The organism is Polaromonas sp. JS666 (genome assembly GCF_000013865.1).
GTDB lineage: Bacteria > Pseudomonadota > Gammaproteobacteria > Burkholderiales > Burkholderiaceae_C > Polaromonas.
Genome location: NC_007948.1, coordinates 225,850 through 450,805 on the forward strand (window position 1 = coordinate 225,850; position 224,956 = coordinate 450,805).

The 224,956-nt window shown below is 62.6% G+C and carries 227 protein-coding genes, 2 tRNA genes and 4 pseudogenes (2 of these 233 running past the window's edge); 132 read left to right on the forward strand and 101 right to left on the reverse strand.

All coding sequences use genetic code 11. From position 1 onward, the window contains the following. The 3 genes from BPRO_RS01040 to BPRO_RS01050 all read right to left on the reverse strand — a co-directional run. Positions 1-58, reverse strand: the 5' portion of a protein-coding gene (locus tag BPRO_RS01040) for a HAMP domain-containing sensor histidine kinase (RefSeq protein ID WP_011481181.1). Its footprint begins 1,265 nt before the window's first position; 58 of the gene's 1,323 nt are visible here — the first part of the coding sequence; it begins with the start codon at positions 56-58; the stop codon falls past the left edge of the window. Between the two features lie 11 nt (positions 59-69). Then, on the reverse strand, positions 70-792 hold the full coding sequence (locus BPRO_RS01045; protein ID WP_011481182.1) for a response regulator transcription factor: 723 nt from the start codon (positions 790-792) through the stop codon (positions 70-72). A gap of 197 nt (positions 793-989) precedes the next feature. Continuing rightward, the gene (locus BPRO_RS01050) at positions 990-2,384 is read right to left on the reverse strand and encodes an AmpG family muropeptide MFS transporter (protein WP_049764194.1); all 1,395 of its coding nucleotides are present in this window, start codon (positions 2,382-2,384) and stop codon (positions 990-992) included. Between the two features lie 31 nt (positions 2,385-2,415). Here BPRO_RS01050 and BPRO_RS01055 point away from each other — a divergent pair, with 31 nt between their 5' ends. The 4 genes from BPRO_RS01055 (at position 2,416) to BPRO_RS01070 (ending at position 8,126) form a co-directional block, all read left to right on the forward strand. Continuing rightward, complete coding sequence (locus BPRO_RS01055; protein WP_011481184.1) at positions 2,416-3,258, forward strand: M48 family metallopeptidase; 843 nt, start codon at positions 2,416-2,418, stop codon at positions 3,256-3,258. A gap of 126 nt (positions 3,259-3,384) precedes the next feature. Beyond that, the gene (locus tag BPRO_RS01060) at positions 3,385-4,590 is read left to right on the forward strand and encodes an HPP family protein (protein ID WP_011481185.1); all 1,206 of its coding nucleotides are present in this window, start codon (positions 3,385-3,387) and stop codon (positions 4,588-4,590) included. A 285-nt stretch (positions 4,591-4,875) separates the two neighbouring features. Further along, on the forward strand, positions 4,876-7,737 hold the full coding sequence (locus tag BPRO_RS01065; protein WP_011481186.1) for a PAS domain S-box protein: 2,862 nt from the start codon (positions 4,876-4,878) through the stop codon (positions 7,735-7,737). Positions 7,738-7,739: 2 nt separating this feature from the next. Continuing rightward, positions 7,740-8,126: a response regulator gene (locus tag BPRO_RS01070; protein WP_011481187.1), complete on the forward strand. Its 387-nt coding sequence runs from the start codon at positions 7,740-7,742 to the stop codon at positions 8,124-8,126. Positions 8,127-8,280: 154 nt separating this feature from the next. On the opposite strand, the gene BPRO_RS01075 is transcribed toward BPRO_RS01070, so the two are convergent. From BPRO_RS01075 to BPRO_RS01085, 3 genes are all read right to left on the reverse strand, one after another. Beyond that, on the reverse strand, positions 8,281-8,952 hold the full coding sequence (locus tag BPRO_RS01075; protein ID WP_232291470.1) for a potassium channel family protein: 672 nt from the start codon (positions 8,950-8,952) through the stop codon (positions 8,281-8,283). Beyond that, complete coding sequence (locus tag BPRO_RS01080) at positions 8,945-10,276, reverse strand: TrkH family potassium uptake protein (RefSeq protein ID WP_011481189.1); 1,332 nt, start codon at positions 10,274-10,276, stop codon at positions 8,945-8,947. The genes BPRO_RS01075 and BPRO_RS01080 overlap by 8 nt, the downstream gene beginning before the upstream one ends. 95 nt (positions 10,277-10,371) lie before the next feature. Beyond that, the gene (locus BPRO_RS01085) at positions 10,372-11,421 is read right to left on the reverse strand and encodes an exodeoxyribonuclease III (protein ID WP_011481190.1); all 1,050 of its coding nucleotides are present in this window, start codon (positions 11,419-11,421) and stop codon (positions 10,372-10,374) included. Positions 11,422-11,426: 5 nt separating this feature from the next. Here BPRO_RS01085 and pyrE point away from each other — a divergent pair, with 5 nt between their 5' ends. Together pyrE and BPRO_RS01095 are read left to right on the forward strand one after the other, a co-directional pair. Next, positions 11,427-12,182 (forward strand): orotate phosphoribosyltransferase, encoded by a 756-nt coding sequence (gene pyrE / locus BPRO_RS01090; protein WP_011481191.1) that lies wholly within the window; start codon positions 11,427-11,429, stop codon positions 12,180-12,182. Positions 12,183-12,191: 9 nt separating this feature from the next. Beyond that, positions 12,192-12,884 carry a DUF4124 domain-containing protein gene (locus tag BPRO_RS01095; RefSeq protein ID WP_011481192.1) on the forward strand — a complete coding sequence of 231 codons (693 nt, stop codon included), beginning with the start codon at positions 12,192-12,194 and terminating at the stop codon, positions 12,882-12,884. 51 nt (positions 12,885-12,935) lie between these two features. On the opposite strand, the gene gatB is transcribed toward BPRO_RS01095, so the two are convergent. The 3 genes from gatB to gatC are packed head-to-tail and all read right to left on the reverse strand — an operon-like array spanning position 12,936 to position 16,266. Further along, on the reverse strand, positions 12,936-14,438 hold the full coding sequence (gene gatB, locus BPRO_RS01100; protein WP_011481193.1) for an Asp-tRNA(Asn)/Glu-tRNA(Gln) amidotransferase subunit GatB: 1,503 nt from the start codon (positions 14,436-14,438) through the stop codon (positions 12,936-12,938). Further along, the gene (gene gatA, locus BPRO_RS01105) at positions 14,435-15,970 is read right to left on the reverse strand and encodes an Asp-tRNA(Asn)/Glu-tRNA(Gln) amidotransferase subunit GatA (RefSeq protein WP_011481194.1); all 1,536 of its coding nucleotides are present in this window, start codon (positions 15,968-15,970) and stop codon (positions 14,435-14,437) included. Before gatA ends, gatB begins: the two co-directional genes overlap by 4 nt. Then, a complete protein-coding gene (gatC, locus tag BPRO_RS01110) occupies positions 15,967-16,266 on the reverse strand; it encodes an Asp-tRNA(Asn)/Glu-tRNA(Gln) amidotransferase subunit GatC (RefSeq protein ID WP_011481195.1) in 300 nt (99 codons plus the stop codon). The genes gatA and gatC overlap by 4 nt, the downstream gene beginning before the upstream one ends. Before the next feature lie 287 nt (positions 16,267-16,553). On the opposite strand from gatC, the gene BPRO_RS01115 reads away from it, so the two are divergent. The 4 genes from BPRO_RS01115 to mrdA all read left to right on the forward strand — a co-directional run bounded on the left by BPRO_RS01115 (position 16,554) and on the right by mrdA (position 21,361). Further along, the gene (locus tag BPRO_RS01115) at positions 16,554-17,597 is read left to right on the forward strand and encodes a rod shape-determining protein (protein WP_011481196.1); all 1,044 of its coding nucleotides are present in this window, start codon (positions 16,554-16,556) and stop codon (positions 17,595-17,597) included. A gap of 83 nt (positions 17,598-17,680) precedes the next feature. Then, on the forward strand, positions 17,681-18,604 hold the full coding sequence (gene mreC / locus BPRO_RS01120; RefSeq protein WP_011481197.1) for a rod shape-determining protein MreC: 924 nt from the start codon (positions 17,681-17,683) through the stop codon (positions 18,602-18,604). Then, entirely contained in the window at positions 18,601-19,119 is a 519-nt protein-coding gene (gene mreD / locus BPRO_RS01125; protein ID WP_011481198.1) for a rod shape-determining protein MreD, read from the forward strand. The genes mreC and mreD overlap by 4 nt, the downstream gene beginning before the upstream one ends. A 166-nt stretch (positions 19,120-19,285) precedes the next feature. Beyond that, on the forward strand, positions 19,286-21,361 hold the full coding sequence (mrdA, locus tag BPRO_RS01130; RefSeq protein ID WP_011481199.1) for a penicillin-binding protein 2: 2,076 nt from the start codon (positions 19,286-19,288) through the stop codon (positions 21,359-21,361). A gap of 25 nt (positions 21,362-21,386) precedes the next feature. Here mrdA and BPRO_RS01135 read toward each other — a convergent pair whose 3' ends face one another. The 4 genes from BPRO_RS01135 to BPRO_RS01150 form a co-directional block, all read right to left on the reverse strand. Next, positions 21,387-22,145: a TSUP family transporter gene (locus BPRO_RS01135; RefSeq protein ID WP_011481200.1), complete on the reverse strand. Its 759-nt coding sequence runs from the start codon at positions 22,143-22,145 to the stop codon at positions 21,387-21,389. Between the two features lie 495 nt (positions 22,146-22,640). Next, positions 22,641-24,122, reverse strand: coding sequence for a sensor histidine kinase (locus tag BPRO_RS01140; protein WP_049764051.1), 1,482 nt, complete (start codon positions 24,120-24,122; stop codon positions 22,641-22,643). Further along, positions 24,103-24,873: an Hpt domain-containing protein gene (locus BPRO_RS30300; protein WP_041388179.1), complete on the reverse strand. Its 771-nt coding sequence runs from the start codon at positions 24,871-24,873 to the stop codon at positions 24,103-24,105. Before BPRO_RS30300 ends, BPRO_RS01140 begins: the two co-directional genes overlap by 20 nt. A 109-nt stretch (positions 24,874-24,982) precedes the next feature. Further along, positions 24,983-26,725, reverse strand: coding sequence for a GMC family oxidoreductase (locus BPRO_RS01150; RefSeq protein WP_011481203.1), 1,743 nt, complete (start codon positions 26,723-26,725; stop codon positions 24,983-24,985). Between the two features lie 307 nt (positions 26,726-27,032). On the opposite strand from BPRO_RS01150, the gene BPRO_RS01155 reads away from it, so the two are divergent. The 6 genes from BPRO_RS01155 to creD all read left to right on the forward strand — a co-directional run bounded on the left by BPRO_RS01155 (position 27,033) and on the right by creD (position 33,046). After that, positions 27,033-28,178 carry an MlaE family ABC transporter permease gene (locus BPRO_RS01155; RefSeq protein ID WP_041388181.1) on the forward strand — a complete coding sequence of 382 codons (1,146 nt, stop codon included), beginning with the start codon at positions 27,033-27,035 and terminating at the stop codon, positions 28,176-28,178. A 138-nt stretch (positions 28,179-28,316) separates the two neighbouring features. Continuing rightward, positions 28,317-29,105: an ABC transporter ATP-binding protein gene (locus BPRO_RS01160; RefSeq protein ID WP_011481205.1), complete on the forward strand. Its 789-nt coding sequence runs from the start codon at positions 28,317-28,319 to the stop codon at positions 29,103-29,105. 23 nt (positions 29,106-29,128) lie between these two features. Next, positions 29,129-30,061 (forward strand): MlaD family protein, encoded by a 933-nt coding sequence (locus BPRO_RS01165; protein WP_011481206.1) that lies wholly within the window; start codon positions 29,129-29,131, stop codon positions 30,059-30,061. Continuing rightward, positions 30,058-30,771: an ABC-type transport auxiliary lipoprotein family protein gene (locus tag BPRO_RS01170; protein ID WP_011481207.1), complete on the forward strand. Its 714-nt coding sequence runs from the start codon at positions 30,058-30,060 to the stop codon at positions 30,769-30,771. Before BPRO_RS01165 ends, BPRO_RS01170 begins: the two co-directional genes overlap by 4 nt. Positions 30,772-30,784: 13 nt before the next feature. Next, positions 30,785-31,345 (forward strand): Crp/Fnr family transcriptional regulator, encoded by a 561-nt coding sequence (locus tag BPRO_RS01175; protein ID WP_011481208.1) that lies wholly within the window; start codon positions 30,785-30,787, stop codon positions 31,343-31,345. 321 nt (positions 31,346-31,666) lie between these two features. After that, positions 31,667-33,046 (forward strand): cell envelope integrity protein CreD, encoded by a 1,380-nt coding sequence (gene creD / locus BPRO_RS01180; RefSeq protein WP_011481209.1) that lies wholly within the window; start codon positions 31,667-31,669, stop codon positions 33,044-33,046. Positions 33,047-33,072: 26 nt separating this feature from the next. Here creD and creC read toward each other — a convergent pair whose 3' ends face one another. The 4 genes from creC to BPRO_RS01200 all read right to left on the reverse strand — a co-directional run bounded on the left by creC (position 33,073) and on the right by BPRO_RS01200 (position 37,168). Continuing rightward, a complete protein-coding gene (creC, locus tag BPRO_RS01185) occupies positions 33,073-34,470 on the reverse strand; it encodes a two-component system sensor histidine kinase CreC (RefSeq protein WP_011481210.1) in 1,398 nt (465 codons plus the stop codon). A 115-nt stretch (positions 34,471-34,585) separates the two neighbouring features. Continuing rightward, positions 34,586-35,266, reverse strand: a complete 681-nt coding sequence (gene creB / locus BPRO_RS01190) for a two-component system response regulator CreB (protein WP_011481211.1) — start codon at positions 35,264-35,266, stop codon at positions 34,586-34,588. Between the two features lie 358 nt (positions 35,267-35,624). Continuing rightward, on the reverse strand, positions 35,625-36,257 hold the full coding sequence (locus tag BPRO_RS01195) for a MarC family protein (protein ID WP_011481212.1): 633 nt from the start codon (positions 36,255-36,257) through the stop codon (positions 35,625-35,627). Between the two features lie 164 nt (positions 36,258-36,421). Then, positions 36,422-37,168, reverse strand: a complete 747-nt coding sequence (locus tag BPRO_RS01200; protein WP_011481213.1) for an SDR family oxidoreductase — start codon at positions 37,166-37,168, stop codon at positions 36,422-36,424. A 108-nt stretch (positions 37,169-37,276) separates the two neighbouring features. Here BPRO_RS01200 and BPRO_RS01205 point away from each other — a divergent pair, with 108 nt between their 5' ends. The 4 genes from BPRO_RS01205 to BPRO_RS01220 all read left to right on the forward strand — a co-directional run bounded on the left by BPRO_RS01205 (position 37,277) and on the right by BPRO_RS01220 (position 40,512). Beyond that, entirely contained in the window at positions 37,277-37,882 is a 606-nt protein-coding gene (locus BPRO_RS01205) for a 2-hydroxychromene-2-carboxylate isomerase (RefSeq protein ID WP_011481214.1), read from the forward strand. 94 nt (positions 37,883-37,976) lie between these two features. After that, positions 37,977-38,666: a dienelactone hydrolase family protein gene (locus BPRO_RS01210; RefSeq protein WP_011481215.1), complete on the forward strand. Its 690-nt coding sequence runs from the start codon at positions 37,977-37,979 to the stop codon at positions 38,664-38,666. 34 nt (positions 38,667-38,700) lie between these two features. Beyond that, positions 38,701-39,693 (forward strand): amidohydrolase family protein, encoded by a 993-nt coding sequence (locus BPRO_RS01215; protein WP_011481216.1) that lies wholly within the window; start codon positions 38,701-38,703, stop codon positions 39,691-39,693. A gap of 156 nt (positions 39,694-39,849) precedes the next feature. Further along, positions 39,850-40,512, forward strand: coding sequence for a glutathione S-transferase family protein (locus BPRO_RS01220; protein ID WP_011481217.1), 663 nt, complete (start codon positions 39,850-39,852; stop codon positions 40,510-40,512). On the opposite strand, the gene BPRO_RS29365 is transcribed toward BPRO_RS01220, so the two are convergent. The 3 genes from BPRO_RS29365 to hemB all read right to left on the reverse strand — a co-directional run bounded on the left by BPRO_RS29365 (position 40,509) and on the right by hemB (position 42,963). Beyond that, on the reverse strand, positions 40,509-40,682 hold the full coding sequence (locus BPRO_RS29365; RefSeq protein ID WP_157045704.1) for a hypothetical protein: 174 nt from the start codon (positions 40,680-40,682) through the stop codon (positions 40,509-40,511). The genes BPRO_RS01220 and BPRO_RS29365 overlap by 4 nt on opposite strands. 32 nt (positions 40,683-40,714) lie before the next feature. Continuing rightward, positions 40,715-41,830 carry a magnesium transporter CorA family protein gene (locus tag BPRO_RS01225; RefSeq protein WP_011481218.1) on the reverse strand — a complete coding sequence of 372 codons (1,116 nt, stop codon included), beginning with the start codon at positions 41,828-41,830 and terminating at the stop codon, positions 40,715-40,717. A gap of 116 nt (positions 41,831-41,946) precedes the next feature. Continuing rightward, positions 41,947-42,963, reverse strand: coding sequence for a porphobilinogen synthase (gene hemB, locus BPRO_RS01230; RefSeq protein WP_198140972.1), 1,017 nt, complete (start codon positions 42,961-42,963; stop codon positions 41,947-41,949). Positions 42,964-43,412: 449 nt separating this feature from the next. Between hemB and BPRO_RS01235 the strand changes: the two genes are divergently transcribed. The 21 genes from BPRO_RS01235 (at position 43,413) to BPRO_RS01335 (ending at position 58,824) form a co-directional block, all read left to right on the forward strand. Further along, the gene (locus BPRO_RS01235; RefSeq protein WP_011481220.1) at positions 43,413-43,847 is read left to right on the forward strand and encodes a CopD family protein; all 435 of its coding nucleotides are present in this window, start codon (positions 43,413-43,415) and stop codon (positions 43,845-43,847) included. Between the two features lie 214 nt (positions 43,848-44,061). Then, on the forward strand, positions 44,062-45,216 hold the full coding sequence (locus BPRO_RS01240; RefSeq protein WP_011481221.1) for a VanZ family protein: 1,155 nt from the start codon (positions 44,062-44,064) through the stop codon (positions 45,214-45,216). Positions 45,217-45,225: 9 nt separating this feature from the next. Further along, a complete protein-coding gene (locus BPRO_RS01245) occupies positions 45,226-45,600 on the forward strand; it encodes a (2Fe-2S) ferredoxin domain-containing protein (protein ID WP_011481222.1) in 375 nt (124 codons plus the stop codon). A gap of 146 nt (positions 45,601-45,746) precedes the next feature. Next, entirely contained in the window at positions 45,747-46,406 is a 660-nt protein-coding gene (locus BPRO_RS01250; RefSeq protein WP_011481223.1) for an alpha/beta hydrolase, read from the forward strand. Positions 46,407-46,495: 89 nt separating this feature from the next. Continuing rightward, positions 46,496-47,698, forward strand: coding sequence for a D-alanyl-D-alanine carboxypeptidase family protein (locus BPRO_RS01255; protein ID WP_011481224.1), 1,203 nt, complete (start codon positions 46,496-46,498; stop codon positions 47,696-47,698). Between the two features lie 310 nt (positions 47,699-48,008). Then, positions 48,009-48,386, forward strand: a complete 378-nt coding sequence (gene rpsL, locus BPRO_RS01260) for a 30S ribosomal protein S12 (protein ID WP_011481225.1) — start codon at positions 48,009-48,011, stop codon at positions 48,384-48,386. Between the two features lie 220 nt (positions 48,387-48,606). Continuing rightward, positions 48,607-49,080, forward strand: a complete 474-nt coding sequence (rpsG, locus tag BPRO_RS01265; RefSeq protein WP_011481226.1) for a 30S ribosomal protein S7 — start codon at positions 48,607-48,609, stop codon at positions 49,078-49,080. A gap of 200 nt (positions 49,081-49,280) precedes the next feature. Next, the gene (gene fusA / locus BPRO_RS01270) at positions 49,281-51,383 is read left to right on the forward strand and encodes an elongation factor G (protein ID WP_011481227.1); all 2,103 of its coding nucleotides are present in this window, start codon (positions 49,281-49,283) and stop codon (positions 51,381-51,383) included. 148 nt (positions 51,384-51,531) lie between these two features. Further along, a complete protein-coding gene (gene tuf, locus BPRO_RS01275; protein WP_011481228.1) occupies positions 51,532-52,722 on the forward strand; it encodes an elongation factor Tu in 1,191 nt (396 codons plus the stop codon). A 25-nt stretch (positions 52,723-52,747) separates the two neighbouring features. After that, entirely contained in the window at positions 52,748-53,062 is a 315-nt protein-coding gene (rpsJ, locus tag BPRO_RS01280; RefSeq protein WP_007838118.1) for a 30S ribosomal protein S10, read from the forward strand. A gap of 216 nt (positions 53,063-53,278) precedes the next feature. Continuing rightward, a complete protein-coding gene (gene rplC, locus BPRO_RS01285; RefSeq protein WP_011481229.1) occupies positions 53,279-53,962 on the forward strand; it encodes a 50S ribosomal protein L3 in 684 nt (227 codons plus the stop codon). Next, entirely contained in the window at positions 53,962-54,582 is a 621-nt protein-coding gene (gene rplD, locus BPRO_RS01290) for a 50S ribosomal protein L4 (RefSeq protein WP_011481230.1), read from the forward strand. The genes rplC and rplD overlap by 1 nt, the downstream gene beginning before the upstream one ends. Continuing rightward, positions 54,579-54,905 carry a 50S ribosomal protein L23 gene (rplW, locus tag BPRO_RS01295; RefSeq protein WP_011481231.1) on the forward strand — a complete coding sequence of 109 codons (327 nt, stop codon included), beginning with the start codon at positions 54,579-54,581 and terminating at the stop codon, positions 54,903-54,905. Before rplD ends, rplW begins: the two co-directional genes overlap by 4 nt. After that, on the forward strand, positions 54,905-55,729 hold the full coding sequence (gene rplB, locus BPRO_RS01300; RefSeq protein ID WP_011481232.1) for a 50S ribosomal protein L2: 825 nt from the start codon (positions 54,905-54,907) through the stop codon (positions 55,727-55,729). Before rplW ends, rplB begins: the two co-directional genes overlap by 1 nt. Before the next feature lie 9 nt (positions 55,730-55,738). Then, positions 55,739-56,017: a 30S ribosomal protein S19 gene (gene rpsS, locus BPRO_RS01305; protein ID WP_011481233.1), complete on the forward strand. Its 279-nt coding sequence runs from the start codon at positions 55,739-55,741 to the stop codon at positions 56,015-56,017. A 9-nt stretch (positions 56,018-56,026) separates the two neighbouring features. After that, positions 56,027-56,356 carry a 50S ribosomal protein L22 gene (gene rplV / locus BPRO_RS01310; RefSeq protein WP_007866508.1) on the forward strand — a complete coding sequence of 110 codons (330 nt, stop codon included), beginning with the start codon at positions 56,027-56,029 and terminating at the stop codon, positions 56,354-56,356. Positions 56,357-56,368: 12 nt separating this feature from the next. Next, a complete protein-coding gene (gene rpsC, locus BPRO_RS01315) occupies positions 56,369-57,274 on the forward strand; it encodes a 30S ribosomal protein S3 (RefSeq protein ID WP_011481234.1) in 906 nt (301 codons plus the stop codon). Between the two features lie 25 nt (positions 57,275-57,299). Further along, complete coding sequence (gene rplP, locus BPRO_RS01320; RefSeq protein WP_011481235.1) at positions 57,300-57,716, forward strand: 50S ribosomal protein L16; 417 nt, start codon at positions 57,300-57,302, stop codon at positions 57,714-57,716. Between the two features lie 12 nt (positions 57,717-57,728). Further along, positions 57,729-57,938 carry a 50S ribosomal protein L29 gene (rpmC, locus tag BPRO_RS01325; protein ID WP_011481236.1) on the forward strand — a complete coding sequence of 70 codons (210 nt, stop codon included), beginning with the start codon at positions 57,729-57,731 and terminating at the stop codon, positions 57,936-57,938. Further along, a complete protein-coding gene (rpsQ, locus tag BPRO_RS01330) occupies positions 57,935-58,204 on the forward strand; it encodes a 30S ribosomal protein S17 (RefSeq protein WP_011481237.1) in 270 nt (89 codons plus the stop codon). Before rpmC ends, rpsQ begins: the two co-directional genes overlap by 4 nt. Before the next feature lie 113 nt (positions 58,205-58,317). Beyond that, a complete protein-coding gene (locus tag BPRO_RS01335) occupies positions 58,318-58,824 on the forward strand; it encodes a peroxiredoxin (RefSeq protein ID WP_011481238.1) in 507 nt (168 codons plus the stop codon). A 169-nt stretch (positions 58,825-58,993) separates the two neighbouring features. Here BPRO_RS01335 and BPRO_RS01340 read toward each other — a convergent pair whose 3' ends face one another. Beyond that, positions 58,994-59,482, reverse strand: coding sequence for a GNAT family N-acetyltransferase (locus tag BPRO_RS01340; RefSeq protein ID WP_011481239.1), 489 nt, complete (start codon positions 59,480-59,482; stop codon positions 58,994-58,996). A 94-nt stretch (positions 59,483-59,576) separates the two neighbouring features. Next, on the reverse strand, positions 59,577-60,260 hold the full coding sequence (locus BPRO_RS01345; RefSeq protein ID WP_011481240.1) for a cytochrome b/b6 domain-containing protein: 684 nt from the start codon (positions 60,258-60,260) through the stop codon (positions 59,577-59,579). Positions 60,261-60,461: 201 nt separating this feature from the next. Between BPRO_RS01345 and BPRO_RS01350 the strand changes: the two genes are divergently transcribed. After that, positions 60,462-60,917 (forward strand): c-type cytochrome, encoded by a 456-nt coding sequence (locus tag BPRO_RS01350; protein ID WP_011481241.1) that lies wholly within the window; start codon positions 60,462-60,464, stop codon positions 60,915-60,917. Positions 60,918-61,106: 189 nt separating this feature from the next. On the opposite strand, the gene BPRO_RS01355 is transcribed toward BPRO_RS01350, so the two are convergent. After that, positions 61,107-61,613, reverse strand: a complete 507-nt coding sequence (locus tag BPRO_RS01355; RefSeq protein WP_081430559.1) for a TlpA family protein disulfide reductase — start codon at positions 61,611-61,613, stop codon at positions 61,107-61,109. 16 nt (positions 61,614-61,629) lie between these two features. Between BPRO_RS01355 and BPRO_RS01360 the strand changes: the two genes are divergently transcribed. Continuing rightward, positions 61,630-62,334 (forward strand): DUF4197 domain-containing protein, encoded by a 705-nt coding sequence (locus tag BPRO_RS01360; protein ID WP_011481243.1) that lies wholly within the window; start codon positions 61,630-61,632, stop codon positions 62,332-62,334. A gap of 52 nt (positions 62,335-62,386) precedes the next feature. Here BPRO_RS01360 and BPRO_RS01365 read toward each other — a convergent pair whose 3' ends face one another. Further along, the gene (locus BPRO_RS01365) at positions 62,387-62,857 is read right to left on the reverse strand and encodes a cupin domain-containing protein (RefSeq protein WP_011481244.1); all 471 of its coding nucleotides are present in this window, start codon (positions 62,855-62,857) and stop codon (positions 62,387-62,389) included. A gap of 279 nt (positions 62,858-63,136) precedes the next feature. Between BPRO_RS01365 and BPRO_RS01370 the strand changes: the two genes are divergently transcribed. From BPRO_RS01370 to BPRO_RS01380, 3 genes are all read left to right on the forward strand, one after another. Continuing rightward, complete coding sequence (locus BPRO_RS01370) at positions 63,137-64,402, forward strand: 3-methyl-2-oxobutanoate dehydrogenase (2-methylpropanoyl-transferring) subunit alpha (protein ID WP_011481245.1); 1,266 nt, start codon at positions 63,137-63,139, stop codon at positions 64,400-64,402. A 2-nt stretch (positions 64,403-64,404) separates the two neighbouring features. Beyond that, positions 64,405-65,415: an alpha-ketoacid dehydrogenase subunit beta gene (locus BPRO_RS01375; protein ID WP_011481246.1), complete on the forward strand. Its 1,011-nt coding sequence runs from the start codon at positions 64,405-64,407 to the stop codon at positions 65,413-65,415. A 156-nt stretch (positions 65,416-65,571) separates the two neighbouring features. Then, positions 65,572-66,849: a dihydrolipoamide acetyltransferase family protein gene (locus tag BPRO_RS01380; protein ID WP_011481247.1), complete on the forward strand. Its 1,278-nt coding sequence runs from the start codon at positions 65,572-65,574 to the stop codon at positions 66,847-66,849. Positions 66,850-67,022: 173 nt separating this feature from the next. Here the strand turns inward: BPRO_RS01380 and BPRO_RS01385 are convergent, their stop codons facing one another. From BPRO_RS01385 to BPRO_RS01400, 4 genes are all read right to left on the reverse strand, one after another. Then, the gene (locus BPRO_RS01385) at positions 67,023-67,646 is read right to left on the reverse strand and encodes a pyridoxamine 5'-phosphate oxidase family protein (protein ID WP_011481248.1); all 624 of its coding nucleotides are present in this window, start codon (positions 67,644-67,646) and stop codon (positions 67,023-67,025) included. Positions 67,647-68,163: 517 nt separating this feature from the next. After that, positions 68,164-68,667, reverse strand: a complete 504-nt coding sequence (locus BPRO_RS01390; protein ID WP_011481249.1) for a SoxW family protein — start codon at positions 68,665-68,667, stop codon at positions 68,164-68,166. Beyond that, positions 68,664-69,398 (reverse strand): alpha/beta fold hydrolase, encoded by a 735-nt coding sequence (locus tag BPRO_RS01395; protein WP_011481250.1) that lies wholly within the window; start codon positions 69,396-69,398, stop codon positions 68,664-68,666. Before BPRO_RS01395 ends, BPRO_RS01390 begins: the two co-directional genes overlap by 4 nt. Further along, complete coding sequence (locus tag BPRO_RS01400; RefSeq protein WP_011481251.1) at positions 69,398-69,661, reverse strand: hypothetical protein; 264 nt, start codon at positions 69,659-69,661, stop codon at positions 69,398-69,400. Before BPRO_RS01400 ends, BPRO_RS01395 begins: the two co-directional genes overlap by 1 nt. Before the next feature lie 162 nt (positions 69,662-69,823). On the opposite strand from BPRO_RS01400, the gene BPRO_RS01405 reads away from it, so the two are divergent. Next, a complete protein-coding gene (locus BPRO_RS01405) occupies positions 69,824-70,423 on the forward strand; it encodes an OmpW/AlkL family protein (protein ID WP_041389102.1) in 600 nt (199 codons plus the stop codon). A 102-nt stretch (positions 70,424-70,525) separates the two neighbouring features. Here the strand turns inward: BPRO_RS01405 and BPRO_RS01410 are convergent, their stop codons facing one another. Beyond that, positions 70,526-71,761, reverse strand: coding sequence for a CaiB/BaiF CoA transferase family protein (locus tag BPRO_RS01410; RefSeq protein ID WP_041388190.1), 1,236 nt, complete (start codon positions 71,759-71,761; stop codon positions 70,526-70,528). A gap of 209 nt (positions 71,762-71,970) precedes the next feature. Between BPRO_RS01410 and BPRO_RS01415 the strand changes: the two genes are divergently transcribed. From BPRO_RS01415 to BPRO_RS01440, 6 genes are all read left to right on the forward strand, one after another. Beyond that, positions 71,971-72,852 (forward strand): LysR family transcriptional regulator, encoded by an 882-nt coding sequence (locus tag BPRO_RS01415; RefSeq protein WP_011481254.1) that lies wholly within the window; start codon positions 71,971-71,973, stop codon positions 72,850-72,852. Between the two features lie 299 nt (positions 72,853-73,151). Continuing rightward, entirely contained in the window at positions 73,152-73,934 is a 783-nt protein-coding gene (locus tag BPRO_RS01420; RefSeq protein ID WP_011481255.1) for an aldolase, read from the forward strand. 118 nt (positions 73,935-74,052) lie between these two features. Next, on the forward strand, positions 74,053-75,024 hold the full coding sequence (locus tag BPRO_RS01425) for a Bug family tripartite tricarboxylate transporter substrate binding protein (protein WP_011481256.1): 972 nt from the start codon (positions 74,053-74,055) through the stop codon (positions 75,022-75,024). Positions 75,025-75,284: 260 nt separating this feature from the next. Continuing rightward, positions 75,285-76,085 (forward strand): transporter substrate-binding domain-containing protein, encoded by an 801-nt coding sequence (locus tag BPRO_RS01430; RefSeq protein WP_011481257.1) that lies wholly within the window; start codon positions 75,285-75,287, stop codon positions 76,083-76,085. A 213-nt stretch (positions 76,086-76,298) separates the two neighbouring features. Next, positions 76,299-76,835, forward strand: a complete 537-nt coding sequence (locus BPRO_RS01435) for a dihydrofolate reductase family protein (protein ID WP_011481258.1) — start codon at positions 76,299-76,301, stop codon at positions 76,833-76,835. A gap of 35 nt (positions 76,836-76,870) precedes the next feature. Next, positions 76,871-77,392, forward strand: a complete 522-nt coding sequence (locus BPRO_RS01440) for a TetR/AcrR family transcriptional regulator (RefSeq protein WP_232291472.1) — start codon at positions 76,871-76,873, stop codon at positions 77,390-77,392. A gap of 296 nt (positions 77,393-77,688) precedes the next feature. Here BPRO_RS01440 and BPRO_RS01445 read toward each other — a convergent pair. Beyond that, positions 77,689-77,764 (reverse strand) — tRNA-Ala (locus tag BPRO_RS01445). Positions 77,765-77,899: 135 nt separating this feature from the next. Here BPRO_RS01445 and BPRO_RS01450 point away from each other — a divergent pair. After that, a complete protein-coding gene (locus tag BPRO_RS01450; RefSeq protein ID WP_011481260.1) occupies positions 77,900-78,283 on the forward strand; it encodes a DUF1801 domain-containing protein in 384 nt (127 codons plus the stop codon). 117 nt (positions 78,284-78,400) lie between these two features. Here BPRO_RS01450 and cynS read toward each other — a convergent pair whose 3' ends face one another. The 6 genes from cynS to BPRO_RS01480 form a co-directional block, all read right to left on the reverse strand. Then, positions 78,401-78,844 (reverse strand): cyanase, encoded by a 444-nt coding sequence (gene cynS, locus BPRO_RS01455; RefSeq protein ID WP_011481261.1) that lies wholly within the window; start codon positions 78,842-78,844, stop codon positions 78,401-78,403. 65 nt (positions 78,845-78,909) lie between these two features. Further along, positions 78,910-79,803, reverse strand: a complete 894-nt coding sequence (locus tag BPRO_RS01460; protein ID WP_041388194.1) for an ABC transporter ATP-binding protein — start codon at positions 79,801-79,803, stop codon at positions 78,910-78,912. Continuing rightward, positions 79,793-80,656: a nitrate ABC transporter permease gene (ntrB, locus tag BPRO_RS01465; protein ID WP_011481263.1), complete on the reverse strand. Its 864-nt coding sequence runs from the start codon at positions 80,654-80,656 to the stop codon at positions 79,793-79,795. The genes BPRO_RS01460 and ntrB overlap by 11 nt, the downstream gene beginning before the upstream one ends. Before the next feature lie 136 nt (positions 80,657-80,792). Beyond that, positions 80,793-82,148 carry a CmpA/NrtA family ABC transporter substrate-binding protein gene (locus BPRO_RS01470; protein WP_011481264.1) on the reverse strand — a complete coding sequence of 452 codons (1,356 nt, stop codon included), beginning with the start codon at positions 82,146-82,148 and terminating at the stop codon, positions 80,793-80,795. Between the two features lie 117 nt (positions 82,149-82,265). Beyond that, positions 82,266-82,934, reverse strand: a complete 669-nt coding sequence (locus BPRO_RS01475) for a response regulator (RefSeq protein ID WP_011481265.1) — start codon at positions 82,932-82,934, stop codon at positions 82,266-82,268. 24 nt (positions 82,935-82,958) lie between these two features. Continuing rightward, a complete protein-coding gene (locus tag BPRO_RS01480) occupies positions 82,959-84,191 on the reverse strand; it encodes a sensor histidine kinase (protein WP_011481266.1) in 1,233 nt (410 codons plus the stop codon). A 200-nt stretch (positions 84,192-84,391) separates the two neighbouring features. Here BPRO_RS01480 and BPRO_RS01485 point away from each other — a divergent pair, with 200 nt between their 5' ends. The 10 genes from BPRO_RS01485 to BPRO_RS01530 all read left to right on the forward strand — a co-directional run bounded on the left by BPRO_RS01485 (position 84,392) and on the right by BPRO_RS01530 (position 99,699). Continuing rightward, positions 84,392-84,976 (forward strand): hypothetical protein, encoded by a 585-nt coding sequence (locus BPRO_RS01485; RefSeq protein WP_011481267.1) that lies wholly within the window; start codon positions 84,392-84,394, stop codon positions 84,974-84,976. Between the two features lie 128 nt (positions 84,977-85,104). After that, entirely contained in the window at positions 85,105-86,370 is a 1,266-nt protein-coding gene (locus BPRO_RS01490; protein ID WP_041388197.1) for an MFS transporter, read from the forward strand. Continuing rightward, positions 86,367-86,810 (forward strand): PTS sugar transporter subunit IIA, encoded by a 444-nt coding sequence (locus tag BPRO_RS01495; RefSeq protein WP_011481269.1) that lies wholly within the window; start codon positions 86,367-86,369, stop codon positions 86,808-86,810. The genes BPRO_RS01490 and BPRO_RS01495 overlap by 4 nt, the downstream gene beginning before the upstream one ends. After that, a complete protein-coding gene (locus BPRO_RS01500; RefSeq protein ID WP_011481270.1) occupies positions 86,779-87,048 on the forward strand; it encodes an HPr family phosphocarrier protein in 270 nt (89 codons plus the stop codon). Before BPRO_RS01495 ends, BPRO_RS01500 begins: the two co-directional genes overlap by 32 nt. A gap of 164 nt (positions 87,049-87,212) precedes the next feature. Further along, positions 87,213-89,015: a phosphoenolpyruvate--protein phosphotransferase gene (ptsP, locus tag BPRO_RS01505; RefSeq protein ID WP_011481271.1), complete on the forward strand. Its 1,803-nt coding sequence runs from the start codon at positions 87,213-87,215 to the stop codon at positions 89,013-89,015. Between the two features lie 267 nt (positions 89,016-89,282). Next, positions 89,283-91,448 carry a type I secretion system permease/ATPase gene (locus BPRO_RS01510; RefSeq protein WP_011481272.1) on the forward strand — a complete coding sequence of 722 codons (2,166 nt, stop codon included), beginning with the start codon at positions 89,283-89,285 and terminating at the stop codon, positions 91,446-91,448. Further along, on the forward strand, positions 91,448-92,863 hold the full coding sequence (locus BPRO_RS01515) for an HlyD family type I secretion periplasmic adaptor subunit (protein ID WP_011481273.1): 1,416 nt from the start codon (positions 91,448-91,450) through the stop codon (positions 92,861-92,863). Before BPRO_RS01510 ends, BPRO_RS01515 begins: the two co-directional genes overlap by 1 nt. Positions 92,864-92,881: 18 nt before the next feature. Continuing rightward, positions 92,882-93,565 carry a helix-turn-helix transcriptional regulator gene (locus BPRO_RS01520; RefSeq protein ID WP_011481274.1) on the forward strand — a complete coding sequence of 228 codons (684 nt, stop codon included), beginning with the start codon at positions 92,882-92,884 and terminating at the stop codon, positions 93,563-93,565. Beyond that, positions 93,562-93,942, forward strand: a complete 381-nt coding sequence (locus BPRO_RS30305) for a hypothetical protein (protein WP_011481275.1) — start codon at positions 93,562-93,564, stop codon at positions 93,940-93,942. Before BPRO_RS01520 ends, BPRO_RS30305 begins: the two co-directional genes overlap by 4 nt. A 336-nt stretch (positions 93,943-94,278) precedes the next feature. Continuing rightward, the gene (locus BPRO_RS01530; RefSeq protein ID WP_011481276.1) at positions 94,279-99,699 is read left to right on the forward strand and encodes a retention module-containing protein; all 5,421 of its coding nucleotides are present in this window, start codon (positions 94,279-94,281) and stop codon (positions 99,697-99,699) included. A 98-nt stretch (positions 99,700-99,797) separates the two neighbouring features. Here the strand turns inward: BPRO_RS01530 and BPRO_RS01535 are convergent, their stop codons facing one another. Continuing rightward, entirely contained in the window at positions 99,798-99,995 is a 198-nt protein-coding gene (locus BPRO_RS01535) for a hypothetical protein (RefSeq protein WP_041388200.1), read from the reverse strand. A gap of 243 nt (positions 99,996-100,238) precedes the next feature. Here BPRO_RS01535 and BPRO_RS01540 point away from each other — a divergent pair, with 243 nt between their 5' ends. Continuing rightward, on the forward strand, positions 100,239-104,291 hold the full coding sequence (locus tag BPRO_RS01540) for a retention module-containing protein (RefSeq protein ID WP_011481278.1): 4,053 nt from the start codon (positions 100,239-100,241) through the stop codon (positions 104,289-104,291). A gap of 118 nt (positions 104,292-104,409) precedes the next feature. On the opposite strand, the gene BPRO_RS01545 is transcribed toward BPRO_RS01540, so the two are convergent. From BPRO_RS01545 to BPRO_RS01555, 3 genes are all read right to left on the reverse strand, one after another. Further along, positions 104,410-105,408: a transglycosylase SLT domain-containing protein gene (locus tag BPRO_RS01545; protein WP_011481279.1), complete on the reverse strand. Its 999-nt coding sequence runs from the start codon at positions 105,406-105,408 to the stop codon at positions 104,410-104,412. A 71-nt stretch (positions 105,409-105,479) separates the two neighbouring features. Then, positions 105,480-107,393 (reverse strand): bifunctional diguanylate cyclase/phosphodiesterase, encoded by a 1,914-nt coding sequence (locus BPRO_RS01550; RefSeq protein WP_011481280.1) that lies wholly within the window; start codon positions 107,391-107,393, stop codon positions 105,480-105,482. Between the two features lie 76 nt (positions 107,394-107,469). Continuing rightward, entirely contained in the window at positions 107,470-108,150 is a 681-nt protein-coding gene (locus BPRO_RS01555; RefSeq protein WP_049764053.1) for a transglutaminase-like cysteine peptidase, read from the reverse strand. A gap of 155 nt (positions 108,151-108,305) precedes the next feature. Here BPRO_RS01555 and BPRO_RS30770 point away from each other — a divergent pair, with 155 nt between their 5' ends. Beyond that, positions 108,306-110,129, forward strand: coding sequence for a TolC family outer membrane protein (locus BPRO_RS30770; protein ID WP_011481282.1), 1,824 nt, complete (start codon positions 108,306-108,308; stop codon positions 110,127-110,129). Positions 110,130-110,254: 125 nt separating this feature from the next. Here the strand turns inward: BPRO_RS30770 and BPRO_RS01565 are convergent, their stop codons facing one another. The 10 genes from BPRO_RS01565 to BPRO_RS01605 all read right to left on the reverse strand — a co-directional run bounded on the left by BPRO_RS01565 (position 110,255) and on the right by BPRO_RS01605 (position 117,707). Then, complete coding sequence (locus BPRO_RS01565) at positions 110,255-111,106, reverse strand: DMT family transporter (protein WP_041388207.1); 852 nt, start codon at positions 111,104-111,106, stop codon at positions 110,255-110,257. A gap of 162 nt (positions 111,107-111,268) precedes the next feature. After that, positions 111,269-112,006 carry an AraC family transcriptional regulator gene (locus BPRO_RS01570; RefSeq protein WP_011481284.1) on the reverse strand — a complete coding sequence of 246 codons (738 nt, stop codon included), beginning with the start codon at positions 112,004-112,006 and terminating at the stop codon, positions 111,269-111,271. A gap of 3 nt (positions 112,007-112,009) precedes the next feature. Beyond that, positions 112,010-113,032, reverse strand: a complete 1,023-nt coding sequence (lipA, locus tag BPRO_RS01575) for a lipoyl synthase (RefSeq protein ID WP_041388209.1) — start codon at positions 113,030-113,032, stop codon at positions 112,010-112,012. Between the two features lie 98 nt (positions 113,033-113,130). Further along, entirely contained in the window at positions 113,131-113,886 is a 756-nt protein-coding gene (gene lipB, locus BPRO_RS01580; protein ID WP_011481286.1) for a lipoyl(octanoyl) transferase LipB, read from the reverse strand. Continuing rightward, the gene (locus BPRO_RS29370) at positions 113,883-114,056 is read right to left on the reverse strand and encodes a hypothetical protein (protein ID WP_157045705.1); all 174 of its coding nucleotides are present in this window, start codon (positions 114,054-114,056) and stop codon (positions 113,883-113,885) included. The genes lipB and BPRO_RS29370 overlap by 4 nt, the downstream gene beginning before the upstream one ends. Before the next feature lie 20 nt (positions 114,057-114,076). Beyond that, positions 114,077-115,273, reverse strand: a complete 1,197-nt coding sequence (locus BPRO_RS01585; RefSeq protein WP_011481287.1) for a Fic family protein — start codon at positions 115,271-115,273, stop codon at positions 114,077-114,079. Positions 115,274-115,389: 116 nt separating this feature from the next. Then, positions 115,390-115,713: a YbeD family protein gene (locus tag BPRO_RS01590; protein ID WP_011481288.1), complete on the reverse strand. Its 324-nt coding sequence runs from the start codon at positions 115,711-115,713 to the stop codon at positions 115,390-115,392. After that, the gene (locus BPRO_RS01595) at positions 115,710-116,612 is read right to left on the reverse strand and encodes a D-amino acid aminotransferase (protein WP_011481289.1); all 903 of its coding nucleotides are present in this window, start codon (positions 116,610-116,612) and stop codon (positions 115,710-115,712) included. The genes BPRO_RS01590 and BPRO_RS01595 overlap by 4 nt, the downstream gene beginning before the upstream one ends. Positions 116,613-116,704: 92 nt before the next feature. Further along, entirely contained in the window at positions 116,705-117,175 is a 471-nt protein-coding gene (locus BPRO_RS01600; protein ID WP_232291473.1) for a DUF2062 domain-containing protein, read from the reverse strand. A 97-nt stretch (positions 117,176-117,272) separates the two neighbouring features. After that, positions 117,273-117,707, reverse strand: a complete 435-nt coding sequence (locus BPRO_RS01605; RefSeq protein ID WP_232291474.1) for a DUF4149 domain-containing protein — start codon at positions 117,705-117,707, stop codon at positions 117,273-117,275. A gap of 217 nt (positions 117,708-117,924) precedes the next feature. Here BPRO_RS01605 and BPRO_RS01610 point away from each other — a divergent pair, with 217 nt between their 5' ends. The 10 genes from BPRO_RS01610 (at position 117,925) to BPRO_RS29375 (ending at position 125,620) form a co-directional block, all read left to right on the forward strand. Next, positions 117,925-118,446 carry an ATP synthase subunit I gene (locus BPRO_RS01610; RefSeq protein WP_011481292.1) on the forward strand — a complete coding sequence of 174 codons (522 nt, stop codon included), beginning with the start codon at positions 117,925-117,927 and terminating at the stop codon, positions 118,444-118,446. Between the two features lie 23 nt (positions 118,447-118,469). Beyond that, positions 118,470-119,348 (forward strand): F0F1 ATP synthase subunit A, encoded by an 879-nt coding sequence (gene atpB / locus BPRO_RS01615; protein ID WP_011481293.1) that lies wholly within the window; start codon positions 118,470-118,472, stop codon positions 119,346-119,348. Between the two features lie 71 nt (positions 119,349-119,419). Beyond that, on the forward strand, positions 119,420-119,668 hold the full coding sequence (gene atpE, locus BPRO_RS01620; protein ID WP_011481294.1) for a F0F1 ATP synthase subunit C: 249 nt from the start codon (positions 119,420-119,422) through the stop codon (positions 119,666-119,668). 31 nt (positions 119,669-119,699) lie between these two features. Continuing rightward, on the forward strand, positions 119,700-120,170 hold the full coding sequence (locus BPRO_RS01625) for a F0F1 ATP synthase subunit B (protein WP_011481295.1): 471 nt from the start codon (positions 119,700-119,702) through the stop codon (positions 120,168-120,170). Between the two features lie 12 nt (positions 120,171-120,182). Then, positions 120,183-120,713, forward strand: a complete 531-nt coding sequence (locus tag BPRO_RS01630) for a F0F1 ATP synthase subunit delta (protein ID WP_011481296.1) — start codon at positions 120,183-120,185, stop codon at positions 120,711-120,713. Between the two features lie 61 nt (positions 120,714-120,774). Next, positions 120,775-122,328: a F0F1 ATP synthase subunit alpha gene (gene atpA / locus BPRO_RS01635; protein ID WP_011481297.1), complete on the forward strand. Its 1,554-nt coding sequence runs from the start codon at positions 120,775-120,777 to the stop codon at positions 122,326-122,328. A gap of 53 nt (positions 122,329-122,381) precedes the next feature. Continuing rightward, positions 122,382-123,248 carry a F0F1 ATP synthase subunit gamma gene (gene atpG, locus BPRO_RS01640; protein WP_011481298.1) on the forward strand — a complete coding sequence of 289 codons (867 nt, stop codon included), beginning with the start codon at positions 122,382-122,384 and terminating at the stop codon, positions 123,246-123,248. Between the two features lie 50 nt (positions 123,249-123,298). Beyond that, entirely contained in the window at positions 123,299-124,702 is a 1,404-nt protein-coding gene (gene atpD, locus BPRO_RS01645; protein WP_011481299.1) for a F0F1 ATP synthase subunit beta, read from the forward strand. Positions 124,703-124,714: 12 nt separating this feature from the next. Beyond that, complete coding sequence (locus BPRO_RS01650; RefSeq protein WP_011481300.1) at positions 124,715-125,131, forward strand: F0F1 ATP synthase subunit epsilon; 417 nt, start codon at positions 124,715-124,717, stop codon at positions 125,129-125,131. 345 nt (positions 125,132-125,476) lie between these two features. Further along, on the forward strand, positions 125,477-125,620 hold the full coding sequence (locus BPRO_RS29375; protein WP_157045706.1) for a hypothetical protein: 144 nt from the start codon (positions 125,477-125,479) through the stop codon (positions 125,618-125,620). A gap of 36 nt (positions 125,621-125,656) precedes the next feature. On the opposite strand, the gene BPRO_RS01655 is transcribed toward BPRO_RS29375, so the two are convergent. The 3 genes from BPRO_RS01655 to BPRO_RS01665 form a co-directional block, all read right to left on the reverse strand. Continuing rightward, entirely contained in the window at positions 125,657-126,199 is a 543-nt protein-coding gene (locus tag BPRO_RS01655; RefSeq protein ID WP_011481301.1) for a TPM domain-containing protein, read from the reverse strand. A 6-nt stretch (positions 126,200-126,205) separates the two neighbouring features. Next, positions 126,206-127,090: a TPM domain-containing protein gene (locus BPRO_RS01660; RefSeq protein ID WP_049764054.1), complete on the reverse strand. Its 885-nt coding sequence runs from the start codon at positions 127,088-127,090 to the stop codon at positions 126,206-126,208. Between the two features lie 65 nt (positions 127,091-127,155). Continuing rightward, complete coding sequence (locus BPRO_RS01665) at positions 127,156-127,761, reverse strand: LemA family protein (protein ID WP_011481303.1); 606 nt, start codon at positions 127,759-127,761, stop codon at positions 127,156-127,158. Positions 127,762-127,804: 43 nt separating this feature from the next. Here BPRO_RS01665 and BPRO_RS01670 point away from each other — a divergent pair, with 43 nt between their 5' ends. Genes BPRO_RS01670 through BPRO_RS01685 form a run of 4 tightly spaced genes read left to right on the forward strand, consistent with a single transcriptional unit; the run spans position 127,805 to position 130,953 of the window. Further along, the gene (locus BPRO_RS01670; protein WP_049764055.1) at positions 127,805-128,695 is read left to right on the forward strand and encodes a hypothetical protein; all 891 of its coding nucleotides are present in this window, start codon (positions 127,805-127,807) and stop codon (positions 128,693-128,695) included. A 4-nt stretch (positions 128,696-128,699) separates the two neighbouring features. Continuing rightward, entirely contained in the window at positions 128,700-129,146 is a 447-nt protein-coding gene (locus tag BPRO_RS01675; protein WP_011481305.1) for a YybH family protein, read from the forward strand. Positions 129,147-129,159: 13 nt separating this feature from the next. Continuing rightward, entirely contained in the window at positions 129,160-130,323 is a 1,164-nt protein-coding gene (locus BPRO_RS01680) for a YheT family hydrolase (RefSeq protein WP_011481306.1), read from the forward strand. Between the two features lie 57 nt (positions 130,324-130,380). Beyond that, positions 130,381-130,953: a DUF2946 family protein gene (locus BPRO_RS01685; protein ID WP_011481307.1), complete on the forward strand. Its 573-nt coding sequence runs from the start codon at positions 130,381-130,383 to the stop codon at positions 130,951-130,953. An 82-nt stretch (positions 130,954-131,035) separates the two neighbouring features. Here the strand turns inward: BPRO_RS01685 and BPRO_RS01690 are convergent, their stop codons facing one another. The 4 genes from BPRO_RS01690 to BPRO_RS01705 form a co-directional block, all read right to left on the reverse strand. After that, positions 131,036-131,902, reverse strand: coding sequence for a c-type cytochrome (locus tag BPRO_RS01690; RefSeq protein WP_011481308.1), 867 nt, complete (start codon positions 131,900-131,902; stop codon positions 131,036-131,038). A gap of 377 nt (positions 131,903-132,279) precedes the next feature. Beyond that, positions 132,280-133,602 carry a type II toxin-antitoxin system HipA family toxin gene (locus tag BPRO_RS01695; RefSeq protein ID WP_011481309.1) on the reverse strand — a complete coding sequence of 441 codons (1,323 nt, stop codon included), beginning with the start codon at positions 133,600-133,602 and terminating at the stop codon, positions 132,280-132,282. Then, positions 133,602-134,111 carry a helix-turn-helix domain-containing protein gene (locus tag BPRO_RS01700; RefSeq protein WP_041389114.1) on the reverse strand — a complete coding sequence of 170 codons (510 nt, stop codon included), beginning with the start codon at positions 134,109-134,111 and terminating at the stop codon, positions 133,602-133,604. Before BPRO_RS01700 ends, BPRO_RS01695 begins: the two co-directional genes overlap by 1 nt. 238 nt (positions 134,112-134,349) lie before the next feature. Further along, positions 134,350-135,897: an IS3 family transposase gene (locus BPRO_RS01705; RefSeq protein ID WP_011481311.1), complete on the reverse strand. Its 1,548-nt coding sequence runs from the start codon at positions 135,895-135,897 to the stop codon at positions 134,350-134,352. A gap of 339 nt (positions 135,898-136,236) precedes the next feature. Between BPRO_RS01705 and BPRO_RS27880 the strand changes: the two genes are divergently transcribed. From BPRO_RS27880 to BPRO_RS29385, 4 genes and pseudogenes are all read left to right on the forward strand, one after another. Beyond that, the gene (locus tag BPRO_RS27880) at positions 136,237-136,740 is read left to right on the forward strand and encodes an IS66-like element accessory protein TnpA (RefSeq protein ID WP_011481312.1); all 504 of its coding nucleotides are present in this window, start codon (positions 136,237-136,239) and stop codon (positions 136,738-136,740) included. Then, positions 136,688-137,035 carry an IS66 family insertion sequence element accessory protein TnpB gene (tnpB, locus tag BPRO_RS01715; protein WP_041388220.1) on the forward strand — a complete coding sequence of 116 codons (348 nt, stop codon included), beginning with the start codon at positions 136,688-136,690 and terminating at the stop codon, positions 137,033-137,035. The genes BPRO_RS27880 and tnpB overlap by 53 nt, the downstream gene beginning before the upstream one ends. A 165-nt stretch (positions 137,036-137,200) precedes the next feature. Further along, positions 137,201-137,500: pseudogene (locus BPRO_RS30795) on the forward strand (IS66 family transposase); the annotation flags it as partial. A 25-nt stretch (positions 137,501-137,525) separates the two neighbouring features. Further along, a pseudogene (locus BPRO_RS29385) lies at positions 137,526-137,774 on the forward strand (hypothetical protein); the annotation flags it as partial. A gap of 116 nt (positions 137,775-137,890) precedes the next feature. Here the strand turns inward: BPRO_RS29385 and BPRO_RS01725 are convergent. The 3 genes and pseudogenes from BPRO_RS01725 to BPRO_RS30800 form a co-directional block, all read right to left on the reverse strand. Next, on the reverse strand, positions 137,891-138,907 hold the full coding sequence (locus tag BPRO_RS01725; protein ID WP_011481315.1) for a LacI family DNA-binding transcriptional regulator: 1,017 nt from the start codon (positions 138,905-138,907) through the stop codon (positions 137,891-137,893). A 101-nt stretch (positions 138,908-139,008) separates the two neighbouring features. Next, entirely contained in the window at positions 139,009-139,440 is a 432-nt protein-coding gene (locus tag BPRO_RS30320; RefSeq protein WP_232291475.1) for a hypothetical protein, read from the reverse strand. A gap of 30 nt (positions 139,441-139,470) precedes the next feature. Then, positions 139,471-139,620, reverse strand: a pseudogene (locus tag BPRO_RS30800) (integrase); the annotation flags it as partial. A gap of 44 nt (positions 139,621-139,664) precedes the next feature. Here BPRO_RS30800 and BPRO_RS30805 point away from each other — a divergent pair. From BPRO_RS30805 to BPRO_RS01740, 3 genes are all read left to right on the forward strand, one after another. Then, on the forward strand, positions 139,665-140,330 hold the full coding sequence (locus BPRO_RS30805; RefSeq protein WP_011481316.1) for a hypothetical protein: 666 nt from the start codon (positions 139,665-139,667) through the stop codon (positions 140,328-140,330). Positions 140,331-140,398: 68 nt separating this feature from the next. Then, positions 140,399-141,127 (forward strand): SDR family oxidoreductase, encoded by a 729-nt coding sequence (locus BPRO_RS01735; protein ID WP_011481317.1) that lies wholly within the window; start codon positions 140,399-140,401, stop codon positions 141,125-141,127. A gap of 32 nt (positions 141,128-141,159) precedes the next feature. Then, positions 141,160-141,552 (forward strand): DoxX family protein, encoded by a 393-nt coding sequence (locus tag BPRO_RS01740; protein WP_011481318.1) that lies wholly within the window; start codon positions 141,160-141,162, stop codon positions 141,550-141,552. Between the two features lie 5 nt (positions 141,553-141,557). On the opposite strand, the gene BPRO_RS01745 is transcribed toward BPRO_RS01740, so the two are convergent. Continuing rightward, positions 141,558-141,941 carry a putative quinol monooxygenase gene (locus tag BPRO_RS01745; RefSeq protein WP_049764057.1) on the reverse strand — a complete coding sequence of 128 codons (384 nt, stop codon included), beginning with the start codon at positions 141,939-141,941 and terminating at the stop codon, positions 141,558-141,560. Positions 141,942-142,021: 80 nt separating this feature from the next. Between BPRO_RS01745 and BPRO_RS01750 the strand changes: the two genes are divergently transcribed. Genes BPRO_RS01750 through BPRO_RS01830 form a run of 17 tightly spaced genes read left to right on the forward strand, consistent with a single transcriptional unit; the run spans position 142,022 to position 155,168 of the window. Further along, on the forward strand, positions 142,022-142,303 hold the full coding sequence (locus BPRO_RS01750) for a YciI family protein (protein ID WP_011481320.1): 282 nt from the start codon (positions 142,022-142,024) through the stop codon (positions 142,301-142,303). A 33-nt stretch (positions 142,304-142,336) separates the two neighbouring features. Then, positions 142,337-143,467: an ABC transporter substrate-binding protein gene (locus tag BPRO_RS01755; protein WP_011481321.1), complete on the forward strand. Its 1,131-nt coding sequence runs from the start codon at positions 142,337-142,339 to the stop codon at positions 143,465-143,467. An 18-nt stretch (positions 143,468-143,485) separates the two neighbouring features. Then, the gene (locus BPRO_RS01760) at positions 143,486-143,884 is read left to right on the forward strand and encodes a RidA family protein (RefSeq protein WP_011481322.1); all 399 of its coding nucleotides are present in this window, start codon (positions 143,486-143,488) and stop codon (positions 143,882-143,884) included. Positions 143,885-143,886: 2 nt separating this feature from the next. Continuing rightward, entirely contained in the window at positions 143,887-144,210 is a 324-nt protein-coding gene (locus BPRO_RS01765) for a putative quinol monooxygenase (RefSeq protein WP_011481323.1), read from the forward strand. Beyond that, positions 144,210-145,094 carry a branched-chain amino acid ABC transporter permease gene (locus tag BPRO_RS01770; RefSeq protein WP_011481324.1) on the forward strand — a complete coding sequence of 295 codons (885 nt, stop codon included), beginning with the start codon at positions 144,210-144,212 and terminating at the stop codon, positions 145,092-145,094. The genes BPRO_RS01765 and BPRO_RS01770 overlap by 1 nt, the downstream gene beginning before the upstream one ends. A gap of 3 nt (positions 145,095-145,097) precedes the next feature. Beyond that, a complete protein-coding gene (locus BPRO_RS01775) occupies positions 145,098-146,096 on the forward strand; it encodes a branched-chain amino acid ABC transporter permease (RefSeq protein ID WP_049764058.1) in 999 nt (332 codons plus the stop codon). Then, positions 146,093-146,869, forward strand: coding sequence for an ABC transporter ATP-binding protein (locus BPRO_RS01780; protein WP_011481326.1), 777 nt, complete (start codon positions 146,093-146,095; stop codon positions 146,867-146,869). The genes BPRO_RS01775 and BPRO_RS01780 overlap by 4 nt, the downstream gene beginning before the upstream one ends. Then, entirely contained in the window at positions 146,870-147,598 is a 729-nt protein-coding gene (locus BPRO_RS01785; RefSeq protein WP_011481327.1) for an ABC transporter ATP-binding protein, read from the forward strand. 5 nt (positions 147,599-147,603) lie between these two features. Continuing rightward, on the forward strand, positions 147,604-148,470 hold the full coding sequence (locus BPRO_RS01790) for a dioxygenase (protein WP_011481328.1): 867 nt from the start codon (positions 147,604-147,606) through the stop codon (positions 148,468-148,470). A 17-nt stretch (positions 148,471-148,487) separates the two neighbouring features. Next, entirely contained in the window at positions 148,488-149,246 is a 759-nt protein-coding gene (locus BPRO_RS01795) for an SDR family NAD(P)-dependent oxidoreductase (protein WP_041389125.1), read from the forward strand. Positions 149,247-149,257: 11 nt separating this feature from the next. After that, positions 149,258-150,136 carry a 3-keto-5-aminohexanoate cleavage protein gene (locus tag BPRO_RS01800; protein WP_011481330.1) on the forward strand — a complete coding sequence of 293 codons (879 nt, stop codon included), beginning with the start codon at positions 149,258-149,260 and terminating at the stop codon, positions 150,134-150,136. A 35-nt stretch (positions 150,137-150,171) separates the two neighbouring features. Next, positions 150,172-151,149 carry a quinone oxidoreductase family protein gene (locus BPRO_RS01805; RefSeq protein WP_011481331.1) on the forward strand — a complete coding sequence of 326 codons (978 nt, stop codon included), beginning with the start codon at positions 150,172-150,174 and terminating at the stop codon, positions 151,147-151,149. After that, positions 151,146-151,484: a cupin domain-containing protein gene (locus BPRO_RS30325; RefSeq protein WP_011481332.1), complete on the forward strand. Its 339-nt coding sequence runs from the start codon at positions 151,146-151,148 to the stop codon at positions 151,482-151,484. Before BPRO_RS01805 ends, BPRO_RS30325 begins: the two co-directional genes overlap by 4 nt. 23 nt (positions 151,485-151,507) lie before the next feature. Next, a complete protein-coding gene (locus BPRO_RS01815) occupies positions 151,508-152,440 on the forward strand; it encodes an ABC transporter substrate-binding protein (RefSeq protein WP_011481333.1) in 933 nt (310 codons plus the stop codon). A 28-nt stretch (positions 152,441-152,468) separates the two neighbouring features. Then, positions 152,469-153,437 carry a Bug family tripartite tricarboxylate transporter substrate binding protein gene (locus BPRO_RS01820; RefSeq protein ID WP_011481334.1) on the forward strand — a complete coding sequence of 323 codons (969 nt, stop codon included), beginning with the start codon at positions 152,469-152,471 and terminating at the stop codon, positions 153,435-153,437. 6 nt (positions 153,438-153,443) lie between these two features. Continuing rightward, on the forward strand, positions 153,444-154,616 hold the full coding sequence (locus tag BPRO_RS01825; RefSeq protein ID WP_011481335.1) for an ABC transporter substrate-binding protein: 1,173 nt from the start codon (positions 153,444-153,446) through the stop codon (positions 154,614-154,616). Between the two features lie 27 nt (positions 154,617-154,643). After that, entirely contained in the window at positions 154,644-155,168 is a 525-nt protein-coding gene (locus BPRO_RS01830) for a gamma carbonic anhydrase family protein (protein WP_011481336.1), read from the forward strand. A 623-nt stretch (positions 155,169-155,791) separates the two neighbouring features. Here BPRO_RS01830 and BPRO_RS01835 read toward each other — a convergent pair. From BPRO_RS01835 to BPRO_RS01865, 7 genes are all read right to left on the reverse strand, one after another. Continuing rightward, positions 155,792-156,544, reverse strand: coding sequence for a hypothetical protein (locus BPRO_RS01835; RefSeq protein WP_011481337.1), 753 nt, complete (start codon positions 156,542-156,544; stop codon positions 155,792-155,794). After that, positions 156,541-157,551 (reverse strand): GIY-YIG nuclease family protein, encoded by a 1,011-nt coding sequence (locus BPRO_RS01840; RefSeq protein WP_011481338.1) that lies wholly within the window; start codon positions 157,549-157,551, stop codon positions 156,541-156,543. The genes BPRO_RS01835 and BPRO_RS01840 overlap by 4 nt, the downstream gene beginning before the upstream one ends. 14 nt (positions 157,552-157,565) lie before the next feature. Continuing rightward, the gene (locus BPRO_RS01845; RefSeq protein ID WP_157045707.1) at positions 157,566-157,934 is read right to left on the reverse strand and encodes a hypothetical protein; all 369 of its coding nucleotides are present in this window, start codon (positions 157,932-157,934) and stop codon (positions 157,566-157,568) included. Between the two features lie 235 nt (positions 157,935-158,169). Next, complete coding sequence (locus tag BPRO_RS01850) at positions 158,170-158,829, reverse strand: hypothetical protein (protein WP_041388226.1); 660 nt, start codon at positions 158,827-158,829, stop codon at positions 158,170-158,172. A 59-nt stretch (positions 158,830-158,888) separates the two neighbouring features. After that, positions 158,889-159,299, reverse strand: a complete 411-nt coding sequence (locus BPRO_RS01855) for a hypothetical protein (protein ID WP_011481341.1) — start codon at positions 159,297-159,299, stop codon at positions 158,889-158,891. A gap of 123 nt (positions 159,300-159,422) precedes the next feature. Beyond that, entirely contained in the window at positions 159,423-160,838 is a 1,416-nt protein-coding gene (locus BPRO_RS01860; RefSeq protein WP_011481342.1) for a site-specific integrase, read from the reverse strand. Next, on the reverse strand, positions 160,831-161,070 hold the full coding sequence (locus BPRO_RS01865; protein WP_011481343.1) for a hypothetical protein: 240 nt from the start codon (positions 161,068-161,070) through the stop codon (positions 160,831-160,833). Before BPRO_RS01865 ends, BPRO_RS01860 begins: the two co-directional genes overlap by 8 nt. A gap of 150 nt (positions 161,071-161,220) precedes the next feature. Between BPRO_RS01865 and BPRO_RS01870 the strand changes: the two genes are divergently transcribed. The 3 genes and pseudogenes from BPRO_RS01870 to BPRO_RS30815 all read left to right on the forward strand — a co-directional run. Then, positions 161,221-161,436, forward strand: coding sequence for a helix-turn-helix domain-containing protein (locus BPRO_RS01870; RefSeq protein WP_011481344.1), 216 nt, complete (start codon positions 161,221-161,223; stop codon positions 161,434-161,436). Between the two features lie 135 nt (positions 161,437-161,571). Then, on the forward strand, positions 161,572-162,129 hold the full coding sequence (locus tag BPRO_RS30810; RefSeq protein WP_086003081.1) for a hypothetical protein: 558 nt from the start codon (positions 161,572-161,574) through the stop codon (positions 162,127-162,129). Between the two features lie 267 nt (positions 162,130-162,396). Then, a pseudogene (locus BPRO_RS30815) lies at positions 162,397-162,550 on the forward strand (IS4 family transposase); the annotation flags it as partial. Positions 162,551-162,633: 83 nt separating this feature from the next. Here the strand turns inward: BPRO_RS30815 and BPRO_RS28320 are convergent. Then, positions 162,634-163,065, reverse strand: coding sequence for a helix-turn-helix domain-containing protein (locus tag BPRO_RS28320; protein WP_081430468.1), 432 nt, complete (start codon positions 163,063-163,065; stop codon positions 162,634-162,636). Positions 163,066-163,955: 890 nt separating this feature from the next. Here BPRO_RS28320 and BPRO_RS01875 point away from each other — a divergent pair. Together BPRO_RS01875 and BPRO_RS01880 are read left to right on the forward strand one after the other, a co-directional pair. Further along, positions 163,956-164,031: transfer RNA gene (locus BPRO_RS01875), tRNA-Arg, on the forward strand. A 339-nt stretch (positions 164,032-164,370) separates the two neighbouring features. Then, positions 164,371-165,162 carry an IclR family transcriptional regulator gene (locus BPRO_RS01880; RefSeq protein ID WP_011481349.1) on the forward strand — a complete coding sequence of 264 codons (792 nt, stop codon included), beginning with the start codon at positions 164,371-164,373 and terminating at the stop codon, positions 165,160-165,162. A 43-nt stretch (positions 165,163-165,205) separates the two neighbouring features. Here the strand turns inward: BPRO_RS01880 and BPRO_RS01885 are convergent, their stop codons facing one another. Continuing rightward, a complete protein-coding gene (locus tag BPRO_RS01885) occupies positions 165,206-166,453 on the reverse strand; it encodes a Zn-dependent hydrolase (RefSeq protein WP_011481350.1) in 1,248 nt (415 codons plus the stop codon). A gap of 238 nt (positions 166,454-166,691) precedes the next feature. Between BPRO_RS01885 and BPRO_RS01890 the strand changes: the two genes are divergently transcribed. From BPRO_RS01890 to BPRO_RS01915, 6 genes are all read left to right on the forward strand, one after another. Then, positions 166,692-168,392, forward strand: coding sequence for an ABC transporter substrate-binding protein (locus BPRO_RS01890; RefSeq protein WP_011481351.1), 1,701 nt, complete (start codon positions 166,692-166,694; stop codon positions 168,390-168,392). A 60-nt stretch (positions 168,393-168,452) separates the two neighbouring features. Continuing rightward, entirely contained in the window at positions 168,453-169,406 is a 954-nt protein-coding gene (locus BPRO_RS01895; protein ID WP_011481352.1) for an ABC transporter permease, read from the forward strand. 25 nt (positions 169,407-169,431) lie between these two features. Further along, on the forward strand, positions 169,432-170,367 hold the full coding sequence (locus BPRO_RS01900; RefSeq protein ID WP_011481353.1) for an ABC transporter permease: 936 nt from the start codon (positions 169,432-169,434) through the stop codon (positions 170,365-170,367). Positions 170,368-170,371: 4 nt separating this feature from the next. After that, complete coding sequence (locus BPRO_RS01905; protein ID WP_041389131.1) at positions 170,372-171,409, forward strand: ABC transporter ATP-binding protein; 1,038 nt, start codon at positions 170,372-170,374, stop codon at positions 171,407-171,409. A 53-nt stretch (positions 171,410-171,462) separates the two neighbouring features. Continuing rightward, on the forward strand, positions 171,463-172,530 hold the full coding sequence (locus tag BPRO_RS01910; RefSeq protein ID WP_011481355.1) for an ABC transporter ATP-binding protein: 1,068 nt from the start codon (positions 171,463-171,465) through the stop codon (positions 172,528-172,530). A 67-nt stretch (positions 172,531-172,597) separates the two neighbouring features. After that, the gene (locus BPRO_RS01915) at positions 172,598-173,782 is read left to right on the forward strand and encodes an amidase (protein WP_011481356.1); all 1,185 of its coding nucleotides are present in this window, start codon (positions 172,598-172,600) and stop codon (positions 173,780-173,782) included. Between the two features lie 5 nt (positions 173,783-173,787). Here the strand turns inward: BPRO_RS01915 and BPRO_RS01920 are convergent, their stop codons facing one another. Both BPRO_RS01920 and BPRO_RS01925 read right to left on the reverse strand, forming a co-directional pair. After that, complete coding sequence (locus BPRO_RS01920; RefSeq protein WP_081430469.1) at positions 173,788-174,396, reverse strand: ureidoglycolate lyase; 609 nt, start codon at positions 174,394-174,396, stop codon at positions 173,788-173,790. Positions 174,397-174,718: 322 nt separating this feature from the next. Continuing rightward, positions 174,719-175,408: a glutathione S-transferase family protein gene (locus BPRO_RS01925; protein WP_011481358.1), complete on the reverse strand. Its 690-nt coding sequence runs from the start codon at positions 175,406-175,408 to the stop codon at positions 174,719-174,721. A 313-nt stretch (positions 175,409-175,721) separates the two neighbouring features. Here BPRO_RS01925 and BPRO_RS01930 point away from each other — a divergent pair, with 313 nt between their 5' ends. Then, positions 175,722-176,216, forward strand: a complete 495-nt coding sequence (locus tag BPRO_RS01930) for a hypothetical protein (RefSeq protein WP_011481359.1) — start codon at positions 175,722-175,724, stop codon at positions 176,214-176,216. Between the two features lie 39 nt (positions 176,217-176,255). Here BPRO_RS01930 and BPRO_RS01935 read toward each other — a convergent pair whose 3' ends face one another. Together BPRO_RS01935 and rsmI are read right to left on the reverse strand one after the other, a co-directional pair. After that, positions 176,256-177,485 (reverse strand): multidrug effflux MFS transporter, encoded by a 1,230-nt coding sequence (locus BPRO_RS01935; RefSeq protein ID WP_011481360.1) that lies wholly within the window; start codon positions 177,483-177,485, stop codon positions 176,256-176,258. Further along, entirely contained in the window at positions 177,482-178,321 is an 840-nt protein-coding gene (gene rsmI, locus BPRO_RS01940) for a 16S rRNA (cytidine(1402)-2'-O)-methyltransferase (RefSeq protein WP_011481361.1), read from the reverse strand. Before rsmI ends, BPRO_RS01935 begins: the two co-directional genes overlap by 4 nt. Before the next feature lie 50 nt (positions 178,322-178,371). On the opposite strand from rsmI, the gene BPRO_RS01945 reads away from it, so the two are divergent. From BPRO_RS01945 to BPRO_RS01955, 3 genes are all read left to right on the forward strand, one after another. After that, positions 178,372-178,821, forward strand: a complete 450-nt coding sequence (locus tag BPRO_RS01945) for a YraN family protein (protein ID WP_011481362.1) — start codon at positions 178,372-178,374, stop codon at positions 178,819-178,821. Between the two features lie 139 nt (positions 178,822-178,960). Next, the gene (locus BPRO_RS01950; RefSeq protein ID WP_011481363.1) at positions 178,961-179,560 is read left to right on the forward strand and encodes a phosphoheptose isomerase; all 600 of its coding nucleotides are present in this window, start codon (positions 178,961-178,963) and stop codon (positions 179,558-179,560) included. Further along, complete coding sequence (locus BPRO_RS01955; RefSeq protein ID WP_011481364.1) at positions 179,557-180,225, forward strand: BON domain-containing protein; 669 nt, start codon at positions 179,557-179,559, stop codon at positions 180,223-180,225. The genes BPRO_RS01950 and BPRO_RS01955 overlap by 4 nt, the downstream gene beginning before the upstream one ends. 87 nt (positions 180,226-180,312) lie before the next feature. Here BPRO_RS01955 and BPRO_RS01960 read toward each other — a convergent pair whose 3' ends face one another. The 3 genes from BPRO_RS01960 to BPRO_RS01970 form a co-directional block, all read right to left on the reverse strand. After that, a complete protein-coding gene (locus tag BPRO_RS01960; RefSeq protein ID WP_011481365.1) occupies positions 180,313-181,227 on the reverse strand; it encodes an NAD(P)-dependent oxidoreductase in 915 nt (304 codons plus the stop codon). An 86-nt stretch (positions 181,228-181,313) separates the two neighbouring features. Further along, entirely contained in the window at positions 181,314-182,450 is a 1,137-nt protein-coding gene (locus tag BPRO_RS01965) for a PilT/PilU family type 4a pilus ATPase (protein ID WP_011481366.1), read from the reverse strand. Between the two features lie 168 nt (positions 182,451-182,618). After that, positions 182,619-183,662 carry a type IV pilus twitching motility protein PilT gene (locus BPRO_RS01970; RefSeq protein ID WP_011481367.1) on the reverse strand — a complete coding sequence of 348 codons (1,044 nt, stop codon included), beginning with the start codon at positions 183,660-183,662 and terminating at the stop codon, positions 182,619-182,621. A gap of 50 nt (positions 183,663-183,712) precedes the next feature. Here BPRO_RS01970 and BPRO_RS01975 point away from each other — a divergent pair, with 50 nt between their 5' ends. After that, positions 183,713-184,429, forward strand: a complete 717-nt coding sequence (locus BPRO_RS01975) for a YggS family pyridoxal phosphate-dependent enzyme (RefSeq protein WP_011481368.1) — start codon at positions 183,713-183,715, stop codon at positions 184,427-184,429. 163 nt (positions 184,430-184,592) lie between these two features. Here the strand turns inward: BPRO_RS01975 and BPRO_RS01980 are convergent, their stop codons facing one another. From BPRO_RS01980 to BPRO_RS01990, 3 genes are all read right to left on the reverse strand, one after another. Then, entirely contained in the window at positions 184,593-185,144 is a 552-nt protein-coding gene (locus tag BPRO_RS01980) for a DUF3617 domain-containing protein (protein WP_011481369.1), read from the reverse strand. Positions 185,145-185,240: 96 nt separating this feature from the next. Next, entirely contained in the window at positions 185,241-185,720 is a 480-nt protein-coding gene (locus tag BPRO_RS01985; RefSeq protein WP_011481370.1) for an Lrp/AsnC ligand binding domain-containing protein, read from the reverse strand. A 71-nt stretch (positions 185,721-185,791) separates the two neighbouring features. Continuing rightward, complete coding sequence (locus BPRO_RS01990) at positions 185,792-186,217, reverse strand: Lrp/AsnC family transcriptional regulator (RefSeq protein ID WP_011481371.1); 426 nt, start codon at positions 186,215-186,217, stop codon at positions 185,792-185,794. Between the two features lie 401 nt (positions 186,218-186,618). On the opposite strand from BPRO_RS01990, the gene BPRO_RS01995 reads away from it, so the two are divergent. From BPRO_RS01995 to BPRO_RS02020, 6 genes are all read left to right on the forward strand, one after another. Further along, positions 186,619-187,383, forward strand: coding sequence for an ABC transporter substrate-binding protein (locus tag BPRO_RS01995; RefSeq protein WP_011481372.1), 765 nt, complete (start codon positions 186,619-186,621; stop codon positions 187,381-187,383). 37 nt (positions 187,384-187,420) lie between these two features. Beyond that, positions 187,421-188,209: an amino acid ABC transporter permease gene (locus BPRO_RS02000; RefSeq protein WP_041388234.1), complete on the forward strand. Its 789-nt coding sequence runs from the start codon at positions 187,421-187,423 to the stop codon at positions 188,207-188,209. A 112-nt stretch (positions 188,210-188,321) separates the two neighbouring features. After that, positions 188,322-189,059 (forward strand): amino acid ABC transporter ATP-binding protein, encoded by a 738-nt coding sequence (locus tag BPRO_RS02005; protein WP_011481374.1) that lies wholly within the window; start codon positions 188,322-188,324, stop codon positions 189,057-189,059. A 143-nt stretch (positions 189,060-189,202) separates the two neighbouring features. After that, entirely contained in the window at positions 189,203-190,621 is a 1,419-nt protein-coding gene (locus BPRO_RS02010) for a DcaP family trimeric outer membrane transporter (RefSeq protein WP_232291477.1), read from the forward strand. Between the two features lie 279 nt (positions 190,622-190,900). Next, positions 190,901-191,242, forward strand: a complete 342-nt coding sequence (locus BPRO_RS02015) for a MarC family protein (RefSeq protein WP_049764059.1) — start codon at positions 190,901-190,903, stop codon at positions 191,240-191,242. A gap of 144 nt (positions 191,243-191,386) precedes the next feature. After that, a complete protein-coding gene (locus tag BPRO_RS02020) occupies positions 191,387-194,356 on the forward strand; it encodes an L-glutamate gamma-semialdehyde dehydrogenase (protein WP_011481377.1) in 2,970 nt (989 codons plus the stop codon). Positions 194,357-194,402: 46 nt separating this feature from the next. Here BPRO_RS02020 and BPRO_RS02025 read toward each other — a convergent pair whose 3' ends face one another. Next, on the reverse strand, positions 194,403-195,473 hold the full coding sequence (locus BPRO_RS02025) for an ATP-binding protein (protein WP_232291478.1): 1,071 nt from the start codon (positions 195,471-195,473) through the stop codon (positions 194,403-194,405). A 585-nt stretch (positions 195,474-196,058) separates the two neighbouring features. On the opposite strand from BPRO_RS02025, the gene BPRO_RS02030 reads away from it, so the two are divergent. From BPRO_RS02030 to BPRO_RS02045, 4 genes are all read left to right on the forward strand, one after another. Next, positions 196,059-196,544, forward strand: a complete 486-nt coding sequence (locus BPRO_RS02030) for an adenosine-specific kinase (protein WP_011481379.1) — start codon at positions 196,059-196,061, stop codon at positions 196,542-196,544. Between the two features lie 214 nt (positions 196,545-196,758). Further along, a complete protein-coding gene (locus tag BPRO_RS02035; RefSeq protein ID WP_011481380.1) occupies positions 196,759-197,202 on the forward strand; it encodes a host attachment protein in 444 nt (147 codons plus the stop codon). 639 nt (positions 197,203-197,841) lie between these two features. Continuing rightward, complete coding sequence (locus tag BPRO_RS02040; protein WP_011481382.1) at positions 197,842-199,155, forward strand: ArgE/DapE family deacylase; 1,314 nt, start codon at positions 197,842-197,844, stop codon at positions 199,153-199,155. Between the two features lie 25 nt (positions 199,156-199,180). Further along, positions 199,181-199,465, forward strand: coding sequence for a cupin domain-containing protein (locus tag BPRO_RS02045; RefSeq protein WP_011481383.1), 285 nt, complete (start codon positions 199,181-199,183; stop codon positions 199,463-199,465). A 12-nt stretch (positions 199,466-199,477) separates the two neighbouring features. On the opposite strand, the gene BPRO_RS02050 is transcribed toward BPRO_RS02045, so the two are convergent. The 16 genes from BPRO_RS02050 to BPRO_RS30775 all read right to left on the reverse strand — a co-directional run bounded on the left by BPRO_RS02050 (position 199,478) and on the right by BPRO_RS30775 (position 220,229). Continuing rightward, positions 199,478-200,878, reverse strand: a complete 1,401-nt coding sequence (locus BPRO_RS02050) for an amidase family protein (RefSeq protein ID WP_011481384.1) — start codon at positions 200,876-200,878, stop codon at positions 199,478-199,480. Positions 200,879-200,889: 11 nt separating this feature from the next. Beyond that, complete coding sequence (locus BPRO_RS02055) at positions 200,890-202,182, reverse strand: aspartate aminotransferase family protein (RefSeq protein WP_041388237.1); 1,293 nt, start codon at positions 202,180-202,182, stop codon at positions 200,890-200,892. A 10-nt stretch (positions 202,183-202,192) separates the two neighbouring features. Continuing rightward, on the reverse strand, positions 202,193-203,275 hold the full coding sequence (locus BPRO_RS02060; RefSeq protein WP_011481386.1) for a phosphotransferase: 1,083 nt from the start codon (positions 203,273-203,275) through the stop codon (positions 202,193-202,195). Further along, entirely contained in the window at positions 203,272-204,300 is a 1,029-nt protein-coding gene (locus tag BPRO_RS02065; protein WP_011481387.1) for a histone deacetylase family protein, read from the reverse strand. Before BPRO_RS02065 ends, BPRO_RS02060 begins: the two co-directional genes overlap by 4 nt. A gap of 17 nt (positions 204,301-204,317) precedes the next feature. Next, positions 204,318-205,034 (reverse strand): GntR family transcriptional regulator, encoded by a 717-nt coding sequence (locus BPRO_RS02070; RefSeq protein WP_049764060.1) that lies wholly within the window; start codon positions 205,032-205,034, stop codon positions 204,318-204,320. Between the two features lie 44 nt (positions 205,035-205,078). Further along, complete coding sequence (locus BPRO_RS02075; protein ID WP_011481389.1) at positions 205,079-205,999, reverse strand: DMT family transporter; 921 nt, start codon at positions 205,997-205,999, stop codon at positions 205,079-205,081. Continuing rightward, entirely contained in the window at positions 205,996-207,252 is a 1,257-nt protein-coding gene (locus BPRO_RS02080; protein ID WP_011481390.1) for a Zn-dependent hydrolase, read from the reverse strand. Before BPRO_RS02080 ends, BPRO_RS02075 begins: the two co-directional genes overlap by 4 nt. A 19-nt stretch (positions 207,253-207,271) precedes the next feature. After that, the gene (locus BPRO_RS02085; RefSeq protein WP_011481391.1) at positions 207,272-208,333 is read right to left on the reverse strand and encodes a histone deacetylase family protein; all 1,062 of its coding nucleotides are present in this window, start codon (positions 208,331-208,333) and stop codon (positions 207,272-207,274) included. Continuing rightward, entirely contained in the window at positions 208,333-209,703 is a 1,371-nt protein-coding gene (locus BPRO_RS02090; RefSeq protein WP_011481392.1) for an aspartate aminotransferase family protein, read from the reverse strand. The genes BPRO_RS02085 and BPRO_RS02090 overlap by 1 nt, the downstream gene beginning before the upstream one ends. A gap of 54 nt (positions 209,704-209,757) precedes the next feature. Further along, entirely contained in the window at positions 209,758-210,723 is a 966-nt protein-coding gene (locus BPRO_RS02095; RefSeq protein ID WP_011481393.1) for a 2-hydroxyacid dehydrogenase, read from the reverse strand. Continuing rightward, the gene (locus BPRO_RS02100; protein WP_011481394.1) at positions 210,723-212,387 is read right to left on the reverse strand and encodes an ABC transporter ATP-binding protein; all 1,665 of its coding nucleotides are present in this window, start codon (positions 212,385-212,387) and stop codon (positions 210,723-210,725) included. Before BPRO_RS02100 ends, BPRO_RS02095 begins: the two co-directional genes overlap by 1 nt. Then, entirely contained in the window at positions 212,384-213,226 is an 843-nt protein-coding gene (locus tag BPRO_RS02105; protein ID WP_041388239.1) for an ABC transporter permease, read from the reverse strand. The genes BPRO_RS02100 and BPRO_RS02105 overlap by 4 nt, the downstream gene beginning before the upstream one ends. Continuing rightward, on the reverse strand, positions 213,226-214,200 hold the full coding sequence (locus tag BPRO_RS02110) for an ABC transporter permease (RefSeq protein WP_011481396.1): 975 nt from the start codon (positions 214,198-214,200) through the stop codon (positions 213,226-213,228). The genes BPRO_RS02105 and BPRO_RS02110 overlap by 1 nt, the downstream gene beginning before the upstream one ends. Positions 214,201-214,237: 37 nt before the next feature. Next, a complete protein-coding gene (locus tag BPRO_RS02115; RefSeq protein WP_011481397.1) occupies positions 214,238-215,806 on the reverse strand; it encodes an ABC transporter substrate-binding protein in 1,569 nt (522 codons plus the stop codon). Positions 215,807-215,864: 58 nt separating this feature from the next. Beyond that, positions 215,865-216,656: a class II aldolase/adducin family protein gene (locus BPRO_RS02120; protein WP_011481398.1), complete on the reverse strand. Its 792-nt coding sequence runs from the start codon at positions 216,654-216,656 to the stop codon at positions 215,865-215,867. 603 nt (positions 216,657-217,259) lie between these two features. Next, complete coding sequence (locus tag BPRO_RS30775) at positions 217,260-220,229, reverse strand: bifunctional diguanylate cyclase/phosphodiesterase (protein WP_011481399.1); 2,970 nt, start codon at positions 220,227-220,229, stop codon at positions 217,260-217,262. Positions 220,230-220,497: 268 nt separating this feature from the next. Between BPRO_RS30775 and BPRO_RS02130 the strand changes: the two genes are divergently transcribed. Then, positions 220,498-220,803, forward strand: coding sequence for an RNA recognition motif domain-containing protein (locus tag BPRO_RS02130; protein WP_011481400.1), 306 nt, complete (start codon positions 220,498-220,500; stop codon positions 220,801-220,803). A gap of 147 nt (positions 220,804-220,950) precedes the next feature. Continuing rightward, positions 220,951-221,502, forward strand: coding sequence for a bactofilin family protein (locus tag BPRO_RS02135; RefSeq protein WP_011481401.1), 552 nt, complete (start codon positions 220,951-220,953; stop codon positions 221,500-221,502). Positions 221,503-221,559: 57 nt separating this feature from the next. Here BPRO_RS02135 and BPRO_RS02140 read toward each other — a convergent pair whose 3' ends face one another. The 4 genes from BPRO_RS02140 to BPRO_RS02155 all read right to left on the reverse strand — a co-directional run. Continuing rightward, entirely contained in the window at positions 221,560-222,285 is a 726-nt protein-coding gene (locus BPRO_RS02140; protein ID WP_011481402.1) for an LrgB family protein, read from the reverse strand. Further along, positions 222,278-222,649: a CidA/LrgA family protein gene (locus tag BPRO_RS02145; protein ID WP_011481403.1), complete on the reverse strand. Its 372-nt coding sequence runs from the start codon at positions 222,647-222,649 to the stop codon at positions 222,278-222,280. The genes BPRO_RS02140 and BPRO_RS02145 overlap by 8 nt, the downstream gene beginning before the upstream one ends. Before the next feature lie 31 nt (positions 222,650-222,680). Then, positions 222,681-224,183, reverse strand: a complete 1,503-nt coding sequence (locus BPRO_RS02150) for an FAD-linked oxidase C-terminal domain-containing protein (RefSeq protein ID WP_011481404.1) — start codon at positions 224,181-224,183, stop codon at positions 222,681-222,683. 146 nt (positions 224,184-224,329) lie between these two features. Then, positions 224,330-224,956, reverse strand: the 3' portion of a protein-coding gene (locus tag BPRO_RS02155; protein WP_011481405.1) for a Bug family tripartite tricarboxylate transporter substrate binding protein. 357 nt of this gene lie beyond the right edge of the window; the window shows 627 of its 984 coding nt (coding positions 358-984); the start codon falls outside the window, past its right edge; it ends in the stop codon at positions 224,330-224,332.

The following is a 224,956-nucleotide window of genomic DNA, read 5'->3' on the forward strand; positions in this document are numbered from 1 at the left end:
TTGCCACCACGGCGAGCCAGATGCGCACGTAGAGGTGGGACGTAAAACGGATCCACATGGACAGCGCTTTCAATCCTGCTGCTTGGCAAAGACGTAGCCCACGCCGCGCACCGTGAGGATGCGCTTGGGGTCTTTGGGGTCGGCCTCAATCGCGCTGCGGATGCGGCCCATGTGCACATCGATGGAGCGGTCAAAGGCTTCCAGTTCACGGCCGCGCACGGCTTCCATGATCTGGTCGCGGCTGAGCACGCGGCCGGCGCGCTCGGCCAGCGCCACCAGCAGGTCGAACTGGTAGGAGGTGAGTTCGCAGAGATTGCCGGAAATTGATACCGTGCGCGCGTCGCGATCGATTTCCAAGGAGCCGAAGCGCATCACCTTGTGGCCACCGGCCGCAGCGCCGCCGGCGCCATTGGCCTCGCCGCCGCGGCGCAGCACCGCACGGATGCGTGCCAGCAGTTCGCGCGGCTCGAACGGTTTGGGCAGGTAATCGTCCGCACCGATTTCCAGGCCGATGATGCGGTCCATCGGGTCGCCCTTGGCCGTGAGCATCAGCACCGCGGTGTGCGCCGACTCGCTGCCCTGGCTCTTGATGCGGCGGCACACTTCCAGGCCGTCCATGTCGGGCAGCATCAGATCCAGGATGACCAGGTCGGGGGGGCTGGCCTGCAGGGCGGCCAGGCCGCTGGCGCCATCGGCCGCGTGGGTAAAGCCGTAACCGGACTGGCGCAGGTACTCGCCCACCATGGCGGCCAGGCGGGAATCGTCTTCGATCATCAGGAGTTGCTGCGTCATGGTCGGGTCCTCGGTTGCAGGGGGTGTTCCCTTCGGGTGGGTTGCGGTAAAGCCAATGCTGCGCGCGGCGCAACAAGCCCGCTTGAAGCCATCGTAAAGTTACGGTAAACCGCTGCGGCGCTATGGCAGCATACCCTTTTGCTTCCCTTCTGCGCGGTACTGCCGGCCGCACGAATTGCTACTGAATCAGCAGCAATTCAGGGGGTTGCCGACGGGGCTGGGGGTGCCTGCAGCCTTGAAGCCAGCGTTATCAGCAGCAGCACCGGCACGCCGAGCAAGGCGCTCGCCGTGAAAAAATGGCCGTAGCCGAAGGTATCCACGTATTTGCCGGAGTAGCCCGCCAGGAACTTGGGCAGCAGCAGCATCATCGAGCTGAACAGGGCGTACTGCGTGGCCGAATAGTTGATGTTGGTCAGGCTGGACAGGTAGGCAATGAAGGCTGCCGAGGCGATGCCACTGGAGAGGTTGTCGGCTGAAATCACAAAAATCAGCGCGTTGACGTCATGCCCGCGCGTGCCCAGCCAGGCAAACATCAGGTTGCTGCCCGCACTCAGGATGGCGCCCAGCATCAGCACCCGCATCACTCCGAAGCGCATGGCCAGCGCGCCGCCGACAAAGGCGCCGGCCAGCGTCATGATGACGCCGTAGATTTTGGTGACGGCCGCCACCTCGTCCTTGGTGTAGCCCATGTCCACATAAAACGGGTTGGCCATGATGCCCATGACGACGTCGCTGATGCGGTAGACGGCAATCAGAGCCAGGATCAACAGCGCATGCTTGCCATAGCGGCGCAGGAAGTCGGCAAAGGGCTCAATGAGTGCACCCTTCAACCATTCGGCCGCATTGCGCGAGGGTTTCAAGACCAGTGCGACGGGCTCAGGTGACAGCAACACGGTGGCCACGCCCAGCAGCATCGACGCGGCCATCGCCAGGTACGCGGCCTGCCAGGCGCCTTGCTGGTAAACCGCGCCGCCCGTGACTTCGGCACGCGCGGCAATCCACAGCGCGCCGGCGCCTGCCCAGATCATCGCGATGCGGTAGCCGGTCTGGTAGGCGGCCGCCAGCGCGGCCTGGCGCGGCGTGTCGGCCGATTCAATGCGGTAGGCATCCAGCGCGATGTCCTGCGTGGCCGAGCCAAAGGCCACGGCCAGCGCGCACCACACCACTGGCTCCAGCGCCAGCCGCGGGTCGGTCAGTGCCATGCCCACCAGCGCCGTGATGATGGTCGCCTGTGCCAGCAGCAGCCAGCTGCGCCGGCGCCCCAGCAGGCGGGTCAGCAAGGGAATCGGCAGGCGGTCGACCAGCGGCGCCCATACCCATTTGAAACCGTAGGCCAGGCCGACCCAGCTCAGGTAGCCGATGGTGGTGCGGTCAATGCCGGCCTCGCGCAACCAGAAACTCAGCGTGCCAAACACCAGCAGCAGCGGCAGCCCCGCCGAAAAGCCCAGCAGCAGCATGCGCAGAGTGGCGGCCTCGGTGTACACCCGCCAGACATCGCGCCAGGCGATCTTTTTTGGCTGGGCCGTGGGGGCGCTGCTGGCCAGAACGGCGGGGGCCAGGGGCAGCCGGGAAGTGGGGGTTTTGTCTGACATCGGCATATCAATTTGTGACTATTATTGACGCATGTGCTTCTTATGCGACGCCGAACACGGCGCCTGGCCAGGCCGCCGGGCATTTCTGCTGGCAGCCGCGGGCGCGGCAGCCGCCGCCGTGGCGGCGCCTTCGGCCGCCCAGGTCGATGTGGGGGCGTCGTCGGGGCTGCGCAAGCTGGTTGCTGCAGACGAGCTCGAAGGCGCTGCCACGCAGGAATATGCCAAGCTGATCGCCGAGGCCCGTTCCAAAGGCGCGCTGGCGCCCGCCGATCACCCCCAGTTGCGGCGGCTGCGCGCCATTGCCGCGCGATTGGTGCCTCATACCGCCCAATGGAATGACCGTGCCCGGGAGTGGCGCTGGGAAGTCAACCTGATTGGCAGCAAGCAGATCAACGCGTTTTGCATGCCCGGCGGCAAGATCGCTTTCTACACCGGTATCCTCGACCAGCTCAAACTCACCGACGACGAGGCGGCCATGGTCATGGGCCACGAAATGGCGCATGCCCTGCGCGAACATGCGCGTGCCCGCATCGCCAAAAGCCAGGGAACCGGCACCTTGCTGTCGCTGGGGGCGCAGTTGCTGGGTCTGGGTCAGATCGGCGATATGGCAGCCAGCATAGGCACGCAATTGCTCACGCTGCGCTTCAGCCGTGAAGACGAAACCGATGCCGACCTGGTGGGGCTGGAAGTGGCCGCGCGCGGCGGCTACAACCCGCAGGCTGCGGTCAGCCTCTGGGAAAAAATGGGGCAGGCCGGCGGCGGCGCCAGCGGGCCGAGCTTCCTGTCCACCCATCCTTCCGGCCCGGCGCGCATCCAGCAGCTTCAGGCCAATGTTCCCAAAGTCCAGGGCCTATACCAGCGTGCCCGCAGTTAAGCCTGCGACCCGGGCTGTCTGGTGGCCTGTGGCTTGCCGGCTCGCAGCGCAGAGACTCGATGTTCCGCGCGCAGCCTTTGCAGCCGCGCACCCGCCTTCATCATTTCCCGTGAATGTGCGTCCCTCATGAGTTCATCTTCGCCCTTGCCGCTGCGCCCTGAAGCCCGACCCGCCAAGGAGGGGGTGCCCACCGTCTTCGGCCGGACTTGGCTGGCTTTGCGGCCCGCCCGCCCCGGCATCAGCCTGCGCGAGTGCCTGCGCCTGGTCATTGGCGCACTCGTCGGCATTTTTCTGACGGCGCTGCTGTGCCGGCTGGCGGGCGCCACGTCAGCGCTGCCCTGGCTGGTGGCGCCGCTGGGAGCCAGTGCGGTGCTGGTATTTGCCATGCCGGCCGGTCCGATGGCGCAGCCCTGGGCGGTGGTGGGGGGCAACACCCTGTCGGCACTGGTGGGCATTGCCGGCGTGCATGGCGTGCACTTGCTGGGCTCACCCGAGCTGGCTGCGGCGCTGGCGGTGGCCACCGCCATTGCCGCGATGCTTGCGCTGCGCTGCCTGCATCCACCGGGGGGGGCCACCGCGCTGATGATGGTGCTGGGCGGCATTGGCGATCCGTCTTTCGCCCTGTATCCGGTCCTGCTCAATTCCCTGTTGCTGGTGCTGGCCGGCATGGCCTACAACCATGCCACCGGCAAGCCGTATCCGCACAGGCAGCTCCCCCCTGCCGGGGCTTCCGGTGCGGCCCGGGCCGTTGATTCAGATCTGGATGCCGATCTGGATGCGGTGCTGGCACGCTACAACCAGGTGCTGGACGTCAGCCGGGACGACCTCAAATCGCTGCTGGCCGAGACCCAGCTGCGCGCCTACGATCGCAAGCTGGCGGAATTGCGCTGCGCGGATGTCATGTCGCGCGAGCTGGTGACCGTGCAGTTCGGTACCCCGCTTCAGGAGGCCTGGGCCCTGTTGAGGAGCCGCCGCATCAAGGCACTGCCGGTGGTAGACCGCGCCTTCCGCATCGCGGGCATCATCACGGTGGCTGATTTCATGCGGGCCGCCGAACTCGACGTCTATGAGGGGTTCGAGGACAAGTTGCGAACGCTGGTCCGTACCACTCGCAGTGTTTACGCCAGCAAGCCGGAAGTGGTGGGCCAGATCATGACGCGCAATGTGAGGGTGGCCGGCATGCAGCGCCGCCTGCTGGACCTGATACCGCTCTTCGGCAGCACCGGCCATCACCACATCCCGATTCTTGGGGAGGGCGAGCGGCTGGTGGGCATGATCACGCAGTCTGACCTGGTCGCTGCCCTGGGGCGGGCTGCCGATCCGACGGTTTGATCCCGCCATGCGCAGTCTGCACGACCGGCTTTCCCGCGTGACGGGGTTCCTCGCGTTCAGGGGGCAGCAGCGCGGCGATTGCCGCGAGTCCCAGCCAGGACGACTGGCTGGAATGGATTGGTTATGGCGCACGGCACCAAGGAACGGCGCGGCGCGGCAAAAGTTCGCGGTCCCGAAGCGCTGCGCCCGCAGCCTGGCTGGTCCGGCCTGAGTCATCCGTGCCGTTGCACAGCCCCACAGCCCCACAGCCCCCATTGCTCCCAAAATTCACCCATCGGATCTTCCATGCGCTCCACCCCTTTCCTCGTCAAGATCAAGCTGGCCCTGGGCATCGGTCTCATTCTGGTGGCGGCAGTGGGCATGGCCTCCTACCTCACGATCAACCGCTTGATCGAGTCCGCGCAGGCTAGGGTCCGGACCGAGGACACGCTCGTGTTGCTCGGGCGTATCGCCTCCAGCCTGAAGTCCGCCGAGTCACTGGGTCGCCAGTACCTGCTGAGCGGCAGCGCGGCGGACCTGCAGAACCTCGAGGCTGCACGCGCCGCTTTGCGCGAAGCCATAGGCCGCGTGCGAAGCGCGAACCTGCTGCCGGATCAGCCCGAGCTGGATGAGCTGATCGGCCAGCGCAGGACGGTGACCAACCAGGTGGTCGCGGCCCGGCAAACCGAGGGCCAGGCGGCCGCCGTGGCCATCCTCAACAGCGACGCCAACCGGCAACTCAGACAGCGTACCGACAGCCTGCTGGAGACGGCCCGCAACCGGGAAAACCTGGCCTGGCAGAGGGCGCAGGCCGATGCCGAGCGGAGCGCTCAACGGGTTCAGCACTTCATCATTGCCGCCGGCCTGCTGTTCCTGGCCATGCTGGCCTGGATGGTGTACGTGGTCACCCATTACGAGGAAGTCCGCAAACGCGCGGAGGCGAAATTGCGCGACAGCGAAACCATGACCCGCATGATCACCGAATCCATGGCGGACGCGGTGATCACCACGACCGACGATGACATCGTGCTGCAGGCCAATGCGGCGGCGCTGCAGCTGTTTGGCTATGAAAAAAGCGAACTCATCGGGCGCGACGTTTCCGAGCTGGTGCCCGAGCGCCTGCGCGGCCAGTACAAGAGCTTCACTGCGGCGCTGCGCGCGCGGCCCGAGCCCTTCCGGATGGCTGACCATGATGTACGGAGCATGCGCAAGGATGGCACCGAGTTTCCGGCCAGTGTGTCGTTTAGCGACGTGCATGTGGGCGGGCAGCGTCTCTTCACGGCGCTCATTAGCGACAATACCGAACGCAGGCGCATCACCGAGGCGTTGCGAGCCAGCGAATCCCAGTTGCGCCAGATCACCGACACCGTGCCGGCCCTGATCGCCTATCTCGATCTGGAGCAGCGATTTCGCTTTCACAACAGGGCGTATGAGGAAGTGCTGGGCCTGGAATTTGAACGGATTGACGGCCATACCCTGGCCGAAGTACTCGGCCCGCAGCTCTACGAAGGCGTGCAGGACAAGGTCGATGAGGCGCTGCGCGGCTATGCCGTGCAGTACGAGCGTGTGCAGGTCACGCCGCAAGGCGACCGCAAAAACTACGCCATGCAGTATTTCCCCCGCTATGGGGAGGGCGCGGACGAAGGCAAGGTCGTGGGATTTTTCTCGCTGGGCACCGACATCACCGAACTCAAGCGCATCGACCGCATGAAGACGGAGTTCGTTTCGACGGTCAGCCATGAACTGCGTACGCCGCTGACCTCGATCCGTGGTTCATTGGGACTGATTTCCGGCGGTGTGGCCGGTGAGCTGCCCGAGGCCGTGAAGAGCCTGGTGGCCATCGCCACGAGCAACTGCGAGCGCCTGATCCGGCTGATCAACGACATGCTGGACAGCGAAAAAATCGAGTCGGGCAAGCTGCGCCTGAATCTGCAGGCCGCGGAGCTCAAGCCACTGCTCCGGCAGGCACTGGCCGCCAACGAGGGGTTTGCCGCCCAGCACGGTGTGAAGCTGCGCTTGCGCGCGCCCGACGCGGCACTGCAGGCGCGCATTGACGGCGACCGGCTGATGCAGGTAATGACCAACCTGCTGTCCAACGCGGTCAAGTTTTCTCCGGCAGGCAGTACGGTGGAAGTGATGCTGTCACGTACCGCCCGGCAGGTGCGGGTCGAAGTTTCGGACCAGGGGCCCGGCATTCCGGAGGCGTTTCGCAACCGCATCTTCCAGAAGTTTTCGCAGGCGGATTCGTCCGATACCCGGCAAAAGGGCGGCTCCGGTCTCGGCCTCAATATTTCCAGGGGACTGATTGAAAGCATGGGCGGCCGCATCGGGTTTAACAGCAACGGGGGTGCAGGCACCACGTTCTTTTTTGAGCTGCCCGAATGGCGGGATCCCGCCCAGCTGCTGCAGTTGGTGAAGGCGCGGTCGGCATCGTCCCGGCCGCGCATCCTGATTTGCGAAGACGACCCCGATGTAGCCCAACTTATCAGCCTCATGCTGGGCAAGGCCGGTTTTGACGCTGACCTGGCGCGCAAAGACTACGACGCCATGACGGTGGACCTGAAGCTGCCCGGCCAGAACGGCCTGGCCTTCATTGGTGCGCTGCGCCGCGAAGAAAGAACGCGCCACCTGCCTGTGGTGGTGATCTCCGCGATGGCGGGGGAGGGGAAGCTGCAGCTCAAGCGCAAACCGCTTGCGGTGTCGGACTGGCTGGAAAAACCGATCGATGAGAACCAGCTGACCCTCAGTGTCCGCCGCGCCGTGGCCGGCCTGAAGAACCGCAAGCCGCGTATCCTGCATGTGGAAGACGATCTCGACATCCAGCATATTGCCGCGGCCATCGCCGAGAACTTTGCAACTTTCGAATTTGCCGCCACCCTGGACGAGGCCCGCGCCCGGCTGCGGGAACAACGGTTTGATCTGGTGTTGCTGGACCTCACGCTCGGTTCGGACTCGGGCTGGGACCTGTTTGAGGACATCGATGCGCTCGATCCCCGGCCGCCGGTGATTTTGTTTTCGTCCAGCGACGTGGACCCGGAAGACAGCCAGATGGCCGAAGCCGTGCTGGTCAAGGCCCACACCTCCAATACCGAGCTGTTAAATACAATTCAGCGTATCCTCCAGATTCCCGGAGACCCCGGCCCCACCCGTCCCCAACCTCTGATCTGACCATGCCCGCACCACTCCAACGCATTTTGTATGTTGAAGACGAGCCCGACATCCGCGTCGTGGCGAAAATGGCCCTGGAGGCCGTCGGCAAGTTCACGGTGATCCCCTGCGCCTCCGGGCAGGAGGCGCTGAGCGTGGCCCCCGGCGCCGCAGCCGACCTGCTGCTGCTCGACGTCATGATGCCGGGCATGGACGGGCCCAGCACGCTCAAGGCCTTGCGCGCAATGCCTGCCACGGCCGGCACGCCGGTGATCTTCATGACCGCCAAGGTGCAGGCCTCGGAGATTGCGGCGTACAAGGCGCTGGGCGCGCTGGATGTGATTCCCAAGCCCTTTGACCCAATGGAGCTTTCCGCGCAGATCCAGCAGATCTGGGCCGCGCGGGGTTGAGTCCAGAGCCCGCTCTCGGGGTTGAAGGTGCTGTCAGCCCCTGACCCACATCCATCGCTTGAGTTGTCCCATCAAGCAGGCAACACTGCACTGGGGGTCTGCGTAGTTTGCGACTTATTTGATGAATGGCTGGCCCGCCATCATCATGCCCTTGTCAGAAGCGTCCGGCAAAGCGCTCCACCATGTCAGTCGAGCCGGCCACGATGAGCAGGTCACCGGGCTGGATCTCGGTCTCGGGTCTGGCGTAGATGAAATCCTGGTGCCGCCGCTTGATACCCACAATGGTCACGCCATGGCGGGAGCGGACTTGCGACTGCGACAGGGGCTTGTCATGGGTTTCGCGAGGCGCATGCGTCTTGGCGATGGCAAAGCCGTCATCAAACTCAATGAAGTCAATCATCTTCCCCGTGACCAGATGCGCCACCCGGGCGCCCATGTCGGCCTCGGGGTAAACCACATGGTGGGCGCCCACCCGCTCGGCGATGCGCCCATGTTGCTGGCTGTTGGCCTTGGCCCAGATGTCCTTGATGCCGATCTGGCTCAGGTTGAGCACCGTGAGCACGCTGCTTTCGAGATCAGACCCGATGCTGACCACCGCATGGGCAAAGTCCTGTGCGCCCAGTTGCTTGAGGGTTTCCGTGTGAGTGGCGTCGGCCTGCACCACATGCGGCAGGGTGCTGGCCAGGCGTTGCACGGTCTCGGCGCTGGAGTCAATGGCCAGCACGTCATGGCCCAGCGTCACCAACGCCTGGGCCACGCCGGTGCCAAAGCGCCCCAGGCCAATCACCATCACGCTGTCCGATTTGGGGGGGAATGTCTTATCCAACAATGGGTTTCTCCTCGGGGTATCGAAAATCGCGGCGCGCGTGGTTCATCGCCATGGAAGCGGCCAAGGTAACCACGCCCACCCGGCCGGTGAACATCAGGACGACCAGCACCAGCTGGCCGGCTGGCGGTAACTCCGCGGTGATGCCGGTGGACAGCCCCACGGTGGCAAACGCCGAAATCACTTCGAACAATACCTTGTCAAGCGGAAGGTTCGTCATCGGCAGCAGCACCAGCATGGCGAGCACGATCACGGCCACGCTCAGGACCAGAATCGTCAGCGCCTGCCGTTGCACCGCGGTCGCAATCCGCCGGCCACGAAATTCGACATCCTGGTGGCCGCGAACTTCATTCCAGACCACCAGCAACAGGACAAAGAAGGTCGTGATCTTCACGCCCCCGGCTGTGCCTGCGCTACCGCCGCCAATAAACATCAGTGCGTAATGCAGCATCAGCGATTCCGGGCTCAACTGGCCAACGTCCACGGCGTTGAAGCCGGCGGTGCGAGCCGACACCGCGCTGAAAAGTGCCCTCAACGCTTGGTCGGTCCAACCCAGCGGCCCCAGCGTCCGCGGGTTGTTCATCTCGGCCAGATAAATCACCAGCGACCCCGCCAGCACCAGGGCCGCCGAGCCCCACAGCGTGAGCACGGTGTGCATGCTGCGATGGCGGCGGCGGCCCCGCTCGAGCATCAGCTCGTGCAGCACCGGAAAGCCCAGTCCGCCAATGACGATGCCCATCATCAGCGGGCCCAGCACCCAGGCATCGCCGGCGAAGCCCATCACGCTGTCGCTCCAAGTCGAAAAGCCGGCGTTGTTATAGGCCGAAACCGCGTGGAAGAGGCCGTGCCACGCCGCCTCGCCCCATGGCATGGCATGGCCCAGGGCAAATCGCAGCGTCAGCAGCAAGGCTGTGCCGAGTTCAACGACGACGGTCACGATCAACACGAGCCTGGCAATGCTCTTGACATCGCCCAGCCCCAATGAATGGGTTTCCGCCTGCAGCAGCAGCCGCGAGCGCAGCCGCAACTGGCGATTGACCAGCAGGCCGAGCAAGGTGGCCGAAGTCATCATGCCGAAGCCGCCGAGCTGAAACAGCGCCAGGATCACGCCCTGCCCAAACCCCGACCAGTAAGTGCCGGTGTCCACCACCACCAGGCCCGTGACACACACCGCCGACGTGGCTGTGAACAGCGCGGTCAGGGCGCTCGCACCGGCGCCTTCGGCATGTGCCAGCGGCAGCATGAGCAGCAAGGTCCCGATGCTGATGACAGCCAGGAAAGACAGCACGAGCACGGAGGCCGGTTGGAAAAAATGACGGTTCACAGGGGCGACAGGTGTTTAAAGAACGGTTGAATCGGGCACAACTCTGCGCTCGACCTGGGCGGGCAAGCCGTATCTCCGGCAGTTTAGCCTGCCCCTCAAACAGACCAGTCGTAATCCACCGTGATCGGCGCATGGTCCGAAAAACGCTCGGCCCTGTAAATATGCTCAGACCGCGCCAGTGCCGCAAAGGCGGGCGTGGCCAGGTGGTAGTCGAGCCGCCAGCCCACGTTCTTGGCATAGGCCTGGCCGCGATTGCTCCACCAGGTGTAGGCCGCGTCGGTGGTGGTGGGTTGCAGCTTGCGGTAGACATCGACCATGCCACCACCGAGCGGTGGCGCCGCGCCAGTTCCCGCTGTGGGTACTGACGAACGCAGCGAAGGGCCGCCCCGAGCAAGTTCAGCCCCCTCGGGGGGCAGCGAGGACACGCCAGTGCCGAGCGTGGGGGCCGAATGCAGCGAAGGGCCGCCCCGAGCAAGTTCAGCCCCCTTGGGGGGCAGCGAGGACACGCCAGTGCCGAGCGTGGGGGCGTTAAGCTCGTCCGCCGCTTCATTGGCCAGCTCGGCGTCCTTCAGCAGCTCCGTCATCCAGGCGCGCTCTTCGGGCAGGAAGCCGCTGTTCTTGCGGTTGCCCTTGAAGTTTTTCAGATCGATTTCCTGGTGCGCGATGTTGACGTCGCCGCACAGCACAAAGTCGCGCGTTTCCTTCAGCGCCAGCAGGCGCGGGTAGAACTCGGCCAGAAAGCGGAACTTGGCGGCCTGCCGCTCTTCGCCCGATGAGCCGCTGGGGAAGTAGCAGCTGATGATGGACAGCTTGGGCGCGTGCTTGCGGCCCGGCCGGTCAAAGCGCAGTTCCACGTAGCGGCCTTCGGCGTCAAATTCGGACGAGCCATAGCCCACAATGACGTCGCTGGGCTCATGGCGGGTGTACACCGCCACGCCCGAATAGCCTTTCTTCTCGGCAAAGTGAAAGTAGCCCTTGAGACCGGCCAATGCTTCGAAGCGACCACTCACATCAGTCGCTTGCGCCTTCAGCTCCTGTACGCAAATACAATCCGGTAGGGACTGGGCAATCCAGTCCTCCAGGCCTTTGCTGGTAGCGGAACGGATACCGTTGAGGTTGAGGCTGGTTAATTTGAACAAGGACATCTCCAATGAGCACGGCAGGGCAGACAGACAAAGCGGACAAGGCGCAGGCAACTCCCGCAGACACCACGCTGGCACAGGAATTCGTGCAGTTTGCGCTGGAATCGGGTGTGCTGCGGTTTGGCGAATTCAAGACCAAGGCCGGGCGCCTGAGCCCCTATTTTTTCAACGCGGGCCTGTTTGACGACGGCGCCAAGCTGGGCCGCCTGGCGCAATTTTATGCGCGCCACCTGCTGGCCGAGGCCCAGCGCAGCGGGCTGGAGTTTGACATGATTTTCGGCCCCGCGTACAAGGGCATTCCGCTGGCCGCCGCCGTCGCCGTCGAACTGGCGCGGCAGGGCCGCAATGTCCCCTTTGCCTACAACCGCAAGGAGGCCAAGGACCATGGCGAAGGAGGCACGCTGGTCGGGGCGCCCGTCAAGGGGCGCGTGCTGATCATTGATGACGTGATGTCAGCCGGCACGGCGGCGCGCGAATCGATTGCCATCATCCAGGCCGCCGGCGCCACACCCCATGCGATGGTGCTCGCGCTGGACCGGCAGGAAAAAGCCACCGAGAATGGCGTGGATGTTAACCACAGCGCGGTGCAATATGTAACGAATCAGCTGGGTTTGCAGGTTTGTGCGATTGCGCGCCTGACCGACTTGCTGCAGTATCTCTCCAGGCAAGGCGACGTGTCGACGCCAGGGGCCTCTGGCGCGTTGTCCTTAAAAGCCCACTATCAGGCTGTGCTGGCTTATCGGGAACGCTATGGCGTGGAATGAGGAGTCGAATTGCTTTTGCAAACAGCGTTGACGGCGGGGCTGGTGCTGGCCACCTGCCTGTGCGGTGAGGCCGCAGCCCAGAGCATCTACACCTGTGTCGATGCAAAAGGCCGCAAGATCACGGCGGACCGTCCGATTGCCGAGTGCATGGACCGCACGCAGCAGGAGTTGACGCGTTCCGGCAGGCTCAGGCGCGAGGTCGGGCCCTCGCTGACCGCGCAGGAGCGGGCTGCGCAGGAAGAAAAAGAGAAGCTGGCGGCAGAGGCGCGTGCGCGCGAAGTTGAAGACAAGCGCCGGGACCGGGCGTTGCTGCTGCGCTATCCTGCCCGATCGGTACACGATCAGGAGCGCATCACGGCGCTGGCCCAGATCGACGAAGTCATCAAGGCCGCGAGCAAGAGAACGGTCGAGCTGGCCGGGCAGCGCAAGGCCATCAACGACGAATTCGAGTTTTACGTGAAGGACCCGGCGAAGGCGCCGCCCGAACTCAAGCGCCGGCTGGAAGAAAACGACAGCAGCGCCGCCGTCCAGAAGAAATTCATCGCCGATCAGGAGCAGGAGAAAAAACGCGTCAACCTGCGTTTTGACGAAGAGCTGGTCAAGCTCAAGCAGCTGTGGACGCTGGCGGGGGCGGCCCCTGCCAGTCCGGCTTCGGGCGCCGTCGGCAAGGCGGGGCCAGCCAAGGCCGCCGCCAAAAACTGAATCTCCGTATCGAACGCGAAGGCGGGCCGCAGCACGGCGGCCCTGCCGGCATCACGCCAGTTTTTTCCGCAGCAGTTCGTTGACCTGCGCCGGGTTGGCCTTGCCCTTGGTGGCTTTCATGGCCTGGCCGACCAAAGCATTGAAGGCCTTGGCATTGCCGGCCTTGACCTCTTCGACGTTTTTGGCATTGGCCGCCAGTACGTCATCAATGATTTTTTCCAGCTCGCCGGTGTCGCTCATTTGTTTTTTGGATTCGATGAACGTATTGACGGCATCATGAGAGCCTAAATTTCCATCCCAAAGTGCAGGAATAATTTCATCTTTTGCAATTTTTCCTGAGATCGTGCCATCGGCAATTCGACGTACTAGGGTAACGATGTGCCATGCTGTGATCGGACTTTCTCGAATGCTGTTGAGTCCAGCACGGTTCATTCGAGCCGCTATCTCCCCATTGATCCAGTTGGCAATGGTCTTGCCATGGCGAGCTCCCTCGCTCCCCTCTTCGCTAATTAACTCAAGCATTGCACGGTCAAAGTACTCGGCAGTGTCTTTTGACGAGGTCAATTGAGCCGCGTCATACTCGGGCAGGCCATAGTCCTTGACGAAGCGCGCCGCCATCACCCGCGGCAACTCGCTCATCTCGGCGCGCGTGCGCTCCACCCAGTCGCGCGCTATCACCAGCGGCGGCAAATCCGGGTCGGGGAAGTAGCGGTAGTCGGCTGCATCTTCCTTGGTGCGCATGGCCCGTGTCTCGCCGGTGTCCGGGTCAAACAGCACGGTGGCCTGCTGGATGGCGTGGCCGTCTTCCAGTTGCCCGATCTGCCAGCGCACTTCGTAATCGATCGCCTGCTGCATGAACTTGAAGCTGTTCAGGTTCTTGATCTCGCGGCGCGTGCCCAGCGCTGCGCCGGGCTTGCGCACCGAGACATTGGCATCGCAGCGGAAGCTGCCCTCCTGCATGTTGCCGTCGCAAATGCCGATCCAGGTGACGATTTTGTGCAACTCCTTGGCATAAGCCACGGCTTCGGCCGACGAGCGCATGTCGGGCTCGGTCACGATCTCCAGCAGCGGCGTGCCGGCGCGGTTCAGATCGATGCCGCTCATGCCGATGAAGTCTTCGTGCAGCGACTTGCCGGCGTCTTCTTCCAGGTGGGCGCGCACCAGTCGCACCGATTTCTTTTCACCGTCCAGGAAGAACTCGACGACACCTCCCTGCACCACGGGAATCTCGAACTGGCTGATCTGGTAACCCTTGGGCAGGTCGGGGTAGAAGTAGTTTTTGCGCGCGAACACGCTCTGCTCGGCAATGTGCGCATTGACGGCCAGGCCAAACTCGATGGCGCGCTGTACCGCGCCCTTGTTCATCACAGGCAGCGCGCCGGGCAGCGCGAAGTCGACGGCCGAGGCCTGCGTGTTGGGCTCGGCGCCAAACGCGGTGGAGGCGCGGCTGAAGATTTTCGACTGCGTGGTCAGCTGGGTGTGGGTTTCAAAGCCGATGACGACTTCGTAGCCCTGCACCAGCGGGGAGGTGGGGGTGCTTGCGATATTGCTCATGCCGGCAATCCTGCCTTGTCTTCCGGTTTCATTTGGTGCCAGTCGGTGGCCAGCTGGAAATGGTGGGCGGCGCCCAGCAGCTGGGTTTCCTGGAAATAATTGCCGATCAGCTGCAGGCCCACCGGCATGCCGTGGGCGCCCAGGCCCGCCGGGATGCTCATGCCGGGCAGGCCAGCCAGGCTGGACGACAGCGTGTAGATGTCGGCCAGGTAGTTGGCCACCGGATCGTCTTCCTTCTCGCCGATCTTCCAGGCGACGGTGGGCGACACCGGCCCGGCAATCACGTCGCATTGCGCAAAGGCTTTCTGGAAATCCTGCGCAATCAGGCGGCGGATTTTTTGCGCCTTCAGGTAGTAGGCATCGTAGTAGCCGTGCGACAGCACATAGGTGCCAATCATGATGCGGCGCGTGACCTCGTCGCCAAAGCCTTCCGAGCGCGACTTCTTGTACATGTCGGTCAGGTCGCTGTAGCTGGCCGCCCGGTGCCCATAGCGAACGCCGTCAAAGCGGCTCAGGTTGCTGCTGGCTTCCGCCGGCGCAATCACGTAGTACACCGGGATGGACAGCTCGGTCAGCGGCAGGCTGACGTCGACCAATGTGGCGCCCAGTTTTTCAAATTCGGCCAGCGCGGCGCGAACCGCCTTGAGCACATCGGCCGAGCAGCCCGCGCCGAAGAACTGGGTGGGCAGGCCGATTCTCAAGCCTTTCAGCGGCATGGAGCGTGTCTCCTGGCTGCCTATGGCTGCTAATTCGGCAGCGTAATTGGTGACCGGGAGATCCAGCGAGGTGGAATCGCGGTCGGGGTCGGGGCCGGCCATGGCCGAGAGCAGCAGGGCGCAATCGAGTGCGCTGCGCGCCATCGGGCCGGCCTGGTCCAGGCTGGAGGCAAAAGCCACCATGCCATAGCGCGAGCAGCGGCCATAGGTCGGCTTGATGCCGGTGATGCCGGTGAGCGAGGCGGGCTGGCGGATGGAGCCGCCGGTGTCGGTGCCGGTGGCCGCCGGTACCAAGCGTGCCGCCACAGCCGCCGCCGAGCCGCCCGAGGAGCCGCCGGGCACGCGCGTGGTGTCCCAGGGGTTGTGCACCGGTTGATAGGCGCTGTTGTCGTTGCCCGAGCCCATCGCGAATTCGTCGCAGTTGAGCTTGCCCAGCGTGACCATGCCGGCGCCGCCCGGCGCGACGCCAAGCCGGCTCACCACGGTCGCATCGAACGGGCTGCGGTAGCCGGCCAGCATTTTCGAGCCGGCCGTGGTCGGGAAGTCGCGGGTGACAAACACGTCCTTGTGCGCCAGCGGCACGCCCAGCAAAGGCGTGCGCTCACCGGCGGCCAGCCGCGCGTCGGCGGCCCGGGCCTGCGCCAGCGACACGTCCGGGTTGGTGGCCAGGAAAGCGCCCAGGCCCTCATGCTGCTGGATGCGGGCAAGGAAATGCCGGGTCACCTCGACGCTGGAGACCTCGCGGGCGGCCAGCCTGGCGGCGAGTTCTGCGACGCCGAGGTCGTGCAAATCGGTGCTGCGGTCGGGGGCGCTCATTCGATCACCTTGGGCACGAGAAACAGGCCGCGTTCCACGGCGGGGGCGCTGACCTGGCTGGCCTCGCGCTGGTTGGGCTCGCTGGCGATGTCATCGCGCAGGCGCAGCGCCACCTCGCCAATCACGGCTGCCGGGTGGGCCAGCGGTTCCACGCCGTCGGTATTGACGGCGGCCATTTGCTCCACCAGGGCGAAAAAGCCGTTGAGCTGGCTCAGGGTGTGTTCGGTCTCTTCAGGTCGCAATTCCAGGCGCGCCAGGTTGGCGACGCGTGCGATGTCTTGGGATGTCAGTGCCATGGGGTGGTAGTTAGATGCAGGGAAATAGGTGCAGGGAAAAGGACAAAAACTCAAGCAGAAACAAGGTGTAAGGCCGAAAAAACGCCGCGCCGCAGCCATTGATTCACAGGGGATGCGTTATTATCCCGCCTTTGGTGTGAAATCATGGCTGGATGCACTCCGTAGGCGCTTTTTGGGTGCTGGAGACAAGCTTTCGGACAGCTTTGGCCCCACTTTCTCATACTTGGTTCATCATAAAAAGCGATCGGGCAACCCAGTTTGCTCATGCACCAACCGGATTCCTGCATATGTTTGAAGCATTCCGTCGGTATTTCTCGACCGACCTGGCGATTGACCTCGGTACCGCCAACACCCTGATTTTTGTACGTGACCGCGGCATTGTGCTTGATGAGCCCTCCGTGGTGGCGATTCGCCACGAAGGCGGCCCCCAGGGCAAAAAAACCATCCAGGCCGTCGGCCGCGAAGCCAAGGCCATGCTGGGCAAGGTGCCCGGCAACATCGAGGCCATCCGCCCGATGAAAGACGGCGTGATTGCCGACTTCACGGTGACCGAGCAGATGCTCAAGCAGTTCATCAAGATGGTGCACCCGCGCAGCCTGCTCAAGCCCAGCCCGCGCATCATCATCTGCGTGCCCTGCGGCTCGACCCAGGTCGAGCGCCGCGCCATCCGTGAAAGCGCCCTGGGCGCCGGTGCCAGCGACGTCTACCTGATCGAGGAACCCATGGCCGCCGCGATTGGCGCCGGCCTGCCGGTCTCCGAGGCCAGCGGCTCCATGGTGGTGGACATTGGCGGCGGCACCACCGAGGTCGGCGTGATCTCGCTGGGCGGCATGGTCTACAAGGGCAGCGTGCGCGTCGGCGGCGACCGTTTCGACGAGGCCATCATCAACTACATCCGCCGCAACTACGGCATGCTGATCGGCGAGCCAACGGCCGAGGCCATCAAGAAAAGCATAGGCTCGGCCTTTCCTGGCTCCGAAGTCAAGGAAATGGAAGTCAAGGGCCGCAACCTGTCCGAAGGCGTGCCGCGCAGCTTCACCATTTCGAGCAACGAAATCCTTGAAGCCCTGACCGACCCGCTGAACAACATCGTCAGCGCCGTCAAGAATGCGCTGGAGCAGACCCCGCCCGAGCTGGGCGCCGACATCGCCGAGCGCGGCATGATGCTGACCGGCGGTGGCGCGCTGCTGCGCGACCTGGATCGCCTGCTGGCCGAAGAAACCGGCCTGCCGGTGCTGGTGGCCGAAGACCCGCTGACCTGCGTGGTGCGCGGTTGCGGCATTGCGCTGGAGCGCATGGATCGCCTGGGCTCCATCTTCACGTCGGAGTAAGGTGCTGCCGCCCGCCGTCCTTCACCAGCCCGCCTTCGCCTGCGCGCAGATCGCATGAAGCAGGGCCAGCCTGACAGCGCACCATGCCCTTAGGAACCCTCGACAGATCCCCGCCGCCCTTCTTCAAGCAGGGGCCGTCGGCGCTGTCCAAGCTGATGTTTTTCAGCGCCTTGTCGCTGTTCCTGATGGTGGCGGACACGCGCTTTCGCATCACCCAGCCGGTGCGCGCGGCGCTTGCCACCGCGCTCTACCCGGTGCAGTGGCTGGCGCTGCAGCCGGTGCGTGCCGTCAAGGGCGGCAGTGACTATTTCATCAGCCTGAACCAGGCCCAGTCCAGCAGCGAGGAAGCCCGCAAAAAACTCGCGCTGCAGTCGCTGCGCGCCAGCCAGGTGGAGCAGCTGTCGCAGGAAAACAGCCGCCTGCGCAAGCTGCTGGGCCTGCGTGAGCAGCTCGCCACGCCGGTGCTGGCCGCCGAGGTGCTGTATGACGCGGCCGATCCTTACACCCGCAAGGTCATCATCGACAAGGGAATGGCCCAGGGCGTGGATCTCGGCTCGCCCGTGGTCGATGAGTCCGGTGTGCTGGGGCAGGTCACCCGCGTGCACCCGCTGGTGAGTGAGGTCACGCTGGTGGTGGACCGCGACCTGGCCATTCCGGTGCTCAATGTGCGCACCGGCGCGCGCAGTGTGGCCTATGGCGACCCGGGCGCGCCTGGCAGCGGGCTGGAACTGCGCTTCATGGGCAGCAACTCCGATGTACAGCAGGGCGACATGCTGACCACCAGCGGGGTCGACGGCGTCTACCCGCCGGGCCTGCCGGTGGCAACCATCACCCGGATCGAGCGGCGCGCCGAATCGGCCTTCGCCAAGATTTACTGCGCGCCGCAGGCGCTGGTGACGGGGGCCCGGCATGTCATGGTGGTCAAGCCCTTGTCGAGCCAGATCCCGCCGCAGCCCGAGGCCGAAGCGCCATCCGTCCCGGCCAAGAAGAAGGGCGCCGCCAAATGATCATGCGCTCCGGCCAGCAACTGCTGCTGCCCGCCAACCCGGTCTTCATCTGGTGCAGCCTGATCGCGGCCTTGCTGCTGGACATGCTGCCGCTGGGCCGCGTGCCCTGGATGCCCGATTTCCTGGCGCTGGTGCTGGTCTTCTGGAACGTGCACCAGCCGCTGCGCGTGGGCATTGGTGTGGCGTTCATGTTTGGCCTGGCCATGGATGTGCACCAGTCTTCCCTGTTGGGGCAGCATGCGCTGTCCTACACGGCGCTGAGCTTTTTTGCTGCCATGATTCACCGCCGCCTGCTGTGGTTCTCCGTGCCGTCGCAGGCGGTGCAGGTGTTGCCGCTGTTTGCGGTGGCGCACGGTGTGGAGCTCATCATCCGCATGATCGGCGGAGGCATTTTCCCGGGCTGGATCATGCTGCTGGCACCGCTGGCCGAAGCGCTGCTGTGGCCTGTCGCCAGCATCTTGCTGCTGGTGCCGCAGCGGCGGGCGCCGGATCCCGACCAAAATCGACCACTCTAGATGGGAGTGCCGTAGAGTTGTTTTATATTTGTGCCAAAGCGCCGCACTGGTCTCGTCGTTCCCAACCCAGTCGGGGCCGCGGAACTGGCTTTGCCAGGCCGCAGGCGCAGCGGCCCCCTCGGGGGGCAGGGAGCACACGTGGTGAGCGACCGTGGGGGCAATCTTCATGACTGAGCTGCGCAACGTTGAAGCCGATTTGTCGCGCTTTCGCGCGCGCGTGCTGGTCGCGAGCCTGGCCGTGCTCTGCGCCTTTGGGCTGCTGGCGGCGCGGCTGGTCTACCTGCAGGTGTTCCGCCACACCGACCTGAGCGAGCAGGCCGAAAGCAACCGCACGGCCATCGTGCCCATCGTGCCCAACCGCGGGCTGATCCTGGACCGCAACGGCGTGGTGCTGGCCAGCAACTACTCGGCCTACACGCTGGAGATCACGCCGTCCAAGGTGGCCAACCTGGAGGAGACCATTGCGGCGCTGGAAAAAGTGGTGGACATCCAGCTGCGCGACAAGCGGCGCTTCAAGCGCCTGCGCGAAGAGGCCAAGAATTTCGAGTCGCTGCCCATACGCACCCGCCTGACCGATGTGGAAGTGGCCCGGTTTGCCGCGCAGCGTTTCCGCTTTCCGGGCGTCGACATCAAGGCGCGGCTGTTCCGCAGCTACCCGTACGGCGAGCTCGGCAGCCATGTCGTGGGCTACATCGGCCGCATCAACCAGAGCGAAAAAGAGCGTATCGACGAAGGCGACGACCAGGGCAACTACCGCGGCACGGACTACATCGGCAAGCTCGGCGTGGAGCAGAGCTTTGAAAAGCAGCTGCACGGCATCACGGGTGTCGAGCAGGTCGAGACCTCGGCGGGCGGGCGGGCGGTGCGCCGGCTGGCCAGCAACCCGGCCATCCCCGGCGACACGGTGATGCTGTCCATCGACATCAAGCTGCAAAAGCTGGTGGAAGACATGTTCGGCGATCGGCGCGGCGCGCTGGTGGCGCTGGACCCGAAAACCGGCGATGTGCTGGCGTTTGTCAGCAAGCCGACGTTCGACCCCAACCTGTTCGTGGACGGGATTGATGCCGAGAGCTGGGAAGCCCTCAACGAATCGATCGACAAGCCGCTGCTCAACCGGGCGCTGCGCGGCACCTACCCGCCAGGCTCCACCTATAAACCTTTCATGGCCCTGGCCGCCCTGCAGCTCGGCGCGCGAGCCCCAGGAACCCTGATCAACGACCCCGGTTTCTACATGTTCGGCGGCCGCCGTTTCGGCAGCCCCGAGAACGAGAAGGGCGGCATCATGGACATGCACCGGGCCATTGTCGAGTCCAGCAATGTTTACTTTTACTCGCTGGCCAACGAAATCGGCGTGGACGCCATGCATGACTTTATGAAGCCGCTGGGCTTCGGCCAGATCACCGGCATCGACATCAATGGCGAAGTGCGCGGTGTGCTGCCCAGCCAGGCCTGGAAGCGCAGCTACTTCAAACGGCCGGAACAGCAGAAATGGTTTGCCGGTGAGACCATTTCGCTCGGCATTGGACAGGGCTACAACAGTTTCACCATGCTGCAACTGGCCCAGGCCACCGCTGTGCTGGCCAATAACGGTATCAAGTACAAGCCGCGCCTGATCATCGGCACGCAGGACCCGGTGACACGGGCGATGCACCCCCTGCCGGTTGCGCCGCCTGAAGACCTGGGTTACAAGCCCGAGAACGTGGCGGTGATCCGCAAGGGGCTGGCCGGCGTGGTGCAGGGCGGAACCTCGGCCAGGGTGTTTGCTGGCGCGGGCTACCTGAGCGGCGGTAAAACCGGCACGGCCCAGGCCGTGGGAGCCCCGAAAGGCAGCAAGTACAACAGCGCCAAAATGGAAGAACACCAGCGCGACCATGCGCTGTACATTGCCGTTGCCCCCGCCGAGGACCCCCGGATCGCACTGGCGGTGATCGTGGAAAACGCCGGCTGGGGCGCCGGCGCGGCCGCGCCCATTGCACGCCGGGCCTTTGACTACCTGTTGCTGGGCCAGTACCCGAGCGAGGAAGACATGGCTGCCGTGCAAAAAGGGCTGGCCGCGGCACCCATTGGCAAGCCGCGCCGCGCGGCCGACATCGCGGCCTTGCCGGTCGCCGGGGTGCCGGCCATGGAGGCACCCCGGGTGGAGGGGCCCGCGGCGGCCACTGCCGCCAGGACCGAGGGCGTGGTGCCGGTGGCCGGCAAGCCAGCGGCGTCTGCGCCGGTAGCGGCTACCCTGCCGCGTTAGCTTTTCTGCGGCGGGTCAGCGGGGGCTATTTCAAAAAGGCGTCGAACGCTGTTTTCAGGATCAGCGCGCTGACCACCACAATAAACACGCTTCGCACAAAATCAGCGCCCCGTCTGAGCGCCAGCCGGGTTCCCAGCAAACTGCCCGCCACATTGGCCACGGCCATCGTCAGGGCGATATGCCACCAGATATGGCCTTTCCAGGCAAACAGCGTCAGCGCCGCCAGATTGGTGGCGATATTGAGCAGTTTGGCGGAGGCTGCCGCATTCAGGAAGTCGTAGCCCAGCCAGCGCACGAACAGGAAAACCAGAAAACTGCCGGTGCCGGGGCCAAAAAACCCGTCGTAAAAGCCCAGCACCAGCCCGATGCAGCAGGCCGCCGCGGTTTCGGCGCGGCCGGCAAAGCGCGGCGTATGGTGGCGCCCCAGATCCTTGCGCGCCAGTGTGTAGATCAGCACCCCCAGCAACACGAGCGGCAGGGCCTTGCGTAAAAAGCCCGCAGAGATAACGGTCACCAGCCAGGCGCCCGCCAGCGAGGCCGCAAAACCGGCCCCTGCCGCCGGCAGCAGGGCCGACCAGCGCATGTCGACGCGGCGTGCAAACTGGGCGGTGGCCACCGCCGTGCCCCAGACCGAGGCCCCCTTGTTGACGCCAAACAGCGTGGCCGGGTGGGCGGTGGGAAAGATGGCGAACAGGGCAGGCACCAGGATCAGGCCGCCACCGCCGACGATGGCATCCACAAATCCAGCCAGCAGGGAGGCAAAGGTAACAATCAGCAAATCCATGGTGCGAATTGTCCCATGCGCCAAAATGGCTTCTGCTACTCAATTAATAGCAAACTATAGCCATTCATCAAGGGCCTTCATGTGATTGAAGTAAGGCAGGCGACGGGCCGAACGGCCATAAAAAAAGCGCTGGGGTTGCCAGCGCTTTCACAAAAAAATATCTTTGTGGAATATTCGTTTGCGTTGTAATTGCTCTTCGTGTCTCCTCGGCTCCTCGCGTTGCGAGCAGCAGCTCGTCAGCAAGTCCTTTAATATAGCCGGCGCACTGAGACAGTGCATTAGGAGTTTCCCGCACATTTTGGGCGGCATCGGCCTTTTCACGCCGACAAGGCATTAAGGGCTCGTTCGGGAATAACTTGCACATTTGGCTCGCCAGCTTCGGGCGCGCTGCGTTGTTGCGACTCGCTTGTGTGGGCTGGCCACACGGCGCTCCCCGCGCCTGGCAGCGCATCCCGAATCCGACGGCCAAATGCACAACCTATTCCCAAACGAGCCCTAACCGCCCAGCGTGAAGTAAAAGCGCGCGCCCTGACCGGGCGCCGATTCGGCCCAGATCCGTCCGCCATGCCGCGTGACGATGCGGTGCGCCATCGCCAAGCCAATGCCGGCGCCTGAAAACTCCGAGGGGGAATGCAACCGCTGGAAGGCGCCAAACAGCTTGTCGACATAGGCCATTTCAAAACCGGCGCCATTGTCCGCGACGCAGTAAACCGTTTTTCCGCCAACGTCGGTCTGGCTGCTGACGCGGATGACGGCGCTGGCCTGCCGGGACGTGAATTTCCAGGCGTTGCCCAGCAAATGCCCGAGCAGGTGCTGGAGCAGGCTGGCATCGCCGTCGGCTTCCAGCGGCGCCTCGACCTCGGTTTGAACCTGGCGCCCCGGCTCCTTGGCCTGAAGCGTGGCCAGCACGGCGGTGCAGATTGCCGCCAGGTCCACCTTTTCGGGTCGGGTCGTCGCCTGCGACAGCTGGGCCAGCGACAGCAGGCTGTCGGTGCGGTCGTTCATCTGGCTGACGCCGGCGCGTATGCGGTTCAGGTAATCCTTGCCGCGCGCCGTCAGGTGGGCCGCCATTTCCCGCTCCAGCAGGCTCGCCAGGCCATTGATGGCAATATAGGGTTGCCGCAGGTCGTGGGCCAGCGAATGCGAAAAAGCCTGCAGTTCCTGGTTGGCCGCCGTCAGCGCAGCGGTTCGCCGTTCCACCCGTTGTTCAAGTTCGGCGTTGAGCCGCAAGATGCTTTCCTCGGCGGATTTTCGCTCGGTGATGTCACGCACGATGATGCTGCCCTGGACATCGCCGTTGCTGCTGAGGTGTTGCGACGCTGAAATTTCGACAGGGAATTTCACGCCGCCGCGGCGCACGCAAAGGAGCTCGCCCCGGTATTTCTCGGGACTGCCCCGCATATCCTGCAGCCGCGGGTCAGCGCCGTCCACGAGGCCGGCAAGCCCGGCGCGGCGCAAGTCCTGCTCCGTCATGTCAAACATGTGGCAGGCGGCCTGGTTGGCCGAAACAATGGTGCCGTCTGCCAGCGTCTGGATGAAGCCATCCAGGCTGCTTTCAAAGACCAGGCGAAAGCGCTCTTCACTGATGCGCAGCGTGTCTTCCGCGGCCAGCAGGCTGCGGTAGCGACGGGCCCGGCTTTGCACCGCCGAGATCAGGTTGGCTGGCTCGACAGGCTTGATGATGAAGTCGTCGCCGCCTTGCTTGAGCGCCTGTGACTGCTTGTCCAAGCTGGTCTCTGTTGACAGAAAGACGATGGGGATGCGGACAAACTCTTCCTGCTGGCGAATCAGTGCGGCCAGTTCCATGCCGTTGCAGTCGGGCATGTAGAGGTCGCAGGTGATGAGGTCAGGGCGGAATGCCGTGAGCAGACCCGTCACGGTGGTGGGGTCGGTCACGATGGCGGTTTCCATGCCGGCCGATTGCAGCACCTCGGCATAAAAGCCCGCCAGGCTTTCATCATCCTCGATGATCAGCACGCGGTAGGGCCTGGACGGCTCGTCGGAGGTAATGCGGCCCAGAAAACCGAGCAGCGAACGTACATCCAGCGGGGCGGGGAAATAGCCGACACCGCCCGCGCGGATGGCCCGCAGCCGGGACTGGAAATCCGTATCTCCGGCCATGAAGATCAGCGGCACCGCCGCCGATGCGCCAGGGCCGGGCCAGCGCGCGCAGCACCAGCTGCTCCTCCTCGGGCAGGCCCACGTTGGCCAGGATCGCTGCCGCGCTGCCCGCCGGGCTGGCGGCCAGCTTTGAGGGACTGTCAAAGACCCGGCCGCGATAGCCCGATTGATCCAGCTGGCGTACCAGGTCGGCGGCCACGTCCGGATCGGGCTCGATGATATCGATCAGGCGGGCGGAGGGCTGCGCGCCCTGCGCGGGTGTTGATACTGGCGAAACCACCGCTGCGGTCCCGGCTTGCGCCAGCGCGGCCTGAAGCGCCTGCAGGCCGGTGTCCAGCAGGCCGGCGTCCTCGGGCCCGGGTGCAAGCCCCGCATCCTGGCAGCGCGTCAGCACCTGCTCCAGCGAGCTGGCGGCCGCGCTGATCTGCGGAAAACCAAAAGTGCCGCCCGAGCCTGTGAGTTTGTGCGCCCGCATCAGCGCGTCGGCGCCTGCGTGCTGCCTGAACTGGCCGAGCGCGTCCTGCAGCAGCTCCACCTCCCGCGGCAGCCCGGACAGGTAAAGCTGCCGAAGCTTCTCCAGTTCCAGCGAAAGTTGACGGTGGGGCATGCAGGTGTCCTGGCGGCTCAGTGGGAATGGGGGGCTGATGCCCATTATTGCGCGTGAACGCCACCGAAGGAACAAAGCGGCGATGCCGATCCCGGCATCCCCGGCGGGCTTACTCGCCGTCGCGAATCCACTGCGCCGCCTTCTCCGCGATCATCAGCGTGGGCGAGTTGGTATTTCCGCTGGTGATCAGCGGCATCACCCCGGCATCGACGACGCGCAGGCCGCGAACGCCGCGCACCCGCAGGTGCGAGTCCACCACCGCGAGGGGGTCGTCATGGCGGCCCATTTTGGTGGTGCCGACCGGGTGGAAGATGGTGGTGGCAATGTCGCCGGCCAGCCGCGTGAGTTCTTCGTCGGTCTGGAACTGCACGCCCGGCTTGAATTCTTCAGGCCGGTATTTGGCCAGCGCGCTCTGGCTGACAATGCGGCGCGTCACGCGCAGCGAGTCGGCCGCCACCTGGCGGTCCTCGGCCGTGCTTAGGTAATTGGGGGCGATGGCCGGGGCGTCCTCAAAATGGCCGCTCTTGATGTGCACGGTGCCGCGGCTGGTCGGGTTGAGGTTGCACACGCTCGCCGTGAAGGCATTGAAATTGTGCAGCGGCTCGCCAAAGGCATCGAGCGACAGCGGCTGGACGTGGTACTCGATGTTCGGGTAGGGTTGCGCCGGCGAGCTGCGCGTGAAGGCGCCCAGTTGCGAGGGCGCCATGCTCATCGGGCCGGTCTGGCGAAACGCATATTCGAGCCCGATGCGGGCCTTGCCCCACAGCGAATTGGCCATGGTGTTGAGCGACAGGCCCCAGCGCTTGCCGCCTTCCAGGGCCTGCACCTTGTAGACCGAGCGAATTTGCAGGTGGTCCTGCAGGTTGGCGCCGACACCGGGCAGATCCTGCACCACGGGGATGCCGTGCTGCTGCAGCAGGGCGGCCGGGCCAATGCCCGAGAGCTGCAGAATTTGCGGCGAGCCGATGCTGCCGGCGCAGAGAATGACCTCGCCCATGTGTTCCGAGTCCCGGGTGGCCAGCGCGGTGATGCGTCCCTGGCCGGTCCATACCTCGGCGCCGGTACAGCGCTGGCTGCCATCGGGCTGCGGCTCGATCAGCAGCTTGCACACCTGCGCATTGGTCCAGAGCTCAAAATTGGGCCGGCCGTAGCAGGCCGGCCGCAGGAAGGCCTTGGCGGTATTCCAGCGCCAGCCGCTTTTCTGGTTGACTTCAAAATACCCGACGCCTTCGTTGTCGCCCCGGTTGAAGTCCGGGGTGGCCGGAATGCCGGCTTGGGTAGCAGCCTCGGCAAACGCATCCAGAATGTCCCAGCGCAGCCGCTGTTTTTCAATGCGCCATTCGCCGCCCGCGTTGCGGTGGCGCAGCAGCTTCTGGTAGGGGTTGAGCTTGTCCTGCATCAGCTCGGGGGCGGTGCCGCGTGCGCCGTGCATGGCGTCCGCGCCCTTGTAGTAGTCTTCGTGCAGCTTGAAATGAGGCAGGGCGTTGTCCCAGCGCCAGGCGCTGTCGCCGGTCAGTTCCGCCCACCGGTCGTAGTCGCGGGCCTGGCCGCGCATGTAAATCATGCCGTTGATGCTCGAGCAGCCGCCCAGCGTTTTGCCCCGCGGGTAGCGCAGTGCGCGGCCGTTGAGGCCGGCGTCCGGCTCGGTGTTGTACAGCCAGTCGGTGCGCGGGTTGCCAATGCAGTGCAGATAGCCCACCGGAATGTGGATCCAGTGGTAGTCGTCCTTGCGGCCGGCCTCGATCAGCAGCACGCGCTTGGAAGCGTCAGCGCTGAGGCGGTTGGCCAGCAGACAACCGGCCGTGCCGGCGCCAATGATGATGTAGTCAAAAACCTGGTTCTCGTCTTGCATGGGTGTGCTTTTTGTCTTGCGGTTCCCGGCCGGGGCTGTGATGGTGACTGGTTTTGGGCGGGGTAGCAGGGGGATCCTGCCTGCCTTGCCTAACGCAGGACTGACCAGCTTCAGATTGTGGCAAAACCTGGCCGGCCGCGCGGCGGGGATTACCCGCTGACTCCAGTGGGCGGCAACCCGGCTGTAGGACCAGAGCGACAGAACCGTGCACATCTGCCCGAATGGGTATTGCCAACAGTTACCATGACAATTTTGCGCGGCCGCGCATGCAAAGGTCACCGGCCTGCGCCCCGCCTCAGTCATGCTTATGGAAGAATCCACGCCCCGCATTGAACAGCAGGACACAGCCGAAGGCCGGCGGTTTGTCGTGCGGGGGGCATGGACGGCCTCGGACCTCACGGGCCGGCTGGTATGGGACACCCTGACGGCACAGCTTGAGATCCTGCGCCGCCATGCCGCGCCCGCTGGCGAGGCGTCGACCGTCCGGTGGGATTTGAGCGGGCTCGAGAAGCTCGACCACCTCGGTGCCCAGGTGCTGTGGAATCACTGGGGCCGCGACTGGCCGGCACAGCTGCAGGTCGAACCCAGCCAGCGTGCGGTGCTGGAGACCGTGGCCAAATTCGCGGTCGTCCCGCCAAAACCGCGCGGGTCCGACTGGAAGGACCTCCTGGTGCTACTTGGCAACCGGGCGCTGGACCTGGTCGATCACAGCAAGGGCCTGGTGCGCCTGGTGGGCCAGTTGCTGCTCGACATCATCCGGCTTGTCCGGCACCCGAAGGAGGGCCCCTGGCGTGATCTCTCGGGTCACCTGTACCACATTGGCGCCACGGCGCTGCCCATTACCGCGCTGGTGGGATTTCTGATCGGCGTCGTGCTGGCCTACCTGATTTCGCAGCAGCTGCGCCAGTTCGGGGCAGATGCCTACATCGTGAATATTCTTGGCATCTCGCTGATCCGGGAACTCGGGCCGGTATTGGCGGCCATTCTTATCGCGGGGCGCTCCGGCTCCGCCATCACCGCCCAGATTGGCGTGATGCGCGTGACCGAAGAACTCGACGCCATGCGGGTGATGGGCATCGCCCGGGGCTTCCGGCTGGTGATGCCGCGGGCGCTGGCATTGGCGGTGGTGATGCCGCTGATCAGCGTCTGGACCACGATTGCCGCCCTGCTCGGCGGCATGCTGGCCGCCGATATCTCCATGGGTGTGACGCCCTCGTACTTCATCAACTCGCTGCCGCGTGCGGTGGATGCCGCCAACCTGACGCTGGCCACCGGCAAGTCGGTCGTGTTTGGCGTGCTGATCGCCATGGTGGGATGCCATTACGGCCTGCGTGTCAAACCCAATACCGAGAGCCTGGGGCAGGGCACCACCGCCTCGGTGGTTACGTCGATCACCGTGGTGATTCTGGTGGACGCGTTGTTTGCGGTCGTGTTTAAAAGCGTGGGCATATGAATGTCGCCCCCACGCTTGTCACTGCGTGTACTGCGCTGCCCCCCGAGGGGGCCGCTGCGCCTGCGGTCTGGCAAAGCCAGTCCCGCGGCCCCTGCTGGGAGGAAGAGCCGCCATCACTTTTCAGGTACGGGTTTCGATATGACTGACGCTGTCGTTGAAATCAAAAAGCTGTGGACCGTTTTTGAGAACGGCGACCGCAAAGCCGTGGTGCACAAGGACCTCGATTTGACGGTCGAGCGCGGCGAGGTGCTGTCGCTGGTGGGCGGCTCCGGCACCGGCAAGACGGTGCTGCTGCGCCAGATGCTGGGACTCGAAACGCCGACCCGTGGCGAGATCACCGTGCTGGGCAAGCCGGCCGCCGAACTCGGCAAGCGTGGCGCGGCGCGGCGTGTCGGCATGCTGTTCCAGCAGGGCGCGCTGTTCTCGGCCTTCACCGTGCTGGAGAACATCGCTTTTCCGCTGCGCGAACTCAAAACCCTGCCGCTCGACCTGATCCGTGAAGCGGCCATGGTCAAGCTGCAGATGGTGGGCCTGAGCCCGGATGCAGCCGACAAGATGCCCAGCGACCTGTCGGGCGGCATGGTCAAGCGGGTGGCGCTGGCGCGCGCCCTCATCATGGATCCGCCGCTGCTGCTGCTGGATGAGCCCACGGCGGGGCTGGACCCCGACAGCTCGGACAGTTTCTGCTCCTTGCTGCGCGCGCTGCACCGGGACATGGAACTGACCGTGGTGATGGTCACGCACGACCTCGACACGCTGTTTGAACTCAGCAGCCGCATTGCCGTGCTGGCCGAGCAGCGTGTCATCGTCAACGATGTGCCGCGGGAAGTGGTGGCGTTCCCGCATCCTTTCATCCATGAATTTTTTCTCGGCGAAAGGGGCCAGCGCGCGATGGAACTGCTGCGCGAATACCCCTTCACGGTCTAGCGCAAACCAGAAAGGTCTTCAAGATGGAAAACAAAGCCCATGCCATGGCCGCCGGCGCCTTTGTGCTGGTGGTCACTGCCCTGCTGGTGATGCTGGCAGTTTGGCTCACGCGCGACAACACACAGCGCAACCTGTATGAAATGAGTACCGGTGAAAGCGTCTCGGGCCTGCAGCCCCAGGCTGCGGTGCGCTTTCGCGGCGTGCCGGTCGGCAAGGTCGAGTTGATCGGCTTTGACACCAAGGTCAAGGGCAACGTGCTGATTCGCGTGTCGATTGACCGCAGTGCACCCGTGACGAAATCGACGTTTGCCACGGTGGCCTCCCAGGGCGTGACGGGGCTGGGCTTTATTCAGCTCGACGACGATGGCTCCTCGCCGGAACGGCTGGTACCCAACGACGAAGACCCGCCGCGCATACCGCTCAAGCCGGGCGGCCTGGACAAGCTGCTCAAGCAAAGCGATGTGATCTTTGACCAGGTGGAGCAGGCCAGCACACGGCTGAACAAGCTGCTCTCCGATGAGAACCAGGCCGCGGTGACCTCTGCCATCACGCAACTCGGCGAGGCGGCCGGCAGCATCAACCGCGTGGCCAGGGGCCTTGAGCCCACGGTGGCGACCTTGCCTGGCCTGTCACGCGACGCCACCGTCACGCTGAAATCCGTCAAGACGGCTGCAGACGACGTCAGCACGACAGCCACCCGCTTGAACGCAAAAGGCGGGACGCTCGACAAGCTTTCCGACGGCGGAACGGCCCTGGCCGCGGGCGTGGAAACCTTCAGCGCCGGCACGCTGCCCAAGCTGGGCGAGGTGGCCGATGAAACCGCGCGCACCATGCGCCAGCTGCGCCGCACCGTGAACGCGGTGGACGACAACCCGCAGTCGCTGATTTTTGGCAACGGACCGCCGGTGCCGGGTCCCGGCGAGGCAGGATTTTCCGCCAACGGGGGGAAAAAATGAGGCTGATTCTTTTCAAACCCCATCAAGACGCTGCGAATCCAACGGCTGATGCCTGGCGGTTTTATTGGGTGAAGTACCTTTTTTGTTCCGTGGCTGCGACCCTGGTGCTGGGCGGCTGCTCGAGCCTGCCGGACAAGCCAACGCGCGCCACCATGTACGACTTCGGGCCGGGTGCGCTGTCACTGCGTCCCGGCACGCGCGAGGCGCCCTTGCCCCCGCTGGCGATCGACGACATTGGAACCAGTGGCGGCGCGCTGGACAACATGGCGGTGCTCTACCGCCTGGGTTATGCGGATGCGCAGCAGTTGCGCCCCTATTCCCAGGCGCGCTGGAGCATGCCACCCGCGCAGCTGATACGCCAGCGCCTGCGCGAGCAGCTGAGCCAGCGTCGCGCGGTCTTCAATGCCGGTGAGAGCGCGGCGCTGAACCGCACCCAGAACGCGGTGCTGCCGCAGCTGCTGCGGCTGCACCTGGAGGAGTTCAGCCATCTCTTCACCGCACCCGATGCCAGCGTCGGCCTGATTCGCCTGCGCGCCACGCTGGTGGAAGTCACACCCGCCGGCGAAAAGCTGGTGGCGCAGCGCCATGTGATCGTGCAGCGTCCCGCGCCCAGCGCCGATGCCCCCGGCGGCGTGCGCGCGCTGACAGCGGCCACCGATGCGGCGATCGAAGAGCTGGAGCAGTGGTTGCAGCAGGCGCCCGCGCACTAAACCAGCGGCACCCATGAAGACACTTCAAGAGCAACTCGACGCTGCCGGCCTGCACGTGTTTGGCTGCTGCGAGCGACTGAGCGCCTATGGTCCCGGCCTGTTGCAAAATTCTCCGCTGCTGCAGGACTTCACCCCTGCGGAGGCAGACATCCTGGGCGCCTCCATGCTGCTGGTGCGTGCCGAGCCCGGCCAGGTGATGATCCGGGAGGGCGAGTCGGGTGACTGGATGATGCTGATCCTCAAAGGTACCGTCGACGTGACCAAGCGCGTCGAGCCGCAGGGCGACGCGGCCGCGGCGGACGCGGATGCGCCGGCCCCGGTCTCGCGGGTGGCCGTGGTGCGCAGCGGCGCGGCCGTGGGTGACATGTCCATGCTCGACAGCGAGCCGCGCTACGCCAGCTGCACCGCCATCGAAGCCGTAGAGGCCGGCGTGTGGGGGCGCCATGAAATTGCCCGGTTGATCCGCGACCACCCTGGCGTGGGCGCCAAGCTGCTGGTCAAAATCACCCAGATAATGGCGCAGCGCCTGCGCAACACCAGCAACCAGCTGGTCAAGTTGCTGCAGAAAAAATAAGTTCACCCCCGTCCAGGCTCACTTCGTGTAGCCTGTTCCCCCCTCAAGGGGGCGGCGCCTGGGGCCGGCGAAGCCGGACCCGCGGCCCCCACTGGTGAAATACCCCCACTGGTCGCGCCCACAGAACTCTTCAACCCAGCATGAGCCGCGGAACCGGCTTTGCCGGGCCGCAGGCGGGCGGCCCCCTCGGGGGGGCAGCGACCCACACGAAGTGGGGGAGCGTGGGGGCTTCACATTGACTTCACACAGGCGGGCGGCACCTCATCCGGACTTCACACGCGGTTTGCACACTTCCTTTCGTTGTCAATACGAAAGGAAGTCATGAAACAAAAATTCGCGGCACTGGCCCTGGTGCTGATACTGCTGGTCCTCGCTCTGCTGAAAATCAGCGACGTGGTGCAGGACCGCCAGAATCACCGGCAGATCGCCATCCAGAGCGTGGCCCAAAGCCTGGCCGGCCCACAGACGCTGACGGGTCCGCTCATCCACATGGCCTGCACCGAGGAATGGGAGGTCAGGAATTCCGACAGGCAGGTGCACAGCGAGCGGCGCGAATTCCTGCTGGTTGCTGCGCCGGCTTCGCTCACCCTCAAGGGCAGCAGCAAGCTGGAGCCGCGCGCCCGCGGGCTGCATGCGACGCAGGTGTTCAGCCTGAAGGCCGACCTGGTGGCCGAATGGACCGACACGGAGGCGCTCAAACCTGTCGCTGAACATGCAGGCTCGCGCATGAATTGCGGCCAACCACTGCTGATGCTGGCGGTGTCCGATTCGCGCGGCATCCGCCATGCCAGCGTGAAGGTCGGCGACCAGGTGTTGGCACTCAAGCCGGGCACGTTTTACGGCAGCTACCCGCGCGGCGTGCATGCACCGCTGCCGCCGGCCATGGTGCGCTTCCTGCCGCTGCAGGTACAGCTCGGACTGGAACTGGTGGGCACCGAAAGCATTTCGGTGGTGCCACTGGGTGGCGATACCCGGATGCAGCTCACGTCCAACTGGCCGCACCCGAGTTTCGGCGGCCAATTTTTGCCGGTGGACCGCAAGATCACACCGCAAGGGTTCGAGGCCAACTGGCGCGTCAGCTCGCTGGCAAGCACGGCGCAGCAGGACGTCGCGCAAAAGGATGCGGCCAGGCGCAAGGGGGCCTGCCCGTCTTACGGCGATGGTTCGGCCCACGGCTCCTGCGTGGAGGCCTTTAGCGTGACTTTTGTCGATCCGTCCAATACCTACGCGCTCAGTGACCGGGCCACCAAATACGGTCTGCTCTTCATTGGCCTTACTTTTCTGGCGGTGGGGCTGTTTGAGTTCATGAAATCACTGCGCGTGCATCCCATCCAGTATTTGCTGGTCGGTGCGGCAATGAGCATGTTCTTTCTGCTGCTGGTGAGCCTGTCCGAGCACATGCCGTTCGAAAGCGCCTATGTGGTTGCCTCTGCGGCCTGCGTGCTGCTGCTGACCTATTACGCCAGCCACATGCTGGGCCGCTGGTCGCGCGGCCTGCCTTTTGGCCTGGGTATCGCCATGCTTTACGGCATGCTGTTTGTGTTGCTGAGGATGGAGCAGACCGCCTTGGTGCTGGGCGCCGTGGCATTGTTCGCCGTGCTGGCTGCGATCATGATGCTGACCCGCCGGGTTGACTGGTACGCACGCTTTACGCAGGCGGGGCACGTCGGGCAGGCGGAAGCTGCAAAGGTGGCCGGCTGATGCGCGCGCCAGGCATTCGAGCAGCCTTAGAAGTGCAGCTCGACCCGCAGCCCGGGGTGGGTGTTGCGCACCACCATGCGGCCGCCGTGCAGCAGCATGATCTGCCGCACGATGGCCAGCCCGAGGCCGGAGCCCTTGGTGTGGCCGTCGGGACGCACGGTCGAAAAGAAGCGCTCGCCCAGCCGGGGCAGGGCATAGTCCGCCACACCGGGGCCCTGGTCCTGCACAGCGACGTGACCCTGGCCGGCCTCTACCGTGATGGTGGAGGCTTGAGGCGCAAACGAGCGCGCATTCTCCAGCAGGTTGCTGAGCGCCAGGGCCAGCAAGCCGGGCTCGGCATGCACACCCGCATGTTCCGGAGAAACCATGAGTTTCACAGCATGTTGCGCACGTCCGGCGAGGGGTGCAGCCTCAAAAGGCTTGAGGAAGCCGCACCAAAGAAGGCTCTCGCGCTGTACCTGTGCATGGCGCTGCTCCAGCTTCGTCAGCTCGAGCATGCGGTCCACCAGCGCCTGCAGGCGAGCGGACTGGTCGAGCACCTGCCCCGCAAATTCGCGGCGCGCGTTTTCGGGCAGTTCATCCTGCAGCAGCTCACCCGCCCCGCGAATGGCCGCGAGCGGGCTCTTGAGTTCATGCGTCAGTGCGCGCACATAACCTTCTATGTACTCGTGGCCCTCGAGCTTCAGGCGCATGGCATCCACTGCCATCGCCAGCTCACCGAGCTCGCCCGGTATTTGCGGCACCGCGGGCTTGGCGCCCTGGCCGACGGCGTTGGCATAGTGGCGCAGCTTGCGAATGCTCCATACCACCCACAGCGTCACCGCTACACCGATGGCCAGCGACAACACCAATAGCAGCAGGCCGCTCAGCAGAATTTTTCGCTCCGCCCGGTCGATGAAGGCCTGGATGGTGGACATCGGCTTGGCGACGGTCAGCACGCCAATGGTTTTGCCATCGTGCTGCACCGGCGCCGCAACATACATCACCGAGGTGCGGTCATCCCGCTGGACTTCGCGGGTGGCGCGCGCGCCGTACTCGCCGCGCAGGGTGCGGGCCACGTCGCGCCAGCGCGAATAGTCCTGGCCGGTCGCCACGTTTTCCGAATCAAACACGACCTTGCCGTTGATGTCGGTGACATACACGCGGAAATCCAGCGACTGCTTGGTCATGCCCCAGATCTGCGCATCAATCGGTCGCCTGGCATAGCTGCGCACATGTCCGGCAAAACGTCCGTCAGCGATGGCGCCGGCGGACAGATCGTCGCTGGCGAGCTCGGCCAGGATGTTGGCGGTGTCCACCATCATGTCTTCCATCACCTCGCGCACGCTGGGTTTGACTTCAGCCATGAAGACACGCAGCACAAAAAATGCCGCCAGCCCGGTAACCAGGAAAAAACCGAACAGCAGGCGAATACCTAAACGCATACCTGTTCCCGCACACAGGCTTTTGCCAGCAGGCGCCGTGGGACTGGCTTTGCCAGACCACAGGCGTCGCCCCCTGCAAGGGGGGAGGCGAAGCGAAGCGCAGCCACGGGGGTGTTCATATCTCCAGGCAGTAGCCCATGCCGCGGTGCGTCACGATGTAGTCGCGCTCCGGCGCGGCCTCCTGCAGCTTGGCGCGCAGGGTCTTGATGTGGGTGTCCACCGTGCGGTCGGTGCTGTCCGAGTCGGCACCCCAGACTGCGCCCAGCAATTCGTCGCGTGAGCGTATGCGGCCGCGATGGTGCAGCAGGTCGGCGAGCAGGCCGAACTCCCGGCGTGTCAGGTTGAGCGGACGGCCATGCAGGCGCATGCGCTGGCCCGCTGCGTCGATCTCGAAGGGGCCATTGGCAGGCACCGGCGCTGCGGGCGGCATGCGCGCGCGCCTGAGCAGGCTGCGCACGCGCGCCAGCAGCTCGCGCGGGCTGAAGGGTTTGCTCAGGTAGTCGTCGGCGCCCAGCTCCAGCCCGAGTACCCGGTCGATTTCCTCGCCGTGCGCGCTGAGAATCAGCACTGGCATGCTGCCGGCTGCGCGCAGCTCCTTGCACAAATCAAGGCCGCTGCCGTCGGGCAGGCCGATGTCCAGGATCACCACGTCGGGCGTGCGCACCAGCAGTTGCCGGCGCGCATCGCTGAGCAGCAGGCTGTGCGTGAGGTTGATGCCATCGCGTTCGAGCGCAAAGACGATGGACCGGGCGATGGCCGGGTCATCCTCAACCAGCAGAACGCGCGCGCCGGTCATCCGCAGCACCGCAGAGCCGCCCACGCAACATGAGCCCCATGCGTCATGCAAGGGGCAGCGCGCCGAAGGCTTGAAGTGAAAAGTGTGGGCCCCAAGGTTTTTCCGCCGGGCCGCCCCAAGGAAAAATGCGCTCCCTCGGGGGGCATAATTTCCCTCCGGGCTGGCCTGCACATTTCAGCCGGGGCCGCGGAACCGGCTGTGCCGGGCCGCAGGCGCAGCGCCCCCGAGGGGCTGGAGCCTGCGGCTCCGAGCCTGCCTGCGCAGGCTTGGACAGGCGACAGAGGCGAAGCGTCTGGCGAGCCGCGGCCTGCAAGGCCTCGAGAGCTACACGCAGTGAGCGAACGTGGGGGCTCCATCTTCAGCCGCGCAGCACGGGGAACAGCTTGCCCAGGCCGTCGGCCATGACTTCCACGGCCAGCGCGGCCAATATCAGGCCCATCAGGCGTGTCATGACATTGATGCCGGTTTTCCCCAGCACGCGGGCGATCGGTTCGGCCAGCGAAAAGCACAACGCCGTGGCCAGGCCGATCACCACGCCATAGCCCACCAGGGTGCCGAGCTGGAAAAACGTCTTGGCCTTTTCCGCATAGATCACCACGGTGGACATGGTGGCCGGGCCGGTGAGCAGCGGGATGGTCAGCGGCACCACCGCAATGCTGGCACCCCTGGCCGCCTTTTCCGCCCCGTCTTCCATCTCGTGGGTGTTGGGTTTGGCTTCGGCGGGCTGGGCATTGAGCATGTTCATGGAGCTGATCAACAGCAGCATGCCGCCGCCCACCTGGAAGCTCGCCAGCGAGATGCTGAAGAACTCGAGAATCTGCAGTCCCGCGAGGGCGCTGATGGCAATCACGACAAAGGCGCTGAACGATGCCGTGGCGATGGTGCGCCGCCGCTGCGGCTTTGAGAAATCCTGGGTGTAGTGAATGAAAAACGGCACGATGGCCAGCGGGTTGACGATGGCCAACAGCGTGACGAGCGGTTTAAAGTCCATCGTTATTCCTTAAAGGCAACTCAAGTGGCAAGCGGAGAGGCCATCTCCCCGCCGGTCTGCGCCCAAAAATCCAGCCGGAGCCGCGGAACCGGCTTCGCCGGGCCGCAGGCGCAGCGCCCCCTCGGGGGGCAGAGAGCTACACGCAGTGAGCGAACGTGGGGGCACTATCTGCCGCCGGTGACGTCAAGCAAGGCGCCCGTGGTGTAGCTGGCCTGGTCGCCCAGCAGCCAGACGATGGCCTCGGCCACCTCCCGGGCTGTGCCGGCACGCTGCATCGGCACCTGGGGTGCCACGTCGCGCGCGCGGTTGGGCAGCCCGCCCGAGGCGTGGATGTCCGTCTCGATGATGCCCGGTCGCACCGCGTTGACCCGAATGCCTTCAGTGGCGACTTCCTTCGCCAGGCCGAGGGTGAAGGTATCGATGGCGCCCTTGGCTGCCGCATAGTCCACATACTGGCCCGGCGAGCCGAGCCGGGCTGCGGCACTGGACACATTGACGATGCTGCCGCCGCTGCCGCCATACCGCGTGCTCATGCGTTTGACCGCTTCGCGGGCACACAGGAAAGAGCCGAACACATTGATTTCAAACATGCGCTGCAGGCGTTCCAGCGTGATGCCGTCGACCCGCGTGGTCTGGTCCACCACGCCCGCGTTGTTGACCAGCGCGCTCAAGCGCCCGAGTTGGGCATCGACCGTCTCGAACATGGCCAGCACCTCGCGCTCCTTCGCCACATCGGCCTGCACGGCGAGGGCCTGGCCCCCGGCCTCACGGATCTGCCGTACCACTTCGTCAGCCGCCGCCGAGTTGCTGGCGTAATTGACGGCCACCGCATAGCCCTGCCGGGCCGCCAGCAGGGCGGACGCCGCACCAATGCCGCGCGAGCCTCCGGTAATCAGAACAACTTTGGACAAGGCCTGTCTCCTGCAAAAATGGGCAATCCCGTGTACAAACCGGGCTTGAAGCCGATCAATGTACTTCAATTGGTGCCGGATGGCGCGCACTTTCAACCGGAGACTGTCTTGAGCATTTCAGTGGACTATTACTTTTCGGTGCAGAGCCCGTGGACCTATCTGGGCCATGAGCGCTTTGCACAGTTGGCGCGTGCCAGCGGCGCTGCCTTGCGCGTGATGCCGGTGGACCTGGGCGGCAAGGTTTTTCCCGTTTCGGGCGGGCTGCCGCTGGGCCAGCGCGCCCCGCAGCGGCAGGCCTACCGGCTGCTCGAATTGCGGCGCTTCTCGGACCACCTGGGCATGCCGCTGAACCTCAAGCCCAGGTACTTTCCGGTGGCCGGGGACGATGCCTCGCGCCTCATCATCGCGGTGGATCTGCATGACGGCAGCGACGCGGCCATGAAAATAGGCGGCGCAATCTTCACCGCGGTGTGGGTGCGCGAGCGCAACATCGCCGATGCGCAAGTGCTGGCCGAACTGCTTGCCGAATGCGGTTTGAGTGCCGGGCGCCTGGAGCAGTCCCGCGACCCGGCCGTGCAGGCGCATTACGAGGCCAATACGCGGCGGGCCATTGACGCCGGCGTGTTCGGCGCGCCCAGCTACGTGGTTGACGGAGAGCTGTTCTGGGGTCAGGATAGGCTCGATTTCGTGGAGCGCAAGCTCAGGGCAGGGTAGGGCTGAGCGGTCCCCTGCAGCCTTGCCCTTCCATTTCCTGATTCCAGTTTTCAGTCCCGGCATCGCCGGTTTCCAACAGAGGAGTAAGCATCTCATGGGTCAATTCATCGAACTCAAGTCTGCCGACGGTTTCGCCGTCCCGGCGTACGTGGCACAACCAGACGGCAAGCCCCGCGCTGCCGTCGTGGTGTTGCAGGAAATTTTCGGCGTCAACTCGCACATCCGGGCCGTCGCCGACCGCTTTGCGGCCGAGGGCTACCTGGCGGTGGCGCCGGCCACCTTTGCGCGCGTCAAGCCCGGCGTGGATCTGGGCTACACCGAGGCCGACATGGCGGCCGGTTTCGAGCTGAAAACCGCCGTGGCCGCGTTGCCGGGCGCCGGTGTGCTGCCCGACATTCAGGCCGCGATTGACCATGCGGCCCAGGCCAGCGGCGGCAAGGTCGGCATCGTCGGGTTTTGCTGGGGCGGCCTGCTGACCTGGCATGCCGCCTGCATGCTCAAGGGCCTGAGCGCGGCCGTCGCCTATTACGGCGGCGGCATCACGGCCGAGGACGAAATTGCGCGTCAGCCGCTGTGCCCGGTCATGGCGCACTTCGGTGACCAGGACCACTGGATCCCGATGGAAGGCATTGCAGCGTTCACCAAGGCGCACCCGGAGGTGGAAGTGCATGTGTACGCGGCCAACCACGGCTTCAATTGCGACCAGCGCGGCTCCTACAACGAAGCGGCGGCCAAGCTGGCGCGCGAGCGGTCGCTGGCCTTTTTTGCTGCCAGGCTGGCCTGACGGCCCCATGCCGACGACGGCGGGTTTCAGGCCGATGTGGCTTGCAGCCCATGTGGGACGGGTGTGTGCAGCGATCGCCTTGATGGCGCTCGGTGCCCCCGGCCAGGCCGCTGACTATGCCGGCCCGCTGTTTGATGCCCACCTGCATTACAACGAGGAAGCCTGGAACTGCCGGGAACGCAGCGCCGGGCCGCCCCAAGCAAGTTCAGCCCCCTCGGGGGGCAGCGCAGTACGCGAAGCGACAAGCGTGGGGGCTTCGTGTAGCGGCCCGCACGGCCCGGCTGATGTGCTGGCTCGTATGCAGCGCAATGGTGTCAAAGCCATTGTTGCCAACTCGCGGCCTAACGACGGCACGAAATCGCTGGCCGCCATGGCCGAGACCCGCAAGGCCGGCGTCACTGTCGTGCCTTTCATCCGCCTCTACCGCAGCCGCGCCGACTACGACAACTGGTTTCGCGACGAGTCCATCTACGAGATGGTGCAGGCCGAGTTCGCGCGCGGTGTCACCGGCGACCAGGCCGGGCCTTACAAAGGCATTGGCGAGTTCCATCTGTATGACAGCGCCAACGCGAAGGAAGCCAACGGGCCGGTGGCGAAAAAGCTGATGCAGTTCGCCGAGAAAAACAAACTCGCGGTGCTGTCGCATGTGGACGATGTGGCGATCGACCTGCTGATGGCCCATGCGCCCGAAGTCCGGCTGATCTGGGCGCATACCGGCATTGGCGGCCCGCCGGTGGCGCGGGTGGATGAACTGCTGGCCAGATACCCGCAGCTCATGGGTGAGCTGTCCTACCGCCCGGGCCTGGTCTGTGACGGTGGGAAACTGTGCGCCGAGTGGCGCGCGCTGCTGCTCAAATACCCCGGCCGCTTCATGATCGGATCGGACACCTGGGTCAACCAGCGCTGGCTGTATTACGACGACACCATGAAAGGCTACCGCACCTGGCTGGGCGACCTGCCGCCAGAGGTGGCGCGCAGGATTGCCTGGGGCAATGCCGCCGACATTTTTGGCGTCATCGAGAAATAGTTCCCGGAAAGTGCGTGATCGCAGCGGACTCTTCAACCAAGCAGGGGCCGCGGAACTGGCTTTGCCAGGCCGCAGGCGCAGCGCCCCCTCGGGGGGCAGAGAGTTACACGAAGTGAACGAACGTGGGGGCTCCACCTACCGGGGCACAATGTTCAGATGATCCAGCTGTATTACTCCCCCAGCTCCGCCGCCATGGCGCCGCACATCCTGCTTGAAGAGCTGGGCGTGCCGTTCGAGAAAATCCTGGTCGACACCGCCACGGGCGCGCACCGCAGCGAGGCCTATCGCCGGATCAATCCCAATGGGCTGGTGCCGGCGCTGGCCGATGGCGACCTGGTGCTCTACGAATCCGCCGCGATCTGCCTGCACCTGTGCGATACCCATCCGCAGGCCGGCCTGGTGCCGGCGCTGGGAACGACCGAACGCGCGCACTTCTACAAGTGGCTGATCTGGCTGACCAATACGCTGCAGTCCACGCTGATTGTTTATTTCTACCCCGAGCGCTGGATGAATGAAGGCAACAGCGCCGGTGTGGCTGAGCTGAAGTCGCGCGCGCAGGCCCGTGTCGGCCCCCTGCTCGACCAGCTCGACGCTGAACTGGCGCGCCAGCAGGCAATGCATTCGCAGCCCTGGCTGCTGGGTGCCGCGTTCTCGGCAGTGGACATCTACGCGATGATGCTGTGCCGCTGGACGCGCAACTTTGCCTCGTCACCGGCCCGGGAGCGTGCCCATCTGGGGCCGTATCTGCAGCGCGTGCTGGCGCGCCCGGCCGTGATCAGGGCGTTTGCCGCCGAAGGGCTGGCCCTGCCCTGGGTTTAGCCGGGTGGCTGTCCGGCCGCACCCAGCCTGTTGGATGCGCGTTGCGGCGTTTGGTCAATCCGGGCGATCAGCTTTTCGGGGGCCGTGGTTGCCTTCAGGATGCGCATGTCGCGGTTATTCCCGGTGTCGCCCCCGGCCTGTCTGGCAATCCGCTCCAGCAGCTGCAGCATCTTCGTGACGCACGCCGCTGGCAGGCTGCGCGCTAATGGCTGGTCCTGGCCAGATAGCGTTTGCGCCAGAACACGGCCACCACCACCGCCACGATCACCACCATGACGGCGAAGGTCCACCAGAACCCCGTCGATGAGTGAATGATGGGCAGGAACTCGAAGTTCATGCCGAAAAATCCGGTGATCAGGTTCAGCGGCAGGAAGATGGCGGTCAGCGCCGTCAGGGTCCGCATGATGTCGTTGGTGCGGTGGCTTTGCGCATTGAAATGCATCTGCACGGCGGTCTCCGCGCTCTGTTCCATGCGCCGTACATGGTGCACCACGCGCTCGATGTGTTCGAGCACATCGCGCGAGCGCACCTTGAGCAGTTCGCGTTCGCGTTGCGCTGCAGGCGTGCTGCCCTCGGGCCAGGTTTCAACCGAATCGATCCAGTCCTGGGTCGCCGCCCGCTGGTCTTCACAAATCTCGTCGAGCTGGTGCATGGCCAGGCGTGCCTCCATCAGCGCGCTCCAGTTGTTGAACCTGGTGTGGGGGTTGAGCAGTTCGTTTTGCCAGTGGTCAAGCTGCCGTGTCAGCTCGCGCCGCAAGGCCAGGTAGCCGTCCACGATGTGGTTGACGATGCGCAGCATCAGGTCTGCCGGGCTGGCTGGCAACCTGACACCGGCATCGCGTGACTCGGATGAGGTGGCGTTGAGCAATTTCTGGGCGTAGGCCTCGCGCACCGCGCAGTCGGTGGGATGCACGGTCAGCAGAACACGGTCAAACACCGCAAAGCCGACCGGGCTGGTGTCGATGCGCTGCAGGATAGGCGGGCCGCCGCGCTTGCGGCTCTGGTGCAGCGGCTGCCCGGGTTGCGCCAGATCGGTTTCAGTCTGTCCGGTGGCCAGCCGGCGAAACACCAGGATGTCGTATTGCGAGGTGTAGTCGTAATGCGAGGGCAGCTGGTTGTTCAGCAGGTCGCTGACATGCAGGTCCACCAGCTGCGTGCCGCACAGGGTCTGCAGGCAGGTCTGGATTTGCGCTTGCAGCACCTCAAACTCGCGCCGCGCACAGGCGATCCAGACAAAGCCCTGCGCGGGCAACTGGGCGGGCAGGGCATCGGTTTCGACAATGCCCTGGCTGCCGGAGGAAATGTTGAAAACACGCATGGACGCTGAAACCCCTGCAGTAAGTATCAAATTGGCCTGTAGCCCTTGCCAGATGACTGTGCCAGGCTACTCTTCTGATCGTAGCCCGGGCGGCGCGGCAAGGCAGAAAGGCGCTCTCAGGCTTGCCGCAACTGCCTGGCGGCGTCTATCGCAAAGTAGGTCAGCACGCCGTCTGCACCGGCCCGCTTGAAGGCCAGCAGACTTTCCATCATCACCGCGTCGTGGTCCAGCCAGCCGTTCTGGGCCGCGGCCTTGAGCATGGCGTACTCGCCACTGACCTGGTAGGCAAAGGTCGGCACCTGAAATTCGTCTTTCACGCGCCGCACCACGTCCAGGTAGGGCATGCCGGGCTTGACCATCACCATGTCGGCGCCCTCGGCAATGTCCATCGCCACCTCGCGCAGGGCTTCGTCGCTGTTGCCCGGGTCCATCTGGTAGACCTTTTTGTCGGCCTTGCCCAGGTTGCCGGCGGAGCCGACCGCGTCGCGGAAGGGGCCGTAAAAGGCACTGGCGTATTTGGCGCTGTAAGCCATGATGCGGGTGTGTATGAGCTTTTTGCCTTCCAGCGCCTGGCGGATCGCGCCGATCCGGCCGTCCATCATGTCGCTGGGTGCCACGATGTCCACGCCGGCTTCGGCCTGGGTCAGCGCCTGGCCGACCAGGACCTCAATGGTTTCATCGTTCAGGATGTAGCCGGTCGGGTCAGGCAGCCCGTCCTGGCCGTGGCTGGTGAAGGGGTCCAGTGCCACGTCGGTCATCACGCCCAGTTCGGGAAACCGCTTCTTCAGCTCGCGCACCACCCGCGGCACCAGGCCTTCAGGGTTCAGGGCCTCCCGCCCATCGGGGGTCTTCAGCGAGCCGTCGATCACCGGAAACAGCGCCATGACCGGTATGCCCAGCTTGACGCACTCTTCGGCCACCGGCAGCAGCAAATCCAGGCTGAGCCGCTCCACGCCCGGCATCGAGGCGACGGCTTCGCGGCGCTGACTGCCGTCGGTGACAAAAACCGGGTAGATCAGGTCGTGCGCGCTGAGGACGTTTTCGCGGACCAGGTTGCGGGTAAAGCTGTCGCGGCGCAGGCGCCGGGGCCGGCCCAGGGGGAAGGGGGCGAAGTTGGAGGCATGCAGGGTCATGGCCAAATTGTGCCAAACCTTCGCCGCGGCCACGAATTATTTACCCGGTGGGCTGTTGGCGCGCCGCTTTGTAGCGGCTTGAAATTGCCGGATTCGCTCCAAACCACCATTGCCAAGGCCCGCCCGGGGTGGTTAGAATCCCGGCGTGCGGTTACCAGTTTGGAAGCTGCATCCCGCTTTTCCTCCCTGAGCGGGGCCTTTGCGTGTGACAGCAAAAAGGCTTACCAGCCCGGTTGGCTTCGTGCCAACCGGGCATTTTTTTGCCTACTCGGGGCGAACACCCCGTATCACGCGAAGTGGGAAGGAAAAGCGGGAGGCATGTCAACGGATGGAGAGGTCTTAAACCAGCAGGGGCCGCGGAACCGGCTTAGCCGGGCCGCAGGCGCAGCGGCCCCCTCGGGGGGCAGCGCATTACACGAAGTGAAAAGCGTGGGGGCTACACTCCCCCGATGCTCTGGGTCAAATCACTTCACATCGTTTTTGTTGCCAGCTGGTTTGCGGGGCTGTTTTACCTGCCGCGCATTTTTGTGAACCTGGCCCTGGTGCCGCCCGAGAGCGTGGCCGAGCGCGAGCGGCTGATCCTGATGGCGCGCAAACTGATGCGCTTCACCACCATCCTGGCGGTTCCGGCCCTGGGTTTTGGCTTGTGGCTGTATCTTGGCTACGGCATCGGGCGCGGCCCCGGCAATGCCTGGATGCATGCCAAGCTGGGTGTTGTGGTGCTGGCCCTGGGCTATCACCACGCCTGTGGGCGACTGCTCGGCAAATTTGTCAGCAACCGCAGCACGCGCAGCCATGTCTGGTTTCGCTGGTTCAATGAAGTGCCCGTGCTGCTGCTGGCGGCCGCCGTCATCCTGGTGGTGGTCAAGCCTTGGCAGGGCTAGTACTCCGACCCAGAAATATCGAAACATGAAAGCGCGCCTTCGAACCCATGCCGTCGTTGCAAATCCTCGCCATAGCTACAGCTATGTCTGCGGTTTGCGCCTGGGCCTGGGCCTGGGCCTGGGCCTGGGCTCGAATCCATCGCTTTCATTTTGTTCCGATACCTCTGTGTCGAAGTACTAGGGCATCGGCAGGCATCGAGGAAGCCCACGTACCATGGCCCGGCATCCCTCGTCTGCAACGGCCGCGTCTGCTGGTCAGCGCACGGCGGGGTGGCCGCTGGCAGTGGTCGCTGTCTGCCTGATTGTTTACGCCAGCCTGTATCCGTTCGCTGACTGGCGCGACCAGGGCATTTCGCCGCTGCGGTTTCTGACGGCGCCGCTGCCGCGCTACTGGACCGGTTTTGATGTGGGGGCCAACCTGCTGGGCTACGCGCCGCTGGGCTTCCTGTTGACGCTGTCGGTGCTGTCGACGCTGCGCAGCCGGCGCGCCGGGTGGGCGGTCTGCGCGGCGGTCCTGATGGCGGCGCTGCTGTCGCTGGCCATGGAAACGCTGCAAAGCTACCTGCCATCGCGTATCGCCTCCAATGTGGATCTGGCCCTCAACACGCTGGGTGCCTTGCTGGGCGCCTGCTGCGCATGGGTGCTGGAGAAAACCGGTCTGGTGAATCGCTGGAGCCGGTTCAGGGGACGCTGGTTTGCCCAGGATGCCAGCGGCGCGCTGGTGCTGCTGCTGCTCTGGCCGCCCGCGCTGCTGTTTCCCGCGGCGGTGCCCCTGGGGCTGGGCCAGGTTTTCGAGCGGCTGGAGTCGGCGCTGGCCGAAGCCCTGATGGACTCCCCCTTCCTTGAATGGATGCCGGTGCGGGACGTGGAGCTGCAGCCGCTGGTCCCGCTTGCGGAACTGGTGTGCGTGGCGCTGGGTGCGCTGATTCCCTGCCTGTTGGGTTACAGCGCCATCCGCACGCTCTGGCAGCGGGCGGCCTTTGCTGCGGCGATGCTGGTCATCGGTATGGCCGCGTCCGCGCTGTCGGCCGCGCTCAGCTATGGGCCCGAGCATGCCTGGGCCTGGCTGGATGTGCCGGTGCAGGCGGGGGTGGCGCTCGCGGCCCTGCTGGCAGTGGTGCTGCTGGCTGTGCCGCGCCGTGGCGCCGCGGCCTTTGCGCTGCTGGCGCTGGCAATTCAGCTGGGACTGCTGAACCAGGCGCCTGCCGACCCCTACTTTGCGCAGACCCTGCAGACCTGGGAGCAGGGCCGGTTTATCCGCTTTCATGGCCTGGTTCAGTGGCTGGGCTGGCTGTGGCCCTACGCGACCATGCTGCATGTGCTGGTGCGCCTTTCCAGCCGCGAACGCACACAGCCGGCTGAAAAGTAAAATCGGGCCATGACTGCACCCATTTCCCAAGACGCCGTGCCGGCGCCCGCCAAGGCCGCTTCCTATTACGAGCGGCATATTTTCTTTTGCCTGAACCAGCGCCCCCCCGGCGAAGACAGTTGCGCCAATCACCAGGCGCAGGAAGGTTTTGACCGCTGCAAGTCGCAGGTCAAGGCGGCCGGGCTGGCGGGGCCGGGCAAGGTACGGGTCAACAAGGCCGGCTGCCTGGACCGCTGTGCCGGCGGCCCGGTGGCGGTGGTGTATCCCGAAGCGGTCTGGTACAGCTATGTGGATGCCCACGATATCGACGAAATCGTCGAATCTCACCTCAAAAACGGCCAGGTGGTCGAGCGCCTCCTGATGCCCGCGCATCTGGGGCGTTGAGGTGAGGCCGGGCGAGCCGGTGCGGCGCTTCAGGCCCGATGGAACGGGCTTCTTGGTGGGTGCGTTATTTTCGTCTGCGGCCCAATAATAGACCGGCCAGGTCGCTCCTCTTTTTGTAGCGTCTCAACTGAGCAGAAAGTTTTCCTGTGAATTCCCACACCCGCAAATCAAGCATCGAGGGTCCGGCTGGCGCCCTGGAAATTGCGCTGGACGCACCCGCCGGTATTTCCCGGGGCATGGCCATCATTGCCCATCCGCACCCGCTGTTCGGCGGCACGATGGACAACAAGGTGGTGCAGACCCTGGCGCGAGCTTTTCTTCACTGCGGCTGGACAGCCGTGCGCTTCAACTTCCGGGGCGTGGGCGGCAGCGCCGGCAGCCATGACGAGGGCCGGGGCGAGCTCGACGACCTGCTGGCCGTCGTGCAGCATGTGTCGCCGGTGGCGGAGGGTGATGCGGGTGCGAGCGCGGGCGCGCTGGCACTGGCCGGGTTTTCCTTTGGCGCTTTTGTCACCACGCATGCTTTTGCCCGCCTCAACCCCGTTCGACCTGTTGAAAAGCTCGTGCTGGTTGGCACCAGCGTCAGCCGGGCGCCCGCTGCACCGATTGATGCGGCCGCGCACCTGAAGACCCTGGTGGTGCATGGCGAGCAGGACGACACGGTGCTGCTGCCGGCCGTGCTCGATTGGGCCCGGCCGCAGGCACTTCCTGTTACGGTTGTGCCCGGAGGCGGTCATTTCTTTCATGGACAATTGCCGCTGCTGAAGAATCTGGTGATCCGCCACCTGTCGTCGCCCCCGATCTGAGCTTGCCGGATCCCTCGCGGTTGCCCGCCTCCCGTTCTGCTGGCTCCTTCTTCCTCTCCTTTTCCTTTTCCCCTAACGAATTTCCCGACATGTACTGTTCACTCAAGGTCCCACGCGGCCTGCGCGCCGCCGCCCTGCTGCTGCTTGTTTCCGCTTTCCTTCCCGTCGCGCACGCACAGGCCCCCCAGGCGCCTGAGATCGCCGCACGTTCGTATTTGCTGCTGGATGTCACGGCCAACCAGATCCTGGCCGCCAAGGACATTGATTCCCCGGTCGAGCCGGCATCGCTGACCAAGCTGATGACCGAGTACCTGGTGTTTGACGCGCTCAAGTCCAAAAAAATCGACCTGAAGCAGACCTTTGGCGTGAGCGAGCGGGCCTGGAAGATGCCAGGCTCCCGCATGTTCATCGACCCCAAGATGCAGGTGCCGGTGGAAGACCTGATCAAGGGCATGGTGGTCCAGTCGGGCAACGACGCCACCATGGCGCTTGCCGAGGGTGTGGGCGGGACGGCCGAGCATTTTGTGCGGCTGATGAACGAGCAGGCCAAGGCCCTGGGAATGAAATCCACCGCGTACAAGAATCCGGAAGGCCTGACCGAGCCGGGGCATACCACCACCGCGCGCGACCTGAGCATCCTGGCGACCCGCCTGATGCGTGATTTCCCCGACTACATCGGCTATTCGGCGATCAAGAAGTATCGCTATCCCGGCACGCCTGCGGCCAATGACACCAACCGCAACACCCTGCTGTTCCGCGACCCGACCGTGGACGGTCTGAAAACCGGGCACACAGAGGCGGCGGGTTACTGCATGATCGCCACGGCCAGGCGCGACTTCCCGAATCTGGGTGTCGGCGGTGCCCCCGGCGGCCGTCGCCTGCTGGCCATTGTGCTGGGCACCAGCAGCGACAGCGCCCGCGCCAACGAGTCGCAAAAACTGCTGAACTGGGGCTACACCGCCTTTGAAGCCGTGAAGCTGTTCGATGCGGGCCAGCCGGTGGTGGCGCCTTCTGTCTGGAAAGGCGCGGCCTCGACGGTGAAGCTGGGCCGGCCCGAGGCCATTGTGGTCGCCGTGGCGGCCGGCAGTGCCCCCAAGGTCAAAACCCAGGTCGCCCGGCCGGACCCCCTGGTGGCGCCCTTTGTGAAGGGCCAGCAGCTGGGAACCCTCAAGGTCATGCTGGGTGAGAATCCCACGCCGGTGGCCGAGGTGCAGCTGGTGGCGCTGGAGGCGGTGGAAGAGGCCGGCATTCTCGGGCGCGCCTGGGACTCCATCCGGCTCTGGATCAAGTAACTCGCGGCATCAAATGCGGTGGATCCTTTGCGCCGCAAGGTAAATATCTCAGAATTTAAGGTGCTTTAGCGGAAGTGTGTGCTAACGTTCATATATTGAGATTGCTCGCCCTGCAGTCGGGAGTCCGCTGTCCTGGGCGGTGATTGCATGGCATGCGGACGCCGATCATTGCGGCACTGGCCGCGTTTTACTTGAGCGTTTTCACGATCCGGTTTATACTAGAAGGCTTTTCCGCTTTTGCAGCGGGAAATATTTGTGGCCGCGCATCAACCGCGGTAATCAGTTTTCAGACGTTTAGGGACGTTTTTCAATGCCAACCATCAATCAGTTAGTCCGTCAGGGGCGCGAGGTCGAAAAGATCAAGTCCAAGAGCCCTGCGATGGAGAATTCTCCGCAGCGCCGCGGTGTGTGCACCCGTGTGTACACCACGACGCCTAAAAAGCCAAACTCCGCTCTGCGTAAGGTTGCCAAGGTGCGCCTGACCAACGGGTTTGAAATCATTTCCTACATCGGCGGCGAAGGCCACAACCTGCAGGAGCACAGCGTGGTGCTGGTTCGTGGCGGTCGTGTCAAGGACTTGCCTGGTGTGCGTTACCACATCGTGCGTGGCTCGCTCGATCTGCAAGGCGTGAAAGACCGCAAGCAGTCGCGTTCCAAGTACGGCGCCAAGCGCCCCAAGAAGGCTTAATTGCCAAAACCGGCTCAGGCTTTCTCTCTTTAATTTGAGGGTCTGCGCCAGAAGAGGTTGTCATGACGTCTTCAAAAACAGGTGTTTCACTCGCCCTGGCAGGTGTTTGAAACGAAGTGACCCAAGTGCAAATTGGTTGCGCCGGTCGAGTAAGTGAGGGTTTTGATAACTCTCGCGGTGCTGCCAAAAGCGGTGCCAACTGAAGCAAAGAGGTGAAAAAATGCCACGTCGTCGCGAAGTCCCTAAACGTGAAATTCTTCCTGATCCAAAATTTGGCGATGTTGATCTCGCCAAATTCATGAACGTGATCATGCAAGGCGGCAAGAAAGCCGTCGCAGAGCGCATCATTTATGGCGCGCTCGACTTTATCGAGAAAAAGAACCCCGGCAAAGATCCGCTGGAGGCTTTCCACATGGCCATCGGCAACATCAAGCCCATGGTCGAGGTGAAGTCCCGCCGTGTCGGCGGCGCCAACTACCAGGTGCCTGTCGAGGTGCGTCCTGTGCGTCGTATGGCCCTGGCCATGCGCTGGCTGAAGGAGGCCGCCAAGAAGCGCGGCGAGAAGTCCATGTCCCTGCGTCTGGCCAACGAGCTGATGGAAGCCACCGAAGGCCGTGGCGGCGCCATGAAGAAGCGTGACGAAGTTCACCGCATGGCAGAAGCCAACAAGGCGTTCAGCCACTTCCGCTTCTAAGTTTTCGACTGCAGCGTTTGCTGCACTGATTTGACGGGTTGCCGGGCGGTCTCAAGGTGGTCAACGCCTTGAGACCGGACGGTTCAACCCCAACTTCTGTAAGTTGGGTGCACAACGCCCGGCCGGCAGACGCTTCAAAAACAATAAGAGCTGTTTTTGGCAACGAGTCTTTGTTCGTCAACCCGAACTGAAAGTAATTTATGTCCCGCGCTACCCCCATTCAAAACTACCGCAACATCGGCATTTCCGCGCACATTGACGCCGGCAAGACCACCACCACCGAGCGGATCCTTTTTTACACCGGCGTGAACCACAAGATTGGTGAAGTTCACGACGGCGCGGCCACCATGGACTGGATGGAGCAAGAGCAGGAGCGCGGCATCACGATTACCTCCGCCGCCACCACCTGCTTCTGGAAAGGCATGGACACGTCCCTGCCCGAGCACCGCATCAACATCATCGACACCCCGGGCCACGTGGACTTCACCATCGAGGTGGAGCGTTCCATGCGCGTGCTCGACGGCGCCTGCATGGTGTACTGCGCCGTCGGCGGCGTGCAGCCCCAGTCCGAGACCGTCTGGCGCCAGGCCAACAAGTACAAGGTGCCCCGCCTCGCGTTCGTCAACAAGATGGACCGCACCGGCGCCAACTTCTTCAAGGTCGTGGAGCAGATGAAACTGCGCCTGAAGGCCAGCCCTGTGCCCATGGTGATCCCCATTGGTGCCGAAGAAAACTTCACCGGCGTGGTGGACCTGCTGAAAATGAAGGCCATCATCTGGGACGAAGCCTCGCAAGGCATGAAGTTTACCTACAGCGAAATCCCCGCCGAGCTCGTCGAGCTGGCCAAGGAGTGGCGCGAGAAGATGGTCGAGGCTGCTGCCGAGTCGTCTGAAGAGCTGATGAACAAATACCTTGAAGAAGGTGATTTGACCGAAGCTGAAATCAAGCTCGGCATCCGTACGCGTACCATCGCCAGCGAAATCCAGCCAATGTACTGCGGTTCCGCGTTCAAGAACAAGGGCGTGCAGCGCATGCTGGACGCCGTGATTGAATTCATGCCGTCGCCGATCGACATTCCACCCGTCAAGGGCATGGACGAAGACGAAGCGCCCGTAACCCGCAAGGCTGACGACGAAGAGAAATTCTCTGCGCTTGCATTCAAGCTGATGACTGACCCGTTTGTGGGCCAGCTCACCTTCGTGCGCGTTTACTCCGGCGTCCTGAAAAAAGGCGACAGCGTCTACAACCCGATCAAGGGCAAGAAAGAGCGTATCGGCCGTATCGTGCAGATGCACGCGAACAACCGTGAAGAAGTCAGCGAAATCCGCGCCGGCGACATCGCCGCCTGCGTGGGCCTCAAAGACGTGACCACGGGCGAAACCCTGTGCGATCCCGATGCCATCGTCATGCTCGAGCGCATGGTGTTCCCCGAGCCCGTGATTACGCAGGCCGTGGAACCCAAGACCAAGGCTGACCAGGAAAAAATGGGCATTGCCTTGCAGCGCCTGGCCCAGGAAGATCCGTCTTTCCGCGTCAAGACCGACGAAGAGTCCGGCCAGACCCTGATTGCCGGCATGGGCGAGCTGCATCTGGAAATTATTGTCGACCGCATGAAGCGCGAATTCGGCGTGGAAGCCAACGTGGGCAAGCCGCAAGTGGCTTACCGCGAAACCATCCGCAAAACCGTGGAAGACGCGGAAGGCAAGTTTGTGCGCCAGTCCGGCGGCAAGGGCCAGTACGGCCACGTCGTGCTCAAGATTGAACCCAACGAAGCCGGCAAGGGCATCGAGTTTGTCGACGCCATCAAGGGCGGTGTGGTTCCTCGCGAATACATCCCGGCGGTGGAAAAGGGCATCAATGAAGCCGTCACGTCCGGCGTGCTGGCCGGTTACCCGGTGGTCGACGTCAAGGTCACGCTGCACTTCGGTTCGTACCACGATGTGGACTCGAACGAACTGGCCTTCAAGATGGCCGCCATCTTCGGTTTCAAGGAAGGCTGCCGCAAGGCCAGCCCGGTGATTCTGGAGCCCATGATGGCCGTGGAAGTGGAGACGCCTGAAGACTACGCCGGTAACGTGATGGGCGATCTGTCCTCACGCCGCGGCATGGTGCAGGGCATGGAAGACATGGTTGGTGGCGGCAAGGCCATCAAGGCCGAAGTGCCCCTGTCCGAAATGTTCGGTTATTCGACGACGTTGCGTTCGATGTCGCAGGGCCGTGCAACGTACTCCATGGAGTTCAAGCACTACTCTGAAGCACCGCGCAATGTGTCGGAAGCCATCATGGCTTCGCGCGCCAAGTAAGTAACGTCAGCTGCCGGCCCCCCGAGTGGGGCGGCAGCCTTTTTCCTTGTCTGCGATTGTGTGCCACTTTGTACCCGTGCGAAGTGAATCAGCAACACAGTGCAGACGTTAAACCGTACACGGGCATGTTCTTTATCTGGAGAGAAAAATGGCAAAAGGCAAATTTGAGCGGACCAAGCCGCACGTCAACGTCGGCACGATTGGCCACGTGGACCATGGCAAGACGACCCTGACGGCGGCGATCACGACCGTGCTGGCATCCAAGTTCGGCGGCGAAGCCAAAGGTTACGACCAGATTGATGCGGCCCCCGAAGAAAAGGCCCGCGGCATCACCATCAACACCGCCCACGTCGAGTACGAGACGGCCAACCGCCACTACGCCCACGTTGACTGCCCCGGCCACGCCGACTACGTCAAAAACATGATCACCGGCGCGGCCCAGATGGACGGCGCCATTCTCGTTTGTTCGGCTGCTGACGGCCCCATGCCCCAGACCCGCGAGCACATCCTGCTGGCCCGCCAGGTCGGCGTGCCTTACATCATCGTGTTCCTGAACAAGTGCGACATGGTCGACGACGCCGAACTGCTCGAACTCGTCGAGATGGAAGTGCGCGAGCTGCTCGACAAATACGACTTCCCCGGCGACAAGACCCCCATCATCCACGGCTCCGCCAAGCTCGCCATGGAAGGCGACAAGGGTCCCCTGGGCGAGCAGGCCATCATGAAGCTGGCCGACGCCCTGGACACCTATATTCCCCTGCCCGAGCGCGCAGTGGACGGCGCCTTCCTGATGCCTGTGGAAGACGTGTTCTCCATCTCCGGCCGCGGCACCGTCGTGACCGGCCGTGTCGAGCGCGGTGTGATCAAGGTCGGCGAAGAGATCGAGATCGTCGGTATTGCCGATACGCAAAAGACCACCTGCACCGGCGTCGAGATGTTCAGGAAGCTGCTCGACCAGGGCCAGGCCGGCGACAACGTCGGTATTTTGCTGCGCGGCACCAAGCGCGAAGACGTGCAGCGCGGCCAGGTGCTGTGCAAGCCCGGCTCGATCAAGCCGCATACCCACTTCACCGGCGAGATCTACGTGCTGAGCAAGGACGAAGGCGGCCGCCACACGCCCTTCTTCAACAACTACCGCCCCCAGTTCTACTTCCGCACGACGGACGTGACCGGTGCGATCGAGCTGCCAGAAGGCAAGGAAATGGTCATGCCAGGCGACAACGTGTCGATCACCGTCAAGCTGATCAACCCGATCGCCATGGAAGAAGGCCTGCGCTTTGCCATCCGCGAAGGCGGCAAGACCGTTGGTGCTGGCGTTGTGGCCAAGATCATTGCGTAATCCTGCAAACCTTTAAGGAATTACCATGGCCACCAAGCAAAAAATCCGTATCCGCCTGAAGGCGTTTGACTACAAGCTGATCGACCAGTCGGCAGCTGAAATCGTTGACACCGCCAAGCGCACCGGCGCGATTGTCAAGGGCCCCGTGCCCTTGCCAACCCGCATGAAGCGTTTCGACATCCTGCGTTCGCCCCACGTCAACAAGACGAGCCGCGACCAGCTGGAAATCCGCACGCACCAGCGCCTGATGGACATCGTTGACCCTACGGATAAAACCGTGGACGCGTTGATGAAGCTCGATCTGCCAGCTGGCGTGGACGTCGAAATCAAGCTGCAGTAAGTAAAAAATCGGGGTTTCGGCCACAAGCCAGATCCCAAATCGACAGGTTTTGGCCCGGGTTTGCCATTTTTGGCGACCTGGGCTATACTCTTGGGCTGTCCTTTGTATGTTGGCTTCTTGCCTGCATGGATCGGACGGTTTTATTAACAGTCTTTCACATTAAAACGTCTGCGGCCAATTGAAGTCGCAGCGGTGAAAGTTACGAAAGAACACATCATGAGTCTGAGCAACTCCCTCGGGTTGCTGGGCCGCAAAGTTGGCATGATGCGTCTGTTTACGGATGATGGGGACACAGTTCCTGTTACCGTGGTGGATGTATCGAACAACCGCGTGACCCAGGTTAAAACCGAAGCAAATGACGGCTACGATGCCCTCCAAGTGGCATTTGGCGCGCGCAAAGCATCGCGCGTGACCAAGCCGGCCGCCGGCCACCTTGCGAAAGCAGGCGTTGAAGCTGGTGAGATCCTGAAAGAATTCCGCGTGACGGCTGACGTCGCAGGCAAATATGCTGCGGGCACCGTTGTGCCTGCCGCTGATGTGTTTGCGGTGGGTCAGCTGGTGGACGTGCAGGGCACCTCCATTGGTAAAGGCTACGCCGGCACCATCAAGCGCCACAACATGAGCTCGCAGCGCGCGTCGCACGGTAACAGCCGTTCGCACAACGTGCCCGGCTCCATCGGTATGGCGCAGGATCCCGGTCGCGTGTTTCCTGGTAAACGCATGACGGGCCACCTGGGCGACGTCACCGTGACCACGCAAAACCTGAACATCGTGCGCATTGACGAAGCCCGTCAGCTGCTGATGATTCGCGGCGCTGTGCCTGGTTCCAAAGGCGGTTTTGTCACGGTTCGTGCCGCGATCAAAGCCAAGCCCACCACCGCTGCTAAAGGAGCGAACTGATGCAGGTCGAACTCCTGAATGACCAAGGTCTGGCTTCGTCCAAGGTGGACGTGCCTGATACCGTGTTTGGTCGCGAATACAACGAAAGCCTGATTCACCAGGTGGTCGTGGCCTTCCAGGCCAACGCCCGCCAGGGTACCCGGGCCCAGAAGGACCGTGAGCAGGTCCGTCACTCGACCAAGAAGCCTTTTAAACAAAAGGGAACTGGTCGTGCACGTGCTGGTATGACGTCTTCGCCACTGTGGCGCGGCGGCGGTCGTATCTTCCCGAACATGCCTGATGAAAACTTCACGCAGAAAATCAACAAGAAGATGTATCGCGCCGGCATGGCGTCGATCTTCTCGCAGCTGGCGCGCGAAGGCCGCCTGGCTGTGGTTGATTCCCTGGCTGTGGATTCACCCAAGACGAAAGTCCTGGCTGACAAGTTCAAGGCCATGAACCTCAACTCGGTGCTGGTCATCGCTGATGTGGTTGATGAAAACCTGTACCTGGCTTCCCGCAACCTGGTGAACATCCTCGTGGTTGAGCCCCGTTACGCCGATCCGGTGTCGCTGGTTCACTACAAGAAGGTTCTGGTCACCAAGGCTGCCATGGACCAACTCAAGGAGATGTTCGCATGAGCGCCGTGAACTCCAAAACCAAATTCGACGAAGGCCGCCTGATGCAGGTTCTGGTCGCTCCCATCGTGTCTGAAAAGGCCACGATGATTGCGGACAAGACCAATGCCGTGACCTTCAAGGTGCTGCAGGACGCTACCAAGTTTGAAATCAAGGCTGCTGTGCAGCTGATGTTCAAAGTGGACGTCCAGTCGGTTGCCGTCCTCAACATCAAAGGCAAGACCAAGCGCTTTGGCAAATCCGTGGGCCGCCGCGACAACATTCGCAAGGCCTACGTGACGCTCAAGCCAGGTCAAGAGCTCAACCTCGGTGGGGAGTCTGCGTAATGGCTGTCATTAAAATGAAACCCACCTCGCCGGGTATGCGCGGCATGGTGAAGATCTCCCGGGATCACCTGCACAAGGGTGAGCCTTACGCGCCGCTGCTGGAGCCACAATTCCAGAAGTCCGGCCGTAACAACAACGGGCACATCACGGTTCGCCACAAGGGTGGTGGTCACAAGCATCACTACCGTGTAGTGGACTTCAAGCGCAACAAGGACGCCATTCCGGCCAAGGTCGAGCGTATCGAGTACGACCCCAACCGCACGGCCCACATTGCATTGCTCTGCTACGCAGACGGCGAGCGCACCTACATCATTGCCCCTCGTGGCCTTGAAGTCGGCGCCACGCTGATCAGTGGTTCGGAAGCGCCGATTCGCGTGGGTAACACCCTGCCGATCCGCAACATTCCTGTCGGTTCGACGATTCACTGCATCGAGATGCAAATCGGCAAGGGCGCGCAAATCGCCCGTTCCGCCGGCACCTCTGCAACCTTGTTGGCCCGCGAAGGTACCTACGCCCAGGTGCGTATGCGCTCCGGTGAAGTTCGCAAGATCCACATCGAATGCCGCGCCACCATCGGTGAAGTCGCCAACGAAGAACACAGCCTGCGCCGTCTCGGCAAGGCCGGTGTGAAGCGCTGGATGGGTATTCGCCCGACCGTTCGCGGTGTGGTGATGAACCCGGTTGACCACCCGCACGGCGGTGGTGAAGGCAAGACCGGCGAAGGCCGTCATCCTGTCGACCCATGGGGTAACCTGACCAAGGGCTACCGCACCCGCAACAACAAGCGCACGCAAGTGATGATTGTTTCGCGTCGCAAGAAGTAAGGCTAACCCATGACACGTTCACTCAAAAAAGGTCCGTTTGTCGACCATCATTTGGTAGCCAAAGCCGACAAGGCCGTTACCAACAAGGACAAAAAGCCGATCAAGACCTGGTCGCGTCGCTCCATGATCCTGCCCGAGTTCATCGGCCTGACCATTGCCGTTCACAACGGCAAGCAGCACGTGCCTGTCTACATCACCGATCAGATGGTGGGCCACAAGCTGGGCGAGTTTGCATTGACTCGCACCTTCAAAGGCCATCCAGCTGATAAAAAAGTTGTGAAGAAATAAGGAAAGACCATGGAAACACGTGCAACCCTCCGGGGCGTTCGTCTGTCGGTCGACAAAGGCCGCCTGGTCGCTGACCTGATTCGCGGCAAGAAAGTGGATCAAGCACTCAACATCCTGAATTTCACGCAGAAAAAAGCTGCTGGAATCATCAAGAAGGTGGTTGAGTCCGCCATCGCCAACGCTGAACACAACGATGGTGCCGATATCGACGAGTTGAAGGTGAAAACCATTTACGTCGAACAAGGCGCCACGCTCAAGCGTTTTTCTGCGCGCGCAAAAGGCCGCGGTAACAGCATCAGCAAACCCACGTGCCATGTGTACGTGGTGGTTGGCAACTAAAGGCAGCAGGATATGGGACAAAAAATCAACCCAACCGGGTTTCGCCTCGCAGTTAGCCGCAACTGGGCCAGCCGCTGGTACGCAAGCAACCGTGATTTTGCCGGCATGCTGGCAGAAGACATCAAGGTGCGCGAGTACCTCAAGGCCAAGCTGAAGAACGCCGCGGTTTCGCGCGTTCTGATCGAGCGCCCCGCCAAGAATGCCCGCATCACGATTTTCTCGGCACGTCCGGGCGTCGTGATCGGCAAAAAAGGCGAGGACATCGAGAACCTCAAGAAAGAACTGAGCCGCCAGCTGGGCGTGCCGGTCGCCGTGAACATTGAAGAAGTCCGCAAGCCTGAAATTGATGCCAAGCTCATCGCTGACAGCATCACGCAACAGCTTGAAAAACGCATCATGTTCCGCCGTGCGATGAAGCGCGCCATGCAAAACGCCATGCGTCTGGGTGCCCTGGGCATCAAGATCATGTCGTCGGGCCGCCTCAATGGCATTGAAATCGCCCGTTGCGAGTGGTACCGCGAAGGTCGCGTGCCGCTTCACACCCTGCGCGCCGACATCGACTACGGCACCTCTGAAGCCAAGACCACTTATGGTGTGATCGGCGTCAAGGTCTGGGTCTACAAAGGCGACACGCTGGGCCGTGGCGAATCACCCGGCGCCAAACTGGATGCCGCTCCTTCTGACGAAGAGCGCAAGCCTCGCGGCCCGCGTCGTGACGCCCGTCCTGGTTCTGACCGTCCCGCTCCACGTGGTGCCCGTGCGCCGCGCGCACCGGCCGGCGGCACCAATACGGCGCCCGCCGATGGCAGCGACAAACCGGCCGAAGCTACCCCTGGTAGCGACGCCCCGAAAACCACCGTTAAGCGCGTACGCAAAGCCGCGCCAGCTGCAGCAGCTGACGGTACCAAGACCGAGTAATCGGTCGGAATAACGGAGAAAAACCATGCTGCAACCCGCTCGCAGAAAATACCGCAAAGAGCAAAAAGGCCGCAACACCGGCGTCGCAACCCGGGGTAACTCGGTCGCGTTCGGTGACTTCGGCCTGAAGTGCACCGACCGCGGTCGGCTCACTGCTCGTCAAATTGAAGCCGCACGCCGTGCGATTTCCCGTCACGTCAAACGTGGCGGCCGTATCTGGATCCGTGTCTTTCCGGACAAGCCGATTTCCCAAAAGCCTGCTGAAGTGCGTATGGGTAACGGTAAAGGTAACCCGGAGTACTACGTGGCTGAAATCCAGCCCGGCAAGATCGTTTTTGAAATCGTCGGTGTGCCTGAAGAGTTGGCCCGCGAAGCGTTCCGCCTGGCATCCGCCAAGCTGCCGCTGCGCACCACCTTCGTCAGCCGCATGATCGGCCAGTAAGGGGAAATGACAATGACCAAATCTACTGAACTGCGCCAAAAAGACGTTGCCGGCCTGAAAACCGAAGTCAAAGAGCTGCAAAAAGCCCACTTTGGCCTGCGTATGCAAAAAGCCACGCAGCAACTCACCAACACTTCCACGCTGCGTTCCACGCGTCGCAGCATCGCTCGCGCCAAGACCATCCTGGCCGAGACCATCGTCAAGCAAGGAGCCAAAAAATGACGGAAGCTAAAAAATCCCTCAAGCGCACCTTGATCGGCAAGGTGGTCAGCGACAAGCGCGCCAAAACCGTGACCGTTCTGGTTGAGCGCCGCGTCAAGCATGAGCTGTACGGCAAGATCGTGTCCCTGTCCAGCAAGTACCACGCCCATGACGAAAAGGGCGAGTACCACACGGGCGACGTGATCGAGATCACCGAAAGCCGTCCTATTTCCAAGACCAAAAACTGGGTTGTGACCCGTTTGGTGGAGAAGGCCGCTGCCGTCTAAGTCTGGACCCCTTCAGGCTTTGACTGCAAGTCATCAGAAACGGCTCACAATGTGAGCCGTTTTTGTTTCCGTCCTAGAATCACATCCGTTTTATACCCAACCAGGAGCACTCCATGATCAAAGTAGGCGACACCCTTCCGGCAGCGACGCTGATGGAATTTTCCGAAGTCGAAGGCAATGGTTGCAGCATTGGCCCCAACCCGGTCGATGTAGCCAAGGTCACCGCCGGCAAGACCATTGCATTGTTCGCACTGCCAGGTGCTTTCACCCCCACCTGCTCGGCCAAGCATGTGCCGGGTTATGTTGAGAAGGCGGCCGAGTTCAAGGCCGCTGGCGTCGATGAAATCTGGTGTGTGAGCGTGAACGACGCGTTTGTCATGGGCGCCTGGGCACGCGACCAGAAGACGGACGGCAAGGTTCGCATGCTGGCCGACGGCAGTGCAGATTTTGCCAAGGCGACCGGTCTGACGCTGGACCTCACGGCGCGCGGCATGGGCCTGCGCAGTAACCGCTACTCCATGCTGGTCAAAGACGGCAAGGTGATGAGCCTCAACGTTGAAGGTCCCGGCAAGTTTGAAGTCAGCGATGCAGCCACGCTGCTGGCGCAAGCCAAGGCCTGACGCTCGCTGATTCCAAAAAAAGCCGCCGTTCGCGAGAACGGCGGCTTTTTTTATGCCTCGCGGGTCGTCCGTGGCAGAGGGACACGGGTTACCGCGCGATACCGATGGCGGGCTACTTATTTGATGACAGTTGCCAGTCCGTGATTTATTGGGCTGGAAGCCGCTCCGCTCAGAGGTCGACCTTCAGGTAGTGCGCGCCGGCAATCGGGTTGTGGTAGTAGGGGGGGATCTCCACAAAGCCCACCTCCGCATACAGCGCCCGGGCCGATTCCATGTCGTCCAGCGTATCCAGCAGCACGCTGTGGTAGCCCGCCGCACGCGCCATATCCAGGACAGCCTCGGCCAGTTGGCGGCCCAGACCGAAGCGCCGGAACGCCTTGCGTACATACAGGCGCTTCATCTCGGCGGCGTTGGGGTAGTCCACGGCGTCAAGGGCGCGCAATGCGCAGCAGCCGACGACCTCCCCATCCACCATGGCCAGCAGCAGCGCGCCTTGCGGCGCGTCGTAGGCTCCCGGCAAATCAGCCAGCTCCGCCTCGAAACCCTGGAAGCACAAATCAATGCCCAACTGCTCCGCGTACTCGGTGAATATCAGCCGGGTAGCGGTCAGCTGGTCGGGTGTGGCCGGCGTGACGAACTGGATGGAAGGAGGTTGCACGGGATCGGCTGCGGAAAAATCGATAACCAGTGTAGCGTCGTTTGCCGATGGGGTCCGCTTTTGGGTCCGCTTTTTCCACCCGCGCCGGGCGGGCTCAGAACGCGGGCGCCGAGAGACCGGAGATCCAGTAGACCAGCGCGGTGCATAGCCCCAGAATCAGCAGGGCCGCCAGGCGTGAGGCAGTGTCATCGCGCGAGGAGGGTGCCGCCACCGGCAACTCCTTGTCTCCATGCAGCATGGCACCCACCAGCTTGTGCTGGCGGCTCAGGTAAAACGTGATGGCAGCAAGGTGCAGCAGCACCAGCGCGAGCAGCACCCACTTGCCGATGTTGGCGTGGTAGTTGGTTGCCAGGTTGACCGTGGCGCTGGACACAAAGCGGGTCAGTGGACCGGCAAAGGCGATCTCGTCGTCGCTGATGAGGCCCGTGACCAGTTGGGCCAGCAACAAAACCAGCATGGCAAAGACGGACCCTGCGCCGACGGGACTATGGCCAACGCTGTGCTCTGGCTTGCCTTGGCCCTTGAGGTAATTGATCACGCTTTGCGGCGCATAGATAAAGGCCGTAAAGCGCGACCAGTGCCCGCCGACCAGGCCCCATATCAGGCGAAACAGCAGCAGGGCGAGGACGGCGTAACCAAAACGGAAGTGCCAGACCATGGTGTTGCCGCCCGCGCTACCCGTGATGGCCAGGCCGGTCACGCAGGTGACCAGGGCCCAGTGAAACAGCCGCGTGGGTAAATCCCACACCCGCACCCTGCTAAGGCTTTTGTCATACATGCACATTTCCTCATTCATGTTGGCGGCATTCCATCCGCACTGCTTTCGGGCAAGCCGGCTGCCGGCGGTGGGACTGCTCCTTTGGTGCTTTCCCGCAGGGCAGAAGTTCCTGAGGAACTTCCCGGCCATCGCCCACTCAAGCTGCTGGCAGTGCGCCAAATGCATTGCCATTCATCCTGTCATAAAACCCCGAGGAAACACATGAGACTTTTCGCCTCTATCGCCGCGGCCGCCACCCTGATTGCCATAGCCGCACCGGCCTCCGCGCAGTTTGCCAAACCGGAAGATGCCATCAAATACCGCCAGGGCGCGCTGTTTGTGATGGGCCAGCATTTCAGCCGGCTGGGCGCCATGGCCAACGGCCGTGTACCTTTCGATGCCAAAGTCGCTGCAGACAATGCTGAAATCGTCGCGGACATGGCCAAAATCCCCTGGGCGGGTTTTGCACACACGACCGACAAAGGCGGCAACACCAAGGCCAAGCCGGAGATCTGGACTGAGCAGGCCAAGTTCAAGGAGAGCAGTGACAAGCTGGTCGCCGACACGGCGAAACTTGTCGTGGCCGCCAAAACCGGCAATCTGGATGCGCTGAAAACCGCTTTCGCTGCCACGGCCGGCAACTGCAAGTCGTGTCACGACGCGTTTCGAAATCAGTAAGGCCCCCACGCTTTTCACTGCGTGTAATGCGCTGCCTCCCGAGGGGGCCGCTGCGCCTGCGGTCTGGCAAAGCCAGCCCCGCGGCCCCTGCTTGAAAAAGCGAGGCCCTACGGTGATGAGTAGTTGAAAAAAGGCCGGTCCCCGCAAGGGGCCGGCCTTTTTGTTGGGGATGGCGTTGGGGCGGCGGGCTCAGGTCTCGGCCAGCAGCTTTTCAATGAGCTGGTGCAGCGCCGCAAAATCCGGCTCACCGACATAGCGCTTGACGATTTCCCCCCGCTTGTTGACCAGATAGGTCGTGGGCGTGAGCTGCACATCGCCCCAGGCCTTGGCCACCGCACCGGTGTTGTCTATCGCCACCTGGAAGGGCAGCTGGCGTGTCTGCGTGTAATTGACAACATAACTGGGCGGGTCATAACTCATGGCCACGGCCAGCGTGTCGTAGCCCTGGTTCTTGTATTTGTTGTAGGTCGAGATGACCTTGGGCATCTCGGCCACGCAGGTCACGCAACTGGTGGCCCAGAAATTGACCAGGGTGACCCTGCCCTTGAGGTCGGCTGTGGTTTTCTTGCTGCCGTCCAGCAACACGAAGGTGGACTCCGGCGCGGTTTGGGTGCCGCTGCAGCCGGCAAGTGCCGCGACAACAGCTGCGCCAGCCAGTGCCATGCGGCATACTGCCAGGACGGAAATACGTTTCATCAGGAAGGTTCTCACCATGTTGCGTCGTAATTTTAACCAGGCCGGCGTCAGCGCGCTGGGCGCACTGATACTGGCCACCTACCAGCAGGCCCATGCGCTTTCGCTGGGTGATCTGAGCAATGCCGAGGCCAGCAGCGGCCTGAAAACCGCCCTGGAAAGGGGCGCATTGGCAGCCGTTGCACTGCTGGGCAAGACGGATGGATTCCTCGGCAACCCAAAAGTTCGCATTCCTTTGCCCGGTTACCTTGAAGACGCGTCGAAACTGCTCAAAACCTTCGGCCAGGGCAAGCGCATTGACGAGCTGGTGGTTTCCATCAACCGCGCAGCCGAGGCCGCCGTGCCCATGGGCACGGACTTGCTGGTCGGCGCTGTCAAGGCGATGAGCGTCAATGACGCCAAAAACATTCTGCAGGGCGGTGAAACCTCGGTCACCAATTTCTTTGCCGAGAAAACCCGCGTCCCGCTGGGCGCGAAGTTTCTGCCCGTGGTCACCAAAGCCACCGAAAAGGTCGGGCTGGCCAACAAGTACAACGAAGTGGCCGGCAAAGCCGCCGGCTTTGGCCTGGTCAAAAAGGAAGACGCCAACATCCAGCAGTACGTCACCGGAAAGTCGCTGGACGGCCTGTACCTCATCATCGGCGAAGAGGAAAAGAAAATCCGCCAGGACCCGCTGGGAACTGGCAGCGACATTCTGAAGAAGGTGTTTGGCGCGTTGAAATAAGGACCGCGCGCCCCCGCCGTCCAGCGGCAGGGGGCGGATGCCCTTTATTTCCTTATTTTTTACGCGGGTCGTCGGCTGGATTCACGTAGGTCACTCCCCACGGCCCCACGCCATGGACCTGCACAATGGTCTCATCCCGGGTCCAGGCAAAGTGGGCAGTTTTGGGTTGCATGATGGCGACGGCGCCAGCGGACAGTGCCATTGTTTTGGTGGTGTCCAGCTTGTCTCCGGCCCCCATATTGAACGTGCCGGAAATTACCGTGACATGCTCGATTGCCGGATGCCAATGGGCGGCTATCTGGTAATTTGCCGGGAATTTCAGGCGAAAGGTAAACGGGACTGCCTCGCTGAGCGGGCCCTCCAGTACAGATATCTTGGCGCCCGCAGGCAGCGAAGGGATATCCGCCCATTTCATCTCGTCCGGCATCATCATCATGTGGCCACCCGATTGTGCCCAGACCGGAGGCGCCGCCAGGCCGGCCAGGACCAGTGTTGCAGACAATGCGGCAAACGTGTTTCTCATGAGGATCTCCTGCGATTTTTTTTGGAGCCCGTGAAACATGACACGGAGGGCGTCGGCTCCTTCACACCCCTCTATCCTGAGACCAACAACAACGAACAGCAAACGGGAGTGCATGGCGGCTGCTTGCGCGCCATTTCCCGAGGTTGTCTGCAAGTACATCACTTATAGCCGCGTCTGGCAATGGCCGCATCCCCCAAAAGGATGAGCGGAGGGGGCAAGCCCAGTCGCTGGTTTGCACCTTAAGCGGGTCAGGGCTACGATGTGTCAGGGGTGACGCGGATGAACAAGAACCAGGTGCTACGTCTGCATGTGCCGGAGCCTTCGGGGCGCCCCGGCCACGAGACCGACTTTTCCTATCTGCATCTGTCACCGGCCGGCGCGGTGCGGCGCCCGCCCGTGGAGGCCTCCCCCGCCGACACCAGCGACCTGGCCTACAGCCTGGTGCGGGTGCTGGATGACGACAACCGCGCCGTGGGGCCCTGGGTTCCGCCGGTGGAACCGCAGCGGCTGCGCCAGGGTCTGCGCGCCATGATGAAGACGCGCATCTATGACGCCCGCATGCTGATCGCGCAGCGGCAGAAAAAAATCTCGTTTTACATGCAGTGCCTGGGCGAGGAGGCGATTGCCACCGCGCATGCGCTGGCGCTGCAGCCCGGCGATATGTGTTTTCCCACCTACCGCCAGCAGGGGCTGCTGCTGGCGCGCGACGACGTCGACATGGTCGAGATGATCTGCCAGCTGATGTCCAACGAGCGCGATCCGCTCAAGGGGAGGCAGCTGCCGGTGATGTACTCGTACAAGCGGGCCGGATTTTTTACCATTTCGGGAAACCTGGCCACGCAGTTCATCCAGGCGGTGGGCTGGGGCATGGCGTCGGCGATCAAGGGCGACTCTAAAATAGCCTCGGCCTGGATTGGCGATGGCGCCACCGCCGAGGCCGACTTCCATACCGCGCTGACTTTCGCCCATGTGTACCGCGCGCCGGTCATTCTCAACGTGGTCAACAACCAGTGGGCGATCTCCACCTGCCAGGCGATTGCCGGCGGCGAGGCCACCACTTTTGCTGCGCGGGGTGTCGGCTGCGGTATTGCCTCCCTGCGCGTGGACGGCAATGACTTTCTCGCTGTCTACGCCGCTTCGCTGTGGGCCGCGGAGCGCGCGCGCAGCAACCTGGGGCCGACGCTGATCGAGTGGGTCACCTACCGCGGCGGGGCGCACTCGACCTCGGACGATCCCTCCCGCTACCGCCCCGTCGACGATTGGGCGCACTTTCCGCTGGGCGACCCGATCGCGCGGCTCAAGGCACACCTGATGCAGACAGGCGCATGGACCGAGCAGGAGCATGAAGCCACGCAGAAGGAGCTGGAGGCCCAGGTGAGCGCGGCGCTGAAGGAGGCCGAGCGCTACGGCTCGCTGGCCGACGGACACCTGGCCGGCGCGGCGGCGATGTTCGAGGATGTCTACAAGGACATGCCGGAGCATCTGCGCCGGCAGCGCGAACAACTGCTCAGGGGTGAAATGGACACCCCCAGGCGGGAGGCCTGACCATGCAGATGACCATGATCCAGGCACTGCGCTCGGCGATGGACGTGATGCTGGAACGTGACAGCAATGTCGTGGTGTTCGGCCAGGACGTCGGTTATTTTGGCGGCGTGTTCCGCTGCACCGACGGCCTGCAGGCCAAGTACGGCCGCTCGCGTGTGTTCGACGCGCCTATCTCCGAAGGCGGCATCGTCGGTGCGGCGGTCGGCATGGCCGCCTATGGCTTGCGCCCGGTGGTCGAGATCCAGTTCGCAGACTACTTTTATCCGGCCTCCGACCAGATCGTGTCCGAAGCGGCGCGGCTGCGTTACCGTTCGGCCGCTGACTTCACGGCGCCCATGACCATCCGCATGCCGTGCGGCGGCGGCATCTACGGCGGGCAGACGCACAGCCAAAGCCCGGAGGCCCTGTTCACCCATGTCTGCGGGCTGCGCACGGTGATGCCGTCCAACCCTTACGACGCCAAGGGTCTGCTGATTGCGTGCATCGAGAACGACGATCCGGTGATTTTTCTGGAGCCCAAGCGCCTGTACAACGGGCCTTTCGATGGCCACCATGACAGGCCGGCGGTACCCTGGACCGGCCACCCGCTGGGCGAGGTGCCCGAGGGTTACTACACCGTGCCGCTGGAGTCGGCCACGGTGTTCCGCCCCGGCGCCGACCTGACGGTGCTCACCTACGGCACCATGGTCTTCGTCTCGCAGGCGGCGGCGCAGGAGAGCGGCATTGACGCCGAGATCATCGACCTGCGCAGCCTCTGGCCGATGGATCTGCAGACCGTGGTGGACTCGGTGAAAAAGACCGGCCGCTGCGTGGTGGTGCATGAGGCCACGCGCACCAGCGGCTTCGGCGCCGAACTGGCGGCGCTGGTGCAGGAGCACTGCTTCTACCACCTCGAAGCGCCCATCGAACGCGTGACCGGCTGGGACACGCCTTACCCGCATGCGCAGGAATGGGCCTATTTCCCCGGCCCGGCGCGCGTGGGCGCGGCGTTCAAGCGCGCGATGGAGGCATGAAATGAGCCCCCACGCTCACATTCGTTCGCTGGACGAACCGCTGCGAGACGCCGCGGCTCTTCGGCCTGTCCAAGCCGGCGCCAGCCGGCTTGGAGCCGCAGGCCTCAGCCCCTCAGGGGCGCGCCTCCCTAGGGGCGGCCCGGCGGGAGGCATGGCATGAGCATTCACATCATCAAAATGCCCGACCTCGGCGAGGGCATCACCGAGGTCGAGCTGGTGGCCTGGCGCGTCAAGCCCGGCGACCGTGTGACCGAAGACCAGGTGCTGGCCGATGTGATGACCGACAAGGCCACCGTCGAGATCCCGTCGCCTGTGGTGGGCCAGGTGCTGGCCCTGGGCGGCGAGGTCGGCCAGGTGCTGGCAGTGGGGGCGGAGCTGATCCGCATTGAAGTGGAAGGAGCGGGTGCCGCCAGCGAGGCTGCTCCATCCGTTTTGACCGTGCCGCAAGACGCGACCGCATCCATGCCGGTGGTCCCTGCGCCCGCACCGGCATCGACCCTGACATCGATCCCGACTTCGATCCCGGACGCAATCGCTCCCCCAAGCCCCTCCGCTGACAAGCCTATTGCTTCGCCGGCCGTGCGTCGGCGCGCCTGGGAGCTTGGCATTGACTTGCAGCAGGTCGCCGCCAGCGGTGCGGGTGGCCGCATCATGCAGGCCGACCTCGATGCCCACGTGGCGGCGCATGGGACGGCCCCGCCGGCCGTTGCGGGTTCAACGGGTCTTGCGCAGCGCAACGACGAAGAAAAGGTGCCGGTGATTGGCCTGCGCCGCCGCATCGCGCAGAAGATGCAGGAGTCCAAGCGCCGCATCCCGCATTTCACCTATGTCGAAGAGGTCGACGTCACCGAGCTGGAGGCGTTGCGTGCGCGCCTGAACGCGAAGTGGGGCGCGCAGCGCGGCCACCTGACACTGCTGCCCCTGCTGGTGCGGGCCGTGGTGCTGGCCGTGCGCGAGTTTCCGCAGGTCAACGCACGTTTTGACGACGAAGCCGGCGTGGTCACGCGCCATGGCGCGGTGCACATTGGCATTGCCACCCAGACCGGGGCCGGTCTCATGGTGCCGGTGCTGCGCCATGCCGAGGCCAGAGACCTGTGGTCCAGCGCGGCAGAGGTCGTGCGCCTGGCCGAAGCCGCGCGCGCCGGCAAGGCCACACGCGACGAACTCACCGGTGCGACGCTGACCCTGACCAGCCTGGGCGCCCTGGGCGGCATCGTCTCGACACCGGTGATCAACCATCCCGAAGTGGCCATCGTCGGTGTCAACCGCATCGTGGAGCGGCCGGTGATGCGCGACGGCGCGGTGGTGGCGCGGCAGATGATGAACCTGTCGTCGTCGTTTGACCACCGCGTGGTCGATGGCGTGGATGCGGCTGGTTTCGTGCAGGCTGTGCGCGGTTACCTCGAATCCCCGGTCACGCTGTTCGTGGAGTAGGCCCTATTGGGAAGTGGGAAGTGGGAAGTCGCCCGATGACCTGCACATGATCATTGGTGAAGAAGAAAGGAAAGTCCGCCAGCACCCGGCGGACACCGGCGGCGCCGCGCGGCAGAAGGTGCTGGGGCGCTGTCATGGGACGGTTTGCAGTCGGGGACTGATGAAGTCGGCCTTCAGGGGCCTCCCTCTTTCTTGCCGTCCGGACGGTCGCGAGCCGGCAGGGCATCGCGAAAGGCATCAAACGTTTTCCACGCAGGGACTGGCGGCGTGTACCCCGACTTGGGTGCGTAGGCCGAGTAGTCGACCAGTTGCATCTTGTGGATGTAGCGAGGGCAGTTTGGAAAGATGCGCGTTGCCGTGACGCGAACGATGAACACCGAACCCGGGTACTCGGCGCGCAAGGGGTCATTTTCGCTGACCTGCGCTGTACCATTCACCCGAAGTCGCTTCGGGTTTTCGAAGTCCAGGAACAAAAGCCCGACATGGGGGTTGAGCAGAGCATTCCCCCAGGATCTGTACATTCCGTTGCCATCGTAATCAGGAATGGCAAGGGTGTGATCGTCCAGCACGTGCACGAATCCGGGCAAGCCGCCTTTATAGGAACAGTCGGGATGGCCGCTGGCGTCAGCTGTGGCGATGAAGAACATGGGGCAGCGCTCTATAAATGCCCGGTCTTCTCCGGTAAACGCCGCGCGAACAGTCACCTGCTCCAGGCGGTCCGCCAGAGGACGTGTTTCGCGCACGTCCTGAAGGCGCCGCATTCCCTCGTGATACATCGACATTGGATCGTCCGCCATGGTTCCTCCCGGCAGGTCAGTGGGACCGAACCCTGACGTTTTGTGATGGCGCCAGGGGGAAGACTACTGCGTGTAGTCAGCGCTCATTGCACAAGCCGTCCAGGTTTGAAACTGGCAGGATTCAAAGGTTCAAAGGCGGCCTGCAGCAACGATGTAATGAACATTCCCGCTCATTTGCGCGCATTGGCGCACGGTTTTCCGGGGGTGGGAATCAGCTCGTCAAACGAAAGAAGTCTGGGATCCATGCTACTACCGTTGCTGAAGATTTGGCAAAGTCTTTGTTCCCGCCAGCGGTGCCGTTGAGGCGCTTGCAGCACAATGCTGGCGAGGGCCGTTGGCATGTTTTTATGGTTGGGTTACTTGCGTAACCTAAGACGGTTCACCGTTCGGGCAGCGGCAGCCAAACCTCAAGCGCTCTTCGATACCTCAGGGCGAACGGGTAGGTAGGGGAAGGTCAGGACTTGTGCAAGCCTCAATACGCAAGCCTGAACTCACTGGCTCACGCATGGACTCACGGCTACCCGCGCGCAGCCAGCGTTTTGCGCGCAGCCGCCAGCCGCTGCTCCAGATAAGCCCCGTAAAAATCAGGCACGCCCACACCCACGAGCCGTTCGGCCAGTTCCTGCCCGCTGTCACCCAGAAACAGCACCGTTGGCGTGAACGTCGCCTTCCAGGCCTTGATTTGCGCAGCGGCGGTCGAGGCCTTGCCGTCAAACCCGATGAGCGGTGTCGTCTGGTCGGCGATGCTGAGCTGCCAGGCGTGCAGGCCGATGTCCTGGCGCGCGGGCAGCAGGTAGTTGCGCCGCACCAGCTCGCAATAGGGGCAACCGGGCAGGCTGACCAGCAGCACCACGGGTTGATCTTTGGCAGCGGCTGCCATCGCTATCCGGGGGAGTGATGCGGGGACGGGCAGAGCCGTGTCCGCGGCCAGTGCGCGCAGCGGCAGCAGCGCCGGGAGCGCAACACTGCTTGCCAGCGCCGCACAGAACTGGCGCCGCTGTGCTTGCCGCGGCGGCGTCAAGCGGCGCAGTCCAGCAGGATTTTCGTCAGCGCATGCGGGTCGCTGATCATCGGGTCGTGGCCGGTCTGGATCTCGACGAATTTCGAGTTGGGCAGCCAGGCACCGTCCCAGAATTTCGGGTCCCTGGCGCGCAGGCGGCTGGGGTCAATCGTGGCCAGTGCCGGCTGGGTGCAGCTCACGTAGGTGCGCGGCACGGCAGCGACGCGCTGCATGTCGAAATTCAGCGGCGCCTGGTAGGTGTTGCCGGGGTGCGGTGTCTGGCGGCGCTTGACCCATTCGCGGTCGGCGTCATGCAGGCCAAACACCTCCGGGTCGGGCGGCGGAAAGCTGAATCGGGTCGAGGCCTGCGCCGCCGTCAGGCGCTGCTGCTGCGTGGCCGCTGACTGCGTGCTGCTCCAGCTTTCGCCGGGCTTGGGCAGCACCGCATCGACATACACCAGATGCTTGATCCGCTTGGGCACGCGGTCGGCCACGGCCGTACCTATCATCCCGGCGTAGGAGTGCACGGCCAGAATCACCTCGCTGAGTTCTTCCACCTCGATCGCGCTGATCACGTCGTCGATGTGGGTATCCAGGTTGATCGACGGCGACAGCAGGTGGGCACGTTCCCCCAGCCCGGTCAGTGTCACTGGGTAGACCTTGTGGTGGTCGAGTTGCAGGGCCTGGGTAACGCGGCGCCAACACCAGCCACCATGCCAGGCGCCGTGGACGAAGACAAAATTGTGGCTCATCAGATCACCTCGCTTCTTCCAAGTTCAGACAACTTTTCGTCGGAGTAGTTCAGCATACCGCTTAGCACGTCTTCCGTGTGCTGGCCCAGCAGCGGCACCAGCACCGCCCGGTTGCGCACGCGGTCCTGGTTTTTGGCGTAGCGCGGGTCGTTGGCCAGCATGGCGACCTGGGTGTCCAGCAGCGCCATGTCCACCTGCTGGCTGACATGGAACAGGCATTGGCGGCGGTTTGAGATAAGGGTGGAATCGTTGCTTAATGGCAACGATTCCACCCTGGCAAGGCCAGGATTATTTGATCTGCCTCAAGCATTGAACGCGCCGGCGGGGTGGATGACAGACGTTTGAGCCACATCAGCTTGCTTTCGAGGGTGAAAGCATTCAATAAGAGCCAGGGAATGTTCCCTGCTCTTCATTCGCTGCTCATCATGAAAAAACAACTCGTCGCCGCCGCCGTTCTGTCCACCCTTTTGTCGGGTGCCGCTCTTGCACAGCAAGCCACGGAAGGCCCGTGGATGGTACGCGCCCGCGCCGTGCATCTGGACAGCTCCAATGGCGACAGCACCGGCCTGGGTCTCTCGGTGAACAACAAGTGGATGCCCGAAGTGGACGTCAGCTATTTCTTCAACAAGAACGTGGCGGTCGAGCTGGTCGTGACGGTGCCGCAGAAGCACACGCTGCGCTCCAGCGCCCTTGGCGTTGATGTCGGCACGCTCAAGCACCTGCCGCCCACGCTGCTGGGCCAGTACCACTTCCCCATGAATGGCTTCAAGCCTTATGTCGGCGCCGGCATCAACTACACGCGTTTCAGCTCGGTGAACCTGCTTCCAGGCGTTGATATTGACCGCAACAGCTGGGGCCCGGCGCTGCAAGTCGGTGTGGACATTCCGCTCAGCGGCAATATGTACCTCAACTTCGACGTGAAGAAGGTTTACATCCGCACGGATGTGTCGCTCAATGGCAGGAACGTGGGCGAGTTCAAGGTTGACCCCCTGCTGGTGGGTGTTGGCTTGGGCTGGCGTTTCTAAGTTCGGGTTTTTCTGGATATCAAGCCCTGCCGCGCAGCCGCGCGGCAGGGCTTTTTTCATGGCGGCAAGCTCCGTCAGCTGCTGCCAGACACCAGCCCCCTGTCAGATCACCTGCTTGTTTTTCAGGTCGGACAGTTGGGCGTCCGAGTAGTTCAGCATACCGCGTAGCACGTCTTCCGTGTGCTGGCCCAGCAGCGGCGGCGGCAGGTCGCAACGCACCGGCGTCGCGCTGAGCTTGATGGGGCTGGACACCAGCCGCAGGTCTTGTTTGACGGGGTGTTGCCAGTGCGTGACCATCTGGCGCGCCTCGATCTGCGGGTCGGCAAACACCTCGGCCAGGTTGTTGATGGCGCCGCAGGGCACCTTGGCGGCTTCCAGCGCAGCCAGCCAGTCGGCCTTGGTGCGTGTTTTCAGGATGGCCTCCAGCAACGGCACCAGCACCGCCCGGTTGCGCACGCGGTCCTGGTTTTTGGCGTAGCGCGGGTCACTGGCCAGTTCGGGGTGACCCGCCACCGCGCAAAACTTGGCGTACTGGCCATCGTTGCCCACGGCCAAAATCAGGTGATCCTTGTGGCCGTCGGCAGCCGGCGCCACCTCAAACACCTGGTAGGGCACGATGTTCTGGTGCGCATTGCCGGCGCGGCCCGGCGCCTTGCCGCTCACCAGGTAGTTGGCGCTCAGGTTGGCCAGCATGGCTACCTGGGTGTCGAGCAGCGCCATGTCGACCTGCTGGCCTTCGCCGGTTCTCTCGGCATGGCGGAGCGCGGCGAGGATGGCCACCGTGGCGTACATCCCGGTCATCAAATCGGCCACGGCCACGCCGACCTTTTGCGGGCCGCCGCCGATGTCATCGCGCTCGCCGGTTACGCTCATCAGGCCGCCCATGCCCTGGATGGCGTAATCGTAGCCGGCGCGCTCGGCATAGGGGCCGGTCTGGCCAAAGCCGGTGACCGAGCAGTACACCAGGCGCGGGTTGATGGCCTTGAGCGAGGCATAGTCCAGGCCGTAGCGCGCCATGTCGCCGACCTTGAAGTTCTCGACGAAGACGTCGCAATGCGCGGCCAGTTCGCGTATCAGCGCCTGTCCGGCCGGCCGGGCAATGTCGCAGGTCACCGAGCGCTTGTTGCGGTTGGTGCCCAGGTAGTAGGCGGCCTCCTGCGTCTCTGTGCCCTGGTCGTCCTTCAAAAACGGCGGACCCCAGGTTCGCGTGTCGTCGCCGGTGCCGGGACGCTCGATCTTGATGACGTCGGCGCCCAGGTCGGCCAGCGTCTGGGTACACCAGGGGCCCGCGAGCACGCGGGAAAGGTCGAGAATGCGGATGCCGTCAAGTGAGTTCATCCTGCTATTTTGCCTTGATGAAGGCTGACGAGCCCACACCCAAACCCTCTCCCAGCGGGAGAGGGAGAAAGTCGCCTGCTCAGTTCAACGGAGGAAGCGCTTTTTGGCTGTTACTCCTTCTCCCTTTGGGAGAAGGTTGGGATGAGGGTTGCCAGCGAGAGTAGTAGTATGCTTCTTCTCCTCCCGAATGCTCCAACACCCTACTATCCGTGCGATTCGACCTCACCACGCTAAGGCTCTTTGTCAGCGCGATCGAGCACGGCAGCATCGCAAGGGCCGCAGAGTGCGAGCACATCGTCGCTTCGGCGGCGAGCAAACGCATCGGTGACCTCGAGACCGGGCTCGGAGTCGCGCTACTCGTACGCCAGCACGCGGGAGTCGTCCCGACCGTGGCGGGCGAAGCGCTCGCCCGCCACGCGCGCGAGGTCATCAAGACGCTCGACCGAATTCCCGGGGCGGTCAGCACGCTTGCCGCGGACGATCAGCCCGATATCCGGGTGTTGGCAAATCAGACCGGCGTCGTCGTTGTGGCCGCGGACCTCGCGAGTCACCTCGCGCGGCGGCCCGGGGTGAAGATTCGTCTCGGGGAAGGCCAGAGCCTGCCTATCATCGAAAGCGTCGCGCAAGGCAGCGCCGACATAGGCATCATCGGCCACTTTCAGCCCACCGACCGGCTGCACGTCGTTCCCTATCGCAGCATTCCTCTCATGCTGGTCATGCCAGCGGCGCATCCGCTGGCCGGCCGCGGGGCGCTCTCATTCGCGGACGCGCTCGAGTTCGATCTGATCACGCTGATGCAAGGCACCGCCATCCGCGGCTGGGCCCTGGCAGCAGCAGCCCGCATCGCGCGCAAGCCGAAATTCACCATGCAGGTGCAGAGTTACGAGGCGATCCGCGCGATGGTGCAGGCGGGTCTCGGGATCGCGGTCATGCCCGCGGCCAACATTTTGCCGTACGAGGATCTCCTGCAGGTGCGCGCGCTGCCGCTCACCGACGATTGGGCGCGCATGCAGCTCTACCTGGTGTGCGACCGGGGTGCGGCCGGCATTCCTGCGATCGAGGAGCTGCTGGCGCATCTCGCCGCGGCTTGAGCCTTCACGGCCGGCGATGGCAAGCGTTCCGAAAGATCATTTGCGAACGAAGCCGGATGGGTCCAAGCTAAGAGCCTGTTCGCGATTTATTTGGGGACCTCAAATAAATCGCGAACAGGCTCTTGGACATAGTGCCGTTAACCCCGAGCGCAGCGATGCTCACCCTCATGCGTGTTGTGGCGGCCCTGGCGATCGTCGCCGTCGCTGAGCGACGGACCTCGCGCAGCCGGGATGTTCGCGTTCGTCCGGTCGGGGCCGGGTGAGCTGAATACGGGGTCTGCCAGAGAAAGGAGTCACCAGTGAACGAGATCGTAGCCCGGCCGAAATCCGAGTACGACGCGAAGTTTCGCGCCGATCTGGACAAATTCGTGCAGGTGAGCGGCTGGACGCTGCAGCAGAAGGTGGCGCTCGCGTGCCGCATTCTTGATCGCGATGGGCACGAATCCGCGCTCGCGGGCCAGGTTTCGACGCGCGGGGAGAAGCCCGGCACCTACTGGACGCTGCGCTTCGGGCTTGGCTTCGACGAGGCCCGCGAGAGCAACATCCTGCTGATCGACGACGACTTGAACGTCCTCGCGGGCGAGGGCATGGCCAACCCCGCGAATCGATTCCATCTGTGGATCTATCGCGCCCGTCCCGAGACCCACGCGATCGTGCACACCCATCCGCCGTACGCCTCGGCGCTGTCGATGATCGCGGAGGAACTCATCGTGTCGCACATGGACACCTGCGTGCTCTACGAGAATTGCGCTTATCTGCCCGAGTGGCCGGGCGTGCCGATCGGTGACGAGGAGGGCGAGATAATTTCGGCCGCGCTGGGCGACAAGCAGGCGGTGCTGCTCGCGCACCACGGCCTGCTGACCGCGGCGAAGACGATCGAGGAGGCGGCGGTGCTCGCGTTCTACGTGGAGCGCGCGGCCAAGCTGCAACTCATGGCGCGCGCGGTGGGGCCGATCAGGCGGGTGAAGCCGGAACTCGCGCGCGAGGCCCGTAGCTATCGCGGCAGTCCCAAGTACATCGCTGCGACCTTCAATTACCTCGCGCGTCGCGTGCTGCGCGAGGCGCCGGACTGCCTGACATGAACCACCCCCGAAGCGCCTTCGGTGCCTCCCCCTCGAGGGGGCGACACCAGCGGACCGGCAAAGCCGGATCCGCGGTGTCCGCTTGAAGCGCTCGTTTGACTCCAACCAAGGAACGAAAATGAAACCCCTTACAACCCATCGAATTTGCGCGGCCCTGCTTGCGCTTGCGGCCGCGACGGCGTTGGCGCAAAGCTACCCGAACAGGGCGATTCGCATCGTCGTGCCGTACCCGCCGGGCGGCGGCGCCGACATCACCGCGCGGCCGATCGCCCAGATGCTCAGCGAACGCTGGGGCCAACCGGTCGTCATCGAGAACCACGGCGGGGCGAGCGGCATGATAGGCGCGGACATCGTCGCCAAGGCGCCGCCCGACGGCTACACCATCATGGTCAGCGCCTCGGCGGAAGTCGCTCTCAATGTCGCGCTCTTCCCGAAGATGGCGTATGACCCGGTCAGGGACTTCGCGCCGATCACGCTGGCGACGGTGACCCCGATGGCGCTCGTCGTGCATCCTTCGGTGCCCATCACCTCGTTGAAGGAATACATTGCGCTCGCAAAAGCGAAGCCCGGATCGATGAAGTTCGGTTCGGTCGGCGCCGGTACCCCCCACCACTTCGCCGGCGAGTGGCTGAAGATGCTGACCCAGACCGATATCGTGCACGTGCCGTACAAGGGCTCCGGCCCGTTGATCATCGATCTGCTCGGCGGGCATTCACCCAGCGGGTTCGCTACGCTGCTGCCGGCGATGCAGCATGTCAAGAGCGGCAAGCTGCGCGCGCTGGCGGTGACGACGCAAAAGCGCGTGCCGCAGCTGCCGGACGTGCCGGCGCTCGCCGAGACGCTGCCCGGATTCGACATCACCCAGTGGAACGCCGTGTGGGCGCCGGCCGCGACGCCGAAAGACGTGCTTGACAAGCTGAGCGCGGAAATCGCGCGCATCGTGCAGTCGCCCGACTACAAGGCGCGCATGGCGGAGCAGGGCAGCGAGGCCATCGGCAATTCGCCATCAGAACTGGCGGCCTTTCAGAAGGCGGAAATCGACAAGTACCGCAAGATCGCGCAGCAGGCGAACATGAAGGCCGACCAGTAAAGGACAGAGGAAGGAACGCTCACTCCATGCGCGCCCCTCATGCTGGGCGCTAGAGACAATACGGTTCAGTTAAGCCCTTGCCCCTGGTTTGTCATCCAGGACCCCGGATCAAGTCCGGGGCAGGCCCGATCCGGGGTCCATGGATTGCGGGTCGGGCCCGCAATGACAAGTCAAGGTGTTGGTCATTCCGATTCAGGGTGAATAACTTGACTGAACAGTATTGGCGCCAGAGAGCAACCGTAACTTCAAAGGAGAACGCCATGCGAACGATTCATTGGCTGATGACCGGGATACTTGGGCTGGTGCTGGCGGGCTGTGCGGGCATCAGTACCGCCCCCACAGCGCAAGCGCGACAGGCTTTGGCTCCGACCGGCAAGCTTCGCGTTGGGCTCTTGCTTGGCAGCCCCACACACGTGATCAAGGATGCCGTGTCGGGTGAGATGAAAGGGGTGGGATTTGACCTCGGAAAAGAGTTGGCCCGGCGCATGGGGGTTCCGTTTGATCCGATCATTTACCCGTCGATCCCGGCCCTTCTCGACAGCGGAAAAGCCGGCCATTGGGACGTCACATTCATCGGGGTCACGCCCGGGCGCGCGAAGGATTTCGATTTCGCCCCGACGCACCTGGAAGTCGAATTCGGCTACCTCGTCCCCGGCGGTTCTTCCATCTCAACCATGGCTGATGTGGATCGCCCCGGCGTTCGAGTGGCCTTGCAGGAGAGGTCCGGCCCGGATGTCTTCTTTTCACCGCTGCTAAAAAATACCGTGCTGGTCCGGGCATCAAGCAATCCTGGCACATTGGATCTGCTGAAATCCGGGAGGGCAGACGTCATGGGCAGCATCAAGCCCATCCTGTTCGAATTGTCGAAGGAGTTGCCTGGTTCCCGGGTTCTCGACGGTCGGCCTGGCATCGATCCGCACGCCATGGCGATGCCGAAGGGACGGGACCCCGGCGTGACCTATGCGCGCAAATTCATTGAGAACGCAAAGTCAGAGGGGCTGGTCAAGGCGGCGATCGAGAGGGTCGGAATGCGCGGCGCCCTTGTGAGCACCACGCAATAACGCAGAACCGGCCGGAGCCTCGCGTGGCGCGGGGGAAAACTGGTGGAGCGACCGGATGCGGGTGCTCGACTGAGGCGACACCGGCCGTCGTGGAGCAGGGCAGCGAAGGCAGCCTGTCAGATGAGCGTGGTCGGCGCTTGAAGTGCTGGGGAGCCTTGTGTTCGGGTCGTGTTCGGATGAAAATATATACACTGTATAAATAATGAGCATCCAATGATCACCACACATGTATTCATCGCCATCAGTTTGGATGGCTTCATCGCTCGGCCCGATGGCGACATCGGCTGGCTTCTGCAGCGCGATGACCCAACCGAGGATCACGGCTACTCAGATTTCATCGCCGACAAAGACATGATCGTGATGGGTCGGGGGAGCTATGAAAAGGTTGTGACCTTCGACAAGTGGCCCTACGACCGACCCATCCTCGTGCTGTCTAAACAACTTGCCGGCACGCTGGTGCCCGAGGCGCTGAAAGGAAAGGTCCGCTTCTCCAATCTCGCGCCAAAGGACGCGTTGGAGGAACTGACTCGGCAAAACGTGCACCGGGTTTATGTCGATGGCGGGCGGCTGGTGCAGTCGTTCCTGCGCGATGGGCTGATCAATGACATGGTAATTACAACTGTTCCTGTTCTGATTGGGTCTGGACGGCCGCTGTTTGGGCCACTGCCGCAGGACATTGATCTGGCACTGGTATCTAGCCGCAGCTTCCCTTCAGGTCTGGTGCAATCCACCTATCGGCTGGTCCCATGACCCGACCGCGTGGTCGTCCAGCCCGAGGGAAGGGAGTGGAGCGCGACGACATCCTGACCGCCGCGCTGACTCTGTTGGATGAAGGTGGGGGGCAAGGGTTGACAATGCGCGCGCTTGCCACTCGGCTGGGCGTCACTCCGATGAGTCTTTATCACCACGTGGAAGATCGCACCGGGTTGCTGCGGGCGCTATCGGACCGGGTGTATGCCGAGGTGCTGGAGACAACAGGCAGGCCAGCAGACCATCGGGCGGAAATTCGGGCGATTCTGACCCGCTATCACAACGCCGTCGGGAGGCATCCGCAGCTAACGCTGGCTATCTTTGCCGAACCGGAGGCGTTTGCCGGGGTGAGCCGCCAGATCACCGACCGCCTGACCTCGCTGCTGGCAGAGATCACGGCCGAGCACATCCTTTGGCGCGACGTTCTGGTTGACCATGCACATGGCAGTGGTCTGGCCCTCACCACGGCCCGAGGTGATCAGAAGCAGGCCGAATCCGTGCGAGAACAATATCAGCATGCGCTGGATCGCTTGCTAGACCAATTGGTGGAACCCTGAAGGCAAGGAACCGAACAGGGGGCAGCATCGAACGTTTTCTCGTCTTCGCGCTCTGGTCGCCTCCGCTACAGCAGCTCCCAACTACAACCCGGACGCCTCTAAACCCGCACCAGCAAAGGAACTGGCCTCAAGAACGCTCGCGAGACCACCGGAGAAAACGGAGAACAGAGAGGCGTCGGAGGGGTAGAGATGCGGGGTTCGCAGGGACAGCGCTCGCGAGGCAAAGCCCGAAATCCGCGCCAACACTGGCGCTTTGGGAAAAAAATCCCAACCGATAAGGGTTGGATTTCAAATATTGGTGGAGCGGATGAGGATCGAACTCACGACCTCTGCATTGCGAACGCAGCGCTCTCCCAGCTGAGCTACCGCCCCACGTCATTTTGATAATAATCCGAATCGCTCACCGGCGCTCGTAAAGCGTCATGCCGCCATTTTGCAATTACATGCCCAACGGGCGACATCGACATAAGATGCTCAAAATCCACGAACACGACGCGAAAACTTGCCATGATGAAGAAGACTATTCCCGCCACAAGCCCTGACGCATATGTTGCCGCCCTGTCCGGCTGGCAGCGCGCCACGGTGGAGCAATTGCGGGCGGCCGTCCTGGGCAGCGGCACGCTGGCTGAAGTCATCAAGTGGAGCCACCTGGTTTACCTGTCAAACGGGCCTGTGCTGCTCATCCGCGCCGAGGAGAGTCGCGTGCTGTTCGGTTTTTGGCGAGGAAAGCGCCTCGCAGGCATGGACCTGCTTTTAAAGCCCGGCGGCAAGTACGAAATGGCCACCAGAGAACTGCGCGAAGGCGATGAAGTCAACGCTGCCCTGTCGCGCCGCCTCGCCAAAGAAGCGGTGCGGCTCAACAAGACGCTTGGTGACCCCACGAAGCTTTAGCTCACTGGCCCCCACGCTTTTCACTGCGTGCAAACGCTGCCCCCGAGGGGGCTAATTTTTCTTGGGAGCGGCCCGTCGGAAAATTGCAACGCGCCGGCTGCGGCTCCGCTGACAGGGTCAATAGGTCTTGTACGGCAAAAACTTTCCCGACAGCACCACGTTGACACGGTCGCCCTTTGGGTCGGGCTGGCGCACGATGTCCATGCTGAAGTCGATGGCGCTCATGATGCCGTCGCCGAACTCTTCGTGAATCAGTTCCTTGATGGTGGTGCCATAGACGCTGACGATCTCGTACCAGCGGTAGATCAGCGGGTCGGTGGGCACGGGCGTTGGCAGCGAGCCCTTGTACGGCACGACCTGCAGCCACTTTTGCTCCTCGGCTGTTAGGCCAAAAATCTTGCCGACGACTTTGGCCTGTTTCTCGTCAAAGGTCATCTGGCCCAGGCAGCCGGCGGTGACCCATTCCTTGCTGAGGCCCACCTTTTTGGCGACCGATTCCCAGGTGATGCCCTTGGCAACCTTGGTGGTGATGATTTTTTCGGTGATGTCGTTGCGGTTCATGTCTATGGCTCCTGTGTTTGAAGTGGTTTTGAGGCGGTTGTGAAGGGTGGTGTTCGGGTCGGGCGTCAATGCGCCTTGGCGCGCATGACGAGAAAATCGACGATGTGGTTGCGCAACTCGTAGTAGCCCGGCAGATGGTGCAAGCCGGCGCGGGTGCGTTCGCGCGGCAGCGGGTTCTGCACTTCCTCGGCGATGCGGCCGGGCGCATAGCCTTCCGCGTTTTCCGTGCCGTTGCTCATCAGCAGAATGCGGTCGGCCAGCAGGATGGCTTCGTCCACGTCGTGGGTGATCATGAACACCGTCTGGTGCGTTTCGCGCACGATGGTCATGAGCTCGTCCTGGATCGTGCCGCGTGTCAACGCATCCAGTGCGCCAAAGGGTTCGTCCAGCAGCAGCATCTTGGGCTGGATGGCGAAGGCGCGCGCAATGCCCACGCGCTGCTTCATGCCGCCCGAGAGCTGCGACGGTTTTTTGTCGATGGCGGCACTCAGGCCCACCATGGCCACAAACTTTTCGACGTGGGCGTTGACCTCGGCCTTGCTCCAGTCGGGCCAGCGCGACACCACCGCAAACGCAATGTTTTTGCGCACCGTGAGCCAGGGCATCAGGGCATGGCTTTGAAACACCACGCCGCGCTCCAGGCTGGGCCCGGCAATCTCGCGGTTGTCCATGAAGACGTGGCCGGCAGTGGCGCTGTCCAGGCCGGCCAGCACATTGAGGATGGTGGTCTTGCCGCAGCCCGAGTGGCCGATGATGCAGACGAACTCGCCCTTGTCGATGGTGAAGCTGACATTGGCAAACACCGGCTTGGCCGGGACAAAGGCTTTGCTTAAAGCCTCTATTTTGAGGAATCCCTGCATGCTGTGTTCTTTCCGGGAGAGGCTGGGTGCTGCGTGAGGGCCCTGAAGGCCCGTCGTGTCGGTGTGCAAGGCGGGGCGCATGGCGGCTTCACTCCACATACGTCACCATCTTCTGCAACTGGGCAAAGCTGAGGTCCAGCAGCATGCCGACGATGCCGATCACGAGAATGGCAAAGATCACGTTGGTCAGCGACAGGTTGTTCCACTCGTTCCAGACAAAGTAGCCAATGCCGGTGCCGCCCACCAGCATCTCGGCGGCCACAATCACCAGCCAGGCGATGCCCATGGAAATGCGCATGCCGGTAAAAATGGTGGGCGCTGCCGCTGGCAGGATCACCAGGAAGGCCTTGCGCAGCGGGCTGACTTCCAGCGTGCTGGCCACATTGAGCCACTCGCGCTTGACGGCTGACACGCCAAAGGCCGTGTTGATCAGCATGGGCCAGACCGAGCAGATGAAAATCACAAAGATGCCCGAGATGGACGAGTCCTTGATGGTGTAAAGCGCCAGCGGCATCCAGGCCAGCGGCGAGATCGGCTTGAGCACCTGGATGAAGGGGTCAAACGCACGCCGCAGCAGGGGCGACATGCCGATCACAAAGCCTAGCGGCACGGCCACCGCGCAGGCCAGCAAAAAGCCCAGGCCCACGCGCGCCAGCGAATGGCCGAGCTGGATCAAAATGCCCTTGTCATTGGGGCCGTTGTCATACAGCGGGTTGGAGACCTGCTTCCAGATCGCCGCGCCCATCTGGCCCAGCGTCGGAAATCCGGTGGTCTTGGTACTGCCCGGGTCCTTGCCCATCATCTTCTGGTATTCGATCTGTTCGGCGCTCAGTCCCGCGGTGCTGGCTACGGGCGTGCCGGGCGAAGGCAGCGTGGCGGTGTACCAGATGCCCAGGAAGGCCAGGAAGATGAGCAGCGAGACCAGGCCCGCCTTGAGATTTAATGATTTCATGGAGCTACAAGAAGTGAGCGAGCGTGGGATTTCAATGAGAACCAAGCAGGGGCCGCGGAACCGGCTTTGCCGGGCCGCAGGCGCAGCGGCCCCTTGAGGGGGCAGGGAACTACACGAAGTGAGTGACCGTGGGGGCTCATAGCTTATTGATGGCAAAGCTCTTCACATAGTCCTCGGGCTTGGCGGGGTCAAACTCCTTGCCCATGACCTTGAACTTTTTGTAGGCACCTTCCGGCGGCTTGAAGCCGGCGAGCGACATCTGTTTCTTGGCTTCGGTCAGCAGGAACACCTTTTCGGCAATCTGCCGGTAGTTGACGTCGCCCTTCACATAGCCCCAGCGTTTCATCTGGGTCAGCATCCAGACCGCCATGCTTTGCCACGGCACCGGGTCGAAGTTGGCACGATCGGGCACATTTTTGATGTTGCCCAGGCCATCGGCAAACTTGCCGGTCAGCACCTGCTGCAGCACCGCCTCGGGCTGGTTGAGGTATTGCGTCGGCGCGATCACCTTGGCAATCAGGTCGCGGTCCTTGGGCTGGCTGGCCATGAAGGAGGCGCCCAGCACCGCGCGGTAGAGGGCCGCAAAGGTGTTGGGATTTTTCTGGATGAACTCGTCGCTCACGCCAAAGGCGCAGCAGGGGTGGCCGTCCCAGATGTCCTTGGACAGGATGTGGATGAAGCCCACTTCGTCGTAGACCGCGCGCTGGTTGAAAGGGTCGGGGCCGAGGAAGCCGTCGATGTTGCCGGCGCGCAGGTTGGCCACCATCTCCGGCGGCGGCACCACGCGCAGCTGCACGTCGGTGTCGGGGTTCAGCCCGTTCTCGGCCAGGTAATAGCGCAGCAAAAAGTTGTGCATGCTGTACTCGAACGGAATCGCGAACTTGAAGCCTTTCCAGTTCTTCGGGTCGCGGTTGTTCTTGTGCTTGACGTGCAGGGTGATGGCCTGGCCGTTGGTGTTCTGGATGCTCGCTACATTCATGTTGACCTGGTTGGACCCGAGGCCCATGGTCATGGCCAGCGGCATGGGCGACAGGAAGTGCGACGCGTCATGCTCCTTGTTGATCATCTTGTCGCGAATCAACGCCCAGCCGGCGGTCTTGTTGAGCTGGACGTGGAGGCCTTCTTTTTTATAGAAGCCCAGCGGGTCGGCCATGATCAGCGGGCTGGCGCAGGTGATGGCGATGAAGCCGATCTTGAGGTCTTTCTTTTCCAGCGGGCCGCGGTCCTGCGCCATCGCCTGCAGCGCACCCATGGGAAAGACGGAGGCAATCGCCGCGCGCGCGGTGTTGGCGCCCACCGCCCGCAGGAAGCTGCGACGTACGCTGTCGACCGGGAACAGCGCCTTGACCAGGCTGGCCTCCATGAAGCTGTGCGACAGCTCCTGCGCGCTGGCCGCTGCCGCGTCATGTTCGCCCGGTGCATGGTCCTGTCCGCAGGCGCAGCGCAGCATCAGTGGTCGGTCGGCATCATAGGCATCGAAGCGATTGGACATCGGGTTCCCCTTTGGTAAAGATGCCAAGCTCCATGCAAGGGCCGGGCCCATCGGGGTGGTTTGGCCTGCTGCACCCGCAAAACGCGGTGCAGTCTTCGAGGCCGTGTAGGGCCGCCCCTACAAATGGGCGGTTTTGGCGTGGCGCTCGGCATACAAAGCCAGCTCCACGTCATTGCGGGTGCCGGTTTTTTCAAGGATGCGCGCACGGTAAGTGCTGACGGTGTTGGGTGCCAGATTCAGCTGTGCACCAATTTCGCCCACGGACTTGCCGGCCGTGAGCAGGCGGAACACCTGGTGCTCGCGGTGCGACAGCGACTCGGTGCCACCACCGCCACCGGTTTTGGTGGCGCTGTTGCCGACGGCGCTGGCCAGCGCCTCGGCGGCAATGGCCGACACATAGACGCCGCCGGTGGCTACCTTGCGCACCGCGGCAATCATGTCGTCGGGATGGGCGCTTTTGTTCAGGTAACCCGCGGCGCCCAGCTTGATGCAGCGCACCGCGTACTGCTTTTCCGGGTAGGTGCTGAGCATCAGCACCGCCAGCCGGGGCCAGCTTTTCTTCAGTGCCTGCAACACGTCCAGGCCGTCGCGCTCGGGCAGCGCAATATCGAGCAGCACCGCATCCAGGCCGCTGTCACCGCCCAAGGCATCGACGCGCTGCAGGATGTCCGGGCCGGTTTCCGCTTCGGCCACCACTTCGATCTCGGGCGCATCGGCCAGCACCTGTTTCAGGCCTTCGCGCACGATGCGGTGGTCGTCGCCGATCAGGATTTTCACGGTGTTCATGGTGGGCAAGCAGCTTTGTTAAGGTTACTGATTTGAGAGCGGAATGCGGAGGTTAAACAGGGCGCCATGGCCGATCTGGCTTGAGATGTCCAGCGTGCCGCCGAGGTGGCGCGCCCGCTCGCGCATGCCCATCACGCCGTACGCGTTGGCCGCTTCAAAGGCGGCGGCCTCGGCACCCTTGCCGTTGTCCCGCACCGCGATGCTGATGTCCCGGGGCGTGGCCTGGATGGTGATGGCGACGCGGCTGGCCTGCGCGTGGCGGCCCACATTGCTGAGCATTTCCTGGAAGATGCGGAAGATGCCGATGGCCGCCTGCTCCGGCAGCGGCGCGGCGCCGGCCACGTCCATCTGCCAGTCCAGGGCCAGTTCGGCAGACAGCACGAATTCATGCGCCTGCCAGTCCAGCGCGGCCCACAGGCCCTGGTGGTCCAGAATGCTGGGGCGCAGGTCGGTGATGATGCGGCCCACGTTGTCGACGGCGGCCTCAATCAGGCGGCCCATGTTCTGGCATTTGCTGCGCATGCGCTCGCGCATGGACTGGGCTTCGTCCAGGCTGCGCTGCTGTTGCTCGCCCAGGCGCTTGTCGAGCCAGCCCACGTCCATCTTCAGCGCGACCAGCAGGCTGCCCAGCTCGTCATGCACCTCGCGTGCGATGCGGGTGCGCTCGTCTTCGCGCACGCTGTGGGTGTAGGCCGTGAGTTCGCGCAGCTGCTCCAGGGCTTCCGACAAAGCCTGGGTGCGCTCACTGACGCGCTGCTCCAGTACGGCATGGGCCTGCCGCAGCGCGTCTTCCGCCTGCCGCCGCGCCGAGATGTCCACGAACGTGACGACTGCGCCCTGGACCACGCCGCCTTCGACGATCGGGTAGGAGGAATATTCCACCGCAAACGCACTGCCGTTTTTGCGCCAGAACAGCTCGGTGTCAATGCGGCAGGGCAGGGCCTTGCGGAAGGCGTTGAAGATGGGGCACAGATGCTCGGGGTAGTGCGCGCCGCCGGCATGGGAGTGGTGCGCCAGTTCGTGCATGTTGTGGCCCAGCACCTCGGCAGGCAGCCAGCCCAGCTGTTCGGCCCCGGCCCGGTTGATGAAGGTACAGCGGCCGTCCATGTCGATGCCAAAAATCCCTTCTCCGGTGGATTCCAGCAACTGCGAGAGCTTGTCGCGCCAGACCACCTGCCCGGCGGCCGGAAGGTGGGCCGGCACGGCTTGCCCAAGAGCGAGGCCACGCATGTCGGGCAGGAGGGTGTCTTCAACCATGCACTCCTAATAGCAAGCATCGTGCCCAGATTGGTGCAAAAACAGGCCCTGTATTGGTGCCATAGTGGTGCATTGACCCGCCCGTATGGCCGAGGCCACCCACCGCCCGGCCCCAGGATGGCGCGCGAATGGCTGTAAAGTGCGATGCTTGCTGACCTACCTCCCACCACGACCTGACCCAAGAGAGCTGAGAGCGCCTGATGCCACGACAGACCCGGACCTTTTCAATTGTTGCCATGACGGCGTTGCTGGCGCTGGCCCTCACGGCCTGCAGCCCCGCCTTCAACTGGCGCGAGGTACGCCCCGACAACACCCGCCTCAGCCTGTTGTTGCCCTGCAAGCCGGACAAGGCGCAAAAAACCGTGCCGCTGGGCGGCCAGCCGACCGTGCTGGCCATGCTGGGCTGCGATGCCGGCGGCGCGACTTTTGCCGTGGCAGTGGCCGACCTGGGGGATGCGGCCAAGGTTGGCCCCGTTCTGGCCCAGTGGCAGAGCCTGACACTGGCCAACATGAAAGCCGGGCCGCGGGCTGCCGGCCCCGGGCCGGGGGGCACACAGGTTGTGCCGCTCAAGCTTCCCGGCGCATCGGCGGAGCCCGCACCCCTGCTGGTGAGCGCCCAGGGGCAGCGCGCTGACGGAACGGCCGTGATGGGCCGGGCCGCCTACTTCGCCCAGGGATCGCAGGTCTTTCAGGTGGTGATGTATGCGGGGGCAACCAAGCGGGACGCAGCGCCCCAGGCGGTCGAAGTGGCCGAGACTTTTTTCGCAAGCCTCAAGTTCGAATAAATCCGACACACGCCCCAAACACGCATCCCCACGCGCACATTCCTAAACACAAGTCCATAAGATAAAGACGTAAAGATGCGGACGAGACCCCCTGCTTTATGACAAAGGCCCAGAACGCCTCGCCAGCGATGCCGGTGGCAACAGCTTGCCCGGCCTCGTCTCTCCCGCTGGACAGGAAAACCGCCGCCATCGTGTTCCTGGCCTTTGCGGCTGCCTATTTCTGTTCTGCGCTGGTGCGGGCCATCACGGCCACGCTGTCGCCCGTGTTGAGTCAGGACTTTGCCCTGCAGGCACGTGACTTGGGGCTGCTGGGGGCGGGCTATTTCCTGGGGTTTGCGTCCACTCAGTTGCCGCTGGGAGCCTGGCTGGACCGCCATGGCCCCAAGCGGGTGATCCTGTGTTTCCTGAGCCTGGCCGTGCTGGGTTGCCTGGCGTTTTCGCTGGCGGGTACCTTTGCCTGGCTGCTTGCCGCCCGCGTGCTGGTGGGCATGGGCGTCAGCGCCTGTCTGATGGCCCCTCTGACGGGCTATCGCCGCTGGTTTGACGGGCCTGCCGTTTTGCGCGCCAATTCCTGGATGCTGATGACGGGCTCGCTCGGCATGCTGGCTTCCACCCTGCCGGTGCAATGGCTGATGCCGTTGACGGGCTGGCGTCCGCTGTTCTGGATTCTGGCGGCGATGATTTTGCTGTCGATGGGCGTGATCGCCTGGGTGGTGCCTGCATGGCAGAAGAATGCCGACGCAACCCCCGGAGCTCCCGGGACGGCGGGCGCAGAGGCAAGCTACGCAATGGTCTGGCGCAGCCGGTATTTCCAGAAAATGTCGCCGCTGGCTTTCTTCAATTACGGCGGCCTGGTGGCCGTGCAGACGCTGTGGGCCGGCCCGTGGATGGTCAAGGTGGCGGGCTATACCCCGCTGGAAGCGGCCACCGGTCTTTTCTACATCAACGCCGCCATGCTGGTGACTTTCTGGGCCTGGGGCATGGTCAACCCCTGGCTGGTCGGACGAGGCTGGAGCGCCAACCGGCTGATCGGCTGGGGCGTGCCCGTCAGCCTGCTGGTGCTGGCCGCCAACATCTTCGCCGGCAGCGCCACCGGGTGGCTGGGCTGGGCTCTTTTTTGCATGAGTTCCAGCGCCCTGGGCCTGGCCCAGCCGGCGGTGGGCATGGCGTTCAGCCCTTCACTGGCCGGGCGCGCCATGTCGGCCTACAACCTGATGATCTTTGGCGGCGTGTTTGTGGTGCAATGGGGCATTGGGCTGGCTGTCGACGCATTCAGGGCCGCCGGGCTGACCGAAGTGGCCAGCTTTCAGGCGGCCATGGGCGTGTTTTTATGTTGCTGTATCGCCTCATATGGGTATTTCCTCAGTGTGAACGCTGATAATTCACCGCAATGAACGGCATTTTCATCATCGCCCATGCCCCGCTGGCTTCCGCCCTGCGCCACTGCATGCTGCATGTGTTTCCCGACAACGCAGCGGGCGTTGCGGCGCTGGATGTGCAGCCCAACATGCCGCCCGAAGAAACACTGGCCCAGGCGCGCGTCATGCTGGAGCAGCTGGGCACCTCGCACGTCCTGGTGCTGGTGGATGTTTTTGGCGCCACCCCCTGCAATGTGGCGCAAAAACTGGTCGATGGCGTCCATTCCAAGCTGATCACTGGCGTGAATTTGCCCATGCTGCTGCGAACCGTGTCGTATCGGCACGAGTCGCTCGATGCACTGGTGGCGCGCGCGCTGGTCGGCGCCACACAGGGGGTGATGCAGGTGGCCATCACCGCGCCGCAAAATCAGGTACGCAGAACTCATGATCAAGACCAGCACGAACATCAACAATAAGCTGGGGCTGCATGCCCGGGCATCCGCAAAACTCACCAAACTCGCCGGCAGCTTTCCCTGTGAGGTCTGGATGAGCCGGGGCGAGCGCCGAGTCAACGCCAAGAGCATCATGGGGGTGATGATGCTCGCGGCCGGGCTGGGAAGCGTTGTGGAGGTTGAAACCAACGGAGATCAGGAACAGGCTGCGATGGATGCCATTCTGGCGCTCATTGCCGACAAGTTCGGCGAAGGGGAATGAGCATGTGCCCCCCAAGGGCTGCTTGCTGCGAGTCGTCACCCGCCTTCCGGGTGCTGACCTTCGCTGGGGCTGCCCCGCGGAAAATGATGTTGCCCTTCTTCGTGCCTGCCACACGTATTGACGTATTGAGCATGGCATCTGTTAATTGGAATAGGGGAATTTGAATGACGTTCTCAGTCCACGGTCTGGCGGTCTCGCGGGGTATTGCGATTGGCCGTGCCGTGCTCGTGGCGTCCAGCCGTGCCGATGTGGCGCACTACTTCGTCGACCCCGCCAGGGTCGTTGAAGAGATCACGCGCGCCCGGGTGGCCCGCAATGCCGTGGCGGAAGAAATTACCCGCCTGCAGCAGGAGCTGCCGCCGGATGCGCCGCACGAACTGGCTGCCCTGCTGGACGTTCACCTGATGCTGCTGCAGGACGAGCAGCTGATCAGCGGCGTGAAGCACTGGATCACCGAACGCCATTACAACGCCGAGTGGGCATTGGCCACGCAGTACGAAATCATTGCCCGCCAGTTCGATGACATGGAAGACGAGTACCTGCGTGAGCGCAAGGCCGACCTGGAGCAGGTGGTGGAACGCATCCTGCGGTACATGAAAGGCGTGGCCTCACCGGTGCAGCCGGTGGGGCCTGCCGGCGCCGGCCGCAAGCTCTCGCAGGGGCTGCTGCTGGACGACACCATGGATGTGCCCCTGGTGCTGATCGCGCACGACATCTCCCCGGCCGACATGCTGCAGTTCAAGAAGAGCCTGTTTGCCGGTTTTGCGACCGACGTTGGCGGCAAGACCTCGCACACGGCGATCGTGGCGCGCAGCATGGACATCCCGGCGGTGGTGGGCGCGCGCAGCGCCAGCCAGCTGATCGAGCAGGACGACTGGGTCATCATCGACGGCGACGCCGGTGTGCTGATTGTCGACCCTTCACCCATCATCCTGGCCGAGTACGGTTTCAAGCAGCGCCAGGGTGAGCTGGAGCGCGAGCGGCTGAACCGGCTCAAGCACACCCCCGCCGTGACGATAGACGGACAGAGGGTGGAGCTGCTGGCCAATATTGAAATGCCCGAGGACACCGTGGGCGCGGTCAATGCGGGTGCCGTCGGCGTCGGGCTGTTCCGCAGCGAGTTCCTGTTCATGGGGCGCAGTGGCGACCTCCCCGATGAGGAGGAGCAGTACCAGGCTTACCGCAAAGCTGTTGAGGGCATGCACGGCCTGCCGGTGACCATTCGCACCGTTGATGTGGGCTCGGACAAACCGCTGGACCGGATCGACAAGGCGCAGGACAGCCACCTCAATCCGGCGCTGGGCCTGCGCGCCATCCGCTGGAGCCTGGCCGACCCGCCGATGTTTTTGACGCAGCTGCGTGCCATCCTGCGCGCGGCGGCGCATGGCCAGGTCAATTTGCTGGTGCCCATGCTGGCCCACGGCACCGAGATTCGCCAGACCATGGCGATGATTGATCACGCACGCGCCACGCTGGACAACAAGGGCACGCCCTATGGCCCGGTGCGTCTGGGCGCCATGATCGAAATTCCGGCGGCTGCGCTCTCGCTCAAGCTTTTCCTCAAATACTTCGACTTTCTGTCCATAGGCACCAATGACCTCATCCAGTACACACTGGCGATTGACCGGGCGGACGAGTCCGTGGCGCATTTGTACGACCCTTGCCATCCGGCGGTGCTGCGTCTGGTGGCCGACACGATCGCCGAATGCAATGCGCAGGGCAAAGGGGTCAGCGTGTGCGGGGAAATGGCTGGCGATGTGAGCATGACGCGGCTGCTGCTGGGGCTGGGATTGCGCAGCTTTTCCATGCATCCGTCGCGCATCCTGGCGGTCAAGCAGCAAATTTTGCGGGCTGATGCCGGCAAGCTCAGCGTCTGGGCCGCGCAGGTGCTGGATGCCGAGGATCCGGCCGCCCTGATAAACCCTGCCTCAGCGCCCATGCCATCGCCTGTGCCAGCCAACGCCTAGCCGGTCGGGCCGGGGGATCGCCGGTTGAAAATCGACCGCAGCGGTAATATTCCCGTTTTCCCCGTTTTTTTGCCCCATGGCGAGGCTACGAAACCGGGTCTACAAATCCGGCAAAAACTGCCCTTTTCAGAGGCGATTTTCGCTTTCCACGCACCAAGCCCGAGGGCTCCTGGCCACCTTGTTCCAAGGGATCACGACTCTGGATGCTTCAGACATATCTTGTTACACTGAAACTGGAACTAGGTGTGTCGGTGAGCGGGAGGACAAATGTCCATTGGTCAGATCTCAGGAGATGGAAAATCGGCCGCGGTGCTTTCCGCGCACGATGAGTTGCTCGCTTGCTTGCTGATTGTCGCGCGGGCCCATGGCGAAGTTTTGACGCGGGACGCCATCATGGCGGGTCTTCCGGCCGAACACCAGCGCCTGACGCCCAGCCTGTTTGTCCGCGCGGCCCGGCGGGCCCGGCTCAGCAGCCAGCTGGTCCGAAAAAACCTCGACCGGCTCAAGGATGCCTTGCTGCCCGCCATTGTGCTGCTGCATGGCCAGAAGGCGTGCGTGCTGCTGGGCTTCAATGAAGACCGCAGCGCCGCCCGCATGGTCTATCCCGAGCTCGGCGATGCGCCCGTGATGGTTCCCCTGGCGAATCTGCAGGCAGATTACACGGGCGTCTCCATCTATGTACGGCCCAGCCTGCGCTTTGACGCACGCGCCCCCGAAGTGCGCGCCGGCCGTCATGGCCACTGGTTCTGGAGCGTCATGGCCGAGAGCCGGCCGCTCTACCGCGACGTGCTGCTGGCCGCCTTGCTGGCCAACCTGTTTGCGCTCGGCCTGCCCCTGTTCGTCATGAATGTGTACGACCGGGTGGTGCCCAACCACGCGTTTGAAACCCTGTGGGTGCTGGCCATCGGGCTGATGCTGATGCTGGTGAGCGACCTGGTGCTGCGCACGCTGCGCAGCCGGTTTGTCGACCTCGCCAGCAGCCGCGCCGATGTCAAGTTGTCGGCCTTCATCATGGAGCGTGTGCTCGGCATGCGCATGGAGCAGCGGCCGGTTTCCGCCGGCTCGTTTGCCTCCAACCTGCGGGCGTTTGAGTCTGTGCGCGATTTCATCGGCTCGGCCACCGTGGTGGCCTTCATTGACCTGCCGTTCGCGCTCATTTTCATGATCGTGATTGGCTGGATCTCCTGGCCCATGCTGATTCCCCTTGGCGTGGGCGCGCTCATCATGCTGCTGTACGCGCTGGCTGTGCAGGGGCGGATGCACGAACTGGCAGAAACCACCTACCGCGCGGCCGCGCAGCGCAACGCCACACTGATCGAAGGCCTGGTGGGCTTCGAAACCCTCAAGGCGCTGGGCGCCGAGTCAGCCATCCAGCACAAATGGGAAAAAAGCGCGGCGCTGCTGGCGCGGGTGGGCGCGCAGTTGCGTTTGCTGTCGTCCACCTCCAGCAATACCTCGGCATTTGTGCAGCAACTCATCAGCCTGGTCATCGTCATCATCGGCGTCTACGTGATTGCCGAGCGCGAGCTGACCGTCGGTGGCCTGATTGCCTGCACCATGCTGGCCTCGCGCGCCATGGCGCCGGTGGGGCAGGTGGCGGGCCTGCTGGTCCAGTACCACACGGCCGCCACCGCGTTGACGTCACTCAATGAAATGATGGCGCGCGACGTGGAGCGCCCCGACGACACCACCTTCATCAGCCGTGGCCACCTCAAGGGAGCCATCGACTTTCGCGATGTGAGCTTCAACTACCCGGGCCAGGATACGCCGTCACTGCGCAACCTGACGTTCAGCATCAAGCCGGGGGAAAAGGTGGCCATCCTGGGGCGCATCGGCTCGGGCAAGACCACGCTGGAAAAACTCATTCTGGGCCTGTACCGGCCTACGGCCGGGGCTGTGTTGGTCGATGGCGTTGACCTGCGCCAGCTCGACCCCGCCGAACTGCGGCGCCAGATTGGCTACGTGCAGCAGGACGTGATGCTGTTCTACGGCAGCCTGAGGGACAACATCACCCTGGGCTCCCCGCTGGCAGAAGATGCCGACATCGTGAAGGCGGCCGAAATCGGCGGCATCATCGGGCTGGTGAACCAGCATCCGCAGGGCTTCGACATGCTGGTCGGCGAGCGCGGCGAGTCGCTGTCTGGCGGGCAGCGCCAGGGCGTGGCCATCGCGCGTGCGGTCATCAACGACCCCCCCATCCTGTTGCTGGACGAGCCCACCTCGTCGATGGACTACTCCAGCGAAGAAGACATCAAGCGCCGCCTGAAGGAGTTTTCGGTCGGCAAGACCGTGCTGCTGATCAGCCACCGCACCTCGGTGCTGGAGCTGGCGGATCGCATCATTGTCATGGACGGCGGCCGCATCGTCGCGGACGGACCCAAGGACCAGGTGGTCACTGCACTGCGCCAGGGGCGCATTGGAAAGGCTGCGTGATGGCCTGGCTTAGCGAAAAAGCTTTTGAACGTCTGGGCAGCTGGGTCAACCGGTCGGCAGAATCCAGCCCGAGGGCTTTCGATCCGCTGGTCAAGCGGCTCACGCCGGTGGAGGAGCAGGACTCGCTCGACTGGGCCGGTGATGCCGACTGGGCCCGCCTGCAGCAGGAACCCCTGCGCGCCAGGCGGCTGCTGCGCCTGGCCGCCGGCGTCCTGGTTCTGCTGGTGATCTGGGCCTACTTTGCCGAGCTCGATGAAGTCACCCGGGGTGAGGCCCGCGTGGTGCCGACCAGCCAGGTGCAGATCATCCAGAGTGTTGACGGCGGTGTCGTGGAGGCCCTGCTCGTCAGGGAGGGGCAGATCGTCGACGCCGGCCAGCTGCTGATGCGCGTGGACCCGACACGCTTTGTCTCCACCATGCAGGAAAGCCGCGCCGCCCAGCTGTCTTACCAGGCCAAGGCTTTGCGGCTGGAGGCACTGACGCGGGGCACGCCGTTCAATCCGCCTGCGGACCTGGTGCGTGAAGCGCCCGATGTCGTTGCGCAGGAGTTGCGCCTGTATGAATCACGCCGGGCCGAAATCGGTGCCCAGCTTTACATATCGCAGGCCCAGTTGTCCCAGCGCCAGCAGGAGCTCAATGAAGTCCTTGCCCGCCGTGACCAGGCCGAACGCAGCCTGGAACTGATGAACAGGGAGCTCAACGCCACGCGCCCCATGATCGCCACCGGCGCCGTCTCCGAGGTAGAGGTGTTGCGCCTCGAGCGCGACGTCGCCCGCTTGCGCGGCGACCGGGAGCAGGCCACGGCGCAAATCTCGCGCGTGCAGTCCTCCATCCTGGAGGCCACGCGCAAGATCGAGGAAGTGCAGCTCACCAGCCGCAACCAGATGAGCGGCGAGCTGTCAGAGACCATGAACAAGCTGGCCACCCTGTCGCAAGGGGGTCGGGCGCTTGAAGACAAAGTCAAGCATGCCGATATCAAGTCGCCCGTGCGCGGCACCGTGAAGCGCCTGCTGGTCAATACCATGGGGGCGGTGGTGCAACCCGGCAAGGAAGTGGTTGAGGTGGTCCCGCTGGACGACGCGCTGATCCTGGAGGTACAAATCACCCCCAAGGACATTGCCTTCCTGCGTCCCGGGCAGCAGGCCATGGTGAAGTTCAGCGCCTATGACTTTTCCATTTACGGCGGACTGGAGGCGGATGTGATCAACATTGGCGCAGACTCGGTCATCGACGAAAAAGGCAATGCCTTCTATCATGTGCGGGTGCGCACACACAAACCCAGCCTGGGGCCCAACCTCCCCATCATTCCGGGCATGGTGGCGCAGGTTGACATCCTCACTGGCAAGAAGTCGGTGTTGGCTTATCTGCTCAAACCCGTACTGCGGGCCAGAGCCAACGCCCTGACTGAGCGCTGAGCAAGCGATGAACGAGCGATGAGTATCGAGCACCTGTTCCTCACCACGCCCGCCGCGCCCGTGCCGGAGCGCTGGTGCGAGGCGTTTCCCGCCGGGCGGGTGCACGAGGCGCCGGCCATGCTGGCCCATTTGCGCGGTCGGCCAGCGAATGCCAGCCTGATATGGCTCAGCACCGCCGATGCGCAGTGGGCCGTGCAGCTGCGCCAGGTTTTGCAGGCCCTGCCCGGAGTGCCTGTCGTGGTGGTGTCCGGCCGGCCCCACCCCCTCGAAGGCCTGGATGCCCTCGACAAGGGTGCGCGCGGCTATACCCATGCCTATGCCGTGCCTGCACTGTTGCAGGAGGTCGCCCTGGTCGTCGAGCATGGCGGCCTGTGGGTGGGCCCGGACCTGATGCGCCGGCTGGTCGCCTCGACCCATGCGGCGCTGGCACGCCTCCCTGCGGCACCCGCTGCCGCGGTGGCGCCTGACCAGAACGCCTGGGCCCAATTGTCCGCACGGGAGGCCGAAGTGGCCCACGCCGTCTCGGCCGGGCGCTCCAACAAGGAGGTGGCCACCCTGATGCATATTTCAGAGCGCACCGTCAAAGCCCACCTCGGCGCCGTGTTCGAGAAACTGGGCGTGCGCGATCGCCTGCAACTGGTGCTGCGCCTTGCAGCCTCCGCTGATACGGCGCAGACCCCTGAGCGGGAGCTATTGTCATGACTGATACACCGCCACCCTCAAGCGCGCTGCTGTGCCGTCGCGATGCCGCGGGACGCATCGTCGCCGTGACCCGGCAAGCCCTGAGCGCGCAAGACGCGCTGGCCGCAGGCTGGGAGGCCGTGCATGCGGCCGATCCCGGGGTGGAACAGTTCTTACGTGAAGTGTCCAGCCAGACCAATCCATTGAGCCAGACCGATGCCGGCCTGGCCCGCGTGCTTGAGGACCTGATCGACGTGCTCATCAACCGGGGGCTCATTCAGTTCACCGACCTGCCCGCTGCGGCCCAGGCCAAGCTGCTTGAGCGACGCCAGACCCGGGCCAGCCTGGCCAACCGGCTGGAACTGCTGCCCGACGACGGCGACAGCTTCCCGCTTTGATGCGGCGCACGGGGTAGCGCCAAAACGGTTCAGTTAATCCCTTGCCCCTGGCTTGTCATCCCGGACTTTGATCCGGGATCCATGGATTGCGGGTTAAGCCCGCCATGACAAGTCAAGGTTTTGGTCATTCCGATTCAGGGTGAATAACTTGACTGAACCGTATTGGGGACAGCGCCGCCCCACGTAGTCGCGGAATTGCGGAATTATTACCGGATAGCCCAAGATATGGACCTAAGTCCAATAGACGGGCCGGCAACACCCCCTTAATCTTCAGGCCATCAGTGTTGATAACCTGGGCTCACGGGCCCAGGCTCTTTTTTCTTACCGGAGAGCATCATGGCCCAATTCGCAACCGTCGCCGCCATCACGGGAAATGGCTCGGTCCTCGCTGTCGACGTGCAGGGCAGGACCCGCGTCCTCAAGGTTGGTGACACCCTGCAAAAGGGTGAAACCGTGCGCACCGTGGGCGACGTCCGGGTCGAGCTCCTGATGGAAGACGGCAGCCTGCTGGCTGTTGCGCCCGCGCAAAGCATCCGCCTGGATGAAAACGTGGTCCAGTCCGACCAGCGACCCACGGCCCAGGACAGCGCGGTCACCACGCCGGCCACGGCAGACGCCGTCATCCAGGCGCTCGAACGCGGGACCGATCTGAACCAGTCACTCGAAGCCACCGCGGCCGGTTTGGTCCCCGGCGGCGGTGTTGACGGCGGCAGCAGCTTTGTGCAGTTGCTGCGCATCGCCGAGGGTGTGAGCCCGCTGGCCTACGAGTACAACTTTGTGCCGCCCGAGCTGCAGCCTGATATTGAGTCGATTCCCGAGCCGGTGCCACCCACGGTCAGCGTCGGCGTTACCGTGGGTGTGCAGGTCGGTGTAGGCGAGGGCGGCCCGGGCCTGATCACCGGCGAAATGATCCAGGGCACAGTCTCGACCGCCGATGTGATCGAGGGCTCCGGCGGCGGCAGCAAGGCCGTCACCTTCCTGATTACCCTGAACCAGGTCTCCACGACCGATGTGACGGTCACCTACACCATCGTGCCCGGCACCGCGAGCAATCCGGCGGACTATTTCGACGGTGCGGTCACCGGCACGGTTACCATCCCGGCCGGCTATATCGGCTTCTTCGTGACTGAAAACATTGTGGGAGACATCCTGGTCGAAGGCAATGAAACCTTCACCATTGTCCTGAGCAATCCGATCGGGGCCACCCTGATCAACGACACGGCGACCGTGACCATCATTGACGATGACCACGCACCGGTGGCGGTCGACGACAGCAACAGCCTGACTGAAGACCAGATCTCCGTCTCGGGCAACGTGATCCCCAACGATACCGATGCAGACGGCCAGACCCTGTCCGTGGTCGGCCCCTCGATCACGGCGACCAATGCCTACGGCACGCTGGTCATCGACAGCGCGACGGGCGGCTACACCTTCACGCTGAACGAAGCCACCCAGGCAGCGGCGCAGGCACTGGACGACGGCGAATCCATCAACATGGTGTTTGCCGATGTCTACCAGGTGACCGATGGCGCCAACCTGAGCAATCTGGCCGATGTGAGCATCACCATCACCGGCACCAATGACGGGCCAATTATCACCGCCGATCCCGGCAATGAAGGCGGCAACGACGTGGTGTACGAGTCTGGTCTGGCAATCGGTTCCGATGCGGCGGCCGGCACCGAATTTGCATTCGGCACCTTCACGGTATCGGATGCGGACGGCCTGGACGACATCCAGAGCGTCACCATCAACGGCGTCACCGTCGCGATTGGCAGCCTGGTGGGCCAGAGCTTCGCGGGTACGAACGGCACCCTGACGGTCACCGCCTACGATGCCGGCACCGGCGTCGCCAGCTACACCTATGAGCTGACCAGCCCGACCACGGATGTGGATGGCACGGAGACCGATGTCTTCACGCTGACCACGTCAGACGGCACGGCCACTTCGGCACCGGCCGCGATCACCATTGAGATCATTGACGACGTGCCGACGGCACGTGCGGACACGGACAGCGTGGCCGAGGGCGCGGATACGACCGGCAACGTGCTGACGGGCGCGGGCACCACGAGCGGGGGCGCTGGCGCCGACACGGCCGGTGCCGATGGCTTTGGTGCCGGCGCGGTGGTGGGCGTGGCGGCGGGCAGCAACACAGCCGTGCCGGTGTCCGGTGGTGTGGGCGGAGGCATTGCCGGCACCTACGGCACGCTGACGCTGAACGCGGACGGCAGCTACACCTACGAGGCCAATCCTGATGCGGTGACGAGCAACCAGACCGACACGTTCGTGTACACCATCGTGGATGGCGACGGCGACCTGTCGACCACGACGCTGACGATCAGCGTGAACAACGTCACGGTGACGGCAAGCGACACGGACGCGCTGGTCAACGAAGCGGGCCTGCCCGTGGTGGGCAGCGATGCGGCGAGCAACAGCGAAATCTTCAACGGCGCGATCACCCCGTCGGGCGGCACGGGCCCGTACACCTACACGCTGACCAGCACCGCCAACGGTGCCTATGGCAACCTGGTGCTCAATGCCGACGGCACTTACACCTACACGCTGGACACGACCTTCGACGGTGCGACGCTCAACAACGGCGTCACCACCGAGCAGGACAAGGACAGCTTCAGCTACACGGTGACGGACGCCAACGGCAACACCACCACCGGCACCATCCTGGTGGACATCATTGACGACGTGCCGACGGCACGTGCGGACACGGACAGCGTGAACGAGGGCGCGGATACGACCGGCAACGTGCTGACGGGCGCGGGCACCACGAGCGGGGGCGCTGGCGCCGACACGGCCGGTGCCGATGGCTTTGGTGCCGGCGCGGTGGTGGGCGTGGCGGCGGGCAGCAACACAGCCGTGCCGGTGTCCGGTGGTGTGGGCGGAGGCATTGCCGGCACCTACGGCACGCTGACGCTGAACGCGGACGGCAGCTACACCTACGAGGCCAATCCTGATGCGGTGACGAGCAACCAGACCGACACGTTCGTGTACACCATCGTGGATGGCGACGGCGACCTGTCGACCACGACGCTGACGATCAGCGTGAACAACGTCACGGTGACGGCAAGCGACACGGACGCGCTGGTCAACGAAGCGGGCCTGCCCGTGGTGGGCAGCGATGCGGCGAGCAACAGCGAAATCTTCAACGGCGCGATCACCCCGTCGGGCGGCACGGGCCCGTACACCTACACGCTGACCAGCACCGCCAACGGTGCCTACGGCAACCTGGTGCTCAATGCCGACGGCACCTACACCTACACGCTGGACACGACCTTCGACGGTGCGACGCTCAACAACGGCGTCACCACCGAGCAGGACAAGGACAGCTTCAGCTACACGGTGACGGACGCCAACGGCAACAGCACCACCGGCACCATCCTGGTGGACATCATTGACGACGTGCCGACGGCGCGTGCGGACACGGACAGCGTGAACGAGGGCGCGGATACGACCGGCAACGTGCTGACGGGCGCGGGCACCACGAGCGGGGGCGCTGGCGCCGACACGGCCGGTGCCGATGGCTTTGGTGCCGGCGCGGTGGTGGGCGTGGCGGCGGGCAGCAACACAGCCGTGCCGGTGTCCGGTGGTGTGGGCGGAGGCATTGCCGGCACCTACGGCACGCTGACGCTGAACGCGGACGGCAGCTACACCTACGAGGCCAATCCTGATGCGGTGACGAGCAACCAGACCGACACGTTCGTGTACACCATCGTGGATGGCGACGGCGACCTGTCGACCACGACGCTGACGATCAGCGTGAACAACGTCACGGTGACGGCAAGCGACACGGACGCGCTGGTCAACGAAGCGGGCCTGCCCGTGGTGGGCAGCGATGCGGCGAGCAACAGCGAAATCTTCAACGGCGCGATCACCCCGTCGGGCGGCACGGGCCCGTACACCTACACGCTGACCAGCACCGCCAACGGTGCCTATGGCAACCTGGTGCTCAATGCCGACGGCACTTACACCTACACGCTGGACACGACCTTCGACGGTGCGACGCTCAACAACGGCGTCACCACCGAGCAGGACAAGGACAGCTTCAGCTACACGGTGACGGACGCCAACGGCAACACCACCACCGGCACCATCCTGGTGGACATCATTGACGATGTGCCCGTTGTTCTGGATAAGACGGATCTTATTTATTCGAATTCCAGCAATCCGTCTCCTGGTGGCACGGGCGTTTTCGACTACATCATCGGCGCGGACAGCCGGACGACGTTCAGTTCATCCGACTCCGATTTTTCGGCAATCACGCTGGCCGGCATGGTCGGCGCGACGGCAATTTCCACACCATCCGTGACCTGGGCTTCCGAAGATTCGAACGAGGCGGTCTTCGATGTGCAGTTCTCCTATGCAGCGAATCCGCTCACCCCTGGCGTACTGACAGAGGCCAATGGGACGCTCACCTTCGACAAGGTAAGCGGTACCTATGAGCTAACGCTGGATGAGCCGATCGAAAGCTTCAGCATTCTGACCACCAGCGGTACGCTTTCCAAAGAAAGCTACAACCTGGTTGGGCCGTCGGAAGCTCAGCCGGAAATCGTGGTGTCCAAGCTGGCAGAAGAGTTCTTTGTGCGGTTTACCGGTGGCGAAGAGCAGGGCGGCGGCCCGGTGGATTTCAAATCGAGCGACGGCAATACGGCGTTCACTAACGGCGAGACTTTTGTCGGTGCACAGGCGTGGGTGAGTATTTCAGGTAGCTCCAACGGCGTTTCCAGCGATACCTTGCAAGCCGGCGAAGTGCTCAATATGGATTTCTACAACTCCAGCCCTGGGTCAAACGGTACCCCCGGACCCGGTACTGCAACGGCGAACGGTATCTATCTCAAGCTCGATCAGCTCGGTGCTGGCGAGGATTTCGTTGTGATCCTCAAGCTCGTCGATGCCAGCGACCCGACAATTACAACAACCAGAGCTATCGTGATCGATTATGCTGATATTTACCTGTCTTCGGAATCGAACCCTTATGGGATTACGTTTGTGGACGACAGCGATGGCGTGGTGATCATTGAAAGCAATGACTACAACAGCGGTGGCAGCAATTGGGTGATCAACGGCGTGCAACTGCTGGTTTCGACCGAAACCGTGACCGGCTCGGGCATCGACCTCAATCGTGCTACGGGTGATGCCGGCGGATCGAGCGGGACAGATGTATTCGGGAGCGATACCGTCGACAATGACGTGATCAAAATTTCCGATATTGGCATCATCTCGACCACGAGCGACACGCAGGATGCTTCGCTGGACTTTAGCTTCACCCTCGTGGATGCCGATGGAGACAACACGGCAAGCCAGACGCTGAGTGTCACGATCGAAGGAAGTTCCACCTTCGAAGGTACGGCCAGCGCCGAATCCATTACGGGAGATGGCAGTGCCAACGTTCTGATCGGCGGTGCCGGCAACGACATCCTGGAGGGTGGCGGCGGCGCCGACGTCTTCAAATGGAGCTTGACTGATCAAGGTACCGTCGGAACGCCGGCTGCCGATGTCGTGACAGATTTTGCTGCAGGAGACACGTTGAATCTTCTGGATCTGCTGCCGGGCGCGCCTGGAACGGATCTAACGCAGTATCTGGATGTTACGCAAGAGGCTGGCGGGATCATGATCCATGTGACGGATGGCACCGGAGCTGCATCGACGAACGATGTGCAGACAATTCTTCTTGCGAGCTACACCACGACAGATACGGTGACGGACATACTGAACGAGTTGAAAGCGACCCAACAGTACACAGGGTAACTTTCAACGCAATCCAAACAGCAAGTATTCAGTCCCAACCCCGGCGCGCCAACGCCGGGGTTTTCTTGCGTCCCGCGTGGCGCGCTCGCCAACCCGCCTCAACGCCCCTTCGCCTCCAGCCAGGGCGAGACATCGGTGATGTTCTCGTCAAACTCGTGGCTTCCGCGCCCATTGAAGCGCTCGGCGGTGTCGGGAATTACCCAGCGCTTGCTGCGGGCCTGCAGAAGGCAGTTGATCGACGGGGAGGCGCCCGACGCCATGTCGAACTGCAGGCCAAGCTGCTGGAGCGGCGCCAAACCCGGGCCAGGCTGGCCAACCGGCTGAATTGCTGCCCGGCGACGGCGACAATGTCCGGCTTTGAGGGGGGCGTCCGCGGGGTTGAGCTACCGCCCAAACAGCCCAAAAACAGCCCAAAAGTAGCCTCAAATATGGACCAAAGTCCAATAGACAGGCCGGTGGCGCAACCTTAGTCTTTGAGTTATCAGGGGTGATACCCTGGGCCTGCGGGCCCAGGCTCTTTTTCTTTACCGGAGAGCATCATGGCCCAATTCGCAACCGTCGCCGCCATCACGGGAAATGGCTCGGTCCTCGCTGTCGACGTGCAGGGCAGGACCCGCGTCCTCAAGGTTGGTGACACCCTGCAAAAGGGTGAAACCGTGCGCACCGTGGGCGACGTCCGGGTCGAGCTCCTGATGGAAGACGGCAGCCTGCTGGCTGTTGCGCCCGCGCAAAGCATCCGCCTGGATGAAAACGTGGTCCAGTCCGACCAGCGACCCACGGCCCAGGACAGCGCGGTCACCACGCCGGCCACGGCAGACGCCGTCATCCAGGCGCTCGAACGCGGGACCGATCTGAACCAGTCACTCGAAGCCACCGCGGCCGGTTTGGTCCCCGGCGGCGGTGTTGACGGCGGCAGCAGCTTTGTGCAGTTGCTGCGCATCGCCGAGGGTGTGAGCCCGCTGGCCTACGAGTACAACTTTGTGCCGCCCGAGCTGCAGCCTGATATTGAGTCGATTCCCGAGCCGGTGCCACCCACGGTCAGCGTCGGCGTTACCGTGGGTGTGCAGGTCGGTGTAGGCGAGGGCGGCCCGGGCCTGATCACCGGCGAAATGATCCAGGGCACAGTCTCGACCGCCGATGTGATCGAGGGCTCCGGCGGCGGCAGCAAGGCCGTCACCTTCCTGATTACCCTGAACCAGGTCTCCACGACCGATGTGACGGTCACCTACACCATCGTGCCCGGCACCGCGAGCAATCCGGCGGACTATTTCGACGGTGCGGTCACCGGCACGGTTACCATCCCGGCCGGCTATATCGGCTTCTTCGTGACTGAAAACATTGTGGGAGACATCCTGGTCGAAGGCAATGAAACCTTCACCATTGTCCTGAGCAATCCGATCGGGGCCACCCTGATCAACGACACGGCGACCGTGACCATCATTGACGATGACCACGCACCGGTGGCGGTCGACGACAGCAACAGCCTGACTGAAGACCAGATCTCCGTCTCGGGCAACGTGATCCCCAACGATACCGATGCAGACGGCCAGACCCTGTCCGTGGTCGGCCCCTCGATCACGGCGACCAATGCCTACGGCACGCTGGTCATCGACAGCGCGACGGGCGGCTACACCTTCACGCTGAACGAAGCCACCCAGGCAGCGGCGCAGGCACTGGACGACGGCGAATCCATCAACATGGTGTTTGCCGATGTCTACCAGGTGACCGATGGCGCCAACCTGAGCAATCTGGCCGATGTGAGCATCACCATCACCGGCACCAATGACGGGCCAATTATCACCGCCGATCCCGGCAATGAAGGCGGCAACGACGTGGTGTACGAGTCTGGTCTGGCAATCGGTTCCGATGCGGCGGCCGGCACCGAATTTGCATTCGGCACCTTCACGGTATCGGATGCGGACGGCCTGGACGACATCCAGAGCGTCACCATCAACGGCGTCACCGTCGCGATTGGCAGCCTGGTGGGCCAGAGCTTCGCGGGTACGAACGGCACCCTGACGGTCACCGCCTACGATGCCGGCACCGGCGTCGCCAGCTACACCTATGAGCTGACCAGCCCGACCACGGATGTGGATGGCACGGAGACCGATGTCTTCACGCTGACCACGTCAGACGGCACGGCCACTTCGGCACCGGCCGCGATCACCATTGAGATCATTGACGACGTGCCGACGGCACGTGCGGACACGGACAGCGTGGCCGAGGGCGCGGATACGACCGGCAACGTGCTGACGGGCGCGGGCACCACGAGCGGGGGCGCTGGCGCCGACACGGCCGGTGCCGATGGCTTTGGTGCCGGCGCGGTGGTGGGCGTGGCGGCGGGCAGCAACACAGCCGTGCCGGTGTCCGGTGGTGTGGGCGGAGGCATTGCCGGCACCTACGGCACGCTGACGCTGAACGCGGACGGCAGCTACACCTACGAGGCCAATCCTGATGCGGTGACGAGCAACCAGACCGACACGTTCGTGTACACCATCGTGGATGGCGACGGCGACCTGTCGACCACGACGCTGACGATCAGCGTGAACAACGTCACGGTGACGGCAAGCGACACGGACGCGCTGGTCAACGAAGCGGGCCTGCCCGTGGTGGGCAGCGATGCGGCGAGCAACAGCGAAATCTTCAACGGCGCGATCACCCCGTCGGGCGGCACGGGCCCGTACACCTACACGCTGACCAGCACCGCCAACGGTGCCTATGGCAACCTGGTGCTCAATGCCGACGGCACTTACACCTACACGCTGGACACGACCTTCGACGGTGCGACGCTCAACAACGGCGTCACCACCGAGCAGGACAAGGACAGCTTCAGCTACACGGTGACGGACGCCAACGGCAACACCACCACCGGCACCATCCTGGTGGACATCATTGACGATGTGCCCGTTGTTCTGGATAAGACGGATCTTATTTATTCGAATTCCAGCAATCCGTCTCCTGGTGGCACGGGCGTTTTCGACTACATCATCGGCGCGGACAGCCGGACGACGTTCAGTTCATCCGACTCCGATTTTTCGGCAATCACGCTGGCCGGCATGGTCGGCGCGACGGCAATTTCCACACCATCCGTGACCTGGGCTTCCGAAGATTCGAACGAGGCGGTCTTCGATGTGCAGTTCTCCTATGCAGCGAATCCGCTCACCCCTGGCGTACTGACAGAGGCCAATGGGACGCTCACCTTCGACAAGGTAAGCGGTACCTATGAGCTAACGCTGGATGAGCCGATCGAAAGCTTCAGCATTCTGACCACCAGCGGTACGCTTTCCAAAGAAAGCTACAACCTGGTTGGGCCGTCGGAAGCTCAGCCGGAAATCGTGGTGTCCAAGCTGGCAGAAGAGTTCTTTGTGCGGTTTACCGGTGGCGAAGAGCAGGGCGGCGGCCCGGTGGATTTCAAATCGAGCGACGGCAATACGGCGTTCACTAACGGCGAGACTTTTGTCGGTGCACAGGCGTGGGTGAGTATTTCAGGTAGCTCCAACGGCGTTTCCAGCGATACCTTGCAAGCCGGCGAAGTGCTCAATATGGATTTCTACAACTCCAGCCCTGGGTCAAACGGTACCCCCGGACCCGGTACTGCAACGGCGAACGGTATCTACCTCAAGCTCGACCAGCTCGGTGTTGGCGAGGATTTCGTGGTGATCCTCAAGCTTATCAATCCCGATACGCTGGAAACAACCACCAGAGCCATCGTGATCGATTACTCGGATATTTACCTGTCTTCGGAATCGAACCCTTATGGGATTACGTTCGTGGACGACAGCGATGGCGTGGTGATCATTGAAAGCAATGACTACAACACCGGCAGCAGCAATTGGGTGATCAACGGCGCGCAGTTGCTGGTTTCGACTGAAACCGTGACCGGCGAGGGCATCGACCTCAATCGTGATACTGGAGACACCGGTGGATCGAGCGGGACAGATGCATTCGGGGGCGATACCGTCGACAATGACGTGATCAAAATTTCCGATATTGGCATCATCTCGACCACGAGCGACACGCAGGATGCTTCGCTGGACTTTAGCTTCACCCTCGTGGATGCCGATGGAGACAACACGGCAAGCCAGACGCTGAGTGTCACGATCGAAGGAAGTTCCACCTTCGAAGGTACGGCCAGCGCCGAATCCATTACGGGAGATGGCAGTGCCAACGTTCTGATCGGCGGTGCCGGCAACGACATCCTGGAGGGTGGCGGCGGCGCCGACGTCTTCAAATGGAGCTTGACTGATCAAGGTACCGTCGGAACGCCGGCTGCCGATGTCATCAAGGACTTCACGCTGGGCGGCGGAGGCGATGTGCTCGATCTGCGTGATTTGCTGCAAGGCGAACTGGCTGGAACAGACGCTGCTTCTGCAACCAGCCTGAGCCAGTACCTGCACTTTTCGGAGGTGGGTGGCAAGGCCGTCTTGTCGGTGGACCATGACGGAGGAAGCTTCGCGGCGACGCAAACCATCACGTTCGACAACATGAGCCTGGATGGTTTGAAGAGCGGACTGGGTCTCGCCCCTTCTGCAACCGACACCAATATCATTCAAAAGCTGCTGGATAACGGCAACCTGAACAACACCCCCTGATTGAGAACCGTCCGGCCTGTTTCCGCAGGCCGGGCTGATCTTCTCCGGGCAGACCGCGCAGGCGGCCAGCCCTTTTTTTATGCGCTTGAGACTGGGCTGAACGGTTCAGGGGACTGTGTCAGGGGACTTTGGGTCGCAGCCAGGGCGAGGCATCGGTGATGTTCTCGTCAAACTCGTGGCTGCTGCGCCCGTACAGGCCCATCACGCGGCGCACATAGGCACGGGTTTCAGGGTAGGGCGGTATGCCCTTGTAGCGGTCTACCCGGCCCTCTCCGGCGTTGTAGGCGGCCAGCGTATAGGCGATATTGCCGCGGTAGTAGGCGAGCAGCCAGCGCAGGTAGGCCATGCCGCCGCGCATGTTCTGGGTGGCGTTGTAGGCGTTGCGCACATTGAAGCGCTCGGCGGTGCCGGGAATCAGCTGCATGAGCCCCATGGCCGCCTTGGGCGACTGGGCGCCGGACTCGAAGTTGGACTCCACCGCAATGACGGAGAGGACCAGCCGGGGATCGAGCGAATACCAGGCGCTCAGCGTTGTTGCCAGCGGAATCACCCAGCGTTTGCGGGCCGGCAGGGCCTGCAGAAAGTGCTCGATGGAGGGCATGTTGCCAGACGCCATGTCGAGTTGCAGATCCTGAAAAACGCGTGTTGGCGCCTTCTCGGGCAATTGGGCCTGCGTCACACAGGCGGGCAGTTCGGCCGAACTCAACTGAATGCTGTCGAGCATCTGGCCTGCCTGCGCATGGCCCTGCGAGGCGGCTTGGGAGAACAGGGCAGCAGCGAGCGGCCGGCTTTCGGGGACGCCTTTGCCAAAGGCATAGAGCACGCCCAGGCGGTATTGCCCCTCAATGCTGCCTGAGCGGGATGCTTCGCAATAGAGTACGGCGGCGCGCCAGGCGTTGTCGTTCGTGTCGACCGCCGACTCCAGCTCGCCGGCTTGCTGCATCAGACGGCGCAGCGCGGGTGGCTCGTCCGCCAGTACGGCCGCTGGTGTTTGCAGGGCCGCTGCTTCCAAAGCCCGGGGAGCCTGTGCCAGCGCGGAGCCTGCAGCCCAGACCAGGCCAATTGCCCCAATGACCCCCATGGACCCAAGGGGCCATCCGGCAGGCACGGACTTCATGCAGTTCACGGCAATTCCGATCGATAGGGCGTGGCATGAATGAACCGGCCACCGCCTTCAGCACAACTGACTCACTTTACACCCGGCCCTGTCACCCCGTCAAATCCGAGCGAGGCCAGCAGCGGCAGGTCGCTGTCGGACTCGACGCCGAGCGCTATCACCACGATGCCGAAATTGCGTGCCACCTTGCACAGGCCCTTGAGGAATTCCTGGTTACCCGGGTTGTGGGCAATGTCGCGCACATAGCTGGGGTGGACCTTGATGTAGTCCAGGCCCAGGTCGGCGAGTTTGTCACCCTCGGCAAAGCGCTGGCCGAAGTATTCGATGCCGACGCGACAGCCCAGTGGCTTGAGGGTGAGCACCAGGTCGCGGAAGGCATTGAACTGTTTGAAGACGCCTTGCTCGGGTACCTCGAACAGCAGACGCTTGCAGATCTCGGGGTGGAATTCCAGCAGCATCCTGAGCTCATAGCGGAAGCTGAAGTCGGCGATGGTTTCGGCCGACAGGTTGACCGCGATGTCGCCGGGCGTGGTGCGCAGATGGGCTATGGCGAGCCTGACCACCTCGAGGTCTATCGGCGCGCTGAGGTTGAGGTGCGCGGCCATCGGCATGAAGTCACGGGCGGGCAGCAGGGTGCCTGTGTCGTCGATTTGCAGGCGGATCACGCCTTCCTGGTGAATGGCGTTCTGGCTGCCGCTGCCGACCACGCGGTAGAAGGCGAGCCTTAGCTTGCCGCTGGCGACGGCTTCGGTGAGCAGGCTGCGCCACTGCTCGGCGGGGCGTGCGGTGCTGCCGCTGTCCGCTTCGCTGGCATGCCAGCTGTTCGGCCCCTCGGCCTCGGCACGGGCCAGGGCCTCGTCGGCGCGGCTCAGCAGATCGCCTATGCTTTCTGCGCGCTGATAGGGTACGGCCGCCAGATGGAACAGGTCAGGCACTTCGGCCACCCAGTTGGGCAGCCAGGCCTGGTTCAGGCGCTGGTGCAGCTCGCTGGCCGCTTGTGCCGGGGAGGTGATGCCCGGGCAGGCCAGGGCAAAATCACCGCCCTTGAGCCTCCCCGCCTGCTGGCCGCTGTGCTCCCGCATGCTGTCCTTGAGCACGCCACCGAGTTGCTGCAGCAGCGTATCTGCACGCTGGTGGCCAAGACGGGCATTCAGCATGTTCAGGTCGTTTACGCGCAGCATGACCAGCACGCCCTCGGCGCCAGAGTCCTCGCCCACCAGCAACTCGCGCAGCTGCGACAGGAAATGCTCGCGCCCGGACAGCCCGGTTAGCGCGTCGAGGTTGACCTTCTGGCGCAGTGCTTCGAGGCGGGCGGCCTCCTCGCTGAACAGGGCTTTGAGGCGCTCCACCATGCTGTTCATGGCGCGCACCACGCTGCGCAGTTCGGGCGTGCGGGGTTCTGCGATGCGCAGGAAGCGGCGCTCGGCAATGGCCTCGGCCTGGCCCACCACATCGCCCAGCGGCCGGGTGATGAAGCGTATGGCCAGCGTGCCGGCGATGCCGGTGATCACGCTGCCGAGCACAAACCACAGCAGCAGCTCCAGCGTGCCGTCCCACAGGCTCTTGTACACATACTGCTCGTGGCTGGCCAGGGTCAGCGTTCCGTACTGTTTCCAGCCATCCTGGATCAGCGCCTGGCCGGGCACTGCGCGGATCGGGATGAGCCGGGCGAACCAGGCCGGTGCGCCTTGCAGCTGACCGGTGAAGACGCGCTCCACCACCGTCTGGCCGGTGGGCGAAACGATGCGGATGAAGCGGTAGTGCCCGGCGTCAAACTGCGTCGCCACCTGCAGCTCGACCGTGACTGGGTCCTTGGGCAACTGCGACAGCGACAGGGCCAGCGCCGTGGCGTTGTCGATGTTCTTCACTTGCAGCTGCTGCTCCAGGTAGTGGCGTGCAGACAACACACTGACGACCATGCTGCCGCCGAAGGCAATGGTCATGACCACGATGATGGCGATCCAGAGCTGTTTGATAAGGGACATGGTGGTAACTCGCTGAGTGAGGGAATGAATCAGGGCGTAAATGGTCAGGGCAGGAACGGATCAGGGGGTGAGGAGATCATGGCGACAGGCCTTCCTGGCGCATGCGGTCAAGCACATCGCGCCAGCGCGACAGGCGTGTGGTGGGGTCGGCCAGGGAGGACGTGCCGCCACCCACCCACAAACCGGCGCTGTTGAAACTGAAGACCGGTGCAAGGTCGCTGCGCATCGAGGCAGGGCGCACGCTGCTGATCAGGTTGTCGAGAATCAGCGGTTCGTCGGTCGGCTGGGGATAGAAACCCAGCACCATGTGGGCCACGGTCGTGGTCGAACCGATGCGGGCGCGGACGTAAATCAGGCGCAAGCGGTCGTTGCCGATGCCCAGCATTTGCAGCGTGAGGTACTTGGCTATCGAGAAATCTTCGCAATCTCCGGCACCGCGGCCCATGAACTCGAGCGGCGTGGCCCAGTAATCCTCCTGCTGCCAGATGGCTATGTCGCTTTCAAACAACACGCGTCGATTGAAGAAGGTGTTGACCTTGTCGAGCTTGTCCGCATCGGGCAGCGCGCGCGATTCTTCGATCAGCCGGCGCCACGCCACCACCGTCTCTGAAGCCCGCGAGCCGTAGCGCTGCAGGGCCAGGGCCTGTGTTTTGTCGAGGTCAGGTGCCGCGATTGACGCGCCCAGCGCCACCAGCAGGGCGAGCAAGCACCCTCTGCCCCAAGGCACGAGACGGGCGCGAAGGGCCTGACGTGTCATGGCAGCGGTCCACATGGCGGCAAGCCTAACCCAAAGCCGGCGGGGCAGCAAACCCTGCGCGGCGCGTGATGCGCATCCCAAGAATAGGGGATATCCAAACCAACATTTTGAGGCTATAACCAATACCCCGAAACACTAACTAACAAGGTGGTTGCATGAAAGCGAACTTCTCAATAATCGCTGCGGCCGTGTTGACGAGCCTGGCAGCGCAGGCACAGACATTGCCCGAGCCCATGATTGACGCAGCACGCAAGGCGGTAGTCAGCAACCCCGAGGTGCAGGCCCGCTGGCACGGCTTCCAGGCTGCCGGCAACGAGCGAGACGTGGCCCGTGGCGGCTACTTTCCCCAGATCGACCTGCGCGCCGGCACCGGCCGCGAGAGCCGCGAGACGCCATTGACCGACTATGGCCGTTACAACTTCCGTGGCACGACGCTCACGCTCAACCAGATGCTGTTTGACGGGCTGTTCACGCCCAACGAAGTCAAGCGCCTGGGCTACGCCAAGCTCACCCGCTACTACGAACTGCAGGAAGTCTCCGAGACCGCCGCGCTCGAAGCCGTGCGCGCCTACGCCGACGTCGTGCGCTACCGCGAGCTGGTCGATACGGCCACGCAAAACTACGTCGTGCACAAGCAGACCACCGGCCAGGTCGAAGAGCGCTCCAGTGCCGGCGTGGGCCGCCGCGTCGACGTCGAGCAGGCCACCGGCCGTCTCGCGCTGGCCGAGGCCAACCTGCTGACCGAGCTGACCAACTTGCACGATGTGAGTGCACGCTACCTGCGCATTGTTGGCGAGAAGCCGCCGGAGGCCCTGCCCAAGCTGCCCGCCAAGTTTCAGATCGGCCCCATGCCCGCCTCCACCGAAATGTTGATGAAAGACGGCCTGCCCAACAGCCCCACCATCAATGCCGCGCTGGAGAACGTGCGCTCCATGAAAACGGCCATCGCCTCACGCAAGGCCGCCTACATGCCGCGCGTGGACCTGCGGCTGTATGACTCGCGGGACCGCAACCTGCAGGGCGTGACCGGCACCACCCGCGTCAATGGCATCGAGCTGGTGCTCAACTACAACCTGTTTCGCGGCGGCGCCGACAAGGCGCGCGAGCGCCAGGCGGTCGACCTGCACGAGCAGGCGCGCGACCTGAAGGAAAAGGCCTGCCGCGACGTGCGCCAGACCCTGTCGATCGCCTTCAGCGATGTGAGAACCCTCAACGAGCAGCTGGCCTACCGCGACCAGCACCGGCTGTCGACCGAGAAATCGCGCGAAGCCTACCTGCAGCAGTTCGAGCTGGGCCAGCGCACGCTGCTGGACCTGCTGGACAGCCAGAACGAATACTTCCAGGCCAACCGCTCCTACGTCAACGCCAGCTACGACCAGATCATTGCGCAGGCGCGCACGCTGGCGGGCATGGGGCAGTTGGTGACGGCGCTCAACGTCAAGCGCGGCGATGTGCCCAGCGCCCAGGATGCCGGGCAGGACCGCACCGGCATCGACCCGGCCGAGCTGTGCCCGCAGGATGAGACCGTGGTCGATACCATGGAGAAAATCAAGGCGGGGACGGTCATTCCGCCGCGCGCACGTGCGACGGTGGCACCCGCACCCGGACAGGCGCTTCCCGCCAAGATCAGCTTGTCGGCCGATACGCTGTTTGACTTTGACAAGTCGACCATCAAGGCCGGTGGCACGGGCAAGCTCGACGCGCTGGTGGACCGCCTCAAGGGCGTCAACGTCGACGTGGTGATCGCCGTGGGCCATACCGATTCCGTGGGCACGGATGCCTACAACCAGCGCCTGTCACTGGCACGCGCCGATTCGGTCAAGGCCTACCTGGTCAGCAAAGGCGTGGATCGCCAGCGCATTCGTACCGAGGGGCGCGGTGAAAGCCAGCCAGTGGCCGACAACGCCACGGCAGAAGGCCGCGCCAAAAACCGCCGTGTGGACATTGAAGTGGTAGAGGCACGGCCTGCAGCCAAATAAGATGCCCGCGGACTGAACCCGGCGCTTTGAACCGGGTAGGGAGGAGGGTGGTGATGGCGCGCAGCCGTCGCCACCCTTTCTTTATTGCCCGATCGTACGTTTTGTGGGGGCCTGACTTGCCTTGGCTATCTTGAGCGGGTGCCCAATACCGCAGCGCCCAGAATCAACAAGGCGGCAACGGCGATGCTGGTGGTCAAGGCCCTGCCACTGACCACCAACAGCAAGGCGGTGGAGCCCAAGGGGGTCAGGTAACTCAGGATGCCGATTTGCCGCACATCGCCTGATTTGAGCGCTTTGTCCCACAGAAAAAAAGCGGCGCCCAGCGGACCCAGGCCTGTCACGGCCAGCAGCAGCCAGTCCTGGCCAGACAATGCCACCTGCGGCTCCAGCAGAAAATGACACAGCAGCGACAGCAGCCCCGAGACCATGCCAAAAAGCCCGATGGCGGCGGTGGGAAAGGCTGGTACGCGCCGGGTCAGCAGCGAGTAACTGGCCCAGATCAAGGCCGCGCCCAGCGCAGGCAGGTAACCCCAAGACCAGCCATGCGCTCCGCTTCCTCCCGCCAGGCCCTGGTCGGCGCCGAGGATGGCAATCGCCGCGCCGGCAAAACCCAGCAGCGCCGCGATCACATGCAGGACGCGCAGTCGCACACCTGGCAGGAACAACGGCGCGAGCACCACCATCAACAGCGGCCACAGGTAGTTGACCAGGTTGGCCTCCACGGGTGGCGCGTGGCGCAGGGCGATGAAGAGCAGGAAGTGGTAGCCGAACAGGCCATAAATGCCCATCACAAAGGTCCTGGCGGGCACCTTCCACAACTGTCTGTCTTTCAGCACCAACGGCAATGCCAGCAGGCTACCCATCAGCAGCGCCATGCCGGTCAGCAAAAAGGGCGGAATGTGTTTGAGCGAGACGCCGAGCGAGGCCAGGGAGATCCATAGCGCGATGGCGCCCAGTGCATATAAATTGGCGGGCATGGCGCAAGCATAGGGTGTTTGGGTTGTGCGATCGTCGCGCAAGCACGGTCTCGCCAGTGCGCAACGACGCCCGGGCCGCCTGCATTCGGTCACCGGTCTCCGATAACCCGTTCCGCGGGGCGGGGGCTGGGCAGGCAAATGCCGCCCGAATGATCCGTGCCGTTATTGGTCGGCCTTGTCGGCCTGGTTGGACTCGGTGAGCTTCTGGCGCCGCAGCGCCGCTGTCAGTGCCGAGGGCGACTGGTAGCCGCATCGCAGGGCCGTGTCTGCAACCGTCACGCCGCGCCCCTGCAATTGCAAAGCCAGTGCCAGACGCTGGCTGCGCAGCCATTGCATGACGCTCTGGCCGGTTTCGCGACGGCACCGCGCTGCGAACTGGGTCGGGCTCAGGAAAGCCTGCGCGGCGAGCTGCGCAACGCTCAGGGGTTCGTGCAGCCGCAGCTGCGTCCAGCCAGCCAGCTGGTGCCAGTCAATGGCGCGCTGATGTCGCGCTGGCCGCGCCGTCTTCTCGGCGAGAGCTGCCGGCCTTTGCCATGCCTGCAGCAACAACAGCGGGCCGCAGTGGTGGGCCAGGCTGCCCTGCTGCTGCAAGGCCTGCTCCAGATAATGGGCCAGGGCGATGGCTTCTGTGCTTTGTGCCGGCGACGGGTCGCAATACGACCAGCCGGCGTGGTGCGTGTCCAGCACCAGGCAGCGGCTGCCCTGCTTCGATTCAAAGTCGTGCCGCTCGCCTGGAATAATCACGCAGCCCTCGCCGGCGGCAATGCGCCTGCCGCGGCCCTGCACCTCGAGCTCCAGCACGCCCTCCAGTCCGAGCAGCACCTGAAAGTGCGCATGCGCATGGCTGCCGTGCGAGGCGCCGTAGCGGCGTAGCGACAGCGAGCCCTGCGGCCTGTCCATGGGTCAGGGCGCCGATGCGGCGTCGGCCTTGTCGGCGACACCCGCGGCGTGGGCCTGCTGGTCGGCGTGGTAGCTGGAGCGCACCATTGCACCCACGGCGGCGTGGGTAAAGCCCATCTTGTAGGCTTCCTCTTCAAACATCCTGAAGGTGTCGGGGTGCACATAGCGGCGCACCGGCAGGTGGCTGGTCGACGGTGCCAGGTACTGGCCAATGGTCAGCATGTCGATGTTGTGGGTGCGCATGTCACGCATGACCTGCAAAATCTCTTCGTCGGTTTCACCCAGGCCGACCATGATGCCGCTCTTGGTGGGCACGTTGGGGTGTAGCGCCTTGAATTTCTTGAGCAGGTTCAGGGAGAACTGATAGTCGCTGCCGGGACGCGCTTCCTTGTACAGGCGCGGCGCGGTCTCGAGGTTGTGGTTCATCACGTCAGGCGGTGCAGCCTTGAGGATTTCCAGCGCGCGGTCGTCGCGGCCGCGGAAGTCGGGCACCAGGATTTCGATGGTGGTGCCGGGCGACAGTTCACGAATTTTCTGGATGCATTCGACAAAATGCCCGCTGCCGCCGTCGCGCAGGTCGTCGCGGTCCACGCTGGTGATCACGACGTATTTGAGCCTGAGTGCGGCAATGGTTTTGGCCAGGTTCTCGGGCTCATTCACGTCCAGCGGATCGGGCCGGCCGTGGCCGACGTCGCAAAACGGGCAGCGGCGCGTGCATTTGTCGCCCATGATCATGAAGGTGGCGGTGCCCTTGCCGAAACACTCGCCGATGTTGGGGCAACTGGCTTCTTCGCACACGGTGTTGAGCTTGTTTTCCCGCAGGATCTGCTTGATCTCGTAAAAGCGGGTGGTTGGGCTGCCGGCCTTGACGCGAATCCAGTCGGGCTTCTTCAGCACCTCGGCGCGTTCCACCTTGACCGGAATGCGCGACAGCTTGGCCGCCGCCTTCTGCTTGGCCAGCGGGTTGTAGGTTTCCAGGGCCTGGACGTCGCGGACAACTGGATTGGTGGCTTCTGATGTGCTCATGTCGGGTGCCGTTTGCCCTGAGCCTGTCGAAGGGCTGGGTAATCCGCTCATGGCCGGTGTGAACCGGGGGCTTGGACAGGCTCAGCCCGAGCGGGAAATCAGGGTGCCAGATAACTTGACAGCTTCTGCCCCAACACGTCCGCAGCCTCTTGCCACGTGACAGATACCCCGATTGTACGAAGGTCGACCGTTTTCAGTCCGGCATAGCCGCAAGGGTTGATGCGTGAGAAGGGTTCCAGGTCCATGGCCACGTTGAGCGCCACGCCGTGGTAGGTGCAGTGGCGGCTGACCTTGATGCCCAGTGCGGCGATTTTCCCCAGGCTGTGGAAAGGGTCGGGATCGGGCCCTCCCCCCCCCCCGCCCTCCCCCGGAAGGGGAGGGAGTAAAACCGGGGTGCTGCTCCCTCTCCCTTTGGGAGAGGGTTGGGGTGAGGGCCGCAGCCGTGCATGGCTAAACGGATCATCCAGCCGCACATAAATCCCCGGCGCGCCGGGTACGCGGTGCCCTGTGACGCCAAAATGCGACAGGGTCCTGATGACCGCTTCCTCGATGCGGTAGACATATTCCTTGACGTAGTAGCCGGCCTGCTTGAGGTCGATCAGCGGGTAAGCCACCACCTGCCCGGGGCCATGGTAGGTCACCTGGCCGCCGCGGTTGGTTTGCACCACGGGGATGTCGCCGGGATTCAATACATGTTCTATTTTTCCCGCCAGCCCTTGTGTATAGACCGGTGGGTGCTCACAAATCCATAGCGAATTCGGCGTTGCCGCGGTGCGCTCAAGCGTGAAGGCCTGCATGGCCTCGTAGGTGGGCAGGTAATCGACCCGACCCAGGTGACGTATTTCCATATTCATGCAAGCAAGGCGTCCAGTTGCCCGGACATTCCCACGCCGTCCCGTTCAGGCTGTGACGTTTCGGTTTTGGTGGTTGGTGTATGTATCGATACTTCTTCCAGCAGGCGGTAAGGAACGCAGCCGGAAGTGGTGAAGGCTTGAGCGCGGTTGAGCCAGTCGAGGGTAGGCATGTGTGATCGGTGTCCGTTGTTCAGCTGACGCCGACGCTTGTTTGAATGGGAGACTGCGCTGCAAAGGTGGCCTCCACGGTTTCGCGGTGGAAGAGTTCCATATAGGGCTGGTAGCGATACAGGCGATTTCGCTCAAAGCCAGTGACTTCACGCAGCCAGCCGCGTTCTTCCAGGTCGCGCGCGAGTTTGACGGCAGTGGGGTGGGTGCAACCCACAATTTCTGCAATGCGGTTGGGTGAAACCAGTGGCTGCTGGAAGAGGCTGTCCAGCAGCTTGAGTGCTTTGGGGCTTTTCATGAGGGCGTTACGGTGCGCCTCGCGCATTTTGACGATGTCAGTGGCTGTCTGTGTGGCCGCCCGAGCCGTCTGGCTGACGCCACGCAGGAAGAATTTGAGCCACTGTTCCCAATGGCCGTGGTCCCGGATGGCGGTAAGACGGTCGTAATACTCGCTGCGATGCGCCTTGAGAAAAACAGACAGGTAGAGCAAAGGGCGTGACAGCGCCTGCTCCTCGCACAGGATGAGCGTGATCAGCAGGCGACCTACGCGGCCGTTGCCATCCAGAAAAGGATGAATGGTTTCAAACTGCGCATGTGCCAGACCGCAGCGAATGAGCAGAGGAACTGTGGATTTGCCTTCATGCAGGAATTTCTCAAGCATGCCCAAAGCGTTCATCAACTCATGAGGTGGGGGCGGCACAAAGGAGGCATTGGCGAGCGTGCTGCCGGCTGATCCGATCCAGTTTTGCGATGTGCGGAATTCGCCTGGCGTTTTTTCGCCACCGCGCACGTTCTGCATGAGCTCGCCATGGATCTCTTTGAGCAGGCGCAGACTCAACGGCAGCTCATTCAGACGCCGCAGGCCGTGGTTCATGGCGCGCACGTAGTTAATGACTTCTTCTACGTCTTTGGGCGTGTCGTTGCTCGTGCCCTGCGCCTCAAAAGCCAGTACGTCTTCCAATGTGCTCTGAGTACCTTCGATTTGTGACGACAGCACAGCCTCGTGGCGCACGTACATGGCGACAAACAAGTCCGGGTTGGGGAGCAAAGTGGCGATAGCGTCAAGGCGGGCGATGTCCCGGTCGGCGGCGGACAGCAAGGTGCGCAGTTCTCCGTCGAATTCAATGTCCGGATTCGGGGGCAAGCCTTCGGGGACAAAAGCTCTGTAGCCCGTTAGTTGTTGGATGTAGCGCCCAGCTCTTTGCGTTTGTTCTGCCATGGGAATTTTTATAAGAATTCCATGATGATAATCTTGTGAAAATAAGTGTCAAATTATTTTCACAAGAATTGTGGCGCTATTCCTTATGAAATTTTGAGCGGTAAAACTGATGCGATTTACAGAACCACCTTGACCATCGGATGGGTGGACAGTGTGCGGTAGAGCTCGTCCAGCTGCTCGCGACTGGTGGCGGTCACCGTGATGGTGACGCCCAGGTATTTGCCGCCCTTGCTTTCGCGCAGCTCGATGGTGGTGGCGTCAAACACGGGGTCGAACTGGTGCGCCACGGAGGTGATTGCCGCCACCAGCCCATCGACTTTTTCGCCCATGACCTTGATGGGGAAGAGCGAAGGGTAGTCGATCAGCGACTCCTGACGCGGTGCGGGTTCGGGCGCGGCGTTCGGCGGGGTTGTCGGCGGGTTTTTCGGTGAAGTCGTCATGTTGATTGCTCTCGCTTGGCCTGCTGGTATGCAGCATACAAGCTGGCATAGATGGGGCCGGGCTTGCCATTTCCAACCGGTTGACCGTCCAGCAGGGTGACGGGCAGTACCTCCTTGGTGGCCGACGACAGCAGCAACTCGTCGGCCGCCAGTACTTCGGCGCGCGTGATGCGGCGCAGCTCAAACCCCAGGCCCAGGGCCCGGCACATTTCCTCCATCAGGCCGTAACGGATGCCCTCGAGCACCAGCTGGTCCTTCGGCGGTCCCATCACCGTGCCGTTCTTGACGACCCAGACGTTGCTGGAGGCTGCTTCGCTCAGGTAGTTGTCACGGAACATCACGGTTTCGACCGCGCCGGCGTCCACGCTGATCTGGCGCGAGAACACCGCACCCAGCAGGCTGACGCTTTTGATGTGGGCCTTTTCCCAACGGAAGTCGTCAGCGGTCACGCAGGCCACGCCCTGCTCGCGCTGCTGCGCGCCGGGCAACTTCAGGGCGTTGGTCATGACGAAGACGGTGGGCGTCAGGCCGGGCGGCATGGGGTGGTCGCGCATGGCCACGCCGCGGGTGACCTGGATGTAGATCAGCTGGTTGCCTTTCTCCATGTCGGCCGGCATGGATTGGTCGTAAGACGCTATCAGTTTGAGCGTGAGTTCGCGCCACTCGGCGTGTGTCATGGGGTTGGCGATGCGCAGTTCCGCCAGGCTGCGGCTAAGGCGCGCCATGTGCTGCTCAAAGCGGAACAGCTTGCCCGCGTAGGCCGGCACGACCTCATACACCCCATCGCCAAAGATGAAGCCCCGGTCCAGCACGCTGATCTTGGCGTCTTTCAGGCTGGTGAACTCGCCGTTGAGGTAGCACGGTGTGTCGGGCAGGGTAGAGGGGGAAGAGGACGTCATGATGAACGGGAAAAAGTAAGGTCGGAGGACTGATTGGAGGCGGTGAAGGCGATGGAGGCGGATGGGGCGGTGTTGCGGGCGAAGCTGATTGTCTATCGATGGCGGCGCTTGAACCAGATGCGCAGGCGCCAGACAAGCTTGACGAGCATGTAGCTGGTAATCGAGCCGCCTACGGCAAAGATGCCCATGCCAAGAATGGCGGGGGCGCCGAAGGACGTCAGCCAGGCGACTACGCCGGCTCCCTCCGCCACGGTCGGCGGCGGCGGGGCGTCCAGCAAGGGGCGGCCCACCTGGTAGGCCAGCCAGAGCCAGAAGCCTATGGTGAATGGGTTGGTGATCAGTGTGACGCCGGCGGCTACCGGGATATTGGCGCGCCACCATACGCTGTGGGCCGCCGCCACCAGGAATTGCGCGAACGGAATGGCGAAGGCCCAGAAGATGCCAATGGCCACGCCGCGTGCCACCGATTCGTGGTGCGGCCGCCACAACTGGGGGTCCAGCAGCCGATGGGCCACAGGCTTGAGCCAGGGGTGGGCCGACAGCGTTTCGCGGGTGGGCAGCAAGGCCTTCAGCCGACCGGTCCATCCTGTGCGACGTGGCGCCGTGCTTTTCTGTGCTCTCACAGCAAGGACCGGAAAAAAATATTGACCTGCACCATATTCAGACCAGGAAGATGACCGCAGCGATGGCCAGGGCGCCCAACGCCAGGTTGGTGATGGCCAGGGTGGCGATCTGTCCGGCGCGGCGGCCGCCTTCCGGCCAGTTCGAATTGCCGAGGGCCTGTTTCATGCGGCGAAAAGGTCCGAAGTAAAGATGGCCAAACAGCGCAAACATCACAAGCCCGATGCCGAGCATCAGGTGCCAGCCGAGCGGCGCGTTTTTCATTCCGATGCCCAGCAGCATGGCCAGGCCGCTCAGGAGCAGGATGCCGATGGCGGGCCATACCAGCCAAAAAAAACGGCGCAGCACTTGCGCAATGAGGGGTAGCCGCTGGGGCGGAGCCAGCAGTTCAGCCGCCGCAGGGCGCAGGGCAAACAGCATGAAACTCACGCCGCCCAGCCAGGCGATAGCGGCAACGACATGGAGAAATTTCATCAGGGCGTGCATGGCAGATATTCTTTCGCGAATGAGGGGGACGGCCATGGGGGCAGCCCAAAACCCCGATTGTGGACCACCCGGCTACACCCCTGGCCGGGCGTGTCAATCGCCCCTAATTCAGATTCAAATTCCGGGTTTTGTCGGCGCGCTGGGGTTTCTACGTATAATCAAGGGCTTTGCTGGCAACGGCCCTGTAACTTTCCCGTAATTTGTGATGTCCAAAATAGCAAGTTCGGCCGAAAACTCCAGAGCCCGGCACTCCGCGCAGGACGCGTGGGAGAGAGATGAAGATGGCGCGCTCGACGAGGGTTTCAAGCCCCTGACGCGCGAGGAAGCCCAAAAGCTTCGTGAAGCGAAGCCTTCCATCTCTCCGTGGGCTGTGTTGGCGGGGCAGTTGGTGGTCGGTGTTCTGGTGGCGTGTGCCGCCTGGCTGCTGACCGGAAGGCCAAGTGTGGGCTGGTCGGCGATGTATGGGGTGCTGGCTGTGGTTGTGCCGGGTGCCTTGTTTGCACGCGGCCTGACCAGCAAGGTGTCGGCCATGAATCCGGGCGCTGCGGTGGCTGGATTTTTTTTGTGGGAAATGGTCAAGATTGGCCTGACGGTGGCGATGTTGTTTGCCGCCCCCCGCATGGTTTCGGATTTGAGCTGGCCAGCCCTGCTGGTCGGTTTGGTGGTGACAATGAAGGTGGTCTGGCTGGTGCTCTGGTTCCAGTCCCGATCGAACAGATTAGCCTAATCAATATTAAGAAGAGTTGAGTGATGAGTTCTGAAGCCACTTTAGCTACGACTGCCCAAGGCCCGACCGCCGGTGAGTACATCGGTCACCACCTGACGCATTGGCAAAACAAGCCCATGAGCGGCGTCATCGATTTTTCGGTGTACAACCTAGACTCCATTTTCTGGGCGCTGCTGTTGGGCATCACTGGCAGCTTTTTCATGTGGTGGGCCGCGCGGTCCGCAACGGCGGGTGCTCCTGGGCGCTTTCAGGCTGCGGTGGAAATTCTGGTGGAAATGGTGGACACCCAGGCCCGCGGCATCATCAAGAACACCCACAGCCGCAAGCTGGTCGCGCCGCTGGCCCTGAGCGTCTTTGTCTGGATTTTCCTGATGAACGCCATGGACTTGCTGCCCGTGGACTTGCTGCCCAGGATCTGGGCGGCGATTTATGGCGCCGCCGGGCATGACCCGCACCACGCCTACATGCGGGTTGTGCCTACCGCCGATCTTTCCACCACGCTGGGCCTGTCGACCTCGGTCTTGCTGGTCTGCATTGCCTACAACATCAAGATCAAAGGCGCAGGCGGCTGGCTGCATGAGCTTTTCACGGCGCCGTTCGGTAGCCACCCGGTGCTGTGGCCGGTCAACTTCCTGATGCAGATGATCGAGTTCGCGGCCAAAACGGTTTCGCATGGCATGCGACTGTTTGGCAACATGTATGCGGGCGAACTGGTGTTCATGCTGATCGCGCTCATGGGCGGCGCTGCCGCTGCCTCGCTGTCGGGCGTCCTGTTGCCGGTCGGCCAGATCCTGACCGGCGCTGTCTGGGCCATTTTCCATATTCTGATCATCACCTTGCAGGCCTTCATTTTCATGATGCTGGCGCTGGTGTATGTGGGCCAGGCCCACGATCACCACTAGGTTTTGTCGGTCTGGTTTTCTTTTCCTTTTTTCTTTTGTTTGTTAGTTAATTAAATCCATAGGAGCTTTAAATGGAACACGTTCTCGGTTTCGTCGCTTTGGCCGCTGGCCTGATTATTGGCCTGGGCGCTGTCGGCGCATGTATCGGCATCGGCATCATGGGTAGCAAATACCTCGAAGCCGCTGCCCGCCAGCCTGAGCTGATGAATGAACTGCAAACCAAGATGTTCCTGCTCGCAGGTCTGATCGACGCCGCCTTCCTGATCGGCGTGGGTATCGCGATGATGTTCGCGTTTGCCAATCCTTTTGTGCTGAAGTAATCATCACAACATTCGACAGAAAGGCGTTGCCGTGAGTATTAATGCAACCCTGTTCGTCCAGGCGATCGTTTTCGCGATCCTGGTGTGGTTCACAATGAAATTTGTGTGGCCACCCATTATGAAAGCGCTGGACGAGCGTGCCCAAAAAATCGCTGACGGCCTCGCCGCTGCCGACAAGGCCAAATCCGAACTCTCCGTTGCCAACAAGCGCGTCGAAGAAGAGCTGGCCAAATCGCGTGGCGAATCGGCGGTGCGCCTGGCTGAGGCCGAGCGCCGTGCCCAGGCCCTGATCGAAGAAGCCAAAGCCAAGGCGACCGAAGAGGGCAGCAAGATCATTGCCGCCGCCAAGGTCGAAGCCGAGCAGCAAACCGTCAAGGCCCGCGAGACCCTGCGCGAGCAGGTGGCCGCACTGGCCGTCAAGGGTGCCGAGCAGATTCTGCGCAAGGAAGTCAATGCCGGCGTGCATGCTGACTTGCTGGGCCGCCTGAAGACCGAACTTTAAGCGAGCGTATACATGGCCGAACTAGCCACCATTGCCCGTCCCTACGCTGAAGCGCTGTTCAAGGCCTCCGGGTCTGATCTGGGCGCCGCCGCTGCCTGGCTCGATGAACTGGCGGCCATTGCCGCCAACGTGCAACTGCAGCAGTTTGCCGGCAATCCCGGCGTCACGGTGACCCAGACTTTTGACGTGATCTCCGGCGTTGCCAAAAGCCAGCTGCCGGACGCCGCGAAGAATTTCCTGCGCACCGTCATCGAGAACGGCCGCATCAGCGTCCTGCCGGAAATTGCCGCCCAGTTCCGCGTGCTGAAAAATGCGCAGAGCGGTTCCTCCGATGCCACCGTATACAGCGCATTTCCGCTGGAAGGTCCGGCATTGGCTGATCTGGCTGCAACGCTGGAAAAGCGCTTCGGCCGCAAGCTCAACTTCGCGGTGGAGCTGGAGCCGGCCCTGATTGGCGGCGTACGTGTCGTGGTGGGTGACGAGGTGCTGGACACCTCGGTGAAAGCCCGTTTAGAGCAAATGAAAGTGGCGCTGATTTCTTGAGCCGGCGCCTTCGCGCATCTCCCAAGTCTTTAGCCAACAACCTAGAAAGAAGGAAAGAGTCATGCAACTCAATCCCGCAGAAATTTCTGAACTGATCAAGAGCCGTATCGAAGGCCTGACTGTCAGTGCCGACATTCGCAACCAGGGCACCGTGGTTTCGGTGACCGACGGTATTGTCCGCATCCACGGCCTGTCCGATGTGATGCAGGGCGAGATGCTGGAATTCCCCGCGACCGCCGACGGCACGCCTACTTACGGCCTGGCGCTGAACCTCGAGCGTGACTCGGTCGGCTCCGTGATTCTGGGCGAGTACGAGCACATTGCCGAAGGCGACACCGTCAAGTGCACGGGCCGCATTCTGGAAGTACCGGTCGGACCGGAGCTGCTGGGCCGTGTGGTCAACGCGCTGGGCCAGCCGATCGACGGCAAAGGCCCGATCAATGCCAAGATGACCGACGTGATCGAAAAGGTGGCGCCCGGGGTGATCGCCCGTAAATCCGTTGACCAGCCCCTGCAGACCGGCCTGAAGTCCATCGACTCCATGGTGCCCGTCGGCCGTGGCCAGCGCGAACTGATCATCGGCGACCGCCAGACCGGCAAGACCGCCGTGGCCATCGACGCCATCATCAACCAGAAGGGCAAAGGCGTTTCCTGCGTCTATGTCGCGATCGGCCAGAAGGCCTCCTCGATCAAGAACGTGGTTCGCTCGCTGGAGCAGGCCGGCGCGATGGAGTACACCATTGTGGTGGCGGCTTCCGCTTCCGAGTCGGCCGCCATGCAATATGTGAGCGCCTACTCCGGCTGTACGATGGGCGAATACTTCCGCGATCGTGGTGAAGATGCGCTGATTGTGTATGACGATCTGTCCAAGCAGGCCGTGGCTTACCGCCAGGTCTCGTTGCTGCTGCGCCGTCCACCCGGCCGCGAAGCCTACCCTGGCGACGTGTTCTATCTGCACAGCCGCCTGCTCGAGCGCGCAGCCCGCGTGAACGAGAAGTATGTTGAAGACTTCACCAAAGGCGCCGTCAAGGGCAAGACCGGCTCGCTGACCGCACTGCCGATCATCGAAACGCAGGCTGGCGACGTGTCCGCTTTCGTGCCGACCAACGTGATCTCGATCACCGACGGCCAGATCTTCCTGGAAACCAGCCTGTTCAACGCCGGTATCCGTCCCGCGATCAACGCCGGTATCTCGGTGTCCCGCGTCGGTGGCGCCGCCCAGACCAAGCTGATCAAGAACCTGTCCGGCGGTATCCGTACCGACCTGGCCCAGTACCGTGAACTGGCCGCTTTTGCGCAGTTCGCTTCCGACCTGGATGAAGCCACCCGCAAGCAGCTGGACCGCGGTGCCCGCGTGACCGAGTTGCTCAAGCAGGCCCAGTACTCGCCCCTGTCCATCTCCAACATGGCCGCCACGCTGTTCGCTGTGAACAAGGGCTTCATGGATGACGTGGAAGTCAAGAAGGTCCTGGCTTTCGAGCACGGCCTGCATGCCTGGCTCAAGGACAAGAACGCTGCGCTGATGGCCAAGCTGGAAGCCAACAAGGCCATGGACAAGGACGCCGAGGCCGAGTTGAACACGGCAGTGGCTGCGTTCAAGAAGGCGTTTGCCTGAGCCAGCCTGAACAGTAGCCCTCAAGAAACCATCAGGAACCCTTAGGACCAACTATGGCAGCAGGCAAGGAAATACGCGGCAAGATCAAATCGGTGGAAAACACCAAGAAGATCACCAAGGCCATGGAAATGGTGGCCGCCTCCAAAATGCGCAAGGCGCAGGAACGGATGCGCGCCGCCCGTCCTTACAGCGACAAGATTCGCAACGTCGCGGCCAACCTGAGTCAGGCCAACCCCGAATACACCCATGCCTTCATGGAGTCCAACGACGCCAAGGCCACCGGGTTTATCGTGGTGACGACTGACAAGGGCCTGTGCGGCGGTTTGAACACCAATGTACTCCGGGCGGTCACCAGCAAGCTCAAGGATCTGCAGGCTGCGGGACATGATGCGCTGGCCGTGGCCATTGGAAACAAGGGCCTGGGTTTCCTTAACCGGGTCGGCGCCAAAGTGGTGTCGCATGCCACCCAGCTGGGTGACAAGCCGCACCTCGAAAAACTGATTGGCCCCGTCAAGGTGCTGCTCGACGCCTACAGCGAAGGCAAGATCAATGCGGTCTACCTGTGCTACACCAAGTTCATCAACACCATGCGCCAGGAACCGGTGGTTGAGCAGTTGCTGCCGTTGACGGCGGCTCATCTGCAGGCCGACAAGGACCAGCATGGCTGGGACTATATCTACGAGCCGGACGCGCAGACCGTGATTGACGACCTGCTGCTCCGCTATGTGGAGGCGCTGATTTACCAGGCCGTGGCCGAAAACATGGCGTCCGAGCAGTCGGCCCGCATGGTGGCCATGAAGGCTGCAACCGACAACGCCGGCAGCGTCATTGGCGAACTCAAGCTGATCTACAACAAAACGCGTCAAGCGGCGATCACGAAAGAACTTTCGGAAATCGTTGCCGGTGCAGCAGCTGTCTGACCCCGGGTCAACAGCGATTCAAGATTTAAAGAACGGAAAAGGATTCAATCATGGCTCAGGCTCAAGGCAAGATTGTTCAGTGTATTGGTGCGGTGGTGGACGTGGAGTTTGCGCGTGACCAGATGCCCAAGATTTATGACGCACTCAAGATGGAAGGCTCCGCGCTGACGCTGGAAGTCCAGCAGCAGCTGGGTGACGGGATTGTGCGTACCATCGCGCTGGGCACGTCGGATGGCCTGCGCCGCGGCAACACGGTGTACAACACCGGCGCCAACATCACGGTTCCCGTGGGCAAGGCCACGCTGGGCCGCATCATGGACGTGCTGGGTGCGCCCATCGACGAGCGCGGCCCGGTTGATCAGACGCTGACCGCCCCGATTCACCGCAAGGCTCCAGCCTACGACGAACTGTCGCCATCGCAGGAACTGCTGGAAACCGGCATCAAGGTGATTGACTTGGTGTGCCCGTTCGCCAAGGGCGGCAAGGTGGGCCTGTTCGGCGGCGCCGGCGTCGGCAAGACCGTGAACATGATGGAGCTCATCAACAACATCGCCAAGGCGCACTCGGGCCTGTCCGTGTTTGCCGGTGTGGGCGAGCGTACCCGTGAAGGCAACGACTTCTACCACGAGATGGCCGATTCCGGCGTGGTGAACCTCGAGAACCTCGGCGAGTCCAAAGTGGCCATGGTGTATGGCCAGATGAACGAGCCCCCAGGCAACCGTCTGCGCGTGGCGCTGACCGGCCTGACGATCGCCGAGTCCTTCCGTGACGAAGGCCGCGACGTGCTGTTCTTCGTGGACAACATCTACCGCTACACGCTGGCTGGTACCGAAGTGTCTGCGCTGCTGGGCCGCATGCCTTCCGCCGTGGGCTACCAGCCAACGCTGGCCGAGGAAATGGGTCGCCTGCAAGAGCGTATTACCTCCACCAAGGTCGGTTCCATCACGTCCATCCAGGCCGTTTACGTGCCGGCGGACGACTTGACCGACCCCTCGCCTGCCACGACCTTTGCCCACCTGGACTCCACCGTGGTGCTGAGCCGTGACATCGCCTCGTTGGGTATCTACCCCGCCGTGGACCCGTTGGATTCGACCAGCCGCCAGCTCGACCCCAACGTGGTGGGTGAAGACCACTACGCCACTGCCCGTGCAGTGCAGGGCACGCTGCAGCGTTACAAGGAACTGCGCGACATTATTGCGATTCTGGGCATGGACGAACTGGCCCCTGAAGACAAGCTGGCCGTGGCCCGCGCCCGCAAGATCCAGCGTTTCCTGTCGCAGCCCTTCCACGTCGCTGAAGTGTTCACCGGCTCGCCCGGCAAGTACGTGAGCCTGGCCGAAACCATTCGCGGCTTCAAGATGATTGTGGCTGGCGAGTGTGATCACCTGCCAGAGCAGGCTTTCTACATGGTCGGCACCATTGACGAAGCGTTTGAAAAAGCGAAAAAAGTTTAACGGGCGGTTCATATGAATACCATCCACGTCGACGTCGTCAGCGCAGAAGAGTCCATCTTCTCCGGTGAAGCCAGGTTTGTGGCTTTACCCGGTGAGGCCGGCGAGCTGGGGATTTACCCGCGCCACACGCCGCTGATCACCCGCATCAAGCCGGGTGCCGTGCGCATTGAAAAAGAGGATGGCACGGAAGAGTTTGTGTTTGTGGCCGGTGGACTGCTGGAAGTGCAGCCCAATTGCGTGACGGTCTTGAGCGACACCGCCATTCGTGGCAAGGACCTGGACGAGACCAAGGCCAGCGAAGCCAAGGCAGCCGCGGAAGAGGCACTGAAAAACGCCAGAAGCGACATTGACATCGCCATGGCCCAGTCTGAACTCACCGTCATGGCCGCCCAGATTGCCGCACTGCGCAAATACCGCCAGAAAAAATAAAAATAAAGGCGTACAGCGGGTCAAGCCTGTTGCGCCGGTTCCCTCGATGGAGCCGTACGAGCCCCTCCCGCAAGGTGAGGGGCTTTTTTATGGCAGCCCGCTAGTGCTCATGGCGGGCGGGCTGCAAGTCAGTTTCCACAACAGGCCGGCACGCCATCTTCTGATTCAGATGGCTATGTCCCACCATACAGGCACTACCAGCGAGTCAATCTGGAGTGCCCGCTGCTCCGCTTAACAGGGATTATGCAGCCTATCCGGTAACAACTGGATACCCAAACTGACAATGACTCACGACGCGGCGCCTTATCGTATGACGGCTCCAAACTTGTCGACGAGGTAACACATATGGACAGTGCACTGGACAGCTTGGCAGGGGTAGACCGGCTTTCGCCCCGGCGCAAGGCCAAGCGGTCGCGCAAAACATGGTTCCGGCGAGTGGCGCTGGTGTTGACTGCGCTGTTTGTTCTGGGTGTGCTGTTCGCGCGTTGAACGGGTCCCGCGAAGGTTCGCGTATCCGATGGCGGCTTACTGAAGCAGGGGGGTGTCCGGCAACTCGTTTGACTGGCCGGGCGAACCGTTCTGCGTCGCATTCACCGCGAAGTGCGTCATCAAGACGGCCGAGGTTTCTTCAAGCGCCTGGGTCAGCCCGTCTTCATAGCGCTTTTCCCGGAACGCGCTGGCCATGCGTGCCACCATGGCCTGCCACTGCGCCGGGCTCACATGCCGGGCCACGCCGCGGTCCGCCACAATTTCGATGGCATGCTCGGCCAGCAGCACATAAATGAGCACACCGTTGTTGTGCTCGGTGTCCCAGACGCGCAGCTTGCCAAACAGGCTCAGCGCACGCTGCCGCGTCAGGGCGCTGATGGGTTGCTGCTGGCTCAATCGCCACAGATAGCTGGCTGGCAAAGACGCTTCCACGCAAATGCGGATTTCGCCGCTGTGGCGACGCTCGCTGGCAGCCACCCGCTGTGTCACGCGCTGCAGCATGTCGGGCGGGATCGCGCGCCGGGCATCGGAGGCGTCCATCCACAGGTGCTTGATAAAGGTTTTGAGCTTGTTCGCCATGAGGGTCTACCAGTCACCCGAGGCGCCGCCGCCCCCAAAGTCTCCACCGCCACCGCTGCTGAAGCCGCCGCCGCTGCTGCCGCCCCAACTGCCACCGCCACTACCAAAGCCTCCCATGGTGCCCGGGCCACCCCAGCCCGAAGAGCGGCTACCCCGGCCCAGCGAGCCCAGGCTTGCAAACAGGGCGAATACCAGGCCCACCAGCGCGGCGATGCCGGCGACAACCAAGCTGCTGGTGAATATCCAGGCCAGCACGCCAACCGCGCCGCCGGTGGCCACCGAACCGGCCTTGCGCCCCAGCACACCGGAAATGATGCGGGCGCCAATGGGCACTGCAAAAAACAGGAAGACGGCCAGGTCCATCCAGTCGAAGCCGCTGTCCTGCTGGCGGCTTGCGCTCTTGCTCTCGGGGGTGGGCAGGTTCTCCCCACTGATGCGCGCCATGATCTGGTCCGCGGCAGCGTTCAGACCGCCGGCAAAGTCGCCCTGCCTGAAGCGTGGGGTAATCGCGCTCTCGATGATCTGGCGCGCCGCCAGGTCGGGAATGGCGCCTTCAAGGGCTTTGGTGGTTTCGATCCGGACCTTTCGGTCGTTCTTTGCGACCACCAGCAGCAGGCCATCACCGATATCCTTGCGCCCTATCTTCCAGGTGTCGCCCACCCGCTGGGCGTAGGCGGCGATGTCTTCGGGCTGGGTGGTCGCCACGATCAGCATCACGACCTGGGCGCCGCGCGCTTGCTCAAAGGCCGTCAGCTTGGCCTCAAGCGCCGCGCGCTGGGCCGCGTCCAGCGTACCGGTACTGTCCATGACATGGGCCGTCAGGGCCGGCACCGCCTGCACGCCTTGCGCCCACGCCAGCGACAGCCAGCCGGCCAGCAGCATGGCCAGCATCAGGAGGACGCCGCCCCGAATTGGAAAACCCGCAAAACGACGCACGGTCAATCCCAGGGTAACGCTTATTTCTTGAAGTCAACGACAGGCGGTGTGGAGATCTGTGCCTCGTTCTGCACATTGAAGTTGGGTTTGACGCTGTAGCTGAACACCATGGCCGTCAGGTTGCTGGGGAAGCTGCGTGTCAGCACGTTGTACTCCTGCACCGCCTGGATGTAGCGATTGCGCGCCACCGTGATGCGGTTTTCGGTGCCTTCCAGCTGTACCCGCAAGTCACGAAAACCCTGGTTGGCCTTGAGTTCGGGATAGCGCTCGCTGACCACCATCAGCCGGCTGAGCGCGCTGCCGAGTTCGCCCTGGGCCTGCTGGAATTTGTTGAAGGCGGCCGGGTCGTTCAGGGTTTCGGGCGTGACCTGGATGGATGTGGCCTTGGCGCGCGCCTCTATGACCTTGGTCAACGTGTCCTGCTCGAAAGCGGCCTCGCCCTTGACAGTGGCGACAATGTTGGGGACCAGGTCAGCGCGGCGCTGGTACTGGTTCAGCACCTCGGACCAGGCGGATTTGGTCTGCTCGTCCAGGCGCTGAAAGTCGTTGTAGCCGCAACCGGTGAGCAGCGCGCTCAGCGCGGCCGCCATCATCCAGCCGGCAAAACTAAAACTACGGGATTTCATGGAAGGGCCTCCAAAATACAAGCCGCAACACTAACATAGTCGAATGTCGTCCACTCCTTCCGCACCTCGCAGCACCTTGCCGGTGGGCAATCCGCTGCAGGCGCTGCAGGCGTCACTGCATCCACCTGCATTCGCCCAGCCGGCCAGGCCCCGGCTGCTCGTGGCAGGGGTTGCTGGCGTCCTGGGCAGCGAGGTCTTGCGCCGCCTTGTGGGCAGTGGCCGGTTTGCGCATACGGAAGTGCTGGTTTCCGAACCCATGGCCACCGGCCTGCCGGCGGTGGGTATTGCGCTGGCCGCTCCCCTGCCGATTGAGCAGTGGCCCGCCAGACCGCAACCGGTGCACACCGGCCTGGTCATGTTCGAGCCGCCCCGGCTTTACAACGGACGTGAACGCACGCTCTGGACGCCAGCCCCTGAGCAATTGCCAGCGCTGGCCCGCTGGCTCAAGCGCTGCGGCGTGCAAACCCTGGTCATCGTGGTGCCGCACGCGTCGGGGCGTTTGCCCGATGCGCTCAAACGCGGCCTCGCCAATCTGGACGAGCAGGCCGTTGTCGCCCTCGGCTTTGAGCGCGTGCTGCTGGTTCGTTCGGCCCGCAAGGCTGAAGCGCCGGCGGTTTCGGGTCTGCTGGAGAAGACGGCGGGCTGGATGCTCTCCACCTTGAAGTACATGGTCCCGGCGAGCGAGCAGCCGGTGCGCCCGGCCAAGCTGGCCGAGTTTGTGGATGCTGCCTTGCGCGTGTTGCCCCCGGGCACACATGTGGCTGCGCCGGAACTGCTATGGCAGGCGGGCCAGAGCACCACCACAGGCCAAAGTGCCGGCCAGGCCCGGAGCATGCAGGGCGTGGTTCAAGCCTGGCTTGCTGCAGGGCACAATCCCAAGAAGAACTCAGCACCGGACTCAACACCGGCTCTCCATCGCCCATCGCCAGATTGACTCCATGTCCAAACCCAAAGTCCCACCCGCCACTACCGGTAACGCCGACGACATCGAGGCTGCTTTTTACGAAGCATTGCAAAGCGGGGACATCGAAAAGCTCATGGCCTGCTGGGGTGATGAAGACGAGATCATTTGTGTACACCCCGGCGGCGCGCGGCTGGTAGGCGCTGCCGCCATACGCGCCACGTTTGATGCCATGTTCTCCAACGGCAGCATTCAGGCCCACGCCATCAAGGTGCGCAAGCTGGAAACCATGAGCGCCAGCGTGCACAGCGTGCTCGAGCGCATTGATGTGCTGACCAACGAAGGCCCGCGCCACGCCTACGTGATTGCTACGAACGTGTATCACAAGACCGCGCAAGGCTGGCGCCTGGTCGCTCACCATGCCAGCCCGGGTACTCCGCGCGAAATGCAGGAAGTCTCTGACATCCCGCCCGTTCTTCATTGAGGGGGCCGCAGCGATGAATTACTCAGCGCCCTGGTGGCTTCCAGGCGGCAATCTCCAGACCATCTGGGCCGCGTTGCATTCGCGCCGCTTCCTGGGACCGCCGCCGCAGTTTCGCCGCGAGCGCTGGACCACGCCCGATAGCGATTTTGTGGATGTGGACTGGCTGGTGAGTAATGCCCCCACGCTCCCCGCTTTGGGTGGTTTGCTGCTCTCCGAGGGCGCTGGCCCTGCTGGGGGCGGCCCGGCGCTGTGGCCGTCCCCGCCGATACCTGCGAGTGCAAGCATCCCGATGCAAGAGGCGGTGAGCGCAGGCGCAACACAATTTTCCGCCGAGCCGCGGCCTGCAAGGCCTCGCGAATTACACGCAGTGAAGAGCGTGGAGGCTCCACTGCTGGTCGTGTTTCACGGCCTGGAGGGTTCTTCGGCCAGCCACTATGCCGAGGCCTTTGCCGATGTGGCCCGCAGCCACGGATGGGCTTGCGCCGTGCCGCATTTTCGCGGTTGCTCGGGTGAGCTCAACCTGGCGCCGCGCGCCTACCACTCGGGCGACTTTGCCGAGATCGACTGGATACTCAGGCGCTTTGCGCAGCGGCATGCCGGGCCGGTGGTGGCCGTGGGCATCTCGCTGGGCGGCAATGCCCTGATGCGCTGGGCGGGTGAGTGGGGCGCCGACGCCCGCCAGGTCGTCGCGGGCATCGCCTCCGTCTGCTCGCCGCTGGATCTGGCGGCCAGCGGCTGGGCCATTGGCCGGGGTTTCAACCGTCAGGTGTACGCCCGCATGTTCCTCAAAACCATGGTGCCCAAGGCGCTGAAAAAGCTGGAGCAGCATCCGGGGCTTTTTGACCGCGAGAAATTGCTGGCGGCCCGCGACCTCTACGCTTTTGACAATGTGTTCACCGCGCCGCTCCACGGGTTCAGTAACACGGAAGACTACTGGGCGCGCGCCTCGGCCAAGCCACACCTGTACAAGATCGGGGTGCCGGCGTTGGTGTTGAATGCGCTGAACGACCCTTTCATTCCCGTCAGCAGCCTGCCGCAGGCTGCAGATGTGAGCGGCCACATCACCCTCTGGCAGCCTGCGGAGGGCGGCCATGTGGGCTTCCCCTCGACGCCATTTCCCGGCCATGTGCGCGTCATGCCGGAGGCGGTCGCCGCTTTTCTGGCTGCGCAGCTTTGACCCTGTGTGCATCAGGCGGTATGGGCAAAGCAGGCCGGGACAGCGCAAAATAGCCGCATGGATGACATTGTTCGCCAGGCCATCGCGAAATGGCCCAACGTTCCCAACTGCTACGGCTGGCTCGGGCTGGATGCGCGCGGCAACTGGTACATGCGTGACGACAAGGCTCAGGCTGCCGGACCTTTCACATCCGCGGGGACGTCAGGCAGCTTGGCCGGCAAGGGCTCGCTGCTCAAGCACGACAAGCTCATTGACTTTATCCAGCGCAACTACGAAAGCGATGCCGGCGGCCAGTGGTTTTTCCAGAACGGCCCGCAGCGCGTCTATGTCGAGCTGGAAGCTACCCCGCTGATCTGGCGCATTGACGTGGCGCCCGGCTTTGCGGTGACAGCGCACACCGGCCAGCCGGCCCGGGTCCAGCGCTGTATCGTGGACGAGCATGGCCGGCTGTACCTGGACACGGACCTGGGTTTCGGCCTGGTCCACACGCAGGACATGGCTTGCGCAGCCGATGCGGTGGAACAGGGGCTGTGGGTGCCCGACGAACTCCCCACTCGCGACCTGCCTGTGCGATTCGGCTATGTGCGCAGCCCGCAGCTGCTGCAAAAAAGTAGCGGCATGCGCCTGTAATGTTGGAGCTACAGGCATTTTTCCCCGCCAATAAAAAAGCCGGTCAGTGACCGGCTCTTTGATGAGATGGCAGCCGCGCTGACTATTTGGCCGCGCTCACCATGTATTCAACGGCTGAACGGATGTCAGCGTCAGCGGCTGTGGAACCGCCTTTGGGAGGCATGGCACCCTTGCCCTTGATGACACTGGCAGTCAGGGCGTCCAGGCCGGTCTTGATGCGGGGTGCCCAGGCTGCCTTGTCACCGAATTTGGGTGCGTTGGCCACGCCGGCGGCATGGCAGGCCACGCAAGCCTGCTTGTACAGTGCTTCGCCTGCACCTGCTGCCGCAGGCGCGCTACCAGCCGCCGCCTGCGCGGGTTTGTTGGCTGCTGCCAGCGCTGCCACCACGGAGGCCGGTGGGCTCGCCGCAGCTTCTGCGGCCGGTGCCTGAGCTGCTGCCGCCGGGGCCGCCGGCTCGGCAAATTTGCCGCCGACAGCAGCAGCCATGTACACCACGGCACGGCCGATTTCGACGTCTTCGAAGTCGCCACCGCCCTGCGCACCCATGGCACCCTTGCCTTTCAGTGCGGAATTCCAGAGAGCCGCAAAACCACTTGGGAGGCGCGGCGCCCAGGCGGCCGTGTCGCCGAATTTGGGAGCACCTGCTGCGCCTGCAGCGTGGCAGGCAACGCATTGCGCCTTGTAGACCTCCTCGCCCGATTTGAGGGGGCGGTTGGCATCCCGGATTTCGACCATGCCAATTTTCTGGATGCGTTGCGCAACTGCTTTTTCGGCATCAACGGCGCCGGCTGAGGGCCCTCTGGCGGAGGTCACGTAGTAAACCAGCCCGATGATGGCAAAAATGGGAATGACGAAAGAGAAAAAAACCGCGGCCAGCAGCTGCTGTGGGGTCTTGATCGGGCCGGTGTGGGCTTCTTCGTGGGCCGTGGTGTGATCGTTAGCGCTCATGGCGTCCTCAAAAAACTAAAAATCGGGGGGCTATCGCGGGCTGAGGAAGGCGTCTGCTCAGCAACCTCGCATTATAGCCGGGGGTGCTGTAAATCCCGGGCAGGCGGCGCATCGCTGATAGAATCCTGCGCGCTGTGCGCCGGGAACCATACGCACAGCGCATGAGATTGCAGAGTTCGCAAGTGTCGTGAATCCCCGGTTCTCGTCATTTTCCAGCGTTGCGGCTGTAGCTCAGTATGAAATCTTTTTAATGTGATGAACCGTTTCGGCATGACCAGGGAAAGCGCATGGCGTTTGCTCAACTGCGAAGCGCATCGAAAGCCAAGGCACTGTTGGCTACCGCTGAGAAGGCCGCGAGGAGGCTGCGTTCTTCGCGATCAGGAGACGTTGGCGGCCTCTGATAGAAATCTCTCCGCTTGACTTCGCATTCCTTGCGAGATCGGTTCCCAGATGCGTTCGGGAAAGCTCTGGGGCAGTTGTGCCTCGACGGTGTCGAGGGCCAGCACGACGCGATCAACCAAGCCTAGCATCGCTTCCCAGACGAAGGGGCCACCGTTCTTCATGGCAAGGTCGTGCCAATGGCGGGCGCGGATGGTGTGGATGTCGTAGTGCGTGTTCTTTGAACGCAGCGCCATGGCAAGACGCGCGTTGCGCAGATGCAGTTGCCCGCGGCCTTTGCCCACATAGGGCCACACGGACAGGACGTCGTACAGTGGCGTCATGTCGTAGGCATTGCCTTGGCGCAGGAAGATCGAAAAGTTCTTGGCATGACCGTCGGGCGCCGCCATGAGCCAGAAGGCCAACTGGGCGAGTTGGAAGGCAGTTCTGTCCGTTTGCGCGTCCGCGCTGCCAGACAGCAGCTTGAGGCCATCGGCGACGGACGGGCCCCCATCGTCTTCGTACTTCAGACGGGGAGGCAGGCCCAGCGCCTGGCAGAAGTCTTCCTGGGGAAGCCGGGCAATCCACTTCCCCTCCTTCATCCATCCCCGGTCGAAGCGCTCCACGACCAGCGCGCGCTGGTCGCCAAACATGGCCATCTCAGTGTGCGCCATGGGCAGCCCGAGCGCCTGGATGATCTGCGCGCACAGCCATTCGTTCTCGACGGAGTCGAACATTTCCACCCTGGTCGTGTTGGCGATCACTCCGAGTGGGAGCTTGAAGATATGAGTGCTCGGGGTGGCCCCGAGGGGCCTGCACCACTGGCCGTCGACCTGCACGAAGGCGGTTTTTTCCTGGGCGCCCGCCAGGGAAATGCGGAACGGTGGGGCTTCATTCACTTGGCGCGCAACCGGGTCGCCGGGGACGGCGCGAAGGGCGTCGGCGACCTGTTCTTCGGTCAACGGCTCGCACTCGACGTGGTTCCACCCGTCGGGCACCGTTCCTTCCGGAAGCAACTGCACGGCGCCGACGCAGTCACGGCCGATGGCCTCCAGCAAGGCGAAGGCATCGAGCGTCTTGGTTCTGAACCTCCGGCCGATGCGCTCGCGGATCTTGTCGTTGTCAGGCAGCAAATTGTCGAAATAGTTCGCAACGACCTCCCCCTTGATCTCCAGGGTGCGGGTGAGAGGCAGAGACAGGGACAGCGGCCGGGATTTCTCGGACTCCAGCCATGACGGTGCGTACGAAAAGTTGTGGGTTCCGCGGTTGACCTGCCAGGCACCGACGAATTCGCCATTCATCCACGCGTTGAGCGCCGCCATCACCACGAGCCTTTCTTAGGCCGGATGACGAAGTTGCGCTTGGATGTTGCTGTGACATCGGCGTGTGGATTCGCATCCCGCAGCGCTTGCGCGTCCGACGGGGTTTTTGTGTCGCTGCGACTGACTAGAACCGACTTCGCTGGGTGCCCGCCGCCTCCGGTCAAGGGCACCGTGCGCCACTGGCCCGTCGGCGGGATATTGACCGACGGTTGCTTGGCAGGTTTTTTGGGCTTACTTGCCTGGGGGGTGGCATGCAAGGCTGCCGCATTCGGTCGGTCCGCGACCACCTCGACAACGTCGTCCCTCAACACCAGGGAGGCGCGCAGCGCTGAGAGCACCTTCATCAACTGGTCGACGCTCACGGCGCCTGGATTGTTTTCGATCTCCGCGACACGGGCCTGCCCGACGCCGAGCAGCCGTCCGAGTGCGGCCTGGGTTAGGCCGTGCGTCTTCCTGAGCGAACGCAGGTGCTCACGAAGCTGGCTGGTCAGGTGGATGGGGAAGTCCATGTGCATCTCTATCGGGAAACACCAATATATATGTCAAAGCAAGTTTATGCAAGATACTTGCTTTGGTGTATGAAGTTGATTTATCGGAGATATGCGATATATCGCTCGCTTCGGAGGCGGGCGATGAACACGTGCCGAAGAGGACGTTCAACGCGGCGTTCACTGCCGTCTGTGGTCATCCTGTTGGCGCCGACACCAAATTGATCAGGTGGGGGTGCGGATGAAAACTTGGACTGGTTTATGCCGTAAGTCCAAGACTCTCTCGGTATTCGATGGGGCTAAGAGAGCCAAGAGATATCTTGATCCGCTTCTCGTTGTACCAGCGGATGTAGGAATCGACTACCTGAATGAACTGTTCAATGGTTGTGGTCTTCCAGTCCCGAGGGTAGAACAGTTCCGTTTTCAATCGCCCGAAGAAACCCTCGCAGGCCGCGTTGTCAGGCGAACACCCCTTGCGCGACATCGAGCGAATCAACTTCGCGTCACCGATCCTCGATAGCCAACCGGGCCAGCGATAGTGTGCTCCACGATCAGAGTGGACGACGGGCCGGTCATTGCCGCCGGCCACCGTCTCGATGGCTGCATCCAGCATCGTGTTGACGAGCTCAGCGTCGGGATGCGTCCCAATGGTCCAGCTGATGACCAGGCCATCGAAGCAGTCGATGATGGGCGATAGGTACACCTTGCCGGCCGGGATCTGGAACTCTGTGATGTCGGTGAGCCACTTCTCGTTCGGGGCCGCTGCGTGGAAGTCGCGATTGATGAGGTTCTCGGGCGCTGGGCTGATTTCGCCCAAGTAGGAGCCGTACCGACGCCGCTTAGGCTTGGCAACGACCAAGCTCTCTTGTTTCATCAACCGCTGCACGACCTTCTCAGAGATGGTGACGCACTGCCTGGTCAACGAAGCCTGCAGCCTGCGGTAGCCGTAACAGCGGTGGTTCAGCTCGAAGATGTCGGTGAGGGTTTGCCGCACTGCAAGGTACTTGTCCGCCATCTTTACACGGGCTCGATGGTAGAAGTACGAGCTGCGCGCCAGATCCAACTGAGCAAGGAGCTCTGGCAGGGCATAGAGCTCTTTGAGGGCGTCAACCAGCAATGTCTTCTCCCGGTTGGTCAGGAGTTGCATATCGACGCCCAGGCCTTTTTTTAACAGTTCATTGGCCTTCTTTAATAGGTCATGTTCAAGCTGCAAACGCCGGATGTCACGTTCGAGCAACTCAACTTGCTGCTGTAGTTCCGTGAGTTCTTTCGGCTTGGGAGTTGACCCGGAATCGTTACTTCGCTTCATGGATGCGGGAGCCTCTCGACCGAGTAGTTGATTTTTCCACTTGTACAACGTTGGTCGAGTCACGCCAAGCTTTTGAGCAATTGCTTGCGCGCTTACCTGCCGAGTGCACAGCTCGATGACTGCCGCCTGCTTTGCTTCTCTGGGGAGCAGCACGGCCTGCGCCTTGCCGACAACTTTTCTTCGTGTTTCGGGGAGCAACTCGTGGACCCAGGCTGCGAGAGTATCGCGGCACGGATATCCCAGTGCTTTTCGAGTTCCAGCAAGAAAGCGATCGTGGTTTAGGTAATGCTCGACGGCAACTCTTTTCTGTTCGGCTGAGTATTTTGATCTTGAACGCACATGGCCCACCCGCAAATTGCCACCTTGCTCGTATTCTCGATGCCAGCTCTTAAGCGCATTCTTTGTCGGGTAACCCAATTGCCGAATGGTCGCACCTGTGCGTTTCCCGAGTTTTATGTAGAGCCTAACTGCTCGAATGCGATCTTCGTATGAATACATGAACTACCTCCAAGTAGTCCAAGTTTTTGTCCGCACCCCCAGGTTCCGACTTCGCACTGACCCAGGACATTACCTCGCAATCCCACTGCAGGCAACGGTTTGCATAAACAATGCATGGGTCAACGAAAGCTCGGCACCTGGGTCAATTCTTGGGTGGCACGCAACAGGCGTGCTCTCTCACCCGCTTCAATATCATTCCAGCCATGGCTGGAGTACGCTGAAGTCTTCTCAGAAAATGCGAAGACATAACTTGTTAGTGACTAGAACAGTGATATCCAAGTAAGCGTCCGCCCGGTACCGTTCTTGTCATCTCATAGGTGACCTGAGAGCACGGCCTGCATGACAACACCTGCAGGCACCCCCTCCGAATCCGCCGTCACGCCAGCAGCACCGATGCTGGTGCTGGACCGCAAGAGCAACGGCCGCGCCATCTACGACCCCGAAGCCAAACGAGCCTTGGTGCAGCAGTGCCTGCAGCCCGGCGTATCGGTGGCGGCCACAGCCCTGCGCGCCGGCGTGAACGCCAATCTGTTGCGCAAGTGGATCACCAAACACCAGCGCGGCATCGGCGAGCGAGCATCTGCGCCGCCCAGCACCATCGCTGGCGACCGGATGCCCGTCGTGCTGCGCTGCGATACTGCTGCCGCGATGACCGCCGCACCAGCGCCTGGCAGCTTGGCGGGCGCGCCGGCTCCCATCACTATCGAACTGCACGGTGCGCGCGTGCACGTTGCCAGCGGCGTCGATCCTACAACGCTCGCAGCCGGGTGCGGGCGTTGCGCACCACCGCATGATCGCGCCCCCATCGGGCACGCGGGTGTGGCTGGCCGCCGGCATCACTGACATGCGCTGCGGCTTTGACAGCCTGGCCGCCAGGATCCAGACCGCCCTGACCGAGAATCCCTTCTCGGGCCACATCTTTGTCTACCGTGGCCGCCGCGGTGACCTCATCAAGCTGCTGTGGTGGGATGGCGACGGCCTGTGCCTGCTGGCCAAGCGCCTGGAGCGCGGCCGCTTCATCTGGCCCCAGGCCGAATCCGGCGTGATCTCACTCACATCAGCCCAGCTGTCCATGCTGCTCGAAGGCATCGACTGGCGCCGTCCCGAGCGCACCTGGGTGCCGCAGCGGGCCGTCTGAGCACCTGCTGCTGGCCCGGTTCGGTTGACAGTGAATCTCCCGTGGCACGGGCCGCGCCGTGCTGGCAAAGTTCTGGGCGTGACACAAGCCACGCAGCAGCAACTCCTTGACCGCATCGCCCAACTCGAGCAAATCGTCAGCCGGCGCGATGCCGAGGTGGTGCTGATGCAGACCCTCATCGAGAAACTCAAGCTGCAGATCGCGCGCTTCAAGCGAGACAAGTTCGGCGCCTCCAGCGGGAAGGCCGGCGAGCTCGCCCAGATGGAGCTGCTGCTCGAGGAACTGGAGACCACCCAGGCGCAACTGGACAGAGCCGCGTCAGAGGCAAGTGCGCCGCCTCGCCCGGCACGCCGGTCCAGCGTGCGCAAGCCGCTGCCCGAGCACCTGCCCCGGGAAACCCAGGTGCATGAGAGTGCCTGCGGTTGCCCCGAATGCGGATCCGCCGATCTGCTCAAGATTGGCGAAGACGTGTCCGAACAACTGGAACTGGTGGCTGCGTCGGCGCCAGGCCGTCGAGCCGGCGATCGGACACCTGAAGTCCGATCACCGAATGGATCGCTGCTGGTTGCAGGGGGCACTGGGCAACGCGTTGCATTCGATCAGTTGTGCGGCCGGCTACAACCTGCGCTGGCTGCTGCGCGCGATCGCTCGCCTGGACTTGGGAACAGTTTTTTTTTTGCCTGTTGCAGGCGGCGTTGTCGCTGGCGCAGGCCATACCAACGTCGTCTGGCGCACATGAACGCACACAGGTTCGCGTCTGAACACTTCTGTCCTCGGCGCAACGACAGCGTGAGGTGCGGCTTCGGGACGCGTCATGGACGGTGCGTGATCCGCAAGCCGATTTTGCAGGGCCGACTAATCTTGTTTTCGTGGAGACCTTGTGGACTGCCGAACTACCAGCTCGGGCTTCAGCCTAATTTCCGCTTCACCATCTTGACCTTGCTGGATTCGCCGGAGAATCAGCTGAGCTGCTTGAATGCCCATTTCGTGGTGGCGAATACGAACTGTCGTCAGCGCCGGCGAGACCAAGTCCACGAAGGGCATGTCGTTGTATCCCACGATTGACATGTCCCGTGGGCATTTGATCTTCTTTTCCAGGAGGACGTCGTAGCAGCCTAGAGCCACAAGGTCATTGCCGGCTAGCACGGCAGTGGTTTTTGGAAAAGTCTTGAGGAGGGTTTGGCACGCAACTCTGCCGGCCTCACGTGTGTAGGCGGTGCAATCGACCATGTTGAGCTTGCTCTTTTGCCAGCCGTTGGCGACTGCAGCTTGAATGAACCCGGCACGACGCAAATAGCCTGTAGAGAGATTTTGCGGGCCGACGATATGCACGATTTCTGTATGCCCAAGGGACACGAGATGATCAAACGCCAAGCGCATGCCTAACAGCTCGTCGTTCATGACGCTCGATACCCGCCCATGATCCTCGCCTCGGTTGATGGTGACAACGACAGTATTCTTGGAAAGGCAATGGTCGATCAGGCGATCTTTGCGCGTTGCGGTCGCCAAAATCAAGGCGTCGACTTGGCGCGCCAGTAGTTGATCAACCACCGTGCGTTGTTGCTTAGGATCTTCCCCGCCGTTCGCCAGCAGTGCCACGAGGCCGTGCTTTCGGAGCTCGGTCTCGATGCCCAGAAGGATGGGGGGGAAAACGGGGTTCGAAATATCCGGCAGAACGATGCCAACAATATTGGAACGGCGCGTACGAAGAGACGAAGCAACATTGTTTGGCGTGAAATTGTGGCGGGCCGCTGCAGCTAACACTTTGGCAGCGACCTCCTTTCCAACCATGTGCCGAGTTGCCGGATTCAATACTCGGGACACAGTGGACGCGTGGACTCCCAGGGACTTAGCAAGTTCTTTCAGATTCATCGGATAACCATTTATGCAAACGAATGCAAGCTTACCAGCTGTCGAGAAGTATTTTCCAAATCAGGTAATGAGCCTGAGCGAAGGCCGGACGGGAGGCTGAATCAGGCGGCGGTTTTGGATCGTCGGTGGAACATCTCGAAGAGATTAAGGCGGGCAGCATTCATGGCGTTGGCGGCGTCCAGGTCACTCTGGGCATGGGCCTGTTCTTGAAGACGTTTGATGGTGATGCCCTTGCACAGGAACTTGCCCGCGCCGTCCAGGCTGGCCAGCTTCTCCAGCGGGGTTTTCACCATGTCGTGCGGGTAAGTCTTGCTGATCTTGCCTTTGTCATCGATCACCTCCTTGGCAAACAGACAGGGGCGGTGCAGGTTCACGTAGGGGTTGAGATGCGCGCGGCAGAACGCGTTGATGGCAGCGGCAAAGCGCTGCGGGATGTGGCTATAGCCAAAGGCCTTCCTGATCACCGCGCCGTTCTTGCCCTCGGCCAGGGCGTTGTCGTTGGAATGGCGGGCGCGTGATTTGGTCTGCTCCACGCGCAGCTTCTCCAGCAGCTGCGCCACCGCCCGGTTGATGAACTCGCTGCCGTTGTCCGAGTGAAATCCCAGGATCTTGAGCGGAAACTGCTCGATGAGGTCCTCGAGCACGGGCAGCAAATAGGCCTCGCTGATGCGCTCACAGGTGGCCACGACTTCCCACTGGGTGACGACGTCCACCGCATTGACGTGATAGACCCCTTGGTGCCGTCCGGATCGCCCTGGTGAACCGAGTCGATGCGAATGAAGCCCGCTCGGCCCTGCGGGCGTGGCGCGCGCCGTATGCCGATTGGGTCGACCACCGCACGGGTCTTGGTCAAGCTCACGCGCTGGCCCTGGTAGGTCTTGCCGCGGCGCAGGTTGTACAGGTGCGACACCGACAGGCCGGCCAGGCGCTCGAAGCGGCTGTCGCCATGCGCCAATGCCCGCTTGAGCAAGTGCACGGTGGCCGGGCCCGACAGCGTGCCGTGGGCGCGGTCCACCTCGGCCAGCAGCAGGGCATCAGCCGTGGTGTAGCGCCGCGCAAACACATGAGCCGGGCTGCGGTAGCGCTTGTGCAGGCTCTGGCCGTCCAGCACGCGTGCCAGCAGCCGGGTGAGCTGGGTGCGCGAGTAGCCGCTGGTGTGCCCCAGATAGCGCAGCACCACGCCTTTATCGGGCCGATTCAAGCGGGCATAGCCCAAGAGCTGGGCCACCGAGACGATGTGGGCGTAGCGCGCCTCATCGCTGTCGGGCACGCAAAAGCGCACCTCCAGTGTGCCGGCCAGGAAGGCCTGAAGTTGGGGGGTTGTTTGCAGACGGGTTTCGTTCACGTCGATCACCATGCGAAAAATGATCGACCCAACCCAGCCGCTCAGGCTCACACCTCGTTGGATAAGACTTGTCGTTGACAGGACCGAATGAAAGAACTACCATTGAGTTTATGCAAACGTTTGCATGATTCAATTAAGGTGTTGATATGACTAAGGGAATTGATCGCGTTGCTCTTGTTACAGGTGGCTCTGGCGGGATTGGTAGGGCGGTGGCCGAAAAGTTGGCCAGCCAAGGTGTCGCCGTTGGGATTGCCTACGGCAACAGCGAAACCAAAGCTGCGGAAACCGTTGAAAAAATCATTGCCGAAGGTGGCCGTGCATTTGCCATCAAGGGGGATGTAACGCATGCAGCGGACGTCAAACGTCTATTTGACGAGACGGAAAAGAAATTTGGAAAGATAAGCGTCGTCGTCAGTGTTACCGGTTCGTTCCTTATGAGGCCATTTGCAGAAGCTTCGGAAGCAGATTACGACACCGGAATGACCGTCAACGCGAAGGGCACGTATTTGGTTTATTCGGAAGCGGCTCGACGAGTTGTAGACGGCGGACGGATCATTGGCATATCGTCGAATCTGGTTTTATCGGGCCGGCCAGGCCTCGGATTGTACGTGGCCGGCAAAGCTGCAGTGGAGCAGTTTTCGAAGATTCTCGCAAAGGAGCTGGGATCGCGGCAAATCACTGTTAACGCCGTCGCTCCAGGTCCAACGGATACCGAGATGCTTTCTGAAGCTGGTAGGAAAAGTGCGCCGACCATCACTCCGTTGGGTCGAATCGCGCAGCCGATCGAAATTGCAAACGTTGTCGCATTCCTCGCCTCGCCCGAGGGCGGATGGGTGAATGGTCAAGTTGTCGGCGTCAACGGCGGCATCATTTAACGCCTAACTACAGTGAGCACGCGGTTACGACTATGCAGAACACCCTCAGCACCGTTGACTTGGTCATACTTGCAACTAGGCTCACCTACGGCGCCTCGAGCGTCTTTCATGGCTACTCTAAGCTGAGAGGAGGGCCCAAGCAGTTTGCCGCAGCTTGGGGCCTCCCACCTCCTGTCGCCTACGTGGTGGTTTTCACACAAATCATTTGCGGCGCGCTGTTCGCAGCCGGTGTGCTTACTGCGTATGCAGGTCTGGGACTCATGATGATTGCGGCTGGCGCACTTGGAGCAATGCTGAAGCGGGGGGCGCCTTTTGCGGCGCCGGGTAAGTTGGGATGGGACTATCCCCTGATGCACCTAATCGTTCCGCTCGTGCTGGTGGTCATTGGCCCCGGCCGCTATTCCCTTCAAGCACTCGTCAATTAACTTAATTAGCGCGGCGTCCCCTGCATCCAGCCGTTCCCGAATGAGAAATCACCTCTTATCGGTGTCCAGAAGGCGAGCTCTCTCTTCTCCAGGAGCATATAGCCAAGTCGCTCCTCGTGGGGCACGCGGTAAGCGCGCTTCAGTTCTGTCGTCATGAAGTGCTCCCGATTCAGCCAAGTCTCGAACAACAAAAAACTGTTCGGGTCATCGGGGCTGCGGCAGGCAATTGTGTTTACGAAAGTGGTCTCAAGCCGCATGGCATCAAGAACCTCGTTTAGAGAGTTCAGAAACTCTTCGAGATATTCACTTTTCACCTTGAGAGAAACGATCACAACAAACGGTTGCTGATCGCTTGCATCGCTTGAAATAGAGGTGGATTTGTTGTCCATAAAAACCTTTCACAAAAGTATTGACAGTTTAATGCAATCGTTTGCATAATAAATTTACCGAAACAGAATCGAGCAAGTAAATGCTGTTTGCAATTCATGCCCTGGATAAAAAAAATTCCGGCTCCCTGCGTGCGGATGCGGCGCAAGAACATGGCGCATTTCTGGGCAACGCTGCAGCGTGGGGGCTGGAAATCGTGTTTTCCGGGCCTTTGGTGGATGCAAATTCACCCATCGGTAGCTTGCTGGTTGTCGAGGCGCAAGAGATTGGTATCGCCAAGAAATTTATCGAGGCCGATCCTCTGGCGAAGGCGGGTGTCTATGAAAAAGTGAGCGTGACGGGATTCCTCAAAAAGAGGGGTTGAGTAAGTTCGATCAATTGAAAAAGGACCATTGATATGTTTGCGACCAGATTCTCAAAGTTACAAGCCTGCGTGATGTTTGCTGGGGTGGCGCTTGCCTTCTCAGCCGGAGCGCAAGTGAAAGTGGGTGTATTTGTCCCTCTTACGGGAGATGCGGCCGGGTACGGCCAGAGTGCTTTGGAGGCGATTCAGCTTGCAGTTAAACAGAAAAATGATGCCGGCGGGGTGCTCGGCCAAAAGATCGAATTGGTAGTGCGAGACGATGGCGCCAAGCCCGAGCAATCGGTAACCGTTGCCAAGCGCTTGGCCACGAGCGATGGAGTACTGGTCATGCTGGGTAGCATCTCCAGCCCTGCCAGCTTTGCGGCAACACAAGTGGCGCTTCAGACCGGCACGCCGCAAATCGTGTTGTTGGGTACCGCTCAGCGGATTACCACCCAAGGCAACCCATGGGTCTTTCGTGGAACCATCCCCGATACGAAGCTGTCGGGAGATCTGGTTGAGTTCATCATCCGTAAATATCCGGGCAAGAAGAAAGTCGGCTACCTGTACGTGAACGACGATTTTGGTCGTGGCGGCTTTGAGGCTTTCAAGGCACGTGCTGAAAGCTCCGGACTGACTATCGTCGCGGAGGAAAAGTACGCTCCAGGTGACTTGGACTTCACCAGCCAACTGACCAAGATTCAGAGCGAAAATCCGGACGTATTTGTTGATTGGTCCCGCTACACTGAAGGCGCGCTGGTGGCGATTCAGGCCAAGCGCAAGGGCATGACATTGCCGCACTTCGGCTCAGAGGGACTCTCGCACCCCAACTTCATCAAACTTGCCGGGGACGCAAGCGACGGCATGATGTATCCCGTGCCTTTCAGCATGACCACGCAAAGCGGAAACAACATCGCCGTCACCTTGGCGCAGGATATCAAGAAGACCTACAACAAGGAGATTGAGTACACGCATGCCTTGGCCTATGACGCCATGCGGGCTGTCATCTTCGCGATTGAGAAATCCGGCACTACCACCGATAAGCTGAAATTCAGGGACGCCCTGAAGAGCCTGGAATTTGATTCAACCCGTGGAAAGTTCAAATTTGACGCGAAAGGCGATCCCACCTTGCTGCCTTCGATCGTCAAACTCTCAAGTGGTAAAGAGCAAGACGCCAACAAGTAAACGACGAAGGAAACAGTCATGAAAAAAGAATTTATCCGCGGAACCTGGCAGAAGACGCGTGCCTTCTCTCCTGCGGTGATCACAGAGGGCGGAAAAACGATCTGGATTGCGGGCCACACCGGCCAGAAGGATGATCAAGGCAATTCCCTTGCGGCCAACTTTGACGCTCAAACGCGCCAAACCTTCCGCAATATAGAAGCGACGCTGGCGCAGGCCGGCGCCACTTTGAAGGACATTGTCACTGTCACGGTTTTTCTGACGGACGTGCGCAACACCACCCGTATGACTGAAATCCGGGCGGAGGTCTTTGGAAGCGAGTTCCCTGCGAGTGCGGCCATCACCGTTACGGCATTTGCCGACCCAACCATGATGATCGAGATCCAGGGCGTTGCGGTTGTGCCAGCGAAAGGCGTCTGATCATGACATCTCCCACCCCGGTTTGCGTCGAAATTCAATTCCAGATCAAGCCGGAGTTGGAAGAAGAATTTTTTCGGCAGCTAACCGCATTCAGCCATGTCGTCGCAAGCGAGCCGGAGTGCCTCGAGTTCCGGATCTACCGTGACATGGCTGACAAGGCCAAATTTCGCGTTAGCGAGACTTGGGTGAGTCTGGCGCACTTTGAAACCGTTCAGATGGCCAAGGACTATTACCCGCCGTATTTCGAAAAAGTTCGCGATATGTGGGCAGTCCCCATCCAAATGACCAAATGGACGCCACTGGTGACGCATCAAAAGGCTGACTGATGAACTTATCTCAAATATCTGAGCTCGCGGTAGCGGGGTTCGCGATCGGGTGCATCTATGCCTTGATAGCTCTGGGGTTCACCATGATCATACGGACTACTGGTGTTTTGCATTTTGCGCAAGGCGAGGTCGTCATGCTTGGCGCCATGGCTGGCCTGACGGCGCTCCAATTCGCACAACTTCCATTCATTGTTGTGCTGCTCGTTGGGATGCTTTTTGGAGGACTTGTTGCCGTTGTGGTTGAGGTAACCGTCTATCGGTGGCTCAACTACCGCAAAGCTCCGTTGGCAAACGTGATTATCGCCACCGTTGGCGTGTCCATTGTTTTGCAGAACGTCGCGCGGCTGGTGTGGGGGTCGGAGGCTAGAGCCTATCCAAAACTGTTCGAAGTGGATACCTACACCCTGGGTTCCGCACACATACCGCCGCAGCTGATTTGGATCATTGTCCTTGGCGCTATGGTGATGATTGTGCTGCAACTGTTCCTCTCGAAAACGCAAACCGGCCGGGCTCTGCAAGCTTGTGCGCAGGACGCTGACGCTGCCTATTTGATGGGTATTGATGTTCGCAGAATGACAACCTACACCTATGGGATTGCAGGCCTTCTGGGGGGCGGGGCAGGGGTGTTGTTGGGATCGATGTTTTATGCCTCCTTTGGCATGGGCTTCATCGTCGGTATCAAGGCTTTCGTCGCTGCAACGGTGGGCGGCTTGGGCAGTATTGGCGGCGCGGTGCTTGGCGGGCTTGTTTTCGGGCTCGTTGAGACTGCGACCTCCGTTGTCATCTCAAGCGCCTATCGAGACGCAATCGGGATGATTCTCCTGATCCTCATTCTCCTGGTTTCCCCTGGCGGCCTTGCGGGTCTCCGCCGCCCTCAAAGGTAAGTTGTGACAACAGAAAAATTCAATACGAGCTGGTTGTGGGCGGGGCGGCTATCGCTTGCCGCTGTCATGTGCGCCATCCCACTCTTTATCCAGCAAAAATACCTGCTGCACGTGATTAGCCTCGCTATGATTTTCGGCATCGCTGCGCTCTCGCTTCAGTTGCTTTTGGGATTCACGGGCTTGTTATCTATGGGGCAGGCGGCCTTTCTCGGGGTTGGGGCTTACACGGCGGGTATCCTTGCGGTCAAGCTGCAGTATCCATTCCTCGTCTGCTTTGTGGCTGCGGGTGTGGTCAGCGGGCTGATCAGTTTGATCCTCGTTCCCATCACCAGGCTAAAAGGGGTCTACCTTTCAGTCGCAACGCTCGGTTTCACGATCGCCATCCATTTAGTGTTTCTGAATGAAGAGTGGCTGACCGGTGGATCACAAGGGCTGTCTTCAATACCGCCACCAGCGATAGGCTCGTTGGCAATCGGCGGTGAGCAAGGCATTTACTACTTGTGTCTGGCGGTTGCCATCGGAAGCTTCGCCGCCTTTCACTTGCTTGTTTCAAGCCGCTTCGGCCGTGCACTGCAAGCGATCAAACTTGACGAGGATGCTGCTCGTGCAAGCGGCATCAACGTCACTTTGTATAAAAGCCAGGCGTTTGTCACTGCTGCGGTCTTCACCGGGTGGGCCGGCGCTCTTTTCACTTATCACAACCAGTACCTCAATCCCAACGATTTCACTTTCTGGAAGTCAATTGAGATCGTCATCATGGTGGCGGTAGGCGGGATCGGCAGCCTTGCAGGAGCCGTCTTTGGCGCTTTCGCGGTAACGCTGTTGCCTGAGGTCCTGGGCGACCTGGAAAACTACCGCATGATCATTTTTGGATCTTTGGTGGTCCTTTGCATGGGTCTCGGCCATAGCGGTCTAGCTGGCCTGATTGGTAGTGGTTTTCGTAAATGGATTTACTTCAGAGCTGCCGCGCCAGCCGCGGATCTGCAGGAGGTTCCGCAATGACCCAAATTCAAGTGAACGCGATGACACGCCGCTTTGGCGGCGTGTTCGCGGTCGATCAGGTCTCGACGGCCATTCCGAAAGGAGAAATACGGGGGCTTATCGGGCCGAATGGCGCAGGTAAAACGACGTTGCTGAATCTGATCAGCGGCGCCTTGGCGCCCTCAAGTGGAGAGATGTTGATGGAAGGCAAGGTGCTTTCCAACCTGCGCGCAGACCAGCGTGCTGCACATGGAATTCGCCGCACCTTCCAGAACCTCAAGCTATTCGGCGAGTTGACGGTGTTGGAGAACGTGGTGCTCGGACTGCATTCCTCCACGGATTCGGGCATCCTGGACGCCATTTTTAGAACGCCCAGGCATCGCAGGGAAGAGCGGTGGGCTTTGGAGCAGTCACGCCAGGCCCTGGAAATGGTCGGTTTGGGCCGGGTTGCCGATTTGCAGGCGTCTTCTCTGGCATACGGGCATCGGCGCCTCCTGGAGATCGCCCGGGCAATTGTGTCGCAACCTAAAGTTCTGCTTCTTGATGAGCCGGCGCAGGGGCTGAACCCCACGGAGGCCAGTGAGCTGGTTCAACTTCTGCGAAAGATCAATGAAACGGATATGACGGTTGTACTGGTCGAGCACCATATGGACGTCATCATGAAGGCCTGCTCACGCATCACCGTTCTCAACTATGGGCGGGTTTTGGCCGAGGGTACGCCGGCGGAAATCAAAAACGATGCCTCGGTGGTTAGCGCCTATCTGGGCGGGCCGGTCAAACTCGCGGAGGTCTGAATGCTTGATGTTAAAGATCTGAAAGTCAGCTACGGCGAGGTTCCCGCATTGCGCGGCGTCTCACTTGTCGTCAAGAAGAACGAAATTGTCACCGTGATCGGCGCCAACGGAGCGGGCAAGTCCACGCTGCTCAGGACCATCTCCGGACTTTCCAAAGTCAAAGGCGGGACCATTGAGTTTGATGGAATTGCGGTGGGATCAAAGCAGCCACAGGACGTGGTGAAACTTGGTATTGCCCACGTGCCCGAAGGGCGGCATGTATTTCCCTTGCTGAGTGTTGAGGACAACCTCAAAGTGGGCGCTTATTTGAATCGTCGAAAGCAGGTCATTGCGGAAGACCTCGACCGCGCTTTTTCGATGTTTCCACGCCTTGCTGAGAGACGCCATCAGGCGGCGGGAACTCTGTCTGGCGGAGAGCAGCAAATGCTCGCGCTGGGTCGAGCCATGATGACTCGCCCGAGGCTTCTTCTTCTGGATGAGCCGTCTCTGGGTCTGGCCCCAAAAATCGTCGATGAAGTTATCCAGACGATTGTGAAGTTTCGCAGCGAGGGCGTCACCATTCTTTTGGTGGAGCAAAACGCCAACCTCGCCTTGGCTATTGCTGACAGAGCCTATGTGATGACCTTGGGCCAGGTCACCCTGTCTGGAAGTGCCAGCGAAGTGCAGGCTGATCCTGCCGTTAGAGCTAGTTATTTGGGCGAAATTGCAAACGATTGCATGAAAGATTGATTTAAATGAACCACCACCTTATTGATAGCGAAGCAAGCGTCACCCGGTTTGTAATTGCCGCAATGTCCGACACCCAGGATCCTCGCCTCAAACGGATCATGGAGTGCGCTGTGCAGCATTTGCACGCATTTGCTCGCGAATGCGATCTGTCTGAAGATGAGCTTGAAGCCGGACTGCGATTCATTACAGAAATAGGACAGCAAACTCACCATAGCCATAACGAGGTTGTGCTGGCGGCTGATGTGCTTGGTCTGTCTACTCTGGTTGCCTTACGAAACAACCCCTCAGCTCATGGGCAAACCGCAGCGGCACTATTGGGGCCGTTCTGGCGTAAGGACGCTCCAATCTGTACCAATGGGGAAAGTATTGCGAGGACGCCATCCAGTCACCCTTCTCTAGAGGTTTCAGGCTACGTTAGGGACGATGCGGGTAATCCTATAACGCAGGCGCAGGTTGACGTTTGGCAGGCCTCGCCAACGGGACTATATGAGAACCAAGACGCTGCCCAAGAAGACATGAATCTGCGCGGCCGATTCTTAACGGACGACAAAGGTCGATATCTTTTCAAGACAGTCAGGCCCGCTGGCTATCCGGTTCCGACAGACGGTTCGGTCGGCAAGTTATTGCGAGCACAAAAGCGCCATCCATACCGCCCGGCACATATTCACTTCATGGTGTCTGCCCCCGGTCACAAGACACTGATCACGCAGGTCTTTGCCGACGACTCTGAATATCTGTCTACTGATGTCGTTCTTGGTGTGACCAAAGCTTTGGTGGGCATGTTCCAAGAAAAAGATGGTTGTTATTCGCTGAACTATGACTTCGTATTGCAAGAGGGAATTTCAAAGTTCCCAGAACCCCCCATTAAATAGAGAGCCAAATTTTGACTATTTCAACACTCCCTTTATCTGGCCAAGTTGCTGTCGTCGTGGGTGGCGGCGGAGGTATTGGTAAGGCTGCAGCGGGCCGCCTTGCTCGTCTGGGCGCCAGAGTTGCCCTTCTAGATCGGGCAGATGATGCCGAACTCAAAAGGCTGGCTGACGACCTTCCCGGTGCGGGACACGGTGGCGTGTTCGCTCAAATCGATGATAGCGAGACCTTGGTAGCAGCGGCGTCCGCGGTTCAGGCCAGATGGGGAAGGGCAGACATCCTGGTAAATGCCGCAGGCTTTACCAAGCCAATTCCTCATAAAGATCTGGATGCATTGACCGATGAGCTGATCGATCAGATGTTTGCCGTGAACTGGAGGGGGCAATTTGCAGCCATTCGCGCATTCGCACCCCTCCTTCGTCAGAACGGGCAAGGTCTGGTTGTGAATATCTCGTCAATCGCTGCGACGACCGGGGTCGGCAGTAATGTCGCGTACTGCGCGCTCAAAGCAGGGATCGACGTCATGGCCTCCTGTTTGGGGCGAGCGCTGGCTCCGGATATTCGCGTCATGAACGTATCTCCAGGCGTGGTCGACACGACGTTTGTACCAGGGCGCGATCAAGCCTGGAATGACAAGCAGGCCGTTACGACCCCGCTTAGGCGCATAGGTTCTACGGAGGACATTGCTGCGGCTATCGAAGCATGCGCCACAACTTTGAAATTCTCCACCGGAACTGTTTTGCAGGTGGATGGTGGTCGTCACCTCGGAACACCCTAATAGACAAATCCATGGCTCATAAAACCATCATTACCTGTGCAGTCACAGGAAACATCACGACGCCGGATCAACATCCCGGCTTGCCCATCACGCCAGAACAAATTTCGACAGCCTCTCTGGAGGCCGCAGAGGCGGGAGCGTCGATTGTGCACATACACGTACGTGATCCGAAAACCGGCAAGCCGTCGATGGAGGTTGAGTACTACCGCGACGTCATGTCGAGGATCCGTAGCGCCAATAGGAAATTGGTGATCAACCTGACAACTGGACCAGGCGGAAGGTTTGTTCCAAGTGAAGAAGACCCCCAAGTTGCGGGACCCGGAAGTACCTTGTTGGTCCCGGAGAAGAGGGTGGTACACATACCCCTTTTGAAGCCGGATATCTGCACTCTTGATCTAAACACCATGAATTCCGGTGAGCAAGTAGTCATCAACACCCCCAAAAATGTGGCACGCATGGCGAAGGTGATTCGTGAAGCTGGAGTTAAGCCAGAAATTGAACTCTTCGATTCTGGAGATATCCACTTGGCGCATGCCTTGATCAAGGCTGGTGTGTTGGAGGGGCCTGGTCTTTTTAGTCTCGTCCTTGGCGTGAAATATGGGTTCTCTGCAACGCCTGAAACGATGCTCTACGCCAAGAGTCTCTTGCCATCGGGGGCGATCTGGTCCGGATTTGGAATCGGAGGCTCCGAGTTCCCTATGGTCGCGCAGTCTTATCTGCTGGGTGGCCACGTTCGGGTCGGTTTTGAGGACAACCTTTACCTAGAAAAAGGCGTACTGGCCCCGAACAACGCTGCGCTTGTCACGAAAGCTCGCAACATCGTGGAGAGCCTTGGCGGGCAAATTTCCAATTGCGACGAGACGCGTCAGATCCTGTCGCTACACCCATAAATAGCCAAATCACTTCATTCAAAAGGAAAATAGACATGCATGCAATTCGAGTTCATGAGAAGGCGCCAAACATTGATGCGCTCTCATTTGCGTTGGTGGGCCTGGAACAGCCTTCCGCACCAGCTGGTCAATGTGTAGTGAAGGTGCTGAGCGCCGGCGTCAATCCGAGTGATGTGAAGGCTGCATTGGGGGCGATGCCGCATGCTGTATGGCCTCGAATTCCGGGACGTGACTATGCCGGCATAGTTGTTGATGGGCCGAAAGGTCTTCTCGGGAAGGAAGTGTGGGGGAGTGGTGGGGAACTTGGTATTCGCCGCGACGGGACGCACGCGACGTATTTGTTGGTTGATATCGATAGCGTCAGAGAAAAGCCCAAGAGTGTTTCAATCCTGGAGGCCGGAGCAGTCGGTGTTCCTTTTATTACTGCATACGAAGGTCTCCGTCGTGCGGGATTGCCTACCAAAGAGGATGTGGTGCTCGTTTTTGGAGGAAACGGCAAGGTGGGCCAAGCAACGACGCAGCTGGCGACACGCGCGGGTGCCAAGGTTTTCGGCGTCGAGTTGCGGAAAGAGTCTTATCGTGGACATGCATCGGCAGACGTCGACATGATTGATGCCAGTACACAAGATGTGTCGGAATACGTCAAGGAAAAGACCGGCGGTAAAGGCGCCACGATCATTTACAACACAGTTGGAAGTCCGTATTTTGAGCAAGCTAACAAGTCTCTTGCAATCAGTGGACGGCAAATCTTCATATCCACCATCGAAAGAGCGGTTCCGTTCGACATCTTTGCTTTTTACCGTGGCCAGCATACCTATGTGGGTATCGACACGCTCGCCTTGGATAGCTTGGCCGGGGCCAAAATTTTTGACGAACTTGCTCCTGGCTTTAACGATGGTTCGCTCAAACCGTTTCCTGTAGAGAGCGACAGTGTGTTTACTCTGGACAAGGCGGTACAGGGGTATCGCAACGTTCTCGCTGGTGCTCGTGAGCGGGTGGTCGTTCAACCATGAACGTCACCAGGATTTCCGGGGCCCCTGCCTACTTCCCTCCTCATCACGAGGCAATGCATTGTCTGAGGTTGCAGGGCCACGAGGCCGGGCTCTCGGAATCGGTTTGGTTGGGTATGTCATACCTTCTCCCGGGCGGTGGGACTTCCCTTGACGCCTCGTCGGTGGAAAAGCACTATGTGGTTCTTGAAGGTGAGGTAACGGTTTCCACTGAGGCCGATCAAGTCGTTCTAAAAAAATACGATTCCTGTCGGCTTGCAGCGGGAGAGAAGCGGGCGCTTGCGAACAGAACAAATTTTGTCGCATGCATTCTCCTTGCCATGCCTTATCCGCGATAGAAAACCTAGGGAAAGCAAAAAAGATGGCTACGAGTGTTCTGAAAGTGTTGGCGTTTGATGGCGGATACAACGTTCCAATTTGGGTCGCACAGAAATTTGGATTTTTCGAAAGCAACGGCCTGCAGGTCGAGCTTTCTTTTACGCCGAATTCCGGCGCGCTCGTTCAGGCGCTGATGACGGGTTCTGCCGACATAGCGCTGGCGGGGTTCGACAATTTTGTGGCCTACCAAGAAGGGCAAGGCGAGGCAGCACTTGAACTGCCACCAGACATTTTTTCTTTCATGGGCGGAGATAGTGGATTTCTTACGCTGGTCGCCAAGGGGGAGGTTACCTCCATGGAGCGACTCAAGGGAAAAAAGGTGTCTGTTGATGCGATGACTACCGGTTTCGCATTTGCGCTACGCGAAATCCTGGAAAAGGAGGGGTTGCGCGACGGGGACATTGAATACGTCAAAGCAGGCGGCACTGCTCAGCGATTTTTGGGACTGATGGCAGGTCAGTACGATGCGACGCTGCTTCGGACGCCTTACGAGATGCTTGCCATGGACCGTGGCTTCGTAGCCCTCACAACCGTGAGAGAGCAGCTTGGTCACTACATGGGAACCGTCGGAGCTACACGACGGGCATGGGCTAGCTCCCACGAAAGTCAGCTCTTGCAATTCATTGTTAGCTATCGCGCCGCGCTGGATTGGTTGTACACGCCTGGAAACCGAAATACTGCCGTTGAACTACTGGTGGAGAAAGTTGCCGGACTTGATACAGCTATCGCCTCAAGTGCGCTGGACCTGCTTCTGGATGAGCAGGAGGGTTTGATAGCCGACATGCGCATTGACCCCATGTCTGTTCAGACTGTATTAAAGCTGCGCAGCAAGTATGGAACACCTCAAAAAGATCTTATCGATCCCACTAAATACCTTGATCGGAGCTACCTGATCAAGGCATTCAACGCCGGTTAAATCACCTTCGTGTATTTGAAAGACCTTTATGAAACTGTTTACAACGCTACTTCTTTCCATTTCTGCCGCTTTCTCGCTTCCCGCGCTGGCCCAGCCATATCCGACTCGCCCCGTCAAAATACTTGTTACTGCTGGCGCCGGGTCTTCAGCCGACTTGTTGGCGCGTATTGCTGCGGACGAGTTGGGCAAGAGGCTGGGACAACCTTTCATCGTCGAGAACAAGCCGGGCGCAGGGGGAAATATTGCTGCCGACGTTGTGGCCAAGGCCAAGCCCGACGGATACACACTTCTCATGGCGACAGTGAGCACACATGGAATTAACCCTTCGCTGTATGTGAAGCTGCCTTTTGACCCCGTCAAGGACTTTGCGCCCATCGGTTTGCTTGCAAGCAATCCGAATGTTTTGGTCGTGTCGCCGTCCTTGCCTGTAAACAATCTGCAGGAGCTCATAGCTTTGGCAAAGAAAACGCCAGATGGCTTGACATATTCCTCTGGCGGTACCGGAACCTCTCAACACCTCGCTGCGGAAATCATGGCGGCGGAGGCAGGAATCAAGTTGACGCACATTCCCTTCAAGAGTGCGCCGGAAAGCTTGAATGCAATGCTGAGCGGTCAGGTGGTTATGAGCTTCGCAAGCATCCCCGTTGCACTGCAGCAAGTTAAAGCTGGAAAACTGAAGGCGATCGGGGTAACAGCTAATAAATCCGCGCCGGCATGGCGAGACTTGGCACCTCCGCTCGCTTCTCAGGGATTGCCTGGCTACGACGTTTCAGCTTGGTTTGGCTTGGCTGCACCAGCGGGAACTCCAGCTGACATTGTGAAGAGGCTGAACAGTGAATCAACAGCCGCATTCAAGACCTCGGCCGTACAAACCAAACTTGAAAGCCTTGGGATGGAAGAACTCTCGAGCACACCACAATATTTTGATAGCTTTATTCGTTCGGAGATTGTGCGTTGGTCCAAGATCGTGAAGCAGTCCGGCGCAAAACCGGAATAAGCTGTCATGACTTCAAGTGTGCCGAAACAAGGCCTCCGAAAGCCAAACCTCATTTTTACGTTGAATAAGAGGGTTACGGCAACTTTCGTCCTTGTCGCGCTGTCTTTGGCCAATGTAGCGCATGCGGCGGAGCTGGTGGTAGGTCAGGTGGGGCCCTTCGTTGGGCTTCAAGCGCCACAAGCTAAAGCCTATGCCGCCGGAATGAATCTGGTGTTTGATGCGGCAAACAGGATCCGCGGCGCCACAAATACTTTTCGCTTGGTTCGCCGCGATGACGGCGGACGTGCTGAGGACACCGTGTCTGTCACTCGGAAGCTGATCGAGGATGAAAAGCCGATTATTTTGGCCGGATTTTTTGGTAGCAAGAACCTGGCATTGCTGTCGGGTTCTGGATTGCTGGAGAGAGAGAAGATAGCGCTGGTGGGCTACCGCACCGCTGAACTGCAGATTGATGACCCCCAATTCTTTAGCGTGCGGGCGGGTATATCAGAGGAGATAGCCCGGATTACGCAGCATCTCTCCACGATAGGTATCCGCGATCTCGGTATCTTTTATGAAGAAGGCGCGGGTGCTACGCGCTTAGTGGCAGTTGCTGACGAGTTGGCAAAAAAAACCGGTGTGGCATTCGCGGTCCGTGCATCATATTCTCCAGGTACAGCTCGGGTGACTTCCGCTGTAGAGTTGTTCTTGAAACGCCCTCCGCAGGCCATCTTACTAGTCACTTCGAGCGCTGCTGCAGCAGGATTTATTGAGCAATACAGGACAGCAGGTGGTGCTGCAAAAATCTTCTCGCATTCGGGCGTCGATATTGAACAGCTGAATCGCCAGCTTACAGAAGAGCAGCTTCAAGGCGTGGCAATAGCGCAGGTTACGCCTAGCCCTTACAAAAACTCAAGCAGCCTCAGCAAAGAATTTGCAGATGCTGTAGCTGCGTCAGCAGACAAAGGCTTGCCCGTCAGTTACGCAATGATGGAAGGGTACATTGCGGGGAAAGTGATCGTTGAAGCCGTTCGTCGCCAAGGCTCCAAAGTTTCCAGGCAAACAATGATGGCAACATTGGATGCGCTCGCGGCATTCGATCTTGGGGGCTATGCAATTGGCTTTAAACCGGGCTCTCACACTGGTTCGAAATTTGTGGAGCTATCCATCGTCACCAGCAGTGGTCGCATTCGTCAATAGCGTTAGCAATCTCAATGTGAATGGCAAATGGCTATCTATTCCTTAAACGGTGTCGCACCTCAAATCAGCGAGTCTGCGTGGGTCGAAAAAAGCGCGACAGTGATTGGAAACGTCGAACTTCAGAACGATGCGAGCGTGTGGTTTGGCGCCATCCTGAGAGGCGACTCTGACAAAATTCACGTCGGAAAAGGGTCCAACATCCAAGACCGAAGCGTTTTTCATGTCGATAAAGGGCAACCGCTTCACATTGGAAATTTTGTCACCATCGGACATGGAGTGACATTGCACGGTTGCAGCATTGGTGACGGAAGTTTGGTCGGAATTAACGCTGTTATTCTCAACGGAGCAATGATCGGAAAGAACTGTTTGATCGGTGCCGGCTCACTTGTGACTGAGGGAAAAGAATTTCCCGATGGTTGGCTAGTGGTAGGGAGTCCGGCCAAGGCGATACGTCCTCTGACGCGCGAGCAGATTGCAGGCCTTGAACGAAGTGCTAGGCACTATATGAATAATGCAGTGTTGTTCCGCACTAGCTGTCTTGGCATTGCGTAGATTTTGGCCGCGCCAACGTAATACCCGCTAGGCCGATGACTGTTGCATATAGATACGCTCGATTACCTCGGATCACCTCGATACTCAACTTCCAAAATCCCTCGAGGGTTTCAGCCGGATGCTTATTGCCGCATCTAGCTCATGCCATGAGCCTGCAAGGTAAGCGCTCTTTTAACCCCGTCCTGTTGCCGCCGACGCGTTTTTGAGCCGACTTTGGGCTGACCCACCTCAACTCTTGGCGAATCCGTCTACGAAAACGATTTGACAGACGCTCGGCTGGGTCAATGAAATCTCGGCAGGTGGGTCAAAATCACGCCGACGCCAACAAGGGGGCCATCGATTTGAAAAGCATCGATCTCATTGCAGCGTGAAGCAGCGCAATTGGGGGGTGACATAATGTACGCAGGTTGGTCAAGTGGGCAGTGGTTCGAAGCCAGTTTTGCCCCTTCAGCCGCTGGTCAGTTTGGTGTACCCCAACGTGTACCCTAAGGATTGCGACGTGACGGAGAGCGAGCACTGGTACGGCTGAGCATTGGTTTTTGGATTCCGCCCCAGCCACCAGCGTCCATGCGCCCTAGTTCAACTGCCGGTACATCGTTGCTCGGTTCGCACCGCCGGGTTGTTCACCAGGCCGCGCATACCGCCCCCATCAAGCGCAGCATCACCTCCCGATGCGTCAGCTGCGCCGTCGGCCTCCCGTACACATTGACCCGCCAGCCATGGGTTTCGGCCACCCACTGGCCAACCGACAAATCCCGCTCGATCTCCACCCGGCTCCAGTGCAGACCCAGCCAGTCCGGAATGAACGCTTCGACATCCCGCAGTTCAATGGTTTTGTGCACAAAGCTGTTGAATTCAGGCACAGGTGCACGGTCCGGCCTGGAGATGGACAGCCAGATTTGCAGCGACCAGTTTTCCAGGGCAAGGCTCGCACCAGCACGGTCTACCGAGGCGCTCCAGCTTCTGCTGGCGGAGGGGTCCAATCCGGCCAACGCATCCGCGCAATCAGCAATGCGGTCTGCCAGATACCGCTGCGCCTGGCTCAACGCCTCCAGGCACGCCGCCTTCACCCTTAAAGAGTGAATGGACAACAGGTCAACGACCTCCATCTGGCATCCCGTCACACCCACCTGGGATTCAATGCGTTGGCGCAGCTGCCGCCGTTGCCGGGTGGTCATCGGCCGCAGGGGCGCGTAGATCACCATCACCTCCAGCGAGCCGCCGATGAACAGCAGCCGCTCGTCGCACCACTTCATCAGGGTATCGAAGGCCTGTTCCAGCGCCAGTATTGTTTGAGAAGGTGCGGGTTCCAGTGTGGGCTTTTTCAGCTGGGCGTTGATTTGCAGCACTTCAAGTGGCAGCGGGTAGAGGCTCATGATGTGATGACCTCCCGAAACGCGGCCCAGCGCCTGGCGATCACCGCGCCCGCCGGCAGCTTCCTGATCCGCTCCATGGCGTTGAGCACCAGCTCCAGATCCTTGGGTTCATCACCCGCATAGCGGATGAGTTTGACCAGCGGCGTGAACGCTTGCATTGCACCGTCCGGCTTGCTGGGGAGCTTGCCGGTCTTCAGGGCCCACAGCTCATGGCTGGTGAGCGCCAGGCGGGGAGCCAGATGCTCAATCGTCCACCACGGCTTGAAACCCTTGATGCGCAGGGTGCCGGCGCTCGCCTTCTGGTCACTGCTTTCGGTCCAGCAGAAGTCGAGGTGGCGCTTGATCTGCATGAGCACATCGCAGACATGCTCCAAGCGGCCCAGGTTGTAGCGCCCCGCTTCGTGCCTGCGCTGATCCTGCAGGGACCGGTGATCGTCGAGGCGGTCCAGCCAATAAGGCTGGCCGTCCAGGGTTTGCAGCAGCGCGCCTTCTGCGTCATGCAATCCCGGCACGGCGCGCAGCAATTCGATGGCATGACGCAGCCCCGTCAGGCTGAACCATTCAGTCGCCCCATCCCATGGCTGGGACTGGACCTTGAACATGCCCGAAGCACTCATCCAGGACAGCTGCAGGCGATAGCCCGCCAGCCCCTTGTGCAGCAGAGATTCGACCTGGCCGGCACGCTGGCGATCTGGCAGCGCCACCCGCAGCGATTGCGTCCCGTCAATCTGACCGGCTTCGGGCAGCTGGGCTAAACGGTCTGTGGGCGATTTGCTTTTGCCAATCTTGAATCGGTTCTCAGTGGCGTGAACAAACAGGTAGACGTAGCTTGGCTGGTTTGAAGCAGCGTGACGGTTGAATCCGTCACTGGCCGGGTGTCTTGGCCTTCTGGGCAGCCAGACGCCCATGGGCAGGGACGGCTGGGACAGCTCGGACGGGTGGGGTCGGTCAACCCGCTTTTGATGCAGTGGCCGCTGGGAATGAAACAGGGATTTGGTCTGGGTCATGGCTGGTTTCCGTTCTATGGCTTGGCTGGATGGGAGGGAGCGACCGGATCGGATGGATTCAAGGGCTGATCCGACCGCGTAAATTCATCCGGGGTGGTTTTGATGCACAGCGTGCGGGGCAGGTCGCAAACAAAGCGTTGGCCAGAACCGCGCAGCTCCAGGACCAAGGAGGTTCCCTTGCTGATGACGGGCGCCTGCAGCAAGGGGTAGAAACCGCTGTCGGTCTCGATCACTACCCTGCTCTGCAATCCGCCCGGCCCGCTCATGTGGATGAAATTGCCGATGGGCCGGCTGGAGACCACCTCGGACTGCCACCAAGATCCGCCGATCCAGAACAGGAACAGGATCAAGGGCAGCCCCATCAGCAAGGCAAAAAAAGCCATCAGGGACAGATCCAGGGGGGCGCTTTTGCTGTCTTTGCCGGTGGGTGTGGAGGGGATTTCGGGTGGGGCTGGGGGGATGTTTTCTGGCATTTTTTACCTCTTAACAAGTGATGGAGTGGATGAATGCGGCTGAACCAGCACGTCGCATAAACGCTTCAAAGTTCAAGGGCGCTGGAAGTCCCATGACAAGGGCATCCCTGTTGGCCCTTGTCACTCAGGCTCTTTTTCAGTGGCGCTACGCTGCTGGTTCTGGCGGCGCCCAAAGCGTTGTGATCCTGGCGTTGGCCAGATGGACCGCCGTCGCCAGGCGTGACACCTGCTCCAGGTCAACGTCTTCTGCGCTGTGGGCCAGACCCAGAACGGCCGCCAGCGTGTTGCCCATCGCGGTGTGCCGACCCTTGAGTTTCTTCAGGGGTAGCTCCAGCAGCATGCTGCGCATCAATGCGACCTCGTGGAACTGCGGGCCCACGGCTAACGCATGCGGGTCGTCGAGGTAGGCGCAGAAGAAGAGGCCACAGGGATAGACCATGGTGGCCAGGTGGACCAGGGGCCGTTCATGCGGCTTGATCAGCTCCATCGCTGCCGCCCGACTGGCCGCCCGCATCGCCATTGCCATGGGGATCAGCGTGGGCAAGTCCGAACGCTGGGCGGGATCGCCTGCACTGGCCACCCCGGCGATTACCTTGGGATGATAGTAAGCGTCCACTACGGCCTTGTTGCCCAGGAAGTTCTTCACAAACTCCTCGGTCATGGGCTTGCCGTAGAAGGGACGCGTGTGGCCAGGAAGCTCGCTCAGGGGCGGCAGACCCGGTGGCAGACCCTGGTCCATTTGGGCGGAGGCGACGGGGTTGTCGCGATGGGTGCGATGGATACGACTGGGGATGGGTTTGTTCATGAGAGGCTTTCCAGACATGGGTTGAGCGGGACTGCTGTGAATGAGGATCGGCCGCGGCTTCATGCCTGGCCTCGCGGCTTGCGGGCTGACTTGGCGGGGGTCCTGGAAGACTGCTTGGGGCGTGGTGCAGCTGCCGATGTGCCCTTTTCCTTTGCCTTGGCGTCGACCTTGCTGGCTTGGGGATCTGGTGCTTGGACTTGCTTTTGACCGCCAAAAGGGACCGTCACGACTCGCGAGCGCAGGTACACCACGTCCTTGGGCACGCGGATGATCCACCCAATTTCGATCGCTTCCATCTCCTTGATGTGGCTCTCATATTCCTCTTCGCCGAGGATCTGCCGCAGCTCGGGCGGAATGCTGATGGCCGCAAAGCTTGCGAGGTCGTGAATGCGGGCCAGGCTGGGTTGGTCGGCCGCTGGGGTTTGGCGGGCCTTGGCAGATGGCGTTGGTTTGCGTGATTGCTTGGTCATGGTGAATTCCTTTGTTGAAAGACTGTTTGCTAAAACTTTGGGCAAAGCCTTCCCCCGGACCGCTGCAAATGGCTTTGCGGCGGCGACGTCGATGGGGTTGGCGGTTGAGGTGGAGGTCCTAGGTCAAGCGTGCCGGGGACCGGTGCCGTTGACTGGAGCCCTGTGCCAAGCGGGCGGTGGCTGGGGTTCTGCGTCACCGAAGTAATCGGGAAGTACATTGGTGCGTCCCGATTTCGGACGGGTGGCACGGCCTCCAGTGATGCCACGCAGTTTGGGTAGGGGCTGCGGCACAACCTTGTTGACCGGTGCAGGCGGGTTGTCTGCCCGGACATTGGCACCCGTCGACATGCGACTCGCCAGCAGCCGTTCCATGGCGGAGCCGTCCTGGCGAGTCAGGTTGGGCACATAGCGGCTATAGACCCGGAACAGCATCTCTGTGCTGGTGTGGCCAAGCTGACGTGCGATCCATTCCGGCGCCTCGCCGGAGGCCAGCCACAAGGTGGCCGCCGTATGGCGCATCTGGTAAGCCCGGCGGTGTTCCAGTCCCAGATGCCGCAGCAAAGGGTTCCATACCCGGTTCAAAAAATTCTGGTTGTTGATCGGTTGGCCGGACCGGCTACAGAAAACGTATTCTGAAAACTCCCCGGCGGCCTGGTACTGGGCCTTCAGGGCGTCATACACCACCTGGCTCATATGAATGTCACGCACACTACCGTCCGTCTTGAGTTCATCTTCCTCATTCAGGACGATCGACTCACGCACCAGAATCAAGCGGCGCTCGAAGTCGACGTACTTCCACTTCAGCCCATGCGCTTCTCCGGTACGCATGCCGGTGAAGAATCTGACGTTGAAGTAGTTCCGGTAATCCACCCTCACCGTGTTCAGGATCAGTTCAACCTCGTCCAGGGTGAACGGCTGTACATCGCTGCGTTTCATCTTGAGCGGTTTGATATTCCTGAAAGCGGAATTAAACTCAAACCGGTCGGCGGCTTCGTTGAGGATCTGGCGCAGCGGTTTCATCACCGCATTGACGCGTCGATTGGACAGTGTTCCCTGGCTTTTTCGGGTGGTAACTTTGGCGAGTGATGCCCGAAAAGCCAGTACGTCTGCCTTGGTGATGTGGCCGACCTCTTTGTCCCCAAAAAACGGGAGGAGGTACTTGTCCAGCGCTCCTTTCTGGGTGATGCGGTAGCTGCGCCGCCAGCTCACCTCCACTTCCGTGAACCATTGCTGGGCAAACTCCCCGAAGAGCGGTGTGCCGTTGCGGGAGAGCACCGGGAGTCCGTCGGATCGGGCGGTGCGATCTACCGAGCCGTCTTTTGTCTTGGGTTCTGGTTGCGGCAAGGGCTTGCCGAAAGTTTTCTCGTAATCGAAGGTGCCGAGGGCTATGTCGGTTTCGATGCGATCCAGGGCTTTTTGGAGGCGCTTGCGGTTGGCAGGCATATCCGGGAGCATCGTGTACTCACGCAGACGCTGTCCCGCATATCGGAAGTCCATGAACAGCGTTCCCTGGCTTTCAAGCCGGCGAATACTACCCATGAAGAACACCTCCGTTGGCCATAGGGATCGAAACCGGACCGCTGCCAGAGACCTGGCCCATATCGTTCTCGATGTGCTCCCAGATATAGAGGGTCTTGCGGCCACCAAAGGGACGGATGTAGTGACGTCCTTCCAGAAGCACACTGTCTTTGAGGCGCTCACGGATAGTCCGGCTGTCGTATTTGATTCGCGACGAAAGCTCGTCCGTCGTTAGATAGGTAACTTCTGACATTTGAGACTCCTTCAAATTAATGGGACAATCAAAACGACAAAATCGCACTCCAACTGCTTTTTTGTCGTCCTGAATGTCATTATGGAGTCTTAAATGTCATTGTCAAGGACTTTTTGTCATCCTGAATGAAATATTTTTACGGAGCATGTCTTGATTAAGTGCCACTTGTCCAAGTTGATGGGGGAGCGAAAGCTCAAGATCAGCGATGTGGCGCGCGATACAGGATTGCATCGGAACACCGTCACGCTGCTCTACCAGGAGACAGCCACCCGGATCGATATCGAAGCAATGGATGCCCTGTGCAGATACTTCAGTGTTCGCGTGGGGGATCTCTTTGAGTTCATTGACAACTCAACCCCAGCATAGTTTTTCCGGCGAGAGGCGCACTGATGGTTAATGACCGCGCCCAAAAGTAGACGGCATAGTGCCCATTCCAAATCATCGCCAATCGCGACAAATGTCCCAGGTAGGTATCTTGAAATCGACACTTCGGAAAAATCTATGACGAATGCAACGGGGGCGAGTTTCGCATCTCAAATCAGTGAGCACTTTGACCTTGACGAAAAAGTTGGAAATGTAGACACGTCGCTACTGATTTCAGAGCTGACCAGGGAATACTTGCGCACCGGTCAAAGTGTAGAGGTCGATTTTCGAGGCCTCGTCAATTGGGTACGACTTGGGAACCAGCTTACTCATCAAATACATCCCTACCCAGCAAAGCTACTCCCGCACATCGCTCATTTTTTTGCACGTGCTTCGACTTACACCGGAAAGCAGGGGCGAATTTTGGATCCCTTTTGCGGTTCGGGGACTGTCGCGCTTGAAGCATCGTTAGCTGGTCACAAGCCGTTAGTCGCCGATGCTAATCCGCTAGCCTTGCTAATCACGAGGGTCAAGACCACGCCATATAACCTTGAAGAGCTACGTGCATCACTCGATTCATTGCTAAAACGCGTAGTACGGTATAGGACAGCACCAAACATTTCGGTAGTCAACGACCAACTATGGTATTCAAGCACATTGCACAGCTGCGGGCCGTGCTCGACGAGGCTCCGTTGAGCGTGCTGTCCGCGGCCGTGGCTGAAATAGAGTTAGAAAGCGGTCCGCCTCGCAAGGCAACGTGGCAGAAAATGCGTCAGCTGGCAGTGGCATTAGCCTGCACCCGAGGCATCTGGTCTTGAACGCTGTTGATGAATTGCCCAGGCGATCGGTAGGAAAAACTCTCGTCTTTTCTCGTACTGCGTCTTTCAGAGAAGGATCCGAACGGCAGCGCGTACAACCGGACCGCCCATTTGCCTGCGAGGCGAGAGATGCTACAACGCTGGACACCGCGAGCGGCAGTATCCGCCAACGGTGACACTGTCATGTTCATGCGCCAGGTGCTGCAGGCGGATGCTCGTGCCAGAAGGCGGTCAACGGCTGGGCGGCGCAGCGCGCAGCCGATGGCCTGAGCCCGTGCAGCGTTTGCACCAGCGAGTACCTATGGCAATTCGGATAGTTGGCTTGGTCACTTGAAGATCGGCACAGATCAATTTTTAATCGGCGCCAACAATAACAGGGGGCTCAACGAGCCTCAAGCACTTTGACCGCTTGAGATTTGCTCAGCTTTCGAAGCGCTGCGATTGCAGGCATTTGGCTCGCACGGGGGCGGGCCTTGCCTTGCTCCCATTTGTATACCGACTGGCCAGAACAGTTAAGTAAAAAGCCCAGTTCAGATGCGGATAATCCCAAGCGACGCCGCTGCGCCGCAAAACCCTTGGCGCCAAACCTTGCCTTCACGGGCGTCTGTTCTTCAGGCAGCGAAGGTCGCTGTGTAGTCATGCCTTTGCTCAGACGAACCACCTGTCGCTCGAGGTCTCGAACTTGCCGCTTCAATCCGGCAATATCCGAGCGATATTGCGCGGAGGCCTTTTTTAGCGCGGCGCTTTCACCGCGCAATTCCTTGCGTGCAAGTCGAATGATCTCTTCTCTTAGGACGTTGGCTATATTTGGCATCGGCAAATACTACAAGGTTTTGGTCGCCGCCAACCCGGCAACAGGAGAACCAAACTCGCCGTTTAACCATATGACTGCTTCGGCGATTGGCTGCCTGCACTTCATGCAAATGGATTTTTTACCGTGTCGATCCTCTTCAGTGCCACCGCCTCCGGCAGTCGATTTCCTCTCTTTGTCCTTCCCGAGCAAATTGACACGGTTGCCGCAATCCATGGCTGGGTGTCGCGGCTCGCGAGCCATGCCCTTTAGCCAGAATTAGTCGAAACGGATAATTAGCCGGTCCGGCTAAAACGCCGTAAATAGAGGGTTGGCTGGGATTTGCGTTTTTTTACCAAAAAGCGGCCTAACTCGTCGCCACATCAGGGAATTTCGACCCTCAAATTTCAGGAAAACAAGGCAGTTGCCGTTCTGAAACCGGAACAGGATGAAGTCGTCGTTGCGAGTGGTCAGCACGTAGCGCGGCCCTTGCCCTCGAAAGTCCGCGATGCCTCTCGCCTTGCCGTAGTAGTAGGGCCGCTGCCCGCCGCCGATCTGACCTGTTCAATGCATCTTCGGATTCTGTAAGACAGGTACGTCGGATGGGCCAATAGACCAATACTCAGAACGAAAGAAAATCTGGAGGCGCCGGATTTCCGATGGGCCAAGAGTGGGCCACCAGCGGGCCATAACAATCATGATGTTTGAGCGATGACCATTAGCCCAATTAGGCCATTTCGCAGCAAATGACCCTTGGCCCAATTAGAGTTCTGACGGCTTGCAGCGTCCTTTTCCAGCATCAAATCATTGTCTGGTGCGGCTGGCGGGGGGTCGAACCACAGCCCTTGGCGTTCGGAGTGCTTTAGTCATTTCGATATGTGCGAAAATACGACTTGGTTCTAAGTTCAGCATTTGCGGCTGTAGCTCAGTGGATAGAGTATTGGCCTCCGAAGCCAAGGGTCGTGGGTTCGATCCCCGCCAGCCGCACCATCATCAGGAGCTACATCGTTCCTGTGGCCGTGGAATCCGGCAATTAGCGAGCGTTTGCGCAAGAAGTGCCGGAAATCTTAGCCCCCCCGGGAAAGTTCAAGCTGTACGCCAACTGCTCCTAGTACTGCGCAACCTCCTGAAACGCAGAAGGATGCCGCGTGCACTCTCGTGGTGGCGGCCAACCAATTTGCCATAATCCAGGGAACGTTTCACACAAAATTCAGGCATATCGAAGCTGGCTCTGCAAAGCCATCAACTCGCCGGTTCTACACGGAATTTTTGTTATGAGCCCTTGTGATGCAAGCGTTTTAAAAGCGACCTGTACCACTTCCCGCCATCATGACATCCACAATCCGTCAACCGCCTGCCGTCAGTTCGCTGTTCAACCAGTCCCTTGAAAAAGGGCTGGCGGTTCTGCGCGCCTTTGATGCTGCACACCGGACGTTGACGTTGGCCGAGCTGGCTACGCTGACCGGCATGAGCAAAGGGTCGGCACAGCGCACCGTGCACACGCTGCAGCAACTGGGTTATGTGGGCAAGCACCCGCAAACACGGCGCTTTCAGCTGCTTCCCAGGGTGATAGAAATCGGCTTTAACTACCTAGCTGCGCATCCTTTGATACGCGTGGCCAATCCTTATCTTTCGCAGCTCGCCAATGCCAGCGGCGAGACGGCCAGCCTCACCGAGCCGGTAGGGCTGGACATGGTCTACGTGGCCCAGTTGGTCACCTCCAAGTTCATTCCGGTGCATACGCCAGTGGGCATGCGAATTCCCATGTACTGCACCAGCTCTGGCAGGGCCTGGCTCAGCGCGCTGCCCGACGCTCAGGTACGGGCCGTCCTGGAGGCATCGACACGCGTGGCGCGCACACCGTACACGCTGACGGATGTCGACGCCATCCTTGCGCGTGTTGCGGCCTGCCGGCAGGTCGGTTATGCCAGCAACTGCGAGGAGTTGTTTCTGGGTGACATGGGCATCGGTGCACCGATTCTTGACAGCAACGGACAGGCCGTCGCGGCTGTCCACCTTTCCCCGCCGACGAGCCGCTGGACGATGGAAGAGGCACAGAGAAAGTTGTCGCCCATGGTGATCGAGTGCGCACGGGCTATCTCGCAGTCCATCGCGCATTAAACAGCGGACGCCGCGCTCTCCAGTCAACGCTCTCGATTTCCCTTCACTGCGCCCGCTCCAGCATGGCCAGCAGCAACACGTTGGCCCCGGCGGCAATGTGTTCGGGCAGGGCGTCCTCGATTTCGTTGTGGCTGATGCCGTCTTTGCAGGGCACAAAGATCATGCCGGCAGGTGCCACGCCAGCGACATAGACGGCGTCGTGCCCGGCGCCGCTGACCACGTCCATATGCGGTAGCCCCAGCGCTTGCGCCGCGCGGCGCACGCTCGCAACGCAAGCGCTGTCAAACAGGCAGGGCTCAAACTTCACCACCTGGCGAATTTCCACGGCCACCTTGCCATCGCCGGCAATGCGTGTGAATTGCGCGTGCATCGCGGCATCCATGCGGTCAAGCCCGCCCTGCGAGGGATTGCGGAAATCGACCGAAAACTGGACGCACCCGGGGATCACGTTGCGGGAGTTCGGCTGCACCTGCACAAACCCCACGGTGCCGCGCCCATGCGGTGCCTCGTCGAGCGCAATGCGATTGACTGCTTCCACCATGCGTGCCGCAGCCAGCATGGCATCACGGCGCAGTTCCATCGGGGTGGGACCGGCATGGGCATCCATACCCGTCACCGTCACGTCATACCACTGCTGCCCCAGGGCGCCGCTCACGATGCCGATGGGCAGTCCCTGCGCCTCCAGCACTGGCCCCTGCTCAATGTGCGCCTCAAAGTAAGCGGCAAACATGCCCCCCGGCACGGCGCCGCAGGGCTGGGTGCCGCGGTAACCGATGCGTTGCAACTCGTCGCCGACGGAGATGCCCGCCCTGTCTTTCTGGGTATGCACAAAATCAGGATTGAATAGGCCGGCAAATGCACCAGAACCCATCATGACCGGCGTGAAACGTGAGCCTTCCTCGTTGGTCCACACCACCACTTCGAGTGGCGCGCGGGTCTCAATACCCAAATCGTCGAGCGTGCGCATCACCTCCAGGCCGGCCAGCACACCATAGTTGCCGTCGAACTTGCCGCCGGATGGCTGGGTGTCGATATGACTGCCCGTGGCAACGGCCCGCGCTTGCGGGTCCCGTCCAGCGCGACGGGCAAACATGTTGCCCACTTCGTCGATGCGCACTTCCAGTCCGGCCTCGCGGCACCAGCGAGCGACCAGGTCGCGGCCTTGCCGGTCTTCATCGGTCAGGGCAAGGCGCCGCACACCACCTTTGGGCGTTGCACCAATCTGGGCCAGGTCCATGAGCGACTGCCACAGCCGGGTTGCATCGATTCGGGGGGTGACGCCTGTATCCATGAGGTTCCTATAAAGAAGAAGTGCGTAGAAGCGTAGGAGAAAAGGGGGTGCTGCGATCAGTCACAAAGTTAGCAATTAACAAGCCAGAGTCAACGGTAAATGGTGGTTTGTTATCTATTTTATTGATTTATCGTATCGATAGTCGATTTCATAAAACCCAGAGTGGCATAAACATTGCTCACCGATTGGGGTGTCTCCAAACCCGCTCCTCAACCTCGCAAAGCTACAAGGTGATCCCATGAGTACCCACACGCTGCCGTCCACGCCCGCCAAACGCCATTTCGCCTGCTCATTGGCTCCTGCATCGGCACTTTCGTTGGCGCTGGCCGCCACACTTGGCCTGACGGCCACCGTTGCGCTGGCGCAGGAAAAAACGTTGCGTATCGCGATGACTGCCGCCGATATCCCGCGCACATTGGGTCAGCCCGACCAGGGCTTTGAGGGCAATCGCTTTACAGGTATCCCGATTTACGACTCGCTCACCCAATGGGATCTTTCCAAGGCCAATGCACCCAGCGTGCTGATCGCCGGGCTCGCGACCTCCTGGGCGGTGGATGCCAAGGACAAGACCAAGTGGGTCTTCAAGTTGCGCCCTGGCGTCAAGTTCCATGACGGCTCGGCCTTCAATGCCGATGCGGTGGTGTGGAATGTGGCCAAGGTGTTCGACAAAGAGGCGCCGCAGTTCGACCCGAGCCAGGTGGGGGTGACTGCTTCGCGCATGCCAACGCTGCGCAGCGCACGCAAAATTGACGACATGACGGTCGAGTTCACCACCAGTGAGCCCGACTCATTCCTGCCCATCAATCTGACCAACCTGTTCATGGCCTCGCCCGCCCAGTGGGATGCCAAGCTGAAGGCCGTTCCTGCCAGCGTGACTGCTCCGGCAGAACGCTCGAAGGCGGCGTGGACCGCCTTTGCTGCTGATCCAGCCGGCTCCGGCCCTTTCAAGGTAACCCGCTTTGTCGCGCGCGAACGGCTTGAGCTGGCGGCCCATAAAACTTATTGGGATGCCAGGCGCGTGCCCAAAATCGACAAGGTCGTGATGTTGCCCATGCCCGAGGCCAATGCCCGCACGGCCGCTCTGCTCGGTGGCCAGGTTGACTGGATCGAAGCGCCGGCACCCGACGCCATGCCGCAGATCAAGCAGCGCGGCTTCACTATCTACTCCAACGCTCAGCCCCACGTCTGGCCGTGGCAGCTCTCATTCGCCGAGGGATCGCCCTGGCTCGACAAGCGCGTGCGCCAGGCGGCCAATCTTTGCGTGGACCGTGGTGGCCTGTCGCAACTTCTGGGTGGCATGATGGCCGAACCCAAGGGCACCGTGCCGCCCGGCCACCCGTGGTGGGGCAATCCGAAGTTCGACATCAAATATGACGTGAAGGGGGCGCAGGCCCTCATGACGCAAGCCGGTTTTTCGGCGGCCAAACCCGTCAAGGTGAAGGTGCAGATATCAGCCTCGGGCTCGGGTCAGATGCAGCCTCTGCCCATGAACGAGTTCATGCAGCAATCGCTCAAGCAGTGCTTTTTTGACGTGCAGTTTGATGTGATCGAGTGGAACACGCTGTTCACCAACTGGCGCAAGGGGGCCAAGGATCCCTCGGCCAACGGGGCCAACGCGGTCAATGTCAGCTTTGCAGCCATGGACCCCTTCTTTGCCATGGTGCGCTTCGTGAGCACCAAAACCTTCCCGCCAGTTTCAAACAACTGGGGCTACTATGGCAATGCGGATGTCGACAAACTGGTGGCTGACGCGCGTACCAGCTTCGATGAAAAGTCGCGCGACGCGGCGCTTGCCAGGCTCCACGCCCATATCGTGGAAGATGCGCCCTTTGTCTGGGTCGCGCACGACGTCGGTCCGCGCGCCATGTCTGCAAAGGTCAAGAACGTGGTGCAGCCCAAAAGCTGGTTTATTGACATCGCCACCATGACGATGGACTGAAACCGGTCCCGACCCCGCCCAGCCAGTCGTCCAGCAGCTTCCACACCCGCGAATCACCTCATGCAGCGTTACCTGTTAAGCCGTGTTTTATATGCCTTGCCCATCATGCTCGGCGTGGCTTTTGTGTGCTTTGCGCTGGTGCATCTGGCGCCGGGTGACCCCCTGATGTCGATCCTGCCGCCCGATGCGTCAGCCGAGCTGCAGGCGCAACTGCGCGAGCTTTATGGCTTCAACCGTTCCCTGCCCGAACAGTTTGCGCTGTGGGTCTGGCGTGCGCTGCAAGGCGACCTGGGGGTGTCCATTGCCAGTAACCGCCCGGTGGCGACCGAGGTGTTGACTGCGGTCGGCAATACGCTGCGGCTCGCCGTGGTTGCCACCACCATCGGTTTTGTACTGGGTTGCCTGTTCGGCTTCGTGGCCGGCTACTTCCGCAATTCCTGGATAGACCGCCTGGCGTCCATGCTGTCGGTGATGGGCGTCAGCGTGCCGCACTACTGGCTGGGCATGGTCATGGTGATCGTGTTTTCTTCCCAGCTCGCGTGGCTGCCCGGGACCGGTGCCGGTCCCGCAGGCTCGGGGGACTGGTCTTGGGACTGGGGGCACCTTCAGTTCCTGGTGCTGCCCGCGCTGACGATGTCAGTCATTCCCATGGGCATCATTGCGCGCACCGTGCGTGCGCTGGTGGCCGACATCCTCGATCAGGAGTTTATTGTCGGCCTGCGTGCCAAAGGCCTGACCCACACAGGCGTATTTTTTCACATGCTGAAGAACGCGGCGCCCACTGCCCTTGCCGTCATGGGGCTGCAACTGGGTTACCTCCTCGGCGGCTCGATTCTCATAGAAACCGTTTTCTCCTGGCCGGGTACCGGCTTCTTGTTGAATTCTGCAATTTTTCAACGCGACCTACCGCTGCTGCAGGGAACCATCCTCGTCCTTGCGCTCTTCTTTGTACTGCTCAATTTTCTGGTCGATGTATTGCAGACCCTGCTCGACCCGCGTATTGCACGCACCTGAGAAGCGAAAAACACCAAGGACGAACATGGCGGCATTGACAGCTTCCTCTTCCGCTGATGCAGGCATTTCCAGTGCTTCAGCGGCCCCGGCGATGCCGTCGGCAAGCCTGCCCGCGCAACGCTCGCGGGGCTACTGGACGGCGGCAATGCTGCGCTTTGTGCATGACCCGGTGGCGGTCGGTGCCGTGCTTGTCGTGCTGATGCTGATTGCGATGGCCATCTTCGGCCCCTGGCTGGCACCGGCTGATCCCTACGACGCGTCCATGCTGAAACGGCTCAAGCCGATCGGCACGGCAGGCTTGCCGCTGGGCAGCGACGAGCTTGGCCGCGATATGCTGTCGCGCCTGATCATGGGTGCGCGGCTGTCACTCTTCATCGGCATCACGCCGGTAATCCTCGCATTTTTCACGGGCTCGGTGATCGGAATCGTGGCGGGCTATGCGGGCGGTATCGTCAACACCGCCATCATGCGCACGATTGATGTGTTCTATGCCTTTCCCTCGGTGCTGCTCGCGATTGCGCTTTCAGGCGTGCTGGGAGCGGGCGTTGTCAATTCGCTGATCTCGCTGACCATTGTGTTTATTCCGCAAATCGCGCGCGTCGCGGAGAGCGTAACCACCCAGGTGCGCGGACGCGACTACGTCGAGGCGGCGCGTGCATCGGGCGCCAATGCGTTCACCATCGTGCGGGTGCATGTTCTCGGCAACGTGCTGGGGCCGATTTTTGTCTACGCCACCAGCCTGATTGCCGTGTCGATGATCCTGGCTTCGGGCCTGTCGTTCCTCGGTCTGGGCGTGAAGCCGCCCGAGCCCGAGTGGGGACTGATGCTCAATACGCTGCGAACAGCGCTGTATGTCCAGCCGTGGGTCGCCGCGCTTCCGGGGGTGATGATCTTCATCACATCCATTGCATTCAATATTCTGTCCGACGGTCTGCGTTCGGCCATGGACAACAAGGGCTGACATGATGCAACAAACACCTGATGTCGGCGGTCCGGCCCAGCCCCTGCTCACTATCCGCGGGCTGCAAAAGCACTTTGCGATCAAGGGCGGGCCGCTCGGCGGGGGCGGCGACGTGGTGCGTGCGGTGGATGGTATCGATTTCGAAGTGCTCAAGGGCGAAACGCTTGGCGTGGTCGGCGAATCGGGCTGCGGCAAATCGACAACTGCGCGGCTCATGATGCAGTTGATTGAGCCGACGGCTGGTGAAGTCATTTTTGACGGGCGGTCGGTGGGCGGCCGCGATTTGCCGGTCAAGGAGTTCCATCGCCAGGTGCAGATGGTGTTTCAGGACAGCTATGCCTCCCTGAATCCGCGTCTCACGATTGAGGACTCCGTGGCGTTTGGGCCGCAGGTGCATGGTGTATCTCGCGCGGAGGCGGTGATCCGGGCCCGTGATCTGTTGGCGCGTGTGGGCCTGGAGCCGCAGCGCTTTGCCGAGCGCTATCCGCACGAGCTCTCGGGCGGCCAACGTCAGCGGGTCAATATTGCACGTGCGCTGGCGCTGCAGCCGCGCATGGTCATTCTTGACGAGGCGGTTTCGGCGCTCGACAAATCGGTCGAGGCCCAGGTGATCAATCTGCTGCTTGACCTGAAGGCCGAGTTTGGCCTGACCTACGTCTTCATCAGTCACGACCTCAACGTGGTGCGCTACATCAGCGACCGGGTCATGGTGATGTACCTGGGCCAGGTGTCGGAGATTGGGCCTTCGGATGCGCTCTACGACAAGCCCCAGCACCCCTACACCCGCGCATTGCTGTCCTCCATTCCGTCGATGGACCCTGACCACCGCACGGAAGAAGCGGCGCTGGCCGGCGACCCGCCCAACCCGATCAATCCGCCTTCAGGGTGCCGTTTTCATCCGCGCTGCGACATGGTGGCGCCGGTCTGCAGCCAGCGTGTGCCGGCGCGGGTCGCTGTTGGCACCCGGCAGGCGGTCAGTTGCCTGATGTACGAGCCGGGCAGTGGTCATCCTTCAGCGCCGCAGCTGGCCCTGGCGGCCTAAGCCAAACGTAAGCCAAACGCTTTCAACCTGTCCAACCCACCGCATTGACCGCCATGCCCGACACGCCGCCTTTGACCTCTTCAGCCGCTGAACCGATGGTAAGCCTGCGCGATCTCAGCGTGACCTTCACGGGGGGGCGCAAGCCGGTACATGCCGTCAGCGGTGTCAGTCTTGATGTGCAACGGGGCGAGGTGGTCGCGCTGATCGGCGAGTCCGGCTCGGGCAAGAGCGTGACCCTGCGTACCCTGCTGCGCTTGCATAACGAGCGCCGTACCCAGGTGGGCGGTCAGGTCCGCGTGGCCGGGCGCGATGTGCTGACGATGTCGCAGCGCGAACTGGCGGATTTTCGGGGCAAGGTGGCCTCCATGGTGTTCCAGGAGCCCTTGCTGGCGCTGGACCCGGTGTATTCGGTCGGTGCACAAATCATTGAGGCCCTGCGGCGTCACGACCGCTTGTCGCAGGCCGAGGCTCAGCAACGCGCCCTGGCGCTTTTCGAGCGCGTGCGCATCCCGAGCCCGCAGCGGCGGCTGCAGGCCTATCCGCACGAGATGTCGGGGGGGATGCGCCAGCGCGCCATGATCGCGCTGGCCCTGGCCTGCAAGCCGCAGCTGCTGCTGGCCGACGAACCCACCACGGCGCTCGATGCCACGGTACAGATCCAGATTCTCTTGCTGCTGCGGGAATTGCAGCGCGAGCTGGGCCTGTCGGTGGTGTTTGTGACGCACGACATCGGCGCCGCCGTTGAGGTGGCCGACCGCATTGCCGTGATGTATGCGGGGCGCATCGTCGAAGAAGGCACGGCCCGTGAGCTGATCCGATCACCCCGGCATCCGTACACCATGGCCCTGTTGCAGAGCCGGGCGCATGGCGCCATGACGCGGGGAACACGTCTCGAGACCATTGGCGGTGCGCCGCCCGACCTTTCGGCACTGCCGCCGGGCTGTGCCTTTGCCGAACGCTGCAGACTCGCCACAGAGGCCTGCTGCATCGCCCAACCCCCTGCCGTCGAGCTCGCGCCGGGGCACCGCGCGCGCTGCATTCACACTGACGCCGCAGCGGGGCTGTCGACCATGCTGGCCGTGCCAACCCCGGCGCCGATGCGCCCTGTGATGCTTTCCTGAGTCACGCATTGCTCGTTGTGCTCTTTGCGCATTGATTTTTATCCCAACCAGATTGACGGCTCGGCCCATGCCATTACACGACCCTGCCCATGCTTTTGTTCCCTACCCGGACGTTCCGGTACCCAGCGCTTTCACCGGCCCGTTGGCCGATCTGCGTTTTGGCGTGAAAGACCTGTTCGATGTGGCGGGTTACCCGACGGGCGGGGGCAGTCCCACCGTGCTTGCGCTGTCTGGCATCAAGACACGCACCGCACCGACCGTGCAAAAGCTGCTGGACGCCGGCGCACTTTTTGCAGGAAAAACCGTGACCGACGAGCTTGCTTTCTCGATGAACGGCAACAATGCTCATTTTGGCGCGCCCCTCAACGGCGCAGCCCATGACCGCATCACTGGCGGGTCATCGTCGGGCTCGGCCTCGGCCGTCTCTTCAGGTTTGTGCGACTTTGCGCTCGGCACCGACACCGGTGGTTCGGTGCGCGCGCCGGCCAATCACTGCGGCCTGTACGGCCTGCGGCCAACCCACGGGCGCGTCAGCCTCGAAAGCGTGCTCGACCTGGCGCCCAGCCTGGACACCTGCGGCTGGTTTGCGCGAGACGTGGGCACCTTTGTGCGAGTGGGCGACGTCTTGCTGGGCGAGGACGTCACGCCGCTGCCGGCCGATGTGCGTCTGCTTTGGCCGGAAGACGTGTGGGCGATGATGGATGCGCCTGCCCGCCGGGTGCTTGAAAGCGGCGCTGCGCAGAGCGTGCAGTCGCTTTTAGGGCCGACCACACCGGTGCAGGTGGTGCGGGAGTCGTGGGACGCCATGTACTGGAACTTTCGCTACGTGCAGTCGCGCGAGGCCTGGCTGACCGACGGTCCCTTGATCGAGCGCTATGCACCCTCACTTGGCCCCGGCGTGGCCGAGCGCTTTGCCTGGTCCTGCAATGTCACTGACGAGCAGGTCAACGCCGCGCGCGCTTTTCGCGCCGCGTTCAGGGCGCAGCTTGCAGGGCTGCTGGGCGATGACGGCGTGCTGTTGATGCCCACCATGCCTGACATCGCGCCCCTGCGCAGTGCAAGCGAGGCAAGCCTGGAGGACTATCGCAACCGCGCGATCCGCATGCTTTGCATCGCAGGCCTGGCGGGCTTCCCACAACTGAGCATGCCCATGGCCAGGCATGAAGGCGCGCCCCTGGGCCTGTCGCTGTTGGGCCCGGCTGGCCGTGATCGCTCATTGCTGGCACTGGCGGTGCGCATCGCCTCTTCCTGAGGGTGTCAATCTTTAATTGTTCCGTCTTGGGCGCCTGGCAGCTCAAGCCATACAGACGAGGGCAGCGCAGCGACTTCGCAGTCAACAGCGCTTTCGTGTGATGACTGGTGACGCTCTATCACCGCAAAGCTTCCGGGCTCCACCGCCAGCAGCGCGTGGTGCCACGTGCCCCGGTGCAGCACCACGCCCTGACGTCCGGTCGTGTAGAAGGCCTTGAGTTGCGCGGCGTCCGGCGCGGGGCCTGCCGCAGCCACCACCACGATGAAGCGCGCGCCCGTGAGTGGCAAGAAGCTCTGGCTGCCCAGTTGATGGCGTTCCAGTACTTCCAGTCTTATGGGAAATTGGCGCGCGGAGGCACTGTAGACGGCCAGGCCCGGCGTTCCGCCTTCATGGTTCAATCCAAGGTCGTGCACCACATCCAGCCGCCAGGTTGTACCGCTGTTGATGGCGCGTGCACCCTGCGGCGGCAAGGCGTCAGGCGAGCCTGGCGGCGCAAAGGGCTCCACCACGGTACCGAAAGGCGCGAAACCCCCGGCGGTAAGTAACTGGGGCTGGAGGGTGGGCCGGGCGGCAGCCGGGTTCTGGCCAGATTGGGATGTGTTCGTGATTTGCATGATTTGGCAGCATGCAGGGTACATGCCAAAACCGGCGCAGGAGCCAGTATCTGGCTGCTATTGATGATTCCGTAACTCACGACAGCCCGCACGGTGTCGTCGCTTATGGAAAGTTTGATGGGTTTACCGTCATTCCCGCCTTCGCGGGAATGACGAAACGGTGTCTTCATTTATGGAACGCTCAATAAAGAGACTTTCGTAACTCATGACACCAACCGTTCGGGCTGGGCCTGGCCTGTCCTGAGCTTGGTCGAAGTGTCGAAGCCCTTCGACCAAGCTCAGGGCGAGCGGTAGTGAAGCGCCTGTCCGCGTTACGAAAGTTTCAATAGCCCGCCAGACGCGCATTCTGCGGAAACAGGTGCTTGCGCGCAGCGTCATCCATCTCGGCCTTGAAGCTGAACCTTGATTTCAATGCTTCAGCGCGCTGCGCGGCAGGGCGAGCGGTGATGCCATCGAAGTGACGCTTGAGGTTGGGCAGTTTGGCCCATGCATCGGGCCCGAGGATGAAGGGCAGGGCGCGTGCCCAGCCCCAGACGGCCATGTCCACCAGCGTATAGGTCTCGCCCAGCATGTAGGGGTGTTTTGCCAGTTGTGCGTCGAGGAGGCCGTAGTGGCGCTCGGCTTCAAAGAGATAGCGGTTGACGGCATATTCCTTGGGCTCCGGTGCGAAGTGCTTGAAGTGGACGGCCTGTCCGGAATACGGGCCAATGCCGGTGGCGACAAACATCAGCCACGACAGCATCTGGCCGCGCGCGGCTGGCGTGCTCTCGGGAAGAAACTGGCCGGATTTTTCGGCGAGATACAACAGGATGGCATTGCTGTCGAACACAGTGGCATCGCCGTCGACGATGGCGGGCGTCTTCGCGTTCGGATTGATACGCAGGAACGCGGGCAAATGCTGCTCGCCTTTGCGGGTGTCGACAGGCACGACTTCATAGGGCAGGCCGGACTCTTCAAGGAACAGCGCGACCTTGAGCGGGTTGGGGGAGGGGTGAAAGTAGAACTGGATCATGTTTGTCTCTTTTGAGGGAATCGAAGGGTGTGTCGGGCGCTGTCACGGCCGGCCGTCACGATCGTACAGACATCCGTCGAAACCTGCAGGGCGCGCGGTAGTGCTGCCGTGGATTCGCTTCGGGGCAACCGCGCGTGGGGTGTGGTGGGGTGTAATAGAGCCTGCAATGAGGACGCAGGCCGGATGGGGCCTGATATGCAAAGTCAAGGGCAGCCTCCCGCGGGCAGCCCAGGCGACACCTCACCTCGATGGACCCACTTGAACCATTGGCGAGCGATGGGGGTCCTATCTGGATGTCAATGAAGGAGTTCCCATGAAGGCCGTTAAAACTGTTTCCAGTGCTGCTTTTGCCGTTCTTGCCGCCCTGCTCATGGCCGGTTGTGCCGCCACGGCGGTGCGGCCGGGCATGTCGCGAGAAGAGGTGGTTGCCCATTACGGCACGCCGTCGCGTGTGCTGCCGCTGGGCACAGGGACGCGGCTGCAATATTCTGCGCAGCCCGCCGGGCAGACCGCTGTGATGGTGGACCTGGACGCGGCGGGCAAGCTTGTCGCAGCACGGCAAGTCCTGAACCTTGATGAGTTTTCAAAGATTGAAGTCGGCAAGTGGCGGCGCGAAGACGTGGAGCGCGAGTTCGGCCGGCCGGCAACGGTTGACCGTGTGGGCTCCTGGTCTGGGGACGTCATGACCTACCGCTGGCTGGACCTGGACACCAGCAAATACTTCTGGGTCTACCTGGATGCGGGCAATGTGGTGCGGCGCACCTCGCAGGGAATGGAAATCCCGATCAGGATGAACGACAACAACTGATCCGTGCCGTTCACTGCAGCGGCGGGTAGCAGGTACGGGCTATAGGGACACCGCACGGCCGATTTCCGGCCAGCGATGGTGCAAATACGCCCACGACACCAGCCCGATGCACATCATGCCCAGTGAAACAGTCGCCAGCGCGGGCGTCGAGTGCATGACCAGCGGCGCAATCAGGCCCGCCACCAGACCGTTGGCCGTTGAACCGATGAAGGCTTGCAGGGAGGAAGCCATGCCGCGCCGCTCGGGATAAAGGTCCAGCACCAGCAGTGTGACGACCGGCACCATCAGTGCCCAGCCAAAGGCAAATACGGCGATCGGGAACAGCGCCCAGGAAACATGCGGCGCGAACAGCAGGTTGGCGGCCAGGTTGACCAGCGACGTCACCAGCATGATGACAAAGCCGTGCCGTATCTGCCGTTTGGGTGCAATTTTTCCGGCCAGCCTGCCGCTCAGCCAGGCGCCCGACATGATGCCGGAAATGGTGAGAATGAAAAACCAGAAAAATTCGGTGGGTTGCAGGGACAGGTGTTGACCGAGGAACGCCGGGGCCGCCAGCACATAGAGGAACATGCCATTGAAAGGCACGCCGCTGGCCAGCGCCAGCAGCAAAAAGCGCGGACTGGAGCCCAGCTGCCAGTAGCCGCGCATCAGGTGCCTGACTTCGAAGGGCTGGCGCTCCTCGCTGCGCAATGTTTCCGGCAAAAACCGGAAGTTGGCGGCCCAGAGCGTTGCGCCGACGCCCGTGAGAAACCAGAAAATGCTGTGCCAGCCGAGGTGCACAAACAGCCAGCCGCCCATAAGGGGCGCAATTGCAGGCGCGACTCCGAAATAGATGGTGACCTGGCTCATGACCTGCTGAGCCTGCGCGGGCGGGTACATGTCGCGTATCACGGCACGCGACACCACAATGCCGGCGCCCGTGGAGAGGCCCTGCAGCGCCCTGAAAAAAACCAGCTGGCCAATGCTCTGCGACAAGGCGCAGCCGGCCGACGCCAGGGTGAACACCGCAATCCCCCACAGCACCACTGGCCGCCGGCCAAAGCTGTCGGCCAGCGCACCATGAAACAGGTTCATGAAGGCAAAACCGAACAGGTAGGCCGACAGCGTTTGCTGCATCTCGACCGGCGAGGCGCCCAGCGCCGTCGCAATGCCCGAGAAGGCCGGAATGTAGGTGTCGATCGAAAACGGCCCCAGCATGCCGAGGACTGCCAGCAGGACGGCCAGCGTCCAGCGCGGCGCGCGCCAGAGTTGGTCGGCGTTCGGGTTCATGCCTTCTTCAGTTTGAGCGCGGTGTCATACAGCTCGTTGCGCGGCGCACCGGTGATCTCGGCGGCAATTTTGACGGCGGTTTTCAGCGGCAGTTCGGCCAGCAACAGTTGCAGCACCCGCGTGCCGTCTTCAGGCGTTTCCTGAGCGGCAGCCGCATGCAGCACCAGCGCAAACTCGCCGCGCGTGCGCTGAGGCGCGGCGGCCAGCCAGGTGGCCAGATCCTGTGCGGGGACGGTAGCAATTTCTTCGAATTGCTTCGTGAGCTCGCGGCCCACAGTCACCAGCCGGCCCTGCAGCACGGCCAACGCGCGCGCCAGCGCTTCGATGCGATGCGGCGCTTCCAGAATCACGGTGGCCCGGGTATCGGCTTGCAGGGCCGCAACAGCCTGATCGCGCTCGCCGGCCTTGCTCGGCAAGAAGCCGGCAAATACAAAGCCCGAGTCGCCGGTCAGGCCCGCCACGCTCAGTGCCGTGGTGACGCTGCTCGCGCCGGGCAGGGGCATGACCTTCAGGCCTGCAGCCCGGATGGCGGCAACAAGGCGCGCACCCGGGTCGCTCACGGCCGGTGTGCCTGCGTCGCTGACATACGCCACGCGTTCGCCGCGCTGCATGCGTTCAATCACGAGGCCCGCGGCTTGCGCTTCGTTGTGCTCATGCACGGCCAGCAGGGGTTTTTCTATGCCATAGTGGCGCAGCAGGGTCTGCGTGTGGCGCGTGTCCTCGCAGGCAATGGCGTCCACCAGTTGCAGCACGTGCAGCGCGCGCAGGCTGATGTCCGCCAGGTTGCCAATCGGCGTGGCAACGACATACAGCATGGCTTCCGGATAATGCTGCATACCTGCTGCGGCGCGTGCCGCGGCGAGAGCCAAGTCGAAAGAAGCGTTCAATGTGGTTTTCCAGAAAACAGGTTGTCAAGCCGCCGCCGGACGGTTCCCGGGCGCAGCCAGGGCAGGTTACCACCAAGTCCCGGGGTGATGCTGCAGAGTCGGCCGCGCAGGTCTTTCTGGCGCGGGCCGGTTTGATTCCCGTGGAAAGCAATTATCGGACGCCGGGGCGCGGTGGAGGCGAGATTGACCTGGTGATGCGCACGCCCGACGGCACGCTGGTGTTCGTCGAGGTCCGCCAGCGTTCGGGCGCCTCGCATGGAGGCGCCGCCGCCAGCATCAGCCCGGCCAAGCAGCAACGCATCATTTTTGCGGCACGCCACTACCTGATGCGCTTTGCCAGCCCCCCGCCTTGCCGCTTTGATGTGGTGCTGGTACACGGAGGGCCGGGGCAGGGCCCCGTTGAGAATGGCCGCCTCGAGTGGCTGCCCGCAGCGTTCGATGCTTCCTGACGAGCGCTGGCGAGGACACCCGCTGCAGCGCAGCCCGGTGCGGCGTATTTTGTAACCAGGATTGTCTTTGCCGGCTCCCCCGGCCGGATCCATGCCCCTCCCGGGTCTGGCCTTCCTCGTGACCCGCTATCATTGACGCATGCTTGAACAACGTATTGAACAGCACTTTATCGACAGTGCCGACCTGAAATACCAGGCGGCGCATATCCTGTCCAAACCGATCTCCGCGGCCATCCAGGCCATCCTTGCCAGCGTAACCAGCGGCGGCAAGGTACTGGCTTGCGGCAATGGCGGCTCGGCGGCCGACGCCCAGCACTTCGCCGCAGAATTCGTGGGCCGCTATGAGCGGGAGCGGCCGGAGCTGGGTGCCATCGCCCTGACGACGGACAGTTCCATCATCACGGCGATTGCCAACGATTACGACTTCAACGTCATTTTTTCCAAGCAGGTCCGTGCGCTCGGCGGCGCTGGCGACGTGTTGCTCGCCATCAGTACCAGCGGCAACTCGGCCAACGTGCTGGCGGCCGTTGAAGCGGCGCATGAGCGTGAGATGACCGTGGTGGCACTCACCGGCCGGGGCGGCGGCAAGATGACGCATGCCTTGCGCGAAACCGACGTGCATATCTGTGTGCCGCATGAGCGAACCGCGCGCATCCAGGAGGTGCATCTTCTCGTGCTCCACTGCATCTGCGACGGCGTGGACACCCAGCTACTTGGCGACCAGGAGAATCCCGCATGAAGTATTCCGTGATGAAGCGACTGGCTTTGTTTGTCTGCGCAACGGCGGCCGTGGCAGGCGGGCTGACGGCCTGCGTGCCGCTCGCGATGGGCGGCGCGGCGGCGGGCACGGCGCTGGTGGTGACCGACCGTCGCACCTCGGGCGCGCAGCTGGAGGATGAAGGCATCGAGTTGCGGGCCGCCAGCCGGATCCGCAGCAACCTTGGCACGCGCGTGCGCGTCAACGTCACCAGCTACAACCGCCAGGTGCTGTTGACGGGCGAGGTGCCCAATGCCCAGGACAAACAGCTGGTTGAGCAGGTGGTTTCGCGCGTGGAGAACGTGGTGTCGGTGGTCAATGAACTGGCCGTCCTGGACAGCCCGTCGCTGATGGAGCGCTCCTCGGACCTGCTGGTCACTGGTCGTGTCAAGGCCATGCTGCTCGATGCGCGGGATCTGCAGTCCAATGCCTTCAAGGTGGTCACCGAGCGGGGTACGACCTACCTGATGGGGCGCGTGACCCAGCGCGAAGCCGACCGGGCCACCGAAGTGGTCCGCGCCACGCCAGGCGTGCAAAAAGTCATCCGGCTCCTCGAGATCATCAGCGAGGAAGAGTTGGCGCGCATTCGGGTGGGGGCAGCCCCCGCCCAGCCGCAAGCCGCCGCCGCCAAGCCGTCCAGCAATTGAGGGCCCGATCCAGGCCGGCACCTGGCCGGGTGCCGGCGCTTGCCGCAAGCTGCCGTTTGATGCGGCAGCGATCGCTCACAGCTCGCCCTATTTCAGGCGCCTGATCAGGCTGGACGTATCCCAGCGTCGCCCACCCATGGCCTGCACATCGGCGTAGAACTGGTCCACCAGGGCTGTCACGGGCAGGCGCGCGCCATTGCGCCTGGCTTCATCCAGCACCAGACCCAGATCCTTGCGCATCCAGTCAACCGCGAAGCCGAAATCGAACTGATCGGCCGCCATGGTCTTGCCGCGGTTGTCGAGCTGCCAGCTTTGGGCTGCACCCTTGCCGATCACGTCGAGTACCTGGTTCATGTCCAGCCCTGCTTTCTGGCCAAAGGCGATGGCTTCACTCAGGCCCTGCACCAGGCCGGCAATGCAGACCTGGTTGACCATCTTGGTGAGCTGGCCCGCGCCGCTGTCGCCCATCAGTGTGAAAGCCCTGGAGAAGGCCATGCCGGCCGGCTTGATGCTCTCGAACGCCGCCGCATCGCCGCCGCACATCACCGTAAGGATGCCGTTCTGTGCGCCCGCCTGGCCACCGGACACCGGCGCGTCAATGAAGTGCAGCCCGAGCTGTTGTGCAGCCGCATGGAGCTCGCGGGCAACATCGGCCGAGGCGGTGGTGTGGTCCACCATCACCGCGCCGGGCTTCATGCCCGCAAAGGCACCGTCCGGGCCCAGCGTGACGGAACGCAGGTCATCATCGTTGCCGACGCAGCTGAACACCACATCGGCCCCGGCCGCTGCCAGGCGGGGCACGGTCGCACTGGATGGCCGGGCCGTGGCCGCAAATTCAGCGCACCAGGCCGTCGACCTGGCGGGGCTGCGGTTGTACACGGTGACTTGATGGCCGGCGAGCGCCAGATGACCGGCCATGGGATAGCCCATCACGCCCAGGCCGAGGAATGCAACTTTGCGCGGGGAAGAAGGTTCGTAGGTTTTGGTGTTGATGCTGCTCACGGCGTGTTGACTCTGCTGTCCTTTTGCCCTGAGCTTGTCGACAGGCGTTGGGAGGTTGGGGCCCTCGACAGGCTCAGCCCGGACGGTTATACGATGGCGAAACTCTCGGTGCCCGCGGCAAGGTCGGTCGACTTGGCGCGCTGCGAATTGAGCTTGATCTGCAGACGCAGGTCGTTCACCGAATCGGCGTTGCGCAGTGCATCCTCGTAGGTGATGAAGTGGCTTTCAAAGGCGTCGTACAGCGCCTGATCGAAAGTCTGCATGCCGAGGTTGCGGCTTTTCTTCATGATCTCCTTGATCTCGGAAACATCGCCCTTGAAGATCAGGTCGGAGATCAGCGGTGAATTGAGCATGACCTCGACCGCCGCAAAGCGGCCCTTGCCATCCTGCTTGGGGACCAGGCGCTGCGAAATCATGGCCTTGAGGTTGAGCGACAAATCCATCAGCAACTGGGTACGGCGTTCTTCGGGGAAGAAGTTGATCACGCGGTCCAGCGCCTGGTTGGCGCTGTTGGCGTGCAGCGTGGCCAGGCACAGGTGGCCGGTTTCCGCAAAGGCGATGGCATGCTCCATGGTTTCACGGTCACGGATCTCGCCCATCAGGATCACATCAGGCGCCTGGCGCAGGGTGTTTTTCAGCGCCGCTTCCCAGCTGTCGGTGTCCAGGCCCACTTCGCGCTGCGTGATCACGCAGTTCTTGTGCGCATGGACAAACTCCACCGGGTCTTCAATCGTGATGATGTGGCCGAATGACTGTTCGTTGCGCCAGTCCACCATGGCCGCCAGTGTGGTGGACTTGCCCGAACCGGTGGCGCCGACGAGAATCGTCAGCCCCCGCTTGCTCATCACCACATCCTTGAGCACCTGGGGCACGCCCAGCCCGTCAATCGTGGGCAGCACGGCCGGGATCGTCCGCATCACCATGCCGACCTTGCCCTGCTGGATGAAGGCGTTTACGCGAAAGCGCCCCACGCCTGGCGGCGAAATGGCGAAATTGCATTCCTTGGTGCGTTCAAACTCCGCGGCCTGCTTGTCGTTCATGATGGCGCGCGCCAGGGCCAGCGTGTGGCCGGCATTGAGCGGCTGTGGCGAGACTTTGGTTATTTTGCCGTCCACCTTCATGGCCGGCGGAAAGTCGCCGGTGATGAACAGGTCGCTGCCGTTGCGGCTGACCATGAGCTTCAGCAAGTCGTGGATGAATTTACTGGCTTGATCGCGCTCCATGAGAGCACCTCCTGTTAAGTGGATTCAGTCGCCGCCGAAGAAGTGACAAGCGTGGCGGCGAGAGAACGCAGCGCCGGGCCGCCCCAAGCAAGCGCAGTCCCCTTTTGTAGTGAAAGGGGCAGCGCACTGCCGTAGGCATACGAAGTGACAAGCATGGGGGCCATATATCTAGCCTGGAAAGTTTTCCGGTATTTTCGCCTTGCCGCGCGCTTCCGCGGGCGAAATCACGTTGCGCTTGACCAGCTCGGTCAGGTTCTGGTCCAGCGTTTGCATGCCCACGCTGTTGCCGGTCTGGATGGACGAGTACATCTGCGCGACCTTCGCCTCACGGATCAGGTTGCGGATGGCGCTGGTGCCCAGCATGATTTCGTGCGCGGCCACGCGGCCCGCGCCGTCCTTGGTCTTGCACAGCGTTTGCGAAATGACGGCCTGCAGCGACTCCGACAGCATGGAGCGGATCATTTCCTTTTCCTCGGCCGGGAACACGTCGATGATGCGGTCAATCGTCTTGGCGGCGCTTGACGTGTGCAGCGTGCCGAAGACCAGGTGGCCGGTCTCTGCGGCCGACATGGCCAGGCGAATGGTTTCCAGGTCGCGCATCTCGCCCACCAGAATCGCGTCCGGGTCTTCGCGCAGGGCGGACTTGAGAGCGGCGTTGAAGCTCAGCGTGTGCGGGCCGACCTCGCGCTGGTTGATCAGGCATTTCTTGGACTCGTGCACAAACTCGATCGGGTCTTCCACCGTGAGGATGTGGCCGTACTCGGTTTCATTCAGGAAGTTGACCATGGCCGCCAGCGTGGTGGACTTGCCCGAGCCGGTCGGGCCGGTCACCAGCACCATGCCGCGCGGCTTGAGCGCCAGGTCGCCAAGGATCTTGGGCGCGTTGAGCTGCTCCAGCGTCAGGATTTTGGAGGGAATGGTTCGTAGCACGGCACCGGCACCCCGGTTCTGGTTGAAGGCATTGACGCGAAAGCGTGCCAGTCCGTCAATCTCAAAGGAGAAGTCCACCTCCAGGAACTCTTCATAGTTCTTGCGCTGGGTGTCGTTCATGATGTCGTACACCATGGCATGCACCTGCTTGTGGTCCAGCGGGTCGATGTTGATGCGCCGCACGTCGCCATGAACGCGGATCATGGGCGGCAAACCTGCCGACAGATGCAAGTCGGACGCCTTGTTTTTGACGCTAAAGGCCAGCAGCTGCGTGATGTCCATCCCGGGGGATCCTTGGAAGTCGAGGTTGAATCTGAGTTTACAGTTCGATTATGACCATGATTGTGCGCAACCTCCAGCTTGTCCGTGACCGGATTACCACGGCGTGTGTGGCCGCGGGGCGCGATCCGGCCAGCGTGCGCCTGCTGGCGGTTTCCAAAACATTTGGCGCCGATGCCGTGATCGACGCCATGTCGGACGGGCAGCGCGCGTTTGGAGAAAACTACGTTGCCGAGGGCGTGGAGAAAATTCTGGCGCTGCGCGCCTGGCAAGCGGCGCAGGCCGGCGCGCCTGCCGTGCTGGAGTGGCACTGCATCGGGCCGGTGCAAAGCAACAAGACCCGCCTGGTGGCCGAGCACTTCGATTGGGTTCAGTCGGTCGACCGGCTGAAGACCGCGCAACGCCTCAGCGAGCAGCGACCGCCTCACCTGCCGCCCCTGCAGATCTGTTTGCAGGTGAATGTGGATGGCGGCGCGAACAAGTCGGGCGCGGCACCCGAAGAGGCGCTGGCGCTGGCGCAAGAAATTGCGCAGCTGCCGCGGCTGACGCTGCGTGGGCTCATGGCGATTCCCGAGCCTGCTATTGATTTTGTAGCTGCCTGCGCCGTTCACGCCAGGACGAGAGCCATTTTTGACCAGATAAACGCGGCGGGCGTGTTGCCTGCACCCATGGACACGCTGTCGATGGGCATGACGGCCGACCTGGAGGCCGCCATCCATTCCGGCAGCACCATGGTTCGCGTGGGCACCGCGATCTTCGGAAAGAGATGAGCCCCTGTTCCGCCAGATGGCACTGCCCTTCGATACCTCGGGGCGACCGGAAGCTGCGTGAGGCTCTAATCCAGCAGGGGCCGCGGAACCGGCTTTGCCGGGCCGCAGGCGCAGCGGCCCCCTCGGGGGGCAGGGAGCTACACGCAGTGAGCGACCGTGGGGGCTATTTCTTGGGCTTGATATTGCCGCAGTCCGCCGACAGCCATTTTCCCGAAGCGTCCATGTTCATCTTCTCGGCCTTGCCCCTGACCGTGGCGGTGGTCGCCATCTTCATCGTGTAGGCGGTGTCACTCACGTAGGTGATCTGGCCTTCGCCGCTGGACGGCGGCTGGGCGCAGGTATAGGAAAACTTCATCGTGTTGCCACTGCGCGGCGAGTGGGTGGTCTTGCAGTCGCCCTGCTGCTGTGACGGCATTTCGTTGCGCTCGACCATTTCCCTGGTCATGCAAATCTTCATGCTCATGCCGCCGGCACCACCTTGACCCATGCCCTGTTTGGCCAGCATGTCCTGCATTTGCTTGCGCTGTTCGGGCGGCATGCCGGCCATCTGCTTGTCCATGTTGGCCATGGCCTGTTCCATCTCGCCCGAGCCCGAGCCCGATTGCATCTTGTTGTGGATCTCCCACAAACCCGGTTTCATGGTTTGCGCGGCGGCGCCGGTGGCTATGGTCATGGCCAGTGCGATCGTGGCCAGAAATGCGGGGTTGAATTTCATGGGCATCCTTGTTGAAAAGACAAGTTTGGAGGGCGATCTCGCATGATCCCGCATTATTGCCACCATGCACCGGTTTGCAACCCCTCGCCGTCACCTTCACACGCCCAGCGCCAGCCGCGTGGTATTTTTCACCTCTTCCATCACCGCATAGGTGCGAGTCTCGCGCACGCCGGGCAATTGCCACAGTACGGTGCCGGCAAAAGAGCGGTAGGCGGCCATGTCGGCCATGCGGGTTTTGAGCAGGTAATCAAAGCCGCCGGCCACCATGTGGCATTCCATGATTTCGTGGTGCACCTGCACCGCCGCCTTGAAGGCTTCGAACACATTGGGCGTGGTGCGGTCCAGCAGCACTTCCACAAACACCATCATGCCGGCGCCGAGCTTGAGCGGGTTCAGCAGGGCTTCGTAGCCCAGGATGTAGCCGTCGCGGGTCAGCCGCTGCACGCGCGCCAGCACGGCGGTGGGCGACAGCGCCACGCTTTCTGCCAGCTTGAGGTTGGAAATCCGGCCATCCTGCTGCAGCACATTCAGGATTTTCAGGTCGATGCGGTCGATCTCGATGTGGGGTTCGCTCATGAAGGTCAATCAGGCAAAGGGAGGCGCTGCCGCCGCATGCGTGGAGGTGCGGGTTGCGGATGCGGCCATTCTCAGGTCATCCGGTAGGTTTCGAGGTGGATGCTGGATTCCGTGCTGCTGATGCCCCGGATAAGGCGGATCCGCTCCAGCACCTTGGACAGTTCGGACAGGTTCTGGGCGCGCAGTTCGGCCAGCAGGTCCCAGCGGCCATTCGTGTCGTGCAGCGTGGCGACCCCGGGCTCACCCAGCAGGCTGGCAATGACTTTGCGGGCCTCATTGCCTTCCACGGCAATGCTCATCCAGGCCTTGATCTCATTGGGTTGCGCGTCGGGTCGCAGGCGCACGGTATAGCCGACGATGATGCCGGCGTCTTCCAGCTTGGTGATGCGATTGGTCACCGTGCCGCGCGAAACCCCCAGCTTCTGGGCCAGCGTGGCCACGTTGGTGCGCGCATCTTTGCGCAAAAGAGAAAGCAATTGTTGGTCGAGTGCATCCATCCTGTCATTCTGGCATTTTTGGGTAGCTATTTGCTAGAAATATGACAAAAAACTATCAGCCTTGATCATTTCTATTGAAATGCCTTCTTGAGACACTGCGTGCATTCCGCCATCCAACAGAGTCCACGCCTCATGAAACGCCCCTCGCTGACCGAAACCCGATGCCTGAGTGCGTTAGATGCCGTCTGCAGCCATGACTTCGTGGTCGCGGCCGTGGCCGGTTCCTGTTGCCGGCCACATGAGTGCATGCGCCGTGGCGCCGGGCACCCGTCCGCCTGATGCGCCAGCCAACGAGCCCGACCCCCTGATCTCACGCCCCACGCCCCATGCCGCCCCAGGCGGATGGCGGCGCAACTTTCAAAACCGGATTTCGACTGTTTAAACCATAAAAGGAGACTCTGATGAAACGATTCAAGACATGGACGCTGCTTGGCCTTGCGCTGCTGGCGGCCATCACGGCACAGGCACGCAGCCTGGATGAGGTCAGGAAAGAGGGCAAGATCATCATTGCCACCGAAGGGCAGTTCGCGCCCTTCAATTACTTTCAGGGCGCCAAGCTGTCGGGCTTTGAGGTCGAGCTGGCCGAATTGGTGGCCAAAAAGATGGGTGTCAGCGTCGAGTGGAAAGCCCTGGGCTTTGACGCGCTGCTGGCGGGGCTGCGCCAGGACCGCTGGGATCTGGTGATCGCATCGCATGGCATCACGGAAGAACGGTCCCGCGCGGTGACGTTTGCCGACCCCCATTACTGCTCGGGCGGATCGATTGTGTCGCTCGATCCGGCGATTCGTACCACCGCCGATTTGAACGGCAAGGTGATCTCGGTCCAGACCGGCAGCACCTACATGGACAACGTCAGGAAGCTGGCCGGCGTGAAGGATGTGAAGAACTTCCCGCAGGACACCGATGCGCGCAGCGCGCTGGTGTCCCGCCGCGTTGATGCCTGGGTTACCGACAAGTTTGTGGCGTCCATCGCGATTGCCGCCAATCCGGGTGCCGGCATGAAGCTGGGCGACTTTGTCTTCATCGAGCGCATCGCCGCCGCCGTCGGCAAGGGCAATGCGTCATTGGCACAAGGCTACAACAAGGCGCTGGCGGACGTGCTGGCCGATGGCAGCTACAGCGCACTGTCGAAGAGGTACTTCAATGAAGACGTACGCTGCAAGTAAGCGCATGCCATCGCCCCGCAGATGGCCGGAGAGCCCCATGAAGTTTGCGTTTCCCGAATGGCCCGGGCACTGGAGCCGGCAACAGCGCAGCAGTGCGACCATGGTGCTGGCCAGCGTGGTGCTGGTGGTCTTGCTGTGGCTGATGGCCATTCCGCTGGCCCTGGTGCCCGAACCGATTGGCGTGAATGCGCAGTCCTTTGCCAAAGGCACCCGTGTCACGGTGCAGCTCACCGTGATCGCCGGGCTGGTTGGCATTGTCATCGGTGTGCTGGCGGCCCTGGGCAAGATATCCCGGCTGCCGCCGCTGCGCTGGATCGCTTCGCTCTACATCTGGGTCGTGCGCGGCACGCCGCTGCTGGTGCAGGTGCTGTTCGTCTTCCTGGCCTTGCCAACGCTGGTGCCGGCGCTGCAGCTGAGCGATTTCTCCTCGGCCTGTGTGGCGCTGGCCTTCAACGCCGGGGCCTACAACGCCGAGGCCATCCGCAGCGGCCTTCTTGCGGTACCGAAGGGGCAGATCGAGGCTGCCCGTTCCCTGGGGCTGTCGAGTTTTTTCACCTTCATCGACGTGACCTTTCCGCAGGCTTTCAAGATATCGCTGCCGCCGCTGGTCAACAACACGGTGGCCCTGCTCAAGGACTCGTCGCTGGCCTATGCGATCGGCGTCGTGGAACTGACCAATGTGGGCAATCGCATCCAGGCCGCCACGTTCCAGCCGCTGCCCACGCTGGTGACCACGGCGGTCATCTACCTGGTGCTCACGACCGTGCTCACCCAGATTTCGGGCGCGGTGGAGCGCCGCTACGACGTGGAAGGACGCCAGCCATGAGCCGCCGGGCCGCTCCCAAGGCGAATACTGCAGCGCGCAGCGCGGAGCTTATCCGCCGCCGGACCGCTCCCAAGGCGAATGACACTGCAGCGCGCAGCGCGGAGGTTATCCAATGAGCACACCCCTGATCACCGTGGAAAACGTCAACAAACGCTTTGGTGCCCACCATGTGCTGCGCGACGTTTCCACGCATTTCGAAGCCGGCCAGGTCACCGTGATCGTGGGCGCCTCCGGTTCGGGCAAGAGTACGCTGCTGCGCATGCTGAACCGGCTGGAACGGCACGATTCGGGCCGCATCCGGGTCGATGGCATCGAGGTGGACGACGACCTCACGCACCTGGACGCCCTGCGCCGCGAACTCGGCATGGTGTTCCAGCAGTTCAACCTGTTCCCGCACCTGACGGTGCTAGACAACGTGGCGCTGGCGCCGCGGCGGGTGCGCAAGACTCCGCGCAGCGAGGCCAGTGCCCAGGCGATGGACTTGCTCAGGCGGGTGGGCATGGAGGCGCATGCGCACAAGTACCCGTTTGCACTGTCCGGTGGCCAGCAGCAGCGCGTGGCGATCGCGCGGGCGCTGGCGATGCAGCCCAAGGTGATGCTGTTCGACGAACCCACCTCGGCGCTGGACCCGGAAATGGTCAAGGAAGTGCTGGATGTCATGAAGCAGCTGGCCCAGTCGGGCATGACCATGGTCATCGTCACGCACGAGATGGGATTTGCCCGCGAAGTGGCCGACCGTGTGCTGTTCATCGACCAGGGGCAGGTGGCGCAGGACGCGCCGCCGGCCGAGTTCTTTGGCGCGCAGGCCAACCCGCGCATCCGGGCCTTTCTGGGCCAGGTGATCCACTGACCCATGGGTCCATGGATCCACTAAACCTTTGATTCACTGATTTATTCGTTGGGGCGCCAGCCTGCCGACTCCCGCCGGGCGCGCGCAGCGCGCGCCCGCTGGCTGAGTTCATCCTATTTTTAACCGAAGACAACATGAAAAACATGAAAAGATCTGCAATCACCCTGATGCTGCTGGCGTCGGGCACCCTCAGCCTGTCCGCCCTGGCCCAGACCCCGAAGGATTTCGAGGAGCTGCGCCAGGAGTTCCTGCGCTTGCGGCAGGAGCTCAACCAGCTCAAGGCGCAGCCGCCCGCCGCCGCGCCGGCGGTCAGCAATGCCGCCATCGAGCGCCTTGAGCAGCTGGAGCTCAAGCAAAAGGATGCGGTGGTGCTGGGTGACATTCCCGGCAGCTTCCGGCTGCCGGGCTCGGAGACCTCGCTGCGCCTGTATGGCGTGGCCGAGCTCAATGCCGTGCATGAATTCAAGGGCGACAATTCGGCCAACGACTACTCGACGTTTGTGCCGTACGCGCCTATCAATGGGTCGACCAACCGCACCGGCCAGACCTACCTGCATGCCCGCACCTCCCGCATCGGCATTGAAGCCTCCACCCCGACCCCTCACGGTCCGCTGGCGGTGAAGGTCGAGGGCGACTTCAACAATGATCCCCGCACCGGCAACAGCGCCGTGTATGGAACGGTCGGCAACATCTACACCCAGCAGGCGACCAACTCCTACAACTTCCGCCTGCGCCATGCCTACGGCCAGTTTGGCGGGCTGCTGGTCGGGCAGACCTGGTCGACCTTCATGGACCTCGACAACTCGCCGGAGACCGTCGATTTCAATGGCCCGATCGGCTCGACCTTCATTCGCCAGCCGCAAGTCCGCTATGCCTATGGCACCAAAGACATGGGCACCTTCACCGTGGCCGCTGAAAATTCGGTGAGCTACGTGCTTGACAACACGGGTGTGGCGACGCCGGCCGGCTTCTCCCGGGTGCCGGACTTCATCGCGCGCTGGGACAAGAGCTTCGGCTGGGGTGCGATGAGCGTGCGCGGGCTGACCCATGAGCTGCGCGTCAACGGCGACATCGGCGGTGCCAGCGTCAATGCGTCGCGGCGCGGCTACGGCGTGGGCGCGACGGCCCTGGTCAAGATGCGTGATGCCAAGGACTTCGCCAGCTTTGCGGTGACCTATGGCAAAGGCATCGGGCGCTACCTCAATTACATTGAAGGCGCCAGCTACGACCCGGCGACCAATGACATCCTGCTGGAAAAGGCCCTGGGTGTGGTGGTGGGCTACCAGTACAAGGCGAGCGATACCTTCCGCACCAACTTTGTGTTGGGCTGGCAGAAGAACTACGACAACGCCTACACCGCCTTTGCCCGCGCCAACGGCCTGGACACCGGGCAGTTCGGCATCAACCGCCGTGTCTACCAGGCGCACCTGGGCTTCATTTACAACCCGATCAAGAACGTGGACTTCGGCGCTGAATATGTGTTTGGCCAGCGCGAGACGCTGAGCGGCGAAAAGGGGAATATGTCGCGTGTGAACCTGTCGGCGAAGTACTACTTCAACTGAGAGAGTGAGAGTTTTTCGATTTCACTCCCTCTCCCTCTCCCTCTGGGAGAGGGCGGGGGTGAGGGCCGGCGAGTGGCCACAACACTGGAGCACAGCCCCTCACCCCAACCCTCTCCCCAAAGGGGCGAGGGAGGAAATGCCGTCGCTTCGAAAAACTCCCAGCCTCTGAGTCAATTTCAACTGAGCGGAACAGGGGCGCCCCCGCCCGACGGGATAGGTGGTAGGTGGTGCGCCTGTCCCGCCGGGCGGGTCACGGCCCGGATCGTTCTGCTGATTTTCATGGTGGCAGGCGACCGACTGCTGCACGCCATGCGCCTGACCGATGCCTCGTTCGAAATCGCGGGCGGGGTGATCCTCTTCCTGATGGCGATGGGCATGGCCTTTCCAGGCATGGGCGTGAGCCTTGCTGATTCCGGCCACGGTGGCGAGCCGATGCTGGTGCCGCCGGCCATCCCTGTGATCACCGGCCCGTCGGCGCTGGCCACCGTGCTGCTGCTGGCGGCCCGCCAGCCAGACCGTGGCTGGACCTGGGCGGCCGCGATCGGCTTGCTGCTGTCGGCGATGGCCGTCGACAAGCTGATTTCCGGACTGCGCCGCGCCTTTCCAGGCGTGACGGGATGAATGGGGGGAATGTCGGTGAATGTTTGTCCGGAATTTTCGGATTGGTTGATTAATTATTGTCTAATAAATCGAATAAATATAGTGAATAAATCTATATTTATTGATTAATCATAGATGCATTGTCGTTAATAGACGGAGCTCATCATGCGTTTGCCATTTCCATACCGGCCCGAAGGCCAGGTCGTTGCCAGCCTGCTGAAGTCACTGGCGGGCGCACTCGACTGGGCCGCTGCCGTGCAGCCCGCCCAGCCCTGGGTGCAGGCCGTGCGTGACAACCCGCCGCCCTTCTGGGCCATGGAGAGCCTGCTCAAGGAGTACCCGATTTCCAGCGCCGAAGGCCTGGCCCTGATGCGGCTGGCCGAAGCCCTGCTGCGCGTGCCCGATGCCGAAACCGCGATTGCCCTGACGGCCGACCAGCTGGGGCGGGCCGACTTTGAGACCGCCGGCGACGGCGTGATGGCCCGGCTGTCGGCCTCGGCCATTGCGATGTCCAAGAAATTCTTGCCGGAAGGCGGCCAGCCCAACCTGATGAGCAAGCTCGGCGCGCGCACCGTGGTTGCGGCCACGCTGCGGGCGGTGCAACTGCTGGGCCGCCAGTTTGTGCTGGGCCAGAACATTGGCGAGGCCATGAATGAGGCCGACGATGCGCGCAGGAAGATGCCGAATCTGAGGTTCAGCTACGACATGCTGGGCGAGGGCGCGCGCACCGACGCGGACGCCCTGCGCTACCTGGCCAGCTACACCAATGCCATTGAATCAATAGCCGCCGGTGCAAGCAATGCAAGCCCAACGGAGCAAAACGACGGTATTTCCATCAAGTTGAGCGCGCTGCACCCGCGCTATGAAGACGCCCAGCGCGAGCGTGTGATGGCCGAGCTGGTGCCGCGTGTCTGGGGCCTGTGCGAACTGGCGGCCCGCGCCAACATCAATCTCACGGTCGATGCCGAGGAAGTGGACCGGCTCGAGTTGTCGCTCGACATGTTTGAAGCGCTGGCCGCCCGGGTGGCGCAGCACTATCCGCAGTGGCAGGGCTTTGGCCTGGCCATGCAGGCGTACCAGACCCGGTCGCTGGCGCTGATTGAACAGGTGATCGCCATCGGCCGCCGCTACAAGCTGCGCCTGATGTGCCGCCTGGTCAAGGGCGCGTACTGGGATTCGGAGATCAAGCGAGCGCAGGAGCTGGGCCTGCCGCATTACCCGGTGTTCACCCACAAGCACCACACCGACGTGTCCTACCTCGCCTGCGCGCAGGCCCTGCTGTCAGCGCCAGACGCGATTTACCCGCAGTTTGCCGGGCACAACGCGGGCACGATTGCGGCCATCCTGCAAATGGCTTCCCGCAACGGGGTTCCCTTTGAACTGCAACGCCTGCACGGCATGGGCGAGGGCATCTTCCGCGAGGTGCTGAAGAACCCGCTGATCAGCTGCCGTGTCTACGCGCCCGTCGGCGCGCACCGCGACCTGCTGGCCTACCTGGTGCGCCGCCTGCTCGAAAACGGTGCCAATTCTTCCTTTGTGCATCAGCTGGCCGATGAATCCGTGAACATGGGCGAGCTGCTGACCTCGCCGCTGCGCCTGGAGCCCGAGCCGTCCCTGCCACTGCCGCCCACGCTGTACGGCCCAGGCCGCCCCAACAGCCTGGGGCTGGACCTGACCGTTGACAGCATGCGTGCACCGCTGTTTGCGGCTTTTGAGTCGGTGCGGGTTCCGACAGTGCCCGAGTTCGATGCCAGATTGGCCACCAGCGCGGTAGCGATGGGTGTAAGCAGCTATCAAAAATGGAGCAAGGTGGAGGTGGCCGAACGCGCCGCCATCCTGCGTCGCGCCGCCGATGCGCTGCAGCAGCAGATGCCGAAGTTCTGCGCGTTGCTGGTGAAGGAAGCGTTCAAAACCTGGGGCGACGCCGTGTCCGAGGTGCGCGAGGCGGTGGATTTCCTGCGCTACTACGCCAATGAAGCCGAGCGCATCATGGCGCCTGTCGCCTTGCCGGGGCCGACCGGCGAGACCAATGAACTGCGCCTGACGGCGCGCGGCGCCTGGGTCTGCATCAGCCCGTGGAATTTTCCGCTGGCGATTTTTACCGGCCAGGTCGCTGCCGCGCTGGCCACCGGCAACGCCGTGCTGGCCAAGCCCGCCGAGCAAACGCCGGGCGTGGCCTGGGAGGCCGTCAAGCTGCTGCATGCGGCTGGTGTGCCCGAAGGCGCGTTGCAGCTGCTGCACGGCCCAGGCGAAACCGTGGGCGCCGCGCTGGTGGCCGCACCGCAGGTGGCGGGCGTGGTGTTCACCGGCTCCACCCAGGTCGCCAAAATCATCAACCGGGCACTGGCCGCCAAAGACGGTCCCATCGTGCCGCTGATCGCCGAGACCGGCGGCATCAACGCCATGCTGGTCGACAGCACCGCGCTGCCCGAGCAGGTGGCCGATGCGGTGGTGCAAAGCGCGTTTCGCAGTGCCGGCCAGCGCTGCTCGGCGCTGCGCCTGCTGTGCGTGCATGAAGGCATTGCCGACGGCGTGATCGACATGATCCAGGGCGCGGCGCAGGAGCTGGTGCTGGGCAACCCGGCGGAGCTGGCCACCGATGTCGGCCCGGTGATTGATCGTGAGGCCTTTGACAACATCCAGCGCCACCTGAAACGCTTGGGTACAGACTCAAAAGTGCTGGTGGCGCGCAGAGAAAATGGAGCAGAAGCTGCTGATTTGATGGCGAACAGCATTGCGCCGGCGGCGTTTGAAGTCAGCAGCCTGGCCGAAGTCAAGGACGAAATCTTTGGCCCGGTGTTGCAAATCGTGCGCTGGGGCAGCGGCGAACTCAAAAGCCCTGAAGCCGTCATCGAACAGATCAACGCCCTCGGCTATGGCCTGACGCTGGGCCTCCAGACCCGCATCGACTCGCGCGCGCAAGCCCTGGCCGCTGCCGCGCATGTGGGCAACATCTATGTCAACCGCAACATGATTGGTGCGGTGGTCGGTGTGCAGCCCTTCGGTGGCGAAGGGCTCAGCGGCACCGGCCCGAAAGCCGGCGGGCCGCATTACCTGTACCGCTTCTGCGCGGAGCAGACCGTGACGGTCAATACGACGGCGGCGGGCGGCAACGCGGCGCTGTTGGCGGGCTAAGGCTGGCGATTGCATCACCGTGGCGTTCTGGATTTTGCCGTTTGACTTACGCCAGCTGCGACAAGGTCTCCGCCAATTCCCGCATCCCAATCGCTTCAACATCCGCACTAATGGGGTAACGCTCAAGCCCGCCGTGAACCACAAAGCGCTTGGCGGGCTTCAAGTCTTCGCAGGCTTCGTAAAACCCTCTGGCAGGTTTGGCGGCGCGGCTGCGCTTGACTTCGATCGCCCAGAGTTCACCGCCCGGAAGCTCTAAAAGCAGATCGATTTCAGCGCCACCTGAGGTGCGATAAAAACCCGGCACCGTAAAGGCGGGCGCGGCGTTAATCAGGTTTTCGATCACAAAACCCTCCCAGCTAGCGCCCACCACGGGGTGTCCTAGCAAGGCGTCTCTAACCGCGATGTTGAGCAGTGCATGCAGCAAGCCGCTGTCACGGATGTAGACCTTGGGCGACTTCACCAGCCGTTTGCCTACATTGGCGTGGTAAGGCTGCAGCCTGCGCACCAGCAACAAATCAACCAGCAAATCGGTGTAGCGGCTGACTGTCTGGCTGCTTACTTCCAGGCCTGCGGCCAGGCGAGAGGCGTTGTGCAAGGCGCCCTGGTTGTGCGCCAGCATAGTCCAAAAGCGGCGCAGGGTTTCGGCCGGAATTCGCGAGCCAAACATGGGCACGTCACGCTCCAGGTAGGTCCTGAGCAGGTCTTTGCGCCAGTCCAGGCTTTGCCGGTCGTCCTGTGCGAGAAAGCTGTCGGGGAAGCCGCCGCGTATCCAGAGTGCCTCAATTGCATCGGTTGGCACTTCCAGAACGCTCAAGGGCGTCATGTCGATATAGCTGATGCGCCCGGCCAGGCTCTCGCCACTTTGGCGCATCAAATCCAGCGAAGCCGAGCCGAGCAACAAGAAGCGCCCGGTACGCTGGCCATGGCGTCGGCCTTGGTCAATCAGGCCGCGCAGGGTTAAAAACAGGTCGGGCACGCGGTGAATTTCGTCCAAGATGACCAGCCGGTCTTCATAAGCAGACAAAAAGGCTGTCGGGTTGCTCAGCTTGTCGCGCTCTTCAATAGCTTCAAGGTCAAGGTAAAGGGCGTTTTGCTGTTTGCCAATTTCGAGCGCCAAGGTGGTTTTGCCCACTTGGCGCGGGCCAATCAGCGCGACGGAGGCTTGACGCGATAGGGCCTGTAATACGGTTTCTTGTGTTTTTCTAACTAACATCATTGCAAATTTACCATATAGTGGTTAATTTTCATGGTTATCATCTGCGGTGGCACCGGCAATGAGGCAAACAGGGCAGGCAGGAACTCGAATACTTCTCGAATACCGTACGCGTGTGAGTTGCCATCCATCGGGCTGGACGCCGATCCCCAGCGGGACCCATCGGCGCAGCCTGCACCCGGGTACCAGGTCGATCAGCGCATCAACGAGTGACGAATGGCCAAAAGCCCGCCCCGGGGATGAAACTTCTCCGGTCGCGGGCAGATCGCGCAAATCTCAATGATCCCAGAGCCTGAACCCCCGTTCGGGCTGCGGGTCTCGCGCAAACCAGTTTTCGAACACGGGAATCGGCGCTTGCCGGATGGGCCAACGGCTACGATACTTGAACTCAGGGGGTTGAATTTTCCATGCGTTAGAGGTCTTGGCAGTCAGGTATGTTGTGCCGCCTCACCGCTCTGGCAAGTCAAGCCGGGAAAGAAGGAGTTCGATATGCAACTCATCACTGTGAAAATCGACAAGCCGGAAGCGACCAACTTCATTCTGGGGCAGACCCACTTCATCAAGTCCGTCGAGGACCTCCACGAAGCGCTGGTGGGCGCCGTGCCGGGCATCAAGTTTGGCCTGGCCTTTTGCGAAGCTTCCGGCAAATGCCTGGTGCGGTGGTCGGGTACCGACCCCGCCATGGTCGAACTTGCCCGGAATAACGCAAAGACTCTTGCTGCGGGCCATTGCTTCATCATTTTCCTGGGGGAAGGCTTCTACCCGCTGAATGTGTTGAACACCGTCAAAATGGTGCCGGAGGTATGCCGCATTTTCTGCGCAACAGCCAATCCAACCGAAGTGATTCTTGCGGAGACGGAGCAGGGACGCGGCGTCCTGGGCGTGGTGGACGGTTTTCCAACCAAAGGGGTCGAGGACGAGGACGACATCAGCTGGCGCAAGAATCTGTTGCGGCAGATCGGCTACAAGCTTTGATTGAAGAGCCGGCGCGGCTGGAGGGGATCCGATAAATCATTGCCGGATTGCCGGATTGCCGGATTGCCGGATTGCCGGATTGCCGGCTTCGGCGGCGTCGTTGGAGCAATGGGAATGGGGTTGATTTGTCAGCCCGCTTGCATTCGGCGGCGCTGGCGACTAACGTAAGAGGGCAACATGACTGGTTGCCCGTTTACTTCAAAGGAGCATGCATATGCCCAACACCACCTGGATTTTGGTAGCCAACGCAAGCACCGCCAAAATCTATGCCAACCACGGCACCAAGAAAGGACTCAAGATTCTGAAGGAGACCGAACACCCGGAAAGCCGACAAAAAAGTGCCGATCTGGCCACCGACCGCCCCGGACACATGCCGGGCATTGGCAATGGCCACGGCGCCTGCCAGCCCCAGACCGACCCCAAGCGCAACGCCGCGCAGCATTTCGCCCAGGAGCTGGCGCGCGAGTTCAATCATGGCCGCAGCACCAACCAGTTCGGGCGCGCCATCCTCATCGCCCCGTCTTCTTTCATGGGCCTGCTCAACGACAAGCTGGACGGCCCCACCGCCAAGCTGGTCAGCGACCGCTTCGAAAAGGATTACACCAAGGCGAGCGAAAAGGAGCTCACCGGACATCTGGAGTCCTGCATCTATCTTTGACCGGCCCTAATCGACGCTCCCGGTATGCAGTGCGTACTCGGGGCGCCGGATTTTTCGCTGCGGGCGTGGTGACAGCCAAGGCGCTGGCGGCTAGCGGCGCGGTATGCCTGCGCCATCCTTGCCAGCATTGCCGACGATGGGGACAGCCGGCGCGAGCGGTGTCGTGACAGTTCTGCCTGTGAAGACGCCAGAGCCAGAGCCCCGTGCACCGGAGCGCTATCTGCGGGCCATGCTGATCGTATGCATCCACGAAGTCTTTGCGCTGGTGTGCCTGCACCGCAGTGGCCAGATGCGGATCATCTCTTTCATCATCGATGGTCTAGTGCAGTGTTGCACGCTATCTGGAACATAAAACCGCGTCTTTTGCGCCATGGCGGCGTTGCAAATCCGCGCGATACCTGCGGGTATCGCTGTGGTTTGCGCCTTGCCCTGACCCAAAATCCATCGCTTTTATTTGTCCCATCAAGCATGCAACACTGCACTGGATGCGAGAAAGATCCTGAGGTTCTTCGGCGAAGACTCACGCCCACCCAGAATGGCCCTGCACGCGAGCCACCGCTGTAGGATGGGCACCATGCCGTGGGGAAGACTTCGCGGCCGCACCCTACGGCACGAAGTTTGCAGTCACCCGGCACCGTCATGAAAAATCTTCCGTCCTTCGATCATTCCCGCCTGCTCGCAACGATCGACCGGCTTGCGCCGTCCATGACGCAGACCCTGAGTGCCTTCGTCGCCGCGCACAGCCCTTCCGGCGCGGAGCAGCCGGCCGCCGAGTTTCTGGAACGCAAGCTGACGGACCTGGGGCTGGATGCCGAGCGCATCGTGCTCAACAGCAGCCTCATCGAGAGCCTGCCGCTGTTCTCCTGCCCCTGCGATCCCGACAACGGACGTTACAACCTGCTGGCGCGCCACCTGCCGCGCAGCACCGGGGGCCGTTCGGTGCTGTTCAACGGCCACCTCGACGTGGTGCCCACCGGGCCTGAATCGCTGTGGACCAAGCCACCTTACGTGCCGTGGGTGAAAGATGGCTGGTTGCACGGCCGGGGTGCAGGCGACATGAAGGGTGGCCTCGTCTGCGCCCTGGTGGCCTACGAGGCCTTGCGTGAACTGGGCCTGCAGCCCGCCGGCATCGTCGGCTTCAACGCCGTGCTGGACGAGGAAAACACCGGCAACGGCACACTGGCCACGGTGCACGCGCTGCAAAACGCCCTGGCCAAGGCCAGGCTCACCGATTTCGATGCCGTGGTGATTCCGGAGCCCTTTGGCGAAACGCTGATGAGCGCCCAGGTCGGCGTGTGCTGGCTTTTCATCGAGATCACCGGCAAGCCGGCGCATGTCGCCTACATGAACCAGGGCATCAACCCGATCGAGGCCGGCATCGCCATCATGGCCGACCTGAAACAGCTGGAGTCCGAGTGGAACGCGCCTGCCCAACGACACCCGCTGTTTCGCGATGCGGCGCACCCGATCAACTTCAACCTGGGCCGCATCGAAGGCGGCGAGTGGAATTCGTCGGTGCCCTGCACCTGTACGCTCGGCCTTCGCTTCAGTTTTTTTCCCGGCATGACGGCCGGGGAGGCCACGCGGCAGGTCACGCAGCGCATACGCGCCACGGCCGCGCGGGTGAATCCGGCCTTGACGGTCGACATCCGTACCCGGGGACACTTCTCGCCGGGCTGCGAATACGACCTCGACGCACCGGCGATGCAGGTGCTGGCCGAGGCACACCGCAAGGTCACCGGCGCACCACCTGCGCAGCTGGCATGCACCGCGACCACCGATGGCCGCCACTTCGCGCTGATGACGGACATCCCCGTCACCGTGTACGGACCGGTGGCGCGCAACATCCACGGCATCGATGAGGCCGTCTCGCTGGACAGCATGAAGCGCGTGGCAGCGACCATGGCGCAATTCATGGTGGACTGGTGCGGCGTCGAACCGCTGGCAGCTTGACCCCTTTCTTCAGGACATCCGCACCATGACCCACCCCTCGGCCGTAGCCACCGTCCAGATCGACAACGAACGGGTCAAGGTCACCGAATGGCGTTTCGCACCGGGCGCCGAAACCGGCTACCACCGCCATGGCATGGACTACGTGGTGGTGCCCATGACCACCGGCACGCTGCTGCTCGAAACGCCGCAAGGCGAAATCCGCAGCCTGCTCACCGCGGGTGTGTCGTACACACGGCTGACCGGTGTCGAGCACAACGTCATCAACGCGAACGACCACGAGTTCGTCTTCGTCGAGATCGAGCTCAAGTAGTCAGTACTGGCGTCAGTCGCTGACATCCGCTGGCATGGGCGGTGCTCCCCTGGCCTCGATAGCCTCGCCCGCCGCCAGGCACAAATCCTCACGGAAGCGCCCGGCCACGATCTGCACGCCGACGGGGCTGGCCCCAAGCATGCCCGTGGACACGACGAAAGAGGGCAGGCCTGTGAGGGGCAGACCGATCATCGGCATCTGGGCTGCCCATACGCGGGCATAGGCCTCGGGCCCTTGCAGGTCGAGATCGGCCGGAAAGGGCAACTCTGCGCAAGCCGGCATCAGCACGACCGGATACCGTTCCATGAACTGCTGCCATGACCTGGTGATGGTGGCGCGGCGGATCAGCGCACCGGACAGTTTCTCGGCGGTCATGGCCCCTGCGATTTTGGCCTGTCCGGCCAGCGCGGTGATGGCGCCTTCGTCGCCCTCGCGCTCGGCGGCACGCACCATCGCCTCGTAGCCGTCGCCCATCCACAGCGTGATCTGGCTGGTGCAGGCCTCCTTGATCGGTGGCAGCGCGTCGAGTTCGTCCACGGTCCAGCCCGCGTCGCGCAGGCGGTCGGCCGCGTCGAGCAGCGCGGCGACGACCTCGGGGCATGTGTTGAGGCCGTCCGGGCGTACGCAGACGGCGGCCATGCGCGGCAGCACCGGACCGGTGAGCGGCGCGGGCACCCACCACGGGTCGCGCGCATCCGGCGCCGCCATCGCTGCCAGCGCGAGGCGGACATCGTGCACGGTACGTGCGATCGGCCCCGACACGGCGGTCACCTGCCCGCCGATCGTGCGTTCGGGGCTGGAGGCGTTGTACGCCGCCACGCGGCCCAGCGTGGGCCGCAGGCCATGCACGCCGCAGGCGTAAGCCGGGTAGCGGATCGAGCCGGCGATGTCGGTCCCATGGGCGATGTGGCCGATACCGGCCGCCACCGCCGATGCGGCGCCGCCGGACGAACCGCCGGGCGTGAGCGCGGTATTGCGCGGATTGAGCGTGCGGCCGTGCAGCCGGTTGCTGGTGAACCAGCGGTAGCTGAAGGCCGGCGTGTTGGTGCGCCCCACGATGACCGCACCGGCTTTCAGCAGGTTGTCCACCACGGGGCTGTTGGTGCTGGCGATCAGATCCTTCTGCAAGGTCAGCCCATTGCTGGTCGCGAAGCCTGCCTGGTCGATGTTGATCTTGACCGTGACGGGCACGCCGGCCAGCGGTCCCGGGTTCTCGCCGCGCGCCATCGCCGCATCGATGGCGCCCGCGCGCCGGAGCACTTCGTCGGGCCGGTAGTCCACCACGGCATTCAGGCGCGGATTGACGACGGCCAGCCGCGCCAGCGCCGATTCGGCCGCTTCGGTGGCAGACAGCTTGCGCTGGGCGATCAGGTTCGCGACCCGGGATGCGGAGAGACGCCAGATGTCAGACATGGGAATCCTGTTTACAGGGTTGTCAGAACGCTGTCCAGCGTCTCGACCAGCATGTCCGCGTTGGCTTCGGAGAACACCAGCGGCGGACGGATCTTCAGCGTGTTGGCGTGTTCGCCCGTGCCGCTGAGCAGCACGCCCCGCTCGCGCAGCGCATTGACGATGCGCGCCGTCTGCGCAGTGGCGGGCGCCCGTGTGCCGCGGTCGGTCACCATCTCCACGCCGACGAACAGGCCCGCGCCGCGCACATCGCCGATGAGCGCATGGCGCCGGCCCAGTTCGCTCAGCCGTATCCGCAGGTAGCGGCCCACCCGCTGGGCGTTGTCCATCAGGCCCTCCTGCTCGATCACGTCCAGCACGGCCATGCCGGCCGCCATCGACACCGGGTTGCCGCCGAAGGTGTTGAAGTAGCGGCACTCGCGGCCGAACGCCGCCAGCACGTCGGGGCGAATCGCCAAACCGGCCAGCGGATGGCCGGCGCCGAGGGGCTTGCCCATGGTCACGATGTCGGGCAGCACGCCGTGGCGCAGGAAGCCCCAGAAGGCATCGCCCGTGCGGCCCAGCCCGGGCTGCACCTCGTCGGCGATGAACACGCCGCCGGCTTCGCGGATCGCGTCCACCGCTTCGGCCAGGAAGCCGGGCGGGTCGGTGAAGATGCCGTCGCTGGAAAAGACGGTGTCGACCATCAGCGCGGCGGGCCGCATGCCATGGGCCCGCAGATCGGCAATGGCCTCGCGCACGCCGGCGGCGAAGGTCGCGCCCATGGCTTCGGGTGCGATGCGGTAACTGTCGGGCGCCGGCTCGGTGCGCACCGCCTCGCCGAGCTGCACGAACTTGCCGAGCGAGGGCGACGCTTCGGCGATGGCCGCGGTCACGCCGTGGTAGGCGAAGCGCGTGACGATCAGCCCTTCGGCCTTGGTGTGCGATCGGGCGATGCGCATTGCCAGGTCGTTGGCTTCGCTGCCGGTGCAGGTGAACATCGCATGGGCGAGCCCGGAAGGCATCGTGCCGAGCAGCCGCTCGGCGTAGTCGAGCACGCCCTCGTGCAGGTAGCGGGTGTGCGTGTTGAGCACGCTCGCCTGGCGGGCGATGGCCTCGACCACGTGCGGGTGGCAGTGGCCCACCGACGCGACGTTGTTGTAGGCGTCGAGGTAGCGCGTGCCGTCGGCGTCGTAGAGCCAGACGCCTTCGCCGCGCACCGGGTGCAGCGGCGTTTCGTAGAACAGGCGATAGGCCGGGCCCAGCAGCCGCGCGCGGCGGTCCATGAGGTCCCGGGTGGTGTGGGTGGTGTGGGAAATGGGCGGCATGTCGGTGATCTCAGTCCAGGCCGCAGGCGCGCCGCAGGGCGTCCGTCGCGGCGTTGTGGCCGATACGCTCGCAGGCCTGCAGGCGGGCCCACGAGAGCGGGTTGTTGCGCAGCAGGTAGGCCGCGTTGTCGGGGTGGCGCGCCGCACGCCAGCCGCTGATGGCCACCACCATCACGAGGCGGGCCGTCATCAGCGTGAACAGCAGGTCGAGCTCGGCCGGCAGCAGCGGCAGCACCGCGTGGTACGCCGCGACGAAGGGGACAATGTCGGCCAGCGGGTCGTCGCTCGCACCGAGCTGGTAGGCCGCGGCCACTGCGAGGTCATCGATCAGCGGCGCGCGAACCATGTCGCCGAAATCGAGAATCGCGGCGATGCGATCGGTGTCGGCCGGGTCGACCAGCACGTTGTAGATGTTGAAGTCGTTATGGATCGGCTGGCGGCGCAGGCCGGGCAGCACCGGCTTGACGTCGCGCTCGAAGCGGTCCAGCGCACGCTGTGCCAAGGCACGGCGCCCAGGGTCGGCGATGTGCGCCAGCAGCCCGCGCACGCTGTCGGCGCGCTGGATGTCCCAGGGCAGCGCTAGCGCCCCGGCCGGATGGTCGAAGTCGCGCAGCGCCAGGTCGAGCCGGGCCAGGGTGCGCGCCAGGTTCTGCCGCTGCGCCAGCGTGTGCGGCGCGTCCGGCAAGGGCAGTCCCGGCAGGTAGCTGAAGAGCCGCACCACGCGCGGCAGCCCGTCGCCCGGATTGCACAGGAAGGACGGCTCGCCGCCGAGCGTCGGCACGATGCGCTGCACCGGCAGCCCGGCGTCGGTGGCGGCGATGTGCAGCAGCGCCTGCGTCTGGAAATCCGCCACCAGCGCCTTTTCCGCGGGGTGCGAGATCTTCAGCATGAAGCGCGCGCCACTCTGCGCGGATTGCAGCAGGTAGTTGCGATCGCGCTCGCCCGTCAGCGCCTTCATCTCACCGGCGATCCCGTAGTGCTGCAGCGCCAGGGCGTGGACCCATGCGGGGTCGAGTTGCGGGGAGGTCTCGCTCAAGACCTCGGATTCGTCGAAATCGACGGCGAAAACGGAGGTGGCGGTGGCGACCGTCATGCCACGCCCGCAAAGCCGCGCAGTGCGCTGGCGAGATTGGGGCCGAGGTCGTCGGACAGGTAGCCCCCTTCCTGCACCAGCACGGTCGGCAGGCCCAGGCGGGCGATCTCGGCGAGCAGCAGCGCGAAGCCGGGCGTTGTGATCTTCATGCCCTTGTACGGGTCGTGCTCGTGCGCGTCCAGGCCCAGCGCCACCACCAGCGCGCCGGGCGCGAAGGCGCGCACGCTCAGGCAGGCATCGCGCAACGCCGGCAGGTAGCCGTCGATGCCGGTGCCCAGCGCCAGCGGCTTGTTGATGTTGTAGCCCAGGCCTGCGCCTTCACCCCGCTCGTGCGCATGGCCGGTGAAGAAGGGCGTGAAGTTGCGCGGGTCGCCATGCAGTGAAATGGTCAGTACGTCCGGGCGGCGGTAGAAGATGCCCTGCGTGCCGTTGCCGTGGTGCACGTCGATGTCGAGAATGGCGACGCGGTCGTGCACCCGGCGCAGGTGCTGCGCGGCGATGGCCACGTTGTTCAGGTAGCAAAAGCCGTTCGCCCGGTCCGCGTAGGCATGGTGGCCCGGTGGGCGGCACAGCGCGTAGGCCGCGCGCTCGCCGTCCGCCACCAGCTGCGCGGCATGCGTGGCCACGTGGGCCGAGGCGGTGGCCGCCTGCCAGGTATGCGGGCCGATGGAGCAGGCGTTGTCTCCCATGTGGAATCCGGCCTGGCCCACCACGCTCTCGGGGTAGGTGCAGGGCTCGCCGGGAAAGGGATGGATGTTGGGCATGACCTCTTGCGAGGGGTCGTCCAGCCCTTGCCATCGCTCGTAAGCGGTTTCGAGAAAGCGCAGGTACTCCGGCGTGTGGATGGCGGCACGCGGGCCCGCGCCGAAGTCTTCGCAGGCGATGACGTCATGGCCACCTTCCTGGACCGCCGACAGCAGGCGAAAGGCGCGTTCCGGCTGTTCGTTGCTGCGCTTCAATCGACCGCGCACCATGAAGAGCTGCGGGTCGTGGTCTTTGTGCTGATCGCTGTAGACGACTTTCATCGAAGGGGTCCTCGGAATCAGGGGTTGGAAGATGCGGACGCGGCGCCGTGCTGCTTCACGAACAGCGCCCGCACATGCTGCCAGGCATCGTCCAGATGCAGGCGCATGGCGGCACGGGCGGCGGTTGCGTCTCTGCGCAGCAGCGCATCGGCGATGGGTTGATGGGTCTCGGCCATGCCGGAGGGGTCGTGGTAGACGGCATCGCACAGTGCAATGATCATCCGCATCTCGGTCTGGGTGTTGGAGAAGATGCGGTGCAGCTGGGCGTTGCCCGACAGTTCGCAGATCAGGGTGTGGAACGCCAGATCGGCTGCGATGCGCTGGTGCTGCGGCTGCGTGGGCGCCTCGCGCACCATGGCATGCACGAGTTCCTGAAGGCGGGCCAGCCCGGCGTCGTCGGCCTTGCTGCAGGCCCGTTCGATCGCCGTCATTTCGAGACTGATGCGTACCTCGAAAATGTCGTCGATCTCCTGCACGCTGATGGTCCGCACCGCGAAACCATGGCGCGGCCGCGCGACCAGCACGCCCTGGCGCTCCAGCCGGCGTGCGGCCTCGCGCACCGGCGCCCGGCTCACGCCCATGCGGCGCGCGATGTCGGCCTCCACGATGCGGCTGCCGGGCGCCAGGCGCCCCTCCACGATGGCGCGCGTCAATTGGGCCTCGACCAGCTCGACCAGATCGGGGGCCTCGACGGATTCAAAGGAAGCGGTATCGGATGGGGAGGAAAAAGTCATGCGGTTTGTCTCGTTATGGGGTTTGCGCGCCGGAGCATAGTTTCTCACCCGCCTGCGCGCGCAGCGGCCAGGACGGCGGGGCCCGCCGGCCGGGAGCGCGCCAGGTAGATGCCCGCGGCCACGATCAGCGCAATGCCGGACATCGCGAGACCATCGGGCGGCTTGCGGAACCAGAAAGTGCTGAAGGCGACGGCGAGCAGCAGCTGGAAGTAGTTCAGGGGCGCGAGGGTGGACGCCTCCACCCGCTCGAAGGCGGCCAGCAGCAGCCACTGCGCGGCACCGCTGCAGGCGCCGCCCGCCAGGAGCAGCAGGACTTCGCCCGGCGCAGGCCGGTGGACCGGCAGGAAAAAGGGTGCCGGCAGGGCGGTCACTGCCAGGCAGACCAGCGCCGTATAGCCGTACTGCACGGGGCTGGGCACCAGCCCCGCGAGGCGCCGCGTGAGAAGCTGGAAGATCGCGTAGCAGACGGCCGAAACAGCCATCAGCACGGTGCCCAGCCAGGGCAGATCGCCGCCGGGACGCACGATCAGCAGCATGCCGCCAAAGCCGACCGTCACGGCCACCCAGCGGCTGCGCCGCACCTGCTCGCCGACCAGCCAGGGCGACAGTGCCACCATGAGCAGCGGCGCCGTGAAGTAGATCGCCGTGGCCTCGGCCAGCGGCATCCAGATCAATGCCGTCATGAAGCAGGTGGCCACCGTGCCCAGCATCACGCCGCGCAGCACCAGCAGCTTTTTCTGCGGCGCGCGCCAGATGCGCAGGTCGCCGTGGTGCAGCAGCATGGCGAAGGCGATGCAGATCACCGACAGGTAGCGCATCAGGTTGATGAAGGGCGCGGGGTAGTACTGCAGCATCTGCTTGCAGAAGGCGTCGTAGGAGGCGAAGGCCACCAGCGCGCAGAAGAAGAAAGCGACGCCGGCGCCCTTCGATCCCGGCGGGCGCAGTATGGCGGTGGCGGTGGTCATGAGCCGGCGACCCCTGCCTGCGCCAGCATCGCGCCCAGCAGCACGTTGGCGCCGGCCTCCAGGTGGCGCGGGTCGGCGTCCTCGACTTCGTTGTGGCTGATGCCATCCTTGCAGGGCACGAAGATCATGGCCGTGGGTGCGATGCCGGCCATGTAAACCGCATCGTGGCCCGCACCGGTCACGATGTCGCGGTGGCTGTAGCCGAGCGCCTGTGCCTGCTTTCGCACGGCGGCGACCATGTCGGGCGCAAACGGTGTCGGCGCGAAGTGTTGCACGTCGACCAGGTTCACCCCCACTGGGTAGCCGGCCGTCTCGCCGCCGGCGAGGGCCTCGCAGGCCCGGCGCAGGCGCCGGTCCATCTCGGCCAGCATGTCGGCGTTTTCATGGCGCAGATCCACGCTGAACGAAACCCGGCCGGGGATCACGTTGCGCGAATTGGGATGGATGCCCACCACGCCCACCGTGCCGCGCCCTTGCGGCGCGAACTCGCGGCCGATGCGCACCACCTCCTGCATCAGGAAACTGGCGGCATACAGCGCGTCGCGTCGCAGCGGCATTGGCGTCGGGCCGGCATGAGCCTCCATGCCCGTCACGGTGCAGTCGTACCAGCGCAGGCCGAGTGAACCGGTCACGACACCGATCACCGTGTCCTCGGCCTCCAGGATCGGGCCCTGCTCGATATGGGCTTCGAAGTAGCGGCCCAGCCTGACCTGGCCGATGGGCGCGCTGCCGGCATAGCCGATCTTCGCCAGCTCGTCGCGCACCGACTTGCCATCCACGTCGGTCGCTGCCAGCGCGGTCTCCAGCGGGAACACCCCGCAGTGCACGCCCGAGCCCATCATCACCGGCACGAAGCGCGTGCCCTCCTCGTTGGTCCAGATGACGAGTTCCAGCGGCGCCTCGGTCTCGATGCCGCGCTCCTGGAGTGTGCGCATGATCTCCAGCCCGGCCAGCACGCCGAAACAGCCGTCGAACTTGCCACCGGTGGGCTGGGTGTCGATGTGGCTGCCGGTGGCGACCGGGGCCAGTGCCGGATTCCGCCCGGCGCGCCGGCCAAAGATGTTGCCGACCTGGTCGACGGTGATGGCCAGGCCCGCCGCTTGCATCCAGCCGACGACGAGATCGCGGCCCTGGCCGTCGAGCCCGGACAGGGCCAGCCGGCAGTTGCCGCCCTTGGGCGTGGCGCCGATGGCGGCCAGGTCCATCAAGGAACGCCACAAGCGCTCGCGGTTGATGCGGATATTCCGGGTCATGCCCAACTCCTGCGCCGGCTCATGATCGGCCTGCCTGAAAACCACCAAGAAATGCGTCCAGCGCCATGCCCATGGCGTCCACCTTGTAGCCGCCCTCCTGCACGATCACCGTGGGCAGGCCCAGCGCCCCGGCTCGTTCGCCGACCTGGCGGTAGGCATCGATCTCGACCTTGAGCACGCTCACCGGATCGTCCTTGTAGGTGTCGAAGCCGAGCGGCAGCACCAGCGCCCGTGGAGCGAAGTCGCGCAGCGCCGCCAGCCCCGCATCCAGCGCCTGCAGGAAGGGCTCGCTGCCGGCGCCGTGCGGCAGCGGCAGGTTCAGGTTGCAGCCCGCGCCGGCCCCGGCGCCGCGCTCGTGTGCGTAGCCGCTGTAGAACGGGTAGTAGCCGGCCGGGTCGGCGTGCATCGACACGGTCAGCACGTCGGCGCTGTCGTAGAAGATGTGCTGGGTGCCGTCGCCGTGGTGGGCGTCCACGTCGAGCACCGCCACGCGGCCGTAGTGCTGCAGCAGCCGGTGCGCGGCACAGGCGCTGTTGTTCACGTAGCAAAAGCCGCTGGCGCTGTCGCGGCAGGCATGGTGGCCCGAGGGACGGCACAGTGCATAGGCGGCGTCACCGGTCTGGCACACCGCGTCGGCGGCGGCCACGGCACTGTGCGCCGAGCGCAGCACCGAATGCCAGGTGTGGGGACCGATGGGGCAGGACAGGTCGCGCAGGTAGTAACCCGCCTGGGCCACGACGGAGGGCGACGGGCACGGCCCGCGCGCCGCATTGACATGGCCGCTGCAATACGGCGACAGGTTGGGCAGCACCTCGATGCCGGGTTCGAGCCCGGGCAGCTTCACGGCCGTCCAGCGCGCGTAGGCACCCTCCAGGAAGTCGAGGTAGTCGGTGCTGTGCACGGTCTCCAGTGGGGCGCGCCCATAGTCCGGCGGCGTGGCCACGGCTATGCCATGGGCTGCCAGCGCGGCCTGCAGGGCGTGGGCCCGGGCCGGCAGGTCGGTCGGCTTGCAGATCCGGCCCAGCCGCATGAACTGCTGCGGGTCGTGCAGCAGCTGGTCGTCGGCAAAGAAGGCCTGCATCACGGCTGCTCCTGCTCCAGCCGGACCATGGCCCGGTCGAAGCGGGCAAACATCTCGTCGACCTGTGCGGCCGTGATGATCAGCGGCGGGCAGAACGCCACCGCGTCACCCATGGCGCGCACGATCAGGCCCTGCTCCAGCGCCAGTTCGGCCAGGCGCGCGCCGACCTTCTTCGCCGGATCGAACGGTGTGCGGCTGGCAGGGTCCGCCACCAGTTCGATGGCACCGATCAGGCCCACGCCGCGCACCTCGCCCACCAGCGGGCGCGACGCATGGCGCTGCAGGCCCCGCTGGAACTGCGGCGCCAGCGACTGCACATGCGCGAGCAGCTGTTCATCTTCATACACCTTGAGCGTCTCAAGCGCCACAGCGGCGGCCACCGGATGGCCGGAGTAGGTGAAGCCGTGGCCGAAGGTGCCGATCTTCCCGCTGTTGGCCGCCACGGCCGCATGCACCTTGCCGGACACCATCACGGCCGAGATCGGCATGTAGCCCGAGGACAGGGCCTTGGCCGAGGTCAGGATGTCGGGCTGCATGCCGAAGGTGGTGGAGCCGAACATCTCGCCGGTGCGGCAGAAGCCGCAGATCACCTCGTCAGCCACCAGCAGCACCTCGTACTTGCGCAGCACCGCCTGGATCTTTTCGAAGTAGCTGGCTGGCGGCACGATCACGCCGCCGGCGCCCATCACCGGCTCGGCGAAAAAGGCGGCCACGGTGTCCGGGCCTTCCGCGAGGATGCGCTGCTCCAGCGCTTCGGCCAGCCGGGTGGCGAAGGCTTCCTCGGTCTCACCCGGCAAACCGTAGCGGTAGTGGTGCGGGCAGTCGACGTGCAGGATGCGGGCTATCGGCAGGTCGAAGTCGCGGTGGTTGGGCGCCAGGCCGCTGAGGCTGGCCGCCGCCACCGTGACGCCATGGTAGGCGTTCTTGCGCGCGATGATCTTTTTCTTGTCCGGCTTGCCGATGGCGTTGTGGTAGTACCAGACCAGCTTGACCGCGGTGTCGTTGGCCTCGGAACCCGAGTTGGCGAAGAACACCTTGGACATCGGTACCGGTGCGATGTCCAGCAGCCTTTGCGCCAGTTCGATGGCGGCCGGATTCGAGCGATGGTTGAAGGTGTGGTAGTAGGGCAGCGCATGCAACGCGTCGCAGCCGGCCTTGGCCAGCCGTGCATTGCTGAAGCCCAGCGATGCGCACCACAGGCCCGACATCGCTTCGAGATAACGGCGGCCCTGGTCGTCTTCGACAAAGATGCCGTCGCCGCGCTGGATCACCAGCGGACCGACTTGCGGATGGGTGGCGAGATTGGTGAAGGGATGGAGATGCGCCGCAATGTCGTGCGCAGCGTTCTCTGCATGGGTAAATGCGTTCATGGATGGGGCCGGTTGCAAGATAAAGTCAGTGAAGTCAGGCTGGTGCGCCGCCGCTCAGTAGCCGCGCGCCAGGTCAACCAGGTTGACCGGGCGCTGACCCTGTTGCAACGATGCAAGGTTGGCGAGCGTCTGCTGCGCAATGACCAGGCGGTCGGTGCGGGTCGCGATGTGTGGCGTGATGAGGATGCGCGCGTTGCCCCAGAACGGATGGTCCCGCGGCAGCGGCTCCTGCGAGAAAGCGTCGAGCGTGGCGGCCGATAGCTGGCCGCTTTCCAGCGCAGGCAGCAGATCGGCTTCGACCAGGTGGGCGCCGCGGCCGACGTTGATCAGGTGCGCGCCGCGCGGCAGTTTGGCGAACAGTCCGGCGTTGAGGAAGCCCCGCGTCTGCGGCGTCAGCGGCAGCAGGCACACCAGCGTGTCGCAGCCCGAGAGAAACGCGTCGAGCTGGCCGTCGCCGTGGAAGCCGGTCACCCCGTCGGGTAGCGCGTCCTTGGCGCTGCGGCTCCAGCCGCGCACGGTGTAGCCGATGGTCGCGAGCGCCTCGGCGCAGGCCATGCCCAGCGTGCCCAGGCCCGCGATGCCGACACGATGGCGGCGCGGCGAAACGACGTCCTGCTCCTGCCATTGACCGGCAGCGGAGCTGGCCACATAGGCCTTCATGCCGCGGTGGTGCTGTACCACCGCCCAGCTCACATAGGCCTTCATGCCTGCGGCCATGCCGGTGTCGACGATGCGGCACAGCGGTAGTTGGCGCGGCAGCTCCGGGTCGGCCACGATGTGGTCGATGCCTGCGGCGAGCGACTGCACCAGCGTCAGATTGGGGAGCTGCGCGAGCAGGCCGTGCGGCGGAAACCAGCAGACGGCCGCGTCAATGTCTTCAAGAATGCCGAGGTCGGAACCCATGCGCAGGTCGACGCCGGGGCAGACCTCGTTGAAGGCGTCGGCGAGGTACTGCATGTTCAGCTCCTCGCTGAGCAGCGCCACGCAAGGCGCCGGCTTCCTGATGGCGTTCAATTCCATCAAGCCACCATCGCAGGGGTTTCGTCCAATGCATTCGGCGACGCCAGCCGCGGCACCGCATCGATCAGTTGCCGCGTGTACGCATGCTGCGGATTGCCCAGCACCTTGTGCGTCTCGCCATACTCCACGACCTCGCCGCGCTGCATCACGGCGATGTGGTCGCACATCTGCCCCGCCACACGCAGGTCGTGCGTGATGAACACCATGGCCAGCTGGAACTGCTCGCGCACCTGGGCGAACAACTCCAGCACCTGTGCCTGCACCGACACGTCGAGCGCCGACACCGGCTCGTCAGCTACCAGCAGTTCGGGTTGCATGGCCAGCGCGCGGGCGATGCCGATGCGCTGCCGCTGACCACCCGAGAACTCGTGCGGATAGCGCTGCGCCGCATCGGCACCGAGGCCGACCAGGTTCAGCAGTTCCATCGCGCGTGCCATGGCTTCGGTCTTGCTCACGCCCTGAGCGATCGGGCCGCCGGCGATGGCCGCACCCACGCGGTGGCGCGGGTTCAGCGACGCATACGGATCCTGAAACACCATCTGGATCCTGCCCGCGGCTTCGCGCCGGAAGGCTTCACCCTGCGACAGGTTGCGGCCCTTGAAGAGGATGCGCCCGCTGTCGAAAGGCGCCAGGCCGACCAGGCAGCGGCCCACGCTAGACTTGCCCGAGCCCGACTCGCCCACCAGTCCCAGCGTCTGGCCGCGGTGCAGCTCGAAGTTGACGTCCTTCGCGGCCTGCACCGAGCGGGCGCGTTTGAAGAGGCCGTTGCCCGACTTGTAGATCTTGCACAGGTCCTGCACCTGCAGCACCCGCACCACATCGTCGGTGGGTGTGGCGCGTTGCGCCTGGCCGTGGGGAATGGCGGCGATCAGCTTGCGCGTGTAGGGATGCTGTGGCGCGCGGAGCACTGCGCTCGCAGGCCCAGCCTCGACGACCTTGCCGGTCTGCATCACCACCACATGGTCGGCGATTTCCGAGACCACGCCGAAGTCGTGCGTGATAAAGAGCACGGCCGTGCCGCGGCGCTGCTGCAGCTCGCGCACCAGCTTGAGAATCTGTGCCTGCGTCGTCACGTCGAGCGCGGTGGTCGGCTCGTCGGCGATCAGCAGCACCGGCTCCAGTACCAGGGCGCAGGCGATCATCACGCGCTGGCGCTGGCCGCCGGAGAGGCGGAACGGGTAGCTGTCGATCAACAGCTCGGGGTCGGGCAAACCGACATCGGCCAGCGCGGCAAGAATGCGGCGCCGCTTCTCGGCGGCCGGCACCGAGCCGTGCGCGTCGAACACCTCGCCAATCTGCTCGCCGATGCGCATGACCGGGTTGAGTGCCGTCATCGGCTCCTGGAACACCATGCCGATGCGGCGTCCGCGCAGCTCGCGCATCTGTGCTTCGGTGAGTGACAGCAGGTCGACGCCCTCGAACAGGATCTTGCCGGCCACCGGCGCCACCTGCGGGCGTGGCAGCAGGCCCATGACCGCGTTGGCGATCATCGATTTGCCCGAGCCCGACTCGCCGACGACGCACAGCGTCTGGCCCGGCAGCACGGAGAGTGTGGCGCCTTCGACGGCCAGCGCGCGGTCGGCACCCTTGGGCAGGCAGATGCTCAGGTCGACGATGTCGAGCACGGGTTGCACCGGCTTCATCGGCGTCACGGTGGCGTTCATTTGCTCCTCCCGTCGAGTCGTGTGTTGAGGCCGTCGTTCAGCCCTTCGCCCACGAGATTGAGCGCAAGCACCGTCAGCACGATGGCCAGCCCCGGGAACAGCGCCATCCACCAGGCCTGGCGCAGCACCGTGCGGGCCGAGCCGACCATGTAGCCCCAGCTCATCTGGTTCGGGTCGCCGAGACCCAGGAAGCTCAGGCTCGACTCCAGCAGGATGGCCGTGGCCACCATCAACGAAGCCATCACGATGATGGGCGACATGGCGTTGGGCAGGATTTGCGTGAGGATGATGCGCGGCGTCGACTGGCCGGCCAGCAGCGCCGCCTGCACGAAGTCGCGCTGGCGCAGTGTGAGGAACTCGCTGCGCACCAGGCGCGCCACCGGCGGCCAGGACACGATGGCAATGGCCGCCACGATGGAGCCGACCGAGGGCTGGAAGATCGCGACCAGCACGATGGCCAGCGCAAAGCTGGGCACGGCCTGGAAGATTTCGGTGAAGCGCATCAGCGCTGCATCGATCCAGCCGCCGAAGTAGCCGGCGATGGCGCCCAGCGTGACGCCGATCAGCAGCGCGACGACGGTAGACACCACGCCGATCAGCAGCGAGATGCGCGCGCCGTAGATGACGCCCGACATGATGTCGCGGCCCAGCGTGTCGGTGCCCATCGCAAAGCCGGGTTCGGTCCACGGGCGGAGGAAGGGCTGCTGCACCATGCCCCACGGGTCGTTCGATGCGATCGACGGGCCGATGAGCGCAACGACGGCCACCAGCAGCAGCACGGCCATGCCGATCACGGCACCCTTGTTGCGGCAGAAGCGTTGCCAAAAAGGACTTTTCATCATGTCAATTCGATTCTCGGATCGACCAGCGTGTAGACGAGGTCGGTGATCAGGTTGAACAGCACCGCCATGGCCGCGGTGACCAGGAAGGCGCCAAGCAGCAGGCTGTAGTCGCGCTGCAGCAGGGCGTCGAACATCAGGCGGCCGATGCCGGGCCAGGCGAATACCGTCTCGGTCAGCACCGCGCCGCCTATCATCCCGCCGGCCTGGATGCCCGCCAGCGTGACCACCGGCAGCAAGGCGTTGCGCAGCACGTGCGCGCGCAGGATGCGGCCGGGCCGCACACCCTTGGCGCGCGCCGTCTTGATGAAGTCCATCTGCGCCACGTCGAGCATGGCCGCACGCGTCATGCGCGCATACACGGCCATGTAGAACAGCGCCAGCGTAAGTGCCGGCATCAGCAGGTGCTGCGCCACGTCCCAGGCCAGTGCCAGCCCGGTCGCGCCGGAGCCCACCGTGCTGAAGCCGAAGCCCGGCAGCCAGTCGAGCTGCACCGTGAACACCAGCACCGCCATCAGCGCGAGCCAGTAGAGCGGCGTGGCATAGAAGATGAGCGCCACCACGGTGATGGAACTGTCGACCCAGGTGCCCGCCCGTCGTGCCGAGAGCGCGCCGAGCGTGATCCCGAAAAGCAGCGACAGCGCGAACGCGCTGCCCGTGAGCAGCAGCGTCGCAGGCAGCCGGTCCATGATCAGCTTGAGCACGGGCTGCTGCTGGCGGTACGAGAAGCCGAGGTCCAGCCGCACCACCTTGCCGATGTAGGTGGCGAGCTGGGTCGTGATCGGCTGGTCCAGCCCGAACTGCGCACGCAGCTGGGCAACGAACTGCGGGTCTGACGCGCCGGCCTCCCCGGCCAGCACCGAGACCGGGTCGCCCGGCGCGGCACGCACCAGCATGAAGTTGACGGTGGCGATCAGCAGGATCGCCACCAGACCCTGCAGCACGCGGGTCAGCATGAACTGCGTGCGCTTCATTTGCAGCCCCCGTCGCTGCGCCGGTCCGAGCACGCCATCATGCGATGGACGCGGTGCTCAGGCTGTCGTTCAGGCCGATGGCCGAGCTCACGATGTTGCTGAGCTTGGTGCGGTAGAGCGTCGGGAAGTTGATTTCGTACAGCCAGGCCACCGGCACTTCGTCCAGCAGGATTTTCTGCGCCTGCAGATAGATCGCCCTGCGCTTTTCGGGATCGCTCTCCTTCGCGCCGGCGTCGAACAGCGCGTCGATCTTCGGGTTGGAATAGCCCTCGACGTTGTTGAACGGCGAGCCCTTGGCGATGTTGGCCGTGGTGTAGTTGCGCGCCACGCCGAGTGCCGGGTCGCCGTACTGGTAGACGTAGGTGAAGGCGAGGTCGTAGTCCCACTCGTTGAGTTTCTGGTTCCAGCCGGCCACGTCGGTCGCGACCATCTCGATCTTCACGCCGGCCTGGGCCAGGTTCTGGCGCAGGATTTCGGCCGAGCGCGTCCAGGTTTCGCCGTAGGGCAGCGGCAGCATGCGCAGCGTTTCGCCCTTGTAGCCGGCTTCGGCCAACAGCTTTTTGGCGGTTTCGACGTTGCGCGGGTACTTGGCGACATCGGTGCTGTGGAACTTGATGTTGCTGTTGAACGGGCCGGTGGCGGGCTTGGCGAAGCCTTGCCAGGCCACCTTGCAGATGGCTTCGCGGTCGATCGCGAACATCATGGCCTGACGGAACTTGATGTTGTCCATCGGCGCCTTGCGGTTGTTGATCCACAGCCAGGCATGCGGCGCAAAGAACTCCCAGCCCTTGGTCGTGACCGCGGCACCCGGCAGTTTCGACAGGCGAAGCACGTCGAAGTATTCGACCGCGCCGCCGGGCACCAGGTCGACCTTGCCCGACTCGAAGGCGGCCGCGCGCGAGGCCGCATCGGGAATGATGTGGAAGTAGATGCTGTCGACCAGCGGCACGTCCTTGACGTGGTACTTGTCGTTGGCCACGAGCTGGATGTAGGAGCCCTTGACCCACTCCTTGAACTTGAAGGGGCCGGTGCCGATCGGCGTGGCGTTGGCCGGGTTGGTGGCGAAGTCCGTGCCTTCGTAGATGTGCTTGGGCACCATCGGCATGCTGCCGACTTCAAAGATGCCGAGGAACGGGCCGAACGGGTACTTGAGCTTGAACTCGACCGTCAGCGGGTCGATGGCCTTGATGCTTTCGATCGCCGCCAGGTTGGCGCGCAGGCGTGCGTGCGTCTTGCGCAGGAACACGGCGGCCGAGAACACCACGTCCGCCGACGTGAAGGGCTTGCCGTCATGCCACAGCACGCCGGGCTTGAGCTTGAAGGTGAACAGCGTGCCTTCCTTGTTCGAGGTCCACGAGGTCGCCAGCGAAGGCAGCGGAGTGATCTTCTCGTCGTAGCGCAGCAGGCCTTCGTAGATGTTGCCGGCGATCAGCTGCGTGGGGGCGTTTTGCGTGATGCCCATCATCAGTCCCGGAGGCTCGGGTTGAACGACGGCGTTGATCACGCCGCCCTTCTTGCCTGCGGCCAGCAGATGCAGAGGCACACCGGCCAGCGTCAGGCCGGTGGCGGCAGCGGCACCCATTTGAATGAGGTTGCGACGTTTCATGAGAACGAACTCCTTGTGGCTCTGTCGAGGTTGAGGGAAGCAGGGTGGGAGGGAAAAATCAATCGCGAAAGGACGTGACCGCGGCAGGCTCCAGCCGCTGCAGCAGCGCGCGCCATTCGCGCGCGTCCGGATCCGGCAGGCCGGGCAGGCGGTTGCTGTCGCCGCTCTCGTACTGCCGTGCTGTTTTTTCGCAGACCTCGTGCGGGACGGGATACACCGGCGAGCCGCTGGACTGGATCGCCACCTGCACCCGGCAGGCGCGCTCCAGGTTGAGCATCAGGATGAAGGCCTCCGCGATGGTGCGCCCCAGCGTCACCAGACCGTGGTTGCGCAGGATGAGCGCACGCGCCGTCGGGCCCAGGTCGGCGACCAGGCGCTCGCGCTCGTCTGCGTCGAGCGCGATGCCTTCGAAGTCGTGGTAGACGACGCGCTTGTAGAACTGCAGCGACCACTGGTTGCAGGGCTGCAGCCCGCCGGCGAGCGATGACACCGCCACGCCCGCCACCGTGTGGGTGTGCAGCACGCACGCGGCATCGTGGCGCGCCGCGTGCACGGCGCTGTGGATGGTGAAGCCGGCAGGATTCACGTCGTAGGGTGACTCGTCCAGGATGCGTCCCTCGAGGTCGATCTTGACCAGCGACGACGCGGTGATGTCGCGGAACAGCATCCCGAAGGGGTTGATCAGGAACTGGTCATGGGCGCCGGGGACACGCGCGGAAATATGCGTGTAGATGCTGTCGTCCATGCCATGGAGCGCCACCAGCCGGTAGGCGGCGGCCAGATCCTCGCGTACCCGGCGCTCGGCGTCGGACATGGGTGTGGCCTTGTGACCCACTGCGTGCAACGGCATATCTTGTTTCCCTCTGTAAGTAAGGCGCGGCTTGAGCGCGCCGGTGCTGTTTTGGGCGATTCTGGTTGGAATACTGTCGACAGTCAACATATAACGGATTGAGCAATTTTCGGGCCAACGAGGCCTGTGACCCCCTTCCGGCAACCGTGCGAGCGCGCAAAGACATCGCCTGCAGGCCGCATGCACGCTGGATTTGCAGGTATGAAGCGCGCGCAGCTCCTCTTTTTTGGGGGGTGGCGAACCGGCTCCGGCGTATGCTTCGGCGGCACGCCGTGGTGCACCAATCAGGTGTCTTCGCACCATTGCGCGCTCGCTCCCGGCAGGCGGGGTGATTCACGTATCCGAACGGTGTAGTCCCAACAATCGGTGCATGACGATCTCCCGCACCGTTTTGCAGGGGGGCATGGGTTGCCAACGCTGTACGCTCTGCGAGGCTCGTTGTTCAGCTTCCGCCGTGGGCGTGGTGACGCGATCTCCATACCCTGAATTTGCCGCAGGCGATGCAACAGGGTGGGCGCTGCGACCCGTGTATCACCTCGATCGTGTGCCGGCGCTGCTGGGGGCAGGCCTGTCCTGGGTTGCCAGGCCTCTTTTTGCGCGATTTCAGGGTGCTGCACCCTGCATGAAGGCCTCGAACTCGGCGATGGGCAGCGGCGGGCAGAACAGAAAGCCCTGGTAGTAGCCGCAACCCAGCCCGGCCAGAAAGCTGCGTTGTGCCTCGGTCTCGACGCCTTCGGCAATCACATCGAGTCCCAGGCTTTGCGCCAGCGAAATGATGGCGCTGCAGATGGCAGCGTCGTTCGGGTCGCTGAAGACGTCCGCAATGAAGCTCTTGTCGATCTTCAATTGGTCCAGCGGTAGCCGCTTGAGGTAGGACAGCGAGGAGTAGCCCATGCCGAAGTCGTCCAGCGCCAGGGTCACGCCCAGCGCCTTGAGCGTGCCCATCTTGGCGATGGCGATCTCCATGCGGTCGGCCAGCAGGCTCTCCGTCAACTCGAGCTTGAGGTTGTGGGGCTGGATGCCGGTATGCTTGATCGCAGCCATCACCATGTCCACGAAGTCGGGGTGGCGGAACTGCCGCACGCTCACGTTGACGGCAATGCTCAGGCCTGCCGTTTCAGGCCGTTTCTGCCAGACCGCCAGCTGCAGGCAGGCTTGCTCCAGCACCCATTGACCCAGCGGCAGTATCAGGCCCGTCTCTTCGGCCACCGGAATGAACTCCGCCGGGCTCACCATGCCACGCTGCGGATGCTTCCAGCGCAGCAGCGCTTCGACGCCGGTGATGCGCTGCTCGCGGTCGACCTGCGGCTGGTAGTGAACCAGGAACTGGTGTTCCCGCAGGCCGGCGCGCAGGTCGGTGCTCAGGGCGGCGTTGGCGCTGACGGAGGCCTGCATGTCCGGATCGAAAAAGCAGACGGTGTTGCGGCCCATGGTCTTGGCCTGGTACATCGCCAGATCGGCCTGCTTGAGCAGTTCGCTGACACTGCCTTGCCGTGCATTGAAGGGCGTTACCCCGATGCTGGAGGTGCTGTAGTGCTGATAGCCCGCCAGGTCATAGGGTTCACGCAGGGTGGCCAGCACTTTTTCGGCCACGATCTGGGCCTTGCGGGTCGCCGCTTCGGGCTGCGTGCCCAGGTCCTGCAGCATCACCACAAACTCGTCGCCACCCAGGCGCGCCACGGTATCGAGCTTGCGCACGCATCCCTTCAGGCGCACTGCCACCTTCTGCAGCAGCAGGTCGCCCTTCGAGTGGCCCACGGTGTCGTTGAGGATCTTGAAGTTGTCCAGGTCGATGAACATCAGGACACCTTCCTGCCGGGTAATGGTGCAGTCCGCCAGCGCCTGTTCCAGCCGGTCCAGCAGCAATTGGCGGTTGGGCAGCTCGGTCAGTGGATCGTAGAAGGCGAGATGATGGATCTTCTCGTCGGCCGCCTTGCGCTGGGTAATGTCGCGGCCCACGGCGACCCAGTGGGTCAGATCGCCGTTTTGGGCAGCCACCGAGACGATTTCCAGATCCACCCAGAACGACCCGCCATCCTTGCGGTAGATCACCAGCTCGCCGCGTGCCTGTTTCCATTGCTGCAGTGCGCTGAAGATGCGGGCGAGTTCGTCTTGCCGCGTGCCAGGCCCCTGCAGCATGCCCGGCATTCGGCTCAGCACCTCGTCGCGGGTGTAGCCGGTGTGCCGCTCGAAGGCGTCATTGACGAAGACGATCTGCGGCCCTGACCCGTGATGCGGCGACGCCTCGACGATGACCACAATGTCGTTCAGCCGCGCGATGCCGGTCTCCAGCAGCATCAGCTGCTCCTGGGAGTTTCGCCGCTCGCTGACATCGCGAAAGTAGACCGCCAGTCCCTCGGCAAACGGATAGGCGCGTACTTCCAGCCACTTGCCGAGCGGCGCATCAAAATACTCGAACTCCACCTGGCGGTTCGTGGCCAGCGCCCGCTGGATGTGCTGGCGCAGCCGGCCGCTCACCTCCTCGCCGAAATCCTGCCAGATCTCCTGACCCAGCAATTCGGCGGTCGAACGCTGCAGCAGCCGCTCGCTCTCCTGGTTGAGGTAGGTAAAGCGGCCCTCCCGGTCCAGCGTCACAAAGGCCTCGGTGATGCTGGCCAGCGTCGTGGTCAGGCGCATGGCCAGGCGCAGGGTTTCCTCCTGCGCCTGTTTCCTGGCGTTGATGTCCTGCAAGGCGCCCTGGATGCGCGTGATTGCCCCTTGGCCGTCCCGCACGACTTCGCCGATGATCCGCACCCACCGCCGGCCGTCCTGCGCCGTCAGCATCTGGGCCTCCTCATCGAAGGGCGTGCCCTTGCGCGCGCATTCGCTGATAACGTGGCGGAGTCTGCCGCGCGATTCAGCCGCGTAGTGGAGCAGCAGTTCCTCGAGTGTCTGCGGCATGGCAGCGCTGGTGCCGAGAATGGCCGGGAACTCGGATGACAGTGTCAGGCTGTCGTCCGCGAGGTTCAGCGACCAATTGCCCATCTGCGCGGTGCGCATGGCGATGTGCAGGCGGTTCTCACTGTGCTGCAGGCGCATCCGGCTCTGCTGTTCGCGTTCTGCGCTACGGTCCGCAAGGAACTTGTGCTGGCGCCTGAGGTCCAGCTGCGCCACCACCTGCCGGCCCAGAATGTTGAGTGCGTCCAGGTCACCGTCCCGGCACGCGCGCGCAGCGGCGTCCATGACGGCCAGCACGCCCAGCGGCGTGCCATCGGACGCAATAAGCGGGACGGCCGCGAAAAAGCGCAGGCCTGCCGGACCGGCCACCAGCGGGTGGCGGGACAGGGTCGGGTCCGTTGCGGCGTCGGTGATGGTCAGGGGCTGTCCGCCACGCAGCAGAACCTGGGCGTAAAAATCTGCCAGGCTGTCGGCCTTCTCCGGAAGGCCCACTGACCATGAGGATGAAGTCGTCTCTTCGCCCGCCAGATGCAGGATGGCCGCGCCAGTTCCGCAGAACCGCGCGGCCAGCTGGACCAGCCCGTCAAAGTCAGGCTCGGACAGGGGCACCATGCTGGTGCCGGATGCAGCGGCTACTGCTGCGCTGGGTGGGATGGTGGGCAGGCTGGATGTCACAAGGCGTTTGTTCCTGCGAATGAACGCATAAGTGGTGCATGGCGGGCATCGAACAAAGGTCTTGCCGACTCAAGCGGGTTCAGCCTACTATCAGTATCCACGCCGTCCCCTCCGTTCCGTGTTTTTGGAGTCCTCGCCAGGAATTTTGTTAATTTGTTAGATTTTTGTGTTAAATGTCACGTGGCGTTAGCATTGTGCCGAGTATATTTAAAGACAGCCTTTTTTGTCGAACTGAGCTGCCGGCAGAAAGTACAGGGAGAGATGCATCATGAATACCATGCAGGATTTGCGGCAATGCCCTGATGTTGCCACACTGAAACCTGCTGTCCACGCCTTGTGCTCGAGATTTGGGCGCATTGAAAGGCTGGACATCCTGACGGCCATGCATGAAGGCCAGCAGCAGGCCATCTGCTTTCTGCGCCTCGACTCCCCGGAAAACGAACAGGCCCTGATGAAGACGCTTGGCGTGGGAAAGTTCGGCGGCGAAGTGGTCTTCGTGGTTGATCTGGTCTCGCCGGACTCGCAGGAAGATTCCGGCCCCTCTTCGCAGTGGGCTGACTCCGGCAACTTCTAGTGGAAGAGCCGGTGCGCGCACTTCGCGTGCGATGCTGGATGCGATGCGGCCGCATCCTGTAAAAATTAATTTCGTTACCTCTCTTGCACAAGGGCGAAGCTTTTTATTGTCTGCAGACGTACCATGCGGTCTTTTTAAGGAAGTCACATGGCAACACCGTTCTTTGGCAAGCGAGAAAATGAGACGTCTACCACGTCCCCCAATCTGCGTGGTGCGTCCAATGGTTATGGGACCTCAGGCACCTCCAGCACGCTGCAGTCCGCTTCTGCGGCTGCCAATCAGCAAAGCAATGCCAAACCTGTGAATGATGCTTCTGCCTCTACCAGCAAGGAAGGCGGGAGCAAGCTGACGGTCGGACCCAACATCAAGCTCAAGGGCGTGGAAATCACCGACTGCGACACCCTGGTGGTGGAAGGCCTGGTCGAGGCCACGATGGATTCGCGCGTGATCCAGATTGCAGAGCAGGGCGCCTTTAAGGGATCGGCTGACATTGACGTCGCAGAGATTCGCGGCGAATTCAACGGCAATCTGACGGTGCGCCAGAAACTGGTGATCTATTCGACCGGCAAGGTGACCGGCACCATTCGCTATGGCAAGCTGGTGATTGAAGAGGGTGGCCAACTCTCGGGTGAAATCCAGTTCGGTGCATTGGGCAGCAAGCCTGCGGCCATGGTCAAGCCTGGTTTGCAGGCGGTCTAGCGGTCCAGGCGTTCCGGCCACTCCGGCAGAGCTTACCCGGGAAACCTAAAGCCAGCGCTAGAACCAGCGAAAGGCCAGCGGTATCAACAGGGAAGCGAGCACGACTTGCAGGCCCAGCGCCAGGCCGGCATAAGCGCCGGCATCGGCGTTGACCTGCAGGGCGCGCGCCGCGCCAATCCCATGGGACGCTGTGCCCAGGGCGAAGCCGCGTGCTGCCCATCCCGCCTGGTTTGCCGGTATGCGCAAGGCGTCGAACAGGTACTTGCCGGCGAGCGCCCCCACCAGGCCGGTGATGACGGCAAACACGGCGGCGAGCGCCGGAATGCCGCCTATTTTTTCAGCGATCCCCATGGCGACGGGTGCGGTCACGGACTTCGGCACCAGCGATAGCGCGACTTCCGCCGGCAAGCCGAGAGCCCACGCCAGCAGCAGTGCCGAGCCGCTCGCAGCTGCCCCGCCTGCCAGTGCGGCGAGCAGCAGGCGCCACCAGCGTCGACGCAGTTCCTCGCGCCGCTGCCAAAGCGGCCAGGCCAGCGCCACCACGGCCGGGCCCAGCAGGAAATGGATGAATTGCGCGCCGGCGAAATAGCTGGGGTAGGGCACGTCAGTCAGCAGCAGGCCGCTGGCAATGCACACCATGGTCCACAACACCGGGTTGGCCCAGGGGGCATGCCCCAGGCGCGCATACGCTGCCTGGGCCAGCACATACACCACCAGCGTGGCAGTCAGTCCGAACAGCGGCGAGGCCGAGAGGTAGACCCACAGCTCCACGAACTTAGGCATGCGGGTCCTCCTTCCCGAGGGGGTCGAGGCGGCCCTGCAGCAGGTGCAGGCTCAAAACAGTCACCGCCAGACCGGCCAGCGTGGACAGCACAATGACTGCGAGCATGCGCACGCCATACTGGCTGACGAGTGAGAGATGCGTCATCACACCGACGCCGACGGGTACAAAGAGTAACGAAAGGTGTGTCAGCAAAAAGTCTGCACAGGCAGAAACCGGCTCGCGCACCATGCGCCATCGCAACGCCGGGAGCAGCAACATCATGCCAATGACGGGCCCCGGAAAGGGCAAAGACAACCCGCGCGTCAGCAACTCACCGATGGACTGAAGTGCCAGCAGCCAGGCCAGTCCGCGGAGGGCTTGCATGCTGAGTGCGCTTCCTGGTGCTTCGTGATTGTCAGAAACGCGGCAGGTCCGGATGCGCGATCTGGCCGCCACGCACCAGCATTTTTCCGTACTCGGCGCAGCGGTTCAGCGTGGGGATGACCTTGCCGGGGTTGAGCAGGCCCCTGGCATCGAAGGCACGCTTGACGCCAAACATCTGCTCGTTTTCTTCCGCGGAAAATTGCACGCACATGGAGTTGAGTTTCTCCACGCCAACGCCGTGCTCGCCGGTGATGGTGCCGCCCATGGCGACGCTGGTTTCAAGAATGTCGGCCCCGAACAACTCGCAGCGGTGCAACTGGTCGGCGTCGTTGGCGTCAAACAAAATCAGCGGGTGCAGGTTGCCGTCGCCGGCATGAAACACATTGGCGCAACGCAGCTGGTATTTCTTTTCCATGTCCTGGATCGCGAGCAGGATGTCGGCCAGACGCTTGCGCGGAATGGTGGAGTCCATGCACATGTAGTCGGGGCTGATGCGGCCGGACGCGGGGAAGGCATTCTTGCGTCCGCTCCAGAAGCGCAGGCGCTCGGCCTCATTCTGGCTCACGGCAATGGCGGTGGCGCCGCAGCGGCGCAGCACCTCGCTCATGCGGCCGATCTCTTCCTCGACTTCCTCGGGTGTGCCATCGCTCTCGCACAGCAAAATCGCTTCGGCGCTCAGGTCGTAGCCCGCATGCACAAAATCTTCCACGGCAGCCGTCATGGGCTTGTCCATCATCTCCAGCCCCGCCGGGATGATGCCGGCCGCAATGACCGCCGCCACCGCATCACCGGCTTTGCGCAGATCGTCAAAGCTGGCCATGATGCAGCGCGCCAGCTGCGGTTTGGGCACAAGCTTGACGGTGACCTCGGTCGTCACGGCCAGCATGCCTTCGCTGCCGATGATGATGCTCAGCAGGTCGTAGCCCGACGCATCCAGCGCGTCACTGCCAAATTCGACTTCTTCCCCGGTGATGGTGAAGCCCTTGACCTTGAGCACGTTGTGCACGGTGAGCCCGTACTTGAGGCAGTGCACGCCGCCGGAATTCTCGGCCACGTTGCCGCCGATGGTGCAGGCAATCTGGCTTGACGGGTCGGGTGCGTAATAGAGGCCGCAGGGCGCTGCCGCTTCGGAGATCGCCAGGTTGCGCACACCGCCCTGCACGACGGCGGTGCGGCTGGTGGGGTCGAGCTTCAGGATTTTGTTGAACTTGGCCAGCGACAGCGTGACACCCAGCCGGTGCGGCATCGCGCCGCCGGAAAGGCCGGTGCCGGCGCCGCGCGCCACCACCGGCACCTCAAGGCTGTGGCAGGTTTGCAGCACGGCCTGCACCTGCGCATAGGTTTCGGGCAGGGCCACCACCAGCGGGCGCTGGCGATAAGCCGTCAGACCGTCACATTCATAGGGTGTGGTGTCTTCGCTGTTCCAGAGCAGGGCGTGGGCGGGCAGCACGGCTTGAAGCGCCTGCACCACGTGCGACTGGCGCTCGGCTCTTTCATGTAAATCGTGCTGCGGGGGAGATAAGGGGGCGTTCATGCGGGGCTCCTGTCTGAGGTCAAACTTTAGAGCATGCAGCGCCGGTTGGGTTGAAGAAATTTATGGTCTTGCGTGAAATGCCGGATTTGTGGGCGCAGTGCCTGATGGGGCCCCACTGCGCATTGAAAAAAGCGGCCGGCCCTGGCTTACTCGGCTTTGAGGCCGGCGGTCTTGATCACCCGGGTCCAGGTGTCGATTTCCTGCTTCACGAAGGCGGTGTAGGGTTTGGAGCCTTGCGCCGGGATGATGAAGCCGACCGAGCCCATGCGCTGCTTGATGGCGTCAGACTGCATGGCCTGCGCCACGGCAGCCTCCAGCTTGTCCACGATGGGCTGTGGCGTGCCCTTGATGGCCGAGATGCCCGACCAGGACAGCGCCTCAAAGCCCTTGTAGCCTGATTCGGCAATGGTCGGCACGTCGGGGTACAGGGGGTTGCGCTGCGCGCTGGTGACTGCGAGCGCGCGAAGTTTGCCGGCCTTCACGTGGGGCAGCGCCGCGTCCTGGTTGATGAACATCATCGGAATCGTGCCACCGAGGATGTCGGTCAACATCGGGCCACCGCCCCGGTAGGAAATGCCGGTCATGTAGATGCCGGCCGTCTGCTTGAACAGCTCCATGGCCATGTGCCCGGACGCGGCGTGGGTAAAGCCGTAGTCCAGCTTGCCGGGGTTGGCTTTGGCGTAAGCCACCACATCCTTGACACTTTTGTAGGGCGTCGCCGGGTGGACCACCAGCACGTTGGGCCCGGAGTGAATCTGCGAGATGTGGGCAAA

Coding starts and splice junctions, on each gene's coding strand:
- BPRO_RS01370 (WP_011481245.1), top strand. CDS start 63,137: ATGAACAAGAACCAGGTGCTACGTCTGCATGTGCCGGAGCCTTCGGGG.
- BPRO_RS01930 (WP_011481359.1), top strand. CDS start 175,722: ATGAAGGCCGTTAAAACTGTTTCCAGTGCTGCTTTTGCCGTTCTTGCC.
- BPRO_RS01195 (WP_011481212.1), bottom strand. CDS start 36,257: ATGGACTTTAAACCGCTCGTCACGCTGTTGGCCATCGTCAACCCGCTG.
- rplC (WP_011481229.1), top strand. CDS start 53,279: ATGAGTCTGAGCAACTCCCTCGGGTTGCTGGGCCGCAAAGTTGGCATG.
- mrdA (WP_011481199.1), top strand. CDS start 19,286: ATGACTGAGCTGCGCAACGTTGAAGCCGATTTGTCGCGCTTTCGCGCG.
- lipB (WP_011481286.1), bottom strand. CDS start 113,886: ATGAATATGGAAATACGTCACCTGGGTCGGGTCGATTACCTGCCCACC.
- BPRO_RS01975 (WP_011481368.1), top strand. CDS start 183,713: ATGACCATGATTGTGCGCAACCTCCAGCTTGTCCGTGACCGGATTACC.
- BPRO_RS01355 (WP_081430559.1), bottom strand. CDS start 61,613: ATGAAACGTATTTCCGTCCTGGCAGTATGCCGCATGGCACTGGCTGGC.
- BPRO_RS02010 (WP_232291477.1), top strand. CDS start 189,203: ATGAAAAGATCTGCAATCACCCTGATGCTGCTGGCGTCGGGCACCCTC.
- BPRO_RS28320 (WP_081430468.1), bottom strand. CDS start 163,065: ATGCCAAATATAGCCAACGTCCTAAGAGAAGAGATCATTCGACTTGCA.
- BPRO_RS01165 (WP_011481206.1), top strand. CDS start 29,129: ATGGAAAACAAAGCCCATGCCATGGCCGCCGGCGCCTTTGTGCTGGTG.
- BPRO_RS01070 (WP_011481187.1), top strand. CDS start 7,740: ATGCCCGCACCACTCCAACGCATTTTGTATGTTGAAGACGAGCCCGAC.
- BPRO_RS01530 (WP_011481276.1), top strand. CDS start 94,279: ATGGCCCAATTCGCAACCGTCGCCGCCATCACGGGAAATGGCTCGGTC.
- BPRO_RS01055 (WP_011481184.1), top strand. CDS start 2,416: ATGTGCTTCTTATGCGACGCCGAACACGGCGCCTGGCCAGGCCGCCGG.
- atpG (WP_011481298.1), top strand. CDS start 122,382: ATGGCAGCAGGCAAGGAAATACGCGGCAAGATCAAATCGGTGGAAAAC.
- BPRO_RS01845 (WP_157045707.1), bottom strand. CDS start 157,934: ATGGCTTTTTTTGCCTTGCTGATGGGGCTGCCCTTGATCCTGTTCCTG.
- atpD (WP_011481299.1), top strand. CDS start 123,299: ATGGCTCAGGCTCAAGGCAAGATTGTTCAGTGTATTGGTGCGGTGGTG.
- cynS (WP_011481261.1), bottom strand. CDS start 78,844: ATGAACCGCAACGACATCACCGAAAAAATCATCACCACCAAGGTTGCC.
- BPRO_RS02110 (WP_011481396.1), bottom strand. CDS start 214,200: ATGAAGCGCACGCAGTTCATGCTGACCCGCGTGCTGCAGGGTCTGGTG.
- rplP (WP_011481235.1), top strand. CDS start 57,300: ATGCTGCAACCCGCTCGCAGAAAATACCGCAAAGAGCAAAAAGGCCGC.
- BPRO_RS02115 (WP_011481397.1), bottom strand. CDS start 215,806: ATGAAACGTCGCAACCTCATTCAAATGGGTGCCGCTGCCGCCACCGGC.
- BPRO_RS01985 (WP_011481370.1), bottom strand. CDS start 185,720: ATGAGCGAACCCCACATCGAGATCGACCGCATCGACCTGAAAATCCTG.
- BPRO_RS01655 (WP_011481301.1), bottom strand. CDS start 126,199: ATGGCGAACAAGCTCAAAACCTTTATCAAGCACCTGTGGATGGACGCC.
- BPRO_RS02080 (WP_011481390.1), bottom strand. CDS start 207,252: ATGACCCGGAATATCCGCATCAACCGCGAGCGCTTGTGGCGTTCCTTG.
- BPRO_RS01115 (WP_011481196.1), top strand. CDS start 16,554: ATGTTTGAAGCATTCCGTCGGTATTTCTCGACCGACCTGGCGATTGAC.
- BPRO_RS01350 (WP_011481241.1), top strand. CDS start 60,462: ATGAGACTTTTCGCCTCTATCGCCGCGGCCGCCACCCTGATTGCCATA.
- BPRO_RS29370 (WP_157045705.1), bottom strand. CDS start 114,056: ATGCCTACCCTCGACTGGCTCAACCGCGCTCAAGCCTTCACCACTTCC.
- BPRO_RS01895 (WP_011481352.1), top strand. CDS start 168,453: ATGCAGCGTTACCTGTTAAGCCGTGTTTTATATGCCTTGCCCATCATG.
- BPRO_RS01605 (WP_232291474.1), bottom strand. CDS start 117,707: ATGAAATTTCTCCATGTCGTTGCCGCTATCGCCTGGCTGGGCGGCGTG.
- creC (WP_011481210.1), bottom strand. CDS start 34,470: ATGCGTTTAGGTATTCGCCTGCTGTTCGGTTTTTTCCTGGTTACCGGG.
- BPRO_RS01555 (WP_049764053.1), bottom strand. CDS start 108,150: ATGACACGTCAGGCCCTTCGCGCCCGTCTCGTGCCTTGGGGCAGAGGG.
- BPRO_RS30810 (WP_086003081.1), top strand. CDS start 161,572: ATGACGAATGCAACGGGGGCGAGTTTCGCATCTCAAATCAGTGAGCAC.
- BPRO_RS02045 (WP_011481383.1), top strand. CDS start 199,181: ATGACCCACCCCTCGGCCGTAGCCACCGTCCAGATCGACAACGAACGG.
- BPRO_RS01785 (WP_011481327.1), top strand. CDS start 146,870: ATGCTTGATGTTAAAGATCTGAAAGTCAGCTACGGCGAGGTTCCCGCA.
- BPRO_RS02105 (WP_041388239.1), bottom strand. CDS start 213,226: ATGAAAAGTCCTTTTTGGCAACGCTTCTGCCGCAACAAGGGTGCCGTG.
- BPRO_RS01630 (WP_011481296.1), top strand. CDS start 120,183: ATGGCCGAACTAGCCACCATTGCCCGTCCCTACGCTGAAGCGCTGTTC.
- BPRO_RS02000 (WP_041388234.1), top strand. CDS start 187,421: ATGAAGTTTGCGTTTCCCGAATGGCCCGGGCACTGGAGCCGGCAACAG.
- BPRO_RS01705 (WP_011481311.1), bottom strand. CDS start 135,897: ATGTATTCATACGAAGATCGCATTCGAGCAGTTAGGCTCTACATAAAA.
- BPRO_RS02040 (WP_011481382.1), top strand. CDS start 197,842: ATGAAAAATCTTCCGTCCTTCGATCATTCCCGCCTGCTCGCAACGATC.
- atpE (WP_011481294.1), top strand. CDS start 119,420: ATGGAACACGTTCTCGGTTTCGTCGCTTTGGCCGCTGGCCTGATTATT.
- tuf (WP_011481228.1), top strand. CDS start 51,532: ATGGCAAAAGGCAAATTTGAGCGGACCAAGCCGCACGTCAACGTCGGC.
- BPRO_RS01225 (WP_011481218.1), bottom strand. CDS start 41,830: ATGCGTGTTTTCAACATTTCCTCCGGCAGCCAGGGCATTGTCGAAACC.
- BPRO_RS01170 (WP_011481207.1), top strand. CDS start 30,058: ATGAGGCTGATTCTTTTCAAACCCCATCAAGACGCTGCGAATCCAACG.
- rpsJ (WP_007838118.1), top strand. CDS start 52,748: ATGGCCACCAAGCAAAAAATCCGTATCCGCCTGAAGGCGTTTGACTAC.
- BPRO_RS01155 (WP_041388181.1), top strand. CDS start 27,033: ATGGAAGAATCCACGCCCCGCATTGAACAGCAGGACACAGCCGAAGGC.
- rplW (WP_011481231.1), top strand. CDS start 54,579: ATGAGCGCCGTGAACTCCAAAACCAAATTCGACGAAGGCCGCCTGATG.
- BPRO_RS02055 (WP_041388237.1), bottom strand. CDS start 202,182: ATGCCGCCCATTTCCCACACCACCCACACCACCCGGGACCTCATGGAC.
- BPRO_RS01470 (WP_011481264.1), bottom strand. CDS start 82,148: ATGTCCAATCGCTTCGATGCCTATGATGCCGACCGACCACTGATGCTG.
- BPRO_RS01240 (WP_011481221.1), top strand. CDS start 44,062: ATGGCCCGGCATCCCTCGTCTGCAACGGCCGCGTCTGCTGGTCAGCGC.
- BPRO_RS01510 (WP_011481272.1), top strand. CDS start 89,283: ATGTCCATTGGTCAGATCTCAGGAGATGGAAAATCGGCCGCGGTGCTT.
- BPRO_RS01425 (WP_011481256.1), top strand. CDS start 74,053: ATGAAACCCCTTACAACCCATCGAATTTGCGCGGCCCTGCTTGCGCTT.
- mreD (WP_011481198.1), top strand. CDS start 18,601: ATGATCATGCGCTCCGGCCAGCAACTGCTGCTGCCCGCCAACCCGGTC.
- BPRO_RS01755 (WP_011481321.1), top strand. CDS start 142,337: ATGTTTGCGACCAGATTCTCAAAGTTACAAGCCTGCGTGATGTTTGCT.
- BPRO_RS01385 (WP_011481248.1), bottom strand. CDS start 67,646: ATGGCGGACGATCCAATGTCGATGTATCACGAGGGAATGCGGCGCCTT.
- BPRO_RS01410 (WP_041388190.1), bottom strand. CDS start 71,761: ATGAACTCACTTGACGGCATCCGCATTCTCGACCTTTCCCGCGTGCTC.
- BPRO_RS01935 (WP_011481360.1), bottom strand. CDS start 177,485: ATGAACCCGAACGCCGACCAACTCTGGCGCGCGCCGCGCTGGACGCTG.
- BPRO_RS01950 (WP_011481363.1), top strand. CDS start 178,961: ATGCTTGAACAACGTATTGAACAGCACTTTATCGACAGTGCCGACCTG.
- BPRO_RS01905 (WP_041389131.1), top strand. CDS start 170,372: ATGCAACAAACACCTGATGTCGGCGGTCCGGCCCAGCCCCTGCTCACT.
- pyrE (WP_011481191.1), top strand. CDS start 11,427: ATGAGCACGGCAGGGCAGACAGACAAAGCGGACAAGGCGCAGGCAACT.
- rpsC (WP_011481234.1), top strand. CDS start 56,369: ATGGGACAAAAAATCAACCCAACCGGGTTTCGCCTCGCAGTTAGCCGC.
- rpsL (WP_011481225.1), top strand. CDS start 48,009: ATGCCAACCATCAATCAGTTAGTCCGTCAGGGGCGCGAGGTCGAAAAG.
- BPRO_RS01765 (WP_011481323.1), top strand. CDS start 143,887: ATGACATCTCCCACCCCGGTTTGCGTCGAAATTCAATTCCAGATCAAG.
- BPRO_RS01435 (WP_011481258.1), top strand. CDS start 76,299: ATGATCACCACACATGTATTCATCGCCATCAGTTTGGATGGCTTCATC.
- BPRO_RS01150 (WP_011481203.1), bottom strand. CDS start 26,725: ATGCAAGACGAGAACCAGGTTTTTGACTACATCATCATTGGCGCCGGC.
- BPRO_RS01815 (WP_011481333.1), top strand. CDS start 151,508: ATGGCTACGAGTGTTCTGAAAGTGTTGGCGTTTGATGGCGGATACAAC.
- BPRO_RS02065 (WP_011481387.1), bottom strand. CDS start 204,300: ATGAAAGTCGTCTACAGCGATCAGCACAAAGACCACGACCCGCAGCTC.
- BPRO_RS02150 (WP_011481404.1), bottom strand. CDS start 224,183: ATGAACGCCCCCTTATCTCCCCCGCAGCACGATTTACATGAAAGAGCC.
- BPRO_RS01835 (WP_011481337.1), bottom strand. CDS start 156,544: ATGAGCCTCTACCCGCTGCCACTTGAAGTGCTGCAAATCAACGCCCAG.
- gatB (WP_011481193.1), bottom strand. CDS start 14,438: ATGAGCAATATCGCAAGCACCCCCACCTCCCCGCTGGTGCAGGGCTAC.
- BPRO_RS30300 (WP_041388179.1), bottom strand. CDS start 24,873: ATGCCCCACCGTCAACTTTCGCTGGAACTGGAGAAGCTTCGGCAGCTT.
- BPRO_RS02015 (WP_049764059.1), top strand. CDS start 190,901: ATGGTGGCAGGCGACCGACTGCTGCACGCCATGCGCCTGACCGATGCC.
- BPRO_RS01865 (WP_011481343.1), bottom strand. CDS start 161,070: ATGTCAGAAGTTACCTATCTAACGACGGACGAGCTTTCGTCGCGAATC.
- BPRO_RS01135 (WP_011481200.1), bottom strand. CDS start 22,145: ATGGATTTGCTGATTGTTACCTTTGCCTCCCTGCTGGCTGGATTTGTG.
- mreC (WP_011481197.1), top strand. CDS start 17,681: ATGCCCTTAGGAACCCTCGACAGATCCCCGCCGCCCTTCTTCAAGCAG.
- BPRO_RS01925 (WP_011481358.1), bottom strand. CDS start 175,408: ATGATCCAGTTCTACTTTCACCCCTCCCCCAACCCGCTCAAGGTCGCG.
- BPRO_RS01855 (WP_011481341.1), bottom strand. CDS start 159,299: ATGACCAAGCAATCACGCAAACCAACGCCATCTGCCAAGGCCCGCCAA.
- BPRO_RS02095 (WP_011481393.1), bottom strand. CDS start 210,723: ATGGAATTGAACGCCATCAGGAAGCCGGCGCCTTGCGTGGCGCTGCTC.
- BPRO_RS01395 (WP_011481250.1), bottom strand. CDS start 69,398: ATGAGCCACAATTTTGTCTTCGTCCACGGCGCCTGGCATGGTGGCTGG.
- rpsG (WP_011481226.1), top strand. CDS start 48,607: ATGCCACGTCGTCGCGAAGTCCCTAAACGTGAAATTCTTCCTGATCCA.
- BPRO_RS01780 (WP_011481326.1), top strand. CDS start 146,093: ATGACCCAAATTCAAGTGAACGCGATGACACGCCGCTTTGGCGGCGTG.
- BPRO_RS01740 (WP_011481318.1), top strand. CDS start 141,160: ATGCAGAACACCCTCAGCACCGTTGACTTGGTCATACTTGCAACTAGG.
- BPRO_RS01550 (WP_011481280.1), bottom strand. CDS start 107,393: ATGTCCCTTATCAAACAGCTCTGGATCGCCATCATCGTGGTCATGACC.
- BPRO_RS01475 (WP_011481265.1), bottom strand. CDS start 82,934: ATGAACACCGTGAAAATCCTGATCGGCGACGACCACCGCATCGTGCGC.
- BPRO_RS01375 (WP_011481246.1), top strand. CDS start 64,405: ATGCAGATGACCATGATCCAGGCACTGCGCTCGGCGATGGACGTGATG.
- tnpB (WP_041388220.1), top strand. CDS start 136,688: ATGATCGCGCCCCCATCGGGCACGCGGGTGTGGCTGGCCGCCGGCATC.
- BPRO_RS01215 (WP_011481216.1), top strand. CDS start 38,701: ATGTGGCTTGCAGCCCATGTGGGACGGGTGTGTGCAGCGATCGCCTTG.
- ptsP (WP_011481271.1), top strand. CDS start 87,213: ATGACGTTCTCAGTCCACGGTCTGGCGGTCTCGCGGGGTATTGCGATT.
- BPRO_RS01540 (WP_011481278.1), top strand. CDS start 100,239: ATGGCCCAATTCGCAACCGTCGCCGCCATCACGGGAAATGGCTCGGTC.
- BPRO_RS01885 (WP_011481350.1), bottom strand. CDS start 166,453: ATGGATACAGGCGTCACCCCCCGAATCGATGCAACCCGGCTGTGGCAG.
- BPRO_RS01910 (WP_011481355.1), top strand. CDS start 171,463: ATGCCCGACACGCCGCCTTTGACCTCTTCAGCCGCTGAACCGATGGTA.
- BPRO_RS01900 (WP_011481353.1), top strand. CDS start 169,432: ATGGCGGCATTGACAGCTTCCTCTTCCGCTGATGCAGGCATTTCCAGT.
- BPRO_RS01675 (WP_011481305.1), top strand. CDS start 128,700: ATGTCCAAACCCAAAGTCCCACCCGCCACTACCGGTAACGCCGACGAC.
- BPRO_RS01880 (WP_011481349.1), top strand. CDS start 164,371: ATGACATCCACAATCCGTCAACCGCCTGCCGTCAGTTCGCTGTTCAAC.
- BPRO_RS02070 (WP_049764060.1), bottom strand. CDS start 205,034: ATGACTTTTTCCTCCCCATCCGATACCGCTTCCTTTGAATCCGTCGAG.
- BPRO_RS01920 (WP_081430469.1), bottom strand. CDS start 174,396: ATGCAAATCACGAACACATCCCAATCTGGCCAGAACCCGGCTGCCGCC.
- BPRO_RS01790 (WP_011481328.1), top strand. CDS start 147,604: ATGAACCACCACCTTATTGATAGCGAAGCAAGCGTCACCCGGTTTGTA.
- BPRO_RS01860 (WP_011481342.1), bottom strand. CDS start 160,838: ATGGGTAGTATTCGCCGGCTTGAAAGCCAGGGAACGCTGTTCATGGAC.
- BPRO_RS02145 (WP_011481403.1), bottom strand. CDS start 222,649: ATGCAAGCCCTCCGCGGACTGGCCTGGCTGCTGGCACTTCAGTCCATC.
- BPRO_RS01220 (WP_011481217.1), top strand. CDS start 39,850: ATGATCCAGCTGTATTACTCCCCCAGCTCCGCCGCCATGGCGCCGCAC.
- BPRO_RS02075 (WP_011481389.1), bottom strand. CDS start 205,999: ATGACCACCGCCACCGCCATACTGCGCCCGCCGGGATCGAAGGGCGCC.
- BPRO_RS01995 (WP_011481372.1), top strand. CDS start 186,619: ATGAAACGATTCAAGACATGGACGCTGCTTGGCCTTGCGCTGCTGGCG.
- BPRO_RS01595 (WP_011481289.1), bottom strand. CDS start 116,612: ATGACGTCCTCTTCCCCCTCTACCCTGCCCGACACACCGTGCTACCTC.
- BPRO_RS01335 (WP_011481238.1), top strand. CDS start 58,318: ATGATCAAAGTAGGCGACACCCTTCCGGCAGCGACGCTGATGGAATTT.
- BPRO_RS01610 (WP_011481292.1), top strand. CDS start 117,925: ATGTCCAAAATAGCAAGTTCGGCCGAAAACTCCAGAGCCCGGCACTCC.
- BPRO_RS01405 (WP_041389102.1), top strand. CDS start 69,824: ATGAAAAAACAACTCGTCGCCGCCGCCGTTCTGTCCACCCTTTTGTCG.
- BPRO_RS01820 (WP_011481334.1), top strand. CDS start 152,469: ATGAAACTGTTTACAACGCTACTTCTTTCCATTTCTGCCGCTTTCTCG.
- BPRO_RS01745 (WP_049764057.1), bottom strand. CDS start 141,941: ATGGACAACAAATCCACCTCTATTTCAAGCGATGCAAGCGATCAGCAA.
- BPRO_RS01725 (WP_011481315.1), bottom strand. CDS start 138,907: ATGAATCTGAAAGAACTTGCTAAGTCCCTGGGAGTCCACGCGTCCACT.
- BPRO_RS02135 (WP_011481401.1), top strand. CDS start 220,951: ATGGCAACACCGTTCTTTGGCAAGCGAGAAAATGAGACGTCTACCACG.
- BPRO_RS01650 (WP_011481300.1), top strand. CDS start 124,715: ATGAATACCATCCACGTCGACGTCGTCAGCGCAGAAGAGTCCATCTTC.
- BPRO_RS02090 (WP_011481392.1), bottom strand. CDS start 209,703: ATGAACGCATTTACCCATGCAGAGAACGCTGCGCACGACATTGCGGCG.
- BPRO_RS01460 (WP_041388194.1), bottom strand. CDS start 79,803: ATGTGGAGTGAAGCCGCCATGCGCCCCGCCTTGCACACCGACACGACG.
- BPRO_RS01680 (WP_011481306.1), top strand. CDS start 129,160: ATGAATTACTCAGCGCCCTGGTGGCTTCCAGGCGGCAATCTCCAGACC.
- BPRO_RS01210 (WP_011481215.1), top strand. CDS start 37,977: ATGGGTCAATTCATCGAACTCAAGTCTGCCGACGGTTTCGCCGTCCCG.
- BPRO_RS01970 (WP_011481367.1), bottom strand. CDS start 183,662: ATGGACATCACGCAGCTGCTGGCCTTTAGCGTCAAAAACAAGGCGTCC.
- BPRO_RS01585 (WP_011481287.1), bottom strand. CDS start 115,273: ATGGCAGAACAAACGCAAAGAGCTGGGCGCTACATCCAACAACTAACG.
- BPRO_RS01825 (WP_011481335.1), top strand. CDS start 153,444: ATGACTTCAAGTGTGCCGAAACAAGGCCTCCGAAAGCCAAACCTCATT.
- BPRO_RS29375 (WP_157045706.1), top strand. CDS start 125,477: ATGGACAGTGCACTGGACAGCTTGGCAGGGGTAGACCGGCTTTCGCCC.
- BPRO_RS02005 (WP_011481374.1), top strand. CDS start 188,322: ATGAGCACACCCCTGATCACCGTGGAAAACGTCAACAAACGCTTTGGT.
- BPRO_RS01450 (WP_011481260.1), top strand. CDS start 77,900: ATGATGAAGAAGACTATTCCCGCCACAAGCCCTGACGCATATGTTGCC.
- BPRO_RS01255 (WP_011481224.1), top strand. CDS start 46,496: ATGTACTGTTCACTCAAGGTCCCACGCGGCCTGCGCGCCGCCGCCCTG.
- BPRO_RS01545 (WP_011481279.1), bottom strand. CDS start 105,408: ATGAAGTCCGTGCCTGCCGGATGGCCCCTTGGGTCCATGGGGGTCATT.
- BPRO_RS01890 (WP_011481351.1), top strand. CDS start 166,692: ATGAGTACCCACACGCTGCCGTCCACGCCCGCCAAACGCCATTTCGCC.
- BPRO_RS01500 (WP_011481270.1), top strand. CDS start 86,779: ATGATCAAGACCAGCACGAACATCAACAATAAGCTGGGGCTGCATGCC.
- BPRO_RS01955 (WP_011481364.1), top strand. CDS start 179,557: ATGAAGTATTCCGTGATGAAGCGACTGGCTTTGTTTGTCTGCGCAACG.
- BPRO_RS01345 (WP_011481240.1), bottom strand. CDS start 60,260: ATGTATGACAAAAGCCTTAGCAGGGTGCGGGTGTGGGATTTACCCACG.
- BPRO_RS02130 (WP_011481400.1), top strand. CDS start 220,498: ATGAATACCATGCAGGATTTGCGGCAATGCCCTGATGTTGCCACACTG.
- atpB (WP_011481293.1), top strand. CDS start 118,470: ATGAGTTCTGAAGCCACTTTAGCTACGACTGCCCAAGGCCCGACCGCC.
- BPRO_RS01360 (WP_011481243.1), top strand. CDS start 61,630: ATGTTGCGTCGTAATTTTAACCAGGCCGGCGTCAGCGCGCTGGGCGCA.
- rplV (WP_007866508.1), top strand. CDS start 56,027: ATGGAAACACGTGCAACCCTCCGGGGCGTTCGTCTGTCGGTCGACAAA.
- BPRO_RS01945 (WP_011481362.1), top strand. CDS start 178,372: ATGTGGTTTTCCAGAAAACAGGTTGTCAAGCCGCCGCCGGACGGTTCC.
- rpsS (WP_011481233.1), top strand. CDS start 55,739: ATGACACGTTCACTCAAAAAAGGTCCGTTTGTCGACCATCATTTGGTA.
- BPRO_RS01760 (WP_011481322.1), top strand. CDS start 143,486: ATGAAAAAAGAATTTATCCGCGGAACCTGGCAGAAGACGCGTGCCTTC.
- BPRO_RS01670 (WP_049764055.1), top strand. CDS start 127,805: ATGTCGTCCACTCCTTCCGCACCTCGCAGCACCTTGCCGGTGGGCAAT.
- BPRO_RS02140 (WP_011481402.1), bottom strand. CDS start 222,285: ATGCCTAAGTTCGTGGAGCTGTGGGTCTACCTCTCGGCCTCGCCGCTG.
- BPRO_RS01770 (WP_011481324.1), top strand. CDS start 144,210: ATGAACTTATCTCAAATATCTGAGCTCGCGGTAGCGGGGTTCGCGATC.
- BPRO_RS01060 (WP_011481185.1), top strand. CDS start 3,385: ATGAGTTCATCTTCGCCCTTGCCGCTGCGCCCTGAAGCCCGACCCGCC.
- BPRO_RS01245 (WP_011481222.1), top strand. CDS start 45,226: ATGACTGCACCCATTTCCCAAGACGCCGTGCCGGCGCCCGCCAAGGCC.
- rplD (WP_011481230.1), top strand. CDS start 53,962: ATGCAGGTCGAACTCCTGAATGACCAAGGTCTGGCTTCGTCCAAGGTG.
- BPRO_RS01685 (WP_011481307.1), top strand. CDS start 130,381: ATGGATGACATTGTTCGCCAGGCCATCGCGAAATGGCCCAACGTTCCC.
- creD (WP_011481209.1), top strand. CDS start 31,667: ATGAAACAAAAATTCGCGGCACTGGCCCTGGTGCTGATACTGCTGGTC.
- BPRO_RS01380 (WP_011481247.1), top strand. CDS start 65,572: ATGAGCATTCACATCATCAAAATGCCCGACCTCGGCGAGGGCATCACC.
- rpmC (WP_011481236.1), top strand. CDS start 57,729: ATGACCAAATCTACTGAACTGCGCCAAAAAGACGTTGCCGGCCTGAAA.
- BPRO_RS01830 (WP_011481336.1), top strand. CDS start 154,644: ATGGCTATCTATTCCTTAAACGGTGTCGCACCTCAAATCAGCGAGTCT.
- BPRO_RS01690 (WP_011481308.1), bottom strand. CDS start 131,902: ATGAGCGCTAACGATCACACCACGGCCCACGAAGAAGCCCACACCGGC.
- BPRO_RS01490 (WP_041388197.1), top strand. CDS start 85,105: ATGCCGGTGGCAACAGCTTGCCCGGCCTCGTCTCTCCCGCTGGACAGG.
- hemB (WP_198140972.1), bottom strand. CDS start 42,963: ATGACCCTGCATGCCTCCAACTTCGCCCCCTTCCCCCTGGGCCGGCCC.
- BPRO_RS01430 (WP_011481257.1), top strand. CDS start 75,285: ATGCGAACGATTCATTGGCTGATGACCGGGATACTTGGGCTGGTGCTG.
- BPRO_RS01665 (WP_011481303.1), bottom strand. CDS start 127,761: ATGAAATCCCGTAGTTTTAGTTTTGCCGGCTGGATGATGGCGGCCGCG.
- ntrB (WP_011481263.1), bottom strand. CDS start 80,656: ATGAAATCATTAAATCTCAAGGCGGGCCTGGTCTCGCTGCTCATCTTC.
- BPRO_RS01590 (WP_011481288.1), bottom strand. CDS start 115,713: ATGACGACTTCACCGAAAAACCCGCCGACAACCCCGCCGAACGCCGCG.
- BPRO_RS01520 (WP_011481274.1), top strand. CDS start 92,882: ATGAGTATCGAGCACCTGTTCCTCACCACGCCCGCCGCGCCCGTGCCG.
- BPRO_RS01660 (WP_049764054.1), bottom strand. CDS start 127,090: ATGCTGGCCATGCTGCTGGCCGGCTGGCTGTCGCTGGCGTGGGCGCAA.
- BPRO_RS01480 (WP_011481266.1), bottom strand. CDS start 84,191: ATGGTTGAAGACACCCTCCTGCCCGACATGCGTGGCCTCGCTCTTGGG.
- rplB (WP_011481232.1), top strand. CDS start 54,905: ATGGCTGTCATTAAAATGAAACCCACCTCGCCGGGTATGCGCGGCATG.
- BPRO_RS02035 (WP_011481380.1), top strand. CDS start 196,759: ATGCCCAACACCACCTGGATTTTGGTAGCCAACGCAAGCACCGCCAAA.
- lipA (WP_041388209.1), bottom strand. CDS start 113,032: ATGAGCACATCAGAAGCCACCAATCCAGTTGTCCGCGACGTCCAGGCC.
- rsmI (WP_011481361.1), bottom strand. CDS start 178,321: ATGCAGCATTATCCGGAAGCCATGCTGTATGTCGTTGCCACGCCGATT.
- BPRO_RS01515 (WP_011481273.1), top strand. CDS start 91,448: ATGGCCTGGCTTAGCGAAAAAGCTTTTGAACGTCTGGGCAGCTGGGTC.
- BPRO_RS30770 (WP_011481282.1), top strand. CDS start 108,306: ATGAAAGCGAACTTCTCAATAATCGCTGCGGCCGTGTTGACGAGCCTG.
- BPRO_RS01750 (WP_011481320.1), top strand. CDS start 142,022: ATGCTGTTTGCAATTCATGCCCTGGATAAAAAAAATTCCGGCTCCCTG.
- BPRO_RS02085 (WP_011481391.1), bottom strand. CDS start 208,333: ATGCAGGCCTTCTTTGCCGACGACCAGCTGCTGCACGACCCGCAGCAG.
- BPRO_RS01980 (WP_011481369.1), bottom strand. CDS start 185,144: ATGAAATTCAACCCCGCATTTCTGGCCACGATCGCACTGGCCATGACC.
- BPRO_RS01160 (WP_011481205.1), top strand. CDS start 28,317: ATGACTGACGCTGTCGTTGAAATCAAAAAGCTGTGGACCGTTTTTGAG.
- BPRO_RS01965 (WP_011481366.1), bottom strand. CDS start 182,450: ATGGAGCGCGATCAAGCCAGTAAATTCATCCACGACTTGCTGAAGCTC.
- BPRO_RS01365 (WP_011481244.1), bottom strand. CDS start 62,857: ATGAGAAACACGTTTGCCGCATTGTCTGCAACACTGGTCCTGGCCGGC.
- BPRO_RS01735 (WP_011481317.1), top strand. CDS start 140,399: ATGACTAAGGGAATTGATCGCGTTGCTCTTGTTACAGGTGGCTCTGGC.
- BPRO_RS01805 (WP_011481331.1), top strand. CDS start 150,172: ATGCATGCAATTCGAGTTCATGAGAAGGCGCCAAACATTGATGCGCTC.
- gatC (WP_011481195.1), bottom strand. CDS start 16,266: ATGGCACTGACATCCCAAGACATCGCACGCGTCGCCAACCTGGCGCGC.
- BPRO_RS01990 (WP_011481371.1), bottom strand. CDS start 186,217: ATGGATGCACTCGACCAACAATTGCTTTCTCTTTTGCGCAAAGATGCG.
- creB (WP_011481211.1), bottom strand. CDS start 35,266: ATGACCGGCGCGCGCGTTCTGCTGGTTGAGGATGACCCGGCCATCGCC.
- BPRO_RS01045 (WP_011481182.1), bottom strand. CDS start 792: ATGACGCAGCAACTCCTGATGATCGAAGACGATTCCCGCCTGGCCGCC.
- BPRO_RS02060 (WP_011481386.1), bottom strand. CDS start 203,275: ATGACGGTCGCCACCGCCACCTCCGTTTTCGCCGTCGATTTCGACGAA.
- BPRO_RS01915 (WP_011481356.1), top strand. CDS start 172,598: ATGCCATTACACGACCCTGCCCATGCTTTTGTTCCCTACCCGGACGTT.
- BPRO_RS01065 (WP_011481186.1), top strand. CDS start 4,876: ATGCGCTCCACCCCTTTCCTCGTCAAGATCAAGCTGGCCCTGGGCATC.
- BPRO_RS30305 (WP_011481275.1), top strand. CDS start 93,562: ATGACTGATACACCGCCACCCTCAAGCGCGCTGCTGTGCCGTCGCGAT.
- gatA (WP_011481194.1), bottom strand. CDS start 15,970: ATGAGCGCCCCCGACCGCAGCACCGATTTGCACGACCTCGGCGTCGCA.
- BPRO_RS01700 (WP_041389114.1), bottom strand. CDS start 134,111: ATGGACTTCCCCATCCACCTGACCAGCCAGCTTCGTGAGCACCTGCGT.
- BPRO_RS30325 (WP_011481332.1), top strand. CDS start 151,146: ATGAACGTCACCAGGATTTCCGGGGCCCCTGCCTACTTCCCTCCTCAT.
- BPRO_RS01175 (WP_011481208.1), top strand. CDS start 30,785: ATGAAGACACTTCAAGAGCAACTCGACGCTGCCGGCCTGCACGTGTTT.
- BPRO_RS27880 (WP_011481312.1), top strand. CDS start 136,237: ATGACAACACCTGCAGGCACCCCCTCCGAATCCGCCGTCACGCCAGCA.
- BPRO_RS01570 (WP_011481284.1), bottom strand. CDS start 112,006: ATGGACAGGCCGCAGGGCTCGCTGTCGCTACGCCGCTACGGCGCCTCG.
- fusA (WP_011481227.1), top strand. CDS start 49,281: ATGTCCCGCGCTACCCCCATTCAAAACTACCGCAACATCGGCATTTCC.
- BPRO_RS01235 (WP_011481220.1), top strand. CDS start 43,413: ATGCTCTGGGTCAAATCACTTCACATCGTTTTTGTTGCCAGCTGGTTT.
- BPRO_RS01850 (WP_041388226.1), bottom strand. CDS start 158,829: ATGAACAAACCCATCCCCAGTCGTATCCATCGCACCCATCGCGACAAC.
- BPRO_RS01085 (WP_011481190.1), bottom strand. CDS start 11,421: ATGTCCTTGTTCAAATTAACCAGCCTCAACCTCAACGGTATCCGTTCC.
- rpsQ (WP_011481237.1), top strand. CDS start 57,935: ATGACGGAAGCTAAAAAATCCCTCAAGCGCACCTTGATCGGCAAGGTG.
- BPRO_RS01695 (WP_011481309.1), bottom strand. CDS start 133,602: ATGGCGGCGCTCAACGCGTGGATGAATGGCGAATTCGTCGGTGCCTGG.
- BPRO_RS02030 (WP_011481379.1), top strand. CDS start 196,059: ATGCAACTCATCACTGTGAAAATCGACAAGCCGGAAGCGACCAACTTC.
- BPRO_RS02050 (WP_011481384.1), bottom strand. CDS start 200,878: ATGTCTGACATCTGGCGTCTCTCCGCATCCCGGGTCGCGAACCTGATC.
- BPRO_RS01050 (WP_049764194.1), bottom strand. CDS start 2,384: ATGTCAGACAAAACCCCCACTTCCCGGCTGCCCCTGGCCCCCGCCGTT.
- BPRO_RS01495 (WP_011481269.1), top strand. CDS start 86,367: ATGAACGGCATTTTCATCATCGCCCATGCCCCGCTGGCTTCCGCCCTG.
- BPRO_RS02100 (WP_011481394.1), bottom strand. CDS start 212,387: ATGAACGCCACCGTGACGCCGATGAAGCCGGTGCAACCCGTGCTCGAC.
- atpA (WP_011481297.1), top strand. CDS start 120,775: ATGCAACTCAATCCCGCAGAAATTTCTGAACTGATCAAGAGCCGTATC.
- BPRO_RS02120 (WP_011481398.1), bottom strand. CDS start 216,656: ATGCCGTTGCACGCAGTGGGTCACAAGGCCACACCCATGTCCGACGCC.
- BPRO_RS01565 (WP_041388207.1), bottom strand. CDS start 111,106: ATGCCCGCCAATTTATATGCACTGGGCGCCATCGCGCTATGGATCTCC.
- BPRO_RS01800 (WP_011481330.1), top strand. CDS start 149,258: ATGGCTCATAAAACCATCATTACCTGTGCAGTCACAGGAAACATCACG.
- BPRO_RS29365 (WP_157045704.1), bottom strand. CDS start 40,682: ATGCTGCAGCTGCTGGAGCGGATTGCCAGACAGGCCGGGGGCGACACC.
- BPRO_RS02020 (WP_011481377.1), top strand. CDS start 191,387: ATGCGTTTGCCATTTCCATACCGGCCCGAAGGCCAGGTCGTTGCCAGC.
- BPRO_RS01485 (WP_011481267.1), top strand. CDS start 84,392: ATGCCACGACAGACCCGGACCTTTTCAATTGTTGCCATGACGGCGTTG.
- BPRO_RS01840 (WP_011481338.1), bottom strand. CDS start 157,551: ATGACCCAGACCAAATCCCTGTTTCATTCCCAGCGGCCACTGCATCAA.